This is a genomic window from Candidatus Brevundimonas colombiensis (genome assembly GCA_029202665.1).
GTDB lineage: Bacteria > Pseudomonadota > Alphaproteobacteria > Caulobacterales > Caulobacteraceae > Brevundimonas > Brevundimonas colombiensis.
Genome location: CP119326.1, coordinates 1979345 through 2199543, shown reverse-complemented (window position 1 = coordinate 2199543; position 220199 = coordinate 1979345). Strand labels below are relative to the sequence as shown.

243 protein-coding genes, 4 tRNA genes and 2 riboswitches (2 of these 249 running past the window's edge) are annotated in these 220199 nt (G+C 67.1%); of the genes, 108 read left to right on the top strand and 139 right to left on the bottom strand.

Annotation, left to right across the window (positions count from 1 at the left end; translation table 11 throughout):
• The 27 genes from P0Y50_10700 to rpsJ form a co-directional block, all read right to left on the bottom strand.
• Positions 1–709, bottom strand: partial view of a DNA-directed RNA polymerase subunit alpha gene (locus P0Y50_10700; protein ID WEK39015.1) — the 5' portion only. 311 nt of this gene lie to the left of the window's left edge; 709 of the gene's 1020 nt are visible here — the first part of the coding sequence; the start codon lies at positions 707–709; the stop codon falls past the left edge of the window.
• A 94-nt stretch (positions 710–803) separates the two neighbouring features.
• The gene (gene rpsK, locus P0Y50_10695) at positions 804–1193 is read right to left on the bottom strand and encodes a 30S ribosomal protein S11 (protein WEK39014.1); all 390 of its coding nucleotides are present in this window, start codon (positions 1191–1193) and stop codon (positions 804–806) included.
• 9 nt (positions 1194–1202) lie between these two features.
• A complete protein-coding gene (rpsM, locus tag P0Y50_10690; GenBank protein ID WEK41563.1) occupies positions 1203–1571 on the bottom strand; it encodes a 30S ribosomal protein S13 in 369 nt (122 codons plus the stop codon).
• Between the two features lie 127 nt (positions 1572–1698).
• Positions 1699–2436 carry an energy transducer TonB gene (locus P0Y50_10685; GenBank protein ID WEK39013.1) on the bottom strand — a complete coding sequence of 246 codons (738 nt, stop codon included), beginning with the start codon at positions 2434–2436 and terminating at the stop codon, positions 1699–1701.
• A gap of 31 nt (positions 2437–2467) precedes the next feature.
• On the bottom strand, positions 2468–3028 hold the full coding sequence (locus tag P0Y50_10680; protein ID WEK39012.1) for an adenylate kinase: 561 nt from the start codon (positions 3026–3028) through the stop codon (positions 2468–2470).
• 38 nt (positions 3029–3066) lie between these two features.
• Entirely contained in the window at positions 3067–4446 is a 1380-nt protein-coding gene (secY, locus tag P0Y50_10675) for a preprotein translocase subunit SecY (GenBank protein ID WEK39011.1), read from the bottom strand.
• A 129-nt stretch (positions 4447–4575) separates the two neighbouring features.
• On the bottom strand, positions 4576–5169 hold the full coding sequence (gene rplO, locus P0Y50_10670) for a 50S ribosomal protein L15 (GenBank protein WEK39010.1): 594 nt from the start codon (positions 5167–5169) through the stop codon (positions 4576–4578).
• A 144-nt stretch (positions 5170–5313) separates the two neighbouring features.
• Positions 5314–5502 carry a 50S ribosomal protein L30 gene (gene rpmD, locus P0Y50_10665; protein ID WEK39009.1) on the bottom strand — a complete coding sequence of 63 codons (189 nt, stop codon included), beginning with the start codon at positions 5500–5502 and terminating at the stop codon, positions 5314–5316.
• A 2-nt stretch (positions 5503–5504) separates the two neighbouring features.
• Positions 5505–6113 (bottom strand): 30S ribosomal protein S5, encoded by a 609-nt coding sequence (gene rpsE, locus P0Y50_10660; GenBank protein ID WEK39008.1) that lies wholly within the window; start codon positions 6111–6113, stop codon positions 5505–5507.
• A 12-nt stretch (positions 6114–6125) separates the two neighbouring features.
• Positions 6126–6482, bottom strand: a complete 357-nt coding sequence (rplR, locus tag P0Y50_10655) for a 50S ribosomal protein L18 (GenBank protein ID WEK39007.1) — start codon at positions 6480–6482, stop codon at positions 6126–6128.
• A gap of 3 nt (positions 6483–6485) precedes the next feature.
• Positions 6486–7019, bottom strand: a complete 534-nt coding sequence (gene rplF / locus P0Y50_10650) for a 50S ribosomal protein L6 (protein WEK39006.1) — start codon at positions 7017–7019, stop codon at positions 6486–6488.
• Position 7020: 1 nt separating this feature from the next.
• A complete protein-coding gene (rpsH, locus tag P0Y50_10645; protein WEK39005.1) occupies positions 7021–7419 on the bottom strand; it encodes a 30S ribosomal protein S8 in 399 nt (132 codons plus the stop codon).
• 15 nt (positions 7420–7434) lie between these two features.
• Entirely contained in the window at positions 7435–7740 is a 306-nt protein-coding gene (gene rpsN, locus P0Y50_10640; protein ID WEK39004.1) for a 30S ribosomal protein S14, read from the bottom strand.
• Positions 7741–7759: 19 nt separating this feature from the next.
• A complete protein-coding gene (gene rplE / locus P0Y50_10635; GenBank protein ID WEK39003.1) occupies positions 7760–8320 on the bottom strand; it encodes a 50S ribosomal protein L5 in 561 nt (186 codons plus the stop codon).
• On the bottom strand, positions 8320–8628 hold the full coding sequence (rplX, locus tag P0Y50_10630) for a 50S ribosomal protein L24 (protein WEK39002.1): 309 nt from the start codon (positions 8626–8628) through the stop codon (positions 8320–8322). The genes rplE and rplX overlap by 1 nt, the downstream gene beginning before the upstream one ends.
• A gap of 1 nt (position 8629) precedes the next feature.
• Positions 8630–8998 carry a 50S ribosomal protein L14 gene (gene rplN / locus P0Y50_10625; GenBank protein ID WEK39001.1) on the bottom strand — a complete coding sequence of 123 codons (369 nt, stop codon included), beginning with the start codon at positions 8996–8998 and terminating at the stop codon, positions 8630–8632.
• An 18-nt stretch (positions 8999–9016) separates the two neighbouring features.
• On the bottom strand, positions 9017–9259 hold the full coding sequence (gene rpsQ, locus P0Y50_10620; protein ID WEK39000.1) for a 30S ribosomal protein S17: 243 nt from the start codon (positions 9257–9259) through the stop codon (positions 9017–9019).
• Between the two features lie 10 nt (positions 9260–9269).
• On the bottom strand, positions 9270–9467 hold the full coding sequence (rpmC, locus tag P0Y50_10615; protein WEK38999.1) for a 50S ribosomal protein L29: 198 nt from the start codon (positions 9465–9467) through the stop codon (positions 9270–9272).
• Positions 9467–9907 (bottom strand): 50S ribosomal protein L16, encoded by a 441-nt coding sequence (rplP, locus tag P0Y50_10610; protein WEK38998.1) that lies wholly within the window; start codon positions 9905–9907, stop codon positions 9467–9469. The genes rpmC and rplP overlap by 1 nt, the downstream gene beginning before the upstream one ends.
• Positions 9908–9910: 3 nt before the next feature.
• Positions 9911–10666: a 30S ribosomal protein S3 gene (rpsC, locus tag P0Y50_10605; GenBank protein ID WEK38997.1), complete on the bottom strand. Its 756-nt coding sequence runs from the start codon at positions 10664–10666 to the stop codon at positions 9911–9913.
• Entirely contained in the window at positions 10666–11046 is a 381-nt protein-coding gene (rplV, locus tag P0Y50_10600; protein WEK38996.1) for a 50S ribosomal protein L22, read from the bottom strand. Before rplV ends, rpsC begins: the two co-directional genes overlap by 1 nt.
• 3 nt (positions 11047–11049) lie before the next feature.
• Positions 11050–11328, bottom strand: coding sequence for a 30S ribosomal protein S19 (gene rpsS, locus P0Y50_10595; GenBank protein WEK38995.1), 279 nt, complete (start codon positions 11326–11328; stop codon positions 11050–11052).
• A gap of 2 nt (positions 11329–11330) precedes the next feature.
• Positions 11331–12167 carry a 50S ribosomal protein L2 gene (gene rplB, locus P0Y50_10590; GenBank protein ID WEK38994.1) on the bottom strand — a complete coding sequence of 279 codons (837 nt, stop codon included), beginning with the start codon at positions 12165–12167 and terminating at the stop codon, positions 11331–11333.
• Positions 12168–12171: 4 nt separating this feature from the next.
• The gene (locus tag P0Y50_10585) at positions 12172–12474 is read right to left on the bottom strand and encodes a 50S ribosomal protein L23 (GenBank protein WEK38993.1); all 303 of its coding nucleotides are present in this window, start codon (positions 12472–12474) and stop codon (positions 12172–12174) included.
• The gene (gene rplD, locus P0Y50_10580) at positions 12474–13112 is read right to left on the bottom strand and encodes a 50S ribosomal protein L4 (GenBank protein WEK38992.1); all 639 of its coding nucleotides are present in this window, start codon (positions 13110–13112) and stop codon (positions 12474–12476) included. The genes P0Y50_10585 and rplD overlap by 1 nt, the downstream gene beginning before the upstream one ends.
• A complete protein-coding gene (rplC, locus tag P0Y50_10575; GenBank protein WEK38991.1) occupies positions 13112–13861 on the bottom strand; it encodes a 50S ribosomal protein L3 in 750 nt (249 codons plus the stop codon). The genes rplD and rplC overlap by 1 nt, the downstream gene beginning before the upstream one ends.
• A 21-nt stretch (positions 13862–13882) precedes the next feature.
• Positions 13883–14188, bottom strand: coding sequence for a 30S ribosomal protein S10 (gene rpsJ, locus P0Y50_10570; GenBank protein ID WEK38990.1), 306 nt, complete (start codon positions 14186–14188; stop codon positions 13883–13885).
• Positions 14189–14875: 687 nt separating this feature from the next.
• Here rpsJ and P0Y50_10565 point away from each other — a divergent pair.
• Positions 14876–15625: a porin gene (locus tag P0Y50_10565; GenBank protein ID WEK38989.1), complete on the top strand. Its 750-nt coding sequence runs from the start codon at positions 14876–14878 to the stop codon at positions 15623–15625.
• A gap of 136 nt (positions 15626–15761) precedes the next feature.
• Here P0Y50_10565 and P0Y50_10560 read toward each other — a convergent pair whose 3' ends face one another.
• The 3 genes from P0Y50_10560 to P0Y50_10550 all read right to left on the bottom strand — a co-directional run bounded on the left by P0Y50_10560 (position 15762) and on the right by P0Y50_10550 (position 18824).
• The gene (locus P0Y50_10560; GenBank protein WEK38988.1) at positions 15762–16652 is read right to left on the bottom strand and encodes a DUF2807 domain-containing protein; all 891 of its coding nucleotides are present in this window, start codon (positions 16650–16652) and stop codon (positions 15762–15764) included.
• Between the two features lie 83 nt (positions 16653–16735).
• Positions 16736–17650 (bottom strand): transcriptional regulator, encoded by a 915-nt coding sequence (locus P0Y50_10555; GenBank protein ID WEK38987.1) that lies wholly within the window; start codon positions 17648–17650, stop codon positions 16736–16738.
• Between the two features lie 13 nt (positions 17651–17663).
• Entirely contained in the window at positions 17664–18824 is a 1161-nt protein-coding gene (locus tag P0Y50_10550) for a GNAT family N-acetyltransferase (GenBank protein ID WEK38986.1), read from the bottom strand.
• A gap of 151 nt (positions 18825–18975) precedes the next feature.
• Here P0Y50_10550 and P0Y50_10545 point away from each other — a divergent pair, with 151 nt between their 5' ends.
• Both P0Y50_10545 and P0Y50_10540 read left to right on the top strand, forming a co-directional pair.
• The gene (locus P0Y50_10545; protein WEK38985.1) at positions 18976–19137 is read left to right on the top strand and encodes a hypothetical protein; all 162 of its coding nucleotides are present in this window, start codon (positions 18976–18978) and stop codon (positions 19135–19137) included.
• A 37-nt stretch (positions 19138–19174) separates the two neighbouring features.
• Positions 19175–20215, top strand: coding sequence for a L,D-transpeptidase family protein (locus tag P0Y50_10540; GenBank protein ID WEK38984.1), 1041 nt, complete (start codon positions 19175–19177; stop codon positions 20213–20215).
• A gap of 197 nt (positions 20216–20412) precedes the next feature.
• On the opposite strand, the gene P0Y50_10535 is transcribed toward P0Y50_10540, so the two are convergent.
• From P0Y50_10535 to P0Y50_10505, 7 genes are all read right to left on the bottom strand, one after another.
• Positions 20413–22005: a carboxylesterase family protein gene (locus tag P0Y50_10535; protein ID WEK38983.1), complete on the bottom strand. Its 1593-nt coding sequence runs from the start codon at positions 22003–22005 to the stop codon at positions 20413–20415.
• Between the two features lie 88 nt (positions 22006–22093).
• Positions 22094–22717 carry a hypothetical protein gene (locus tag P0Y50_10530; GenBank protein ID WEK38982.1) on the bottom strand — a complete coding sequence of 208 codons (624 nt, stop codon included), beginning with the start codon at positions 22715–22717 and terminating at the stop codon, positions 22094–22096.
• A gap of 146 nt (positions 22718–22863) precedes the next feature.
• Positions 22864–24054 (bottom strand): elongation factor Tu, encoded by a 1191-nt coding sequence (gene tuf / locus P0Y50_10525; protein ID WEK38981.1) that lies wholly within the window; start codon positions 24052–24054, stop codon positions 22864–22866.
• Between the two features lie 109 nt (positions 24055–24163).
• Positions 24164–26242: an elongation factor G gene (gene fusA / locus P0Y50_10520; GenBank protein ID WEK38980.1), complete on the bottom strand. Its 2079-nt coding sequence runs from the start codon at positions 26240–26242 to the stop codon at positions 24164–24166.
• A gap of 154 nt (positions 26243–26396) precedes the next feature.
• Complete coding sequence (gene rpsG / locus P0Y50_10515) at positions 26397–26870, bottom strand: 30S ribosomal protein S7 (protein ID WEK38979.1); 474 nt, start codon at positions 26868–26870, stop codon at positions 26397–26399.
• Positions 26871–26951: 81 nt separating this feature from the next.
• Entirely contained in the window at positions 26952–27326 is a 375-nt protein-coding gene (gene rpsL / locus P0Y50_10510) for a 30S ribosomal protein S12 (protein ID WEK38978.1), read from the bottom strand.
• 299 nt (positions 27327–27625) lie between these two features.
• Positions 27626–28015, bottom strand: a complete 390-nt coding sequence (locus tag P0Y50_10505) for a TonB family protein (protein WEK38977.1) — start codon at positions 28013–28015, stop codon at positions 27626–27628.
• 21 nt (positions 28016–28036) lie between these two features.
• Between P0Y50_10505 and P0Y50_10500 the strand changes: the two genes are divergently transcribed.
• A complete protein-coding gene (locus tag P0Y50_10500) occupies positions 28037–28447 on the top strand; it encodes a hypothetical protein (protein WEK38976.1) in 411 nt (136 codons plus the stop codon).
• An 11-nt stretch (positions 28448–28458) separates the two neighbouring features.
• Positions 28459–29280 carry a hypothetical protein gene (locus P0Y50_10495; protein WEK38975.1) on the top strand — a complete coding sequence of 274 codons (822 nt, stop codon included), beginning with the start codon at positions 28459–28461 and terminating at the stop codon, positions 29278–29280.
• 4 nt (positions 29281–29284) lie between these two features.
• Here P0Y50_10495 and P0Y50_10490 read toward each other — a convergent pair whose 3' ends face one another.
• From P0Y50_10490 to P0Y50_10475, 4 genes are all read right to left on the bottom strand, one after another.
• Positions 29285–29446, bottom strand: a complete 162-nt coding sequence (locus P0Y50_10490) for a hypothetical protein (protein WEK38974.1) — start codon at positions 29444–29446, stop codon at positions 29285–29287.
• Between the two features lie 23 nt (positions 29447–29469).
• The gene (gene rpoC / locus P0Y50_10485; GenBank protein ID WEK38973.1) at positions 29470–33666 is read right to left on the bottom strand and encodes a DNA-directed RNA polymerase subunit beta'; all 4197 of its coding nucleotides are present in this window, start codon (positions 33664–33666) and stop codon (positions 29470–29472) included.
• A gap of 133 nt (positions 33667–33799) precedes the next feature.
• A complete protein-coding gene (rpoB, locus tag P0Y50_10480; GenBank protein WEK38972.1) occupies positions 33800–37915 on the bottom strand; it encodes a DNA-directed RNA polymerase subunit beta in 4116 nt (1371 codons plus the stop codon).
• Between the two features lie 356 nt (positions 37916–38271).
• Positions 38272–38631: a DUF559 domain-containing protein gene (locus tag P0Y50_10475; GenBank protein WEK38971.1), complete on the bottom strand. Its 360-nt coding sequence runs from the start codon at positions 38629–38631 to the stop codon at positions 38272–38274.
• 101 nt (positions 38632–38732) lie between these two features.
• Here P0Y50_10475 and P0Y50_10470 point away from each other — a divergent pair, with 101 nt between their 5' ends.
• The 5 genes from P0Y50_10470 (at position 38733) to P0Y50_10450 (ending at position 45181) form a co-directional block, all read left to right on the top strand.
• Positions 38733–39281 (top strand): FKBP-type peptidyl-prolyl cis-trans isomerase, encoded by a 549-nt coding sequence (locus P0Y50_10470; protein WEK38970.1) that lies wholly within the window; start codon positions 38733–38735, stop codon positions 39279–39281.
• Positions 39282–39412: 131 nt separating this feature from the next.
• A complete protein-coding gene (locus P0Y50_10465) occupies positions 39413–39913 on the top strand; it encodes a hypothetical protein (GenBank protein ID WEK38969.1) in 501 nt (166 codons plus the stop codon).
• Positions 39914–40047: 134 nt separating this feature from the next.
• The gene (locus P0Y50_10460; protein ID WEK38968.1) at positions 40048–42003 is read left to right on the top strand and encodes a peptidase M61; all 1956 of its coding nucleotides are present in this window, start codon (positions 40048–40050) and stop codon (positions 42001–42003) included.
• A gap of 247 nt (positions 42004–42250) precedes the next feature.
• Complete coding sequence (locus P0Y50_10455; GenBank protein ID WEK38967.1) at positions 42251–44227, top strand: peptidase M61; 1977 nt, start codon at positions 42251–42253, stop codon at positions 44225–44227.
• A gap of 36 nt (positions 44228–44263) precedes the next feature.
• Positions 44264–45181: a PHB depolymerase family esterase gene (locus tag P0Y50_10450; protein ID WEK38966.1), complete on the top strand. Its 918-nt coding sequence runs from the start codon at positions 44264–44266 to the stop codon at positions 45179–45181.
• Positions 45182–45327: 146 nt separating this feature from the next.
• Here P0Y50_10450 and rplL read toward each other — a convergent pair whose 3' ends face one another.
• A complete protein-coding gene (rplL, locus tag P0Y50_10445) occupies positions 45328–45711 on the bottom strand; it encodes a 50S ribosomal protein L7/L12 (protein ID WEK38965.1) in 384 nt (127 codons plus the stop codon).
• A 62-nt stretch (positions 45712–45773) separates the two neighbouring features.
• Complete coding sequence (gene rplJ / locus P0Y50_10440) at positions 45774–46289, bottom strand: 50S ribosomal protein L10 (GenBank protein ID WEK38964.1); 516 nt, start codon at positions 46287–46289, stop codon at positions 45774–45776.
• Between the two features lie 318 nt (positions 46290–46607).
• Between rplJ and P0Y50_10435 the strand changes: the two genes are divergently transcribed.
• Complete coding sequence (locus P0Y50_10435) at positions 46608–47315, top strand: glutathione S-transferase (GenBank protein ID WEK38963.1); 708 nt, start codon at positions 46608–46610, stop codon at positions 47313–47315.
• On the opposite strand, the gene P0Y50_10430 is transcribed toward P0Y50_10435, so the two are convergent.
• From P0Y50_10430 to P0Y50_10415, 4 genes are all read right to left on the bottom strand, one after another.
• Positions 47312–47857, bottom strand: coding sequence for a DUF2059 domain-containing protein (locus P0Y50_10430; GenBank protein ID WEK38962.1), 546 nt, complete (start codon positions 47855–47857; stop codon positions 47312–47314). The genes P0Y50_10435 and P0Y50_10430 overlap by 4 nt on opposite strands.
• Positions 47858–47926: 69 nt before the next feature.
• Positions 47927–48331 (bottom strand): NUDIX hydrolase, encoded by a 405-nt coding sequence (locus P0Y50_10425; GenBank protein WEK38961.1) that lies wholly within the window; start codon positions 48329–48331, stop codon positions 47927–47929.
• Between the two features lie 189 nt (positions 48332–48520).
• Positions 48521–49600: an AI-2E family transporter gene (locus P0Y50_10420; GenBank protein WEK38960.1), complete on the bottom strand. Its 1080-nt coding sequence runs from the start codon at positions 49598–49600 to the stop codon at positions 48521–48523.
• 82 nt (positions 49601–49682) lie between these two features.
• The gene (locus P0Y50_10415; protein ID WEK38959.1) at positions 49683–50099 is read right to left on the bottom strand and encodes a helix-turn-helix domain-containing protein; all 417 of its coding nucleotides are present in this window, start codon (positions 50097–50099) and stop codon (positions 49683–49685) included.
• Between the two features lie 54 nt (positions 50100–50153).
• Here P0Y50_10415 and P0Y50_10410 point away from each other — a divergent pair, with 54 nt between their 5' ends.
• Both P0Y50_10410 and P0Y50_10405 read left to right on the top strand, forming a co-directional pair.
• Entirely contained in the window at positions 50154–50762 is a 609-nt protein-coding gene (locus P0Y50_10410) for an NAD(P)-dependent oxidoreductase (protein ID WEK38958.1), read from the top strand.
• A gap of 14 nt (positions 50763–50776) precedes the next feature.
• Positions 50777–51286, top strand: coding sequence for a nuclear transport factor 2 family protein (locus P0Y50_10405; GenBank protein WEK38957.1), 510 nt, complete (start codon positions 50777–50779; stop codon positions 51284–51286).
• A gap of 117 nt (positions 51287–51403) precedes the next feature.
• Here P0Y50_10405 and rplA read toward each other — a convergent pair whose 3' ends face one another.
• From rplA to P0Y50_10355, 10 genes are all read right to left on the bottom strand, one after another.
• A complete protein-coding gene (gene rplA, locus P0Y50_10400; protein ID WEK38956.1) occupies positions 51404–52093 on the bottom strand; it encodes a 50S ribosomal protein L1 in 690 nt (229 codons plus the stop codon).
• Between the two features lie 3 nt (positions 52094–52096).
• The gene (gene rplK, locus P0Y50_10395) at positions 52097–52528 is read right to left on the bottom strand and encodes a 50S ribosomal protein L11 (protein WEK38955.1); all 432 of its coding nucleotides are present in this window, start codon (positions 52526–52528) and stop codon (positions 52097–52099) included.
• A 364-nt stretch (positions 52529–52892) separates the two neighbouring features.
• The gene (nusG, locus tag P0Y50_10390; GenBank protein ID WEK38954.1) at positions 52893–53468 is read right to left on the bottom strand and encodes a transcription termination/antitermination protein NusG; all 576 of its coding nucleotides are present in this window, start codon (positions 53466–53468) and stop codon (positions 52893–52895) included.
• Between the two features lie 13 nt (positions 53469–53481).
• The gene (secE, locus tag P0Y50_10385; GenBank protein WEK38953.1) at positions 53482–53781 is read right to left on the bottom strand and encodes a preprotein translocase subunit SecE; all 300 of its coding nucleotides are present in this window, start codon (positions 53779–53781) and stop codon (positions 53482–53484) included.
• A 70-nt stretch (positions 53782–53851) separates the two neighbouring features.
• A tRNA-Trp gene (locus P0Y50_10380) sits at positions 53852–53927 on the bottom strand.
• Between the two features lie 108 nt (positions 53928–54035).
• Positions 54036–55370, bottom strand: a complete 1335-nt coding sequence (locus P0Y50_10375; protein ID WEK38952.1) for a hemolysin family protein — start codon at positions 55368–55370, stop codon at positions 54036–54038.
• A 96-nt stretch (positions 55371–55466) separates the two neighbouring features.
• The gene (locus P0Y50_10370; protein WEK38951.1) at positions 55467–55601 is read right to left on the bottom strand and encodes a hypothetical protein; all 135 of its coding nucleotides are present in this window, start codon (positions 55599–55601) and stop codon (positions 55467–55469) included.
• Between the two features lie 345 nt (positions 55602–55946).
• Positions 55947–57137, bottom strand: a complete 1191-nt coding sequence (tuf, locus tag P0Y50_10365; protein WEK38950.1) for an elongation factor Tu — start codon at positions 57135–57137, stop codon at positions 55947–55949.
• 60 nt (positions 57138–57197) lie between these two features.
• A tRNA-Gly gene (locus P0Y50_10360) sits at positions 57198–57271 on the bottom strand.
• Positions 57272–57351: 80 nt separating this feature from the next.
• A tRNA-Tyr gene (locus P0Y50_10355) sits at positions 57352–57435 on the bottom strand.
• A 148-nt stretch (positions 57436–57583) separates the two neighbouring features.
• Between P0Y50_10355 and rlmB the strand changes: the two genes are divergently transcribed.
• Genes rlmB through P0Y50_10340 form a run of 3 tightly spaced genes read left to right on the top strand, consistent with a single transcriptional unit; the run spans position 57584 to position 59647 of the window.
• Positions 57584–58480 carry a 23S rRNA (guanosine(2251)-2'-O)-methyltransferase RlmB gene (rlmB, locus tag P0Y50_10350; GenBank protein WEK38949.1) on the top strand — a complete coding sequence of 299 codons (897 nt, stop codon included), beginning with the start codon at positions 57584–57586 and terminating at the stop codon, positions 58478–58480.
• Positions 58481–58511: 31 nt separating this feature from the next.
• Positions 58512–59321 (top strand): YjbE family putative metal transport protein, encoded by an 810-nt coding sequence (locus P0Y50_10345; protein ID WEK38948.1) that lies wholly within the window; start codon positions 58512–58514, stop codon positions 59319–59321.
• On the top strand, positions 59318–59647 hold the full coding sequence (locus tag P0Y50_10340; GenBank protein WEK38947.1) for a rhodanese-like domain-containing protein: 330 nt from the start codon (positions 59318–59320) through the stop codon (positions 59645–59647). Before P0Y50_10345 ends, P0Y50_10340 begins: the two co-directional genes overlap by 4 nt.
• Here the strand turns inward: P0Y50_10340 and P0Y50_10335 are convergent.
• Positions 59644–59991, bottom strand: coding sequence for a carboxymuconolactone decarboxylase family protein (locus P0Y50_10335; GenBank protein WEK38946.1), 348 nt, complete (start codon positions 59989–59991; stop codon positions 59644–59646). The genes P0Y50_10340 and P0Y50_10335 overlap by 4 nt on opposite strands.
• Positions 59992–60035: 44 nt before the next feature.
• Here P0Y50_10335 and P0Y50_10330 point away from each other — a divergent pair, with 44 nt between their 5' ends.
• Positions 60036–60362, top strand: coding sequence for a metalloregulator ArsR/SmtB family transcription factor (locus P0Y50_10330; GenBank protein ID WEK38945.1), 327 nt, complete (start codon positions 60036–60038; stop codon positions 60360–60362).
• Positions 60363–60365: 3 nt separating this feature from the next.
• A complete protein-coding gene (locus tag P0Y50_10325) occupies positions 60366–60896 on the top strand; it encodes a rhodanese-like domain-containing protein (GenBank protein WEK38944.1) in 531 nt (176 codons plus the stop codon).
• Between the two features lie 73 nt (positions 60897–60969).
• Here the strand turns inward: P0Y50_10325 and metG are convergent, their stop codons facing one another.
• Positions 60970–62673 carry a methionine--tRNA ligase gene (metG, locus tag P0Y50_10320; protein WEK38943.1) on the bottom strand — a complete coding sequence of 568 codons (1704 nt, stop codon included), beginning with the start codon at positions 62671–62673 and terminating at the stop codon, positions 60970–60972.
• 181 nt (positions 62674–62854) lie between these two features.
• Between metG and P0Y50_10315 the strand changes: the two genes are divergently transcribed.
• The gene (locus tag P0Y50_10315; protein ID WEK38942.1) at positions 62855–63175 is read left to right on the top strand and encodes a putative quinol monooxygenase; all 321 of its coding nucleotides are present in this window, start codon (positions 62855–62857) and stop codon (positions 63173–63175) included.
• A 78-nt stretch (positions 63176–63253) separates the two neighbouring features.
• On the opposite strand, the gene P0Y50_10310 is transcribed toward P0Y50_10315, so the two are convergent.
• Positions 63254–64606, bottom strand: a complete 1353-nt coding sequence (locus P0Y50_10310) for an MATE family efflux transporter (protein ID WEK38941.1) — start codon at positions 64604–64606, stop codon at positions 63254–63256.
• Between the two features lie 73 nt (positions 64607–64679).
• Entirely contained in the window at positions 64680–65078 is a 399-nt protein-coding gene (locus P0Y50_10305; protein WEK38940.1) for a DUF1489 domain-containing protein, read from the bottom strand.
• A 105-nt stretch (positions 65079–65183) separates the two neighbouring features.
• Between P0Y50_10305 and P0Y50_10300 the strand changes: the two genes are divergently transcribed.
• Entirely contained in the window at positions 65184–65474 is a 291-nt protein-coding gene (locus tag P0Y50_10300) for an antibiotic biosynthesis monooxygenase (protein ID WEK38939.1), read from the top strand.
• Here P0Y50_10300 and P0Y50_10295 read toward each other — a convergent pair.
• Positions 65471–65848: a hypothetical protein gene (locus P0Y50_10295; GenBank protein ID WEK38938.1), complete on the bottom strand. Its 378-nt coding sequence runs from the start codon at positions 65846–65848 to the stop codon at positions 65471–65473. The two genes, P0Y50_10300 and P0Y50_10295, sit on opposite strands and share 4 nt — an antisense overlap.
• 14 nt (positions 65849–65862) lie before the next feature.
• Positions 65863–67851, bottom strand: a complete 1989-nt coding sequence (locus tag P0Y50_10290) for an acetyl/propionyl/methylcrotonyl-CoA carboxylase subunit alpha (protein ID WEK38937.1) — start codon at positions 67849–67851, stop codon at positions 65863–65865.
• A gap of 239 nt (positions 67852–68090) precedes the next feature.
• Between P0Y50_10290 and P0Y50_10285 the strand changes: the two genes are divergently transcribed.
• Positions 68091–68702 carry a TIGR02466 family protein gene (locus P0Y50_10285; GenBank protein ID WEK38936.1) on the top strand — a complete coding sequence of 204 codons (612 nt, stop codon included), beginning with the start codon at positions 68091–68093 and terminating at the stop codon, positions 68700–68702.
• Between the two features lie 62 nt (positions 68703–68764).
• Here the strand turns inward: P0Y50_10285 and P0Y50_10280 are convergent, their stop codons facing one another.
• Genes P0Y50_10280 through P0Y50_10270 form a run of 3 tightly spaced genes read right to left on the bottom strand, consistent with a single transcriptional unit; the run spans position 68765 to position 71843 of the window.
• Positions 68765–69664, bottom strand: a complete 900-nt coding sequence (locus tag P0Y50_10280) for an enoyl-CoA hydratase-related protein (protein WEK38935.1) — start codon at positions 69662–69664, stop codon at positions 68765–68767.
• Positions 69661–70242: a hypothetical protein gene (locus tag P0Y50_10275; protein ID WEK38934.1), complete on the bottom strand. Its 582-nt coding sequence runs from the start codon at positions 70240–70242 to the stop codon at positions 69661–69663. The genes P0Y50_10280 and P0Y50_10275 overlap by 4 nt, the downstream gene beginning before the upstream one ends.
• 8 nt (positions 70243–70250) lie before the next feature.
• Positions 70251–71843 carry a carboxyl transferase domain-containing protein gene (locus P0Y50_10270; protein WEK38933.1) on the bottom strand — a complete coding sequence of 531 codons (1593 nt, stop codon included), beginning with the start codon at positions 71841–71843 and terminating at the stop codon, positions 70251–70253.
• Positions 71844–72181: 338 nt separating this feature from the next.
• Here P0Y50_10270 and mgtE point away from each other — a divergent pair, with 338 nt between their 5' ends.
• The 10 genes from mgtE to alr all read left to right on the top strand — a co-directional run bounded on the left by mgtE (position 72182) and on the right by alr (position 82527).
• A complete protein-coding gene (mgtE, locus tag P0Y50_10265) occupies positions 72182–73549 on the top strand; it encodes a magnesium transporter (protein ID WEK38932.1) in 1368 nt (455 codons plus the stop codon).
• A 229-nt stretch (positions 73550–73778) separates the two neighbouring features.
• Positions 73779–74168 (top strand): 30S ribosomal protein S6, encoded by a 390-nt coding sequence (gene rpsF / locus P0Y50_10260; GenBank protein ID WEK41562.1) that lies wholly within the window; start codon positions 73779–73781, stop codon positions 74166–74168.
• Positions 74169–74180: 12 nt separating this feature from the next.
• The gene (gene rpsR, locus P0Y50_10255; protein ID WEK38931.1) at positions 74181–74459 is read left to right on the top strand and encodes a 30S ribosomal protein S18; all 279 of its coding nucleotides are present in this window, start codon (positions 74181–74183) and stop codon (positions 74457–74459) included.
• A gap of 1 nt (position 74460) precedes the next feature.
• Positions 74461–75045, top strand: coding sequence for a 50S ribosomal protein L9 (gene rplI, locus P0Y50_10250; GenBank protein WEK38930.1), 585 nt, complete (start codon positions 74461–74463; stop codon positions 75043–75045).
• Positions 75046–75687: 642 nt separating this feature from the next.
• A complete protein-coding gene (locus P0Y50_10245) occupies positions 75688–78138 on the top strand; it encodes a TonB-dependent receptor (GenBank protein ID WEK38929.1) in 2451 nt (816 codons plus the stop codon).
• Positions 78139–78290: 152 nt separating this feature from the next.
• A complete protein-coding gene (locus P0Y50_10240; GenBank protein ID WEK38928.1) occupies positions 78291–78659 on the top strand; it encodes a hypothetical protein in 369 nt (122 codons plus the stop codon).
• Positions 78660–78718: 59 nt separating this feature from the next.
• Positions 78719–79123 (top strand): hypothetical protein, encoded by a 405-nt coding sequence (locus P0Y50_10235; protein WEK38927.1) that lies wholly within the window; start codon positions 78719–78721, stop codon positions 79121–79123.
• A 110-nt stretch (positions 79124–79233) separates the two neighbouring features.
• Entirely contained in the window at positions 79234–80724 is a 1491-nt protein-coding gene (locus P0Y50_10230) for a replicative DNA helicase (protein WEK38926.1), read from the top strand.
• Positions 80725–80733: 9 nt separating this feature from the next.
• Positions 80734–81420 (top strand): phytanoyl-CoA dioxygenase family protein, encoded by a 687-nt coding sequence (locus P0Y50_10225; protein WEK38925.1) that lies wholly within the window; start codon positions 80734–80736, stop codon positions 81418–81420.
• 45 nt (positions 81421–81465) lie between these two features.
• A complete protein-coding gene (alr, locus tag P0Y50_10220; GenBank protein ID WEK38924.1) occupies positions 81466–82527 on the top strand; it encodes an alanine racemase in 1062 nt (353 codons plus the stop codon).
• On the opposite strand, the gene P0Y50_10215 is transcribed toward alr, so the two are convergent.
• A complete protein-coding gene (locus P0Y50_10215; GenBank protein WEK38923.1) occupies positions 82521–83156 on the bottom strand; it encodes a Yip1 family protein in 636 nt (211 codons plus the stop codon). The two genes, alr and P0Y50_10215, sit on opposite strands and share 7 nt — an antisense overlap.
• Before the next feature lie 195 nt (positions 83157–83351).
• Between P0Y50_10215 and radA the strand changes: the two genes are divergently transcribed.
• From radA to purF, 3 genes are read left to right on the top strand one after another with little or no spacing between them, the layout of a single operon-like run.
• Entirely contained in the window at positions 83352–84722 is a 1371-nt protein-coding gene (gene radA / locus P0Y50_10210; protein ID WEK38922.1) for a DNA repair protein RadA, read from the top strand.
• A 31-nt stretch (positions 84723–84753) separates the two neighbouring features.
• A complete protein-coding gene (locus P0Y50_10205; protein WEK38921.1) occupies positions 84754–85350 on the top strand; it encodes a CvpA family protein in 597 nt (198 codons plus the stop codon).
• A gap of 29 nt (positions 85351–85379) precedes the next feature.
• The gene (gene purF, locus P0Y50_10200; GenBank protein ID WEK38920.1) at positions 85380–86885 is read left to right on the top strand and encodes an amidophosphoribosyltransferase; all 1506 of its coding nucleotides are present in this window, start codon (positions 85380–85382) and stop codon (positions 86883–86885) included.
• A gap of 15 nt (positions 86886–86900) precedes the next feature.
• Here purF and P0Y50_10195 read toward each other — a convergent pair whose 3' ends face one another.
• A complete protein-coding gene (locus P0Y50_10195) occupies positions 86901–88100 on the bottom strand; it encodes an MFS transporter (GenBank protein ID WEK38919.1) in 1200 nt (399 codons plus the stop codon).
• Positions 88101–88203: 103 nt separating this feature from the next.
• On the opposite strand from P0Y50_10195, the gene P0Y50_10190 reads away from it, so the two are divergent.
• The 3 genes from P0Y50_10190 to P0Y50_10180 all read left to right on the top strand — a co-directional run bounded on the left by P0Y50_10190 (position 88204) and on the right by P0Y50_10180 (position 90533).
• On the top strand, positions 88204–88962 hold the full coding sequence (locus P0Y50_10190; protein WEK38918.1) for an SDR family NAD(P)-dependent oxidoreductase: 759 nt from the start codon (positions 88204–88206) through the stop codon (positions 88960–88962).
• A 75-nt stretch (positions 88963–89037) separates the two neighbouring features.
• Positions 89038–89712 (top strand): hypothetical protein, encoded by a 675-nt coding sequence (locus P0Y50_10185; GenBank protein WEK38917.1) that lies wholly within the window; start codon positions 89038–89040, stop codon positions 89710–89712.
• Entirely contained in the window at positions 89643–90533 is an 891-nt protein-coding gene (locus P0Y50_10180) for a LytTR family DNA-binding domain-containing protein (protein ID WEK38916.1), read from the top strand. Before P0Y50_10185 ends, P0Y50_10180 begins: the two co-directional genes overlap by 70 nt.
• 2 nt (positions 90534–90535) lie before the next feature.
• Here the strand turns inward: P0Y50_10180 and P0Y50_10175 are convergent, their stop codons facing one another.
• The 8 genes from P0Y50_10175 to P0Y50_10140 all read right to left on the bottom strand — a co-directional run bounded on the left by P0Y50_10175 (position 90536) and on the right by P0Y50_10140 (position 97194).
• Complete coding sequence (locus P0Y50_10175; GenBank protein WEK38915.1) at positions 90536–91015, bottom strand: NUDIX domain-containing protein; 480 nt, start codon at positions 91013–91015, stop codon at positions 90536–90538.
• A gap of 18 nt (positions 91016–91033) precedes the next feature.
• A complete protein-coding gene (gene der, locus P0Y50_10170) occupies positions 91034–92653 on the bottom strand; it encodes a ribosome biogenesis GTPase Der (GenBank protein ID WEK38914.1) in 1620 nt (539 codons plus the stop codon).
• Positions 92654–92684: 31 nt separating this feature from the next.
• On the bottom strand, positions 92685–94064 hold the full coding sequence (locus P0Y50_10165) for a PQQ-like beta-propeller repeat protein (protein WEK38913.1): 1380 nt from the start codon (positions 94062–94064) through the stop codon (positions 92685–92687).
• 23 nt (positions 94065–94087) lie between these two features.
• Positions 94088–94801 carry a tetratricopeptide repeat protein gene (locus P0Y50_10160; GenBank protein WEK38912.1) on the bottom strand — a complete coding sequence of 238 codons (714 nt, stop codon included), beginning with the start codon at positions 94799–94801 and terminating at the stop codon, positions 94088–94090.
• Positions 94802–94928: 127 nt separating this feature from the next.
• Positions 94929–95765, bottom strand: a complete 837-nt coding sequence (panB, locus tag P0Y50_10155) for a 3-methyl-2-oxobutanoate hydroxymethyltransferase (protein ID WEK38911.1) — start codon at positions 95763–95765, stop codon at positions 94929–94931.
• A 58-nt stretch (positions 95766–95823) separates the two neighbouring features.
• A complete protein-coding gene (locus P0Y50_10150; protein ID WEK38910.1) occupies positions 95824–96225 on the bottom strand; it encodes a hypothetical protein in 402 nt (133 codons plus the stop codon).
• The gene (locus P0Y50_10145) at positions 96215–96769 is read right to left on the bottom strand and encodes a sigma-70 family RNA polymerase sigma factor (protein ID WEK38909.1); all 555 of its coding nucleotides are present in this window, start codon (positions 96767–96769) and stop codon (positions 96215–96217) included. The genes P0Y50_10150 and P0Y50_10145 overlap by 11 nt, the downstream gene beginning before the upstream one ends.
• Positions 96770–96795: 26 nt before the next feature.
• The gene (locus P0Y50_10140) at positions 96796–97194 is read right to left on the bottom strand and encodes a DUF6249 domain-containing protein (protein WEK38908.1); all 399 of its coding nucleotides are present in this window, start codon (positions 97192–97194) and stop codon (positions 96796–96798) included.
• Between the two features lie 172 nt (positions 97195–97366).
• Here P0Y50_10140 and P0Y50_10135 point away from each other — a divergent pair, with 172 nt between their 5' ends.
• Positions 97367–97606, top strand: a complete 240-nt coding sequence (locus P0Y50_10135) for a hypothetical protein (protein ID WEK38907.1) — start codon at positions 97367–97369, stop codon at positions 97604–97606.
• A 7-nt stretch (positions 97607–97613) separates the two neighbouring features.
• Positions 97614–98423, top strand: a complete 810-nt coding sequence (locus P0Y50_10130) for an endonuclease/exonuclease/phosphatase family protein (protein WEK38906.1) — start codon at positions 97614–97616, stop codon at positions 98421–98423.
• Here the strand turns inward: P0Y50_10130 and P0Y50_10125 are convergent.
• The 3 genes from P0Y50_10125 to P0Y50_10115 form a co-directional block, all read right to left on the bottom strand.
• A complete protein-coding gene (locus tag P0Y50_10125; protein ID WEK38905.1) occupies positions 98416–98763 on the bottom strand; it encodes an ArsC family reductase in 348 nt (115 codons plus the stop codon). The genes P0Y50_10130 and P0Y50_10125 overlap by 8 nt on opposite strands.
• Positions 98764–99749: 986 nt before the next feature.
• A complete protein-coding gene (locus tag P0Y50_10120; protein ID WEK38904.1) occupies positions 99750–100469 on the bottom strand; it encodes a hypothetical protein in 720 nt (239 codons plus the stop codon).
• A gap of 63 nt (positions 100470–100532) precedes the next feature.
• Positions 100533–103154: a TonB-dependent receptor gene (locus P0Y50_10115; protein WEK38903.1), complete on the bottom strand. Its 2622-nt coding sequence runs from the start codon at positions 103152–103154 to the stop codon at positions 100533–100535.
• 180 nt (positions 103155–103334) lie between these two features.
• Between P0Y50_10115 and P0Y50_10110 the strand changes: the two genes are divergently transcribed.
• Positions 103335–104282: an ATP-binding cassette domain-containing protein gene (locus P0Y50_10110; protein ID WEK38902.1), complete on the top strand. Its 948-nt coding sequence runs from the start codon at positions 103335–103337 to the stop codon at positions 104280–104282.
• Positions 104279–105637, top strand: a complete 1359-nt coding sequence (locus P0Y50_10105; GenBank protein WEK38901.1) for an ABC transporter permease — start codon at positions 104279–104281, stop codon at positions 105635–105637. The genes P0Y50_10110 and P0Y50_10105 overlap by 4 nt, the downstream gene beginning before the upstream one ends.
• A 207-nt stretch (positions 105638–105844) precedes the next feature.
• On the opposite strand, the gene rpsU is transcribed toward P0Y50_10105, so the two are convergent.
• Positions 105845–106087, bottom strand: a complete 243-nt coding sequence (gene rpsU / locus P0Y50_10100; GenBank protein ID WEK41561.1) for a 30S ribosomal protein S21 — start codon at positions 106085–106087, stop codon at positions 105845–105847.
• Between the two features lie 188 nt (positions 106088–106275).
• On the opposite strand from rpsU, the gene P0Y50_10095 reads away from it, so the two are divergent.
• Positions 106276–106935, top strand: coding sequence for a COQ9 family protein (locus tag P0Y50_10095; GenBank protein WEK38900.1), 660 nt, complete (start codon positions 106276–106278; stop codon positions 106933–106935).
• A 113-nt stretch (positions 106936–107048) separates the two neighbouring features.
• On the opposite strand, the gene P0Y50_10090 is transcribed toward P0Y50_10095, so the two are convergent.
• Positions 107049–108143: a 5-(carboxyamino)imidazole ribonucleotide synthase gene (locus tag P0Y50_10090; GenBank protein WEK38899.1), complete on the bottom strand. Its 1095-nt coding sequence runs from the start codon at positions 108141–108143 to the stop codon at positions 107049–107051.
• Between the two features lies 1 nt (position 108144).
• Complete coding sequence (gene purE / locus P0Y50_10085) at positions 108145–108636, bottom strand: 5-(carboxyamino)imidazole ribonucleotide mutase (GenBank protein ID WEK38898.1); 492 nt, start codon at positions 108634–108636, stop codon at positions 108145–108147.
• 176 nt (positions 108637–108812) lie between these two features.
• Between purE and P0Y50_10080 the strand changes: the two genes are divergently transcribed.
• On the top strand, positions 108813–109376 hold the full coding sequence (locus P0Y50_10080) for a GGDEF domain-containing protein (protein ID WEK38897.1): 564 nt from the start codon (positions 108813–108815) through the stop codon (positions 109374–109376).
• Positions 109377–109401: 25 nt separating this feature from the next.
• Here the strand turns inward: P0Y50_10080 and P0Y50_10075 are convergent, their stop codons facing one another.
• Positions 109402–111207: an autotransporter domain-containing protein gene (locus tag P0Y50_10075; GenBank protein WEK38896.1), complete on the bottom strand. Its 1806-nt coding sequence runs from the start codon at positions 111205–111207 to the stop codon at positions 109402–109404.
• Between P0Y50_10075 and P0Y50_10070 the strand changes: the two genes are divergently transcribed.
• Positions 111191–111691: a hypothetical protein gene (locus P0Y50_10070; GenBank protein ID WEK38895.1), complete on the top strand. Its 501-nt coding sequence runs from the start codon at positions 111191–111193 to the stop codon at positions 111689–111691. The genes P0Y50_10075 and P0Y50_10070 overlap by 17 nt on opposite strands.
• Here the strand turns inward: P0Y50_10070 and serA are convergent.
• Positions 111688–113580 (bottom strand): phosphoglycerate dehydrogenase, encoded by a 1893-nt coding sequence (gene serA, locus P0Y50_10065; protein WEK38894.1) that lies wholly within the window; start codon positions 113578–113580, stop codon positions 111688–111690. The two genes, P0Y50_10070 and serA, sit on opposite strands and share 4 nt — an antisense overlap.
• Before the next feature lie 121 nt (positions 113581–113701).
• Positions 113702–114241: a hypothetical protein gene (locus tag P0Y50_10060; protein ID WEK38893.1), complete on the bottom strand. Its 540-nt coding sequence runs from the start codon at positions 114239–114241 to the stop codon at positions 113702–113704.
• 200 nt (positions 114242–114441) lie between these two features.
• Between P0Y50_10060 and P0Y50_10055 the strand changes: the two genes are divergently transcribed.
• The gene (locus P0Y50_10055) at positions 114442–115365 is read left to right on the top strand and encodes an Hsp33 family molecular chaperone (GenBank protein WEK38892.1); all 924 of its coding nucleotides are present in this window, start codon (positions 114442–114444) and stop codon (positions 115363–115365) included.
• 37 nt (positions 115366–115402) lie between these two features.
• On the opposite strand, the gene phoB is transcribed toward P0Y50_10055, so the two are convergent.
• The 6 genes from phoB to P0Y50_10025 form a co-directional block, all read right to left on the bottom strand.
• Positions 115403–116095, bottom strand: coding sequence for a phosphate regulon transcriptional regulator PhoB (gene phoB / locus P0Y50_10050; protein WEK38891.1), 693 nt, complete (start codon positions 116093–116095; stop codon positions 115403–115405).
• Between the two features lie 20 nt (positions 116096–116115).
• Positions 116116–116841, bottom strand: a complete 726-nt coding sequence (gene phoU, locus P0Y50_10045; protein ID WEK38890.1) for a phosphate signaling complex protein PhoU — start codon at positions 116839–116841, stop codon at positions 116116–116118.
• A complete protein-coding gene (gene pstB / locus P0Y50_10040; protein ID WEK38889.1) occupies positions 116841–117791 on the bottom strand; it encodes a phosphate ABC transporter ATP-binding protein PstB in 951 nt (316 codons plus the stop codon). Before pstB ends, phoU begins: the two co-directional genes overlap by 1 nt.
• A gap of 4 nt (positions 117792–117795) precedes the next feature.
• Positions 117796–119100 carry a phosphate ABC transporter permease PstA gene (pstA, locus tag P0Y50_10035; protein WEK38888.1) on the bottom strand — a complete coding sequence of 435 codons (1305 nt, stop codon included), beginning with the start codon at positions 119098–119100 and terminating at the stop codon, positions 117796–117798.
• Positions 119093–120523 (bottom strand): phosphate ABC transporter permease subunit PstC, encoded by a 1431-nt coding sequence (gene pstC / locus P0Y50_10030; GenBank protein WEK38887.1) that lies wholly within the window; start codon positions 120521–120523, stop codon positions 119093–119095. The genes pstA and pstC overlap by 8 nt, the downstream gene beginning before the upstream one ends.
• A 153-nt stretch (positions 120524–120676) precedes the next feature.
• Positions 120677–122071 carry an ATP-binding protein gene (locus P0Y50_10025; GenBank protein ID WEK38886.1) on the bottom strand — a complete coding sequence of 465 codons (1395 nt, stop codon included), beginning with the start codon at positions 122069–122071 and terminating at the stop codon, positions 120677–120679.
• Between the two features lie 147 nt (positions 122072–122218).
• Between P0Y50_10025 and P0Y50_10020 the strand changes: the two genes are divergently transcribed.
• The 7 genes from P0Y50_10020 to ychF all read left to right on the top strand — a co-directional run bounded on the left by P0Y50_10020 (position 122219) and on the right by ychF (position 129520).
• Positions 122219–124507, top strand: coding sequence for a response regulator (locus tag P0Y50_10020; GenBank protein WEK38885.1), 2289 nt, complete (start codon positions 122219–122221; stop codon positions 124505–124507).
• A gap of 130 nt (positions 124508–124637) precedes the next feature.
• A complete protein-coding gene (locus tag P0Y50_10015) occupies positions 124638–125270 on the top strand; it encodes a 50S ribosomal protein L25/general stress protein Ctc (protein ID WEK38884.1) in 633 nt (210 codons plus the stop codon).
• Positions 125271–125357: 87 nt separating this feature from the next.
• Positions 125358–125966, top strand: coding sequence for an aminoacyl-tRNA hydrolase (pth, locus tag P0Y50_10010; protein ID WEK38883.1), 609 nt, complete (start codon positions 125358–125360; stop codon positions 125964–125966).
• A 49-nt stretch (positions 125967–126015) separates the two neighbouring features.
• Positions 126016–126402 (top strand): hypothetical protein, encoded by a 387-nt coding sequence (locus P0Y50_10005; protein ID WEK38882.1) that lies wholly within the window; start codon positions 126016–126018, stop codon positions 126400–126402.
• A 69-nt stretch (positions 126403–126471) separates the two neighbouring features.
• Positions 126472–127845: a PepSY domain-containing protein gene (locus P0Y50_10000; GenBank protein WEK38881.1), complete on the top strand. Its 1374-nt coding sequence runs from the start codon at positions 126472–126474 to the stop codon at positions 127843–127845.
• A 12-nt stretch (positions 127846–127857) separates the two neighbouring features.
• Positions 127858–128352, top strand: coding sequence for a copper chaperone PCu(A)C (locus P0Y50_09995; GenBank protein WEK38880.1), 495 nt, complete (start codon positions 127858–127860; stop codon positions 128350–128352).
• Between the two features lie 73 nt (positions 128353–128425).
• Complete coding sequence (gene ychF, locus P0Y50_09990) at positions 128426–129520, top strand: redox-regulated ATPase YchF (GenBank protein WEK38879.1); 1095 nt, start codon at positions 128426–128428, stop codon at positions 129518–129520.
• Here the strand turns inward: ychF and P0Y50_09985 are convergent.
• On the bottom strand, positions 129513–130052 hold the full coding sequence (locus P0Y50_09985; protein ID WEK38878.1) for a hypothetical protein: 540 nt from the start codon (positions 130050–130052) through the stop codon (positions 129513–129515). The two genes, ychF and P0Y50_09985, sit on opposite strands and share 8 nt — an antisense overlap.
• 110 nt (positions 130053–130162) lie before the next feature.
• Between P0Y50_09985 and P0Y50_09980 the strand changes: the two genes are divergently transcribed.
• Positions 130163–132454, top strand: coding sequence for a TonB-dependent hemoglobin/transferrin/lactoferrin family receptor (locus tag P0Y50_09980; protein WEK38877.1), 2292 nt, complete (start codon positions 130163–130165; stop codon positions 132452–132454).
• 38 nt (positions 132455–132492) lie between these two features.
• Positions 132493–133479 (top strand): hypothetical protein, encoded by a 987-nt coding sequence (locus P0Y50_09975; GenBank protein WEK38876.1) that lies wholly within the window; start codon positions 132493–132495, stop codon positions 133477–133479.
• A 63-nt stretch (positions 133480–133542) separates the two neighbouring features.
• Here P0Y50_09975 and P0Y50_09970 read toward each other — a convergent pair whose 3' ends face one another.
• On the bottom strand, positions 133543–134976 hold the full coding sequence (locus P0Y50_09970; GenBank protein ID WEK38875.1) for a hypothetical protein: 1434 nt from the start codon (positions 134974–134976) through the stop codon (positions 133543–133545).
• 73 nt (positions 134977–135049) lie between these two features.
• On the bottom strand, positions 135050–136039 hold the full coding sequence (locus P0Y50_09965) for a WYL domain-containing protein (GenBank protein WEK38874.1): 990 nt from the start codon (positions 136037–136039) through the stop codon (positions 135050–135052).
• 92 nt (positions 136040–136131) lie between these two features.
• Between P0Y50_09965 and P0Y50_09960 the strand changes: the two genes are divergently transcribed.
• Positions 136132–136356, top strand: a complete 225-nt coding sequence (locus tag P0Y50_09960) for a hypothetical protein (protein WEK38873.1) — start codon at positions 136132–136134, stop codon at positions 136354–136356.
• Positions 136357–136360: 4 nt separating this feature from the next.
• Here P0Y50_09960 and P0Y50_09955 read toward each other — a convergent pair whose 3' ends face one another.
• The 9 genes from P0Y50_09955 to P0Y50_09915 all read right to left on the bottom strand — a co-directional run bounded on the left by P0Y50_09955 (position 136361) and on the right by P0Y50_09915 (position 143681).
• Positions 136361–137419 (bottom strand): acyltransferase, encoded by a 1059-nt coding sequence (locus P0Y50_09955; protein ID WEK38872.1) that lies wholly within the window; start codon positions 137417–137419, stop codon positions 136361–136363.
• 90 nt (positions 137420–137509) lie between these two features.
• Positions 137510–137944, bottom strand: a complete 435-nt coding sequence (locus P0Y50_09950) for a hypothetical protein (protein WEK38871.1) — start codon at positions 137942–137944, stop codon at positions 137510–137512.
• A complete protein-coding gene (locus tag P0Y50_09945; protein WEK38870.1) occupies positions 137941–139362 on the bottom strand; it encodes an NAD(P)(+) transhydrogenase (Re/Si-specific) subunit beta in 1422 nt (473 codons plus the stop codon). The genes P0Y50_09950 and P0Y50_09945 overlap by 4 nt, the downstream gene beginning before the upstream one ends.
• Positions 139363–139375: 13 nt before the next feature.
• On the bottom strand, positions 139376–139642 hold the full coding sequence (locus tag P0Y50_09940; GenBank protein ID WEK38869.1) for a hypothetical protein: 267 nt from the start codon (positions 139640–139642) through the stop codon (positions 139376–139378).
• Positions 139639–139911, bottom strand: a complete 273-nt coding sequence (locus P0Y50_09935; protein ID WEK38868.1) for a hypothetical protein — start codon at positions 139909–139911, stop codon at positions 139639–139641. The genes P0Y50_09940 and P0Y50_09935 overlap by 4 nt, the downstream gene beginning before the upstream one ends.
• A gap of 14 nt (positions 139912–139925) precedes the next feature.
• Positions 139926–140261: an NAD(P) transhydrogenase subunit alpha gene (locus tag P0Y50_09930; GenBank protein WEK38867.1), complete on the bottom strand. Its 336-nt coding sequence runs from the start codon at positions 140259–140261 to the stop codon at positions 139926–139928.
• Positions 140261–141400: a Re/Si-specific NAD(P)(+) transhydrogenase subunit alpha gene (locus P0Y50_09925; GenBank protein ID WEK38866.1), complete on the bottom strand. Its 1140-nt coding sequence runs from the start codon at positions 141398–141400 to the stop codon at positions 140261–140263. Before P0Y50_09925 ends, P0Y50_09930 begins: the two co-directional genes overlap by 1 nt.
• Positions 141401–141535: 135 nt before the next feature.
• Positions 141536–141808 (bottom strand): aa3-type cytochrome c oxidase subunit IV, encoded by a 273-nt coding sequence (locus P0Y50_09920; GenBank protein WEK38865.1) that lies wholly within the window; start codon positions 141806–141808, stop codon positions 141536–141538.
• Between the two features lie 79 nt (positions 141809–141887).
• Positions 141888–143681: a M3 family oligoendopeptidase gene (locus tag P0Y50_09915; protein WEK38864.1), complete on the bottom strand. Its 1794-nt coding sequence runs from the start codon at positions 143679–143681 to the stop codon at positions 141888–141890.
• Positions 143682–143767: 86 nt separating this feature from the next.
• On the opposite strand from P0Y50_09915, the gene P0Y50_09910 reads away from it, so the two are divergent.
• The gene (locus P0Y50_09910; GenBank protein ID WEK38863.1) at positions 143768–144238 is read left to right on the top strand and encodes a DUF1203 domain-containing protein; all 471 of its coding nucleotides are present in this window, start codon (positions 143768–143770) and stop codon (positions 144236–144238) included.
• Positions 144239–144450: 212 nt separating this feature from the next.
• On the top strand, positions 144451–145902 hold the full coding sequence (locus P0Y50_09905; protein WEK38862.1) for a sigma-54 dependent transcriptional regulator: 1452 nt from the start codon (positions 144451–144453) through the stop codon (positions 145900–145902).
• On the opposite strand, the gene P0Y50_09900 is transcribed toward P0Y50_09905, so the two are convergent.
• The 5 genes from P0Y50_09900 to P0Y50_09880 form a co-directional block, all read right to left on the bottom strand.
• On the bottom strand, positions 145881–146480 hold the full coding sequence (locus P0Y50_09900; GenBank protein ID WEK38861.1) for a DUF805 domain-containing protein: 600 nt from the start codon (positions 146478–146480) through the stop codon (positions 145881–145883). The genes P0Y50_09905 and P0Y50_09900 overlap by 22 nt on opposite strands.
• Positions 146480–146836: a hypothetical protein gene (locus P0Y50_09895; GenBank protein WEK38860.1), complete on the bottom strand. Its 357-nt coding sequence runs from the start codon at positions 146834–146836 to the stop codon at positions 146480–146482. The genes P0Y50_09900 and P0Y50_09895 overlap by 1 nt, the downstream gene beginning before the upstream one ends.
• 12 nt (positions 146837–146848) lie before the next feature.
• On the bottom strand, positions 146849–147124 hold the full coding sequence (locus P0Y50_09890; protein WEK38859.1) for a DUF2312 domain-containing protein: 276 nt from the start codon (positions 147122–147124) through the stop codon (positions 146849–146851).
• Positions 147125–147281: 157 nt separating this feature from the next.
• Positions 147282–147407 carry a type B 50S ribosomal protein L36 gene (ykgO, locus tag P0Y50_09885; GenBank protein WEK38858.1) on the bottom strand — a complete coding sequence of 42 codons (126 nt, stop codon included), beginning with the start codon at positions 147405–147407 and terminating at the stop codon, positions 147282–147284.
• Between the two features lie 240 nt (positions 147408–147647).
• Positions 147648–147724: transfer RNA gene (locus P0Y50_09880), tRNA-Ala, on the bottom strand.
• Positions 147725–147908: 184 nt separating this feature from the next.
• On the opposite strand from P0Y50_09880, the gene P0Y50_09875 reads away from it, so the two are divergent.
• The gene (locus tag P0Y50_09875; protein ID WEK38857.1) at positions 147909–149192 is read left to right on the top strand and encodes a lytic murein transglycosylase; all 1284 of its coding nucleotides are present in this window, start codon (positions 147909–147911) and stop codon (positions 149190–149192) included.
• A 157-nt stretch (positions 149193–149349) separates the two neighbouring features.
• On the opposite strand, the gene cysS is transcribed toward P0Y50_09875, so the two are convergent.
• Positions 149350–150801 carry a cysteine--tRNA ligase gene (cysS, locus tag P0Y50_09870; protein ID WEK38856.1) on the bottom strand — a complete coding sequence of 484 codons (1452 nt, stop codon included), beginning with the start codon at positions 150799–150801 and terminating at the stop codon, positions 149350–149352.
• A 131-nt stretch (positions 150802–150932) separates the two neighbouring features.
• On the opposite strand from cysS, the gene folE reads away from it, so the two are divergent.
• The 16 genes from folE to P0Y50_09790 all read left to right on the top strand — a co-directional run bounded on the left by folE (position 150933) and on the right by P0Y50_09790 (position 165734).
• Positions 150933–151559 carry a GTP cyclohydrolase I FolE gene (gene folE, locus P0Y50_09865; protein ID WEK38855.1) on the top strand — a complete coding sequence of 209 codons (627 nt, stop codon included), beginning with the start codon at positions 150933–150935 and terminating at the stop codon, positions 151557–151559.
• A gap of 169 nt (positions 151560–151728) precedes the next feature.
• Entirely contained in the window at positions 151729–152163 is a 435-nt protein-coding gene (locus P0Y50_09860) for a biopolymer transporter ExbD (GenBank protein ID WEK38854.1), read from the top strand.
• Between the two features lie 143 nt (positions 152164–152306).
• Positions 152307–154139: a gamma-glutamyltransferase family protein gene (locus tag P0Y50_09855; GenBank protein WEK38853.1), complete on the top strand. Its 1833-nt coding sequence runs from the start codon at positions 152307–152309 to the stop codon at positions 154137–154139.
• Positions 154140–154378: 239 nt separating this feature from the next.
• Positions 154379–155104 carry an SPFH domain-containing protein gene (locus tag P0Y50_09850; GenBank protein ID WEK38852.1) on the top strand — a complete coding sequence of 242 codons (726 nt, stop codon included), beginning with the start codon at positions 154379–154381 and terminating at the stop codon, positions 155102–155104.
• Positions 155101–155448, top strand: coding sequence for an MmcQ/YjbR family DNA-binding protein (locus P0Y50_09845; GenBank protein WEK38851.1), 348 nt, complete (start codon positions 155101–155103; stop codon positions 155446–155448). Before P0Y50_09850 ends, P0Y50_09845 begins: the two co-directional genes overlap by 4 nt.
• A 52-nt stretch (positions 155449–155500) precedes the next feature.
• Positions 155501–156385 (top strand): alpha/beta hydrolase, encoded by an 885-nt coding sequence (locus tag P0Y50_09840; GenBank protein WEK38850.1) that lies wholly within the window; start codon positions 155501–155503, stop codon positions 156383–156385.
• 36 nt (positions 156386–156421) lie between these two features.
• A complete protein-coding gene (locus P0Y50_09835) occupies positions 156422–157264 on the top strand; it encodes an aldo/keto reductase (protein WEK38849.1) in 843 nt (280 codons plus the stop codon).
• Positions 157265–157282: 18 nt separating this feature from the next.
• A complete protein-coding gene (locus P0Y50_09830; protein WEK38848.1) occupies positions 157283–157945 on the top strand; it encodes a Pr6Pr family membrane protein in 663 nt (220 codons plus the stop codon).
• Between the two features lie 10 nt (positions 157946–157955).
• A complete protein-coding gene (locus P0Y50_09825) occupies positions 157956–159485 on the top strand; it encodes a UbiD family decarboxylase (protein ID WEK38847.1) in 1530 nt (509 codons plus the stop codon).
• Between the two features lie 154 nt (positions 159486–159639).
• Entirely contained in the window at positions 159640–160545 is a 906-nt protein-coding gene (locus tag P0Y50_09820) for a DUF3829 domain-containing protein (protein ID WEK38846.1), read from the top strand.
• A 174-nt stretch (positions 160546–160719) separates the two neighbouring features.
• Entirely contained in the window at positions 160720–162501 is a 1782-nt protein-coding gene (locus tag P0Y50_09815; protein ID WEK38845.1) for a M14 family metallopeptidase, read from the top strand.
• A gap of 3 nt (positions 162502–162504) precedes the next feature.
• Complete coding sequence (locus tag P0Y50_09810; GenBank protein ID WEK38844.1) at positions 162505–162912, top strand: MAPEG family protein; 408 nt, start codon at positions 162505–162507, stop codon at positions 162910–162912.
• Positions 162913–162964: 52 nt separating this feature from the next.
• Positions 162965–164320 carry a TldD/PmbA family protein gene (locus P0Y50_09805; GenBank protein WEK38843.1) on the top strand — a complete coding sequence of 452 codons (1356 nt, stop codon included), beginning with the start codon at positions 162965–162967 and terminating at the stop codon, positions 164318–164320.
• Positions 164317–165111, top strand: coding sequence for a 3'(2'),5'-bisphosphate nucleotidase CysQ (locus P0Y50_09800; GenBank protein WEK38842.1), 795 nt, complete (start codon positions 164317–164319; stop codon positions 165109–165111). The genes P0Y50_09805 and P0Y50_09800 overlap by 4 nt, the downstream gene beginning before the upstream one ends.
• A gap of 93 nt (positions 165112–165204) precedes the next feature.
• A complete protein-coding gene (locus P0Y50_09795; protein ID WEK38841.1) occupies positions 165205–165450 on the top strand; it encodes a DUF4170 domain-containing protein in 246 nt (81 codons plus the stop codon).
• An 80-nt stretch (positions 165451–165530) separates the two neighbouring features.
• Positions 165531–165734 (top strand): hypothetical protein, encoded by a 204-nt coding sequence (locus P0Y50_09790; protein WEK38840.1) that lies wholly within the window; start codon positions 165531–165533, stop codon positions 165732–165734.
• 163 nt (positions 165735–165897) lie between these two features.
• Here P0Y50_09790 and P0Y50_09785 read toward each other — a convergent pair whose 3' ends face one another.
• On the bottom strand, positions 165898–166563 hold the full coding sequence (locus P0Y50_09785; GenBank protein WEK38839.1) for a sulfur transferase domain-containing protein: 666 nt from the start codon (positions 166561–166563) through the stop codon (positions 165898–165900).
• Between the two features lie 31 nt (positions 166564–166594).
• Positions 166595–167560 (bottom strand): DMT family transporter, encoded by a 966-nt coding sequence (locus P0Y50_09780; protein WEK38838.1) that lies wholly within the window; start codon positions 167558–167560, stop codon positions 166595–166597.
• 97 nt (positions 167561–167657) lie between these two features.
• A riboswitch (FMN riboswitch) is annotated at positions 167658–167801 on the bottom strand.
• A 152-nt stretch (positions 167802–167953) separates the two neighbouring features.
• Between P0Y50_09780 and P0Y50_09775 the strand changes: the two genes are divergently transcribed.
• The 4 genes from P0Y50_09775 to lpxK are packed head-to-tail and all read left to right on the top strand — an operon-like array spanning position 167954 to position 172797.
• Positions 167954–169780, top strand: coding sequence for an ABC transporter ATP-binding protein (locus tag P0Y50_09775; protein ID WEK38837.1), 1827 nt, complete (start codon positions 167954–167956; stop codon positions 169778–169780).
• Positions 169777–170460 (top strand): lysophospholipid acyltransferase family protein, encoded by a 684-nt coding sequence (locus tag P0Y50_09770; GenBank protein WEK38836.1) that lies wholly within the window; start codon positions 169777–169779, stop codon positions 170458–170460. The genes P0Y50_09775 and P0Y50_09770 overlap by 4 nt, the downstream gene beginning before the upstream one ends.
• Positions 170461–170470: 10 nt before the next feature.
• Complete coding sequence (locus tag P0Y50_09765) at positions 170471–171784, top strand: 3-deoxy-D-manno-octulosonic acid transferase (GenBank protein ID WEK38835.1); 1314 nt, start codon at positions 170471–170473, stop codon at positions 171782–171784.
• Positions 171781–172797 carry a tetraacyldisaccharide 4'-kinase gene (lpxK, locus tag P0Y50_09760; protein ID WEK38834.1) on the top strand — a complete coding sequence of 339 codons (1017 nt, stop codon included), beginning with the start codon at positions 171781–171783 and terminating at the stop codon, positions 172795–172797. Before P0Y50_09765 ends, lpxK begins: the two co-directional genes overlap by 4 nt.
• Here lpxK and P0Y50_09755 read toward each other — a convergent pair.
• Positions 172782–174107, bottom strand: a complete 1326-nt coding sequence (locus tag P0Y50_09755) for an amidohydrolase family protein (GenBank protein WEK38833.1) — start codon at positions 174105–174107, stop codon at positions 172782–172784. The genes lpxK and P0Y50_09755 overlap by 16 nt on opposite strands.
• A gap of 114 nt (positions 174108–174221) precedes the next feature.
• Here P0Y50_09755 and P0Y50_09750 point away from each other — a divergent pair, with 114 nt between their 5' ends.
• Positions 174222–174914: a murein L,D-transpeptidase catalytic domain family protein gene (locus P0Y50_09750; protein WEK38832.1), complete on the top strand. Its 693-nt coding sequence runs from the start codon at positions 174222–174224 to the stop codon at positions 174912–174914.
• 3 nt (positions 174915–174917) lie between these two features.
• Here the strand turns inward: P0Y50_09750 and P0Y50_09745 are convergent, their stop codons facing one another.
• The 5 genes from P0Y50_09745 to P0Y50_09725 form a co-directional block, all read right to left on the bottom strand.
• Positions 174918–175193, bottom strand: a complete 276-nt coding sequence (locus P0Y50_09745) for a type II toxin-antitoxin system RelE/ParE family toxin (GenBank protein WEK38831.1) — start codon at positions 175191–175193, stop codon at positions 174918–174920.
• On the bottom strand, positions 175181–175381 hold the full coding sequence (locus P0Y50_09740) for a CopG family transcriptional regulator (GenBank protein WEK38830.1): 201 nt from the start codon (positions 175379–175381) through the stop codon (positions 175181–175183). The genes P0Y50_09745 and P0Y50_09740 overlap by 13 nt, the downstream gene beginning before the upstream one ends.
• A gap of 32 nt (positions 175382–175413) precedes the next feature.
• A complete protein-coding gene (gene purD / locus P0Y50_09735) occupies positions 175414–176688 on the bottom strand; it encodes a phosphoribosylamine--glycine ligase (protein ID WEK38829.1) in 1275 nt (424 codons plus the stop codon).
• Positions 176689–176749: 61 nt separating this feature from the next.
• On the bottom strand, positions 176750–177163 hold the full coding sequence (locus tag P0Y50_09730; protein ID WEK38828.1) for a PRC-barrel domain-containing protein: 414 nt from the start codon (positions 177161–177163) through the stop codon (positions 176750–176752).
• Between the two features lie 17 nt (positions 177164–177180).
• Positions 177181–177342, bottom strand: coding sequence for a hypothetical protein (locus P0Y50_09725; protein ID WEK38827.1), 162 nt, complete (start codon positions 177340–177342; stop codon positions 177181–177183).
• A gap of 64 nt (positions 177343–177406) precedes the next feature.
• Between P0Y50_09725 and xseA the strand changes: the two genes are divergently transcribed.
• From xseA to P0Y50_09680, 9 genes are all read left to right on the top strand, one after another.
• Entirely contained in the window at positions 177407–178999 is a 1593-nt protein-coding gene (xseA, locus tag P0Y50_09720) for an exodeoxyribonuclease VII large subunit (protein WEK38826.1), read from the top strand.
• Positions 179000–179116: 117 nt separating this feature from the next.
• Positions 179117–179602, top strand: a complete 486-nt coding sequence (lspA, locus tag P0Y50_09715; GenBank protein ID WEK38825.1) for a signal peptidase II — start codon at positions 179117–179119, stop codon at positions 179600–179602.
• Positions 179603–179772: 170 nt separating this feature from the next.
• Entirely contained in the window at positions 179773–180339 is a 567-nt protein-coding gene (locus P0Y50_09710) for a DUF3035 domain-containing protein (protein ID WEK38824.1), read from the top strand.
• Positions 180340–180414: 75 nt separating this feature from the next.
• The gene (locus P0Y50_09705) at positions 180415–180858 is read left to right on the top strand and encodes a PaaI family thioesterase (GenBank protein ID WEK38823.1); all 444 of its coding nucleotides are present in this window, start codon (positions 180415–180417) and stop codon (positions 180856–180858) included.
• Positions 180859–180969: 111 nt separating this feature from the next.
• Complete coding sequence (locus P0Y50_09700; protein ID WEK38822.1) at positions 180970–181677, top strand: Tat pathway signal sequence domain protein; 708 nt, start codon at positions 180970–180972, stop codon at positions 181675–181677.
• On the top strand, positions 181677–183479 hold the full coding sequence (argS, locus tag P0Y50_09695; protein ID WEK38821.1) for an arginine--tRNA ligase: 1803 nt from the start codon (positions 181677–181679) through the stop codon (positions 183477–183479). The genes P0Y50_09700 and argS overlap by 1 nt, the downstream gene beginning before the upstream one ends.
• A gap of 48 nt (positions 183480–183527) precedes the next feature.
• Complete coding sequence (locus P0Y50_09690; protein ID WEK38820.1) at positions 183528–183767, top strand: hypothetical protein; 240 nt, start codon at positions 183528–183530, stop codon at positions 183765–183767.
• A gap of 5 nt (positions 183768–183772) precedes the next feature.
• Positions 183773–184195, top strand: a complete 423-nt coding sequence (locus P0Y50_09685) for a type II toxin-antitoxin system VapC family toxin (GenBank protein ID WEK41560.1) — start codon at positions 183773–183775, stop codon at positions 184193–184195.
• A complete protein-coding gene (locus P0Y50_09680) occupies positions 184192–185217 on the top strand; it encodes an adenosine deaminase (protein ID WEK38819.1) in 1026 nt (341 codons plus the stop codon). Before P0Y50_09685 ends, P0Y50_09680 begins: the two co-directional genes overlap by 4 nt.
• Positions 185218–185406: 189 nt before the next feature.
• On the opposite strand, the gene pncA is transcribed toward P0Y50_09680, so the two are convergent.
• The 3 genes from pncA to P0Y50_09665 all read right to left on the bottom strand — a co-directional run bounded on the left by pncA (position 185407) and on the right by P0Y50_09665 (position 188221).
• Positions 185407–186036: a bifunctional nicotinamidase/pyrazinamidase gene (gene pncA, locus P0Y50_09675; protein WEK38818.1), complete on the bottom strand. Its 630-nt coding sequence runs from the start codon at positions 186034–186036 to the stop codon at positions 185407–185409.
• Positions 186037–186051: 15 nt separating this feature from the next.
• On the bottom strand, positions 186052–187017 hold the full coding sequence (locus P0Y50_09670; GenBank protein WEK38817.1) for a class 1 fructose-bisphosphatase: 966 nt from the start codon (positions 187015–187017) through the stop codon (positions 186052–186054).
• Positions 187018–187180: 163 nt separating this feature from the next.
• A complete protein-coding gene (locus P0Y50_09665; GenBank protein WEK38816.1) occupies positions 187181–188221 on the bottom strand; it encodes an alpha/beta hydrolase in 1041 nt (346 codons plus the stop codon).
• A 105-nt stretch (positions 188222–188326) separates the two neighbouring features.
• Positions 188327–188424: riboswitch (glycine riboswitch) on the top strand.
• Between the two features lie 140 nt (positions 188425–188564).
• Between P0Y50_09665 and gcvT the strand changes: the two genes are divergently transcribed.
• From gcvT to P0Y50_09630, 7 genes are all read left to right on the top strand, one after another.
• Positions 188565–189677 (top strand): glycine cleavage system aminomethyltransferase GcvT, encoded by a 1113-nt coding sequence (gene gcvT / locus P0Y50_09660; GenBank protein ID WEK38815.1) that lies wholly within the window; start codon positions 188565–188567, stop codon positions 189675–189677.
• Positions 189678–189830: 153 nt separating this feature from the next.
• Positions 189831–190196 (top strand): glycine cleavage system protein GcvH, encoded by a 366-nt coding sequence (gene gcvH / locus P0Y50_09655; GenBank protein ID WEK38814.1) that lies wholly within the window; start codon positions 189831–189833, stop codon positions 190194–190196.
• Between the two features lie 143 nt (positions 190197–190339).
• Positions 190340–191692, top strand: coding sequence for an aminomethyl-transferring glycine dehydrogenase subunit GcvPA (gcvPA, locus tag P0Y50_09650; GenBank protein ID WEK38813.1), 1353 nt, complete (start codon positions 190340–190342; stop codon positions 191690–191692).
• Positions 191689–192141 (top strand): hypothetical protein, encoded by a 453-nt coding sequence (locus tag P0Y50_09645; GenBank protein ID WEK38812.1) that lies wholly within the window; start codon positions 191689–191691, stop codon positions 192139–192141. The genes gcvPA and P0Y50_09645 overlap by 4 nt, the downstream gene beginning before the upstream one ends.
• 5 nt (positions 192142–192146) lie before the next feature.
• Entirely contained in the window at positions 192147–193706 is a 1560-nt protein-coding gene (gene gcvPB, locus P0Y50_09640; protein WEK41559.1) for an aminomethyl-transferring glycine dehydrogenase subunit GcvPB, read from the top strand.
• A gap of 243 nt (positions 193707–193949) precedes the next feature.
• Complete coding sequence (locus tag P0Y50_09635; GenBank protein WEK38811.1) at positions 193950–194354, top strand: PGPGW domain-containing protein; 405 nt, start codon at positions 193950–193952, stop codon at positions 194352–194354.
• Between the two features lie 132 nt (positions 194355–194486).
• Positions 194487–194957 (top strand): hypothetical protein, encoded by a 471-nt coding sequence (locus tag P0Y50_09630; GenBank protein ID WEK38810.1) that lies wholly within the window; start codon positions 194487–194489, stop codon positions 194955–194957.
• A 75-nt stretch (positions 194958–195032) separates the two neighbouring features.
• Here the strand turns inward: P0Y50_09630 and P0Y50_09625 are convergent, their stop codons facing one another.
• From P0Y50_09625 to P0Y50_09605, 5 genes are all read right to left on the bottom strand, one after another.
• Complete coding sequence (locus P0Y50_09625) at positions 195033–195548, bottom strand: F0F1 ATP synthase subunit B (protein ID WEK38809.1); 516 nt, start codon at positions 195546–195548, stop codon at positions 195033–195035.
• Positions 195548–196120, bottom strand: coding sequence for a hypothetical protein (locus P0Y50_09620; GenBank protein ID WEK38808.1), 573 nt, complete (start codon positions 196118–196120; stop codon positions 195548–195550). Before P0Y50_09620 ends, P0Y50_09625 begins: the two co-directional genes overlap by 1 nt.
• 68 nt (positions 196121–196188) lie before the next feature.
• On the bottom strand, positions 196189–196413 hold the full coding sequence (locus P0Y50_09615; protein ID WEK38807.1) for a F0F1 ATP synthase subunit C: 225 nt from the start codon (positions 196411–196413) through the stop codon (positions 196189–196191).
• Positions 196414–196470: 57 nt separating this feature from the next.
• Positions 196471–197262 (bottom strand): F0F1 ATP synthase subunit A, encoded by a 792-nt coding sequence (locus P0Y50_09610; GenBank protein WEK38806.1) that lies wholly within the window; start codon positions 197260–197262, stop codon positions 196471–196473.
• A gap of 6 nt (positions 197263–197268) precedes the next feature.
• Positions 197269–197628, bottom strand: a complete 360-nt coding sequence (locus P0Y50_09605) for an AtpZ/AtpI family protein (protein ID WEK38805.1) — start codon at positions 197626–197628, stop codon at positions 197269–197271.
• A gap of 250 nt (positions 197629–197878) precedes the next feature.
• On the opposite strand from P0Y50_09605, the gene ispH reads away from it, so the two are divergent.
• A complete protein-coding gene (gene ispH, locus P0Y50_09600; protein ID WEK38804.1) occupies positions 197879–198850 on the top strand; it encodes a 4-hydroxy-3-methylbut-2-enyl diphosphate reductase in 972 nt (323 codons plus the stop codon).
• A 73-nt stretch (positions 198851–198923) separates the two neighbouring features.
• On the opposite strand, the gene P0Y50_09595 is transcribed toward ispH, so the two are convergent.
• From P0Y50_09595 to P0Y50_09570, 6 genes are all read right to left on the bottom strand, one after another.
• Positions 198924–200531, bottom strand: coding sequence for an ATP-binding protein (locus P0Y50_09595; protein WEK38803.1), 1608 nt, complete (start codon positions 200529–200531; stop codon positions 198924–198926).
• A gap of 61 nt (positions 200532–200592) precedes the next feature.
• On the bottom strand, positions 200593–201264 hold the full coding sequence (gene scpB, locus P0Y50_09590; protein WEK38802.1) for an SMC-Scp complex subunit ScpB: 672 nt from the start codon (positions 201262–201264) through the stop codon (positions 200593–200595).
• Between the two features lie 147 nt (positions 201265–201411).
• On the bottom strand, positions 201412–202233 hold the full coding sequence (locus P0Y50_09585) for a ScpA family protein (protein ID WEK38801.1): 822 nt from the start codon (positions 202231–202233) through the stop codon (positions 201412–201414).
• Between the two features lie 53 nt (positions 202234–202286).
• A complete protein-coding gene (nagZ, locus tag P0Y50_09580; protein WEK38800.1) occupies positions 202287–203336 on the bottom strand; it encodes a beta-N-acetylhexosaminidase in 1050 nt (349 codons plus the stop codon).
• A complete protein-coding gene (locus P0Y50_09575) occupies positions 203333–204121 on the bottom strand; it encodes an SPOR domain-containing protein (GenBank protein WEK38799.1) in 789 nt (262 codons plus the stop codon). The genes nagZ and P0Y50_09575 overlap by 4 nt, the downstream gene beginning before the upstream one ends.
• 76 nt (positions 204122–204197) lie before the next feature.
• Positions 204198–205400 carry a deoxyguanosinetriphosphate triphosphohydrolase gene (locus P0Y50_09570; GenBank protein ID WEK38798.1) on the bottom strand — a complete coding sequence of 401 codons (1203 nt, stop codon included), beginning with the start codon at positions 205398–205400 and terminating at the stop codon, positions 204198–204200.
• Positions 205401–205542: 142 nt separating this feature from the next.
• Here P0Y50_09570 and erpA point away from each other — a divergent pair, with 142 nt between their 5' ends.
• From erpA to P0Y50_09550, 4 genes are all read left to right on the top strand, one after another.
• Positions 205543–205860 carry an iron-sulfur cluster insertion protein ErpA gene (gene erpA / locus P0Y50_09565; GenBank protein ID WEK41558.1) on the top strand — a complete coding sequence of 106 codons (318 nt, stop codon included), beginning with the start codon at positions 205543–205545 and terminating at the stop codon, positions 205858–205860.
• Between the two features lie 74 nt (positions 205861–205934).
• Positions 205935–206252 (top strand): metalloregulator ArsR/SmtB family transcription factor, encoded by a 318-nt coding sequence (locus P0Y50_09560; GenBank protein WEK38797.1) that lies wholly within the window; start codon positions 205935–205937, stop codon positions 206250–206252.
• Positions 206249–206929, top strand: a complete 681-nt coding sequence (locus P0Y50_09555; GenBank protein ID WEK38796.1) for an SdpI family protein — start codon at positions 206249–206251, stop codon at positions 206927–206929. Before P0Y50_09560 ends, P0Y50_09555 begins: the two co-directional genes overlap by 4 nt.
• 18 nt (positions 206930–206947) lie before the next feature.
• The gene (locus P0Y50_09550) at positions 206948–207907 is read left to right on the top strand and encodes an alpha/beta fold hydrolase (protein WEK38795.1); all 960 of its coding nucleotides are present in this window, start codon (positions 206948–206950) and stop codon (positions 207905–207907) included.
• Here P0Y50_09550 and P0Y50_09545 read toward each other — a convergent pair.
• Complete coding sequence (locus P0Y50_09545; GenBank protein ID WEK38794.1) at positions 207904–209070, bottom strand: MFS transporter; 1167 nt, start codon at positions 209068–209070, stop codon at positions 207904–207906. The two genes, P0Y50_09550 and P0Y50_09545, sit on opposite strands and share 4 nt — an antisense overlap.
• A gap of 94 nt (positions 209071–209164) precedes the next feature.
• Between P0Y50_09545 and P0Y50_09540 the strand changes: the two genes are divergently transcribed.
• Positions 209165–209956, top strand: a complete 792-nt coding sequence (locus P0Y50_09540) for a helix-turn-helix transcriptional regulator (protein ID WEK38793.1) — start codon at positions 209165–209167, stop codon at positions 209954–209956.
• Here P0Y50_09540 and map read toward each other — a convergent pair.
• The 4 genes from map to P0Y50_09520 all read right to left on the bottom strand — a co-directional run bounded on the left by map (position 209953) and on the right by P0Y50_09520 (position 213265).
• Positions 209953–210726, bottom strand: coding sequence for a type I methionyl aminopeptidase (map, locus tag P0Y50_09535; protein ID WEK38792.1), 774 nt, complete (start codon positions 210724–210726; stop codon positions 209953–209955). The two genes, P0Y50_09540 and map, sit on opposite strands and share 4 nt — an antisense overlap.
• Positions 210723–210935 (bottom strand): ParD-like family protein, encoded by a 213-nt coding sequence (locus P0Y50_09530; GenBank protein WEK38791.1) that lies wholly within the window; start codon positions 210933–210935, stop codon positions 210723–210725. The genes map and P0Y50_09530 overlap by 4 nt, the downstream gene beginning before the upstream one ends.
• 100 nt (positions 210936–211035) lie before the next feature.
• Positions 211036–211800: a prephenate dehydrogenase gene (locus P0Y50_09525; GenBank protein ID WEK38790.1), complete on the bottom strand. Its 765-nt coding sequence runs from the start codon at positions 211798–211800 to the stop codon at positions 211036–211038.
• Between the two features lie 133 nt (positions 211801–211933).
• Positions 211934–213265: a dihydroorotase gene (locus P0Y50_09520; GenBank protein ID WEK38789.1), complete on the bottom strand. Its 1332-nt coding sequence runs from the start codon at positions 213263–213265 to the stop codon at positions 211934–211936.
• Positions 213266–213473: 208 nt separating this feature from the next.
• Between P0Y50_09520 and P0Y50_09515 the strand changes: the two genes are divergently transcribed.
• Positions 213474–213944 (top strand): hypothetical protein, encoded by a 471-nt coding sequence (locus P0Y50_09515; GenBank protein WEK38788.1) that lies wholly within the window; start codon positions 213474–213476, stop codon positions 213942–213944.
• Positions 213945–213948: 4 nt separating this feature from the next.
• On the opposite strand, the gene P0Y50_09510 is transcribed toward P0Y50_09515, so the two are convergent.
• Entirely contained in the window at positions 213949–214914 is a 966-nt protein-coding gene (locus P0Y50_09510; GenBank protein WEK38787.1) for a glycosyltransferase family 9 protein, read from the bottom strand.
• 86 nt (positions 214915–215000) lie between these two features.
• Here P0Y50_09510 and P0Y50_09505 point away from each other — a divergent pair, with 86 nt between their 5' ends.
• The 6 genes from P0Y50_09505 (at position 215001) to P0Y50_09480 (ending at position 219090) form a co-directional block, all read left to right on the top strand.
• Positions 215001–215243, top strand: a complete 243-nt coding sequence (locus tag P0Y50_09505; protein WEK38786.1) for a hypothetical protein — start codon at positions 215001–215003, stop codon at positions 215241–215243.
• Positions 215240–215785, top strand: coding sequence for a hypothetical protein (locus tag P0Y50_09500; protein ID WEK38785.1), 546 nt, complete (start codon positions 215240–215242; stop codon positions 215783–215785). The genes P0Y50_09505 and P0Y50_09500 overlap by 4 nt, the downstream gene beginning before the upstream one ends.
• 30 nt (positions 215786–215815) lie before the next feature.
• A complete protein-coding gene (locus P0Y50_09495) occupies positions 215816–216619 on the top strand; it encodes a folate-binding protein (GenBank protein ID WEK38784.1) in 804 nt (267 codons plus the stop codon).
• 10 nt (positions 216620–216629) lie between these two features.
• Complete coding sequence (locus P0Y50_09490) at positions 216630–217388, top strand: 3-oxoacyl-ACP reductase (protein WEK38783.1); 759 nt, start codon at positions 216630–216632, stop codon at positions 217386–217388.
• A 468-nt stretch (positions 217389–217856) separates the two neighbouring features.
• Positions 217857–218456 carry a DNA-3-methyladenine glycosylase I gene (locus tag P0Y50_09485; GenBank protein WEK38782.1) on the top strand — a complete coding sequence of 200 codons (600 nt, stop codon included), beginning with the start codon at positions 217857–217859 and terminating at the stop codon, positions 218454–218456.
• Entirely contained in the window at positions 218449–219090 is a 642-nt protein-coding gene (locus P0Y50_09480) for a ribonuclease HII (protein ID WEK38781.1), read from the top strand. The genes P0Y50_09485 and P0Y50_09480 overlap by 8 nt, the downstream gene beginning before the upstream one ends.
• 7 nt (positions 219091–219097) lie before the next feature.
• On the opposite strand, the gene P0Y50_09475 is transcribed toward P0Y50_09480, so the two are convergent.
• Both P0Y50_09475 and P0Y50_09470 read right to left on the bottom strand, forming a co-directional pair.
• Complete coding sequence (locus P0Y50_09475) at positions 219098–219439, bottom strand: hypothetical protein (GenBank protein WEK38780.1); 342 nt, start codon at positions 219437–219439, stop codon at positions 219098–219100.
• A 61-nt stretch (positions 219440–219500) separates the two neighbouring features.
• A protein-coding gene (locus P0Y50_09470) for a DNA adenine methylase (protein WEK38779.1) crosses the window boundary here: on the bottom strand, positions 219501–220199 show its 3' portion. The gene runs 342 nt beyond the window's last position; only the last 699 of its 1041 coding nucleotides appear in the window; the start codon falls outside the window, past its right edge; it ends in the stop codon at positions 219501–219503.

Below are 220199 nucleotides of genomic sequence, written 5' to 3'. Positions count from 1 at the left end.
TGGGCTCTTCGAAGGTGATGAAGATCTGCAGCTGGTCCTGAAGGATGCGCGCGGCATAGGCCACGGCGTCCACAGGCGTCACCGCGCCGTTGGTTTCGACTTCAAGCAGCAGCTTGTCATAGTCCAGCGACTGGCCCTGACGGGTCGGCTCGACGCGATAGGCCACCTTCTTGACCGGCGAATACAGCGCATCCACGGCGATCAGGCCGATGGGGGCGTCTTCCGGACGGTTCAGTTCGGCGGCGACATAGCCCTTGCCGTTCTGGACGGTCAGTTCCATGCGCACCGAGGCGCCGTCGTCAAGCGTGCAGATGACGTGATCGGGGTTCAGAACCTCGATGTCCGCCGGCACGTCGATCTGGCCGGCCGTCACCGCGCCGGGGCCCGTGGCGCGCAGGGTCATGCGCTTGGGGCCTTCGGCGTGCATACGCAGCGCCAGTTGCTTGATGTTCAGGACGATGTCGACCACGTCTTCGCGCACGCCTTCCAGCGACGAGAATTCATGGACCACGCCGTCGATCTGGATGGCGGTGACCGCCGCGCCTTGCAGCGAGGACAGCAGAACGCGACGGAGCGCGTTGCCGAGCGTCACGCCGAAGCCACGCTCGAGGGGTTCGGCCACCAGGCGCGCCTTGCGCTGGGCGTCGGAACCGATCTCGATCTGCGGCTTCTCGGGACGGATCAGCTCTTGCCAGTTTCTTTCGATCATTTTGTCCCTCGAACGGGTTTCGTCGGCTCCGGCCTTGTCGACGAGGCCATGGTGGAGCCGACGGAGATGGGGTGTGCCTGGAACGAAGTCGCGATCAGACGCGGCGACGCTTGGGCGGACGGCAACCGTTGTGCGGCATGGGGGTGACGTCGCGGATGGTCGTGATCGTCAGGCCGACCGACTGCAGGGCGCGCAGGGCCGATTCACGGCCGGAACCCGGACCCGAGACGTTCACTTCCAGCGTCTTCACGCCGTGTTCCTGGGCCTTTTTGCCGGCGTCTTCCGCAGCCATCTGGGCGGCGTAAGGGGTCGATTTGCGCGAACCCTTGAAGCCCATGTGACCGGCCGACGACCACGAGATCGCGTTGCCCTGGGCATCGGTGATCGTGATCATGGTGTTGTTGAACGAAGCATTCACGTGGGCGACGCCCGAGGTGATGTTCTTGCGCTCGCGCTTCTTTACGCGACCCGGTTCCTTGGCCATGTGTCTGTCTTACTTCTTCTTGCCGGCGATCGGCTTGGCGGGACCCTTGCGGGTGCGGGCGTTCGTATGGGTGCGCTGGCCGCGGACCGGCAGGCCCTTGCGGTGACGCAGGCCGCGATAGCAGGCCAGGTCCATCAAACGCTTGATGTTCATCGACGTCTCGCGGCGCAGGTCGCCCTCGACCGTATGGTCCTTGTCGATCGTTTCGCGGATCGACAGGACTTCGGCGTCCGTCAGCTGGTTCACGCGACGGGCGGGCTCGATGCCCACCTTCTCGGTGATGTCCTTGGCGGCGGCCGGGCCGATGCCATGGATGTACTGAAGCGCGATTTCCACGCGCTTGTTGGTCGGGATGTTGACGCCAGCAATACGGGCCACGAAATTCTCCAGATACGCGTTAGTCAGACGCAACAAACGCTCCGGTTAACAAACCAGGAGCGTGGCGCCCTTCGCGGGAAGGCGCCCTTATACAGATGATTCACAGGCCGTCAACGTCTGCCGTGGATCAGCGCGGCGGGCGGCCGAAATCCACGCCGACGGTGACACGCTGGCCCTCGATCGGGCGGCCGTTCTCGATCGGCGGCTGGAAGCGGAAGACGCCCGACACCTGAAGGCCCGCCGCGCCGAAGCCCAGGCCCGGCGGCGTTTCACTGACCACGCGACACTCATCCAGCCGATTGTCCAGTCGGATGACGCACGACAGTTCGGCGCGGCCGTATCGGCTGCGCGCCTGCGGGGGATGATTGGCGCGAATCTGGCCGATGGTCGGCCCCATGACCAGGCGCGGCCCGGTCGAGCCGCTGCCGGGACCAGAGCCTGAACCGACACCCGATCCGCTGCCCGTTCCCTGCCCGCCCTGGCCGAAACCGGGCTGGGGCGACGGCGCAGGCGCAATCCCGACGACGGGCGCGGGCGTCGGCGCCTGTTTGGGCGGGGCCGGCAGTTCGGGCGGTCGCGGCTGTTTCGGCGGCGTCGGCGTGTGGATGCGCGATGGGGCGGCCGGGGCGCCGCCGCCGGTCCGTGGCGCCGGCGGCTGTTCGGATACCGGCGGCGGAGGGTCGTACAACACCACTTCGAACGGCTGAGGCTCCACGACGACGGGGACCTGCGGCGCCCGGCCGCTGACCTGCCCCAGCAGCAGGAACAGCCCCGCCTCCGCCCCCGCGACAGCGCAGAAAACGGCGAAGGCGCGCCAGCGTCTGCGGGCGCGCCTCTTGTTCGGATTGGCGTCGTCGTCGTTCATCGGACGTCTTAACGCCCGAGGACGATTTTGGTCACGCCAGAGCTTCGTCGATGGCCTTGGCGACCGAGTCGATCGAGCCCATGCCGTCCGCCTCGGTCAACTTGCCCTGGGCTTCGTAATACGGAAGCAGCGGGGCGGTGTTGCGGTTGTAGGCTTCCAGCCGGACCTTGAACGATTCCGGATTGTCGTCCGGACGGCCCTGTTCGGCGAACCGTTTGGCGATCCGTTCGGTCAGGGCGGCGTCGTCCACCTTCAGCCGCACCACGGCGTCGATCTGGGCGCCGCGCTTGGCCAGCATGGCGTCCAGCGCCTCGGCCTGGGCCACGGTGCGGGGGAAGCCGTCGAAAATGGCGCCGCCGGCGGCCTCGGCCTCGTTCAGACGGTCGTCGATCAGGGCGATGACGATCTCGTCGGTGACCAGATCGCCGCGCGCCAGCACGTCCTTGACCTTCAGCCCCAGTTCCGAGCCCGAGGCGATGGCCGCCCGCAGCATATCCCCGGTGGAGAGCTGGACCATGCCCTTCTCTTCCACCAGCCGCTTGGCCTGGGTGCCCTTGCCCGCCGCCGGCGGTCCGAACAGGATCAAGTTCACGCTATCAGCCCCTCCCCTGGGCGTTTCTCAGCTTGGATTTAGCGACGCACCGGCGTCGGCGCGCCACGACCGCCGCGCCCGCGCAGCTTGGCCTTCTTGATCAGACCTTCGTACTGGTGGGCCAGCAGCTGGGACTGAATCTGGGCGACAGTGTCCATCGTCACCGAGACCACGATCAAGATAGACGTTCCGCCAAAATACAGGCTGTTGCCGAACTGGCTGACGATGAACTCCGGCAGCAGGCAGACCGCGGTGATATAGGCGGCGCCGATCACCGTCAGACGGGTCAGGACATAGTCCAGATATTCCGCCGTGCGCTTGCCCGGACGGATGCCCGGCAGGAAGCCGCCGTATTTCCTCAGGTTCTCGGCCGTGTCTTCGGGATTGAAGGTGATCGAGGTGTAGAAGAAGCAGAAGAAGATGATCAGGGCGGCATACAGCGCCATGAACAGCGGCTGGCCGTGCGTCAGCTGCGCCGTCACCAGCGGCAGCCAGCTCATCCAGCTGGGCAGATCCGCATTGGCGGTCATGGTCGCCACCGTCGTCGGCAGCATCAGCAGCGACGAGGCGAAGATCGGCGGGATCACGCCGGCGGTGTTGACCTTCAGCGGCAGGAACGACCGTTCGCCCCCGGCCATGCGGTTGCCTTCCTGGCGCTTCGGATACTGGATCAGAAGACGGCGCTGGGCGCGTTCCATGAAGACGATGAAAACCACGGTGGCCACGGCCAGGATGGCGATGAACAACAGGGCGAAGGCCGACATCTGGCCTTGCTGGGCCAGGCCCAGCAGGCGCGCGATGGTGGACGGCAGGACCGCCACGATACCGGCGAAGATGATCAGCGAGATGCCGTTGCCGACGCCGCGCGCCGTCACCTGCTCACCCAGCCACATCAGGAACATGGTGCCGCCGGTCAGGGTCACGACCGTCGAGGCGATGAAGAAGACGCCGGGATTGTCGACCAGGCCCGCGGTGCTGTTCAGGCCGGCGGCGATGCCGAACGACTGCGCCAGCGCCAGGAAGACCGTCAGATAGCGGGTGTATTGGTTCAGCTGCTTGCGGCCGCTCTCGCCGCCTTCCTTCTTCAGCTTCTCCCAGGGCGGATACACCGTGCCCATCAGCTGCACGATGATCGACGCCGAGATGTAGGGCATCACGTTCAGGGCGAAGATGGCCATACGCTCGACCGCGCCGCCCGAGAACATGTTGAACATGTCCAGGATGCCGCGCTGGCCGGACGGATCCTGGAAGAACTGCAGGAAGGCCTGCGAGTTGATCCCCGGGATCGGCACATAGGTCCCGATGCGATAGACCAGAAGCGCGCCCAGCGTGAACAGCAGGCGCTTGTGCAGCTCGGTCGCCTTCGCGAACGAGCCGATGTTCATATTGGCGGCGAGTTGTTCTGCGGCCGAAGCCATTATGCGTCCCCACGACTGATTGAGTCGTCAGATAGGCGGAAAGCGGCCCTCATGCGAGGGCCGCTTCCGTTGTTTCGTCGTCGCAGGTGTAATCAGGTCACGACCTAATCAGCCGCGACGACGTGTTGCTTAGCCCTTGGCGGCGGCGCGCTTGGCGCGGGCCGAGACCTTGTTGGCGTCGCCCTGCGGCGTCTTGGCGGCCGGGGCCTTGCCCTTGGCGGCGTTGCGCTTCTCGACGCGCGCGGCGGCCTTGGCTTCGGCTTCGATGCGTTGCTCGACGACCGAACCGCCAGCGGCTTCGATCGCCTTCTTGGCGCCCGAGGTGGCCGACCAGACGACCAGGTTCAGGGCTTGCTTCACCTCGCCGGTGCCCAGCAGACGCACGCCGTCTTTGACGCGGCGGATCACGCCGGCGGCGACCAGGGCGTCGCCCTTCAGTTCCGACTTGGCGTCCAGCTTGCCGGCGTCGATGGCGTCCTGCAGGCGCCACAGGTTCACCTCAGCCAGCTTCAGCGCGTTCGGGTTGTTGAAGCCGCGCTTGGGCATACGCATGTACAGCGGCATCTGGCCGCCTTCGAAGCCCAGCAGGCTGACGCCGGTACGCGACTTCTGACCCTTGACGCCACGGCCAGCGGTCTTGCCCTTGCCCGAACCGGGGCCACGGCCGACGCGCATGCGCTTCTTGTGTGCGCCTTCGTTGTCGCGGATTTCGTTCAGTTTCATGTGCCTGATCCTTTCGGGTGCTAGCGCCCGGAACATTTGTCCGGACTCGGCTGTGAAAAAATGAAGGGCCGCTTCTAGGCGGCCCTTCGGGTATCTGCAAGTGCAGAAACGCCCTCCCCCGGTTTCGGGAGAGGGCGCAACGGCTTATTTTTCGACGATCTCGGTCAGGTGGGCGACCTTTGCGATCATCCCACGAACCGAAGGCGTGTCTTCCAGGGTCGATTCACGACCCAGGCGGTTCAGACCCAGGCCCACCAGGGTGGCGCGCTGGTCGTTCTTGCGGCGGATCGGCGAACCGGTCTGCTTGACGGTGACGGTCTTCTTCTCAGCCATGATCAGGACTCCACAGCTTCAGGCGTCGAGGCGCCGTCGTTGCGGCGGCCCATCAGGTCGGCGACCTTCTTGCCACGCTTCGAGGCGACCTGACGCGGCGACGACTGGACCTTCAGGGCCTCGAACGTCGCACGGATCATGTTGTACGGGTTCGACGAGCCGGTCGACTTGCCCACGACGTCCTGGACGCCGAGGGTTTCGAGGACCGCACGCATCGGGCCGCCGGCGATGACGCCGGTGCCGGGAGGGGCCGCGCGCATCATGATCTTGCCGGCGCCCCAACGGCCGTTGCCGTCGTGGTGCAGGGTGCGGTTCTCGCGCAGCGGAACGCGGATCATGGTCTTCTTGGCTTCTTCCGTCGCCTTGCGGATGGCTTCCGGCACTTCGCGCGCCTTGCCGTGACCGAAGCCGACGCGGCCCTTGCCGTCGCCGACGACCATCAGGGCCGCGAAGCTGAAGCGACGGCCGCCCTTCACGGTGGCGGCGACGCGGTTGATGTGGACCAGCTTCTCGACGATGTCCGAATCCGGGCCATCGACAGCGGGAGCGTTGCGGTTGTCACGACGGTTGCGATCGTTGCCGCCGCCGCCGCGTTGGGGTTGTTGCGCCATCTGTCGCGTCCCTTAGAAGTTCAGGCCGGCTTCACGCGCGGCTTCCGCCAGCGCCTTCACCCGTCCGTGATAGATGTACTCGCCCCGGTCGAAGACGACGTCCTTGACGCCCTTCTCGATGGCGCGTTCGGCGATCAGCTTGCCGATCGCGGCGGCCGCAGCCGTGTCCGAGCCGCGCTTGCCCTTGCCGCCTTCCAGCGACGAGGCCGAGGCGACGGTCACGCCCTGGGCGTCGTCGATGATCTGGGCCGAGATGTTCTTGTCCGAACGATAGACCGACAAACGCAGGCGACCGTTGGCGACAGCCTTCAGGCGACGGCGAGTGCGCTCCGAGCGGCGCTTGGCTTGTTGTCGAAGAGAAAGAGCCATGACTTACTTCTTCTTGCCTTCCTTGCGACGGACCTTCTCGCCCGCGTAACGGACGCCCTTGCCCTTGTAGGGCTCCGGCGGACGCAGCTTGCGGATGACCGCGGCGATCTGACCCACGGCCTGCTTGTCCGAACCCAGAACCTTGATCTCGGTCTGTTTCGGAACAGCAAAGCTGACGCCGGCCGGCGGAGCGATGTCGACTTCGTGCGAGAAGCCGAGTTGCAGCGACAGAGCATCACCCTTCATCGCGGCGCGGTAACCCACGCCGACCAGTTCAAGCGACTTCTCGAAGCCCGTGGTGACGCCGACGACCATGTTGTCGACCAGCGTGCGCGACAGGCCCCACATCGCGCGACCGCGTTGCGTGTCCGTCCGCAGACCCAGCGACAGTTCGTCGCCTTCCTGAGTGACTTCGATCTCTTCGGCGACGGTCCAGGCGCGTTCGCCCTTGGGACCCTTCACAGAGACGTTCTGGCCGTCGAGCGTGACAGTCACGCCCTTCGGCACGGCGATGGTTTTCTTGCCAATACGGGACATATCAGTAGACCCTGCAGAGGACTTCGCCGCCGACGTTGGCGTCGCGGGCAGAAGCGTCGGACATGACGCCCTTCGAAGTCGAGAGGATCGAGATGCCGAGGCCGTTCTTGATCGGCTTCAGATCGCCGATCGCGGAGTAGACGCGGCGGCCCGGCTTGGACACGCGCGCGATCTCGGCGATGACGGGCTGGCCGTCGAAGTACTTCAGCTCGATCTCGAACTGCGGAAACTCACCGGGGTTCTGAACCAGGTTGTAGCCGCGGATGTAGCCTTCGTCCTGCAGCACGTCCAGGACGCGCTGGCGCAGACGGGAAGCGGGGGTCAGCACCTTGGAACGCTTGCGGGTCGCCGCGTTCTTGATGCGAGCGATCATGTCGCTCAGGGGATCGTTGATCATCATGTCTGTTCGCTCCCCTTACCAGCTCGACTTCGTCAGGCCGGGAATCTGGCCCAGGTTGCCCAGTTCACGCAGCGCGATCCGGCTCATCTTGAGCTTGCGGTAGAAGGCGCGCGGACGACCCGTCACTTCGCAACGGTTGCGAATGCGGCTCGGCGCGGAGTTGCGCGGCAGGGCGGCCAGTTGCAGGCGCGCCTCGAAGCGCTCCTCCAGCGGCAGGTTCTCGTCATTTGCGGTCGCCTTCAGGGCGGCGCGCTTTGCGGCATACTTCGCAACCAGGGCCTTGACGGCTTCGTTGCGGTTTACGGCGCTTTTCTTAGCCATTGTGCTCTTCCCTTCCCGCTCAGTTCTTCACGAACGGGAACTTGAACTCGGTGAGGAGAGCCTTGGCTTCCTCATCGGTCTTGGCCGTGGTGCAGACGACAATGTCCATGCCCCACATCTGATCGATCTGGTCGTAGTTGATCTCGGGGAACACGATGTGTTCCTTCAGACCGGTGGCGTAGTTGCCGCGACCATCGAAGGACGTGCCCTTCAGACCGCGGAAATCCTTCACGCGCGGCAGCGCGATCGTGATGAACCGGTCCAGGAACTCGTACATCTGGTCGCCGCGCAGGGTGACCTTGCCGCCGATGACCATGCCTTCACGCAGCTTGAAGCCGGCGATGGAGTTGCGGGCCTTGGTGGCGACGGCCTTCTGGCCGGCGATGGCCGTCAGATCCTTGAGGGCGGTGTTCGCCTTCTTGGAGTCCGCGACGGCTTCGCCGATGCCCATGTTCAGGACGATCTTGTCCAGCTTGGGCACCTGCATCTCGTTCGTATAGCCGAACTTTTCCTTCATCACCTGGCGGATGCGCGCGTGATATTCGCCCTTGAGGCGCGGAGCGTATTTTTCGGTCGCCATCAGATGACGTCTCCCGTCGTCTTGGCGATGCGGACCTTGGTGTCCCCATCGATCTTGAAGCCGACGCGGGTCGCCTTGCCGTTGGCGTCGGCGATCGCGACGTTCGACAGGTGAAGCGAGGCTTCCTTGTTCTTGATGCCGCCCTGCGGGTCAGCCTGGCTCGGGCGCGTGTGGCGCTGAACCATGTTGACGCCTTCGACGACGACGCGGTTTTCGGAAGGCAGGACCTTCAGCACGGCGCCCGTGCGGCCCTTGTCCTTGCCGGTGAGGACGACGACGCGGTCGCCCTTCTTGATCTTGGCGGCCATGTTACAGGACCTCCGGAGCCAGCGAGATGATCTTCATGTGGTTCTTGGCGCGCAGTTCGCGGGGAACCGGGCCGAAGATCCGCGTGCCGACAGGCTCGTTCTGCTTGTTGACGATGACGGCGGCCGACTTGTCGAAGCGGATGACCGAGCCGTCCTTGCGTTGGATGTCCTTGGCGGTGCGCACGACGATGGCGCGAACGACGTCGCCCTTCTTAACGCGGCCGCGCGGGATGGCTTCCTTCACGGAGGCGACGATTGTGTCGCCGATCGAGGCGTAGCGGCGCTTGGAGCCGCCCAACACCTTGATGCACATGACCCGGCGGGCGCCCGAATTATCGGCCACTTCCAGGTTAGTTTGCATCTGGATCATAAGATCAGATCCTTCTGATTACGAGGCGGAGACGTTGGAAAGGACTTCCCAACGCTTCAGCTTGGACTTCGGGGCGCACTCGACGATGCGAGCGATGTCGCCGACCTTGAGCGCGTTGGCTTCGTCGTGCGCGTGGTACTTCTTGGAGGACCGGACGGTCTTCTTCAGAAGCGGGTGGAGCAGCGTGCGCTCAACCTTCACGACGACGGTCTTTTCGCCCTTGTCGGACACGACCACGCCTTCGAGAATTCGCTTGGGCATATTCGTTTCCTTACGAGGCCGCACGCTTCTCGCGCAGAAGCGTCGAGATGCGGGCGATGTCTTTGCGCACTTCACCCACGCGGTGGGTCTTTTCCATCTGGCCGGTGGCCGCCTGGAAGCGCAGGTTGAACTGTTCCTTCTTGAGCTTCAGCAGCTCGTCGGCCAGTTGATCGGTCGTTTGCGACCGCAGATCGGCGATCTTGGTCATTAGGCGGCTACCTCGACATGGGCGACGCCGGCGTCGATGCGGGTCACCACCTTGGTGCGGACCGGCAGCTTGGCTGCGCCGAGACGGAGCGCTTCGCGGGCGACATCGTCCGGAACGCCGTCGATTTCAAACAGGATGCGGCCAGGGTGGCAGCGCGCGGCCCAATGGTCCACGGCGCCCTTGCCCTTACCCATCCGCACTTCGGCCGGCTTGCCCGTGACGGGCAGGTCGGGGAAGACGCGGATCCAGACGCGGCCTTGGCGCTTCATCTGGCGGGTGATCGCGCGGCGGGCCGCTTCGATCTGACGCGCGGTGATGCGTTCCGGCTCCAGCGTCTTCAGGCCGTACGACCCGAAGTTCAGCGAGAAGCCGCCCTTGGCCGAGCCGTGGATGCGGCCCTTGAAGGCCTTGCGGTACTTGGTCTTCTTCGGTTGCAACATGACTTAGTTCTCACGTCCCCGGTCGCGACGCGGACCGCGGTCGCCACGGGGGCCGCCGCGTTCGCGGCCTTCGTTCGAGGACGGACCCGAAGCTTCCTGGGCCCAACGCTTGTCCTGGGCCATCGGGTCGTGCTCGAGCACTTCGCCTTTGAACACCCAGACCTTCACGCCGATGATGCCGTAGGTCGTCTTGGCTTCGTAGAAGCCGTAGTCGATGTCGGCGCGCAGCGTGTGCAGCGGCACGCGACCTTCACGGTACCATTCCATACGCGCGATTTCCGCGCCGCCCAGACGACCCGAGACATTCATACGAATGCCCTTGGCGCCCAGACGCATGGCCGACTGCATCGAACGCTTCATGGCGCGACGGAAGGCCACGCGGCGTTCCAGCTGCTGCGCGATGTTCTCGGCGATCAGCTGAGCATCGGTTTCCGGCTTGCGGACTTCGATGATGTTCAGGTGAACTTCACCCTCGGTGCGCGCCGAGATGTCCTTGCGGAGCTTCTCGATGTCAGCGCCCTTCTTGCCGATCACGACGCCCGGACGGGCGGCGTAGATGGTGATGCGGCACTTCTTGTGCGGGCGCTCGATGATGATGCGCGACACGCCGGCGGCGGCCAGACGTTCCTTCAGCCACTCGCGCAGCTTCAGGTCCTGGTGCAGCAGGCGCGAATAGTCGGCCCCGGCGGCGAACCAACGGCTGTCCCACGTGCGGTTCACGCCGAGGCGCAGACCGACCGGATTGATTTTCTGTCCCATCAGGCGGCCTCGCCGGCTTCACGGACCACGATGGTGATCTCGCTGAACGGTTTCAGGATGCGCGACGAGCGACCACGAGCGCGGCTCGCGAAACGCTTCATCACCAGGTTCTTGCCCACGAAGGCCTCGGCGACGACCAGGTTGTCGATGTCGAGGTTGTGGTTGTTCTCGGCGTTCGAAACCGCCGAATACAGGACCTTGCGGACATCGCCGGCGATGCGCTTACGGCTGAATTCCAGCTCGTTCAGCGCCTTCTGCACCGGCATGCCGCGGATCGAGGCGGCCACCAGGTTCAGCTTCTGAGGGCTGATGCGGACGTTGACCAGCTTGGCGCGGGCCTCGGTCGGGGCGACCCGACGGGTGTTCTTGGTCTGGGCCATCGGTTACTTCCTTTTGGCCTTCTTGTCCGCCGCGTGGCCCGGGAAGTTCCGGGTCGGGGCGAACTCGCCGAGCTTCATGCCGACCATCTCTTCCGAGACCGACACGGGCACGTGCTTCTGACCGTTATGGACGCCGAACGTCAGACCGACGAACTGCGGCAGGATGGTGGAGCGGCGCGACCAGGTCTTGATCACGTCCTTGCGGCCCGACGATTGAACGGCGTCGGCCTTCTTGAGCAGATACCCGTCGACAAACGGGCCTTTCCAGGAGGAGCGGGCCATTCTTAGCGAGCCTTCTTAACGTGGCGGGTACGGATGATGTACTTGTCCGTAGCCTTGTTCTTGCGGGTACGAGTGCCCTTGGTGTCCTTACCCCACGGCGTGACGGGGGTGCGACCACCAGAGGTCCGGCCTTCACCACCACCATGCGGGTGGTCGATCGGGTTCATGGCGACGCCGCGAACGTGCGGACGCCAGCCCATGTGACGCTTGCGACCGGCCTTGCCCAGGTTCTGGTTCATGTGGTCGGGGTTCGAAACCGCGCCCACCGTGGCGATGCAGCCGTCCAGGACCATGCGCAGCTCGCCCGAGCCGAGACGGATCTGGGCGTAGCCCTGATCGCGGCCCACCAGCTGGGCGTAGGCGCCGGCCGAACGGGCCAGCTGAGCGCCCTTGCCCGGCTTCATCTCGATATTGTGGATGATCGTACCCACCGGCATCGAACGCAGCGGCATGGCGTTGCCAGGCTTCACGTCGGTCTTTTCGCCCGCAACGATCGTGTCGCCCGCCTTAAGGCGTTGCGGCGCGATGATGTAGGTCTTCTCGCCGTCCTCGTAGGTCACGAGCGCGATGAAGGCCGTGCGGTTCGGGTCGTATTCCAGACGCTCGACCGTGCCGACCATGTCCCACTTGCGACGCTTGAAGTCGATCTTGCGGTACAGGGTCTTGGCGCCGCCGCCACGGAAGCGGACCGCGATGCGACCGCCCTGCCCGCGTCCGCCCGACTTGGTCAGGCCTTCGGTCAGCGACTTTTCCGGACGGCCCTTGTGGAGTTCCGAACGGTCGACCAGCACGAGGGCGCGACGGCCCGGCGAAGTCGGATTGTAGGTTTTCAAGGCCATCTGATCAGAGCCCCGTGGTCACGTCGATCGACTGGCCTTCAGCCAGCGTCACGATAGCTTTTTTGATGTCGACGCGACGACCCAGGATACCCCGGAAGCGCTTGGTCTTGCCCTTTTGAACCAGGGTGTTGACCTTGACGACGTTGACTTTGAACAGGCTTTCGACCGCCGCGGCGATCTCGTCCTTGGAGGCCGTGTCCGCGACGCGGAAGACGACCTTGTTCTGCTCCGACAGGATCGTGGCCTTTTCGGTGATCACCGGGGCCAGGATGGTGTCGTAGTGCTTGGCGGTAGGTTGAGCGGCCATTACGCGGCTTCCTTATCGCTGAAGCGGGCTTCGATCGCCTCGATGGCGGCCTTGGTCAGCACCAGCTTGTCCGCGCGCAGGATGTCATAGACGTTCAGGCCGGCGTTCGGCAGCACATCGATGTGCGGGATGTTGCGTGCGGCCAGGCCGAAGTTCGTGTCGACTTCCGGACCCGCGATGATGAGAGCCTTGGTCCAGCCCAGCTTGCCGAAGGTCTCGCGCAGGGCGGCCGTCTTGGCTTCCTTGACCGAGACGGTGTCGACGACGATCAGGTCGCCGGACTTGGCCTTGGAGGACAGGGCGTGACGCAGGGCCAGCGCGCGGATCTTCTTCGGCAGCGAGAAGCCGTGGTCGCGAACGACCGGACCGAAGGCGCGCGAACCGCCGACGAACTGCGGCGCACGGCGCGAACCGTGACGAGCGCCGCCGGTGCCCTTCTGCTTGTACATCTTCTTGCCCGTGCGAGAGTTCTCGTTACGGGTTTGAACCTTGTGCGTGCCGGCGCGGCGCTTGGCCAGTTGCCAGTTCACGGTGCGGGCCAGCAGGTCGCCGCGGATGTCGGCGATGCCGAAGACGGCGTCCGACAGCTCCACGTCGCCGGCAGCCTTGCCGTCGAGTTGGATGACAGAGAGTTTCATTACGCTTCACCGCCTTCGGTCGCTTCGACGGGGGCTTCTTCAGCCGGCGTCGAGGCGGGTTGAGCAGCAGACTTGCTCGACTTCAGCGCGCCGGGGAACGGAGCGTCGGCCGGGCGAGCCTTCTTGATGGCGTCGCGAACCTTGACATAGCTGCCGTCGTGACCGGGGACAGCGCCCTTGATCAGGATCAGGCCACGCTCGGCGTCCACGCGGACGACGGTCAGGTTCTGGGTGGTGACGGTTTCCGTGCCGTAGTGGCCGGCCATCTTCTTGCCGGGGAAGGTGCGGCCCGGATCCTGACGGTTACCCGTCGAACCGTGCGAACGGTGCGAGATCGACACGCCGTGCGTGGCGCGCAGACCGCCGAAGTTCCAGCGCTTCATGGCGCCGGCGAACCCCTTGCCGATGGTCTCACCCTGGATGTCCACCTTCTGGCCGACCAGGAAGTGTTCGGCCGACAGTTCGGCGCCCACGTCCAGCAGACCGTCCGCATCGACGCGGAACTCGGTGACATAGGCCTTCGGTTCGACTTCCGCCTTGGCGAAGGTCTCGCGTTGAGCCTTGTTGGTGTTCTTGGCCTTCTTCGTGCCAGCGCCCAGCTGGAGAGCGACGTAGCCGTCACGCTCCTGGGTACGTTGGCCGACGACTTGGCAGCCGTCGAGCTGCAGCACAGTGACCGGTACGTGCGCGCCGTCTTCGGCGAACACGCGGGTCATGCCCAGCTTCTTGGCGATCACGCCCGTGCGCATCGGATCCCGCCTCTTTCTACTTTAAATCTTGATCTCGACGTCCACGCCGGCGGACAGGTCGAGCTTCATGAGCGCGTCCACGGTCTGCGGGGTGGGGTCGACGATGTCGAGCACGCGCTTGTGCGTGCGGATTTCAAACTGCTCACGCGACTTCTTATCGACGTGCGGCGAGCGGTTCACGGTGAACTTTTCGATCAGGGTCGGCAGCGGAATCGGACCGCGAACGGTCGCGCCGGTGCGCTTGGCTGTATTGACGATCTCGCGCGTCGAGAAATCGAGGACGCGGTGATCAAAGGCCTTGAGCCTGATGCGGATGCTTTGATCCATATCGGTGCTAACTTCCAATGCGGTCGGAGGACCGCGTCCCTGTGAACCATTTCAAAGACCGAAGGCCTTCGGGCCAAAGCCCTCAGGAAACGCAAATCCGCAAAAACGAGCGGCCCACGCAGTTGCCCGCGAAGGCCGTGATATCCCAAGAAGCTGCAAAGAACAGTGACTTAGGTCGTTCTTGCGAACCGCGTCTGCACCGAAGTGCACAGCCGGTCCAACAAGAGTGGTGGCTTATGCCTACCGATTCCGATTTCGTCAAGCGGCGAAACCAAGGCGCAGACAGGATTTCCTCAGTTCGCTTCCAGCGTCCGACCCGGGGCTGGAATCGGCGAGGCGCGCCCGCCTTAAGGCACACCTTATATAGAGTGTTTCTGATCCGAACCTCGGGGCGACGACTCTGATAGGGCGATGCGCCGCCGGAATCGCTCCGCCTCTGCTCGCTTCGATCGATGCCGTATCAGAGCCGGGGTGGGGCAACGCCCGGATTCTAAGCTGGCGTTAACCGCGCGCCTTCGGTTCTCCGTGATGGCGACACATTCCTGCCGCACTGCGTGACAGTCGTGCAACAAGTTGGCGACAGCGGCTTATCGAACAGCGGTTTGATGCTGCCCTTCGTCCGTATGCTGATAGCAGGCGCCCCTCCCGGACCCCCATCCGGGCAAGGACTTCCAAGGACAAAACAAAATGAAGACGATCCTCCTCGCCTCGGCCGCCGCCGCCACCCTGTTCGCCGCTCCGGCCTTCGCCCAGGACGCCATTGGTTCGGTTGGCGTGACCTATTCCAACCCGTCGGTCAAAGTCGCCGGCAACGACGTCGACGCCGACATCTGGTCGGTCGACGGCACTGTCGCCCTGCCGGCCCGCGACTGGACCGTGACGCTAAGCGGCGCCGTCGATCACACCAAGGCCTTTGGTGAAGAAGACACCTCGGGCGCCGCCGCCGCTCACCTGACCAAGCTGTGGACGTCCGACGTCCGCGCCGGCGGCTTCGTCGCCGCCAACGGCATCGGCACCGGCGACACCGTCTGGACCGTGGGCGCCGAAGCGCAGAAGTATCTGGCCGGCTCGACCCTGACCGGCATGGTCGCCTGGACCGATGCCGACGCCGGCGACATCTGGACCGTCGGCGGCGACGCCGCCTTCTACGTCATGCCGAACCTGCGCCTGAACGCGGGCGTCGCCTACAACAACGTCGACGTGAACGGCGGCAGCAGCGTCGACGCCTGGACCTACGGCGTGGGCGCCGAGTACCAGTTCGAGAACACCCCGTTCTCGGTGGGCGCCGCCTACACCCGCGCCGATCTGGACTCGACCGACGTCGACACGTGGTCGCTGGGCCTGCGCTACTCCTTCGGCGGCGGCCTGCAAGCCCGCGATCGCGCCGGCGCCAACCTGGGCGTCGCGGCGATCACGAGCGTCCTGGGCGTTCGCTAAGCCTTTCGGAGCGATCCGATACGAAGAGCCCCGGCGGAGCGATCCGCCGGGGCTTTTTCATGCGCCATGCCCATAAGGAAAAGGCCCCCGGGGTTCCACGACCGGGGGCCTTGCCATTGAGACGAAGAGGCGGGCCTCAGCGTCCGATCTGCAGCGTGCCAGACCCGACCACGGTGCGCGACACCGCGCCTGTGGCGGAGCCGACGCGGACATTGCCCGATCCGGCGATGGCCACGCTCAGGTCGCGGGTCGCCCCGCCATAGCGGACGTCGCCCGACCCGCCGATGGCCACCGTCAGCTTGTCCATACGGCCCTGGCGCACATTGACGCCGCCCGAGCCGCCGATGGACAGGTCGCCCTCGCCCGCCGCGCTGGCCACCTCGACATTGCCCGATCCGCCCACGGCCGCCTTCAGGTTCCCCGTGGAGCCGGCGTAGATGCTGCCCGACCCGCCTACATTGGCCTCCAGCGCACGCGAAGATCCCGCCCGGATCGAGCCGGAGCCGCCGACGCCCAGCGCCAGGCGGCCGTCGACATTGGCCACGTTCCACGCCCCGCATCCGCCGCTGTTCAACTGCACGGAGCGCGCGCCGCGTCCGACCGAACCGAACACCGCCCCGCCCGCGCTGACATCCACGTCGCGGGGCGTGCGGATCACGATCATCGGCGCGTCTTCCATGCGCAGGCGGCCGATGTCGCTGACCTCGACGGTCGCGCCTCGGCCGGGCTGGGCGGGATCGGCCTGGCTGGCGTTGCATCCGCGAATGCGGTTTCCGCCACTGGCCCAGAATGCGCCGTTGCGGCCCAGGCCGCCGTCGATGCGGACGTCGCGCCCCACGCGGCGAACCTGAACGGCCGGCAGGCGCGACCCGCCCTGCGTCACCTCGACGCCCACGTCCTGGCGATCCTCGACGATCACGACGACCCGCGCCACGGCGTTGCGGATCTGGACCTCGGCCGATGCGGGTGCGGCGGCCAGGCCCGTCAGGGCGGCGGCGGCGGCTGCGGCGATCAATGCGGTCTTCATTCGGCTGTTTCCTTCCCGTCTGTGAGGGAAAGGTGCGCGCCGCCCGCTACGAAGTCATTTTAACTTCAGGTCATGAACGCGAATTAACCTGCGGGCCTCAGCGCTCCGGCGCCGTCGGCCGCCCCGACCTCGGGTTCGAAATCGCGTTCGAAACGGGCGATGCGGCTCTTCATCGCCCCGGCCTTCTTCAGGGCCAGCGACGCGGCCCAGCGCGCGGCCAGTTCCGGCGTGGCCATGCCGTCCGTCTGACGCGGCCGCCCGCCCCGGCTGCGGATCACCGCATTGGTGAACAGCGCCCCGTTCCTGAACCGCGACGGCCAGGTCTGGAAATCCATCGACAGGCTGACGCAGAACCGATCCAGGTTCTCCACCCGGTGCGGCGCATACAATGGCCAGGTCAGCGCCCGCCCCGGCTCCAGGTCCATGACCTGGGCGTCGTTCTCGAACGCCAGCGTATAGGGCAGTTCCTCGGTCGTCTGGCGCGTGACGACCTGTTCCATGTTGCGCTCCGGCAGGTGCCGTTCGTCGCCTGGATAGACGAACAGACGCTTGCGTCCGCGCAGGTGGAACAACACCACTCCCGCCGCGTCGAAATGATAGGGCACCCGCGCCTTGGGCGACGACAGGATCAGCTGCCCTGCGTTCCGCACCGCGTGCATCCCCGGATAGGTCGCCTGAATGGCCGCAAAGTCCGTCATCGCCGCCGCCCACAGCTCGGGCCAGCCGCGTTCGACCTCGCGCAGATTGACCCACAGCCGTCCCTGTTTGATCGCCTCCAACAGGTCCTGCCCGGACAGCCGCCCACGCGCCCCGGTGCGCAACGACACCTGCCCCTCGTCGTCGAAGTCATACAGATTGATGTCGAACAGTTCGGCCGGATAGCGATCCAGCACGGCCGCCAGGGCGTCGTCCTCGGCGAAGCCCTGGGACACCAGCGTATGCGGATGATCCCTGGCCTCGGCGATCGGGCCGGGATAGCGGGTGCGGCGTTCGGTCATTACGGCCTCTCCTTCACGCATGGGCGACGCGCGCGGGCGTCTTCTTGCGGGCGGCCAGCTTGTGCGCAATGGCGCGGGCCGCCGCCGCCGTCCCCTTTAGCCGCCCGGCCGAGGTGGGCTCGCACGCCTCGATGGTTGCCCAGCGGCGGCGCAGGGAGGTTCGCACCTTTTCGCCCTTGCCGCCCGCCTGCGCCAGCGCGCCCACGGCCATGTCGCTCAGCGTCTGGCTCAGCCCCGGCTTCAGCACCACCGCCTCGCGCACCGTCTGGCGGGCGTTGACGAAATACTTCTTGTAGGGCTCGCCCTCGAAACCGAAGTCGAACACGCGGAACCCCTCGGCCGAGGCCAGCCGCATCGTATCCATGCTCAAGAGGATGCCCGGCGAACACCGCGCCAGCGACGGCTCATAGACCGGGAACCAGAAATGATAATGCCGCCCGGCGTGCAGCGAGAACTCCACCGCCACCAGCTTGTCGCCCGCATGCATCGCCGCCATCGAGGCGCCGAAGTCCGCGCGCGGATCGGCCATCAGGGCGTGCAGCAGATCGCGCGTCCAGCCGCAGGCGAAGATGTCGTGCAGGCCCGACCGTCGGTATTGCGCCGCCTTCAGGTCGATCAACTGATCCAGCAGGGCCGCGTCGCGCAGGCCGCGTTCGACCCGGACCGTCCCCAGCTCGCTCTCCAGGCTGCGACGCGCACGCTCCTTGTCCTTGAAATATTTGCCGAAGGTCGTGCGCCGTTCGGCGTACCAGGCGTCGTAGCCGTCCTCGGGCATGGCGGCCTGGACGGTCTGCCGCGCCTGGCCCGCCTCGCCCGCGCCGATCCAGCCCGGCACGTTCAGCCGCCGCGCCTTCAGCAGGCGCGCCACCTCTTCCAGCGAGATCGTCACGCCGACCGGCGCGATCACCCCGTGATAGTCGTTCATCGGCGCGCCCAGCGGCTGAACCGCCCCGCCCCGCCGCTGATGCGGGAAGAAGCCGACGATCCGGCCGTCGCGCCGGAACACGGCAATGGCCGCGCCGGGGCAGACGCGGCTGGCGATCTCGGCGTAATCCCAGCGGAAATAGGGGCTGGCCAGATCCGGGTTCTCAGCCGTCCAGGCGCGCCACAGCGCGACGGCGCCGCCGTCCAGCGCCCCGGCCTTCACGATCTCGACCTGCAGATTTCCGGTCATGCCCATCCTCGTCGGACCCTGTGCAGCAAGGTCCGTTCCACAGCCTACCCTTGCACGGCTCGCGTTTCAGCAGGGTTGATCGGCATGGTGAACAAGCATTGACGGAGCCGTCGCCCGCGCCGTGCGTTCCCTGACCTCCAGGGAGATGACCATGACCGACAGCCGCCCCGACGACCACAAGATCGAGAACGAAAACCTTCGCCCCGGCAAGCCCGGCGAACCGCCCCGCCCGGCGACCGAACCCCAGGGTTCTAAAGGCTCGTCCAACTCCGGCGAGACCGAAACCGACCCCGCCACGGGCAAGCCCAACTGATCGCGCCCCTTCCCGACCGCCTGCCGAAAGTCCTTTGATGATCCGTCCCGCCTACCTCGCCGCCTTCGCCGTTCTGTCCCTGACCGCCGCCTGTTCACCCAAGGAAGAAGCCAAGGCCCCGACCGTCGAAGTCGGCCAAACCGGCCCCCTGTCGCGCGACGCCATCGAAAACGCCGCCTATGCCCCGCCGACCCAGCCGGCGCCGCAGCAGACAGGCGCGCAAACTCAGCCCCAGCCCGATCCCGCCCTGATCCGCGCCCAGGTCCTTCTGGAACGGGCGCGCTTCTCGCCCGGCGCCATCGACGGCCTGGCCGGCTCCAACATGCGACAGGCCATTTCCGCCTTCCAGAGGGATCAAGGTCTGCCCGTCAACGGCCAGTTGGACGCCCAGATCATGGACCGCCTGCGCGCCGCCGGTCAGGGCGCAATCACCGCCACCTACCAGATCACGCAACAGGACATCGCCGGTCCCTATCTCGGCACGGTCCCGACCGATCTCGCGGCCCAGGGCCGGGCCGATCACATGGGGTACGCCAATATCGTGGAGGCTCTGGCCGAGCGGTTCCACGTCACCGAGGCTCTGTTGCGCGCCATGAACCCCGGCGCCGACTTCAATCGCGTCGGTCAGGCCCTGCTGGTTCCGGCCGTCAACACCACGCCCCTGCCCGCCGACGTCGACCACATCGACGTCGACAAGTCCGAGGGTTCGGTCCGCGCCTTCGACGCCGACGGCAAGCTGATCGCCTATTTCCCCGCCACCATCGGCAGCGGCGACAATCCCACCCCGACCGGCACGGTCAAGGTCAACGGCGTGGCCCGCAATCCCGACTACACCTACGATCCGGCCAAGCTCAGCTATGGCGACGGCAAGGAGAAGGTGGTGGTCAAACCCGGCCCCAACAATCCGGTGGGCGTCGTCTGGATCGACCTGAACAAGCCCAGCTACGGCATCCACGGCACGCCCGACCCGGAGCTGGTCGGCAAGACCGCCTCGCACGGCTGCGTGCGCCTGACGAACTGGGACGCCTGGGCCCTGGCCGACAAGGTCAAGCCCGGCGTGACCGTGCGCTTCCTCTAGGTTCGATCGACATTCAGCTTGGGCACGTCATTCCGGGGCGTCCGAAGGACGAGCCCTGAACCCAGGAGTCGCGCATCAGGCTTTAACCTGCGTATGGCGCGGCCTCTGCGGCCCAGGGTTCCGGGTTCTTCGCTCCGCTCAGCCCCGGAATGACGAGCCACAAGCCCGTCCTGATGGATGTCGATTGAATCTGACCCTCAGTGGACCGCGCCGAACGGCGTCCCGTCCCAGAAGGCGCAGTGGTGGCGCGTAAAGAAGTCGTGGTCCATCCGGTCGCCCTCGGGCGCGAACACCCGCACCGGGCCCGCACCCTCTACGCGGGGCCATTCCGCGTCGAAGCCTTGCGTGCCGAACGCCGCCCACAGGCGTTGCATCCGATCCGACAACGCCTTCTGCTGCGGCGTGAACCGCTTTACATCCGCGAACACCCAGCTGGTCCCGAACACATAGGCCAGTTCGCTGGCGTGATAGGCGCCCAGGTCCAGCCCCACGATCCAGTCCGGCAGCACGAACGGCGCCCGCCGATCCGCGAACTCATAGCCCCAGACCGGCACATGGGCCGACAGCACCCGCCGCAGCGCCTGTGACGGACAGGCGAACCTCTGGTCTGTGAAGTTGGCGGCGATGGCGTAGGCCGGCCCGTCCTCTCCGACCGGATAGCGGTCCAGAACCCGCTGGCCCTCGTCGCCATACATCCAGATCGTCTCCTTCTGATAGCGATCCATCGTCCTCACCTCGTTGGCGAACAGACGCCCCTCGTCCAGATTCGTCCCGATCAGCACCGGAACCTGGGTGAACCGCCCCTCGCGCAGCGCCACGGCCGGACTTTCCGGCACGGTCGCATCCGTATGCACCGGTCCCCACGACCCCGGCCCGTTGATCCCCGCCCTCAACGACGGCGCGCGCGACAGCCGCCATGCGGGCAGCGCCTTCAGACACGCGATCGCATCCGTTCCGCCGCACCCCAGCCGTTCGGCGAACATCGGCCCCGACAGGGCGGCGTCGTGCGCGCTGACCAGGGACGACGGCTCCAGACAGCCGCCGCTCTGCAGGATGACCCGCTGATACAACCCCTCAGACCCCGGCGACGCCATAAGGTAACAGGCCGTCCACGCCCCGGCGCTCTCGGCGAAAAGCGTCACGTTTCCCGGATCGCCGCCGAAGGCCGCGATATTGCGATGCACCCATTTCAGCGCCGCCTGCTGATCCATCAGGCCGAAGTTGCCGCCGAACCCTTCGCCCGTCGCCTGAAACCCCGGATGGGCCAGCCAGCCCAGGGCCCCCAGCCGATAGTTCATCGTCACCACCACCCGCCCCTGATCGCGGGCCAGTCTGGACGGATCATAGTTGGCGCCGGCCCCCACGGTGAAGGCGCCGCCCGGGATATAGACCATGACCGGCCGCGCCTGTTCCGGCTGACCGGCCGGGGCGTAGATGTTCAGATACAGACAGTCCTCGGACCCCACCACGATCCCGCCGCCCCCGCCCAGGATCGCGCGTCGGCCGATGGCCTGGGTGCAGTCCGAGCCGATCCGCGTGGCATCCCGCACACCGGACCACGGCTCGACCGGCTGCGGCGCGCGCCAGCGCCCGTCGCCCACCGGCGGGGCGGCGAACGGCACGCCCAGAAAGGCCCGCGTTCCATCCCCCTCGACCCCGCGCACGGCCCCGTGCTCAGTCGCGGCCAGCACCGTCTTCCCATCCCCGGCGAACCGCACATGATCGACCTTGCCGGGATGGGTGGCGCAGGCGCTCAGGAACAGCAGGATCAGCAACAGAAACGAACGCATGAACGACCTTGGCGGCGGAACGACTTGAACCCTCAGCCCCGCCGTCGGTTTCGACGACAATCATCCGCCATCGCTGCGAGAGCCCGCCTTAGACCTCGGCCGGCAGACGACAGGCGCCCAGAAACCTCTCTACAAGCGCGGGCGGCGGTGTGGGATGTCGCGCCCCCACATCCTCCATGACGTAGTAGGGTTGCGGCTTGCCGAGATATAATGGCCGAACCACCAGATAGGGCGCGCTCAGTACACGTCGGATAGCGGATTTGGATAAGCGGTAATCCGCATCAGCGACAGTGGTGAAACCGTCGCTGATGGCAATCAGGGGCGCACGGAAACGCAGACCGCCCGCCTCAAGCGCCATGATGCCGTAAGGCGGTCGGGCTAACGGCAAGTCCATCCCCATGATTATTCCCGACTGGACGACCAATCCCCGGCTTGCATCGCAATGCATGGAAAAGCTTGGGCGGCCGGGAATCTCGGGCGGAGCGTTCTCGTCAGGTTCCCATAGTGTGAGATAGTCGTTGTTCGCCGACCAGAATCTATCCGCCTCATTGTCGGCCGGTGGGGGAACGGGCCATACCTTGTCCAGCCGCGCTTGGCGGACCTCCAGAGCAGCACGCCCAGCCGCCTTGTCGGGATGCTCACCGTGATGCGGTAAACTGCCCAAAAGCAGAACCGAAGCGACGACACCCGGCCAGATCCAGTTTCGGCTCATGCCAGCAGTTTATGGCCACGCAAGGTTTGCAGCCAAGCCGCAAAGCAGAAGCGGCCCCCGGATTGCTCCGGGGGCCGCTCTGTACGCTTACTGTATCTCTCGGCCTCAAGCCGCGCGTGAGCGCCTCAGGCCAAAAGGATGGTCGATTACTCGACGATCTTGGCCACGACGCCGGCGCCGACGGTGCGGCCGCCTTCACGGATGGCGAAGCGCAGGCCCTGGTCCATCGCGATCGGCGTGATCAGCTCGACGCTCAGCTCGGCGTTGTCGCCGGGCATGATCATCTCGACGCCTTCCTTCAGGTGGACGATGCCCGTCACGTCCGTCGTGCGGAAGTAGAACTGCGGACGATAGTTGGTGAAGAACGGCGTGTGGCGGCCGCCTTCTTCCTTCGTCAGGATGTAGGCTTCGGCCTGGAACTTGGTGTGCGGGGTGATGGAGCCCGGCTTGCACAGCACCTGGCCGCGCTCGACGTCTTCACGCTTGGTGCCGCGCAGCAGGACGCCGACGTTGTCACCGGCCTGACCTTGATCCAGCAGCTTGCGGAACATTTCCACGCCCGTGCAGGTCGTCTTCTGGACCGGACGGATGCCGACGATCTCGACTTCTTCACCGACCTTGACGATGCCCTTCTCGACGCGGCCCGTGACCACGGTGCCGCGGCCCGAGATCGAGAACACGTCTTCGACCGGCATCAGGAACGGCAGGTCGACCGGACGTTCCGGCTGCGGGATGTAGGCGTCGACGGTTTCCATCAGGGCCAGAACGCGCTGTTCGCCGATTTCCGGGTTCACGCCGTCGGTCGCGGCCTTGGCCGAACCCTTGGTGATCGGAATATCGTCGCCCGGGAACTGGTACGACGAGAGCAGCTCGCGCACTTCCATCTCGACCAGTTCCAGCAGTTCTTCGTCGTCGACCAGGTCGACCTTGTTCATGAAGACCACCAGGGCCGGCACGCCGACCTGACGGGCCAGCAGGATGTGCTCGCGCGTTTGCGGCATCGGGCCGTCAGCGGCCGAAACCACCAGGATCGCGCCGTCCATCTGCGCGGCGCCCGTGATCATGTTCTTCACATAGTCGGCGTGGCCGGGGCAGTCGACGTGGGCGTAGTGACGGTTGGCCGTCTCATATTCCACGTGCGCGGTGTTGATCGTGATGCCGCGGGCCTTTTCTTCCGGCGCAGCGTCGATGTCGGCGTAGTTCATCGCCTTCGCGCCGCCGGCCTTCGCCAGCGTCATCGTGATCGCAGCCGTCAGCGTCGTCTTGCCGTGGTCAACGTGACCAATCGTGCCGATGTTGCAGTGCGGCTTCGTGCGTTCGAACTTTTCCTTGGCCATTCTCTAGCTCCTAAGGTCCCCGAACCGGGGTTCCTGCAGTTTGGGGGTTAAGGACGCCCGGTCCTTACGGTCCGGGCGCATATAGGTCGGCTTTCCGAAAAGGGAAAGCTTAGGCGTACTTCTTGATCACTTCGTCGGCGACGTGTTGCGGCACCGGTTCGTAGTGATCGTATTGCATGGTGAACTGGGCGCGGCCCTGCGACATGCCGCGCAGCGTGTTCACATAGCCGAACATGTTGGCCAGCGGCACGAAGGCGTTCACGACGGTGGCGTTGCCGCGCATGTCCTGACCCTGGATCATGCCGCGACGGCCGTTCAGGTCGCCGATGACCGAGCCGAGGTATTCCTCGGGGGTCACGACTTCCACCGCCATGATCGGCTCGAGCAGCTTGGGCGAACCCTTTTCCTTCAGTTCGCGGAAAGCGGCGCGAGCCGCGATTTCGAACGCCAGCACGCTGGAGTCGACGTCGTGGAACTTGCCGTCCGTCAGCGTCGCCTTGAAGTCGATCAGCGGGAAGCCGGCCAGCAGGCCGTTGTCCTTGGCCGAGTTCAGGCCCTTTTCGACACCGGGGATATATTCCTTCGGCACCGCGCCGCCGACGATCGAGTTCTCGAACACGAAGCCCGAGCCCGGCTCGCCGGGTTCGAAGGTAATCATGACACGGGCGAACTGGCCCGTGCCGCCGGTCTGCTTCTTGTGGGTGTAGTCGATGTCGACCTTGCGGCCCAGCGATTCACGATAGGCGACCTGCGGCGCGCCGATTGTGGCCTCGACCTTGTAGGTGCGCTTCAGGATGTCGATCTTGATGTCCAGGTGAAGCTCGCCCATGCCCTTCAGGATGGTCTGGCCCGACTCGTGGTCGGTCGAGACGGTGAAGGACGGGTCTTCCGAAGCCAGCTTGGCCAGGGCGACGCCCAGCTTCTCCTGGTCGGCCTTGGTCTTGGGCTCGACCGAGATCTCGATGACCGGGGCCGGGAATTCCATCTTCTCCAGGATGATGGGCGACTTGATCGGATCGCACAGGGTGTCGCCCGTGCGGGTTTCCTTCAGGCCGGCCAGGGCGACGATGTCGCCGGCATAGGCTTCCTTGATGTCTTCGCGGTTGTTGGAGTGCATCTGCAGCATGCGGCCGACGCGCTCTTTCTTGTCACGCGACGAGTTCAGCAGCGACATGCCGGTTTCCATCTTGCCCGAGTACAGGCGGCAGAAGGTCAGCGAGCCGACGAACGGGTCGTCCATGATCTTGAAAGCCAGCACCGACAGGGGCTCGTCGTCCGACGCCTTGCGGGTGACGGGTTCTTCGGTCTTGAAGTCGATGCCCGGGGTCGCCGGGATGTCGATGGGCGACGGCAGATAGTCGATGACCGCGTCCAGCAGGGGCTGCACGCCCTTGTTCTTGAACGCCGAGCCGCCCAGGATCGGATAGAAGGCGCCGGTCAGCACGGCCTTGCGGATGCACTTCTTCAGGGTTTCGACCGAAGGCTCGTTGCCTTCCAGATAGGCTTCCATCGCCTCGTCGTCGAGTTCGATGGCGTTGTCGATCAGGTACTGGCGAGCGGCGGCGACTTCCTCAGCCATATCGGCCGGGATTTCGCGCACGTCGGCGTCGGCGCCGACCGTGTCGGTTTCCCAGACCAGGGCCTTCATCTCGACCAGGTCGATGACGCCCTTCAGCAGGTTTTCAGCGCCGATCGGCAGTTGGATCGGCACGGCCTTGGCGCCCAGGCGGTCGCGGATCGACTCGACCGACGCGTTAAAGTCGGCGCCGATCTTGTCCATCTTGTTGACGAAGACGATGCGCGGCACGCGGTATTTGTCGGCCTGGCGCCAGACGGTTTCCGTCTGCGGCTCGACGCCGGCGTTGCCGTCCAGCACCGTCACGGCGCCGTCGAGCACGCGCAGCGAACGCTCGACTTCAATGGTGAAGTCCACGTGTCCGGGGGTGTCGATGATGTTGAGGCGCTTGCCTTTCCAGAAGGCGGTCGTCGCGGCCGACGTGATGGTGATGCCGCGTTCCTGCTCCTGGTCCATCCAGTCCATGGTGGACGCGCCGTCGTGCGTCTCGCCCATTTTGTGGTTGCGGCCGGTGTAGAACAGGATCCGTTCGGTCGTCGTCGTCTTGCCCGCGTCGATGTGGGCCATGATGCCGAAGTTGCGATAGTCTTCGATTTTATTCGTGCGGGGCATAGGAGCGTCCCTTGAGGGCTTTAGGACGCCCTGAAGCGCCCTCGGAAATGTCGGATAAGACGGCGCGGGCGATTTAACTCAAACCGCCCGCGCCGGATAGTCTCAAGAACAGGAACCGCCCCATACCGTCGAAAGAGGGACAGTTTTAAGACACTTACCAGCGGTAGTGGCTGAACGCGCGGTTGGCTTCGGCCATCTTGTGGGTGTCTTCGCGCTTCTTGACCGCGGTGCCGCGGTTGTTGGAGGCGTCCAGCAGCTCGGCGGCCAGCTTTTCCGTCATGGTGTTTTCACCACGCTTGCGCGCGGCGTTGACCAGCCAGCGGATGGCCAGGGCGCGGCGGCGGTCCGGGCGGACTTCGACCGGCACCTGATAGGTGGCGCCGCCGACGCGACGCGAGCGGACTTCGACCGACGGGGCGACATTGTCCAGGGCGGCGTGGAAGGTGGCGACCGGCTCCTGGTCCTTCTTCTTGTCGGCCAGGATGTCGAAGGCGCCGTACACGATGTTTTCGGCGACGGCCTTCTTACCTTCGTACATGACGTAGTTCATGAACTTGGTGACGATCAGGTCCCCGAACTTGGGATCCGGCAGAACTTCACGCTTCTGGGCGCGGTGACGACGCGACATGGAGTATTCCTTGCAGTGCCCGGCGCTCGCCGGGAAAATCTCGAAAAGGTCTCCGGGCGCGACGGCCCGGAGAGGAACGGCTTACTTCGGACGCTTGGCGCCGTAGTGCGAACGGCGCTGCTTGCGGTCCTTGACGCCTTGGGTATCCAGAACGCCGCGCAGGATGTGGTAGCGAACGCCGGGCAAGTCCTTGACGCGGCCGCCGCGGATCAGAACGACCGAGTGTTCCTGCAGGTTGTGGCCTTCGCCGGGGATATAGCACACGGCTTCGTAGCCGTTCTTGGCCAGACGGACCTTGGCGACCTTACGCAGAGCCGAGTTCGGCTTCTTCGGGGTCGTGGTGTAGACGCGGGTGCAGACGCCGCGACGCTGGGGCGAACCCTCCAGGGCCGGCACCTTGTTGCGGGTGGGCTTGGGCTTGCGCGGCTTGCGGATCAGCTGGTTGATCGTAGGCATTCGAAACTCGTCTCGACTTCTGATGGAGGCGTGTGTCTTTCGACCGAAGCGCCTCTCGCCTTCTTGTGAACGGGGGACCATCCCCTCGCCCGGGTGTCATCGAGACTGAGGACGTGGCAAACAGCCCTCGGTTCGCCTCGGCGAACCGAGAAACACGAAAGCCCGGAACGCGCGCTTTGGGCGTTCCGGCGGCGCACAGGCCGTCCGTTGGATTGTCACGTTCTCGGCGACCGGCGAACCGGCCACGCCTCGAAAGTGGGCGGCTTCTACGCGCGATAGGGCTTCAGGTCAACCGACCCTTAATCGGCCAGCCGAAATCGGGTGGTGAAGCGGACCCTCTGACCGGCCGCGCCGCCGGGCTTCATCTTCGCGTTCTTGGCCATATCCAGCGCGGCCTGTCCGAAACCTTGCCCCGCTGGGGTTTCGGACACGACCTGACACTCCGTCAGATCGCCAGTTCCAGATAGAATGCACTCCAGAACAACCGATCCGTCCTGTTCGGTCGGCGCAAAACTCTCCGCCAGCAAGTGATGGTTCGCCACGCCGCCGCCGGACGGCGCCGCGCACCCCGACATAAACGCCAGTCCCGCCAGGACCACGCAGAATTCGATTCTCTTCATTTCCGCCCCTCGCTCCAAAGCGACCGCGACACCGCCTGAAAGCGGCCATGCTTCTAGCACAGCTTGCATGCGATCAAGGGGGAACGCGTATTGGCGCGGCGAGGGGCTGACGGTCTGGACTGGCGCAAGGCGGGCTTTGCGGCGACGGCGATCGGCCTGAATGCGGGCGCCGTTGCGGGGCCGAGGGCCCCTGCCCTCTCGTGCGACGCCCCGCACCGCCTGTCGCCCGACGCCCGCCGTCGTTGCGAGGACCGCTGGGCCGGCGCCGAGGCCGTTCCCGTCATTCGGGGCACGGGCGACGCCGGGCGCGACGCCGCCTTCGCCCGTCAGGGCGCGCGACGGCTGGCGGCCTGGGAGGCTCAGCGGGCCGATCCCCCGCGCGTCGATCGTTCGTGCGAAAATCCGAACCCCGTGGCAGGATGCGCCGACGTGGATATCCGGATCGATCTCTTCTCCTCGCGGGACGGCTTCCTGCCCAATCTCAGAAAGCGTCGCGAATGACCGCTGCGTCGATGTCACCGCCCCGCCCATGGCTGCGACGACGCCGCCCGGATTGGCGAAAGGTCGCCCTGGCCTCGGCCTCGGTCGTCATCAACGCCGGCCTGATCGCGGTCCTGTCCTTGACCGCTCTGGGCGTTGACGCGCCGCCGATCGCGCCCGAGCCGCGCCCCCTCTATGTCGACATCATGCCCCGTCCCCTGCTGCCGGACGAGCGGCCGCGACCGGTGATCCAGCCGCCCGCCCAGGCGCCGACCGCCGCGCCCCGCGACGCCCGCAACGTCCGGGCCTCGCCGGCGCCCCAGGTCGCCCCCACACCCGATGCCCGCCCGGCCCCCTTGCGGCCCCGTCTCGCCCCGCCCGCGCCGCAAGGCGTGCCGGTTCCGGCCGATCCCTGGCGCGTCGATCCCGGCGAGCGGACCAACGCCATGGCCCGCGCCCTGCGCCAGGGTCTGGTGGGTTGCACCACCCCCGATCAGCTGAACGCGGCCGAGCACGCCCATTGCCGCGAGGACGCCATGCGTCGCGGCCAGAACGCCGCTCCGATCACCGGCACCGGCAATCCCGAACGCGACGCGCGTTTCGCCCGCGAAGGCGCGCGCAGGCTGGCGCAATGGGAAGCGGACCGCCGCCCCCTGTCCGGCGGCGTGGGCGTGGTCGGCCCCGCTGACTGCATCGGCTCCAACTTCGGTACGGGCTGCGCGGGCGCTCAGTTGAATCCGTCGCTCGCCCCGGATTCGACGCGCAACGTCCAGACCCGACGCGACGGCCACCGGGCGGGCGGCGCACCGATCACGCCGGGCGCCGCCGCGCCGATGGAGCGGTGGAAGGACTGACCTGTCAGTGGTCGTGGCAGTAGGCGTCGTGCATGGCGGCGCCGAGGTCGATCATCATCGTCTTGGCTTGCACTACGACGAACAGCGACGACCCCACGGCCGTCAGCCTCCCAAGCACAAGCCGCAATAAAAAGGGCGGCGCTGTCTCCAACGCCGCCCTCTTCATGTCGTCGGTTCCGAAACCGGAGATCAGCCTTCGCTGTTCTCCAGCTCCAGTTGCAGATCGGCCGGCAGCGGCTCGATCGCGTCTTCGCGGGCTTGCGTCAGTTCCGCGTCACGCTCGTTGGCGATCTTCTGCAGGCTGCGCAGATAGGCGCCCGTACCGGCCGGGATCAGACGGCCGACGATGACGTTCTCCTTCAGGCCTTCCAGCATGTCCTTCTTGCCGTGGACCGAGGCGTCGGTGAGGACGCGGGTGGTCTCCTGGAAGGACGCCGCCGAGATGAAGCTGCGGGTCTGCAGCGACGCCTTGGTGATGCCCAGCAGGACGGGCTGGGTGGTGGCCAGACGGCCGCCGCGCTTCTCGACCTTGGCGTTTTCCAGAACGGCTTCAGCCACTTCGACGGTGTCGCCGCGGATCAGGGTGGTTTCACCCGAATCCAGCACTTCCACCTTCTGCAGCATCTGACGCACGATGACTTCGATGTGCTTGTCGTTGATCGGCACGCCCTGCAGTCGGTAAACCTCCTGCACCTCGTTCACCAGATATTCGGCCAGCGCCTCGACGCCCTGAATACGCAGCAGATCGTGCGGATCGGGGTTGCCGTCGATGATGTAGTCGCCCTTCTGGATCAGATCGCCGTCGTGGACGGAGATGTGCTTGCCCTTGGGGATCAGGAACTCGACCGGTTCGCCCTGCACGCCGTCGGCGTTGACTTCCGGCGTGATCTTGATGCGGCGCTTGTTCTTGTAGTCGCGACCGAATTCGACGCGGCCATCCATCTCGGCGATGACGGCGCAGTCCTTCGGACGACGGGCTTCGAACAGTTCGGCGACGCGCGGCAGACCGCCGGTGATGTCGCGGGTCTTGGCGCCTTCGGTCGGGACGCGGGCGATGATTTCGCCCGGCTTGACCTCGTCGCCGTTCGACACGGACAGAACCGCGCCCACCGGCAGCAGATAGCGGGCGTCCGAACCGGACGACAGCTTGGCGTAGGCGTCGCCCAGGGTGACGCCCATGGCCGGACGCAGGTCCGAGCCCCGCGGGCTGGCGCGCCAGTCGGAGACCACGCGCTGGGCGATGCCCGTCGCTTCGTCGGTCTCTTCCTTGACGGACAGACCTTCGACCAGATCTTCGAAGCGGACGATGCCGCCGACTTCGGTCAGGATCGGGGTGGTGTAGGGGTCCCACTCGGCCAGGCGTTGGCCGCGCTTCACTTCGCCGCCGTCCTTGACGCGGATGCGGGCGCCGTACGGAGCCTTGTGCGTCTCGCGGTCCTTGCCGTCGACGACCACGGTCACGGTGACGTTGCGGCTCATGGCCACCAGGTCGCCGTGGGCCGCGACGACGGTGGGGCCGGCGATGCGGGCGTTACCGGCGTTGGTCGCCTCCATGAAGGAGGTTTCCGCCACCTGGGCCGTGCCGCCGATGTGGAAGGTCCGCATCGTCAGCTGGGTGCCCGGCTCGCCGATCGACTGGGCGGCGATGACGCCGACCGCTTCGCCGATGTTGACGTTGGTGCCGCGCGCCAGGTCACGGCCGTAGCAGTGGGCGCAGATGCCGGCGTCGGCTTCGCAGGTCAGGGCCGAGCGGACCTTGACCGACTGGACGCCGGCGGCGTCGACGGCCTCGACCACTTCTTCCACCAGATAGGTGTCGGCGGGGAACAGGACGGTGTCCGTGCCCGGCTCCTTGATGTCCTCGGCCGCATAGCGACCCAGGATGCGCTGACCCAGCGAGACCAGCACGTCGCCGCCTTCCATCACCGCACGCAGGGTGATGCCGCGCGTCGAGCCGCAGTCGATCTCGGTGACGATCGAGTCCTGCGCCACGTCCACCAGACGGCGGGTCAGGTAACCCGAGTTGGCGGTCTTCAGCGCGGTGTCGGCCAGACCCTTGCGGGCGCCGTGGGTGGAGTTGAAGTATTCAAGGACGGTCAGGCCTTCCTTGAAGTTCGAGGTGATCGGCGTCTCGATGATCTCGCCGGACGGCTTGGCCATCAGGCCGCGCATGCCGCCCAGTTGCTTCATCTGCGCCTGCGAACCCCGGGCGCCCGAGTTGGCCATCATGAAGACCGAGTTGATGTCGGGGTTTTCACCCTCGATCAGCACGCGCGGTTGCGCGATCTCGCCCATCATGGCGTCGGCGATCCGGTCCGTGGCCTTGGCCCAGGCGTCGACCACCTTGTTGTACTTCTCGCCGCGCGTGATCAGGCCGTCGGCGTACTGTTGTTCGTACTCCTCGACCTGGGTGCGGGTCTCGGCGACCAGTTCGACCTTCTTGGCCGGGATCACGATGTCGTCCTTGCCGAACGAGATGCCGGCCTTGGCGGCTTCGCGGAAGCCCAGGCCCATCATCTGATCGGCGAAGATCACCGTCGCCTTCTGACCGCAGTGGCGATAGACCACGTCGATCAGGTTGCCGATTTCCTTCTTGGTCAGGTTCTTTTCGAGCAGGCGATAGCCGACGTTCGGGTTGCGCGGCAGCAGGGCCGCCAGCTTCATCCGGCCGGGCGTGGTGTCGATGACCTTGGTCACTTCGGCGCCCTGCGCGTCCTGCTCGGTCCAGCGCGCCTTGATGCGGCTGTGCAGGGTGACGACCTTGGCGTCCAGCGCCGCGTCGATCTCGCCGATGTTGGCGAACAGCTTGCCTTCACCCGGCTCGCCGTCCTTGACCAGCGACAGATAGTACAGGCCCAGGACGATGTCCTGCGACGGCACGATGATCGGCTTGCCGTTGGCGGGCGACAGGATGTTGTTCGTCGACATCATCAGGACGCGCGCTTCCAGTTGCGCTTCCAGCGACAGCGGAACGTGGACAGCCATCTGGTCGCCGTCGAAGTCGGCGTTGAAGGCGGTGCAGACCAGCGGGTGCAGGCGGATGGCCTTGCCCTCGATCAGCTTGGGCTCGAACGCCTGGATGCCCAGACGGTGCAGCGTCGGCGCGCGGTTCAGCAGGACCGGGTGTTCGCGGATCACCTCGTCCAGGATGTCCCAGACGGCGGGCTGTTCGCGCTCGACCATGCGCTTGGACTGTTTGACGGTGCCCGACAGGCCCTTGGCGTCCAGGCGCGCATAGATGAACGGCTTGAACAGCTCCAGCGCCATCTTCTTGGGCAGGCCGCACTCGTGCAGCTTCAGTTCCGGTCCCACGGTGATGACCGAACGGCCCGAATAGTCGACGCGCTTGCCCAGCAGGTTCTGACGGAAGCGACCCTGTTTGCCCTTCAGCATGTCGGCCAGCGACTTCAGCGGGCGCTTGTTCGCGCCGGTGATGACGCGACCGCGACGGCCGTTGTCGAACAGGGCGTCGACGGACTCCTGCAGCATCCGCTTTTCGTTGCGGATGATGATGTCCGGCGCGCGCAGCTCCATCAGGCGCTTCAGGCGGTTGTTGCGGTTGATGACGCGGCGATACAGGTCGTTCAGGTCCGACGTCGCGAAACGGCCGCCGTCCAGCGGCACCAGCGGACGCAGTTCCGGCGGGATGACCGGCACGATGGTCAGGATCATCCACTCGGGCTTGTTGCCGGATTCGAGGAAGGCCTCGATCAGCTTCAGGCGCTTGGAGGCCTTCTTGGCCTTCATTTCCGAGGGGTTGTCGGCCAGTTCGCCACGGTGCTTCTCGGCCTCGGCGTGCAGGTCGATGCCCATCAGCAGGTTGCGGACGGCCTCGGCGCCGATCTCGGCGGTGAAGCCGTCATCGCCGAACTCTTCCTGATAGCGATAGAACTCGTCTTCCGTCAGCAGCTGGTTCTGCTTCAGCGGGGTCAGGCCCGGCTCGGTGACGATGTAGTTCTCGAAGTACAGGACGCGTTCCACGTCCTTCAGCGCCATGTCCAGCATCAGCGAGATGCGGCTGGGCAGCGACTTCAGGAACCAGATGTGGGCGACCGGGGCGGCCAGGTCGATGTGACCCATACGCTCGCGGCGAACGCGGGCCAGGGTGACTTCAACGCCGCACTTCTCGCAGATGATGCCCTTGTACTTCATGCGCTTGTACTTGCCGCACAGGCATTCGTAGTCCTTGGTCGGGCCAAAGATACGGGCGCAGAACAGGCCGTCACGCTCGGGCTTGAACGTGCGGTAGTTGATGGTTTCCGGCTTCTTGATCTCGCCGAACGACCACGACCGGATCTTCTCCGGCGAGGCCAGGGCGATCTTGATCTGGTCGAAGGTCGGCGTGACCGGGACCGGGTTGAAGATGTTCAGGACTTCCTGGTTCATCTTGTTTTCCTTCTGCGGCGGGGGCCGCGAAAATAGAGAAGAGTGGAGCGCGGCGAGTGGTTAGTGGCGAGTGAGGCTCGAACGGCGGCGGCGATTGCTCGCCACTCGCCCCTCGTCACTCGCCACTTCGAACTCAGCTGTTCTCCAGCTCCACGTTCAGACCCAGCGAACGCATTTCCTTGATGAGCACGTTGAAGCTCTCGGGAATGCCGGCCTCGAAGCTGTCGTCGCCGCGGACGATGGCCTCGTAGACCTTGGTCCGGCCGGCCACGTCGTCGGACTTCACCGTCAGCATTTCCTGCAGGGTGTAGGCGGCGCCGTAGGCTTCCAGAGCCCAGACCTCCATTTCCCCGAAGCGCTGACCGCCGAACTGCGCCTTGCCGCCCAGCGGCTGCTGGGTGACCAGCGAGTACGGGCCGATGGAGCGGGCGTGGATCTTGTCGTCGACCAGGTGGTGCAGCTTCAGCATGTAGATGTAGCCGACCGTGACCGGACGCTTGAACTGCTCGCCGGTCTGGCCGTCGTACAGGATCGACTGGGCCGACTTGTTCAGACCAGCTTCTTCCAGCAGGCGTTCGATGTCGCCGATGTGCGCGCCGTCGAAGACCGGGGTCGCGAAGGGCACGCCCTTGGACAGGTTCTTGGCCAGTTCGATCAGTTCTTCCTCATCCTGCGGCAGAGGGGTTTCCTCGCCGTAGATATGCGTCAGACGATCGATCAGGGCCTGCTTCTGCCCGCCCTGTTGCCAGGCTTCCAGCAGACCGGAAATCTGCTTGCCCAGGCCGGCGGCGGCCCAACCCAGGTGGGTCTCGAAGATCTGGCCGATGTTCATGCGCGAAGGCACGCCCAGCGGGTTCAGAACGACGTCGACGTGGGTGCCGTCTTCCAGGTGCGGCATGTCCTCGATCGGCAGGATCTTGGAGATGACGCCCTTGTTGCCGTGACGGCCAGCCATCTTGTCGCCGGGCTGAAGCTTGCGCTTCACGGCCACGAAGACCTTGACCATCTTCATCACGCCGGGCGGCAGTTCGTCGCCGCGCTGCAGCTTCTCGACCTTGTCTTCGAAACGACGGTCCAGTTGCTTGCGGGCGTCTTCGAACTGGCGCTTCATCGCCTCCAGCTCGCCCATGGTCTTTTCGTCGTCCAGGGCGATCTGCCACCACAGACCACGGCTGACCTCGGCCAGTTTCTCGTCGGTCAGTTCGCCGCGGCCGATGCCCTTGGGCCCCGACACGGCGGTCTTGCCGACGATCAGCGGCTTCAGGCGACCATAGACGTTGCGCTCAAGGATCTTGAGTTCGTCGTCGCGGTCCTTGCCCAGGCGTTCGATCTCGGCGCGTTCGATCGCCATGGCGCGCTCGTCCTTGTCGACGCCGTGACGGTTGAACACGCGGACGTCGACGATCGTGCCGGCGACGCCGGGCGGCAGGCGCAGCGAGGTGTCACGGACGTCGGAAGCCTTCTCGCCGAAGATGGCGCGCAGCAGCTTCTCTTCCGGGGTCATCGGGCTTTCGCCCTTCGGCGTCACCTTGCCGACCAGGATGTCGCCCGGCTGGACCTCGGCGCCGATGGCCACGATGCCCGCTTCGTCGAGGTTGCGCAGGGCTTCCTCGCCGACGTTGGGGATGTCGCGCGTGATTTCCTCAGGCCCAAGCTTCGTATCGCGGGCGGCGACTTCGAACTCTTCCAGGTGGATCGAGGTGAAGACGTCGTCGCGCACGATGCGCTCGGAGATCAGGATGGAGTCTTCGAAGTTGTAGCCGTTCCAGGGCATGAAGGCGACCAGGGCGTTGCGGCCCAGGGCCAGTTCGCCCAGGTCCGTCGACGGGCCGTCGGCGATGACGTCGCCGAACTTCACCTGATCGCCCACGCGCACGATCGGGCGCTGGTTGATGCAGGTCGACTGGTTCGAACGCTGGAACTTCGACAGGCGATAGATGTCGACGCCCGAACGGGCGGCGTCCACGTCGCCGGTGGCGCGCACGACGATGCGGGTGCCGTCGATCTGTTCGACGACGCCGTCACGACGGGCGACCACGACCGCGCCGGAGTCCACGGCCACGACCGCCTCCATGCCCGTGCCGACCAGCGGCGCGTCCGACTGCACCAGCGGCACGGCCTGACGTTGCATGTTGGCGCCCATCAGCGCGCGGTTGGCGTCATCGTTTTCCAGGAAGGGGATCAGGGCGGCGGCGACCGAAACGACCTGTTTCGGCGACACGTCCATCATGTCCACGGCGTCCTTGTTCAGGAGCTGGGATTCACCGTTGATCCGGCCAGGGACCAGTTCCTCGACGATCTGGCCGTCCTTCAGTTCGATGTTGGCCTGGGCGATCGTGTATTTCGACTCTTCCATGGCCGAGATGTAGACCACCTCGTTCTGGGCCTGGCCGTCCTTCACGCGACGGTACGGGCTTTCGATGAAGCCGTACTTGTTGACGCGCGCGTGGGTGGCCAGCGAGTTGATCAGGCCGATGTTCGGGCCTTCCGGCGTTTCGATCGGGCAGATGCGGCCATAGTGGGTCGGGTGAACGTCGCGGACTTCAAAGCCCGCGCGCTCGCGCGTCAGACCGCCCGGCCCAAGCGCCGACAGACGACGCTTGTGGGTGATTTCCGACAGCGGGTTCGTCTGGTCCATGAACTGCGACAGCTGCGACGAACCGAAGAACTCGCGCACCGCGGCGGCGGCCGGCTTGGCGTTGATCAGGTCGTGCGGCATGACCGTGTCGATATCGACCGAGGACATGCGCTCCTTGATGGCGCGCTCCATCCGCAGCAGACCGACGCGGTACTGGTTTTCCAGCAGCTCGCCGACCGAACGGACCCGGCGGTTGCCCAGGTTGTCGATGTCGTCGATCTCGCCCCGGCCATCCTTCAGGCCGACCAGGATCTGCAGCACCTTCAGCACGTCATCCTTGCGCAGGACGCGGATCTCGTCGGAGACCTCGGGCGTTTCCAGACGCATGTTCATCTTGACCCGGCCGACGGCCGACAGATCGTAGCGTTCGCTGTCGAAGAACAGCGAGTTGAACATGGCCTCGGCGGCTTCCGGGGTGGGCGGCTCGCCCGGACGCATCACGCGGTAGACGTCGAACAGGGCGTCCTCGCGGTTGTCGTTCTTATCGACGCGCAGGGTGTTGCGCATATAGGCGCCGACCGTGACGTGGTCGATGTCCAGCACCTCGATGGTGGTGAAGCCGTTCTGCTCCAGCACTTCGATGGTCGGAACGTCCAGTTCGTCGCCGGCCTCGGCGTAGATTTCGCCGGTCTCGAAGTTCACGGCGTCATTGGCCAGATATTTGGTGACCAGGGCGTCGGCGGCCAGCGACAGCGAGGTGGTGGTGTCGCCCAGCTTCTTGGCGGCGCGCGCGCTGATCTTCTGACCGGCCTGGGCGATGACTTCGCCCGTATCGGCGTCGACCAGGTCGAACTCCGGCTTCACCCCGCGCCAGCGTTCCGGCTTGTAGGGCGTGACCCAGCCTTCGCCGCGCTTTTCATAAGGCACGGTCTCGTAGAAGGTCTTCAGGATTTCTTCGCCGTCCATGCCCAGACCCATCAGGAAGGTCGAGGCGGGCAGCTTGCGGCGGCGGTCGATGCGGACATAGACCACGTCCTTGGCGTCGAACTCGAAGTCCAGCCACGAGCCGCGGTACGGGATCACGCGGGCGGCGAACAGCAGCTTGCCCGACGAGTGGGTCTTGCCCTTGTCGTGGTCGAAGAAGACGCCCGGCGAACGGTGCATCTGCGACACGATCACGCGCTCGGTGCCGTTGACGATGAAGGTGCCCTTGTCCGTCATGAGCGGGATATCGCCCATATAGACGTCCTGCTCCTTGATGTCCTTGACCGAACGGGCTCCCGTTTCCTCGTCGGTTTCGAACACGATCAGGCGCAGCTTGACCTTCAGCGGCGCGGCATAGGTCATGTCGCGCTGGATGCATTCCTCAACGTCGTACTTGGGATCTTCGAACTCGTACGAGACGTATTCCAGGATCGCGCGTTCGTTGAAGTCCTTGATCGGGAACACCGACTTGAAGACCGCCTCGATGCCCTGCTCCTTGCGCTGGCCCGGACGGACCTCGCGCTGCAGGAACTGCTCGTAGGAGGCGCGCTGAACCTCGATCAGGTTCGGCATCTGCACCGCTTCGGGAATGCGCCCGAAGGATTTGCGGATGCGCTTCTTGCCGGTGAACGAGGTGGCGGAAGCGATCTGACCGTTGATGGCGAGATCGTGGGAGGCGTCGGTCATTCAGTGTTTCCCATGCGCACAGTCCGGGAAAACCGTGCGTGAAATGCAGCAGCAACGGCACGCGTTTCCACGTCCGCAGCCAGTTTTTTCGGCGTCCACCCTCGGCCCGCTGCCGGGCCAGGACGCCTGAAATGTACCGGCTCCCTGGGAAGGAGCCGCGCCTTCGCTCCGGTCGGAGGGCGACGGACCGGGCCTCGGCGCTTGCGCGCAGACTCAAATGGAGTGTTGCGGGAACGCGCACATATACGCGCATTCGCGACGAAATAAAGGCCTTTCCTCCCCATCGCGTGCGATGGGGAGGGGGACCGCGCCCAAAGGGCGTGGTGGAGGGGCTGTTTCCGCCTCGCGGACGCCCGCTACCTTGACCGCGCACGAACCTCGCCCGCCAAGAAGGTCAGGACGTCATCCAGCCCATCCCTGATGCTCAGGGCGGGAAAGCGGACCACATCGATCTTCTGATCCGCCAGCCAGGCGGTGCGACGCATGTCATGCGCGGCCTGGCCGTCCTGCTCATGAACCGCGCCATCCACCTCGACGCCCAACCGCGCCGCCGCGCAATAGAAGTCCAGAATATAGGGTCCGATCGGATGCTGGCGTCGAAACTTGAAGCCGCCCAGCTTGCCGCCTTTCAAGCAGGCCCACAACCTCGCCTCCGGCGGCGTCAGCGCCCGCCTCATCTTCGCGGCGCGCTGATAGATGATCGGTTCAGACGGCAAACAGCCCCTCCACCGCTTCGCGGTCCCCCTCCCCATTGCTACGCAACGGGGAGGAAAAGTCACGCATTGCCGCCATGATCGTCGTCATCTAGCGTCCGCCCATGACTCGCTTCGCCCTGCCCCTGCTCGCCGTTCTCGCCCTGTCCGCCTGCGCCACGCGTCAGCCGGTGACCTATGCCGAGACGGCGTCCGCCGCCGCCCGCGCCGCCGCCCAGGTTCAGGGCGAGGCCGGGCTTACGGCCCAGCAGTTGTGGGATCAGGGCAACGCCGACTATCTGACCTGGAACGGCGCCCGGCGCGGCTGGACCACGACGGAGAGCGGGCTGCAATACCGCCGCGTCGGCAAGGCCCACCCCGACGCCGCCCGCCCCAACCCGACCGACACGGTCAAGGTCCACTATCGCGGCACATTCATCGACGGGCGCGAGTTCGACAGCTCCTATTCCCGCAACGAACCGGCCGAGTTCCCGCTGAACCGCGTCATCAAGGGCTGGACCGAGGGCGTCGGCCTGATGCACGTCGGCGAGATCTACGAGTTCGTCATTCCCGCCTCGCTGGCCTATGGCTCGCGCTGGGTCGGCGGCGACGAACTGCCGCCCAACTCCACCCTGCGGTTCTCGGTCGAACTGCTGGAGGTCAAGCCGGGCTGAGCCGCGAATAGGCTGGCTGGCGCCCGTTCTCCATCCTATTCGCGCCGGCGGTCGCCCGCGCATTCAAGGCCTTGGTCGCCCGCAGCGGCGTTCTTCCGGCCATAGAAAGCGGCGCGCGCATCATGGTCGGCATGACCGATGACCGCTCCGACCCCCAACCGAACGCCCCCCAACCGAACGCCCCCGACTGGACCCGACGGTCCGCCGCGACATGGGCCGCCGCGCGCAAGGACTATCTGGCCGGCGGTTTCGCCGTCGAGGTGTGCGAGCGTCACGGCCTCAGCCTCTCGACCTTCCGCTGGCGCGCCCGCACGGAGGGATGGCGCCGGTCGGATCAACCCCATGGCGCCGTATTCGAACCGCTCGACAGCTATGAACTCGGCTTCATCGACGAGCGCCTGCCCTGCAACGCCGCCGACATGGCGCGACTGGCCTGGGCCAACGCCTCCAAGGCGATGATCGACGGCAAGCTGATCGAGGCGCGGGGCTGGTCTCGCCTGCACCAGGATCTCGCGGCCATCGCCAAGGTCGACGACCACGCCGTACGCTATTACCGCGACATGGCGAAGGACCCGAAAAGACAGCACAATCTGCCCGCCACCCCGCCCCTGCGTCCGATGGAGGAAGACTGAGCGAAATTGCACCTTCTTGCATTTTGCACGCGTTTTCGGCGTGCAGTGCAATTTCGGATCACCACTGACGCTTGACGCCCCGCCCCCTGCGGCGGACTGTCGCGCCTTCCCCCGGAAGTGTTTGAGAGTCCGTGATGATCCCCCTCCGTCTTCGCGTCGCCGGCCTGGCGCTGCTGCTGGTCTCGGCCGCCCCCGCCGCCCTGGCCCAGCAGGCCTCGACCTATGCGCCCGCCCTGCCCGCGCCCCAGCCGCCGATCCCGGACGCCCAGGACGTCGCCTATCCTGGCGTGATCGCGCTGGACGTGGACGCCACGAACCTGTCGCAGCGCATCTTCTCGGTGACCGAGACCATTCCCGTCGCCCAGGCCGGGCCGATGGTGCTGTATTTCCCGCAGTGGCTGCCCGGCGAGCATGGCCCGACCGGCCCCGTCCCCCAACTCGCGGGGCTTGAGATCACCGCCAATGGTCAACGGGTGCAGTGGGTGCGCGACACCCTGCACCCCTTCGCCTACCACATCGTGGTTCCGGCGGGCGCGACCGCCCTGGACATCAGGCTTCAGCACCTGTCGCCGACCGCCGGGGCGCAGGGCCGCATCACCATGACGCCCGAGATGCTGAACATTCAGTGGGAGAAGATGCTGCTCTATCCGGCCGGTCACTGGTCGCGCAACATCATGGTCCAGCCGACGGTGCGGTTCCCGGCGGGCTGGTCGTTCGGCACGGCGCTGGAGCCCCAGACCAAGGACGGCGACCTCCAGACCTTCAAGCCGGTGAACCTGGAAGTCCTGATCGACAGCCCGGTCTTCGCCGGCGTCCACTATCGCCAGATCGACCTCGACCCCGGCGGCCGGTCGCCGGTGCGGGCCAACATCTTCGCCGACGAGGCCGACAGCCTGAACGCCACGGACGAGCAGGTGCAGATCCTGCGCAATCTGGTGACGCAGATGGACCGGCTTTATGGCGCGCGCCACTTCGACCACTATGACTTCCTGATCGCCATGACCGACAGGCTGGGCGGCATCGGGCTGGAGCATCATCGCAGTTCGGAGAACTCGGTCGATCCGGCCTTCTTCACCGGCTGGGCCACCCACCTCAGCGACCGCGACCTGCTCAGCCACGAGATGAACCACTCCTGGGACGGCAAATGGCGTCGTCCCGGCGACCAGTATGCGCCCAACTTCAACAGTCCCCTGCAGAACAGCCTGCTGTGGGTCTATGAGGGGCAGACGCAATACTACGGCCAGGTGATCGCCGCCCGTTCGGGGCTTCTGACCACGCAACAGGCGCTGGATTCCCTGGCCATGACGGCGGCGACCTATGACACGCGCGTCGGCCGCCAGTGGCGCGCGCTTCAGGACACCACCAATGATCCGATCATCAGCCAGCGCCAGGCCAAGGGCTGGCTGTCGTGGCAGCGCGACGAGGACTATTATTCAGAGGGTGAGCTGATCTGGCTCGACGTCGACACCCTGATCCGGGAGAAGACGAATGGCAGGAAGTCGCTGGATGACTTCGCCCGCGCCTTCTACGGCGTTCAGGACGGCAGCTATACGCCTGCCCCCTACACGTTCGAGGATGTGGTCGCGGCCCTGAACGGGGTTGTCGCCAACGACTGGGCCGCCTTCCTGCGCGCGCGTCTGGACGCGGATGGTCCGAACGCCCGTGCGCCGCTGGACGGGCTGGCGCGCGGCGGCTGGCGCCTGGCCTTCGCGGACACCCCAACCGACTATATGAAGACCCTGTATTCGGAGCTGAAGCGCAACGACTTCACCTATTCCCTGGGATTCCAGACCGGCGAGGCGAACAAAATCCGCAGCGTCCAGTGGGACAGTCCGGCCTTCAAGGCGGGCCTGGCCGTGGGCATGGAGATCGTCGCTGTCGGCGGCCAGGCGTCAACGCCCGACCGCCTGTCCGCCGCCGTCACCGCCGCCAGGGACCCGGCCGTCCCCGTCACCCTGATCGTCAAGGACGGCGACCGGTTCAGGACGGTCGTCCTCGACTACCACGACGGACTTCGCTACCCGCGCCTGGAGCGGATCCCCGGAACCCCGGATCGCCTGACCGACATCCTGACGCCGAGAAAGCGCTAACGCCAGCCAGTCTCCTCCCCACAGCGTGGGGAGGGGGACCACGAAGTGGTGGAGGGGCTATTCACGCCCCGCAGCCGCCCGTGATGCAGCGCAGAGCCCCTTCGTCACGGCGCGGAAGACGCGCCGCGCCACCTCCCCATTTCATGGGGAGGAGACGGGTCGTGTGGGGAGGAGACACAACGCCACGCTTGACGCATCGCCCGACGCCCTCGACGGTGCGCGCCTGCCTTCACGCCTGGATGACCTGATGCCGCGCACCCGCCTGACCGCCGCCTGTCTCGCTCTTCTGATGTGCGGCGTTTCCGCCCCGGTGATGGCCCAGACCTTCCAGTCCACGCCCGTCATCACCGACGCGGCCCAGGCCCCGCTGGCCCTGCCCCGCGCCCAGCCCGCCATTCCGGCGCCCCAGGACACGCCCTATCCGGGCGTCATCCAGTACCGCGCCGACATCACCGATCTGGACCGCCGCATCATCCGCGTGCGCCAGATCATCCCGGTCCCCGCCGCTGGCCCGCTGACCCTGCTCTATCCCAAGTTCCTGCCCGGCAATCACGCCGCCACCGGCCCGATCCAGCTTCTGTCGGGCCTGACCGTCACCGCCGACGGCCGGCGGATCGAGTGGCTGCGGGATACGCTGGACCCCTACGCCTTCCACCTCGAGATTCCGGCGGGCGTGACCGCCATCGAGGTCGAGTTCCAGCAGCTGACCCAGCCCGACGCCTCCAACTGGCGCGTGCTGATGACCCCGGCCATGGTCAATCTTCAGTGGGAGAAGGCCATCCTCTATCCGGCCGGCTATTTCAGCCGCCGGATTCAGGTCGCGCCCTCGGTCGTCCTGCCCGCGGGCTGGAAATACGGCACGGCCCTGACGACCGCGTCGCAGGAGGGCGACGTGGCGACCTTCGCGCCGACCGACCTCTACACCCTGATCGACAGCCCCATCTTCGCCGGCGCCCACTATCGCCGCGTGGACATCGATCCGACGGGCGACCGGGTTCATCTGAACATCCTGGCCGACGAGGCCAAGGGGCTGGCCGCCACCGACGAGCAGTTGAAGCTGTTCGAGACCATGGTCCAGCAGGCCGACCGCCTGTTCGGCGCCCGCCACTTCGACCACTACGAGTTCCTGTTCGCCCTGACCGACCAGATGGGCGGCATCGGGCTGGAGCATCATCGCTCGTCCGAGAACACCGGCGCCCCCAACTTCTTCACCGACTGGGCCAAGAGCGCGGGCGACCGGGGCCTCTTGCCCCACGAATACACCCACTCCTGGAACGGCAAGTTCATGCGCCCGGCGGACGAGCTGACCGCCAACCACAATGTCCCGACCCAGAACACCCTGCTGTGGGTGTATGAGGGGCAGACCGAATACTGGGGCGACGTGCTGGCCGCCCGCGCGGGCCTGCATTCCAAGGGCGTGGCCCTGGCCACCCTGGCCAATGTGGCGGCCTTCTACGACCAGCAGCCCGGCCGTCAATGGCGCGCGCTTCAGGACACCAACAACCACAACCTGCTGGGCTACCGGGTGACGGGCCAGTATCCGTCGTGGATGCGCGGCACGGGCGACTATTACCGCGAGAGCCTGCTGGTCTGGCTGGACGCCGACACCCTGATCCGCGAGGGCACCAACGACCGCAAATCCCTCGACGACTTCGCCCGCGCCTTCTTCGGCCATGACGACGGCCAGTGGGCGCCGCAGGGCTACAGGTTCGAAGACGTGGTCGCGGCCCTGAACGCCGTCTATCCGCACGACTGGGCTGGGTTCCTGCGCGGTCGTCTGGACGCGGTCGGCCCCGACGCCAGGGCGCCGCTGGACGGCCTGGCCCGCGCGGGCTGGCGTCTGACCTATACCGATACGCCGAACGCCGACGAAAAGGCGGTCCAGACCGGCTGGGCCAACGACTTCCAGTATTCGCTGGGCTTCACCCTGTCGGGCGACAAGCTGACCAACATCCGCTGGGGCGGGCCCGCCTTCGACCAGGGGATCGGCGCGGGCTGGTCCCTGGTCGCCGTCAACGGCAAGGCCGGCTCGGCCGAGATCCTGCGCGAGGCCGTCACCGCCGCCAAGGGGACCGACGCCCCGCTGGAGCTGTTGCTCAAGTCCGGCGACCGCTTCCGCACCGTCGCCTTCGCCTATCACGACGGCCTGCGATATCCGCGTCTGGAACGGATCGAGGGAACCCCCGACCGCCTGTCCGACATCCTCGCGCCGCGGCGGCGCTAGCCCCGTGCTCCCTGCATTCACCAGAGGCGAAACCCGATGAAGCGTTTGATCGGCCTGATCACGGCCCTTGCCGGGCTTTGCCTGTTCGGCCAGACGGCCCAGGCGGCCGCGCCGTGCGGCCTGGGCCAGCCCGGCCGAACCCAGGCCGTGGCCATCGGCGGTTCGGGCCGGACCCTGCTGCTGCACGTCCCGGCCGGTTTCGATCCCGCCCGTCCCGCGCCCCTGGTCTTCCTGCTGCACGGCAGCGGCGGCACGGGCGCATCCATGCTGGCGTCGTCCCGGCTGGCCGAGGCGGCGGACAGGCACGGCTTCCTCGTCGCCGCGCCTGACGGCGGCATTCCGGTCGAGCGGGGCTTCGTCTGGAACATACCCGGCGTGCCGACCGTCACCGGCGCCGTGCCCGGCCCCGGCGACGCCGATGACGTCGCCTATCTGACGACCGCCATCCGCTATCTGGCCGCCCAGGGCTGCGCGGACGACAGCCGCGTCTACGCCACGGGCCTGTCGGGCGGCGGACGGATGACCTCCTGGCTGGGATGCGTCGCCGCCGACCGGTTCGCCGCCATCGCTCCGGTCGTGGGCCTGCGCGCCGGCAATCCCAGCAAGGACCGACCGGAAGAGCCCGATCCCGCCACCTGCCGCCCCTCGCGCCCGATGCCGGTCATCGCCTTCGCCGGAGACGCCGACACGACCAACCCCATCCAGGGCGGCGGCGCAGGCTATTGGAGCTACACCATGCACGCCGCCGAACAGCGCTGGGCCCAGTTGAACGGCTGCACCCAGGTGCGCGACACCCGCTGGATCGCCGACAATGTCTATGAAGAGGGTTACGCCGCCTGTCGCGACGGCGCGGACGTGGTGGGCCGCATCACCTCAGGCGGCGGCCACAGCTGGGTCGCCGACAACGACGCCCTGTGGGCCTTCTTCGCCGCCCGCACCCGACCGCAAGGCTGAGGCCGAAGCAAGGGGCGGCGCCTCGCTCCACCGCCAACCGACCAGACACTGATCGGCCTCAAGCAGCGCTCCGCGCTGTAGGCCAAAAAAAAGACCCGGCGGTTTCCCGCCGGGTCTTTCCGATATCAGCAGAGCTGAGACCCAGATTACTTGATCTGGACCTTGGCGCCGGCTTCCGTCAGCTTCTTGGCGACTTCGTCGGCGGCTTGCTTGGAGACGTTCTCGACGACGTTCTGCGGAGCGCCTTCGACCAGGTCCTTGGCTTCCTTCAGACCCAGGTCCGAACGGACGCCGCGGACTTCCTTGATCACGTTGATCTTCTTGTCGCCGCCGTCCAGCAGGACGACGGTGAATTCGGTTTGCTCTTCGGCGGCTTCAGCCGGAGCGCCGCCGCCGGCGGCCGGAGCAGCCATGGCGACCGGAGCAGCGGCGCTGACGCCCCACTTTTCTTCCAGCAGCTTGGAGAGTTCAGCGGCTTCCAGAACGGTAAGCGCGGACAGGTCTTCGACGATCTTGGCGAGGTCGGCCATTGTCAGTTTTCCTTCGGAGGATGAGGTTTAGAGAGTGATGCAGAGATGAAAGGCGGGGCCGCTTACGCGGCTTCCTTGGTGGCGTAGGCGTTGAACACGCGAGCCAGCTGACCGGCGGGTGCTTGCAGCACGCCGGCGATACGGGTCGCAGGCGCGTTGAGCAGGCCGATGAGTTGACCGCGAACCTCGTCGAGCGTCGGGAGCTTGGAAAGAACTTCCACGCCCTTAACGTCCACAACGGTTTCGCCCATGAAGCCGCCGATGATCTTGAAGCGATCATTGGCCTTGGCGAACTCGGTGGCGACCTTGGCGGCCGTACCGGGGTTCTCGGAATAGGCGATGCCCACCGGGCCCTTGAACAGGCCGTGGTAGTCGCTGCCTTCTTCGGCTTCGAGCGCCTTCAGCGCCAGGCGGTTCTTGACCACCTTGAACGCGCCGCCTTCTTTGCGAAGGCGACCACGCAGGTCTTCCATTTCCGCAACGGTCAGACCCAGGTTGTGGGTCACGACCACGCTGCCGGCCTCGGCGAACACGCCCTTCAGCGTTTCGATAGACTCGGCTTTTTGAGCGCGATCCATTGCGGTCTCCAGTCTTGGTATTCGCCGCCGGGCTTATTCCCGACGACGGATTGGCCAAAGCGCGCCGCATCGCTGCGAAACGTTCGGGCCGGTCGTATTGTCCGAAGGATGCGTCTGACGGCGTCCGTCCCGGAATGCGGGCTGACATCGGCAAGGTCGCGTCCCCATCTCCCCACGGCGTCAGAGGGCTCTCTGACAGTTATGGCCTGGGTGACCCCCACGCCCCGAAGTTCTCGGACAGGACCGCCGGAAGATGAACCTCCGACGGGAAGCGGCGCTCTTACAGCGACCCCGACAGGAAATCAAGGAGCGGCGCGCATGGCCTATCAACTCTATTACTGGCCGACCATCCAGGGCCGCGGCGAGTTCGTCCGCCTGGCGTTCGAGGCCGCGGGCGCCCCCTATGTCGACGTCTCGCGCCAGGACGGCGGCGAGGCCATGACCGCCCTGATGAAGGAGGCCGCAACGCCCTCCTTCGCCCCGCCCTTCGTTCGGCTGGGCGACCGCACCGTCGGCCAGGTCGCGGCCATACTGGCCTGGCTGGGGCCGCAGCTGGGCCTCAGCCCCGACGGCGACAGCGACCGGGCCTGGCTGAACCAGATCCAGCTGACCCTGGCCGATCTGGTCGCCGAGGCCCACGACACCCACCATCCCGTCGACCTGATGGCCTATTACGACGATCAGAAGCCCGAGGCGGCCCGCCGCGCCAAGGGCTTCCGCAAGGCGCGCATCGCCAAGTTCCTGACCTGGGCCGAGACGGTGCTGACCCGAAATCCGCATGGCGCCGACTGGATGATCGGCGACCGCCTGACCTATGCGGACCTGTCGCTGTTCCAGATCGTCGAGGGCCTGACCTACGCCTTTCCCAAGGCAACGGGCCGCGTCCTGGGGGCGACGCCGGGGGTGGTCGCCGTGCGCGACCGCGTCGCCGCCCTGCCCCGCATCGCCGCCTATCTGGCCAGCGACCGCCGCATCCCCTTCAACGCGGACGGCGTCTTCCGCCACTACCCCGAACTGGACGGCTAGCGCCGGGACTTGGCGCCCGCCTGGCCGGCCTCGCCACAGTTGAACCGCGCGCAGTATTTGCCCTGCAACTCGGTCATGAAGTCGGTCATGACCCTGACCTGCGCCTCCTGAACCGCCATGGCCAGCGGCGCCGTCTTGGCGGCGACAGACCGGCCGACCGGACTGCGGTAGAAGTCGATCTGTCCGCGCAGTTCTTCCTCGCTGTAGATTTCGGCATAGGCGGGGACCATCTCGTCCAGCAGCCGCGTCACCATCCGGCTCATCATGGGCGGCATAGCGGCGCGAACCCAGGCGGCCTCCTCACTCTGTCCGTCGCCGATCTTTTCAATCTCCGTGCCGATGATGCGCTCGATCTCCTTGGCGAAATTCGGTCCCGCCGACAGCCCGATCAGTTCGCGGGCCAGACTGCTGCGACGCGCCAGGGCGGCGTCCAGCGGCGCCGGTTCGACACGGGTGACGACGACGGTCTCGGTTTGAGCGTGGGCGCCCGTCGCGACGAGCGCAAGCGCAACGCCCAGCGCCAGAGTTCTAAGAATGGTCATATCAGCCTCCCGCCGCTCTTATCGCGGGGACGCCTCCGGGCTGACCAGCCGAAATCGACCGCCGGTTGTCTAATCGGCCAGCGGCGTGGCGTCGAAGTCGCGGATCAGGGCGGCCAGATCCGGCTCATGCACCAGGTCCGCCGCCTCGCCCAGGCTCATCCAGCGGCGCTCGCGCTGATGCGCCTCGGGCCAGGCGCCCATCTGGATCAGCACCTCCAGCGGATAGACCGAGACCACGCACTGGCGCACCCCGCCATCCTTCGTCGCCTTGGCGTAGCGGAAGACGCCGATGGATTGACAGTCGATGTCGCCCTTGACCCCTGCCTCCTCCATCGCCTCCTGGGCGGCGGCCTCGGGATCGGTCTTGCCGACCATCCGCCCGCCCTTGGGGATGACCCAGCGGCGCGTCTCGCGCGAGGTGATCATCAGGATGCGCCGCTGGCCGTTCTCCAGCCGCCAGGGCAAGGCCGCCACCTGTCGGGTCTCGGACCGGACCGTGCGCTTGGAGCCGACGCGCGCCAACCTCAGGCCTCGCCGCCGAGCGGGTTGGATCGTTCTGCCTGGGTCACGTCCTTGCTCCTCGACGGCGGTCGCCGTTTCGGCGCCGCTCTCGAAAGGGGATCGCGGCGGCTGCGTCAAGTTGTCAGCGCTCGGACGACCGGATTATTTCTGCCCCGGCGCCTTGGCGTCGGGGTCGTGCAGCACATCCTGTCTATACAGCATGGTCACCAGCGTATGCAGCACCAGGGCCAGGGGCGTGGCGAACAGCACCCCCAGCGGGCCGAACAGCGTGCCGATCCCCACCACGGCGAAGATGCCCAGCACCACGGGCAGATTGGCCACGTTCTTCTGCACCATCGGGGTGATGAAGTTGCTCTCCAGCTGAGAGATGATGATGTGGACCAGAACGGCCAGCAGGGCCGTCTGCCACCCCTGCGTGGCCGCCACCAGCACCGATGGAATGGTCGACACGATCGGTCCGACGATCGGCACGAACTGCGCCAGACCCGTCAGCAGCCCCAGGCCCAGGGCCGACGGCACGCCGATCAGAGCCAGGCCGATCCCGGTCAGGGTGCCGACCAGCACCATCGAGAACAGCTGCGCCTTCAGCCAGCCCTTCAGCGCCTTGCCGCAGGCGTTCAGCACCTCGCGCATCCGCGCCCGTCTGCTCATCGGCAGGATGGACAGCAGCCCCTCGCGCGACTTGGCCGGTTCGATGGCCAGGAACACCCCCGCCACGATCACCAGCACCATCGTCGTGACACCGGCGGCGAAGCCCAGGGCGAACTTCTGCGCCACCTGCAACGCCTCGCCCGCGCGGCTGCCCAGGTTCTGCAGCTGCTCCAGAATCTGCGCGGCATAGGGCTGGGCCTCGATCCAGGTCTGCACCTGCGCCCAGCCCTGGGGCACGATGGCGGCCAGAGCGTTCACCTGATCGGCGATCTGGGCGCCGAACAGGGCCAGCACCCCGGCCAGCACCGCCACCACGATCAGCAGGGACAGGAACACCGCCAGCGGGTCGGGCGCCTTCAGCCAGCGCACGATGGGATCGGCCAGGGCCCGCAGGATCACCGCCACCACGATGGCCCCGAAGATCAGCAGCCACAGGGTCTGCAGCGTCACCACCAGCTGCACGACGAAATAGCCGGCCACCAGCACGACCGCCCCGAACGCCAGCCGGCCCTTCCAGGGGTCGCCGCCCGTCACGGGCTTGTCGCCCCTCAATCCGCCAAAACCGAACATGTCGCCCCCTTCAAGGTCGCGACAGGAACGCGGGCGGAGCGTGGCCGTTCGCCGGCTGCGATAAAAAAAACCGAGCCGCCGCTCAGTGGGTCTCGCGGCATCCCCGATCATACTCGGCCTGGGCCGCCGCCACCTCCGGCATCCGGGTCTCAGCCCAGTCGATCATGGCCTGCATCGACGCCATCAGCCCCCGGCCCAGCGGCGTCACCGCATAGGTCACCGTCACCGGCGCAGTCGCGACGACGGTGCGCGACACCAGACCGTCGCGCTCCAGCGATTTCAGCGTCTGGCTCAGCATCTTCTGGGACACGCCGTCGATGCGCCGCTTCAATCCATTGAACCGCACCGGCCCCTGCCCCAGCACGATCAGGACCAGAGTGCTCCACTTGTCTGCGATCCGATCCAGCAGTTGGCGCGTTGGACAGGCGGCCGCAAACACGTCGCCGCGCGTCGTGGTTACGTCCAGGTGACCAGGTGTGGAAAAGGTGCCGTCTTGCATGGTCGTCCCCCATGCCACACTTGGTATCCATTGGAAACCAACAGGAGCCTCTCCATGAAAGTCGCAGTCCTCGGCGCCAGCGGCCGCGCCGGTTCGGAAATCACCAAGGAGCTGGCCTCGCGCGGTCATGCCGTCACGGCCATCGCCCGCAAGCCCGAAGCCATCCCCGTCGCGTCCGGCGTCACCCCCGTCGCGGGCGACGCCTCCGATCCCGCCGCCCTGGCCGCCTTGATCAAGGGCGCGGACGCCGTCATCAGCGCCCTGCATTTCGACGTGCCCGCCGAAACCCTGCTTGGCGCGCTGAAGACCGCTGGCGTGCCGCGCCTGCTCGTCACGGGCGGCGCCGCCAGCCTGGAGGTCGCGCCCGGCGTCATCCTGTTCGACACGCCGCAGTTCCCGGCCGAGTGGAAGCCCATCGCCAAGGGCGGCATCACCTTCCTTGAGGATCTGCGCCAGGAGAAGGACATCGACTGGACCTTCTTCTCACCCGCCGCCCTGATCGAGGAAGGCCCCCGCACCGGCGCCTATCGCACCGGCGGCGACCAACTGGTCGTGGACGACAAGGGCGACAGCAAGATCAGCTTCGCCGACTACGCCATCGCCATGGTCGATGAACTGGAGCAGCCCAAACACAGCCGCGCCCGCTTCACCGCGGCCTACTGAAAGGGGATCACGCCATGAGGACGTCCTTGATCGCCGCCGTCGCCGCCTTCGGGCTGGCGGCGGTCGCCCTGCCCGCCTCCGCCGCCTTGGCCCAACAGGCGGCGCCTTCCAGCAGCCGCACGTCGCAGGAGGAGGCCAACGCCCGTCTGGTCACCGCCTTCTACGAACTGGCCTTCAACCAGCACAAGCCGACCGAGGCGGCGCGCCTCTACATCGGCGATCACTATATCCAGCACAATCCATTCGTCCCGAACGGCGCGGCGGCCTTCTACGAATATTTCGAAGGCTTCTTCCGCGACAATCCCCAGTCGCGCGCGGTGATTCATCGGGTGATCGTGGACGGTGATCTGGTCGTCCTGCACGTTCATTCCCAGAAAACGCCCAGCGATCCGGGGCAGGCCGTCATCGACATCTTCCGGGTCGAGAACGGCAAGATCGTTGAACATTTCGACGTCATCCAGGAAGTTCCCGACGCTGCGACCGCCAACGGCAACACCATGTTCGACGGCTCCAAGGCCGACTGACTCCGCCTCGCGCGCCAAGACGACAACGGCCCCGGAGATCGCTCTCCGGGGCCATTTTCATGGAAAAACGGCGGGGATTTCTCCCCGCCGTTCAACAGTCTGACGTGTCGCTGAGGCTTAGGCGCCCAGCGAGGCCGGATCGACCTTGAGGCCCGGGCCCATCGTGGTCGACAGGCTGATGCGCTTCACATAGGTGCCCTTGGCGCCCGACGGCTTGGCGCGGACCAGAGCGTCCACGATAGCCTTGACGTTGGCTTCCAGGGCGTCCTGCGTGAAGGACACCTTGCCGATGCCGGCGTGGACGATGCCCGCCTTCTCGACGCGGAACTCGACGGCGCCGCCCTTGGCGTCCTTGACGGCCTGGGCCACGTTCGGGGTCACGGTGCCGACCTTGGGGTTCGGCATCAGGCCGCGCGGGCCCAGCACCTTACCCAGACGACCGACCAGGGCCATCATGTCCGGCGACGCGATCACGCGGTCGAACTCCATGAAGCCGCCGGCGATCTTTTCGTACAGATCTTCGGCGCCGACGTGTTCGGCGCCGGCGGCGGTGGCTTCGGCGGCCTTGGCGTCCTTGGCGAAGACGGCGACGCGGACGTCACGGCCCGTACCCGACGGCAGGTTCACCACGCCACGGACCTGTTGGTCGGCGTGACGCGGATCGACGCCCAGGTTGACTGCGATTTCCAGGGATTCGTCGAACTTCGACTTGGCGTTTTCCTTGGCCAGCTTGATGGCGTCGGTGAACGGCAGCAGGTCTTGGGTGACGCCGGTGCGGGCCTTTTGAGCCTTGGTTTGCTTAGCCATGGATTAGCCCTCCACCACTTCCAGGCCCATCGCGCGGGCGGAGCCTTCGATGATCTTGGCCGCCGCGTCGAGGTCGTTGGCGTTCAGATCCTTCATCTTCTTCTCGGCGATCTCGCGCAGTTGAGCCTGCGTGATCTTGCCGGCGACTTCACGGCCGACCAGCTTGGAGCCCGACTTCAGGCCGGTGGCCTGCTTCAGGTACCAGGTCGCCGGGGGCGTCTTGGTGATGAAGGTGAACGACTTGTCCTGATAGACGGTGATGACGGTCGGAAGCGGGGTGCCCTTGGCTTCCTTCTCGGTGCGCGCGTTGAACTCCTTGCAGAAGCCCATGATGTTCACGCCGCGTTGACCCAGAGCCGGGCCGATCGGGGGCGAAGGCGTGGCCGAACCGGCCGGCACTTGCAGCTTGATATAGCCGAGAATCTTCTTGGCCATTGGTCTCTCCTATGAATGACCCGGCGAACGAACGCAGGGCCGGTGAGCCGTGGTCCGGCATGGCTGCCTCCCACGGATTTGACGTTCCGCGAGCCGAGGCCCGCCGAGCGAAGGCGCGCGTGTAACAGAGGGGGGACGGAAAGGCAACGCAGGGACTTGCAGCCCCATCCCACTCCGTCATCCTCGGGCTTGACCCGAGGACCGGGCGCGGATCGGGCTATGCGTCGTCCGAGGCGCAACGCCGCTGACGATCCGATCCTCGGGTCAAGCCCGAGGATGACGCCGGGGAATGAGCCATACGCCACAACGAAAAAAGCCGCGCCCTTTCGGGCGCGGCTTCAAAATCTCGACCGGTGCGTGGGCCTCAGCCCGCGACCTTCTCCACCTGGCCGTATTCCAGTTCGACCGGCGTGGCGCGGCCGAAGATGGACACCGCGACGCGCAGGCGGGCGTGTTCTTCGTCCACGCTCTCGACCGAACCGTCGAAGCTGGCGAACGGGCCGTCGATGACCTTGACCTTCTCGCCGATGTCGAAGCGGATCGTGGGCTTGGGACGTTCGACGCCCTCTTCGACCTGGCCGATGATGTTCTGAACTTCACGTTCCGAGACCGGCAGGGGCTTGGTGCCGCCCGCGGCGCCCAGGAAGCCGGTGACCTTCGGCGTGTTCTTGACCAGGTGATAGGCCTGGTCCGTCATCTCCATCTTCACCAGCACATAGCCGGGGAAGAATTTGCGTTCGGAGTTCACCTTGCGGCCGCGACGGATCTCGACGACATCCTCGGTCGGGACCAGGATTTCGGAGAAGGCGTCCTCCAGACCCTGCTGCTTGGCCTGTTCGCGCAACTGCTCGGCGACCTTCTTTTCGAAGTTCGAATAGGCGTTGACGATATACCACTTGTGGCGCGGATTGGCGGGCTTCGCGGGCGCTGCATCGGTCATGGGCGCGTCTTTCTCAGGATCCGAAGGCGATGATGTAGCGGAAGGCGTAACCCAGGCCCGTGTCCACGATCCAGAAGAAGATCGAGGCGATCAGCACCATGATGAAGACCATCACCGAGGTGATCCAGGTCTCCTTGCGGCTGGGCCACACGATCTTGCGGCCCTCGGCGCGGACCTGGCTGATGAACTGGCCAGGGCTGGTGCGGGGCTTCTTGGGCTCGGGCGAATCGACCGTGATGGCGGCGGCGCCCGCAGCGACCTGAGGCTTTGCATTGGCCTGGGGCCGCTTGCCGGGAGTTTTGGCCTTGGCCATCAGTTGCTCTTCACACAATTGTTCCTGTCGCCCCAGATGGGAAGTCCCATCAGGAAGCGACAGGGGGGATTGGCAGGAGTTGGGGGACTCGAACCCACGACCCCCGGTTTTGGAGACCGGTGCTCTACCAGCTGAGCTAAACTCCTAGACAATCGCGCGAACCTTCCGGCCGCGCGTTCGCCAGAGGGGGGCGTATGCCCCACACCGCCCGCCATTTCAAGGGCGATGTGACGCTATCCCCGCCAATGCGACAGCTAGCCTTCCAGATGGGCCGCCACGGCGTCGCGCTCGTCCTCGGCCTTGATCAGTTCCTTGAAGATCAGCTTGTCGATGCGGCGGTCGTCCATGTCCACGACCTCGACTTCGAATCGGCCGACCTGCAGAATCTCGCCCTCGTCGGGCACGCGCGAGATCTGATGCAGGATCAGGCCGGCGACGGTGTGGAAGCCTTCGTGTTCGCCGAAATCCTCGCCCAAGGTGTCGGCCAGGTCGTCCAGGTCCGTCTGGCCGTCCACCAGCCAGCTGCCGTCGGCGCGCTGATGAATCCAGGCCTGTTCCTCGTCATGGCCTTCGTCGAAGTCGCCGGCGATCATTTCCAGGATGTCGGTGGCGGTCACCACGCCTTCGAAGGCGCCATACTCATCGACGATGAAGGCCATGTGCACCCGCGACCCCTTCAGGATCTCCAACGCCTTCAGCACCGAGGTCGACTGCGGAATGAAGGCGGGCTCGGCGACCAGCGGCTCGATGTCGATCTTGCCCGTCGTCAACAGCGCGTCCAGCACGTCCTTCTTGTGCACCAGACCCAGCGGGTTATCGACGTCGTTCTCGCGCGCCACCACGATGCGCGAATAGGGGCAGGTGCGGATTTCCTCTCGGACAACCTCTTCGGGGTCGTCCAGGGCGATCCAGAACACTTCGTGGCGCGGCGTCATGGCGACCCGCACCGGACGGTCGCCCAGGCGCATGATCTCCTCGATCATCTCCTGTTCTTCCGGCTCGATCAGGCCGGCCGAGGTGCCCTCGGCCAGGATGGTTGCGACCTCTTCCTGGGTCACGTCCGAGCCGTCGCGATCCTTGACCCCCAGCAGTTTCAATATGCCCGAGGTCGAGGCGGTCAGCAGCAGCACGAACGGCTTCAGCACGATCGCCAGGCTGGAGATCGGCCCCGCCATCTTGGAGGCCACGGTCTCGGGGAAGATCAGCGCCAGCCGCTTGGGCACCAGTTCGCCGATGATCAGCGAGACATAGGTGATGCACACGACCACCAGGGCCGTGGCGAAGAACTCGGTGTAGGCGGCCAGCGCCGGGAAGGCGACTTCCAGAATCCGGTCCAGCTCGCCCGCGATGGTCGCCTGACCATAGGCGCCCGCCAGAATGCCGATCAGGGTGATGCCGACCTGAACCGCCGACAGGAACTGCGTCGGCTCCTCCGACAGCTTCAGCGCCGCCCTGGCTCCCCGATCACCCCTCTCCGCCCGGGCCTGGAGTTTTGACCGTCGAGAGGAAACGACCGCCAATTCGGTCATGGCGAACAAGCCGTTGAGCACCACAAGGAGCAGAACGACGGCAATAGCGATGAGTAACATCTAGGGGTTTTTGGAGACCAGCGCGGCGCAACATTCGGCGTCCGCAGCGCTACATTAGGGCAGGAAGGCGGCCAACGCCACGTTTTCCTTCGGCCTTCAGCCCGTACGCCCCGCCTCGACCGAGCCATAGGCGCCCGACACGGGCCGCCCGCCGGCGTCATATTGCGCCGCGCAGGCGCTCATGCCGATCACGGTGCCGATGAAAAGACCCAGTCGAATGGCGCGTCGCATATAGTGACCGAAAGGTTAACATCCATCTTCGAACCTAAACCGGGATTTCCGGTTGCAGGCAAGACCGCTCGCTCGCCGGGCGAAAGTTCAGCCCCCCTCGCCCACCTCCCCCGTCATCCTCGGGCTCGACCCGAGGATCGGGTGCGGATCGGGCTGTGCGTCACCCCTGTCGCAATGCGGCGGAACATCCGGTCCTCGGGTCAAGCCCGAGGGTGACGGCGCGGAATGCAGCCAAGCCGCAAAGCAGAAGCGGCCCCCGGATTGCTCCGGGGGCCGCTCTGTACGCTTACTGTATCTCTCGGCCTCAAGCCGCGCGTGAGCGCCTCAGGCCAAAAGGATGGTCGATTACTCGACGATCTTGGCCACGACGCCGGCGCCGACGGTGCGGCCGCCTTCACGGATGGCGAAGCGCAGGCCCTGGTCCATCGCGATCGGCGTGATCAGCTCGACGCTCAGCTCGGCGTTGTCGCCGGGCATGATCATCTCGACGCCTTCCTTCAGGTGGACGATGCCCGTCACGTCCGTCGTGCGGAAGTAAAACTGCGGACGATAGTTGGTGAAGAACGGCGTGTGGCGGCCGCCCTCTTCCTTCGTCAGGATATAGGCTTCGGCCTGGAACTTGGTGTGCGGCGTGATGGAGCCGGGCTTGCACAGCACCTGGCCGCGCTCGACGTCTTCACGCTTGGTGCCGCGCAGCAGGACGCCGACGTTGTCACCGGCTTGACCTTGATCCAGCAGCTTGCGGAACATTTCAACGCCCGTGCAGGTCGTCTTCTGGACCGGACGGATGCCGACGATCTCGACTTCTTCACCGACCTTGACGATGCCCTTCTCGACGCGGCCCGTGACCACGGTGCCGCGGCCCGAGATCGAGAACACGTCTTCGACCGGCATCAGGAACGGCAGGTCGACCGGACGTTCCGGCTGCGGGATGTAGGCGTCGACGGTTTCCATCAGGGCCAGAACGCGCTGTTCGCCGATTTCCGGGTTCACGCCGTCGGTCGCGGCCTTGGCCGAACCCTTGGTGATCGGAATATCGTCGCCCGGGAACTGGTACGACGAGAGCAGCTCGCGCACTTCCATCTCGACCAGTTCCAGCAGTTCTTCGTCGTCGACCAGGTCGACCTTGTTCATGAAGACCACCAGGGCCGGCACGCCGACCTGACGGGCCAGCAGGATGTGCTCGCGCGTTTGCGGCATCGGGCCGTCAGCGGCCGAAACCACCAGGATCGCGCCGTCCATCTGCGCGGCGCCCGTGATCATGTTCTTCACATAGTCGGCGTGGCCGGGGCAGTCGACGTGGGCGTAGTGACGGTTGGCCGTCTCATATTCCACGTGCGCGGTGTTGATCGTGATGCCGCGGGCCTTTTCTTCCGGCGCAGCGTCGATGTCGGCGTAGTTCATCGCCTTCGCGCCGCCGGCCTTCGCCAGCGTCATCGTGATCGCAGCCGTCAGCGTCGTCTTGCCGTGGTCAACGTGACCAATCGTGCCGATGTTGCAGTGCGGCTTCGTGCGTTCGAACTTTTCCTTGGCCATGGCCAAAACTCCTGTGGCCCGGGTCCGTCAGCGGAGGGGCGCGATGCTGATCTAAAAACCTGGAGCGGGTAGACGGGATCGAACCGACATCCTCAGCTTGGAAGGCTGCTGCACTACCATTGTGCTATACCCGCGCGGAGACTGCGGAAGTTCTTGGGGAACGCCGCAGCCGATACCTCTCCGGCGCCGTGATCCGCAGTTCGTCGAAGGCGCGTGGTGGGGGAAGAAGGACTCGAACCTTCGAAGCTTACGCAGGGGATTTACAGTCCCCCCCCTTTGCCACTCGGGACATTCCCCCAGCGCGCCTTTTCGAACCGCCGGACCCCTCGTTCCGCCCATAAAGATGCGGGACGAAACAAAAGCCTTCGGCTTGCCGCCTCCTCTGCAGTAGAGGGGGCGCCCAGACCCGAAAGCCCTTGGGGCTCCAAATCGGAGGGCGTCTTATAGTGTCGTCGAAATCAGAACGCAACGACCGTAAAAGCGGTAAAAAGCAGGTCTTTGGAAATAGGCCCGGAGGGCCGCGTGACCGGGCACAAAAGCCCGCCGCGCAAGGGTTTTCCGCGCGTGAGGATGCGCCTCGGGCGCCCCGTTCGCCGGATCGAGGCCCCGATCGCGGCAAGGCGGACGCCGATAATTATCTGTGGGGCCGCCACCCGGTTCTGGCCGCCCTGGCGAATCCCGCGCGGCGTGGAATGGGTCGACTGATCGTCACCGCCGACCGCGCGCAGGAGATCGAGGACGGCCGGCTGAACCACGGCCACAAGATCGAGGTCATGGACAACCAGGCCCTGACCCGGATGCTGCCCGCCGGCGCGGTGCACCAGGGCATGGTGTTCAAGGTCCAGCCGCTGGAAGGCGTGTCGCTGGACGACCTGGCCGATCCCGCTCATGGCGTCATCGTCATGCTGGATCAGCTGACCGACCCCCAGAACGTCGGCGCCATCTTCCGTTCGGCCCTGGCCTTCGGCGCGAGGGGAATAGTCGTTCAGGACCGACACGCCCCGGCTCTGGCGGGCGCCCTGGCCAAGGCGGCGGTCGGCGCGACCGAACGCCTGCCCCATGCGCGCGTGACGAATCTGTCGCGGGCGCTGGAACGTCTGGCCGATCTGGGCTGGCGCGCCGTGGGTCTGGACGGATCGGGCGAACAGACGCTGGAAGAGGCGCTTGATTCGCAGCCCACCGTCCTGGTCATGGGATCCGAGGGCGACGGCATCCGCCGCCTGGTCGCCGAACACTGCGACGTCCTGGCCAAGATCCCCATGCCGGGCGGGTTCGAGAGTCTGAACGTGTCGAACGCCGCCGCCGTGGCGCTTTATGAGGCGGCGCGCGCGCAACGCGGCTGACAGAAGGCCGCACCGGCGTTAGAGAGCGGATATGGATTTCCTCTCGTCTCCCGAACTCGCCAGCCAGGCTACGGCCCTGGGCCAGGTCCTGTTGATGGATCTGGTCCTGGCCGGCGACAACGCCGTCGCCGTGGGCCTGGCCGCCGCCGCCCTGCCCCAGGACCAGCGCAAGAAGGCCATTCTGATCGGTCTGGCCGCGGCTGTCGTCATGCGCATCGGCTTCGCCCTGATTACCGTCCAGCTTCTGGCGCTGGTGGGGCTTCTGCTGGCGGGCGGCCTGCTGCTGCTGTGGGTGTGCTGGAAGATGTGGCGCGAACTGCAGGAGCAGCGCACCCACGACCAGGCCGAGGCCGAGAAGGAACTCGAGCTGGCCATGAGCATCGAGCATGGCACGGGCCCCTCGCCCGAGGAGCTGGGCGTCAAGCGCAAGAGCTTCGGCGCCGCCCTGATCCAGATCATGGTCGCCGACATCACCATGTCGCTGGACAATGTGCTGGCTGTCGCCGGCGCCGCGCACGAACACCCGTGGATCATGGTCTTCGGCCTGATCCTGTCGATCGCCCTGATGGGTGTGGCCGCCACCTATATCGCCAAGCTGCTGCATCGCTTCAGCTGGATCGGCTACATCGGCCTGGTCGTGGTGCTCTATGTCGCCCTGCACATGATCTGGGACGGCGCGCGTCAGGTCGTGGTCCGCACCGGCCATATGGACGAGTTCAACGCCTCGGCCCCGGCCTTCCTGGAGATCGGCCCTGAAGAGGCCGCCAAACACCTGGGCCGGAAGGGCGGCGCGGACAGCCCCGTTGCCGCCCCCGCCCAGCCTGCGGCGCCCGCCCGATGACGGTCGCCACGGTCACGGTCGAAGAGGCCGCCGCCTGGCTGCAGGCCGGCGAGGCCGTCCTGATCGACGTGCGCGAGCCGGACGAGTTCGCCGCCGCCCGTATCGACGGCGCGATCCTGGCCCCGCTCAGCCAGATGCCCGCCGCCTGGGAGGCGCTGGACCTGCCCGCCGACAGGAAGATCATCGTCCAGTGCCTGAAGGGCGGGCGCAGCCATCAGGTCTGCGCCTTCGTCGGCCCGATGGCTTCGGACGGCCAGCCCGTGTTCAACCTGACGGGCGGCATCCAGGCCTGGCATGCGGCGGGCCTGCCGATCATCGAGGGCTAGGCCGTCTCGGCGAACTGGTCGAAGGCCCGCAGGGCGTCCGCCGCATACATCAGAGCCGGGCCGCCGCCCATATAGACGCACATGGCCATGACCTCGGCGATCTCCTCGCGCGCCGCGCCCAGGTCCTTCAGCGCCTTGGCGTGAAAGCCGATGCAGCCGTCGCACCGCTGGGTCACGCCGATGGCCAGGGCGATCAGCTCCTTGGTCTTCTTGTCCACCGCGCCGTCGGCCGAGGCGCTCTTGGCCAGGGCCGAGAAGGCCTGCATCGGCTCGGGCTGGGCCCGCCGCAGTTCACCGATATAGGTCGAGATGTCGCGCGTCAGCGCTGTGTAGTCCTTGGCCACAGAAGCCTCCTTTTCAATTCGTGTTTTTATGATATGATCGAAACATGAAATGTAAAGACGCCATCGTCATGGACCTGCCCGACGCCCTTCCGCCCCGTGCGGATGAGGCGGCGACCTTCCTGAAAAGCCTGGCCAACCCCCATCGGCTGCTGATCCTGTGCGCCTTGGCGCAGGGCGAGCGGAATGTCGCCGCCCTGATCGCCGAGACGGGCGTGGCGCCCACCTCCATGTCCCAGCATCTGTCGAAACTGAAGGACGAGGGCGTGGTCGACTTCCGCCGCGACCATCGCACCCTGACCTATTTCATCGCCCACCCGGCGGCGGTCGAAATCATGACCGTGCTCTACATCCACTTCTGCGCAAAGGACTGACCGATGGTCGAAGCTGTTTCTCCACGACAGGCGATGGATTGGCTGGCGTCCGGTCAGGCCGTGCTGATCGACGTGCGTGAACCGGGCGAGTTTTCCGCCGCCCACATCCCCTACGCCCTGTCCGCGCCCCTGGCCCGGACGACCGAGATCCTACGCGGCATGGACCTGCCCGCCGACCGCAAGATCATTTTCCAGTGCCAGAAGGGCGCGCGCGGCGGTCAGGCCTGCGCCGCCGTCGGCGCCGTCGCGCCCGGCGGCCAGCCCGTCTTCAACCTGCAAGGCGGCATAGAGGCCTGGCGGGCCGCCGGCCTGCCGTTGGCCGCCGCCGAGGCGACGCCGCCCCTGTCGATCTTCCGTCAGGTGCAGATCGCCGTGGGCCTGCTGGTGGTGCTCAGCGTGCTGGCGGGCTTCGCCATCGGTCCGGCGGGCTTCGTCGTCGCGGGCCTGTTCGGCGCCGCCCTGGCCACGGCGGGGATCACCGGCTGGTGCGGCCTGGCCATCCTGTTGAACCGCGCACCCTGGAACCGGGCCTAGACGCCCCGCAGCCACCCCGTGACGGAAATCCGGTCCGCCCCCGCCGACAGGGCCACGCCGCCCGCCCGCCCGATCAGGCGTCCGCGCCGCCGAAACGTTCGGACCATTCCGTCACCTGGGCGTCCTCGATCTTGGCGAACAGCACGCCCTGGGCCTCGACCTTGCCGCCGATCGGCAGGACGTTCAGCAAATCCTCGTCGGCGCCCGGCCAGCTCAGGTCGTCCGCCCCCACCGAGGCCGCGATCCGGGGCGCGGTGAACGGCAGGATCGGCGCGGCCAGACGCGCGAACAGGGCCACCAGATTCAGCCCCGTCCGCACCCCGACCGCCGCCTGGTCGCGATCGGTCTTCAGCGCCGTCCAGGGCGCGGCGACCTGCAGATATTCATTGCCCAGCACCCAGGCCGCGCGGATGGCGACGGCGGCCTTTCTGAACTCCATCGCCTCGAACTGTTCGGTCGCCTCCGCCACGGCCGCCTTGATGTCGGCTTCCAGCTTGGCCTCGACCGGCCCGGCCTGACCGCCGTCCGGCACGACGCCGTCGAACTTGGATTCGGCGAATTTGACGATGCGGTTGACGAAATTGCCCAGCACATCGGCCAGGTCCTTGTTCGTCGAGGCCTGGAAATCCTCCCAGGTGAAGGCCGAATCCGCGTGCTCAGGCCCATAAGCCGTCAGCCGCCAGCGCCAGTAGTCCGCCGGCAACAGGTCCAGCGCCTGATCCATGAAGACGCCGCGCTTCTGGCTGGTGGAGAATTTTCCGCCATACCAGTTCAGCCAGTTGAAGGCCTTCAGCTGGTCCACCGTCTTCCACGGTTCGCCCGAGCCGATGATGGTCGCCGGGAAGCTGACGGTGTGGAAGGCGACATTGTCCTTGCCCATGAACTGGACATAGCGGACGTCATCCGCTCCCTCGTCCAGACGCCACCAGTCGCGCCAGCTGTTGCCGGTCGCCTCGGCCCATTCCTCGGTCGCGCCGATATATTCGATCGGGGCGTCGAACCAGACATAGAAGACCTTGTCCTCCATGCCCGGGCGCGGGAATCCGTCCTTGGTCACCGGCACGCCCCAGGCCAGGTCGCGGGTGATGCCCCGGTCGATCAGCCCCTCGTCCAGATGCTTGTAGGCGATGGATTTGGCCAGCGTCTGCCAGCCGCTCTTGCCGTCGACCCAGGCGCGGATTTCCGGCTCGATCTTCGTCTGAAGCAAATAGAGATGGCGCGTGTCGCGCACCTCCAGGTTCCGCGAACCCGACACCGACGAATAGGGATCGATCAGGTCGGTCGGGTCCAGCAGCCGCCCGCAGTTGTCGCACTGGTCGCCCCGCGCGCCGACATGGCCGCAGTGCGGGCAGGTCCCCTCGACATAGCGGTCGGGCAGGAACCGCGCGTCGTCGATGGAATAGATCATCCGATCAACCCGCTCCTCGATCAGACCGTTCTTCTCCAGAGCTTCCGCGAAATGCTGGGTCAGACGATGGTTCTGCGGGTTCGACGACCGACCGAACCAGTCGAAGCTCAGGCCGAACGCCTGACCAGCCTTCTTCTGGACCTCGTGCTGATCGTCGCAATAGGTGCGCACGTCCTGACCGGCGGCGGCGGCGGCCAGCTCGGCCGGGGTGCCATGCTCGTCGGTGGCGCAGATATAGAGCACCTCATGCCCCTGCGCACGCTTGAACCGCGCCCAGACGTCGGCCGGCAGCATCGAGCCCGCCAGATTCCCCAGGTGCTTGATGCCGTTGATATAGGGCAGCGCCGAGGTGATGAGGATGCGGGCCATGATCGTCCAGTCGTTCGGGGAAGCCGTCGGATATAAAGCGACGGAACCGAAACGTCACCTTTGACTTGCCGAAGGGATGGCCCAGATGCCTCCGTCACATCGCAGCGCGACAGATGGGACCGGGAGTGTCGTCTTCTTGGCGCCTGATCCTTAGCCGCTTTCGACCCGTTGCGGAAATTCGATGGTGCTCTACGCTCGGGATATGCTGCTGATCATAGGAACCATTCGACTGCCCTCATCTAATTTGGATGCGGCCCGGCCCATCATGAAACGCATGGTTGAATCCAGTCGCGCCGAGGAAGGGTGTGTTGAATATGGCTATGCCGAAGACCTTTTCGAACCCGGCCTCATTCACGTTAAAGAACGCTGGACCGAACAGACGGCACTGGATCGCCATTTTGCCTCTACTCACATCTCTGAGTGGCGCGCAGCTTGGCAGAAACTTGAAATCAGTGATCGGAACCTGCTCGTTTATGACGTCGGCGAGCCCCGCCAAACATAGACCCAGATTCTGCTCCCCGCCCGTCCCTGTCATTCCGCCAGACCGCTCAATCCCACTCCGCAAGAGCAGGGCGCCCCTTCAACCCGCCGCCTTCACTATCGGCCGTCGCGCCACGCGCAGGAACCGCCCCGTCAGCAGCACGCCTGAAATGATGCTGGCGACGATCACCGACCAAACCAGGCCGTCGACGCCCATGCGGTGCGCCAGCCACCAGCCCAGCGGGATCATGATGATGCCATAGGACAACAGGTGCATCAGGGTGGGCCAGACCACGTCGCCTGCCGCGCGGTTGGCCTGGGCGGCGACCACCTGCTGGGCGTCGGCGACAAAGAACAGGGTCGCCAGGACCAGGGCCGGGGCCGCGATGGCCAGGATGGCGGGGTCGGTCGTATAGGCGCTGACCACCGGCCGCGCGGCCAGCCACAGGCCGATGGCGATGATGAAGGCCAGCACCGTGACCACGGCGATGCCCAGCAGGCCGCCGCGCATCACCCCCGCCTTGTCGCCTGCGCCATAGGCCCGCCCCACCAGCACCGCCGTCGCGGACGACAGGCCCATGGGCACCATGAAGACGATGGCGGACACATTGATGACCACCGCCCAGCTGGCGGTCTCGGCCGCGCCCAGCTGTCCGGCGAACAGGGTCATGGCCGCAAAGGCGCCGACCTCGATGAAATTCGACGATCCGGCCCCGATGCCGACGCGGATCTGTTCGACCTCGACCGAGCGGTCGCGTTTTGGCTTGGCGAACAGACCCCATCCCTTCGCCTCGGGCAGGCGCAGGATGAAGACGACCAGAAACACCGCCAGCGCCGTGCGCGCGCCGAACGTCGCCCAGGCCGAAGCCATGGCGCCATGCACGCCCAGCCCCAGCATGTCGGGCACCAGCACGATGTTCAGCGCCAGATTGACCGCATTGGCCACCCACATGGCGACCATGCCCGCCTTGGGCCTGTGCAGACCCTCAAGGAAGAACTGGGCCGCCACCGAAATCAGATAGGCCGGCATCGACAGGGCGAAGACCATCAGCACAGGCGAGGCGCCCTCGCCCAGCCCGTCCTCCAGCCCCATGTGCATCAGGCCGAACGGCCCCAGCAGCATCAGGGCGATCATCGAGACGACGCCGATCTGCAACGCATAGACCATGCCCCGGCGCAGGACGGTGCCGACCTCGTCGCCGCGCCCCTCGCCCCTCAGGCGGGCGGTCATGACCTGCACCCCCATCATCAGCCCGACCGCCGTGGTCAGCACCACCGAAGACGGCGCCCAGGCCAGGGAGTGGAAGGCCAGTTCGCGGCTGGCGTAGTGCCCCACCACGATGGCGTCGGTCAGGCCCATGGTCATGATGCCCAGACGCGCCAGCACCACCGGCCAGGCCAGGGTGGTCAGTTCTTTCAGGGTGGAACGGGTGGGGGCGCTGAGACGGATCATGGGAGGCGGCACAGGCCATGCGCGACCGCCGGGGTCAACACCCAATCGGATTGTGGTCTTTGCCTGTCGGCGGCTACCAGGCGCCCAGTTCGCGCAGTTGCCGCACCAGTTCGTCCGGCGCCTCGCCCGCCTCCAGGGTATCGATGTCGGCGGGGACGTCCTTGGGCTCGAAATAGCGCCAGCCCTGGAACGGCCTGCGCGCCATCGGGGCCGTGCGGATCACCCTGGGCTCCAGCGTGATCTCGCACCTGCTCTCCTTGCCCTCGCCCAGGGTCGTGATGTCCAGGATCGGCTGGCGACAGGCGATAGTCCCCTTGATCACCCAGTACAGCGACCCACCGTCCTCGATCTCGGCCGCGCGCTTGGGCGTCATGCGGGTGTGAACCACCAGCGGCTGTCCGCTGGCGGCGCGGGTCTCCAGCCATTCGACATCGGACACTCCGACGCAAAGCTTGATCATGTGAAGCGGCATGACGCCCACCTAATGGCCCCCGGTCGTATTGGCCAGATTCTTAATCTCCCGACGGCTACGCTTGACGGCGCGCCCTATTCTTCCTCGGCGCGGCGCGAGACCCGTATGTATGGATTGATTACCCGCCTGACGGCCTATTCCGGTCGCCGCGATGAACTGAGCCTGTGCCTGCTGGGCCCCCACCTCAGACGCCCGGGCTGCCACAGCTATGTGTTGGCCCACGATCTGAACGACGCCGACGCCCTGTGGATCACCGAAGTCTGGATGGACAAGGCCACGCACGACGCCTGGTCCGCCGATATCCACGAAACCGGCATCCTGCGTCCGGCCCTGGCCCTGATCGCCACCTTCGGCGACACCATCTTCACCCGGCCGCTGGGGGGCGTGGGCCTTTAGTCCGACGAGGCGGCGATGGCCGCCAGGGTGTCGGCCATCGTGAGCTGCAAGAAGATCGCCGCTGGGGCCAGCCCCTCGGCCATACAACGCGCGCCATGGTCTTCGAACATTTTCGTGCGCGCCGTCTGGTCGAGACCCGCCCTATAGGCGACGAGCACCTTGTTCCAGGGCTCGACCTGGGCGCGCCCGGCGAGCTTGCCCATGAAATAGGACAGGGTGGAAAGGATGGACAGGTTCTTCGCCTCGTCTTCGCCGATCCCCTCCATCAGCGTCACGATGCATTGCATGTCCGCAAGGTCGTCCGGCGCGACGCGAGCAGTCCGTACTTCCGGCTCGCCCATCAGACCGGCCGTCATGGCCAGCGCGGCCAGCACTTCAAACCCCACGATCAAGCCTCGCTCCTGATACGCGCCAGTTCCAGGCCGTCCGCGACCTGATCGCCCAGTGCGGCCACGCTCTCGACCACGCCGTCGAACGGCGCCGTCAGGGCGTGCTCCATCTTCATGGCCTCCAGCACGACGACCGGCTGGCCCTTGGTGACGACATCGCCCGCCTTGACCGGCGTGGCGACGATCTTGCCCGGCATGGGCGCGCGAAGGGAACCATCGGAGGCGGCGCCCGCGCTTACACCGCCATAGGAAGGCGGCGCGACCAGGATTGCGTTTCCACCGTCAAACAGGACCAGATCGTCACCGATCCTTGCCTGGCCGAATAGTCGTTCGCCGACGAAGACAGAGCCGTGTCCGTCCAGGCCATAATGGTATTGAGCCGCCCTTCTCTCTCGCGCTCCTTCCACCAGCCAAGTAGAGTCTTGTGACCGCGCAGAAACGGCGTCGCGCATCACCTTGCGCCCGTTGATGGCCAGAACCCACTTTGACGAAGGCGTTGCGTTCAAACGGAACCCCTGTGCGCCTTCGACCGGCTGCCACACGCCCAAGTCATTGGATGGCGCCCGATTTAGGTAGTGATTTTGCGCAAACAGAACTGTCGCGGCCACCTCCCGCTCTTCGGTGTCGATGTCAGCGAGGGCGGCCTCTTCCGCAGCAATGAAACCGGTATCGACGTCGCCTGCTACGAACCGCCTATGCTCTAGACAGCGCACCAGAAAACCGGCGTTGGTCTTGACTGGCCAGATTTCGACCTCAGCGCATGAGTCCGCCAGGCGCGCCGCCGCCGCCTCGCGCGTGTCTTCATGCACGATCAGCTTGGCGATCATCGGGTCATAGAACTGGCTGACCTCGCCGCCCTGCTCCACGCCCGTATCGACGCGGATAGTGTCCGGCATGACGAAATGCTCCAGCCGTCCGATGCTGGGCAGGAAACCGTTCGCCGGGTCTTCGGCATACAGCCGCGCCTCCATGGCCCAGCCGTTCAGCCTGATTTCGTCCTGCTTCAGCGGGATCGGCTCGCCCGCCGCCACGCGGAACTGCCATTCGACCAGATCGACGCCGGTGACGCTTTCAGTCACCGGGTGTTCGACCTGCAGCCGGGTGTTCATCTCCATGAACCAGACCCCGTCCGCCTTCAGCCCGTCCGAGGCGTCGGCGATGAACTCGATGGTGCCCGCCCCGACATAGTTCACGGCCCTGGCCGCCTTGATCGCGGCGCCGGTCACGGCGGCGCGCACGGCCTCGCTCATGCCCGGCGCGGGGGCTTCCTCGATCACCTTCTGATGGCGGCGTTGCAGGGAACAGTCGCGCTCATACAGATGGACCACGTTTCCGTGCCGGTCCCCGAACACCTGCACCTCGATATGGCGCGGACGGGTGATGTAGCGTTCGATCAGCACCCGGTCGTCGCCGAAGGCTGCCGCCCCCTCTCGCTTGGCGCTGGCCAGACCGGCGGCGAAGTCGGCGGGATCGTCGACCCGCTTCATCCCCTTGCCGCCGCCGCCCGCGACCGCCTTGATCAGCACCGGATAGCCGATCCGCGCCGCCTCTGCGGTCAGCGTCGCCTCCGACTGGTCCGCGCCCTGATAGCCCGGCGTCACCGGCACCCCGGCCTGGATCATCAGTTCCTTGGCCGCGTCCTTCAGCCCCATGGCCCGGATTGAGGACGGGTCCGGCCCGATCCAGATCAGGCCCGCCGCCGCCACGGCCTCGGCGAAGTCGGCGTTCTCGCTCAGGAAGCCGTATCCAGGGTGGATCGCTTCCGCCCCCGTCGCCTTGGCCGCCGCCAGCACCTTGGCGCCGTCCAGATAGCTCTCGCGCGCCGCCGCCGGGCCGATCAGCACCGCCTCGTCCGCCTCGCGAACATGCAGGGCGTCGGCGTCCGCCTCGGAATAGACGGCGATGGTGCGAATCCCCATCCGCTTGGCGGTTCGGAAGACGCGACAGGCGATTTCGCCGCGATTGGCGACAAGGACAGACTTGAACATGACCTGTTCTTAGCGGGATCGTGTTCGTCAGGCGAGGGCTTCTCCCTCCCCGTTCGGGGAGGGTGGCCGAGCGGAGCGAGGTCGGGTGGGCGCGGCAAGGCGACGTCTCATTGATCTGTCCCGCATCGACCCGGATGCGGCCCTGCAGGGCCGCCCCCACCCGGTCGCTTGCGCGACCACCCTCCCCAAAATGGGGAGGGAGAGTTTCCGTCTCGGCCCCGACCCGCTATGCCCCCGTCATGTCCCTGCGCCCCCTCTTCGTCACCCAGGTCTATGAAGCCTCCCTCGCCGACGGCCGGGGGTGGGCCGACTTCAACACCCAGCTGATCGACGTCGTCCGCATGATGGCCGAGGAGGACGCCGCCGGCCGGCGCTGGTGCCGCGACAACGCCTATCGCGGCTATACCTCCTACGCCTCTCTGAACGACCTGCCGCAGCGGTTCCCCGAGTTCGCGGAGTTGAAGCGCCATCTGGACCGCCACGCCATCGCCTATGCCAAGGCGCTGAACTTCGACCTGGCGAGAAAGCCCCGGCTCGACAATCTGTGGGTCAATATCTTGAAGCCCGGCGGCGGCCATACCGGCCACATCCACCCCCACGCCTTCCTGTCGGGCACCGTCTATATCGACATCCCGGACGGCGCCTCGTCGCTGAAGCTGGAAGACCCCCGCCTGCCCTTCATGATGGCCCGCCCCGGCGTGACGGATGAGGCGACAGAGGCCGAACGCCCGTTCGTCTATCTGCACCCCAGGGCCGGGACCGTCCTGATGTGGGAAAGCTGGCTGCGGCACGAGGTGCCGACCAACCTGGCCAAGGCCGACCGGATTTCAATCAGCTTCAACTACGCCTGAATGCATTCACCCGTCATTCCGGGGTTCGTCCTGCGGACGCCCCGGAATGACAGCGGGGAGGATCACACCGTCCAGCTGGCCTTGCGCTTTTCCAGGAAGGCGGCGACGCCCTCGCGGCCTTCGTCCGACACGCGGGCGCGGGCGATGCGTTTGGCGGTTTCGTCCAGCAGGCCGCTGTCGATCTTGTGGTGGGCGATGTCGTTGACCAGGCGCTTGGCCTCTCCCATCGCGCCGGGCGCATTGCCGGTCAGGCTGTCGCTCAGCATCGACAGGAACTCGTCCACCGACCCTTCGGGCAGCACCAGATCGATCAGACCGGCGTGGGCCGCGTAATCGGCGTCGAAGGCGTTGCCGGTCAGGAACAGCTGGCGCGCGCGCCGTGCGCCGACGGCCTCGATCACATAGGGGGCGATGGTCGCGGGGATTAGGCCCAGCTTGACCTCGGAAAAGGCGAAGCGTGCGCCCTCGACCGCCACGGCCATGTCGCAGGCGGCGACGATCCCGGCCCCGCCGCCCATCGCATTGCCCTCGACCACCGCCACCGTCAGGGCGGGAATGTCGTGCAACGCCTTCAGCATTTTCGCCAGGCCCATGGCGTCGTCGCGGTTGTCGCTCTCGGACCAGCCGGCGGCGTCGCGCATCCAGTTCAGATCGGCCCCGGCGCTGAAGGTGCCGCCCGCCCCGCGCACGACCACCGCCCGCACCCGGTCCGCCCCATGCAGCGTCTCGAACGTCTCATGCAGGGCGGCGATGGTCGCGGCGTCGAAGGCGTTCTTCTTGTGCGGCCGATTGATGGTGACGAAGACGACGCCGTCAGTGGTCGAATCGATCTGCACCAGGTCATCGTTCGCATCGGGCGCGGGATCGGCGACCAGCGGCTGGGCGATGCTGTTGATCTCGGCCGCCTCGGCGTCCGTGACGTCCAGGGCGTTGAGGTCGGCTTCGGTGGGTTTGGCGATCATTCTTCAAAATCCCTCACAGCGCCTTTTTGATTGAGAAGCGCGTGCTTTCCTAGAAACTTAATCAATATCATTTCAATCTTCGAACACGCATCTCTATCCGGAACATGAAGAAAAGCACCCCTAACAACAAGCGGCTCCTTAAACCAGAACCTCGTAGCATGATCCTTTATTCTAAGCCTCACATTGCTGTGGGATTTACCTACGTAAACCGGCCGATCCGTGATGTCGTAGAAGACATAGATGCCAGGTTCCACAGGTATGGTTTCTAAGTCACTAGGGGTAAAATCCGCCCAATCGTAACCCGGAATAGCATTGTTCAGATTTTCACTAGTTTCTTCGATTTTCTTAGGAATTTTAGCCTTAAGTGCGGCAGCTAGGCGCTTCCTAGTTTCATCACGCGGTGATTTAGTATTTCCCTCTACAATATTCCAAATTCCGACATAGGAAATTCCGCTCATTTCCGCGAGTCGAGCAATGGAAACTTCCTGTTCTTCCATTTGAGAGCTTAGCCACTGACCAAAGCCAAGCTCGTCTTCCTTTAATGGGAAAGTAAAATCGTCGCTGTCGTCCGCCATCATTTTTCCATTCACATCCGAAACAAGCCAAAAGTCGTTTCAGCTATCGGCGCGTTCAAACTAGCCGAGATAGCCAGGCCCAGCACGTCGCGGGTCTGGGCCGGGTCGATCACCCCGTCGTCCCACAGGCGGGCGGTAGCGTAATAGGGATTGCCCTCGTCCTCGTATTTCTGGCGGATCGGCGCCTTGAAGGCCTCGGCGTCCTCGGCCGACCAGGTGTCCGCATCGCGGTGGACCGTGGCCAGCACGCTGGCCGCCTGTTCGCCGCCCATCACCCCGATCCGGCTGTTGGGCCAGGTGAACAGGAAGCGCGGCGAATAGGCGCGGCCGCACATGCCATAGTTCCCGGCGCCGAAGCTGCCGCCGATCAGGACGGTGAACTTGGGAACCTCGGCCGACGCGACCGCCGTCACCAGCTTGGCGCCGTCCTTGGCGATGCCGCCCGCCTCGTATTTGCCGCCGACCATGAAGCCCGAGATGTTCTGCAGGAAGACCAGCGGAATCTTGCGCTTGCAGGCCAGTTCGATGAAGTGCGCGCCCTTCTGGGCGCTTTCGGAGAAGATGACGCCGTTGTTGGCCAGGATGGCGACCGGATAGCCCCAGATGCGGGCGAAACCGCACACCAGGGTCGCGCCGTACAGCGTCTTGAACTCATCGAACTCGGACCCGTCCACCAGCCGGGCGATGACCTCGCGCACATCATAGGGCGCGCGCACGTCGTCGGGGATCAGGCCGTACAACTCCTCCGCATCGAAGGCGGGCGCGCGCGGCTCGCGCACGCCCATGTCGACGACCTTGGTGGTGTTCAGATTGGCGACGATCGAACGCACGATCTCCAGCGCATGTTCGTCGTTCTCGGCCACATGATCGACCACGCCCGAGCGTCGGCCGTGGGTTTCGGCGCCGCCCAGTTCCTCGGCCGAGATCACCTCGCCCGTGGCGGCCTTCACCAGCGGCGGACCGGCCAGGAAGATGGCGCCCTGGTTCCTGACGATGATCGTCTCGTCCGACATGGCCGGGACATAGGCCCCGCCGGCGGTGGACAGGCCCATGACGCAGGCGATCTGGGCGATGCCCTTGGCGCTCATCCGGGCCTGGTTGAAGAAGATGCGGCCGAAATGGTCGCGGTCGGGAAACACCTCGGCCTGGTGCGGCAGGTTGGCCCCGCCGGAATCCACCAGATAAACGCACGGCAGGCGGTTCTGCTCGGCGATCTCCTGGGCGCGCAGGTGCTTCTTCACCGTCATCGGGAAATAGGCGCCGCCCTTCACCGTCGGGTCGTTGCACACGATCATGACCTCGCGTCCCGACACCCGCCCCACGCCCGCAATGACGCCCGCGCCCGGCGCTTCGTCGTCATACATGCCGCCCGCCGCGAGTTGCCCGACCTCGAGAAACGGCGAACCGGGGTCCAGCAGCCGTTCGACCCGGTCGCGCGGCAACAGCTTGCCCCGCGCCACATGGCGTTCACGCGACTTGTCCGACCCGCCGCGCGCCGCCTTGGCCACACGGTCGCGCAGCTCGGCGACCAGGGCGCTGTTGTGCGCATGCAGGGATTTGAACTTTTGGCTTTGCGGATCGACCGCTGACGTCAGCTTCGGCATGGGCGCATGGTGTAAGCAGGTCTTGTCCCAGGGGAAAGCCCTACCGCGTTCGCGGCGTGATCGGCCGTATCCCCGCAGCACAAACCCAGACCCCGTCCATATTTTGCGAGACTGGTCTCTATCGCGCATTTTCACGCCGGACAGCCGGCGCCTTGACCTGGCCTCGGGACGGGTTCATCCCGCCTCGGCGTCCGCCTGACGGACGCATCCACAGGACCCAACCCCAATGCCAAGCGACAGTAGTCGATTGTCCTCGCCGTCACGGTTGACGCCGGCCTGATCCTTTGGGGGGTCAGTTCACCCGCGATCAGTCGTCACGGCGGATCGAGAGGTGAAATATGGAAGATTTCCGCACCACGCCGGGCGCGGTCGATCTGGCGTTGTTCGTCGACCTGTTCGACGCGCACGCCGCCGACATCGTAGCCCAGCTTAACGAGCAGGAACCCGACACCGCCGCGGCGGTGTTGGCCTATCTGCCCCTGGAACGCGCCATCGACGTGTTCGACCGGCCCGAGCTTGCGCGCGCCGGCGACCTGCTGCTAGCCCTGCCCGAGACCCGTGCGGGCGACATACTGAAAGGCATGGCCGACGACCGGGCCGCCGATGTTCTGCGCGAACTGGACGGCGAGGATCGTTCCGAACTGCTGCGGCGGGTCGATTTCGACAGCGCCTGGCCGCTGAAGCGCCTGCTGGCCTATCCGGAGGGCGTCGCGGGCAGCCTGATGTCGACCGAGTTCGTCGGCGTGCCGTCCACCTACACGGCGGCCGAGACCCTGTCTCATGTGCGCGAGGTCGAACATACGCGAGAGACGATCTACGCCATCTACGTACAGGACCCGACCACGCGCGCCCTGCTGCGCGTCGTGACTCTGCGCCAGCTCATCACGGCCGAACCGGATCAACCCATCCTGGACCTTGCCCCCGACCGCGCGCCGATCACGGTTCAGGTTGACACCGATCAGGAAGAGGTCGCCCGGCTGATCTCGATCCACGACCTCCTGGCCGTGCCGGTCGTGAATGATAGACGCCAGGTCCTGGGCATCGTGACGGTCGACGACGTCATCGACGCCATCCTGGCCGAGGGCAGCGAAGACGTGCAGAAGTTCGGCGGCGTCGAGGGGGCGGCCGAACCCTATCTGAAAACCAGCTTCCTGGGCATGTATCGCAAGCGCGTGGGCTGGCTGGGCGCCCTGTTCATCGGCGAAATGCTGACGGCCAGCGCCATGCAGCACTATGAGGACGAACTGGCCAAGGCGGTTGTCCTGACTCTGTTCATCCCCCTGATCATGAGTTCCGGCGGCAACTCCGGCTCCCAAGCGACATCGTTGCTGATCCGCGCCCTGGCGCTGGGCCAGATTCGGCTGCGCGACTGGTGGCGGGTGGCGCTGAAGGAACTGCCGATCGGCGTCGCCCTGGGGGTCAGCCTGGGCGTCATCGGCATGATCCGCATCGCCATCTGGCAGAATGTCGGCCTGTTCGACTACGGCCTGCATTGGGGGTTGATCGCACTGACGGTGGGAACGGGTCTGGTCGGCATCGTCACCTTCGGCTCGATCACCGGGTCGATGCTGCCCTTCCTGCTGAAGCGGCTGGGCTTCGACCCCGCCAGCGCCTCGGCGCCCTTCGTGGCCACGCTGGTCGATGTCACTGGCCTGGTGATCTATTTCAGCGTGGCGCTGCTGATCCTGCGCGGCACCCTGTTATAGGTCGGCGAGGAGCGGGGCGGCGCGTCAGAGGTCGAACCGGATGCGTCCGGCCACGGCTTTCTTGCCTCGTCGCCCCTTTTCCCCTATAGGCCCCGCCTTTCCAGGGCTTCGGTCCTGTCGCGGAACACCAAAGGGTTGGACAATCGGTCCGGCCGCCGCGCCAGGAGCCATCGTGGTGATCGACTTACCCGGTCGTTTCCGCGCCGACGCCCACAAGGGAGACTACCGCATGGCTCTATATGAGCACACGGTCATGACGCGCCAGGACATCTCGGCGCAACAGGCCGAAGCGCTGAACGACACCATCAAGGATCTGATCGTCGCCGGTGGCGGCTCGGTCGCCAAGATCGAATACTGGGGTCTGCGCAACCTGACGTACCGCGTGAAGAAGAACCGCAAGGCTCACTATTCGCTGCTGGCCGTCGACGCCCCTCCGGCCGCCATGGCCGAAGTCGAGCGTCAGCTGGGCATCAACGAAGACGTGCTGCGCTGGCTGACCGTCCGCGTCGAGGAACTCGACCTGGAACTGTCGCCGCTGCTGGCCCGCCGCGAGCGTGAACGCGAGCGTGAGCGTGAGCGCACCCCGCGCGAAGACGCCCCCGTCGCCGACGCCGAATAAGGAACCCGGAACATGACCGATACAACCGCCCCGACCCCGGGCGCACCGGCGGGCTCCGGCGCCGCCGGCCGTCGCCCCTTCTATCGCCGCCGCAAGGTTTGCCCGTTCTCGGGCGCCAATGCGCCGAAGATCGACTACAAGGACGTCAAGCTGCTGCAGCGTTACGTCTCCGAACGCGGCAAGATCGTGCCTTCGCGCATCACCGCCGTCTCCCAGAAGAAGCAGCGCGAACTGGCCAAGGCCATCAAGCGCGCCCGCTATCTGGCCCTCCTGCCGTACGTGGTGAAGTAAGATGAAGGTCGTTCTGCTGGAACGCGTCGAGAATCTCGGCGCCATCGGCGACGTCGTGTCCGTCAAGGACGGCTTCGCCCGCAACTTCCTTCTGCCGCGCGACAAGGCCCGCCGGGCCACCGCCGCCAACCTGAAGGCGTTCGAACTCGACCGCGCCGCCATCGAGCAGCGCAACGACAAGAACAAGGCCGACGCTCAGAAGGTCGCCGACAAGATCGACGGCCAGACCTACATCATGATCCGTCAGGCCGGTGAGACCGGACACCTGTACGGTTCGGTCGCCGGTCGCGACGTCGCCGAGGCCATCCAGGCCGAAGGCGGCAAGGTCGAGCGCTCGCAGGTCGTCCTGAACACGGCGATCAAGAGCCTGGGCGTCCACGAAGTGCCGGTTCGCCTGCACGCCGAGGTCCGCGCCACGGTCAAGATCAACATCGCCCGCTCGATGGACGAGGCCGAGCGCCAGGCCAAGGGCGAAGACGTGATCCGCAGCCAGTTCGACGATGAGCGCCAGGCCGCCGAGCAATCGGCCCAGGAGCTGATCGAAGGCGGCGCCGGTCAACAGGAAGGCTTCGGCGACGAAGCCTGATCCCTGCCCGGCCTTCGGGCCGGATCGGTGATGACATCAGGGGCGCGTTCCGCAAGGGACGCGCCCTTTTTGCCGTGGCGGCTCAGGCCGGCCAAGCGCCGACCAAGCATGACAAGTTTACAACACACTGTCCCACAAGCACGGGACCCGCGCGTTTCGCGCAAGAAGCAACCTTGACGCACCCCCTTGGCGAACGACAACCTCGCCAAGGACGGGAAAATTCGGCCGGAACAGCACGTTTTTCGCCTTAACCCCGTTCGTCCCGCCGCCAGTCCACAGCTGGCGCGTCACTGGATACAGGCCGGAGGTCGCCGAAAGCTCGCCATGCCAAAGCCGCCAGCCACACGTCGGACCTCACCCGGACAGCGCGTTCGCTCAGGGAATAGTTTTTCTCGTAGCGCCAACCAGCAAACATGGCCCGGCCCGCTGATTGACCCGCCCCATATCCGCCCTGATATGGCCATGAACGATGGGCCGCGCGCTCGTCTCTCGGGGATATTCTCAATGTCGGAACGCTCTCAGCGTGCAGTTTTTCTGGCGCCCATGCCGCGATGTCGCCCCTAGCCTGCTCCTCGCGTCCATGTCCGTCGCACTGAATGTCGCGACGCCAAGTCTCAAGACAAAAAGAAAAGGTCTCTTCTCATGCGCCAGTCCTTCATCCGCCCCGCCGGCTCCGCCCTGCTGATCACAGCCTCCGCCTTCGCCCTGATCACCGCCAGCCCCGCCCTGGCCCAGCAGCAGCCTCAGGCCGACAATGTCGACGACATCGTCGTGACCGGCACCCGCGTCGTTGGCCGTTCCCGCCTCGATTCCGTCGCGCCGGTCGATGTCGTCACCGCCGAAACCCTGCAGCAGCGCGGCTCAACCGAACTGGCCACCCAACTGGCGGCCAGCGTTCCGGCCCTGAACTTCCCCCGTCCCTCCGCGACGGACGGCACGGACTCGATCCGTCCGGCGACCCTGCGCGGCCAGGGCCCGGACCAGACGCTGGTGCTGGTGAACGGCGTGCGTCGCCACGCCACCGCCCTGGTGAACACCAACGGCTCGGTCGGGCGCGGTTCGGCCGCCGTCGACCTGAACGCCATCCCCTCCACCGCCGTCGAGCGGATCGAGGTCCTGCGTGACGGCGCGGCGGCCCAGTATGGGTCGGACGCCATCGCCGGGGTGCTGAACCTGCGCCTGCGCCAGGCCTCCAGCGGCGGCGGCGCCAGCGTGACCTACGGCGGCTATCTGACCGACTTCACCGGCTTCTACGGTGGCGGCAAGGACATCAGCGACGGCGAGGCCCTGACGGTCGCGGGCTGGCAGGGTTTCGGCCTGGGTTCGGACGGCTTCCTGACCGCCTCGGTCGAATACCGCGACCGCGCCCGCACCAACCGCAGCGACATCGACCCGCGCTTCAGTCCGGCCGAGGTTCGCGGCGGCCAGGGCGACCCTGAATCCGAAGACCTCGCCATCTATCTGAACGCCGGCAAGCCGCTGGGCGCCGGGTGGGAGGCCTATGGCTGGGTCGGCTATCAGACCCGCGACGCCTCGGCCGCCGCCTTCTATCGCACGCCGACGGACAACGCCCAGAACCCGGCCTATGCCTCGGGCCGGGTCTATCCGAACGGCTATCTGCCCTATGTCCTGACCGACACCACCGACTGGACCGCGACCGCTGGCGTGAAGGGTCAGGCGGGCGGTTTCGACATCGACGTCAACCTCGGCTACGGCAAGAACGAAATCGACTTCAGCGCCGACAACACCCTGAACCCGTCGCTTGGTCCGACCTCTCCGACCAAGTTCTACGCCGGTTCGCTGGCCTATGATCAGCTGGTCTTCGGCATCGACGCCAGCCGCGGCTATGACGTCGGCCTCTACGGCCCGCTGAACGTCGCCTTCGGTCTGGAGGCGCGCCGTGAATCCTATCAGATCGGCGCCGGAGAGCCGGGCTCCTATCAACGCGGGACCTTCCTCAACATCGGCGGCACGGATCTGACCTGGGGCTCGCGCGGCTTCACCGGCTTCACCCCCGCCAATGAGGTGGACAAGGACCGCAACAATGTCGGCGTCTATGTCGATCTGGAAGGCGAACTGTTCGAGAACTTCACCGCCTCGGCGGCGGTCCGTTACGAGGACTATTCCGACTTCGGCGACAATGTCTCGGGCAAGATCGCGGCGCGGTATGATTTCACCCCGTCCTTCGCCATTCGCGGCGCGGTCTCGACCGGCTTCCGCGCCCCCAGCCTGCAACAGCAGTATTTCACCCAGACCGCCATCCTCTACATCGACAATGTTCCCTATGAGACCGGCACCTTCCCGTCGGTCAGCCCGGTCGGCGTGGCCCTGGGCGGCACGCCGCTGGAGGCCGAGACCTCGACCAACTATTCGCTGGGTCTGGTCTATCGCAAGGGCGCGTTCGAGCTGACGGCCGACGCCTATCGCATCGACATCGAGGATCGGATCATCCTGTCCGAAACCCTGACCGGCAGCGCCACGGCCGCGGCGGGCACCAACGCCCGCGCCATCTTCGACCTGCTGCAACCCTATGGCGCGACGGCCGCCCGCTTCTTCATCAACGGCGTCGACACCGAGACGACCGGGCTGGACGTGGTGGCGCGCTACCGCGTGCTGTCCGATGTCGGCTCGCTGGACTTCACCCTGGCGGCCAACGTCAACGACTTCGACGTGACCAAGACGCCGCAAACCCGTTCGGGCATCCTGCCCACGCCGGTCTCCCTGTTCGCGCGTCAGGCCACCCTGCGGTTCGAGGAAGGCACCCCGCCGTGGAAGACCGCCTTCCAGACCGACTGGACGCGCGGCAAGCTGGGCGGCACCTTCCGCGCCACCGGCTATGGCGACGTCCTGGCCCCCGGCGCCACCGAGGCCACCGACCTGCAACTGGGCGTCGGCCTGGTGGTGGATGTCGAGGCGCGTTACGCCCTGAACGACCGCCTGACCTTCGCGGTCGGCGCGGACAATGTTCTGGACGAGTATCCGCGCGAGATCCTGCGGGCGAACAACACCTCGGGCGCCTTCCCGTTCTCGAACTTCTCGCCCTACGGCTTCAACGGCCGGTTCGTTTACGGCCGCATCGCGCTGAAGTGGTGATCGCAGGAAGCTGAACGATCAGACGGCAAGGGCGCTCTTCGGAGCGCCCTTTCTTTTACGGCATTATGAATGCGTCATAGGCGCACCTCTCGCCCTAGTTGCGACACAGAAGCACGGCGAAGCTTCGTCTTCGCTTGGCTCAGGGGACCGACATGAGGAACACAACCATCGCCGCGGGCGCCGTGGCGCTTTCGCTGCTGGCGGGCGCGGCCCAGGCCATGACGGTGCAGGAGTTCCTGACGACCGCCAACCGCATTCCCCAGAATCCGACCGCCCTGCTGCGCACCGACACCCGCCGATTGATGGCCGAGTTCCGCAGCGCCGCCCGCACGGTGCGGGCCGAGCAGGCCGCAGCCACAGCGGCGGGCCGACCGCCCGCCACCTGCATGCCGGACAAGATCAGCATGTCGCCGGATCAAATCCTGGCCCATTTCAACGCCATTCCCCCCAGCCGCCGCACAATCAGTGTAACCCAGGCGATGCGCGAATGGATGGCGTTGGACTATCCATGCCGGTCGTGAGGCGGTGGGCTGCGATCGGCACAACGCAGCGTTCTCTCGCCATATTCTCGGTTGCTGCGATGGCTCTGATCGGCGGCGTAGTTGGATTTGGATTCCTATGGCCTGGCGAAGGCGAGACGCCCGACGCAATGCGGCGGCTTGGGCCGTTCTCTCTTGCGGCTTTGGGCCTTCTGGTGACAGGGCTGGAAGCCGTCATTTTTACAGTCGTTCCGATTGAACTGACACGACGCCTCCTGAAAAATTCTTGGATTGGCGTGGCTGTGGGCGGCGGCGGCTATGTCGTCGGCGTGCATTGGGATAATGGTTGGCTGGGGCTGGCGACATCAGGCTGGATATGGTCAGTCGTGACCACCGCCTATCTGCTGGATCGTCCGGCGTCGTTTTTTCGGGCCTGTCTACAGGCCATAGGGCTGAAATGGGTTTTCTGGATCTTCGCCTTTTCCAGCTTGATTGCAGCGTCCTGATCAAAGCGCACTGAACAATTCCGGTTCGTCCCCAGCCCGGACGATCTGTCCACCGGCCAGGGGGCGTCCCCGTCTGACGCAGGCGCGTGGGAGGGCTAAAGCCTTAATCGATGAACGCCTTCGCCCCCATGCCCTTCTCGTCTTCGCCGATGGACTCCGGCGGCGTCAGTTCGATGCCGCACAATCTGGAAGCCGAGCAGGCGCTGCTGGGCTCGCTGATGTTCGACAATGCGGTGTTCGAGCGGCTGAGCGACCGTCTGCGCGGCAGTCATTTCTACGAACCCTTCCACCAGCGGCTCTACGACGCGATCGAGGATCACATCCGTCAGGGGATGCTGGCCGAGCCGACCATTCTGATGGAGCGGTTCAAGCAGGATCCGGCCTTCCAGGAGTTCGGGGGCCTGCGCTATCTGGCCGATCTGGTGGACCGCGCCCCGCCCGCCGCCAACGCCCCCGACTATGCCCGCGTCGTCTATGACCTGGCCCTGCGCCGCGACCTGATCCGCATCGGCGGCGAGATCATCAAGGAGGCGCCCAATCCCGAAACGCCCGCCGACGAACAGATCGAACAGGCCGAACAGACCCTGTATTCCCTGGCCGAGACGGGCAAGCCGTCGTCGGGCTTCGTCAGCTTCTCGCACGCCCTGTCCGGCGCCGTGCAGATGGCGGCCGAGGCCTATCAGCGCGAAGGCAAGCTGGCCGGTCTGGCCACCGGTCTGAACGATCTGGATCGCAAGCTGGGCGGCCTGCACCCCTCCGACCTTCTGATCCTGGCCGGTCGTCCGTCGATGGGCAAGACCGCGCTGGCCACCAACATGGCCTTCAACGTGGCCCGCGCCTATCAGTGGGAGCCGACGCCGGAGGGGCGCAAGACCGTCAACGGCGGCGTGGTCGCCTTCTATTCGCTGGAAATGAGCGCCGAACAGTTGGCGATGCGTATCCTGGCCGACGCCTCGGGCGTGTCGTCGGACAAGCTGCGCAAGGGCGAGATCGACGCCTCGGACTTCGGCAAGCTGCGCGACGCGGCGGTCGAGATCGGCGAAAGCCCCCTCTACATCGACGCCACCGGCGGTCTGTCCATCTCCAAGCTGGCCGCGCGCGCCCGGCGCCTGAAGCGGATGGAGCATGGGCTGGACCTGATCATCGTCGACTACCTGCAACTGGTCACCACCGGCGACGGCGGCGGCCAGAAGAACCGGGTGCAGGAGGTGTCGGAGATCACCGGCGGGCTGAAGGCCCTGGCCAAGGAACTGTCGGTGCCGATCATCGCCCTGTCGCAGCTGTCGCGTCAGGTGGAGCAGCGCGACGACAAACGCCCCCAACTGTCCGACCTGCGCGAATCCGGCTCGATCGAACAGGACGCCGACTGCGTGATGTTCGTCTATCGCGAGAGCTACTACCTGGGCCGCGCCGAGCCGCGCGAAGGCACCGAGGAACACCTGCAATGGCAGCAGGACATGGACCGCCTTCAGGGCCAGGCCGAGGTCGTCATCGGCAAGCAGCGCCACGGCCCCATCGGCATCGTCAAACTGGCCTTCGACGCCGACACCGTCCGCTTCGGCAACCTGGCCCACGGCTATGAGGAAGTCAGCTACGAATAGGACCTGGAAATGAGCCCCACGTATCTTGCCGAGACATTGCGGCTGGGGCCGGACGGGGCCGAACGGCGTACCGCCGACGTCGCGCGCCATCTGCGGGACATCGAAGCGGCGCTGACCGGGCTCCCCTCCGACCAGGCAGGCGTCCGCATTCAGGGGGCCGAACATTTGCGAGACATTTTGAACGTGGACGGCGTAGTCGGCGCCCTAGCCGCGCAGATCCTCGGTCCGGCAGTTCGTCCGGTCCGCGCCGTCCTGTTCGACAAATCTCCCACCGCAAACTGGTCATTGGGCTGGCATCAGGATCGCACGATCTGCGTCGAGACGCGGCGGGATTCTCCGGGCTTCGGTCCGTGGTCGGTCAAGGCCGGGATGCAGCATGTGGCGCCGCCTTTCGACCTTTTGACACGAATGTTGACGGTCAGGGTTCATCTGGACGACGTGCCGGCCGACAACGCGCCGCTGTTGATCGCGCCTGGATCGCATCTGAAGGGTCGTGTGCCCCTCGACCGCATCGAAGAGGTTGTAAAGGAATGCGGCGTTTTCGTCTGCGAGGCCGAGGCGGGCGACGTCTGGCTTTATTCGACGCCGATCCTGCATGCCTCCAGCGCCGCCGACACGCCCAAACGGCGGCGGGTGTTGCAGATCGACTATTCCGCCGAAAAGCTGCCCGGCGGCCTTCGATGGCTGGGCGTCTAGCCGCGCAGCTCTTCCATCAGACACACGTTGGCGCATAAGAGCCTGATGAGCGACCTGATCACCACTCCCGCCCTTCTGTCCGTCGATCTTGACGCCCTGGCCCGCAACTATCGCACCCTGGGCCAGGTCAGCGGCTTGCCCGTGCATCCGGTGGTCAAGGCGGACGGCTATGGGCTGGGCGCGCAGGCCGTGGCGAAACGACTGATGGCCGAGGGCGCCGACACCTTCTTCGTGGCGCGGGCGGCCGAGGGACTGCGGCTGCGATCCGCGCTGGGCACACATGGTGCGGGCAACCCGATCATCTATGTGCTGGACGGCTGCCGCGAGGGCGAGGCTCAGGCTCTGAAGGCGGCCGACCTGCGGCCGGTGCTGAACCATCCGGCGCAGATGCAGGCCTGGGCGGCGGCGGGCGGCGGGACCTGCGGCCTGCAGATCGACACCGGCATGAACCGGTTAGGCGTCCGCCCGGAAGATGCGCCCGAGGCGTTCGACGGCCTTGCCCTGGTCCTGACCCACCTCGCCTGCGCCGACGATCCGCAAAACCCGATGAACCGGCGCCAGCGCGATCTATTCGCCGGCGTCGTCGGCCGCTATCCGGGCGCGATCCGATCCTTCGCCAACTCCAGCGGCTGTTTCCTGGGGCCCGACTTCGCCTTCGACGCGGTGCGGCCGGGCATCTGCCTTTATGGCGGCGGTCCCGAGGGCCGGCCCGATGCGCGGATCGCCCCCGTCGCCACCCTGACCGCGCGCGTGTTGCAGGTCCGCGACGTGCCGGCGGGCGAGAGCATCGGCTATTCGCAAGGCTATGTCGCCGAACGGCCGATCCGGGTCGCCACGGTGGCGGCCGGCTACGCCGACGGTCTGCTACGCGCCTATTCGCCGGCCGGCGCGGTCTTCATCGCAAACGACACCCGACCGCTGCTGGGTCGGGTGTCGATGGACGTCTGCGCGGTGGACATCACCGGCCTGGACGTCGCCGTGGGCGATCCGGTCGAACTGTTCGGACCGAATCGCCTTCTGGACGATGCGGCGGCGGCGGCCGGGACCATCAGCTATGAGCTGCTGACCTCGATCACGCCGCGCGTGCCGCGGGTCTATTCTCAGTAACCGGCGCCCATCGCCGCCAGACCGCCGGTCGAGGCCAAGAAGGCCAGGGCCACGGCGCCGACGATGGCGCTCATGATAACGCCCAGCACGATGCCGGCGATCAGGATGACGATGAAATAGACGACCTTCTTGTCTTCCGGCGCCTTCATCAGGATCGGCAGGCCCATGAACAGCAGCACCAGGCTGTAGATCGCGCCGGCCAGGGCGATCAGGCCGCCCACGACGGGAATCAGATTGGCGATGCCCGCGACCCAGGCGGCGGTGTACGAATAGACGGCCAGTTTCTGCGCCTGGATCGGGTTCGGCGTTCCGCCGAAGCTGGAAGCCAGCGCATTGATGATGATGCCCAGGATGAAGACGCCCGCCAGCGCCAGCACATAGGACGGCACCGCCAGCACCAGGGCGCTGACGATCGAAGTGTGCAGGAAGGCCACGCTCGCGATCAGGGTGGCGATCGGGCTGATCGCGGCCAGGATCATGGCGTAGCGGGTGTAGAGGCTGTTGGTCGTGGCGAACTCGCGGTCGATGACCTGCCACTCCGCCTTGGGTTGGAGCAGGATTCCCTTGACCCGTGCGGTCAGGGCCGGATCGACGGCGGGCTGGGACGAGTGGGGCGTCGGGTCAGTCATGTGAATCAAAATGCCTCTGATAATGGGGAGCCGGGTCGAATAGTGACGTTACGTCGCCCTGTAACGCAAGCGCCGTGCGACGTGTTCTCAAATCCTTCGTAATGGCGAAGGTTGCCACTGCGACCGACTTTGTCGTGGATGAATTGCAGATCGGGGCGATCCGTCGTCGAATCGGCGGGTCTGCTAAGGAAGCTCATGGCTCGCGATTCCGCCCTCTATGTCTGTCAGTCCTGCGGCGCGGTCCACGGCAAGTGGTCGGGCCAGTGCTCGTCCTGCGGCCAGTGGAACACGCTCACCGAGGAAAGCCGGTCAGCCCCGCCCGGCGCCATCAAGCCCTCAGCCGCCGCCTCGGCCCGCACGCGCGGCATTCAGTTCGAGACGTTGCAGTCCGATACGCCCGAGCCGCCGCGCATCGCGACGGGCGTGACCGAATTCGACCGGGTGTGCGGCGGCGGCGTGGTGCCCGGCTCGGCCATTCTGCTCAGCGGCGATCCGGGCGTCGGCAAGTCCACCCTGTTGCTGGAAGTGGCGGCCAAGGCGGCGCTGCGCGGCGCGCGGGTGGCCTATATCTCGGGCGAAGAGGCGGTGGAGCAGATCAGGGCGCGGGCCAAGCGGATGGGGCTGGCGGATGCGCCGGTCAATCTGGCCGCCGCGACCGCGTTGCGCGACATCCTCGGCACGCTGAAACGCGAGAAATTCGACGTTGTCATCATCGATTCGGTCCAGACCCTGTGGTCGGACGTGCACGACAGCGGCCCTGGCTCCATCACCCAGGTCCGCGCCTGCGCCAGCGAACTGGTGCGTCTGGCCAAGAACGACGGTCCCGCCATCATCCTGGTCGGCCATGTCACCAAGGATGGTCAGGTCGCCGGTCCGCGCGTGGTCGAACATCTGGTCGACGCGGTCATGACCTTCGAGGGCGAGCGCGGCTATCCGTTCCGCATCCTGCGCGCCGGCAAGAACCGTTTCGGCGCCACCGACGAGATCGGCGTCTTCGAAATGGGCGACAGCGGCCTGCGCGAGGTCGCCAACCCGTCCGCCCTCTTCCTGGGCGAGGGCAAGGAGCGGGCGCCCGGCGCCGCCGTCTTCGCCGGGATCGAAGGCTCGCGCCCCGTGCTGGTCGAGATGCAGGCCCTGGTGTCCAAATCCGCCTATGGCACCCCGCGCCGGGCCGTGATCGGGTGGGAGACGGGGCGTCTGGCCATGGTGCTGGCGGTGCTTGAGGCGCGCTGCGGCTTCGGTTTCGGCGATCAGGACGTCTATCTGAATGTCGCGGGTGGCCTGCGCATCAACGAGCCCGCCGCCGACCTCGCGGCGGCGGCGGCCCTGATCAGTTCGGCGACCGGCGTCTCCCTGCCTCAGGGCTGCGTGGTCTTCGGCGAGATCGGCCTGTCGGGCGAGGTCCGCAGCGTCGGCCGGGCCGAGGCCCGCCTGCGTGAGGCGCAGAAGCTGGGCTTCGATCAGGTCCTCGCTCCGCCCCTGACCGCCAAGACCAGGGGCGTGAAGGTGACATCTGCGACCCGCCTGACGGATGTGGTCGAACGAATCTCGCAGAACCGCTATTAGGCGGGCGTAGCAGCCGCAGGATCCCGCACGCGTGACCGGATACGACGTCTTCGCCATCGTGGTGATCCTGTTCTCCGTCGCGGCCGGCTGGGTGCGCGGGGGGGTACGCGAAATCATCACCCTGCTCAGCGCCACCCTGGCGGCCCTGGTCGCCCTGATCGCCCTGCCGTGGACGGCCGGGGTCGCGCGCGCCTTCGTCGATCCCGAATGGGCCGGGTCGATCCTGGCCGCCGTCCTGACCTTCTTCGTGGTCTATTTCGGCCTGCGCCTGATCGGCGGAATGCTGTCCAAGGGCGCCAAGGACCATCCGCACCTCGGCGTGGTGGACCGCGTCTTCGGCTTCGTCATCGGCGCGGTGCGCGCCCTGGTGCTGATCGGGGCGGTTCATCTGGTGATCGTCGCGGCCCTGCCGGGCGAGCGGACGCCGCGTTTCTTGACCAACGCCGCCCTCTATCCGGTCAGCGCCGTGGGCGCGCGGATGATCCAGGTCGTCCTGCCCAGCATCGGCCGGGGCGCCGACGCCATCACGCCCGTGGTCGATTCATCCGTACGCAGGGGGTTTTCGGACGACGAAGCCTTGCCCCAGACGCAATCACGGCCTAACTCGCGCCGCGAAGCCGCCCCTTAAGACGTTTCCCCGGTCATCGGAGCCCTGCGATGCGCCACCATATCGCCGATCCCGTCGTTCACCGCGAGCACTGGCGCGAGCCGGAGGATGACCAGCTTCGTCTGGAATGCGGCGTCTGCGGCGTCTGGGGCGCGGACGAGGACGAAGGCTCCTCCGTCGTCGCCCTGGGCCTTCACGCCCTTCAGCATCGCGGCCAGGAAGCCTGCGGCATCGCCAGCGTCAGGGACGAGCGTTTCCACACCGAACGCCACCAGGGCCTGGTGGGCGAGGCGTTCGGCGGCGCCGACCTGATGACGCGGATGCCGGGCCGCGCGGCTGTGGGCCACACCCGCTACTCCACCTCAGGCGGCAGCTTCCTGCGCAACATCCAGCCGATGTTCGCCGATCTGGACCAGGGCGGCATCGCCATCGCCCACAACGGCAACCTGACCAACTTCAAATTCCTCCACGCCCAGTTGGTCAGCGAAGGCGCGATCTTCCAGTCGACGTCCGATTCCGAGGTCATCCTCCATCTGATCGCCCGCAGCCGTAAGGCCAAGATCGTCGATCGCTTCATCGACGCCCTGGCGCGGATCGAGGGCGGCTACGCCCTGGTCGCCCAGACGCGCACCAAGATGATCGGCGCCCGCGACCCGCTGGGCATCCGCCCGCTGGTGCTGGGTCAGTTGGGCGAGGGCTGGGTGCTGGCGTCCGAAACCTGCGCGCTGGACATGATGGGCGCGACCTTCGTGCGCGATGTCGAACATGGCGAGATCGTCGTGATCGACGACAGCGGTCTGCGCTCGCTCAAACCCTTCCCGGCCCGCGCCGCCCGCCCCTGCCTGTTCGAATACGTCTATTTCTCCCGCCCGGATTCGGTCGTGAACGGCCGCTCGGTCTATGAGGTCAGGAAGGAGATGGGCCGGGGTCTGGCCCGCGAGCTGGGCGTGGAGGCCGACATCGTCGTGCCGGTGCCGGATTCCGGCGTCCCCGCAGCGCTCGGCTATGCCCAGGAAAGCGGCATTCCCTATGAAATGGGCATCATCCGCAGCCACTATCTGGGCCGCACCTTCATCCAGCCCAGCCAGGGCGCGCGTCAGAAGGGCGTGCGGATGAAGCACAGCCCCAACAAGTCGGCCCTGGCCGGTAAGCGGGTCGTGCTGATCGACGATTCCATCGTGCGCGGCACCACCTCGGTCAAACTGGTCCGCGCCGTGCGCGCGGCGGGCGCGACCGAGGTTCACCTGCGTTCGGCCAGCCCTCAGATCCTGTTCCCCGACTTCTACGGCATCGACATGCCCGAACGCGCCCAGTTGCTGGCCGCCAACAAGACGCTGGACGAGATGCGCGAGATGCTTGAGGTCGATTCGCTGGGCTTCCTGTCCATCGACGGCCTGTATCGCGCCATGGGCGAGACCGGCCGCGACAACGCCCATCCCCAGTTCACCGACCACTATTTCACCGGCGACTACCCCACCCGCCTGCTGGATCGCGAGATCGAGGAGGGCGGCCGCGAGTTCGGCGCCAAACAGCTATCCCTGCTGGTCAGCGCCTGACCTCGGCGGGGTGGTTCAAGCCGCGCCGTTCCCGGTCTGGACCGCCCTCGTCCGCCCCGCCGGAGCGAGCAGCAGGCCGACCAGGATCACACCGGCGCACAGGACCGCGGCCACGGCGAACGGCAGGCCCGGCGCGCGTTCGTACAACAGGGTGCTGCCCAGGGGCGCGATGATGGCGGCCACACCCTGCATCAGTGTGACCAGACCGGCCGCCGCACCCTGACGATCCTGATCCACGGCCAGCGAGACCCCCGACATATACCCCGGGATGACCAGTCCCGCCCCCACGCCGAACAGGGCGTAGGCCCCCGCATAGGTCGCGCGCGAGGCCGTGAACAACAGGACCAGCAGGGAGATCATCAGGAAGGGCGCGCCCGCCCGCACCAGCCGTCGCGGCGCCCATTTCAACAGCTTCATCTGCACCGTCTGGGTCGCCACCAGCAGCAGGCCGACCAAGCTCAGCGACAGGGCCAGGAACCGCGCCGTCTCCGGCCCGCTCAGATTCAGGCGGTCCTGAAAATAGAAGCCCGCGCTGACCTGAAGCGTCACGATCGTCAGCATCAACAGCAGGCCGATCAACAGCCAGCCGCGCACGGCGGGAGCGAACGGGCTGAGCCGATCGGTGGTCGATCGCTCCCTGGGCGGGGTGCGCGGCACCACCAGGGCGACCATGACGAAGGCCAGAACCGGCAGGACCGACGCCAGGACCATCGGCCAGATCAGCCCCCTCAACGCCAGGGCGCCGCCCAGGGCGGGTCCCGCGATCATGCCCAGGCCGCTGGCCGCGCCGATCAGGGCCATTCCCGTGCTGCGGGTTTCGGCCGTGGTGGTGTCGGCCATATAGGCCTGGGCGGCGGCCGGGGCGGCGGGCAGGAAGGCCCCGACAAACGCCCTGCCGACGAACAAGGCCGCCAGAAGCGGGACGCCGACAAGGACGCCCCTGAGCCCCAGGTCGATCACAACGGCATAGACGGCGTAGCTGACGCACAGACCGGCGAACCCCGCCAGGATCACGGCCTTGCGCCCCCAATGATCGCTCTTGGCGCCCCACCAGGCTCCCGTCACCGCCATGACGATCGAACCGATGGAAATCATCCAGCCGCCCTGGCTTTCGCTCAATCCCATCGCCCGGATCAGGGGCGCCAGGATCGGCATGATGATCATGACCGCCAGGGTCGAGGCGAAGACGGACAGGAAGATCGCGAGACGGGTCATGGCGTCGACTCAATTTAACAATGCGAGTCATTCGCATATCATCGTCGTCTTTCGGGGTCGAGCCTCCCTTGGCGTTGCGGGCGATGACGCCTATCAGACAGGAATGTCGACCACCCCCGCCCCCCTCGCCGACCGCATCGCCCTTGTCGTCGGCGCATCGCGCGGCATCGGCTATGAAAGCGCCCTGGCCCTGGCCAAGGCGGGCGCCCATGTCATCGCCACGGCCCGCACCCAGGGCGGTCTGGAGGAGCTTGACGACGCCGTCTTCGCCGCCACCGGCCGCCACGCCACCCTCATCCCGTTCGACCTGGTGGACGGCGGCGCCATCGACCGGCTGGGGGGCGCGATCTTCGAACGTTTCAAGAAGCTGGACGTCTGGGTCCACGCCGCCGCGACCATGGGGCCGTCGGGCCTGACGCCGGTGTCCCACGCCGACCCGCGCGAGTTCGCCAAGGTCGAGAAGACCAACTTCACCGCCGTCTATCGCCTGATCCGTTCGCTGGAGCCGCTGCTGCGCGCCTCCGACGCCGGACGCGCCATTCATTTCACGACCAGCGTGGCGACCAATCCCCGCGCCTTCTGGGGCATGTACGCCGCGACCAAGGCGGGCGCCGAGGCCCTGGTGAAGGCCTGGGCCGATGAGATCGAGAGCACGCCCGTCCGCGCCTGCATCGTCGACCCCGGCCGGATGCGCACCGCGATGCGCGCCCAGGCCTATCCGGGCGAAGACCCGTCGGTCCTGCCCCATCCCTCCCAGATCGGTCCCCTGGTCGTCGACCTGGCCCGCCCGGATGCGACCCCGCCCCTGACCATCCGGTTCCAGGACTGGAAAGCCGGACCGTCGATCGAAGCCCTGATCTGAGGCTTTCGTCCCCGCCCGCCGCCGTTCGTCCCCGGACGATGGCGCTGCGCGGCGGACGTCGGCAAGGCGGGGTCCATGACCCTGTTCTCGTCCCTTCTGATCGTCCACGTCTCGACCGGCCTTTGCGCCGTTCTGGTCGGCGTCATGCCCGTCGTCACCCGCAAGGGCGGCCGCGCCCACCGGTTCTGGGGGCGGCTGTTCGTCGGTCTGATGACGATCCTTCTGGTCTGCGCCTGGGCGATGACGGCGCTGCGGTTCAACACCTATTTCCTGGCCCTGTCGGCGACCGCCACGCTCAGCCTGTTCTCGGGCGTGCGGGTGCTGGGGCGAAAACGGCCCGATCTGAATGCCCGGGACCGCGCCCGCCCGCTGGATTGGGCCGCGACGCTGGGGGTGATCGGCATCGGCCTGTGGGTTCTGGTCCTGCTGGCGACCGGCCGTTCCGACGGTCCCGCAACCGTCTCGGCCGCCCTGGCCGCCAGCGCCCTGATGATGGGGTTCTGGGATCTGTGGCGGTTCGCCGCGCCGCTATCCTGGCCCTTTTCGCCGAACCTCTGGACCTATGAGCATCTGGCGAAGATGCTGGGCGCCTATTCTGCGGTATTGAGCGCCTTCTCGGGCAATTTCCTGACCGCCCTGCCCGCGCCCTGGAGCCAGCTCTGGCCGACCGTCCTGTTCCAATGCCTGATCGTCGTCTGGATCGCGACCCTGCTGATCCGCAAGCGCCGTCGTCCCTTATGCGCCGGTTGAGGCGTGCGCCCGTGGCGGCGGCGGTCGGTCTGTTCACGGCCTACAGCTATGCGGCGACCGTGTTGGCCGTGGCCTGGTATCTGCGGCGCGGATCGCCGGATCTGTCCCTGGACGCCTCACTGTTCTGGGCGGCCCTGTCCTACACGCCCTGGCTGGGGGTGGCGGGGCTGACATGGGCGGTGATCCGTCGGCTCGGCGCCGGGTGGCGGGCGGCGGGCGTCCTGGCCGTCCTCATGCCGGGCGTCGTCCCCCTGATCGCCGCCCTCAACGCCCGCACCGACATGGGCTTTCTGAACCCTGCCGGTTCTGGCGGCGAATGGGCGGCGCGGACCATCGACCGGCTGCCGGTCGTCCTTCTGCTCTACACCGCCGTCGTCGCCATCGGCATGGCCGCCGCCTCTTGGCGCAGCGCCCGCGACGCCCGCGACCGGATCGCCGTCCTGACCGCCGCCCTGTCCGAAGCCCGCACGCTGGAGCCGGAGCAGACCCATCGCCTGCTGGTCTCCACGGGCCGGACGCGCGCCTCGATCCCGGTCAGCGACATCGAATGGTTCGCCTCCGCCGGCAATTATGTCGTCGTCAACTGGGCGGGCAAGGAGGGGCTGGTCCGCGACACCCTGCAGGCGCTGGAAGCGCGTCTGGACCCGCGCCTCTTCGCCCGCAGCCACCGATCCAGCCTGATCAACCTGGCCCGCGTCGCTCAGGTCCAGCCACTGTCGGACGGCGCCTGGCGGTTGACGATGAACAGCGGCGCGGAACTGGTGGTCAGCCGCACCTATCGCGACGCCGTGCTGGAAAAGCTGGGGCGCAGGCCGGCCTGAGGTCAGCTTCCCATCGTCTGCAAACCCTCGACGATATCCGCCAGATCGTCAGGCCAGATCGTCTGGCTTGAGTTGCGGATGTCCTGAATGCTCCACCACCGATGCTCGGCCAGCACGCGCTGTTCCTCTTCGGTCCAGCCCGACGCCGACAGGGAAAAGTCATCGGTCCGCAGCAGGAAGAACCGCTGATCCACCCGCGCCATCCGCCCGTCGGGCAGGCGGAAACACGCGATCCGCTGCGCCACCTCCGGTCCCGGATCGACGACCGTCAGGCCGGTTTCCTCGAACAGTTCACGACACGCGGCGTCCGCATAGGTCTCGCCCGGATCACAGCCGCCGCCGGGCGTGGCCCAGAAGGCGGTCCCGGCCAGCGGCCCCTCGGCATAGTCGAACCGGAACAGCAGCACCCGCCCCTGCCCGTCCAGGATCAGCCAACGCGAGGTCGGCCGATCGGGCAGAACGGCGGGATCGGCGTCGCTCATGGCGTCAGCGCCCGATTCTCACCGCTTGGCGCCGCCCTTTTGCCCCGTCCGCACGCGGCCCGAGCGCGACACCTGACGGGCGCCGCCGCGCGCGCCCTTCTGGACCGCCACGGACGATCCCGCCTTCTTGGAGGCGCTGGATTTCAGGCCGCCCAGAACCTTGGGCTGGGCCTTACGGGTCTTCTTCTGCTCCAGCGCCTTGCCGGGCAGTTTGGACAGGGCCTCTTCCTTCTCGGCCTTCTTGACCCGGCGCGGCGCGGTCTTGGCGTCGCCCTTGTAGCGTTCCGGCCCCGACTTGGCGCCGCCCTCGGCATAGGGGTTCACGCCGCTGGACTTGACGTTCAGGCGGATCGGCGTGCCCGGCAGGTCGAAGCTCTCACGGATCGAGTTGACCAGATAGCGTTTGTAATGCTCCGGCATCGCCTCGGCGCGATTGGCCATCAGCACGAAGGTCGGCGGACGGGCCTTGGTCTGGGCGATGTATTTCGGCTTGATCCGCTTGCCGTCGACGGCGGGGGGCGGGTGGCGCTGGGTGGCCATGGACAGCCAGGTGTTCAGGTCCTTGGTCTTCACCTTGACCGACCAGGTGTCATAGGCCTGAAGCACGGCGGGCATCAGCCGCTCGACCCCACGGCCGCTGTGCGACGACAGGGCCACGAAGGGCGAACCCTTCAGCTGAGGCAGCTTGTCCTCGGCCATGCCTTTCAGCTTGGCCATGCGGGACTGGGGCTCGTCCTCCAGGTCCCATTTGGACGCGACATAGACCAGGGCCCGGCCTTCGCGCTCGACCAGGTCGGCCAGCTGCAGGTCCTGGGTGTCGAAGGCGTCGTCCTTGTCCATCATCAGGATGACGACTTCGGCGAAGGTGATGGCCCGGATGGTGTCGGCGACCGACAGCTTCTCCAGCTTCTCCTGCACCCGCGCCTTGCGACGCATCCCGGCCGTGTCGACCAGGCGAATGTTCTTGCCCTCGAATTGCCAGTCCACCGAGATGGAATCGCGGGTGATCCCCGCCTCCGGCCCGGTCAGCAGTCGGTCGTCGCCGATCAGGCGGTTGATCAGGGTCGACTTGCCTGCGTTCGGGCGGCCGATCACGGCGATGCGGATCGGCTTGTCCGGCGCATCGACCTCCTCGAAGAAGATGTCCTGCGACGCGGCGACGATGGCGGCGTACAGATCGGCCATCCCCTCGCCATGCTCGGCCGAGATCGGCACCGGCTCGCCAAAGCCCAGGGCGTGCGCCTCGCCGACGCCGCCACCGCTCTCGCGGCTTTCGGACTTGTTGGCCAAGAGGATGATCGGCTTGTGCACCTTGCGCAGGCGCTCGGCGAAGATGCGGTCCAGCGACGTCACGCCTTCGCGCGCATCCATCATGAACATGATCAGTTCGGCGTCGTCCAGCGCGGCCTCGGTCTGCTCGCGCATCCGGGCTTCCAGGCTTTCGTCGGTGACGTCCTCATAACCCGCCGTGTCGATCAGCGTCAGGTCCATGTCGCCGATATTGCCGTCGGCGTAGCGCCGGTCGCGGGTCACGCCGGGGCGATCGTCGACAAGCGCCAAACGCTTGCCGACGAGGCGGTTGAACAGGGTCGACTTGCCCACATTGGGGCGGCCGACGATGGCGACCTTCAGAGCCATGTCGGCTTTCTAGCTTAGTTCGGGCTGAAAATCAGCGGATGCAGATCAGCTGGCCGTTATCGGTCAGCACATACAGGGCGCCATTATAGGCGGCCGGGGCGATATAGGCCGGCGCGCCCAGCTTCAACGTGGCCTGGGCCGCGCCGGTCTTGGGATCGAAGGCCACCGCCTCGCCGAACGAGTTCACCATCACCAGACGGTTCGAAGCCAGCAGCGGGCCGGACCATTGGGGCGTGATCGTATGGCGGCCGAAGGTCAGGAAACCGCCCTCGCGACGCTCGCGGCCCTGGTTCAGCTCGCGCGTCCAGTAGATCTGGCCTGTGTCGCGATTGGCGGTGATCAGCTGGCCCGACTTGGACACCACGAACACGGCGTCGCCGACCGGCAGGGGCGCGTTGACGCCCGTCACCGGCAGTTGCCATTTGGCCTGGCCCGAACGCAGGTCCATCGCCGACAAGACGCCGGAATGGCTGACGGCATAGACCATGCCGCGGCTGATGACCGGGCGGCCCGCCACGTCGCGAACCTCGGACAGGGCGCTGGTGCGGCTGGTGCGCGACAGGGTCTCTTCCCACACCGCCTGGCCGTTCAAGGTGCTCAGCGCGACCAGCTGGCCCGAGGCGAAGGGGGCGACGACCGTGGTGCCGCTGACCGCCGGGCTGGAGGCGCGCATGACGCGCGCGGGCTCGGCGATGCCGCGATAGGTCCAGTCCTGGGCGCCGGTCGTGGTGTCGAAGGCGAACAGCTGGCTGTCCACATCGACCACGAAGACGCGATTGCCCGACACGGTCGGGGCGCCATGGATCGGGGCGTCCACCTGCTGGGTCCAGGCCACGGCGCCGGTGTTGGCGTCCAGCGCCGTCATGGAGCGGTAGCCGGAGGAGACGAACACCTTGCCCGCGCCGACCGCCAGACCGCCGCCGAAGCCGCCGTTGCGGTCGCGCTCGGCGTTCTTGACGTTGACCTTCCACAGCACCGCGCCGGTGTCGGCCGACACCGCGGAGACGGTCGATTCGCCGTCCAGAACGAAGATTTTTCCGTCGGCGGCGACGATCGGCGCCATGACGTTGCCGACGCGCGCGGAGCCGGAGCCGATGCCGCGCTTCCAGGCGATCTGGAAGTTCGGGGCGGCGATGACGTGTTCGACCAGGTTCTCGGCCGTGCCGCCGGGCTGGGTCCAGGCGGTGACCGCCTGCGGGCCGGGCAGGAAATAGTCGCGGCCGGACAGGGCGGCCGACGGCGCCAGCTGCTGCTCGAACTCCAGCACCGAGATCCGGTCGCCGGCCGAGGCCGTCGCTTTCGGACCTTCCTTGCCGCCCAGGCCGAAGGGCAGGTTGCGGCGCACGGAGCCGCATGACGCCATGGTCGCGGCGACGCCGCAGATCAGCGCGACTTTCAGAACTCGGTTCATCGGGGGCGTCCTAAAAGGGGTCGTCACTGTTGGGCGGGCGCGGCGGCGGGCGCTGCCGAGGGGGTCATGGCGTTCGCGGGTCCGGCGGCGGGCGGCGTGGCCTTGGCGGCGTCGCGGATGATGTCGGCCAGCGCGCCGGCGGTTCCGGCGTCGATGCTCTCCACCGCGATCTGGGCCTGCTGACGGATCGAATCCGGCACGTTCTGGCCCAGTTGCAGCTGAACGAAGGTCTCGCGCGCCTCCTTGGTCTTGCCGTGCTGCAGACGGGCCAGGGCCAGGGCCTGCTGGGCGAAGGCGTGCAGCGGGCGCTTGTCGTCGGCCAGCGGCTCCAGCCGCTTTTCGATCTCGGCCAGGGGCGCGGTGTCCATGATCAGGAAGGCGGCCTTCAGCGCGGGCGGATCGGACAGGATCGGATCGCTGGACGCCTTGGCCGCCTCGTCGAACAGACGGACGGCTTCGGGGAATTTGTTGGCGCTGACGGCCAGACCGGCCTGCTGCTGCAAAGCCAGGACCTTATAGGCGCCATTGCCTTCCTTGACCGCCTCCTCGAAGGCGGCGCGGGCGTCCATCGGCTTGTCGGCGCGCAGGGCCTCCATGCCGCGATCATAGGCCTCGGCGGCCTTGGCGGCCTTGTTGGCGTTCAGGCTGTCCCAGCCCCACCAGCCCAGCGCCCCGATCAGGGCGACGACCAGCACGACGCCGAAAACCGGCAGCCAGGTGCGGGCGAGGCGCTTCAACTTAGCGGAGCGAAGCTCCTCCTCGACCTGCTCGAAGACATCAACCACTGAAACGTCGCCCCAAAATCGCGAAATGCAAACCGGCGCGGACCCTAGAAGGTCGGCGCATGGGCCGCAACGTCGTCCGTTACTGCGACGCCGGCTTTTTCGAGAAGTAGGTCTCGACTTCGGCAGGAAAACGGCGGGTTTTCACATCGGCGGCGAATGCGGCGGCGGCGCGGTCGATCTCGGTGCGCAGATCGGCGTATTTGCGTACGAAGCGGGGCGTCCAGTCGAATATCCCCAGCATGTCGTTGACCACCAGCACCTGACCGTCGCAGGCGGACGAGGCGCCGATGCCGATGGTGGGAACGTCCAGCGTCTCGGTGATCTCGCGCGCCAGCGATTCCGCCACCCCCTCGATCACCAGGCAGAAGGCCCCGGCCTCGGCGGTCGCCCGCGCCTCGGCCAGCACCCGTTCGCGCTCGCCGTCGGTCTTGCCCTTGGCCTTGAAGCCGCCCTCGGCCAGGATCGCCTGAGGGCGCAGGCCGACGTGGCCCATCACCGGAATGCCGCGCTGAACCAGGAAGGCGACGATCTCGGCCAGTTCGATGCTGGTTTCCAGCTTCACCGCCTGGGCGCCGGTCTCCTTCATCACCCGCACGCAGTTGGCGTAGGCGACGTCCTTGCCCCCTTCGTAGGAGCCGAACGGCATGTCCACGACCACCAGGGCGCGCCGCGCCCCGCGCACCACCGCCTGGCCGTGCAGGATCATCATCTCCAGCGTCACGCCCACCGTATTGGGCAGGCCATGGACCGCCATGCCCAGGCTGTCGCCCACCAGCAGCACGTCGCAATGCGGGTCCAGCAGCGCCGCCATCGGCGCGTCATAGGCGGTCAGGCAGACGATCGGCTCGCCGCCCTTTCGCCCCGCGATATCGGGAACCGAGATCCGCTTCACGGTCTCCTGGGTCTGGATGGACATGCGGCGGGCCTCCTGTCTGAACGGGTCCAGATAGGCCCGCCCGCCGACGAAGTCACCTTCAGACGTCCTGCGACAGCCGCGCCGCCCCGGCCGCCAGCACGGCGACCATGGCGCCGGCCACGATCCAGAAGGCCAGCATCCCCGAACTGCCTGTCAGGTCCAGACCGCTCATGCCCAGGGCGTCCAGCCCGTTCTGCGCCGCGCCCTGGGCGGTCGCCGCCGCCGCCCGCACCCCTTGCGACAGGGTGGCGTCGCCCTCGGCGGTGAAGTTGAAGTTCACCCCTTCACGCACCGCCAGCACGCCCCCGACCAGGCCCGCCGCCGTCAGCGTCAGCGTGCGCCAGCGCGACCGTTTCTCCAGCCGCGCCTGCAGGGTGGCCAGAAACAGGGCCTCGTCGGCCAGCCGCTGCGGCCGCGCGAACAGCCGTTCGATGGCGGGATCGAATTCGTCAGCCGACATGCACCGACCTCCCGTCGCCTTGCGCCGGCGAAAGCCGGGCGCGGAGTTTATCCAGACCACGTTTGACATGGGATTTCACCGTTCCCAGCGGCAAATTCAAGGCTGCCGCGATTTCGGGGTGGGACATCCCCGCGCCGTGGCACAGGGAGACGCACACCCGTTCGGTTTCGTTCAGCGATTTCAACGCTTCGTCCAGGTCCATCAGCCCGCCGCGATCCACCGCGGCCTCGGCCTGATCGGCCTCCACCTCGGCGACGTAGCGCGCCTCCTTGGCGACCCGCTTCAGATAAAGCCGCGCGGCGATCTTCTTGATCCAGCCCGCGAACGTCCCCTGCCCCCGAAACTCTGAACACCGCTGGAATCCCTGAAGAAAGGCGTCCTGCGCCACGTCGTCGGCCAGGGACGGGGCCGCCCCCATGCGGCGCAGCAGCCCGCGCACCGCTGAGCCGTGCCGGCGGACCAGTTCGCCATACTCCCGCCGTCCGCCGGCGGCCGCCTGGGCCGCCAGCTCGACATCGTGGAAATCGCGCAAGGATTTGCTCATGACGCTCCCCCCCTCTCAGGCGAAGGTCACGCCTTGTTCGGGTTGAAGAAGCCCAGGACGATGAAGGCGATGCCGATGGCGATCGGAATGCAGGCGATGCCCAGCAGCGCGCCGGCGCCGTTGCCGCCCCAGACGTGGGTCGCCCCCTCCACCACGATGCCGAAGCCGGCGATGCCGACGCCCGCCGCCAGGCTCAGCACCCCCTTGCGGATGTCCTTGGTGCGCGACGGCAGGCTGCGCTCCACGTCCTTGGTCATCGCATCCAGCAACTCGGGCGGCAGCTCCAGCCCCTTGTCGACCGCCTGGCGCACCGTCACCTGCATGTCCCGCTTCTCCTTGTATTTCAGGAAGGTGGGGCCGAACACGATGGCGGTGATGGTGCCGAACACGGCGAAGATGGCGAAGATCGGAATGAAGTCGTCCATGACGGATGTTCCTTGAACCTGTGCAGCAGCCTGATGCGGCGGCCTTCTGACGACAAGAGGCTGCGGGATGCGAGGACGGATGCGCCGCCTTAGGTGAAATCTTCGTAAGGTCGCCGTTCCCGCCGCCGCCGGTTCGGTCTAGGGTCGCCCGTCAACCGCAGGAGCGCATCTCATGGCCCACGTCACCTATCGCATCGTCGAACATGACGGCGGCTGGGCCTATCAGTCCGGCGGCACCTATTCCGAAACCTTCGCCAGCCACGACGCGGCCAAGGCCGCCGCCGTCCGCGCGGCCCGCGAGCAGAAGGTGCCGGATCAGACCGCCGCCATCGAATACGAAACCGCGAACGGCGAATGGGTCACCGAAAGCGCCGACGGCCACGATCGCCCCAGCACGGACGTCGAGGGCTGATCCCGACGTGATCGCGCGCCGCACCCTGCTGGCCGCCGGGGCGTTCTCGCCGCTGGCGGCCTGCGCCACCGTCCCGACGGCCCGGCCCGGCCCCGAACTGAAGCTCGCCACCTTCAACATCTGGCACAATCAGGGCGACTGGACCGCGCGGCGTCCGCTGCTGATCGCGGCGCTGAAGGCGCAGAACGCCGATGTCATCGCCCTGCAGGAGGTGTTGCAGGACGCCGCCGTGGGGCTGGAGAATCAGGCGTCCATGCTGGCGCGCGAACTGGGCGGCTATCGCGTCGCCTTCGTCTCGACCGATCCCGAGGGCGCGCCCCGCCGCTACGGCAACGCCCTTCTGACCCGCCTGCCCGTCCTGGCCGAGGCCTCGACACGGCTGGAGCCGCTGGACGATTTCCGCACCGCCCTGCGTCTGCGCGTCTCGGTTCAGGGTCGCCCCGTCGATGTCGTCGTCACCCATCTGGCCTGGCAGGACGACGCCGGCCCCGTGCGCGCCCGTCAGATTGCGTCGCTGATGGACTGGCTGCCGCACGACGGCGCGCCCCTGGTCGTCATGGGCGACTTCAACGCGACCCAGGACGACCAGGGCCTGTCGGTCCTGACCGGCCCCCGGTTCTTCAGCGCCCTGCCGCGCGGATCGGTCGTCACCACCCTGAACCCGGCCAAGGGCCACCCGAACCGCGTCATCGACCACATCTTCGCCGAACGGTCGGCCTTCGCCCCCGTCGCGGCCCATCTGTTCGGCGATACGCCCACGAACGACGAATATCCGTCCGACCACTTCGGCGTGGCCGCGACGCTTCGCCTCAGCTGAAGGCCGCTTCGTAATCCTCGGGCTTGAAGCCGATCAGGCGACGGTCGCCCAGGTCCAGCACCGGCCGTTTGATCATCGACGGCTGGGCCAGCATCAGGGCGATGGCCTTGTCCCTGTCGATCCCCGCCTTGTCCGCGTCCGGCAACTTTTTGAACGTCGTCCCGGCCCGGTTCAGCACCGTCTCCCACCCGTGCTCGTCGATCCACTGGCCCAGCCGCCCCGCATCCGCCCCGGCCTTCTTGTAGTCGTGAAACACATAGTCGACCCCATGCTGCTCCAGCCAGACCCGCGCCTTCTTGACCGTGTCGCAGTTCGGAATGCCGTATAGGGTGTAGGTCATGGTTCCTCGGCGGATGTCAGCTTTTCGCTACCGCACCAATATCGCAAATCGACCTCTAGCGGACATCGAGAGCGACCACTCGTCGCCCCCCCCCTGGCTATCATCCGCTTTCAGCCGCGCCCGTAATACTGAGATCGCTCGATTGCTGATCTTTTAGTCTTGGGATCAGCTGAACAGGATACGAAGAACCGCCTCGAGTCCCGGCGACGTCTCGCAGTTAAGGATCAGGCGTCGAGACTGACCGTCCTTGATGATATCAAGAATGATGGGTGCCGCATCTAAGCATTCCTCGCCACTCAGGGGCTCGGGCCTTGCAAAAAGAGTAGGGTTCGAAAGCGCAGCGTCCAAGGCGATGGAGCCTTCGCGGGATAGCCGGACGCGCCGCATCCGAGTGTATACTCGGCGCTCTATCGTCCAGTGCACCGGCCCTCTTGTGGCGGTCGCCGTCTCCGGCGGCCCAAGCAAATCTCCGATCTCTGCTTCCAGCCGGTAGTCATGCGGAGAGGTTGCGCAACCGGCTACAAGGAAAGCGGCCACGAACAGCGCGCGGAGGTGACCAAGCTGAGGTATCCAGTTGCAGAAGATTGGCGCGCTGAGCACGTTAGAAAACCGCCATTGATACCTGGTGCATGCCACGCCTCATGTCTGCCTCCCACCCCTAACAGACAACGGCGACGACCGCTTTGCGGCTTCACCGCCAGCATGATCTGCGAGTTAAAACCTGGCGCGCACTGACATCGCGCTCAACCAACCACCCTATCGGGGTGAAAAATTTTCAGCGTTTCCAGCACCCTGACGCACAGCAGCGTCAATCGACCATACACGCTCAAAGATGCGGTATGATGTCGTCCGGTCTTTGACATCCTGGCGCGTCGAAATTGCACTTTCTTGCACATTGCACCTGTTTTCGGGGTGCAGTGCAATTTCGTCCGGCGACGATTTCAGACGAAGCGCACACTGTGCACTCTGTTTTTCGGCGCCCGCCTTCAGGCCATCAGACCGGCCAAAACCCCGATCGCCGCCATCAGCGCGCTTCCGACCATCATCATCGCGCTGATGGCCATCTGCAGGACCAGCCCCTTGCCGATCCCTGCGGCGACGCCGCGATACCAGCGCCCCCGCCCCATCCTGACGAAGGTCACGACGCCGAGGATGAACACGGCCACGCTGCCCATCATGGCCGCCGGCCCCGTGCCATAGATGAACCAGAACAGCGGCAGCATCGGCACGGTCCAGGCGTTCAGATAGGCGAAGGACGCGCGAAAACCCCGACGCCAGCCCAGATCCTCGGCGTCCCACCCGCGCACGAACGGCAGGACGGCCAGCGCATACAGCGGCGCCATCAGCGGCACGGTGACGAACGACATCCAGCCGTCGGCCGAGGCCATGAAGGCGTCCCGTGACTTGCCCGACTGAGCGATCAGCGACGTCAGCAGGTCGGGCGGCAGTTGATCCAGCATCCCGCCGATTCCGCCGCGCAGGAACACGATCAGCATCAGGATCGCGTTCAGCGCCAGGTACAGCTTCAGCGGCTTGGCGTAGACCCCGCCCCCGGTCGGCCCCTCGATCATCCAGGCCTGCAGCACCAGGCGCGGACGGATCAGCAGGTCCCGCGCCGTTCGCACATCGACCCCGCCGAAGCCCAGGGCGTCCTCGGACAGGTCTTTGAACGCCTGTTTGCGCGTCGTCTCGCCGTCGGTCGTCATGGATCGTCCCCTTGGAAGGGGATGCATACACCGCCCGATTGAGCGCGCAAACGCGCGACCGGCTCAGAACCGCTTGGTCAGCCCGACGCTGAACACCCGTCCGCGGGGATCGGCGACGACGGGATCATAGCCAAGGGCGAACTGGGCCAGGGGCGGCGCCTTGTCGAACACATTGACCACGCCCAGCGCCAGGTCGATGTCGGCGCCCAGGGTGCGGCTGAACAGCACGTCCGCCGTCGTCTGGCTGGCGATGGTCAAATCGGTGATCCCGCTGCGGTCATTGCGATAGCCGTCGGTATAGTGAACCAGCGCCGTCACCGCGTTCGCCCCCCCGCTCCAGCCCAGGGCGAACTCCCCGCGATTGCGCGGCAGGGACCGGCCGATATTGCTCAGATTGGTCGAGCCGACGCCCGAGACCCGGGTCGCCCCGTCGTTCAGGCGGATGTCGTAGCTGTCCACATAGGTCCAGATCGCCGACGCCGTCGCCCGGCCGCCCCACAGGTCGCGGCCATAGCGCGCCGCCAGATCCAGCCCTTGCGTCTCGATGGACGAGGCGTTGATGAAATACAGCTGCACGAAGGTCAGGGCGCCGCTGGCCGAGCGGGTGATGCGGCCTTGCGCCGGGGTTCCCGTCCGCCCCGCCGCCGTATCGGCCGCCGCCTGGTCGATGACGCCCTGCGCCGATTCCTTGACCACCTGGTCGGTGTAGTCGAACCGCCAGGCGTCCAGGCTGAACTCCAGCCCATCCAGCGGCCGCCACACGGCGCCCAGGCTCAGGCTCTCGGACTTCTCGGGCTTCAGCGCCGCATCGCCCGAGGTCAGGGTGTTGACGAAGACGAACGCCCCCCGGTCGAACACCGACGGCTGCGACGCCTGGGCGCCGGACTGGGCATAGACCGACGGCGCGCGGAACCCCTGCCCCCACGACGCCCTCAGCGCCAGGGCGTCGGTGACGTCCCATCGCACGGCGGCCTTGGGGCTGAACCGCCCGTCGCCGTCATAGGTTTCGTATCGGCCCGCCAGCTGCGCCTCGATCCGCTCGCCCAGATGGATGCGCGCCTCGGCGAAGGCGGCCAGCGCCTCCTGATGGCCTTCGAAGTCGGGCGAATAGCCGGCGGTCAGCAGGTCACCCGCATTGACCAGATCGCTCCAGTCGTGGCGGAAGCCGCTGCGCCGATACTGGGCGCCCAGCGCCACATCGACCGACCCGCCGTCCCATGCCAGGGCCTGACCGCTGGTCGAGGCGTCGGCCGTCGTCAGGGTCGAGGCCCCGCGCAGGCCCGTATAGCCGATCAGGCTGTCGATCAGGGCGGCGCTGTTGACCGTGCCGGCCCCCAGATAGGCGCTGCCGAACGGGTTGAAATACTGGCAGGCGCCGACGCCGGCCGCCCCCGTCGCCGGGTTGCAGCCCGCCCCGCCGAACCCGTTCAGGGCCCGCTGCAGCGCGCTGCCGATGGCGTCCGGCTTGTCATAGGCGACATGTTGGCGGCTGCTGGTCGCGGCCAGGCTCCAGGTCCAGCCGCCGCCGAACCGCCCGTCCAGCCCCGCCGACAGCCGCCAGGTCCGGTATTCGAAATCCGCCTTGGACGCCCCGGCCTCGGCTCCCAGCAACCGCCCGCGAAACAGCACCGCCTCGCCGAACGGATTGTCGGGATGCGAGGCCGGGACCGTCAGCGACTGGGCCAGGATCGGCAGGGACGGCGACTGACGCGCCACCGTCTGGGTCGACGACCAGGCCCCCTGCAACGACAGCGTCATGTCCCCGACCGGCCGGCGATAGTCGGCGAACGCCTGTGTGCGCGTCTCTTCGGGCGTCAGGTCGAAGAAGTCGGAATAGTCCAGCCGGCAGAAGCTGTCGGTCGGCGTATTCTTGTAGGCGCTGCCAAACGCCGGATCGCCACAGGCCGGGTCGGGCGAGAAGCCGTTGCGGCTGGGCCGGAAATAGGATCCCGGCTGGCCATAGCTGGTCACCGCCGTCCAGGCCGCCCGGCCATAGCGTTCGGCCTGGGTGAAGTCCCGCTCGTCCGAGCCCAGGGCCGACCGATGGAAATGCGACGCCGCCAGCGTCAGGGTCCCGCCCATCAGGTCAAACCCGCCGATGGCCTGGATCACGCTCTCTTCCGACCCGTCCGCCACGGCGTATTTGGCCGATACCTCGGGTCGGGCCACATCGTGACGGGTGATGAAGTTGACCACGCCCGCCACCGCGTCCGAGCCATAGACGGCCGAGGCGCCGTCCTTGACCACCTCGACCCGCTGCAGCGCGATCATCGGAACCAGAGAGTTGACGTCCACGAAGGCCGAGCCGTCCGTCGCCACCACGGCGCTGGTCGTCCAGCGCTGACCGTCCACCAGCACCAGGGTCGACCCCAGGCCCAGATTGCGAAGGTTGAACTGGGCCGTGCCCGAGCTTTGCGGCTGGTTCAGTTGATCGACCTGGGCTTCGGACCCGGAGTTGGCCGTGACCAGCCGAACTAGCTGCGATGCATCCGCAACCCCGGCCGCATCCATGATGTCGCGCCCCACCGTCTCCACCGGCGCGATCCGGCCTCCGCCCGCGATCCGAGACCCCGTGACCACGATGTCATCCACCTGGGCCGTCTTCTGATCCTGCGCCCGAGCGCCCGCGGCCGCCGCCAGCCAGGCCATGGAAACCGTCATCAGAAGGATTTTGCGCTGCGTCACTTGAAGGCTCCCCGCCATTGGCGACGGGCTTCTAGCCAGCGCCGGGGTTTTGCGAAAGCGTAATTTCGCAGTTTCGCAAATTCATCGAAACGATCCGGGCCATGATCTAAATGGCCCCGACCGCTGGCGTCCGACGCGCAACGCCCATAGGCTGACGCCCGGAACAGGGTCGGGGGCGATATGGCGGCGTTGACGCTGGAGAGCGTGAGCAAGCGGTACGGGGATTTCGACGCCGTTCGTGATCTGAGCTTTCAGGTTCGCAAAGGGTCGATCTGCGGGTTTTTGGGGCCCAATGGCGCGGGCAAGACCTCGACCCTGAGGATGATCCTGGGGCTTCAGCCTGCGACGTCGGGGCGGATCGAAATCCTCGGCGCCGCCGATGGGCGTCAGGTGCGCGACCGGATCGGCTTCCTGCCCGAGGAGCGGGGTCTCTACAAGAAGATGACGCCGGTGGAGGCCATCGCCTTCTTCGGCGCGTTGAAAGGTCTGCCCGCATCGGAAGGCCGTCGTCGCGCCAGGGTCATGCTGGAGCAGCAGGGGCTGGGCGCCGCGCAGAAGAAGAAGATGAAGGAACTGTCCAAGGGGATGGCGCAGAAGGTGCAGCTGATCGCCTCGGTCGTGCATCAACCCGAGTTCGTCATCCTGGACGAGCCCTTTTCGGGCCTGGACCCCATGAACCAGCAGGGGCTGGAGGCGATGATCCGCGACCTGGCGGCGGGCGGGGCCACGGTCCTGTTCTCGACCCATGTGATGCAGCACGCCGAACGGCTGTGCGACAAGGTGGTGCTGCTGGCGCGCGGTCAAAAGGCGTTCGAGGGCACGGTCGATCAGGCCAAGGCGACCTCGCCCCGTTTCCTCGATCTGGACGGCGCCATCGATGTGCGGGCGGCGGCGGCCCTGCCCGGCGTGACGGGGGTCGAGACCGTGTCCGAGCAGGACGGCGTGCGGCGCCTGAAGATCGCCCTGGCGCCCGGCGCAGCAGGTCAGGAGACCTTGAAGGCGGCCTTCCTGAACGGTCTGGACGTGCGCGGTTTCGCCCTGAAGGAGCCGACGCTGCATGACGCCTTCATCGGCCTGACCGGGGATCATCCCGACCCGATCGTCTCGCCGTCGGAGGCGGTCCAATGAAGCGCGCCCTGCTGATCGCGCGCCGCGAATATGTCGCCTACGCCAAGACGGTGGGCTTCTGGCTGTCGCTGCTGGCCTTCCCGCTGTTCGCCGTGCTGGGCGGGGACATTCCGCTGCTGATCCGTTCAGCCGAGCCGATCAAGACGGTGGCGGTGATCGAACAGGGTCCCGCCGCCACGGGCCTGGCCGCCACGGTCCGCGACGCGCTCCAGGCCGATCTGGACCGACAGAGCGAAAAGCTGCGCCTCGCCGCCGAAAAGAGACAGGCCGGGGCCGGCCGCGCCATGGCCTCCATCAGCGCGCCCAGGATTCGCCTGGTCGCCGCGCCGCCCGCCATCACCGACGCCACCGGCCCGGCGCGCGACGCCGCCATCAAGACCGCGCTGGACAAGCAGACGCCCGAGGCCCAGCGACTGGACGCCGTGGTCTTTCTGGATCGCATCGACGGCAAGCCCGCCGCCCAGGTCTGGACCGCCCGCGCCACGGACAACGACGTGTCCAGCTTCGTCCGCGACGCCCTGCGCGATGCGCGACGCAACGAACTGCTGAACGCGGCCGGAGTACCGCCCGCCGTGGCGACCGAAATCCAGACCTTCCGGCCAGAGGTGAAGTCCTTTTCGCCCAGCGCCGCCAGCGGGGCCGAGGTGTCGATGCGCGACCGCATCCCCTCCTTCGTCGGCCTGGGGGCCGGGTTCCTGCTGTGGTCGCTGGTCATCACCGGCGCCTCCATCCTGCTGAACAGCGTGATGGAGGAGAAGTCGAACAAGATCCTGGAGGTGCTGCTGTCCTCGGCCTCGGCGACCGAGATCCTGACCGGCAAGGTGCTGGGCGTGGCGCTGCTGACCCTGACGGTCATGGCGGTGTGGGGCGGGATCGGCGCCTCGACGCTGATGTCCGCCTCGCCCCAGGCGGCGGCCGGCATCGGCCAGGCGCTGATGCACGGCGGCCTGATCTTCTATTTCATCGCCTATATGGTCGGCGGATACCTGATGTATGCGGTGCTGTTCGCGGCCATCGGCGCCTTCTGCGAGACGCCGCGCGACGCCCAGACGCTGATGGGGCCGATCATGATGATCCTGGTCGTGCCCATCCTGGTCATGCAGATGGCCCTGACCAGCCCGGACGCGCCGGTGGTCAAGGTGCTGTCGTGGATTCCCTTCTTCACGCCCTTCCTGATGAGCGCGCGGGCGCCCAGCGATCCGCCGCTGATCGAGGTCGTCCTGACCCTGATCGGCATGTTCGCCACGGCGGCCTTCATGGTCTGGATCGCGGGCCGGGCGTTCCGCGCAGGCGCGCTGTCGGATGTGAAGCTGAGTTGGAAGACGTTCGCGCGGGCGGTGACGGGCAGGAGCTAGACGACGGCTTCTATTCCCCGTGGCGCAGCGATGGGGAGTTGGCGCAGCGTCGCTTGGGCCAGGGCGGCGACGCTTTGACAGCCCCTCCGCCACGCTACGCGCGGTCCCCCTCCCCGCTTCTCAGGGAGGAGATACGAAAGAGGCCGCCTCCTTTCGGAAGCGGCCTTTGATCTTGCGGCTTTTGCCTGATCCCTTGCGGGGCGGGTCTTAACGACCGCCGGGGACGCGCGGCTTCGGCGCGGGCAGCAGGCCCTCGCGTTGAGCGCGCTTGCGGGCCAGCTTACGGGCGCGACGGACGGCTTCGGCCTTTTGGCGAGCGCGCTTTTCCGACGGCTTTTCGTAATGCACGTGGCGCTTCATTTCACGGAAGCTGCCTTCGCGCTGCATCTTCTTCTTGAGGGCTTTCAGCGCTTGATCGACGTTATTATCGCGAACGAAAATCTGTACCAGGTTAAACTCTCCTTTGGCCGCCCGCCGCGTCCTGTGAGGGAGACGGGCGAACAAAATAAAATCGTCTTCCGAAGGCCGAGCCGTCGGATGAAGGCGCGCTGATACACGAGCCGCCCCTTCCTGTCCAGATCGTCGCGACCATTCTTCATGGCTCGAAACCGCCGGCCGACGGGCGTATGATCGCCGCCATGAACGATGCGACAGATTGGGCCGACCGGACCGAACAGACCGTGCTGGACGCCGCCATCGCGCGTGCGCCGGCCCTGGGCTGGAACGCGCGTCTGGTGCGCGAGGCGTGCGAGGCCAGCGGCCTGTCGCTGGGCGACGAGGAATTGTTGCTGCCCAACGGCGCGCGCGATCTGGCCGCCCTGCTGTCGCGCCGCCACGATTCGCGCGCCCTGGAGGCCCTGTCGGCCATCGACGGCCAGTCGCTGAAGATTCGCGAGCGAATCGCCCGCGCCGTGTCCGAGCGGATGGAGGCCGGCGCCGAGGACCTGGAGGCCGCGCGCCGCTGCGCCGCCTTCCTGGCCCTGCCCCTCAACGCCGACCTGGGGCTGAAGCTGGCGTGGGAGAGCGCCGACCATCTGTGGCGCTGGGCCGGGGACGAGGCGACGGACTGGAACCACTATTCCAAGCGAACCATCCTGTCGGGCATCCTGATTCCCGCCCTGACCATGCGCTGGTTCGACGGGCGCGAGGCGGCCGACGCCTTCGTCGCGCGCCGGATCGAAAACGTCATGGCGTTCGAGAAGTGGAAGGCCGGCAAGGACTTCGACGCGCCGTTCCGAAAGGTCGGCGAGGCGTTGAGCCGGATGCGGTATGGGGCACGGGATCAGACGGCGTCTTAAGTCCCCCCTTCCGTCATCCTCGGGCTTGACCCGAGGATCGGATTATCCGCCGCATCGCGCAGACGCACTCGATCCACGCCCGATCCTCGGGTCAAGCCCGAGGATGACGGAGTTCAGATCGAACCCAACACCCGGTTCACGTGGGCCATCTTGCGGCCGGGGCGGGCCTCGGCCTTGCCGTAGAGGTGCAGGCGTTCGTCGGACCTGGCTGAGAGCTTGCGCCAGTCCTCGACCTCGTCGCCCAGCAGATTGGTCATTTCGATGCGGGCGTGGGCGGTCGTGGGGCCCAGAGGCCAGCCCGTCACGGCGCGGATATGCTGTTCGAACTGGTCGCAGACGCAGCCGTCCTGGGTCCAGTGGCCGGTGTTGTGGACGCGCGGCGCGATCTCATTGACCAGAAGCACGTCGTCGCCCCCAGGAACGGGAATGTCGAACAGTTCGACGCCCAGAACCCCGACGTAATCCAGCCCGTCCAGAATCGCCTCGGCGATGGCGCGGGCGCGCCCTTGCGTCTTCTCGTCCACGGCGGCGGGGGCCAGGGTGGTGCGCAGAACGCCGCCCTCGTGACGGTTCTCGCCCAGCGGATAGACCGCCATATGGCCGTCCCAGTCGCGGGCGGCGATGACCGACAGTTCGCGCACGAAACTGGCCTTGGCCTCAAGAATGGCCGGACGGCCGCCCAGGCTTTCCAGCGCGGCGGGCGCGTCCTCGATGGCGTGAATCCAGACCTGGCCCTTGCCGTCATAGCCTTCACGGCGGGTCTTCAAGAGGGCGGGCAGGCCCAGGGTCGTCAGGCCGACGACCAGATCGTCCAGCGTATCGACGACGGCGAACTCGACCGTCGGGGCGCCGACGGCGTTCAGGAAGGTCTTTTCGTCCACCCGGTCCTGCGACACGCGCAGCGCCGTCGGCCCCGGCGCGACCAGAGCCCCCGCCTCGGCCAGCCGTTCGATGGAGGCGGCGGGCACGTTCTCGAATTCGAACGTCACGACATCGGCGGCGCGGCCCAACGCCGTCAGGGCGTCGGGATCGTCATAGGCGGCGACGATCTGGCGCGCCGAAACACGGCCGGCCGGGCTGTCGGCCTCGGGGTCCAGGATGACGACGTCGAAGCCCAGGCGCGACGCCGCCTGGCTCAGCATCCGGCCCAGCTGGCCGCCGCCGATGATGCCGAGGGTCGAACCGGGAGGAAGCGGAAGGCTGGGCAACTCAGTCCTCGACGGATTCTGCGACGGAGTCGGTCTGGGCGGCGCGGAAGGCGGTCAGGCGTTTGGCCAGGGCCTGATCCGACAGGGCCAGGATCTGCGCGGCCAAGATTCCGGCGTTGGCGGCGCCCGCCTCGCCGATGGCCAGGGTCGCGACCGGCACGCCCGCCGGCATCTGCACGATGGACAACAGACTATCCATGCCCTTCAGGGCCTTGGATTGCACCGGCACGCCCAGCACCGGCAGGTCGGTCATGGAGGCGGCCATGCCCGGCAGGTGGGCGGCGCCCCCGGCCCCGGCGATGATCACCTTGTATCCGGCGGCCTTGGCGCCGGTCGCGAACTCGACCAATCGCTGGGGGGTGCGGTGGGCGCTGACGACCTTGGCCTGCCAGGCGACGCCCAGTTGATCCAGGCGATCGGCGGCCAGTTTCATCGTCGGCCAGTCCGAACGACTGCCCATGATGATCGCCACCGGGGTTTCGGAAGTCGCCATGTCTGCAAGGCCCCTCGCGGAAAGGCCGCCCGTTACAGCACCGACGGGGCGCCCGCAACCGCAAGCCGGCGGTTTCCGACGCGCGGCGGCTTCAATGTCGCGGAATCACGCTCTACCATCCCTCGACCCTGCGTGACGCCTTGAGTGAGTCGCGCGACCGGAGCCTTTCCTGCGCCGTGACCGACGTGGCCGAACACGACCTGACCGCCGAGATCGCGCGCCTGCGACTGGAGCTGGACGCCTGGAAGTCGCGCGCCGCCGCCGCCGAGGCCGCCGCCGACCACGATGTGCTGACCCCCGCCCTGAACCGTCGCGGCTTCGTGGCGGCGTTGCAGCGGACCATGGCCTATTGCCAGCGGCACGGCGTGCCGGCGGTCCTGCTGTATCTGGACATGGACGGGTTCAAGAGCGTCAACGACCGGCTGGGCCATGCGGCGGGCGACGCCGCCCTGGTCGCGGTCGCGCGTCTGTTCCTGGCGAACCTGCGCGAATCGGATGCGGTGGGCCGGATGGGCGGCGACGAGTTCGCGCTGCTGATGCTCAACGCCGGGCTGGACGAGGGCCGGGCCAAGGCGCGTCAGCTGGCAGAGGCGTTGCAGACCGAAGGCTTCGTCTGGCAGGGCCAGAAGACCCAGCTGGGCGGCTCGTTCGGCGTTCGGGCCTGGGACGGCCATACCGACGCCGAGGCCTGGCTGTCCGAGGCCGACGCCGCCATGTGGGTGAGGAAGAAGGGACGCTGAACGCGCCCCTCCCCGCCCCGCCGCCTTACAGCGGCAGTTTCAGCTGGATGCCGCCCATATGGCTGTCGGCGTGGTCGCCGAAGCGGCCGCGGTAGCCGACCGTCACCTTGACCGGCCCGACCGCGCCCTCGACGCCTGCGGACGCCAGGAACTGGCCGCCGAACGGATCGTCGATCTGACGCGACAGCACCTGGGCCGGATTGTTGTAGAGGCCGACGCGGACCGGGTCGGAACTGTCATCCAGCGCATCGCGATAGCCGCCTTCGGCGAACAGGCCGAACCGGCCCATCTCGGCCTCGGCGCGCAGGGCGACCTCGCCGGTCAGGGCCTTCACCGTGCGGTCGCCATACTGATACTGGGCCGCGACGCCCTGTTCGTAATAGCCGTCCACGTCGCTGGAGACATAGGCCAGGGCTGCGCGGGGCGACAGGGCGACGCCGCCCATGTCGAACCACATCCCGCCCTGCAAGCGCGCGCCGGTGCTGAGCGCGCGGGTGTCGGCCGTATGGACGATGGGCGCCAGGCTGGTGGTGCGCTTGATGTCGTCGATATTGTCGCGCGCCACGCCGACGGCGGCGTTGACGAACACGTCGCCCGAGCGCCAGCCGCCATAGACGTCCAGGCCGAAGCTTTCGACGTTGAACTTCAGCGCCTGGCTGTCGACGTCGGTGTTGCGCGCCGTTCCGGCCAGGCCGAAGCGCCAGTTCTCCGAAGGCCCCGCCTCCAGAGCGATCCGCCCGCCCCAGCCGTCGCTGGACGCGCTGGTGATCGGGCCGCGCGCGTCGGTCTTGACGTTGTCGATCAGGACGGCGGTGGTGACGGCCACGCCCGCCTGCCACGGCTGACGCCCCGACAAGGCGTCGCTGGCGGCGTCCAGCGCATCCTGTCGGTGGCGATAGGTGGTCTCGCCCTGCAGGGTCGATTGGGCGCCGATGTCGCCGTAATAGAGGTAGTCGGTCGCCAGTTGAGCGATGATCCGATGCCCGGCCGCCGTCGGATGCACGCCGTCGAAGTAGAAATAGCTGTCGGGGTTCGAACAGACCGTCGCCCCGTTGAAGCAGGGCTGGGTGATGTTGGTGATGCCGAACAGGCCCGGATTGGCGGCCAGGGTGTCGCCGACCTTGAACAGGTCCATCATGATGATGTTGCTGCCCGGCTGCGCCGCAGCCGTGGTCGTCAGCCCGGTCTGAAGGGCCGTGTTGAACGTCGTCACCGCATAGTCGGCCAGGGGCGCGGCGGCGGTTCCCCGGAACTGGGGCGTCAGGCTGAGCTTGGGCAGGTTCGTGACCAGGATGGTCCCCGCCCCGGCGCCCGCCACGCTGTTGACCAGGGTGTTCACGTTGGCGGCGGCGCCCGTGACGACGGGCGTGATCGCCGCGACGGGGCTGGCCGAAGCCCCAGCAGCGGGCAGGCCCTGGAAGATGTCGTTTGCGCCGCCCAGCACGCTGACCAGATCGGTCGAGCTGAACCGTCCGCCCGCGGCGGTGTAGCGCGACAGCTGGTTCAACATGCCGAACGGCACGCCGGTCGACGCGTCCGTGCGCGACCCGCCGAAGGCGTAGTTGATGCTGCCGGTCACCGAGCCGTTGAAGTTGGCGGCGTTGAAGCCCAGCAGCTCGACGAAGGTGCGTCCGCTGGAGAACCGGCCCTGGTAATAGGGCGGCGCTGGCGGCTGCGTCCCGCCAGAGATCAGATACAGATTGCCGTTGTCGCTGAGGCTGTCGCCGAACACGACGAGGCGGTTGTAGGTCTGGGCCGAGGCCGATCCTGCGAAGGCGCAGGCGGCGAGCGCCAGTGCGGCGACGGCGCCGCCGGTGAGAAAGCGTGACATTGATCCTCCCAAGGCCGTCATGCATCGCGGCCGTTGCGTGGAGGATGCGCCAGTCAGCGCAGAGCGCAAGATGCCTTTACGTCAGCCTTCGGAAGAAAAATCCTCGCGCGATCATATAACAGCGTCATCCTCGGGCTTGACCCGAGGATCGGGACATCCGCAACTCAACATTGATGAGCAACCGTCGGCCTCTTATCACCAACTACATCGAGGCCAGCCGCCTTCCAAGGCTTCGCCAGTCGATATGGGTGCGGAATGCTCGTCTGGTGCGTTCGTCACCGCCGCGACACGCCGCGAGAAGGCGCTGGAATACTGGGATCACGTCTGGAAGCTTGAACTGATCGAGCGAACCAATTCCGATTGGGTCGACCTGTTCCCTAGTCTGTGCGGCTGGGCGCCCGATCCTCGGGTCAAGCCCGAGGATGACGGAGAGGGAAGCGTGGCTGCGTTTCTCGCAAGCCTGGATGGAACCGCAAATCCCTAATGCAGGGTGCGGAACTTCAGCGTCCCCGGCACGGTCTTCAGCGCCCGCAGGGCTTCCGGGTCATAGTCGCGATCGACGTCGGTGATGACGTAGCCGGTGCGCTCGTCGGTCTTCAGATGCTGGCCCAGGATGTTCAGGCCGGCCGACGCCAGGGCGCGGTTCAGCTCGGCCAGCACGCCCGGCTGGTTCCTGTGGATGTGCAGGATGCGGTGCGCGCCCGACACATCAGCCAGCTGCACGTTCGGCAGGTTGACGCTGAAGGTGGTGTCGCCCCGGTTCAGATAGCCCAGCAGCCGCTCGGCCGCGAACTCGGCGATGGCTTCCTGCGCCTCTTCGGTCGAACCGCCGATGTGGGGCGTAAGGATCATGTTCTTCAGCCCCTGCAGCGGGCTTTCGAACGGATCGGCGTTGGTGCGCGGCTCCTCGGGGAAGACGTCCACGGCGGCGCCGGCGACCCGGCCCGATCCGATGGCCTGCGACAGGGCGCCGACATCGACCACATGGCCCCGCGACAGGTTCAGGAACAGCGCCCCTTCCTTCATCCGCGAGAACTGGGCGGCGCCGAAGATGGCGCGGTTCTCCTTGCGGCCGTCGACATGCAGGGTCACCACGTCGCTTTCGGCCAGAAGCGCGTCCAGCGACCGCATCCGCCGCGCATTGCCCAGCGCCAGCCGCTCCGACAGATCATAGAACAGGACCCGCATCCCCAGGTTCTCGGCCAGGACCGACAGCTGGCTGCCGATGGCGCCATAGCCGACGATGCCCAGGGTCTTGCCGCGCAGTTCCTTTGATCCCGTCGCCGACTTGTTCCACTGGCCGACGTGCATGGCCGCCGACTTGTCCGGCACGTCGCGCATCAGAACGATCGTCAGTCCGATGGCCAGCTCCACCACCGAACGGGTGTTGGAATAGGGGGCGTTGAACACCGCCACCCCGTGATCGGAGGCCGCATCCAGATCGATCTGATTGGTGCCGATGCAGAAGGCGGCGACGGCCATCAGCTTGTCGGCCTCCTCCAGCACCCGGCGCGACACCGTGGTCTTGGAGCGGATGCCCAGCACATGGACGCCCTTGATGGCGGCGATCAGATCGTCTTCGTCCAGCGCGCCCTTGACCGTCTCGACCGTATAGCCCGCCTCCTCCAGCCGCTCGACCGCGGCGGGGTGGATGTTTTCCAGCAGAAGCATCTTCATGCGGCTGCGCGGAAAGGACCAGCGGCCGGCCAGCCCCTCGGCGTGCAACACCTCGTCCAGCGAGCCAGCCTCGGCGTCGGCGACCGCCACGACCCGCTCGCGCCGTGCGACCTCCGTAAAGGCGTAGAAGGTGTCGGCCGCGCCGGCGATCTTGACCTCGGCGTCGTTCCAGCCGTCGCCGATCATGACGACGCGCCCCGACAGGTTCAGGGCATGGATAGCGGCGGGCTTGCCGTTGTCGTGCGACAGGGGATTGGCGTCGTCGACGCCCGTAACCCGCCCCTCGGCGTCATAGATCAGGTCGTTGCACAGCACGCGGTCGGGCGACACGCCCAGTTCCTGAGCCACGGGCGCGATCACGTCGCGGAAGCCGCCGGAGATGATCTGAATCTTGCCCGCGTTCTGCTGGAAGAAGTTCAGATTGCGCCGAACCGACGCCGTCAGCCGATCCGGTGCGGTCGCGGCCAAAGCCTGCACATGCTCGCGGCTGAGCGGCAGAAGCGCCAACCGCTGGCGCAGCGCCTGGCCGAAATCCAACGCCCCGGCCATCGCCTTGTCCGTCAGCGACCCGATCTGGGCGCGGATCGCATCGGCGTCCGGCGCCCCGGCCAGGGCGATGTCGGCCAGGGCCTCGAGCGTCTCGAAATCGACCAGAGTCGAATCGAAGTCGAAGATCAGTGTGGGGCGTGTCGTCATGGGCCGCGTCTTAGCGGCCTTCGCGCCCGCAGCATAGCCAAGCCGTGCTGATGATTGCGCTCAGCTACGCTTAAACCATGCCGCCCGACAGGGATTTCACCTCCCGGGCGGCATGACTATGTCAGAAACGCACGATCCGGCGCACGCGGCTGTCCGGCCGGCGGCTTTCCAGAACCGCGGCGCCGACGGCGGCGGCGATGGTGGCCACGGCCAGCAAGGCTCCGCCCTCGCGCGCGTGATCGCGGGCATAGGAACCGGCGTCATCCGCATAGCGACGCACGGTCTTGCCATGCTTCTTCGCCGCCTTCTTTGACCCCTTGCGAGCGGCGCGGAACCATTCGTCGGCGCGGTCACGGGCGTCATAGGCCACGTCGGCCGCACGGTGACGGGCTTCGCGCGAGAAGTCGCCGGCCTGTTCGCCGACCTCTTCCGCCCGATGACGGAAGGCGTCTACGGCGTCGTGGAAACGATCGCGCAGTTCGGCCGTATCCACCCATCCGCGCGGGTCGATACGGGTCTTGATGCGCTGATAGCGGGTCGGGCCCGTGCGCTGGGTCAGATAGACGACCGCCGCCGCGCCGAGCACCAGGGCGGCCAGGCTGCCGGCCGTGATGCCGGGATGTTTGCGAATTTCTTCAATCGGATCGATGTCGCGGATCATCGGCGGGACCTTTTCCTCGGAATGGGGTGACAGGCGAAGCGACGGCTCCGCTTGTTGGAAAAGAGCGAACCGCGCCGAAAAGGGTTCCGTCGCGCGCATGTCGCAGGATGCGAACGCCGCGCCGGATCGCCCCTTATCAACAGCCGCCCGGGCGCCTACATAGCCGCGATCCCGAAATGACGTCGCCAAAGGACCCTGCCGTGACCGATCACGCGCCCCAATCTCCTATTTCCGACGATCTGGCCGCCGCCTTCCAGATCGAGGGCTGGCCCGTGCGCGGTCGCCTGGTTCGCCTGGGCGCCGCCATCGACAAGATCCTGGCCGCCCACGCCTATCCCGAGCCTGTCGCCGCCCTGCTGGGCGAAGCCTGCGCCCTTGCGGCCCTGATCGGCTCAAGCCTGAAGTTCGAGGGCAGGCTGCTGGTCCAGGCCCAGGGCGACGGCCCCGTGCGCTATGTCGTCGCCGATTATGGCACCGACGGCTCCCTGCGCGGCTATTGCCGCTATGACGAGGCCGAGGTGGCCGAGGCGTCCAAGGGCTTCGCCCGGCCCGGCGCCCGGTCGCTGCTGGGCCAGGGCGTCTTCGTCATGACCCTGGATCGCGGCCCGGATTTCGAACGGACCCAGGGCATCACCCCCATCGAGGGCGAAAGCCTGTCGCTGGCGGCCGAACACTATTTCCAACAGTCCGAACAGGTGCCGACCAAGGTGCGGCTGGCGGTCGGCCAGGTCGAAACCGAGGCGGGTTCGCAATGGCGCGCCGGCGGGGCGATGATCCAGATCATCGCGGGCGACGAGACGCGCGGATCGACCGAGGATGTGTGGGACCGCACGCGCGCCCTGTTCGGCACCCTGGCCGACGACGAGCTGATCGACCCGACGATCTCGCCCGAGACCCTGCTGTTCCGCCTGTTCCATGAGGATGGGGTGCGGCTGGAAGGCGCGCGAGAGCTGACGGCCGTGTGCCGTTGTTCACGCGACCGGATCGCCTCGGTCCTGGCCTCGTTCGATCCGGCGGAGCGCGCCGACATGCTGGAGGATGACGGCAAGATACACGTGACGTGCGAATACTGCGCGACCGTCTATGCGCTGGACCCCGACGACGTGGTCGCCGAACAGATTTGAACGAAAAAGGGCGGCTCCTGGAGCCGCCCTTTCTATTTTAGCCTTCCAGATCCAGCGAATAGCCCGCGGAGCGGACGGTGCGGATCGGATTTGCGCTGTCGTCGCCGATGGACAGGGCCTTGCGCAGGCGGCCGACGTGGACGTCCACGGTACGGGCCTCGACATAGACGTCCGAGCCCCAGACTGCGTCCAGCAACTGCTCGCGGCTGAACACCCGGCCTGGATGCTGCATGAAATGGTCCAGCAGGCGGAACTCGGTCGGCCCCAGATGGACCTCCTGGCCCGAACGCTTCACCCGATGCGACACCCGGTCGATGATGATGTCGCCGTGGTTCAGCCGGTCGTCGGCCAGGCCGGGACGGATGCGGCGCAACACGGCGCGAATGCGGGCGATCAACTCGACCATCGAAAAGGGTTTGGTCAGATAGTCGTCGGCGCCGGTGTCCAGGCCCCGCACCCGATCGCTTTCCTCGCCGCGCGCGGTCAGCATGATGATCGGCAGGTTGCGGGTCTCGGCCTTGCCCCGGATGCGACGGCAGACCTCGATGCCCGACAGCTTAGGCAACATCCAGTCCAGCAGGACCAGATCGGGCTGACGCTCGTCGATCAGAAGCATTCCCTCCTCCCCTTCTGCGGCGACGGTGACGTCGTAGCCTTCCTTCTCCAGATTGTACTGAAGCAGGGTCGCCAGCGCGTCCTCGTCTTCCATCACAAGGATATAGGGCTGCACGTCGGGTCTCCGGTCTCGGGTCAGTGCGTGGAAAGGTTCGGCGTGGGATCAGTGTCCTCGGCCGTTGGCTGGGCGCGCGGGCGTTCGCCCACGATGTCGTCGCCGGTGATCTCGTAGTGGACGGTTTCGGCGATATTGGTCGCGTGGTCGCCGATCCGCTCCAGGTTCTTGGCCATGAACAGCAGATGGGTGCAGGCGCCGATCATGCGCGGGTCGCCCATCATATAGGTCAGCAGTTCACGGAACAGGGCGTTATAGTGTTCGTCGACCTCGTCATCCGTCTGCCAGACGGCGACGGCGCGATCCAGCTCCGACGCCGTATAGGCGTCCAGCACATCGCGCAGCCGGGTCGAGACCAGCCGGCCCATCCGCTCGATGGAGCGTGTCAGGGGCTGCATCGGCTCGCTGTCGGCCAGGATCAGGGCGCGCTTGGCGATGTTCTTGGCCAGATCGCCGGTGCGCTCCAGATCGGTGGCGATCTTCATGGCGCCCAAGGTGCGGCGCAGGTCGCTGGCGACCGGCTGGCGCAGGGCGATCAGGCGGATGGCCTTCTTCTCGACGTCCCGGTGCAGGGCGTCCAGCTTCAGGTCACGCTCGACCACCGCGCGGGCCAGGGCCACATCGCGACGGGCGACGGAGTCGATGGCGTCCGCGACCTGGGCCTCGGCCAGACCGCCCATGCGGGCGATCTCGGCCGTGATCTGGTTCAACTCGTCGCCGTAAGCCTTGACCGTGTGCTGGTTCATTAGCCGAAGCGTCCCGTGATATAGTCCAACGTGCGGCGTTCACGCGGGTTCTGGAAGATGTCTTCCGTATCCCCGGTCTCGATCAGACGCCCCATGTGGAAGAAGGCGGTGCGTTGCGACACGCGCGCGGCCTGGGCCATCGAGTGGGTGACGATGACGATGCAGAACCGTTCGCGCAGTTCGTCGATCAGTTCCTCGATCCGCGCCGTGGCGATGGGGTCCAGGGCCGAGCAGGGCTCGTCCATCAGGATGACTTCGGGGTTCACGGCGATGGCGCGGGCGATGACCAGACGCTGCTGCTGACCGCCCGACAGGCCCATGGCCGAAGACTGCAGGCGGTCGGCGACCTCTTCCCACAGACCCGCACGCTTCAGGGCGCTTTCGACCACCCCGTCCATCTCCGACTTGGCCGAGACCAGGCCGTGGATTTTCGGCCCATAGGCGACGTTTTCATAGATCGACTTGGGGAAGGGGTTCGGACGCTGGAACACCATGCCCACGCGGGCGCGCAGCAGCACCGGATCGATGGAGCGGTCGTTGATGTCCTCGTCGTCCATCGCGATCCGGCCCGTGACCTTGGCCCCGGCGATGGTGTCGTTCATGCGGTTCATGGTCCGCAGGAAGGTCGACTTGCCGCAGCCTGACGGGCCGATCAGGGCCGTGACGGTCTTGTCCGGGATGTCCAGCGAGACGTCGTAGAGCGCCTGCTTGCCTTCATAGAAGACCGAGACATCGCGGGCGGCGATCTTGATGGGGCCCGTCGGCGGGGTGTCGACGACGGTCGAGGCCGTGACGGGCGCAACATCGTCCACGCGCGGTTCGGCGCGCGCGGCGTCGGATGCGGGCGCGACCTCAGGCAGGACCTGGCCGCCCATGCGCGGCGTCTGGGTCGGATCGACCGGGCCGGCGCCCGTCTGGTCTTCGGCGGAGCGGAAAATACGGAATTTCATTCTCTTACCACCGACGCTCGAAGCGCCGCCTCAGGATGATGGCCGCCGCGTTCATGATGATCATGAAGACCAGCAGGACGATGATCGCCGCGGCGGTGCGTTCGTGGAAGGCCCGCTCCGAGGCGTTCTCCCAGATGTAGATCAGCGACGGCAGGGCGCCGACGGGCTGGTCGATGGCATGCGGCACGCCCGGCACGAAGCTGACCATGCCGATCAGCAGCAGCGGCGCGGTCTCGCCTAAGGCGTGAGCCATCGAGATGATGGCGCCGGTCATGACGCCCGGCATGGCCAGCGGCAGGACGTGGCTGAACACCGTCTGGGTCTTGGACGCGCCCATGGCCAGGGCGGCCTCGCGGATCGAGGGCGGCACCGCCTTCAGGGCCGAACGGGTGGCGATGACCAGCGTCGGCAGGGCCATCAGGGCCAGGACCAGACCGCCCACGATGGGGCTGGCGCGCGGCAGATGCATCCAGTTGATGAACAGGGCCAGACCCAACAGGCCGTAGACGATCGACGGCACGGCGGCGAGGTTGTTGATATTGACCTCGATAATGTCGGTCAGCTTGTTCTTGGGCGCGAACTCTTCCAGCCAGATGGCGGCGCCGACGCCCAGCGGAATGGCGATCAGGGCCGTGACCAGCAGCATCAGCGCCGAACCGACCACGGCGCCCAGCACCCCGGCCAACTCGGGCTGGGTGGAATCGCCTTTGGTGAACAGGGCGGTGTTGAAGTGGGCGCCGATGACGCCGTCGGCCTTCATCTTGTCCAGCCAGGCGATCTGCTGGTCGGACAGGCGGCGCTGATCCTCCGGTGTGGCGCTGGAGATTTCGCCCTTCAGATACAGGTCGGCGTCGTCGGACAGCGGCACGGCCAGGGGCACGGTCTCGCCGATGACCTCGCCACGCTTGGCGACCAGATCGGCGGCGACGAACTTCAGCTCCGACGAGAACAGGCGCTTCATCTGCGCGGCCTTGGTCCCGGCCGCGTCGTCGGCGACGCCCATCCGCTGAAGCTGCTGTTCGGCCGCCAGTTGCTCGAAGTTGGAGCCTTGCGGATAGGCGCGATCAATGCGGGCCGGGTCCATATAGACCGGCACCGTCACCGTGTGGGTGTAGAAGGCCGTGTGGCCCTGTTCGACGATGCGGACCAACAGGACCGCCAGGAACAGCATGGCGGCGGCGATGGCCAGGCGGCCATACCATTTGAAGCGCGTCTCCTTGGCGTGGCGGCGTTTCAGCCCCGCGCGCAGGCGTTCCAGCCGCCCGTTGGCGGATGCGCCGTCGATCCGATCGGGGGTCGCGTCAGTCATATTGTTCCCGATAGGTCTGGACGATCCGGTGGGCGATGATGTTCAGCAACAGGGTGACCAGGAACAGGGTCAGGCCCAGGCCGAAGGCCGACAGGGTCTTGGCGCTGTTGAACTCCTGATCCCCGGTCAGAAGGGTCACGATCTGCACCGTGACGGTGGTCACCGTATCCAGCGGATTGAAGGTCAGGTTGGCGGCCAGGCCCGCGGCCATGGTCACGATCATCGTCTCGCCGATGGCGCGCGACACGGCCAGCAGCAGGGCGCCGGCGATGCCCGGCAGGGCGGCCGGCAGCAGCACGCGCTTGACCGTCTCGGACTTGGTGGCGCCCATGGCGAATGAGCCGTCGCGCAGGCTTTGCGGCACGGCGTTCAGGATGTCATCGGACAAGGACGACACGAAGGGGATCAACATGATGCCCATCACGGCCCCGGCGGTCAGGGCCATCTGGTTCTGCACCAGGGCCAGATACTGGCCGAGCCCATCCAGCGGGCCGCCGATCAGGAACAGGCCGATCTCGTTGAAGAAGACCCGCAGGATCGGCCCCACGGTCAGGGCGGCGAAGAAGCCGTAGACGACCGTCGGCACCCCGGCCAGAATCTCCAGCAGCGGCTTGATGACGGCGCGGGTGGTGCGGCTGGCGTATTCCGACAGATAGATGGCCGACAACAGGCCGATCGGCGCAGCCACGCACATGGCGATGACCATGATCAGCAGGGTGCCGGCGAACAGCGGCACGGCCCCGAAGGCGCCCGACGAGCCGACCTGATCGGCGCGGATCGCGATCTGCGGGCTCCACTGGGTTCCGAACAGGAAGTCAAAGACCGGCACTTTCTGGAAGAAGCGGAAACTGTCGAAGGCCAGGGAGGCGATGATGCCCAGGGTGGTCAGGACGGCGATGGCCGAACACACGAACAGGGCGCCGTAGATCCACCCCTCGACCCGGTTGCGGGCGCGTGTCTTCGGCTTGATCTGCGTCAGGGCGAACAGGCCGCCCAGAATGGCGGCCAGAATGGCCGCAGCGCCGCCGCCCCACGACAGGGTGCGCTCGATACGGACCATGCGGCGCGCCTCGACCGGCAGTTGCTCGGCCAGCGGGCGCTCCCAGATCTGCAAGGCGGCCTGCCCCCGACCCACGCGGTAGGCGTCGGCGAAGAAGGCGTCGCGGCGGAACGGCTCCAGCGACGCGACCGCTTCGGGCGTGCCCGAGGCCGTCAGCTGACGCTGCAACGGCGCGGAAAAGACCGAGGCCATGACCAGCACCAGAAGCGCCGGCGCGGCCACCCAGATCAGCGCGTAGGCGCCGTGTTGGCCGGGGCGCGAATGGGGTTTGGCGCCGATCGCGCGGCGACGCGCCAGCTCTCGACCGCCCAGAAAGGCGGTCGCGCTCAGCGCCATGAGGATCAGCAGATAAATCCAGATCATTAGAAGTCCGAAGCGACGCGCGCGAATCGGCGTGCGGCCCTGAACATCGGGACCGACGCGGCGCGACTACTGCCCGCGAATGGTCAGCGGATTAAGACGACTGGATGACAGTTGGGTGACAGTGACAGGCCCGTGATGCCCGCCGCACACGCCCTATCGCCGCTCCGGCTGCGGGAACCAGGCGGTGAACGCCGCGCCCATGCCCGGGGCGCTTTCCACCACCAGTCCGCCCTGGTGCCGGTTCATGATGTGTTTGACGATGGCCAGCCCCAGGCCGGTGCCCTGGCGTTCGCCGCTCTTCTGGCCCTCGACGCGATAGAAACGCTCGGTCAGGCGCGGCAGGTGTTCACGGGCCAGGCCTGGCCCGTGATCGCGCACCGTGACGGCCGCATAGAGAACGCCGGCCGTCCGGTCCGGCGTGACCAGGGGAAGCCTTGTGGCCCCGGGCATCCGCGACGCCCAGGCCTCGTCGAACGACAGGTCGGACCGCACGGAAATCTCGACCGTTCCGCCGCGTGACGAATATTTGACGGCGTTGTCGAGCAGGTTCTGGACGACCTGAAGGATTTCGTCGCGATCCCCGCTGACCGACGCCCTCGCCTCCCCCTGATCCAGGGCGATGGCGATCGCCTTTTCGCGCGTCAAGATGCTGATGGCGTCCACCACGTCGGACGCGGCGCGGTCCAGATCGACCCGGCCCGACGGGGGAATATGTTCGTTCAGTTCGATCCGGCTGAGCGAGAGCAGGTCCGCCACAAGCCGCCCCATCCGGTCCGCCTGGGCCGACATGATGTCCAGGAAACGGTCGCGCGCCGCCACGTCGTCGCGCGCGTGCCCTTTGAGCGTCTCTATGAAGCCGCTCAGCGAGGCCAGGGGCGTACGCAGTTCGTGACTGGCGTTGGCCAGGAAGTCGACCCGCATCATCTCCGTGCGCCGCGCGTCCGTCTCGTCGCGCAGGATCAGAAGCGCCATTTCGCCGCCCGGCGCGACATCCGCCGCGATGGACAGCGGCCGGGTCCAGGCCCGCCATAGCCGATCCCTCTGTCCGCCGGTGGTGTAGTCGGTGGTGCGAGACGCGCCGCCGAACAGGGCTTCGTCCACAGCCTCCAGCACGCCCGGTTCGCGGATGACCTGGACCAGCAGGGCGCCCTGCCGCTGAATCCGCAACAGGTCGCGCGCGGCGCTGTTGGCCATGACGACGCGTCGGCCCGCGATATCGTCCGGCTCCCCGCCGCTGACGACCAGCACCGGATCGTCAAGCGCCTCGAACACCCGGTCCAGCAGCTCGCCGGCGGCGGGGTCGGTCGTCGCATCGGCGGCTGCGCCGTCGGCGGCGGCCGGGGCGGCGTCGGCCGAGCCCGGCATGTTCAGCAGCCAGGCCGAAGCCGCCACGATCACCGCTCCGCCCAGCAGCCAGCTCGCCAGTTCGGGATGCAGGATCGCCAGCACCACGAGGATCAGAATGGCGATGCCGACGCTGGCTCCCACCGTCCAGAGACGCGACGACGACATCGGCGCGACGGGCGAGGGCGAACTTTCATAAGGCATGGAAGGGGGGCGACCTCAAAAATCCACGGCGATATCCGATCCTTGCATGGATTCTGTGACGGCGCTTCGACAGGCTGGCAAGGTTTCAAGCGTCGCCGCACGGTTTCTTTAGGATTTTCGGCCATGGTGTCGCCAAGGGGAGACCTCGTGGACCGCATCATCTTCTGTATTGCGCGCGATCACGACTGGCGGATCACACTGTTGGCCGCGCTGATCTGCATGGTCGGTATTGGCGTTTCGACGCGGTTCATGGAGCGGACGCCGCCGCGTGACCCCGGCGCCCGCCGGCGCGCCGTCGTCATGGCCACGATCGTCGGCGCCCTGTCGATCTGGGCGACGCATTTCATCGCCATGCAGGGTTTCGTCGCCAGCGTGCCGGTTCGCTATGATTTGGGTCTGACGCTGGCGTCCCTGGCGGTCGCCCTGGCCATGATCGGGCTCACGATCGGCTCGACACAACTGGGCAAGGGGCCCGCCTGGCGGGTGATGGCGGCGGTGATCGCCGTCGCCGGCATCGGCGCGATGCACTATCTCGGCATGGCCGCGATCAAGGGTCCGGCCTACATCACCTGGGACCTCGGCCTGGTCGCGGCGTCCATTGTCGGCGCCATGATCATCGGCGGGACGACATCCTTCTTTTACAAGCGCGGCGGCGTCGCGAATCTGCTGATGACCACAACCGGTCTGTCGCTGACCGTCATGGTGCTGCACTTCGTCGGCATGGCGGCCATCACCGTGGTTCCCGACCCCGCCGTGCTTCACGACCGCGGCCTGTCGCCAACCGCCATGGGTGTGCTGGTCGGCGTGGTGCTGTTGCTGATGTGCGGCGTCGGCGGCGCATTGAGCGTCATGGCCTATGTCGCCCGATCCACCGACCTGCGCCGCATCCGCGAGGCGGTGGACGCCATGCCGGACGGCCTGGGCTTCTATGATTCGAAGGACCGGCTGGTGCTGTGGAACGCCCGTTACGCCGAACTGAATCCCGAACTTCAACCCCATCTCGTCGTCGGTCTGACATTCCGCGAAGCCCTGCGGATCGGCATCGAGCAAGGGCGCTATGATGAGGCGCGCGGCCGCGAGGACGAGTGGCTGAACGCACGCATCCGCGCCCGGCGTCAGCTATCCTCCAACATCGAGCAGCAGGTCGGCGGCGGGCGCTGGCTTCGCATTCAGGACCGCCGCACGTCCGAAGGCGGCACCGTGATCGTCTGCAACGACATCACCGACCTGAAACGCGACGCCGAAGCTCTGGCCGAGGCGCGCGACGCCGCCGAGGCGGCCAATGTCGCCAAGTCGCAGTTCCTGGCCAATATGAGCCACGAGATCCGCACGCCCCTGAACGGCGTAATCGGCCTGTCGCAGGCTCTGGCCAAGACCGATCTGACGCCGGATCAGCGCGAGATGCTGGATCTGATGCAGGCCTCAGGCAAGACGCTGCAGACCCTGCTCAGCGACATCCTGGACCTGGCCCGCGTCGAATCGGGCAAGCTGGAGCTGACCGAGGACGCCTTTGAACTGGCGGTCGTGGTGCGGGAAGCCGCCCAGCTGTATGCCGAGAACGCCCGCCAGAAGCATCTGGATTTCCATGTCGACATCGACCTTGAGGACGGCGTGTGGGTGATGGGCGACGCGGTGCGCGTCAAACAGGTGCTGACCAATCTGATCTCCAACGCCGTCAAGTTCACCAGCCAGGGCTTCGTCGGCCTGATCGTCCAGCGCGGACAGGATCGGGACGGAAATCCGGTGCTGCGCTTCACCGTCGAGGACAGCGGCATCGGCTTCGACGCGGCGACGCGCGAGCGGCTGTTCAGCCGGTTCGAACAGGCCGACGGCGGCATCACCCGCAAGTTCGGCGGGTCGGGCCTGGGCCTGTCGATCTGCCGCCAGCTGGCGGAAATGATGGGCGGCGATCTGGATTGCGAGAGCGAGCCGGGCAGCGGCGCGGCCTTCATCCTGACCCTGCCGCTAAAGCCATGCGCCGCGCCTCAGGCGGAAGAACCGGCCGGGGCGGCGCCGGAACACGCCGATGCTTCGCGCGCCGTGCGCGTCCTGGTCGCGGACGATCACCCGACCAACCGGCGCGTCATCGAACTGATTCTGGCGCAGACGCCCGCCAGGATCACAATGGCCGAAAACGGCGCCGAAGCGGTTGAGGCCTTCCGCGCCGACGCCTTCGATCTGGTGCTTATGGACATGCAGATGCCCGTCATGGACGGCCTGACGGCGACGCAGGAGATTCGCCTGCACGAGGCGGCGATGGGTCTGGCGCGCACACCCATCGTCATGCTGACGGCCAACGCCATGCCCGAACACGTGGCCGCAGGACGCGCGGCGGGCGCCGACCACCACCTGGCCAAGCCGTTCAATGCGGCGGAACTGCTGAGCCTGGTGGCCACGCCGACCGCCATCATCAAGGATCGGGCGCAGGCGGCGTAGGCGCCTTTCACAGTTGCGTCGCCGGTTCGATGCGTGTAATAGCCCGCGCTCTTGAATTCGAGGGTTCATGACCCCCGCCGCGCGGGCCCAGGGTTGGCGCGGCGTTTCTGTTGTTGTTGAGGCGAGCCACATGGCCGAGATCATTCTGAACGTGGACGTCCGCGATGGCGTCGGCACTGGCGGCGCCCGCGCTGCGCGTCGCGCCGGTTTCGTGCCGGGCGTCCTGTATGGCGGCGACAAGGCCCCCGTCGCCGTTTCGGTGAACGAGAAGGACTTCCGCAAGTCGCTCTACACCGGCAAGCTGCTGGGCCACCTGGTGACGCTGAAGTACGGCGAAGAGACCCAGCCCGTCATCGCCAAGGACGTTCAGTTCGACCCGGTTTCGGACCGCCCGCTGCACTTCGACCTGATGCGCGTCGATGAAAAGGCCCCGGTCAAGATCGAGGTTCCGGTTCACTTCCTGAACGCCGACGAAGCGCCCTTCGCCCGTCAGGGCGGTTCGCTGGAAGTCGTTCGTCACGCCGTGGAAATCCTGGTCCGCGCCGACCAGATCCCGGAAGAACTGGTCGTCGACCTGGCCAAGTCGCAGATGGGCGACACCATCCGCATCTCGGACATCACCCTGCCCAAGGGCGCGGAAGCCACCATCGCCGACCGCGATTTCGTGATCGCCACGATCAAGGTGTCCTCGGCCGCCCTGTCGGCCGCCGCCGACGAGGCCGCCGACGCCGAAGCCGCGCCGGTCGAGAAGACTGAAGGCTAAGCCTTCGTCTCTTCCACAAGATCACGCCCCGCCCGGCTCGCCGCGGCGGGGCTTTTCTTTGCCCGACGCACGCGGCATGAGGACCTCATGATCATCATCGCAGGCCTGGGCAATCCCGGGGGCAAATACGAGAAGAACCGGCACAACATCGGCTTCATGGCGGCCGACGAGATTTCGCGACGCTGGCGGTTCGGGCCGGAGCGGGCCAAGTTCCAGTCGATCATCGCCGAGGGCGACGTCGATGGAACCAGGGTGCTGCTGATGAAGCCCCAGACCTATATGAACGAGAGCGGCCGGGCGGTCGGCGAGGCGGCGCGCTTCTACAAGATCAAGCCCAGCGAAATCATCGTCTTCCACGACGAGATCGACCTGGCGCCCGGCCGTTTCCGCATGAAGACCGGCGGCGGGGCGGCGGGCCAGAACGGCGTTCGCAGCCTGATCAGCCATCTGGGCGCCGACTTCCGCCGCGCCCGCATGGGAATCGGCCATCCCGGCGAGAAGGAACTGGTCATGCCGCATGTGCTCGGCGACTTCCACAAGGCGGAACAGCCGTGGTTGAACGCCATGCTTCAGGCCTGCGCCGACGCCCTGCCCTTTGCGGTCGCCGGCGACGACGAACGCTATCAGGGCGAGGTCATGCGTCTGGCGCCCGCGCCCAAGTTCAGCCCGCGCCAGGCGGCGCGCGGCGAACTTTAGGCCGCCGCCCCGTCTTTCGCCGCCGGCCGAAAGGCCGTAGAGGCGGACCGTGACCCGATCCCAGGCCGACAACTGGTCGACTTCGAAATCGCTGGCCTTCCTGGCGGCGGTGTTCGCGCTCGTGATCGGCGCCCTGTTGCCGTTCGCGGCCCTGGCGGCAGTCCAGCCGGGCCATCCGCTGGTCATCTGCTCGGCCGAGGGACCACAGACGATCCAGTCGGGCGGCACGGACGGCCCGGTCAACAAACACGTGGGAGCCAAGTGCGCCGCCTGCGTCACCCCGCCCGTCGCCGCCCTGCCCTGCCCGCCGGCGCCCCGGCCCGCGCCGGTCATCCGAAGGTTCGAGACGGTCGTCTATGCGCCTGTCGGCATCAGCGCGCCGCCCCCGGCACGCGCGCCGCCGCGCCCGCCGTCCACCGCTCCGCCTCACGCCTGAAATCCAGACCGCCAGCCCGCGCCGGTGTCGTGCCTGCGCGACGTGTTTGTTCTGAACTTCAGGATTCCCATGTCTTCCAAGACGATCGCAGCGCCACCGCCGCTGCGCTCTGCTCAGCCGGGCGATTTATCCGGCGCCTATCGCGCGGTGTGGCGATGGCATTTCTACGCCGGCGTCTTCGTCATGCCCGTCCTGATGCTGCTGGCCCTGACGGGCGGCCTGTATCTGTTCAAGGACGAGATCGACGGCCTGGTCTATCGCGACATGATCCGCGTGCCGGTGGCCCAGGGTCAGGTCGCGCCCGAAATCTGGGCGGCCAGTGCAGCCAAGGCTGCTGGCGGCAGAGTGGCCAATCTGACTCTACCCGCACGGGCGGACGAGGCCGTCCGGCTTCGCGTGGATCGACCCGACGGCGTACAGAAGACGGTCTTCATCGATCCCCATACCGGGCGCGCGACAGGCGTGATCCCGGCGGGCGGCGTCATGGAGTTGGTCAAACGGTTGCACAGCCTCACGCTGCTGGGGCGGCCGTTCAACATTCTGGTCGAGATCGTCGCCGGCTGGACCATCATCCTGTTCGCCACCGGCCTGTATCTGTGGTGGCCGCGCGGGCGCGCCGTGGCGGTGTTCAGGCCGCTGACGACCGACAGCCGACGTCGGCCCTTCTGGCGCGACCTGCACGCCCTGACGGGGTTCTATGTCGGCGGGGTCGTGCTGTTCCTGGCGGTCACGGGCATGCCCTGGTCGGCGGTCTGGGGCGACCGGGTGATGGGATGGGTCAAGGAGACCGGCTGGGGCCGCCCGCCCGCCCCGGTCGCCGGGGCCTGGCAGCGCGCCCAGCACCATGACGCGCCGGTCGGCGCCGGCTGGACCATGGAGGGCATGGTCATGACCCACGATCACGCCGGTCACGGCGCCTTGACCCAGGTGATGCATGTCGCCGATGCGGCGGGTCTGGCCCGCCCCTATGCGATCAATATCCCGGCGAGCGAGGGCACGGCCTATACGGTCACGACCCAGGCACGGCGCGTCCAGGACAGCCGTTCGCTCTATATCGACGGGGCGTCGGGCCGGGTGCTGGGCGACATCGGCTATGACCAGTTCGGCGCGGGCGCCAAGGCCATCGAACTGGGTATCTACACCCACCAGGGCACACAGTTCGGGCAGGCGAACCGCATCGTCATGCTGCTGGGCTGCCTCGGCGTCTGGCTGGTGGCTGTCAGCGGCCTTGTCATGTGGTGGAAGCGACGGCCGCCCGACCTGTCGCGCCGCCGTCTGGGCGCCCCGCCCGCTCCGCCCGGGCCACGTGCGCGCGCCGCCGTCCTGGGCATCGTCCTTCCCCTCGCCATCCTCTATCCCCTGACGGGACTGAGCCTCATCGCGGCCGTATTGCTCGATCGAGCCATACGACTGATGATCGGCCGCCGTTCCGCCGCCTCCTGAAAGGCCTGACCCATGACCATCAAATCCGCCCTCGCCGCCGCGCCCGTTCTTCTTCTGGCCTTGACCGCCTGCAATCCGTCGGATCGACCCAGGACGCCCGACGACGCGGGACAGGCCGCCGCTGTCGTGGCCGACGACGCCTGGTGCCGTCCGTCGCCGAACGGCGCCAAGGCGGGGGGCTGCTACGTCACCCTGACGGCCGCGACCGACGACCGGCTGACCGGCGGCTCCACCCCCCGCGCTGGGATGCTGCAGGTTCACGAGATGAAAACCGAAAACGGCATGATGACCATGCGCGAAATGGCCCAGGGCCTGCCGTTGCCTGCGGGCGAAGCCGTCGCCCTGGCTCCCGGCGGGGCGCACCTGATGCTGATGGAGCTGACCGCCCCGCTGGTCGCCGGCGAAACCGTGCCCCTGACCCTGAACTTCGCCGACGCCGCGCCGGTGACGGTCCAGGCCAAGGTGCGTCAACCCGCGATGACGGGCATGGATCACGGCGCGCATTGAGTCCTTTTGAAGCGCGAGCCTGACAAACCCGTTCGAACGGGTTAAAGGCTCGCGCCTTCTCCAAGGAATACCCATGGCCCTTAAAGTCGCGATCGTCGGCCTGCCCAATGTCGGCAAGTCCACCCTGTTCAACGCCCTGACCAAGACGGCGGCGGCCCAGGCGGCCAACTATCCGTTCTGCACCATCGAGCCGAACACCGGCGACGTGGCGGTGCCCGAGGCGCGACTGAACGCCTTGGCCGAGATCGCGGGCTCCAAGGAGATCATTCCCGCGCGCATCACCTTCGTCGATGTCGCCGGCCTGGTGCGCGGCGCGTCCAAGGGCGAGGGTCTGGGCAACCAGTTTCTGGCCAACATCCGGGATTGCGACGCCGTGGCCTTCGTGGCGCGCTGCTTCATCGACGACGACATCACCCACGTCGAGGACCGTATCGACCCGATCGCCGATCTGGAGATCATCGAGACCGAGCTGATGCTGGCCGACATGGAAAGCCTGGAACGCCGCCGGCCCCAGTTGGAGAAACGCGCCAAGGGCGGCGACAAGGACTCGGCCCTGACGCTGAAACTGGTCGATCTGGCCCTGGCGCAGTTGAACGCCGGCAAGCCCGCCCGCACCGCCGAGGTGTCCAAGGACGACGCCAAGGCCTGGCATATGCTGCAACTGCTGACCGCCCTGCCCGCCCTCTATGTGTCCAACGTGGAGGAAGGCTCGGCCGACAAGGGCAACGACCTGTCCGACAAGGTCGCGGCCCGCGCCGCCAAGGACAACGCCAACTCGGTCGTCATCTCGGCCCAGATCGAATCCGAGATCGCCGTGCTGGACGACGAGGAGCAGAAGGAGTTCCTGGAGACCCTGGGTCTGGAAGAACCCGGCCTGAACCGTCTGATTCGTGAGGCCTACAAGCTCTTGGGTCTGCAGACCTATTTCACGGTCGGTCCCAAGGAGGCGCGCGCCTGGACCATCAATGTCGGCGACACGGCCCCCCAGGCGGCGGGCGTGATCCACACCGACTTCGAAAAGGGCTTCATCCGCGCCGAGACCATCGCCTTCGACGACTTCGTGGCCCTGCGCGGCGAAGCCAAGGCGCGCGAGGCCGGCAAGCTGCGCGCGGAAGGCAAGTCCTATGTCGTCAAGGACGGCGACGTGATGAACTTCCTGTTCAACTAGGCGGAGCGGCGGGAGGGGCGTCCCCTCCCTCCTTCTTCATTATCTTTTCCAGCGGATTGGCGGGGTCCGGCGCGCGCGGCGAGCCGGGGCAGCGCGCCAGCTTGGTCGTCAGCCTGTCGCGATCCATATAGGTCAGGGTCAGGACGTCGCCGGTCGTGCCCATGTAGACGCGTTCGTTCACGCGCCGACCCTGCGCCATGCAGGCCAGGGCGGCGAAATAGCCTGAACCCGCTTCGTCGATTCGGGCGATGTCGCAGTTATGGCCATAGGCGTCGAACCGCATCGGCGTGATGGTGATCGGACTGTCGGCGCCCTGCGGCCCGGCGCACCAGGCGGGATTGGCCGCCCACACCCCCACGAAACTGCGCGGGCCACGCCCCGCCAGGGACGACGGCCCAACGGCCTCCACCGGCTGCATGGCGTCAGGCGTTCGAAGCGGTGCGGCCGGTTCGGTGGGCGGATTGACCTGCTGATCGCCGCACGCGGACAGCAGGGCGAAGGCGGCGAGCGTCGGAAACAGGGCTGTTTTCATGTCACGACAACGCAACGGCAAAGGTTCGAGTTCAAATCATCACGCTCAATGCAGTTGATTCTAATAATCGTTCGCAGTACCACCGCGCCAACTATAAAGCGGGGCCATTGATGCGCACTCTCCTCCTCCTCTCCACCGCCGCAGCGGCCATCGGTTCGGCCCTGACCGTTCAACCCGTCCACGCCGAGGCGCCCCTTGCGGCCGCGCCTGCCGCTGAGGTCGATCCCGTCGTCGTGCTGGGCACCCGGTCGCGACGCCTGGCGTCCAACGTGCCCGGCACGGTCAGCGTTATCGACGCCGAGCAGATCGAGACCCTGCTGGCCACCGACATCAAGGACCTGATCCGGTTCGAGCCGGGCGTCAGCGTTCCGACCTCGCCCGCCCGTTTCGGCCTGGCTCTGTCGGGTGCGGGACGCGACGGCAACTCGGGCTTCACCATCCGCGGCATGGGCGGCGACCGGGTGCTGATCGTCAACGACGGCGTTCGCCTGCCCTCAGGCTTCTCATTCGGCGCCCAGGCGGTCGGGCGCGGCGGCTATAACGATCTGGACCTGATCAAGTCGGTCGAAATCCTGCGTGGTCCGGCCTCGGCTCTGTACGGTTCGGACGGCATCGCCGGCGCCGTGGCCTTCACGACCAAGGACCCGTCGGACTTCCTGGTCGGAGACCAAACCTTTGGCGCCCGCGCCCGCGTAGCGTACAACTCGGCCGATGAGGGCTGGACCGAGGGTCTGGCGGTGGCGGGCCGCTCGGGATCGTTCTCGGGCCTGCTGGCCTATACGCGTCGCGATTATCAGGAGACCGAGAACAAGGGATCGGTCGACGGTTTTGGCGCGCTTCGCACAGAAGCCAACCCTCAGGATTCCACCTCCAACGCCTATCTCGGCAAGCTGGTGTGGGAGGTGAACCCCACCCACACCCTGCGCCTGACCTACGACCATCTCGATTCCACGATGACCGGCGACGCGCTCAGCAGCCAGGGCACGACGACCGCAGTCCGTCTTGGACCGCCTATGGTGACGACCCGCACCACCGTCAATCAGGTCACGGCCGATGACGAGACACAGCGCGACCGCGTCAGCCTCGATTGGCGCTTTTCTGATTTCCTTGGCCTGAGCGACGGTTCGTTGTCCGGCTATTGGCAGGACTCGACGACCCGCCAGTACACCTTCGAGGACCGCGACATCTCCACCACGGTCGGCTCTGGTCCCACGACGACAGTCGCCAGCGACCGCGCCCGTGACACCACCTTCGACAACACCGTCTATGGTTTCGCGGCTCAGGGCTCGCGCGTCTTCAATCAGGGCGGCGCCGCCCAGCACCGCGTCACCTTCGGCGGCGACTGGTCGATGACGAAACAGGAAGGCGTGCGCGACGGCGTTGCCCCGCCGGTCGGCGAGACCTTCCCCATCCGCGCCTTCCCCAAGACTGAATACCAGTTGGCCGGCCTGTTCCTGCAGGACGAGATCGAGATGCTGGGCGGCGCGCTCAGCATCATCCCGGCGGTCCGTTACGACTGGTACGATCTGTCGCCCAAGGTGGACGCCCAGTTCCCGGCCGCCGCCTCGGGCCAGAGCGACGACCATATCTCGCCCAAGCTGGGCGTCGTCTATTGGACGGGCGCGCACCTGGGCGTCTTCGCCAACTACGCCCTGGGCTTCCGCGCCCCGTCGCCGATGCAGGTGAACAACTACTTCGAGAACCCCGTCTTCGGCTATCGCTCGATCCCGAACCCGAACCTGTCGCCCGAGACCAGCGAAAGCTTCGAGGCCGGTTTCCGTCTGCGCGATATCGACGTGGCCGGCGGCAAGATGCGCCTGAACACCACCGCCTTCGCCACCCACTACGACGATTTCATCGACCAGGTGTCCGTCAGCGGCAGCGGCGTCCCCGGCGTCGATCCACTGGTCTATCAATACGTCAACCTGACCGAAGTCGATATCAAGGGCCTGGAAGCCCGCGCGGACATCTATTGGGACAATGGCTTCAGCCTGATCGGCTCGGCCGCCTATGCCGAGGGCGAACAGACCACCGGAGGCCGCCGCACCGAACTGGGCAGCGTCGATCCGGTGAAGGTGGTCGCGGGTCTGAACTACGCCGCGCCGTCGGGCGTCTGGGGCGGGTCGGCGACGGTCACCTGGTCGGGCAAGAAGGATCAGGCGACCTATAATCTGTCGTGTGGGACGACCTGCTATTTAGGCGACAGCTTCACGCTTCTGGACCTGACCGCCTATTGGAACGTGACGGAGCGGGCCACACTGCGGGCCGGCGCCTTCAACGTCTTCGACGAGACCTATGGCTGGTGGAGCGACGTGCGCGGTCTGTCCACCACCTCGGCTATCAAGGACGCCTATACCCAGCCGGGCCGCAACTTCGGCGTCTCGCTGACCCTTCGCCTGTGATCGTCATGCCCGCCAACAAAGCCAAAAAGGGTCGCCCCATGCGCGCCATTCTGATCGCCGCCGCCCTGTTGACCTCGACGGCGCCCGCCGCCCTGGCTCAGCAGGCCGCTGCGCCCGCCGCCGCAGCAGCGCCTGCACCTGCGCCGGCCAACGCCTTCGAACGGGATCGCCAGTCGATCCTGGCCCAGGCGGGCCAGTACCGCGTCCACTTCGACATGCGCGAGAATGTCAGCTTCCGCGCCGACTACGACCCGCTGGAGGAGAAGCTGTCCGGGGGCAGCGAGATCGTGCGCGTCGTCTATGACAAGGGCGACAAGATCAGTCTGCAGCACATCCTGGTCATGGAACATGAAGGCCAGACCATCGTGGTCAAACACTGGCGCCAGGACTGGGCCTATCAGCCTGCAACCGTCCTGACCTATGCGGGGCCGAGCCAGTGGACGCTGACGCCGGTTCCGGCGGATCAACGCGCCGGCGCCTGGTCCCAGACGGTGTGGCAGACCGACGATTCGCCCCGCTATGGCGGGGTGGGCCATTGGACCTATGACAACGGCCTGTCGGCCTGGACGTCGAACCCGACCTGGCGGCCGCTGGCCCGCCGGGACGCCGTGCGCAACCCGGTCTATGACCGCTATCTGGGCACGAACCGCCACATCCTGAAGCCGGACGGCTGGGTCCATATCCAGGACAATATGAAGATGTCGGGCAAGGCCGGCGGCGAACCCATCGCCATCGTCCAGGAAGACGTCATCAACACCTATGACCGCACCACCGGCTACTCCCCACGGGCGGGCGACGAGTATTGGGCCAAGACGCAGGGCTTCTGGGCCGCCGTTCGCGACGCCTGGGACGCAGCCGTCGCGGCGCATGACGGCATCCATCTGGAAGAGGTCGGAGACACCGGCTCCGTCACCGGCACGCCCCTGATGGACCTGGCGCAAGAGGTCGCGGACGGAAAGACCGCCGAGGCCGCCGCCATCGCCCAGGCGCGCAGCTTGATCGAACAGGCCACGACACCCCGCTGACCCTCCCCCTCAGCGCGGCTGACTGCAGCGGCGGCCGGATGACCGGCCGCCGTTTTTTTATCATCAGCTCAGAACGACCCGACCATTCTCCATGCGGAAGGCCACGCCCGTGCGCTGAAACAGGCGAGCGATCACGGCGGACGGATCGCCCGCGCCCTGGTCCAGCAACCGCTCAACGTCGCCGCGCAGCGAGGGATCGCGCGATACACGGGTCAGGCCGCTCAGCCATTCCTCGCGGCTCAGAACACCGTCGGGCTGGCGCAGCAGCGGCTTCAGAAAGTCGAACCAGTCGCCGCCCGTCCGCTGGCGTTGCGCGCCCTCGGCCGCCAGGGCGAAGACGGCGCCGCACGCATAATAGGCGCGGTGTTCGCCGCGCTCGCCGGCCTGGGCCACCGGCTTGGTCGCCAGATTCACACAGTCATCCACCTCCGACTGCAACTCCTTGCGGTCGTCATAGGTCGTGTCCAGATGCTTCAGCGCCCGCACCGCCATCAGGTCGGCGCCGCCCTCGGTGATCCAGGCCTCGTCGGCGAACTGATAGCGGACGGTCTGACCCAGCCAGAAATGCGCGGCCTCATGGCCGATGAACCAGCGTGACCGCTCGCGCACCTCGGGCTGAGCCGTGGTCACGCCTCGTCCCTCGAACGACATGACGATCAGGCCGGGCAGGACACTGCCGCTCATGCTGGTCATCCGCTCGGTCGGACCGTTCCACGCCACCATGACGATCGGCGTGTCGCCGCCGGAGCCGGGCGCACCCAGACGCGCACTATAATATTGGCCGACACGCGGCGCGAAATCGCGGATCTCCTCACCGATCCACGGCGGCAGGTTCGGATCGATCACGGTCGACAGCCCCTCGCCCGCCGTCACTGTCGCCTCGCCCAATAAGACATAGCTGCGCTCGTCGATCGTGGTCAGGGCCTCCCGTCGGCGACCATTGAACAGCACCGGCCCGCTGTCGTCGCGCCAGGTCACCCTCGAGGGTCCGCCATCCAGCGTCACGCGGTTCAGGTCGTCCGGCATCTCCTGCGCCGCCTGCACCGACGGCAGGGCGAAGACATCCAGTTGCCGCGTCGGCAAGGCGACGGCCCCGTTCGAGAACACCAGAGTCCGATATTCGGCCTCCAGATCCACCGCCTTCGGCTGGACCCGGAAACGCACGTCGCGTGGCACGGGGCCGCCGTCGGTGCTGCGGAGGATGTCGTAATAGCCGCGTCGCTCCATCACCACGCCCGGCGTCTGGACCGTCCACTGCCGGGGACGCCAGGGCTGACGCGAATCCGTTTCCAGCGCCGAATCTCTGAAGGCCCAGACCATCACGTCGCGTCCGAAACGATAGTCGATGGTCAGATGGTCGGCGTCGCGGGTCACCGTCACCTGGGGTCCGCTTTCGTCTTGAACGGCAGGCCGCGCCGTCATCGGCCCTGCAGCGCAGGCGCCGCTCATCAGAACGGCGGTCAGGACAGCGGATGAAGCGAAGGCGTGGGCGCGCAAGGGCGATCTCCTGAAGATACGGTCGGCGCAAAGCCTAGCCGTCGTCAACGCGCCGCGTCAGCTTACGGTTTCGTCAGGTTCCGGCCCGTTCGAGAGCGCGCCCCGCAGCCGCGATCTCGCCGGCCATGACGGCCTTCAGCCGCTCGGGCGCCAGGATCGACGCCTGTTCGCCCCAGGTGAACAGGTGCCACGCCAGTTCCCGCATCCCCGAGGCGCGAAACCGCACGATGACGCCGCCGTCGGCCTGATCCTCGAAGCTCTGTGTCGGGTGCCAGCGCCACCCCCGGGCCTCGGCCGCGCCTTCCGGGGCGATGCGGATGACCACATCCTCGATCTCGTCCTGATAGATGCCGAACGACTGGCTGGCGAAGACCGCCAGGTCGAAATCGGCGGGCGGGACGGCCAGGCCGTCCTGCGGCGCGACATGGCTCATCCGGTCCAGACGGAAGGTCTGGATGCGGCCGGTCTCGCGGTCGGCGGCGACCAGATAGTTGGCCCGCCCGAACATGACGCCGCAGGGCGCCACGCTGCGCCGACGCGGCTCGGCCCCCGGTCGGGAATAGGTGAAGCCCAGCGGCTGCTGCGCCAAGACGGCTCCGCGAATGGCCGTCAGCATGGCCTCGTCCGCCGAGGGGCGCGGGCCGGCCTGAACAGCGATGGTCTCGGCCCGCACCAGGGCCTCCAGATCCGGCGCCATCCGGTTCAGGGTGGTGGACCGCATCGCCGCCTTCAGCTTGCGCTCCAGGGCCTCCAGCGCCGCCGCACGCGCGGGTTCGCCCGCCGCGCGCAGGGCGGACGCCGCCTTGGTCAGCTCCAGCATCTCGGTGGCCGTCGGCGCCTGCTCGAACGCCGACAGGCCGCCACGAATGCGCCAGCGCTTGGACGGCGGATCGGAAACCTCCTCGGCCTGGGGGAACAACATCAGCACGGCGTCGCGCATCCGTTCGGCGGTGCGGCGGCCCGTGCGCATGTCGCGCGCCATCTCGTCCAGCGACAGCCCCTCGGCGCTGGCGGCCATCCGCCGCGCCAGCTCGATCACCATGGCCGCCTTGTCGTGTCTCACCGCGTTTCCTGAATGCTACGTCCGTTTCTGACGCAACAGTGGTGCAAAACATCATCATCGACAAGAGGCCCCCGCTTCCAGGAGATCGTCACATGGCCCGCTTTCAACCGACCGTCGCCGTCAACGCCAGCCGCTACATCATCGTGCCCTGCGAGGCGGACGGATCGTCCGACCTGGCGGTGATCTGGGACCGACTGGAGGAACAGGTGGTCGACGTCATCTCGGCCGCCGCCAGCCATCGCTATTCCGACGAGGATCTGCTGTGGGACGAAGGCCGCGCCGCCGAGGCCGCGCCCGAATGGCGGATGGCCGCCTGATCGTTCAGGCCGTCTTGGGCTTGGTCCAGCGGTCGATCATCCGCTGGGCCGGCTGTTCGACCAGCCGGTGCGCGACCACGGCGACCGCGACGATCAGGCCGAACATGGCGATGGCGAACAGGTCGTTCAGCCATACCGAGCCGAAGTCGATGCGCCGACCGTTCGGCAGCCAGTGCAGCTTTCGCCCGACGATCAGCATGACCGTCAGCAGGAACATATGGACCATGTAGATGGCGAAGGACCACCGCCCCAGCGTCACCAGCGCCGGCCGGTCCAGCAGCCGCGACACGGCCCCGTCCTCGCCCGCGAAGACCCAGACCAGCAGGACGAAGACCAGGGTGACGGCCACCGTGATCGGCCCCGTCGCCCAGCCGATGAAGACGCAGGCCGCGATCACTGCGGCGATCTCCAGCCCCGTGGCCGCTGCGCCTTTCAGCCGTGGAATACGGCTCCACAGGCCCTGAAGCAGACAGCCCAGGAAGAAGCCATAGACGGCGCGCGGCACGGCGAAGTCGAACGTCGTATTCATCCAGCGCCGGGCGTAGGTCAGAACCAGCAGGCCGCCTATGATCGCCAGGACCAGGCCGATCCAGCGGAACCGCCGGGGCGCGATCAGCACCAGTCCGGCGAAGATCATATAGCAGGCCCATTCCGCGCTCAGCGTCCAGGCCGGTCCGTTCCAGGTCAGATAGGGATGGACATGCCAGGCCTGGATCAGCGCCAGATTGGTGAAGATGGCCTCGACCGAGCGATCACGCGTGAACGGCGCCGCCCCGTCGAAATGAAAGACCAGCCGCGCCAGCTCCAACCCCACGAAGGCGCCCAGCATCAGCAGATGCAACGGCCAGATCCGCCCGAACCGGCGCACCATGAACCGCCCCGCGTCCCGTCCCGACTTCAGGCGCTCGCCATAGGCATGGGCGATGACGAAGCCCGACAGCACGAAGAAATAGTCCACGAACAGATAGGCGTGCTGGATGAAACCCCAGTCCCGCCAGTGACTGGCCACCGGCATATGGAACATCACCACCAGAATGGCGCAGACCCCGCGCAGGGAGTCCAAGGCTTCAAATCGCTGATGTCCGACCGTCTTCACGAGCGCGTGATATCGGGTCTGAAAGCGTTGCGATAGAGGGCTTGAGCGGCGGCGCTGCTAGGGTGCGGGAGTCACGCGGGCGACGGTCGCCTCGCGCCAGGCGCCGTCGCGATACTGGATGCGTAATCCCCCCGACCAGGGGACCTTCGCCATCAGGTTTGTGGTCCGTCCCTTTCCGAAAATCTCATAGGACGCATCGGCGCTCAGAGGCGTCGGCGGCGACTCGACGAGAAATCCGCGCGGCGTCTCGCCATAGACGATCTGGCCAACCCTCGCACATCGCACGCCAACCGCGCGCAAGGTCCACAGGGACTGCCCAGGCGCGGCGACGTCGCGGACGTCAAGATAATCCACGCAAGCCTCGCGGCCGTCATAGAACCCCACCACGGGTCGGTCCAATCCGCCGGAAATCGTCAGGCTCATCATGGCGGAACAGGCCGCGACGGCGAAAACCGCCACAAAGACCGCGAGCTTGGGAAGCGAAGCCTTCACAGCCCCTTCACGATCCCCTCGACCATCTTCTTGGCGTCGGCGAACAGCATCATGGTGTTGTCGCGGAAGAAAAGCTCGTTCTCCACGCCCGCATAGCCTGACCCCATGCCGCGCTTGATGAACAGGACGGTTCCCGCCTTCTCCACGTCCAGGATCGGCATGCCGTAGATGGCGGACGTCGGGTCGGTCTTGGCCGCCGGATTGGTCACGTCATTGGCGCCGATGACGAAGGCGACGTCGGCGGTGGCGAACTCGGCATTGATGTCCTCCAGCTCGAACACCTCGTCATAGGGGACATTGGCCTCGGCCAGCAGAACGTTCATGTGGCCCGGCATCCGGCCCGCGACGGGGTGGATGGCGTATTTCACCTCGACGCCCTCTTCCTTCAGCTTGTCGGCCATTTCGCGCAGGGCGTGCTGGGCCTGGGCCACCGCCATGCCGTATCCGGGCACGATGATGACCTTGGAGGCGTTCTTCATGATGAAGGCCGCGTCCTCCGCCGAGCCCTGTTTGACGGGGCGCGTCTCCTTGGCGCCGGCAGGACCCGCCGCCGCATCGCCGCCGCCGAACCCGCCCAGGATGACCGAGATGAAGCTGCGGTTCATGCCCTTGCACATGATGTAGGACAGGATCGCCCCTGACGACCCGACCAGGGCGCCGGTGATGATCAGGGCGATGTTCTCCAGCGTGAAGCCCAGGGCCGCCGCGGCCCAGCCGGAATAGGAGTTCAGCATCGACACCACGACGGGCATGTCGGCGCCGCCGATGGGGATGATCAGGGTCGCGCCCAGGATCAGCGCGATCAGGAAGACGCCCCAGAACGCCCAGGTCGCCGCGCCGGCCGTGCCGATCAGAATACCGATCAGGAAGACCAGACCCAGCGCCAGGCCGACGTTGATCAGGTGCCGCGCGGGCAGGATGATCGGCGCGCCCGACATATTGCCGTTCAGCTTGGCAAAGGCGATGACCGAGCCGGTGAAGGTGATGGCCCCGATGGCCACGCCGAGCGACAGTTCGATGATCGACAGGGTCTTGATGCCCGCGCCGTCGTCGGACAGGATTCCGAACGCCTCGGGCGCATAGATGGCCCCTATGGCGACCAGACAGGCGGCCATGCCGACCAGGCTGTGGAAGGCGGCGACCAGTTGCGGCATGTCGGTCATGGCGACCCGCTTGGCGATCAACGCCCCCGCGCCCCCGCCGACGATGACGCCGCCCGTGATCAGGGCCAGGGTCACGGGGTCCAGCGCCCCGGTCGTGCCCAGCGTCAACAGGGTCACGCCGATGGCCAGGGCCATGCCGATCATGCCAAAGGTATTGCCCTGACGGCTGGTCTCGGGGCTGGACAGCCCCCGCAGCGACAGAATGAACAGGACACCCGAAACCAGATAGGCCAGTGCGGCCAGCGATGCGTTCATCACGCCCCTCCCCTCAAGACGTGCGCGCCAGCCGCCACAGGGCGGCGGCGATGAACAATGGACCAATGAAGAACAGGGCCCATTCGAAAACCCCCAGCGGCCGGTCCTGCGTCACCACGCGGACCAGAATGGCCGAAAAAACCAGGGCGATGCCGCAGTCGTGCAACCGCTGGCGCTTGATCGGAACCTTGGTCCCGAACCAGCCGTACAGCCACAGGCCGAACCCGACGCCGGTGGCGATCCACGATCCGGTGACGGCGATCTGGGCGGCGTCGGTCATGCCGCTGGCCAGAATGTCAGACGCCGCTCACGCGCGGCCTTCACCCCATAATAGAGGGCGGCAAGCGCACTGAAGGCGAAGATGCCGGCAATCAACCGATCCCCCGCCAGAAAGAAACGATAGGTCTGCCAAAGCCACAGCCCACCGACGACGGGATAGCTGAGCAGTCCTGCCGCCAGAAACAGCCAGCGTCGCGCGGGCGCATCCGTCCGTACGCCGACAGCCGCCAGCAAGACTGCTGCGAACATCGAAAGGGCGGCCGTCGTCATGATCCACCCCGTGGTCATTTCGACACCTGCGGCGCGGACCGCTCCTTCTTCTTGTACATGGCCAGCATCCGGCGCGTGACCATGAAGCCGCCGAAGATGTTGACGCTGGCCAGGGTGACGGCGACGACGCCGGCGCCCTTGGCGATCCAGGCGCTGGGGCCGGTCGCATCGCCCGACACGGCCGCCGCCGCGATCAGGCCGCCGACGATGATGACGCTGGAAATGGCGTTGGTCACGGCCATCAGAGGCGTGTGCAGCGCAGGCGTCACCGACCAGACGACATAATAGCCGACGAAGATCGCCAGCACGAAGATGGCCAGGCGGAAGACGGTGGGATCGACGTGTTCCATCAGTTTGTTCCCTTCAGACCTTCATGCACGACAGCCCCGCCGTGGGTGACGACCGACGCCTTCAGGATTTCATCCTCCAGATCGACGTTCAGCGCGCCGTCCTTGACCATCAGCCCGACGAAGGCGGTCAGGTTGCGGGCGTACAGGGCGCTGGCGTCGGCGGCGATGCGGCCGGGCAGGTTGGACCAGCCGACGATGGTGACGCCGTTCGGGGTGGTCACGACCTCGTTCAGTTTCGAGCCTTCGACATTGCCGCCCGCCTCGACCGCCAGATCGACGATGACCGATCCGGGCTTCATCGAGGCGACGTGGGCGGCGGTCAGCAGGATGGGCGCGGCGCGGCCGGGGATCAGGGCGGTGGTGACGACCACGTCCTGCTTGACGATGTGGGTGGCGGTCAGTTCGGCCTGTTTGGCCTGGTATTCGGCCGACATGGGCTTGGCGTAGCCGCCGGCGGTCTGGGCGTTCTTGAACTCCTCGTCCTCGACGGCCAGGAATTTGGCGCCCAGCGATTCCACCTGTTCCTTGGTGGCGGGACGGACGTCGGTGGCGGTGACCACGGCGCCCAGACGCCGCGCGGTGGCGATGGCCTGCAGCCCCGCGACGCCCACGCCCATGATGAAACATTTGGCGGCGGCGACGGTGCCGGCCGCCGTCATCATCATCGGGAAACCCTTGCCATAGGCGTTGGCCGCCTCGATCACCGCGCGGTATCCGGCCAGGTTCGCCTGTGACGACAACACATCCATCACCTGGGCGCGGGTGATGCGCGGCACGAACTCCATGGCGAAGGCGGTGGCGTTGGCGCCGGTCAGGGCCTCGACCGCCGCCTTGTCGCGCCAGGCGTCCAGCATGGCGATGACGATGGCGCCGGGCTTCAGCGCGCTGGTTTCCTGGGCTGTGGGGCCGCGCACCTTCAGCACGATGTCGGCCCCGTCCAGCACCGCGCGTGTGTCCGGCTTCACCACCGCGCCGGCGGCGACATAGTCCGCGTCGGCGATGGATGATCCAAAGCCCGTTCCGGCCTCGACCGTGACGGTCGCGCCCAGAGCGATCAATTTCTTGACCGTCTCGGGCGTGACGGCGCAGCGCGTCTCGCCTTCGCGGCGCTCCCGAGTGACGGCGATAGAGACAGCCAAGCGAATCCCCTCGTTCTTGTGGTTGAACAAAGGTTAGGCCGTTCTGGCGCAAGCCGTCAAAGCACGGTTATGCCAAAGCTTGGCGAGACCCGGCGATTTCCGTCCGCGAAAGACGCGAACGGCGCACGGGATCGATCAGTGTGCGGCGTCAGGCTTGGACTTCAAGGCCACAAAGCCCACCCCGCCCAGGACGATGGCGCCCAGGGCCGCCATCATGAAGCTGCCGCCCGGATGGAACCACAGCGTCAGGAAGACCAGCAGCACGGCGATGGCCAGACTGCCCCATTTGGCCAGGGTCAGGAACAGGCGGTAGGTCGAGATCTGCTCACGCACCTCCATATGGCCGCGCATATAGCTGTGTGCGTCGGCGTCCGCAGGACCTGTGGCGGTGTGGTCGTGGTCGGCCATGGCGTCTTCCCCTCGTCGTTCGTTGTGCGGGACTATACCGACGCCGTCGCGCGGCTCAAGCCCGGCTGGTCAGCCGTATTCAGCCCAGGGCCTCGAACTGATCCACCAGCCGTTCCAGACGCTGGCAACCCACGCTCCAGAAGGCCGGTTCGCGTGGGTCCAGGCCGAACGGCTTAAGCGCCTCGACATAGGTCCTTGACCCACCCCCGGCCAGCAGCTGGCGATACAGCGGCGTAAAACCCGTCGGATCGCCGCGCCGCGCCTCCATCAAGGCCGCCACCAGCAGATCGCCGAAGGCATAGGCATAGACGTAGAAGGGCGAGTGGACGAAGTGGCTGACATAGGCCCACCAGTGTTCGTAGCCGGGGTTCAGCTTGACCGCCGGCCCCAGCGAGGCGCCCATCTCCTCCAGCCACAACTGGTTGATGCGCGGCTGCGACACCTCGCCCTTCAGCCGCTCGTCGTGGAATCGCGTCTCGAACCTGTGGAAGGCGATCTGGCGGACGACGGTGTTCAGCCCGTCCTCGATGCGGCCCGCCAGCAGACCGCGCTGCTCGGCCTTGGGCGCGGTGGCCAGCAACCGGTCGAAGGTCAACCCCTCGGCGAAGATCGAGGCCGTCTCGGCCAGGGTCAGCGGCGTGTCGGCCAGAAGCGTGCCCTGATCCGCCGCCAGCGTCTGGTGGACGCCGTGACCCAGTTCGTGCGCCAGGGTCAGGACGTCGCGCCGCTCGCCCATCCAGTTCAGGAAGACGTAAGGGTGGCGGTCGGCGGTGACGGGGTGGGCATAGGCCCCCGACTGCTTGCCCGCCCGCGCCCGGCCGTCGATCCACGGTCTGTCGAAGAAGCCCCCGGCCCGCTCGGCGAACTCACCGCCCAGGTCCGAGAAACTGTCCAGCACGATTTCGCGCCCCTGGCTCCAGGTGAAGGCGCGTGGGGCGGTGGTCTCGATGGGCGCGTTGCGGTCCCAGTGATCCAGCCGCGTCTTGCCCATCGCCTTGGCCTTCAGCGCATAATAGCGGTGCGACAGGCGCGGATAGGCGGCGGCGACGGCCTCGGCCATGGCGTCGACCGCCTCACCGTCAACCTCATTGCCCAGATGCCGGCTGTCGGCGGGACGTTTGAAGCCGCGCCAGCGATCCTCCATCGCCTTGTCGGCGGCGACGGTGTTCAGCACCAGCGCCAGGGTCGGCGCGCGGGCCGCCAGGGCTTCCGACAGCCCCTCGGCGGCGGCCTTGCGACGCGCCGGCTTGGCGTCCGACAGACGGTTCAGCGCCTCGGCCAGCGTCAGGTTCTCGCTGCCAGCCTTTGCGCGCAAGGCGGCCAGCTGCTCGTCGAACAGGCGCGGCCATTGGGCCGTGATCGGGCCGCGCTCGGCGATGAAGGTCTCAAGCTCGGCCGACAGTTCGTGCGGCTTCATCGCCCGCACCCGACGCAGCCACGGCCGCCAGCGCGCGGCGCCCGCGTGGGCGGCCAGCGCCGCCTCCAGCCGCGCGTCGTCGATCTGGTTGATCTCCAGCGTCAGCCAGACGGTGGGGGTGGCGATGGCGGTGATCTTCTCGCGCACATCCGCCTCGAACCCCTGAGCGGCCGCATCGTCGCGCGCGGTCGAGGCCGACAGAAAGGCGTAGGCGCCCAGCGCCCCCAGCACGTCCGAAGCCTGCTCATAAAGCCCGACAGCCTGGTCAAGCCGCGCCCCGAGAGCGCCCGCATCCGCCTCTGCGGCCAGTCGCCCCTGCAACGCGTTCAGGGCGTCGACCAATCCCCTGGCCTTTTCCAGATCCGCGCCGACCCGCGCATCGTCGCGCGATGCATAGAGGTCGGTCAGGTCCCACAGCGGGGCTTCGGCGTTCGGCGTCTTGAAGGGCGCGTTCATGGTTTATGTTTTGGAGACTGCCCGCCACAGATGCAACGTCCGAAAGACGCCAGACCCATTTCGGCGCGTGCTCTACATCCAGGTTCATGACCTGGCGCATTCGATCCCTCCCCTTCACTCCGTTCGAACCGATGTTCGCGCTCGACGACGCCGCCCTATCGGCGCAGGGCGCGCGTCGCATGACGGCGACCCACGCTCACGCCGCGCCCTGCAGGGTCAGTCTGACCGACGCGGCCGTCGGCGAAACACTGCTTCTGACGAACCGCCCGCACATCGACGACCCCGCCTCCCCCTATCGCGGCGCCGGCCCGATCTTCGTTCGCGAGGGGGCGCTTCGCGCCCATCCTGAGCCTGGCGATGCGCCGGACATGCTGACGCGTCGACTGCTGTCGGTTCGCGCCTATGACGCCGACTGGATGATGGTCGAGGCCGATGTGGTGGACGGCGCGCGATTGAGCGAGCAGCTCGATGCCTGGTTCACCCGGGCGGATGTGCGCGAAATCCATGTGCACACGGCCAGGCGCGGTTGCTACATGGCGGCGGTCGAGCGTTGCTGAGACCCTTCGCCTGACGTGGAGAGCCTTGCCATCCCGCGTTAGACCGGCTCCATCGCCGATCAGACGCATCAGGCTATCGGGTGCGACGCCGCCGACCGAGGTTAACGCGACGCTCACCACGCCCTCTCACCCGATTTTCACCTCGCCGGCCTAGAAATCGTCCCGAAACGATCCATCCCGACAGGATGGGCGAAAGCGCAAGGGACTGCTCCATGGCCAAGACCATACTGGTCGTCGACGACGATCCGACCCAGCGCCGGCTGATCCAGGCGGTGCTGGAACGGGACGGATACGCCGTCGTCCATGCGGCGAGCGGCGGCGAGGCCATCGACCGGATGACGCAGGGCGGCGGGGCGGACCTGATCCTGCTGGACATGGTGATGCCCGAGATGTCGGGCCTGGAATGCCTGGCCGAACTGCGCAGCGCGGGCGTCGCCGAGCCGGTGATCGTGCTGACCGCCAATGGCGGCATCGACATGGTGGTCAAGGCCATGCAGGCCGGGGCCCAGGACTTCTTCGTCAAGCCGGTGGGGCCGGAACGGCTGTTGATCGGGGTGCGCAACGCCCTGCAGATGAAGCGGCTGACGGCCGAGGTCGGGCGCCTGACCAAGCGCGCCCAGGGCCGCACCAGTTTCGACGACATCGTGGGCGACAGCGCGCCGATGCGGATGGTCAAGGCGCTGGGCGCCCGCGCCGCCAAATCCTCGATCCCCGTCCTGATCACCGGCGAGAGCGGCGTCGGCAAGGAGGTCATCGCCCGCGCCCTGCATGGCGCCAGCGACCGGGCCGGCAAGCCTTTCGTGGCCGTCAACTGCGGCGCCCTGCCCGCCAATCTGATCGAATCCATCCTGTTCGGACACGAGAAGGGCGCCTTCACCGGCGCGGTCGACAAGACCCTGGGCAAGTTCCGCGAGGCGGACGGCGGCACCCTGTTCCTGGACGAGATCGGCGAACTGCCGCTGGACATGCAGGTCAAGCTGCTGCGCGCCCTTCAGGAAGGCGAGATCGACCCGGTCGGCGGCAAGCGCCCGGTCAAGATCGACGTCCGCATCGTCTCGGCGACCAATCGCGACCCGGCCCAGCAGGTCAAGGACGGCGCCTTCCGCGAAGACCTGTTCTATCGCCTGAACGTCTTCCCGATCGAGGCCCCGTCGCTGCGCGACCGCCGCGAGGACATTGCGGCCCTGGTCGACCATTTCATCGCCCGCTTCAACGCCGAGGAGGGCAAGCGGATCGCCGGCTGCGCGCCCGAGACCCTGGCCCTGCTGCAGGGGTTCGACTGGCCCGGCAATGTGCGCCAGCTGGAGAATGCGGTGTTCCGCGCCATCGTGCTGGCCGACGCGCCCTTCCTGCAACCGCACGATTTCCCTGCCATCTCGGGCGTCGCCGCCCCCATGCCGGACGCCAGCCCCCTTCACGCCGCAACGTTCGCCAACGCTCAGACCGAAGCGGCGGGCGGCGGCGAGCAACCGATCCGAATCCTGGACGACCGCGGCCATCTGCGGACGCTGGAAGAGATCGAGCGCGACCTGATCCAGCACGCCATCGAGGTCTATGCCGGCCACATGAGCGAGATCGCACGGCGCCTCGGCATCGGCCGCTCGACCCTGTACCGCAAGGTCCGAGAACAGGGCCTGGAAGGTCAGTTGAAAGAGGCGGGCTGAGATCGTGTCGGCGGCGCGCCGTAACGGTTCGGCGTCTTTTTGCTATCGAGCACAAGCAGAATGATGAGACCGATCAGACTGGCCATATAGAGCAGGTTGTTGAGGAACAACAACATGAACAGGCCAATGTCCGGCGCCTCCTGCGCCATGAACCTCGTCATCACGACGGGAAAGGCGGTCAAGCCGATCATCAGGAAAACGGCGGGCGGAAGCGCCCAATAGCCTGGCCTGCCGACATCATGAAGACGACGCGTCACGGCGGCGGCCAACAGGATGACGGTCACTGCTGCGCCTATCCTCACGACGGCGAAGAACGGCCCCATGTCCGGCATGAACGACGCATCGTGAATCTCGACGGAATAGCGACCTGGACTGCTGACAACCGTGGCCGCCTCGGGATTTGTCGCTGCTAGCGTCGATGCCTGTTCAAATACGGCGTTCATCGTCGGGATCATGCCCAGCCACAGCCCGACGAAGGACAGTCCGACCACGGTCAAGGCATAGGGCCAGAAATGGGATCGCCTGTCCCGCCCCTTGAAATCCATCAGGCGTCGGAAGCCCGTTAATATGGCGCGCATCAATCTTCCCCCGTTGTGTCCCCGTCATCCTGAGGTCGATTCGAGCCTGCCGTCTCGCCGCGTCCCCACCGGCGCCTGGGTTGTTCGCCCTTCGCCTTGGCGGTGATCTCCTTCAGCTTGCGGCCCTGCATGGCGGACAGGGCCTGGCCCGGCGCGCCTTTTTCGGGGTCCGCGAAGGCGCGGCCGTGGGTTTTCACCCGCTCGCCGACCGAATCGAGGAACTCACCTTCCCATTCAGACAGCGAAACGCCCGCCTGCTCTGCCGAGCGGCGGGCGCGTTTCAAGGCGTTCAAGGCCGCGCGCTGGGCGGCCTTGCGCTGGGCTTCAAAGGGGCTTGGCGGCGGTTTTCGCTTCAAGCCCAGTCAGCCTCAGATCTCGCCCAGAGCCGACATATAGAGGTCCAGAATGGCGTCCTCTTCCTGGCGTTTGGCCTTGTCCTGTTTGCGGATGCGGATGACCTTGCGCAGGATCTTGACGTCATAGCCCTCGCCCTTGGCCTCGGCGAAGACCTCCTTCATGTCGGTCATGACGGCCTGCTTGTCCTCTTCGAGGCGTTCCAGCCGCTCGATGATGGTGCGCAGGCGCCCTTGCGCCGTCGAGGTGAGAACGTCGGGACCACCGTCGAACGAAGCGTCGTCAGCCATGGGGAGTACTCCAGAAATCAGGCGCGGACGCTAACCATGCCGGGACGCACGGCTCAACCGCGAACACGAAAAAGGCCGCGGACAAAATCCGCAGCCTGTGGATCGTCAGCAAGACGCTGCACGCGCGCCGCCAGAAGCGACGCGCAGGCCCGTCCGCTTAGCCCTGCTTGGCCTTGAAGCGCGGGTCGGTCTTGTTGATGACGAAGACGACGCCCTTGCGACGCACGACCTTGCAGTCGCGGTGGCGGGTCTTCAGGGACTTGAGCGAGCTACGGACCTTCATGGTCGGACGTCCTGAGAGAAACCAATAAGAAAGCCGCTGACCCGGTCGGATCGCGGCGGAGGCGGTCGTATAGAGAGAGGGGTTCGGAACGTCAACCCGCCAAAGGCCGAAACCGCATAAAACCCAGGCCCCGCCTGCTCAGGCGCCATACTTCAGCACCGTGCTCAAGCAGCCCAAAGGGCGGCAGCACGCTCAAATCCGTGCTCAAGCAGCCCAAAGGGCGGTAGCACACAAAAAAACTGGAGGCCTGACCTCCGAATCGAACGGAGGGTTTACGGGGTTGCACGCCCGTTGCGTCGCCACTCCGCCATCAGGCCGTCAGAGGACGGTGCGATGATAGGCCGCAGGCATTAAGGCGTCGACCAAAAACACAGTTAACGACGCCGACGCGCGAATGACAAGGCAACGCTTTCGCCTCAAAGGCGCTTTATGGGGCCGTGAACCCGGCATTCGCGCGGATGTCATTTCACGGCTGACCCTGGGGGCCCTAGTTTGAATCTCATGCGCTTTTCCTACCGCCTTCTTCTGATCGGCTGCGTTTCAGCCTGTGCGCCCATGCTGCCCGAGCCACAGGTCGCCCTGCCGACGCACCAGCCCCCGCCGCAACCGGGGACGCCGGACACGACCCCCGCCCCCACGCCGCAGGCGCCGCCGCTGGCCGCCTATGACCAGCAGGGTTTCGAAGGCTGGAAACAGGGGTTCCTGGCGCGCAAGGGCGGCGCCCGCCGCGCCGACTACGCCCGCGAGCTGGAGGGTCTGACGCCCGACCCCACCGTGGTGCGGCTGGATCGGAACCAGCCCGAGTTCTCCAAGCCCGCCGGGGCCTATATCCAGAACGCCGTGACCTCGGTGCGGATCGCCCAGGCCAAGCAGCGGATCGACCGCGTGCCGTGGTCGGTGGTTCAGCGATTCGGCGTGCCCAGCGAAATCCTGGTCGGCGTCTGGGCCCAGGAGAGCGCCTTCGGTCAGGTGCAGGGCGATTACGACGTGATCCGTTCGCTGGCCACCCTGGCCTATGACGGACGCCGCCGCGACTGGGCCGAAGGCCAGTTGAAGGATGCGCTGGACATCGTCGTGGACGGCCGGCGCGACCGCTCGGGCCTGAAGGGCAGCTGGGCCGGGGCCATGGGCCAGACCCAGTTCATGCCCGACAACTATCTGCGTCTCGGCGTGGATCAGGACGGCGACGGCAAGGTGGACATCTGGGGCGACGACGCCGACGCCCTGGCCTCGGCCGCCAATCTCCTGGCCCAGGCCGGATGGAAGCGCGGCCAGGGCTGGGGCTATGAAATCGTCCTGCCCTCGGGCTTCGACTATGCCGAGGCGGAGGGGCCGAAACACAACTGGGCCTATTGGGCGGCCAAGGGCGTGCGTCTGGCGCAGGGCGGAACGCCGAACGGGGCCGAGGCGCTGGAAGAGGCGACCATCCTGTTGCCGCAGGGGGCGAATGGACCGGCCTTCCTGGCCCTGCCGAACCACTATGTCATCCGCCGCTACAACAACTCGGTCAGCTATGCGCTGGCGATCGGCCTGACGGCGGACGGGATCATGGGCAAGCCCGCCCTGTCCAAGACCTGGCCCAATGATCCATCCATGTCACGCGACCAGCGGATCGGGGCGCAACGGGCGCTGACCAGGCTGGGGTATGACACCCAGGGCGTGGACGGGGTGATCGGATCGAACACCCGCGCGGCCCTGCGTCGCTGGCAGATCGCCACGGGCCGGGTCGCCGACGGCTATCTGACGCCGACCCTGGCGGACGAGCTGATTCGCCGGGCGGGGTAAGGGCGTCCGTCTCCTCCCCATGTCATGGGGAGGTGGCTCGGAGCGCAGCGGAGAGACGGAGGGGCCGTCCGCCGCATCGCAGGCGACTGTGGGGCGTCAAAAGCCCCTCCACCGCTTCGCGGTCCCCCTCCCCACAGGTGGGGAGGAGACGATAGGCTTACCCCTTCATCCGCCACGTGGCGCCGTCCGGGCCGTCCATGACGATGACGTTCAGGGCGTTCAGGCGGTCGCGGATACGGTCGGCCTCGGGCCAGTCCTTGGCGGCGCGGGCGGCGGCGCGTTGGTCCAGCAAAGCTTCGACCTCGGCCTTCAGGGCGGGATCGCCGCCCTCGAACCAGACATCCGGCGTCAGGGCCAGCACGCCCAGCAGGCCGGCGGCTTCGGCCAGGCTCCAGCGGGCCATGGCGATGTCGTTGATGTCGGCCTCGGCGTCGTTCAGCAGGTCGCGCAGGGCGGCGCCGAGACCGAACAGCTGGGCGATGGCGCCTGGCGTGTTGAGGTCGTCCTCAAGCGCGTCCAGCACCGGATTGAGGGCGTTCTCGGCCAGTTCCCTCTCGGCCTCGTCCAGGGTGGCCGCGTCGAAGTCGGCCAGGGCGGCGTCAGCGTCGCGCAGCACGCCGTACAGGCGGTCCAGGTTCTTGCGGCTCTGATCCAGCAGGCCCTGGTTCCAGTCCAGGGGCTGGCGATAGTGGGCCGACAACAGCGCCCAGCGGACGACCTCGCCCGGCATGGCCTGAACCAGGTCGTGCAGCAGCAGGACGTTGCCGACCGACTTGGACATCTTCTCGGCGTCCACGGTCAGGAAGCCGTTGTGCATCCAGTAGCGGGCGTATTCGTCATGGGCGTTGTCGCCGTGGGCATGGCCGTGGGCGCAGACCCCTTGCGCGATCTCGTTCTCATGGTGGGGGAAGACCAGGTCGATGCCGCCGCCGTGGATGTCGATGGGCAGGCCCAGGTTCTGCTCGATCATGGCCGAGCATTCGATGTGCCAGCCGGGGCGTCCCTCCCCCCAGGGCGAAGGCCAGGACGGCTCGTCCGCCTTGGACGGCTTCCACAGGACGAAGTCCTGAGGGTTCTTCTTATAGGGGGCGACCTCGACGCGGGCGCCGGCGATCATGTCATCCAGATTCCGCCCCGACAGGGCGCCGTAAGCCTTGTAGGACGAGACATCGAACAGGACGTGCCCCTCGGCGGCATAGGCGCAGCCCGCATCCACGATGGCCTGGATCTGGGCGACGATGGCGGGGATATGGTCGGTGACGTGGGGGGCGATGTCGGGCGGCGACACGTTCAGCAGGCCCATGTCGGCCAGATAGGCGGCCTCGTAGCGGGCGGTGACTTCTCCGATGGGCACGCCTTCACGCGCGGCCTTCTGATTGATCTTGTCATCCACGTCGGTGACGTTGCGGGCATAGATCACATGGTCGGCGCCATAGGTCCGGCGCAGCAGCCGCACCAGCACGTCGAACACCACCGGCGGACGCGCATTGCCGATATGGGCGTAGTCATAGACGGTCGGGCCGCAGACATAGAGGGTCACACGATCCTTGTTCCGGGGTTCGAACAGGCGCTTTTCACGGCGCAGGGTGTCGTGGATGTGCAGCGGCATTGAATAAGTCTTCAGCGGGTTTTCTTGCGGGACGGAGGGTCCGTCCCATATAGCGGCCTGATATACAGTCCCGATGGATTGTAGAAGGTAAACCGGGCGACACCGCCCGCCCCGGCCGGAAAATCGAGTTCATGAGCGTCATCCCCGCCAAGCCCGTCCTCGTCGCCGACGCACCCAAGTCCGCTGATGTTGCACGTCCGTCGCGCGAACAGGCGCTGGAGGCGGTGCGGACCCTGATCGCCTGGGCCGGCGATAATCCCGAACGCCCGGGCCTGGTGGATACGCCAAAGCGGGTCGTGGACGCTTATGGCGAATGGTTCGACGGCTACGACGCCGATGCGGCCAAGGAACTGAGCCGGACGTTCGAGGACGTGACGGGATACGACGACATGGTCATCCTGCGCGACATCGAGGTGGAGAGCCATTGCGAGCACCACATGGCCCCCTTCCTGGGCAAGGCCTATGTCGCCTATCTGCCCGGCGAGAAGGTGGTGGGGATCTCCAAGCTGGCGCGCGTGGTCGAGATCTATGCGCGGCGCCTGCAGAATCAGGAAACTCTGACCAACGACATCATCGACGCCATCGAATCGCACCTGCAGCCGCGCGGCGTGGCGGTGATGCTGGACGCCGAACACCAGTGCATGACCACGCGCGGGGTGCATCACCGGCATGTTTCGACCATCACCACCCGCTTCACCGGCGCCTTCAAGGATGATCCTGCCCTGATGGACCGTTTTCTGAAGCTGGCGAAGGCCTGAGGCGGGCGGCGACGGGGGACTGTCGCGTATAATTGACGTTCGGGAACGGCGGATCGTTTAGAACCGCTTTACAAGCGCGCATCGGGACGCCAAGAACCGATCAAGCTTTCGGGCGATCCATAGGGAAATGCCGGCGCGGATTGCAGCCGGTCAGTAACGGAGACGATGCATGGCTGCGAAGATCGGCGGTTCCGGCGGGGACAAGCACACGATCGAACAGACGGCGGATATCAACATCACGCCGTTCATCGACATTCTGCTGGTGCTGATGATCATCTTCATGGTCGCCGCGCCGATGGCGACCGTCTCCATCCGTCTGGACCTGCCGCCGGCGCAGCCGCCGGTGAACCCGACCAAGGAAAAGGAGCCGGTGTACATCACCATCCAGGAAAACGGTCAGCTGTTCCTGTCGGACAAGCAAACCTCGATCGACAACCTGCCCACCGACGTCTGCACCGCCCTGGGCGGCGGCGCCTGCCAGGAAGAACGCGTGTTCGTCCGCGCCCAGCCGGAAGTGAAGTACAAGCAGTTCATGGAAGTCATGAACAAGATGCAGGAGAACGGCTTCTTCAAGGTCGGCCTGCTGAACGAAGACATCAGCTAAGCGCACGCTCAGTCGAAACGATCAGGGCCGCGTTCCGAAAGGGACGCGGCCCTTTTCTTTGCCCGGCGGCTGGGCGGATTGGGGCTTGCCGGATCGGCCCCACACCCCCTTGATGGCGCATCGGTTGTTCGAGGAGTTCGCCCATGCGTCGTCGCACCTTCCTGTCCGCCCTGCCCGTCGGGGTGCTGGCGGCGAACACGGCCCAGGCGCAGCAGCCGAGCGCCACCCCCGTTTCGCCCTCCCCCGTTCCGCCCTCCCCTGCCCAACCGGCCGACCCTTACGCAGGGATCGGCATCGGCGACCGGATCAGCGGGCCGAAGTTCATGGGACGCTCGACCGTCTGGGGCGCGAACGGGGCGGCGGCGACGGCCCATCCGGCCGCCACTCTGATCGGTATCGACACCTTGAGGCGCGGCGGATCGGCCATCGACGCGGCCATCGCCATAAACGCCGCCCTGGGTTTTCTGGAGCCGACGGCCAACGGCATCGGCGGCGACGCCTATTGCCTGATGTGGGACCCGAAACAGCGGAAGGTCGTGGGCCTGAACGGCTCGGGCGCCAGTCCGCGCGGGCTGAGCCTGGAAACCGCGCGGCCCAGGGCCATCGACGGCTATCTGCCCCGCTATGGCGCCGTGACGGTGAACGTGCCCGGCGCGGTCGACGCCTGGTGGAGCGCGCACCAGCGGTATGGAAAACTGCCGTGGAAGGAGGTGCTGCTGCCGGTCGCCGAGCTGTGCGAACAGGGCGCGCCCGTGCCCCAGGTCATCGCCTACTATCTGGAACGCAACATGGCCGCCTTCGACCGGGGCCGGATTCCGATCGAGGAAAACGACAACCGCAAACGCATCTGGGCCGCCGGCGGGGCGACGCCAAAGGTGGGCGAGATGTTCGCCAACCCCTGGCTGGGCAAGACGCTGCGGATGATCGCCGAGGGCGGACGCGACGCCTTCTACGACGGCCCCATCGCCGACAGCATCGAGGCCTATTTCAAGCGGATCGGCGGCTGGATGACCCGCGCCGACATGGCCGCCCACCACACCGAATGGGTCGAGCCGATCCAGACCAACTATCGCGGCGTGGACGTCTTCGGCCTGGGGCCGAATACGCAGGGGCTGTCGACCAACCAGATCCTGAACATCTGCGAACAGTTCGATCTGAAGGCCATGGGGTTCCAGTCCGCCGCCTCGCTGCACGTCCAGGCCGAGGCCAAGCGGCTGGCGTTCGAGGACCGGGCCCGCTGGTTCGCCGATGAGCGATTCTCGAAGACCCCGGTCGAATGGCTGAACTCCAAGGCCTATGCCGCCGAACGCGCCAGGCTGATCCGACCCGACCGGGTCATGGACCGCGTCATGCCGGGCGACGCCCCGCACCATGGCGACACCACCTATTTCAGCGTCGCCGACAGCGACGGGATGATGGTCAGCTGGATTCAGTCCAACTATCGCGGCATGGGATCGGGCCTGGCGCCGGACGACGGGTCGGCGCCGCTGGGCTTCATGTTCCAGGATCGGGGCGAACTGTTCGCCCTGACCGACGGCCATCCGAACCTCTATGCGCCGGGCAAGCGGCCGTTCCAGACCATCATTCCCGGTTTCGCGGTCAAGGACGGCGAGCCGTGGATGGCGTTCGGCGTCATGGGCGGCGCCATGCAGCCCCAGGGCCAGGCTCAGATCATCATCAATATGGTCGATTACGGGCTGGAGCCGCAGGCGGCGGGCGACGCCCCGCGCTGGCAGCACTATGGCTCGTCCGAACCGACCGGCCAGCCGCAGGAGGGGACCGGGGTGCTGCATCTGGAAAGCGGCGTGCCCGAGGCGACCAAGGCCCATCTGCGCGCCATGGGCTGGACCCTGGGCGAACCGGACGGCGGGTTCGGCGGCTATCAGAACGTGATGAAACAGATGAACCCCGGCGGCCGCTGGACCTATGGGGCGGCGACCGAGATGCGCAAGGACGGCGTCGCCCTGGCCTATTGAAGACTGGACGCCCGGGCGGTCGGCGCTAAGGTGAGGCGGGGCTTTCGCCCTGTCAGAGGCCATCTCGGCGCGACGCCCGGTCACGGGCGCGGTCAGCCGCAAAGGGGCGGCCTCCCCGTGTTTGGCACAAGAAGGACGCCCGGCGCCGGCCGAAAGGCAAGCCGTGGTCGGGCCATGCGGGCTTCGGGCCCCCGCCCTGCCGCCGCGGCGCCGGGCGTCTGTGTCGCAGGAGACGATGAATGGGCCAGATGGCGATCTATGTCCCGATCCTGATGGCCCTCGCGGTCCTGATCGGCGCGGCCGTGCTGGGCCGTTTTCGGCGCGTGCGGGTCAACAGCTGGGAGCGGACGGCGGTCTATGTGGACGGGGCGTTCGACCGTCTGCTGGCGCCGGGGGTGCATCGGCTGTGGACAGGCCAGGGCCGGCTGACGCTGGCGCCCGTCACCCTGGACCAGCAGGTGCGGTCGGTGCGGGCCGATGTCCTGTCCGCTGAGCGGATGCCGCTGCGCCTGACCGCCTCGGTCCTGTTCCGCATCGAGAACGCCGAGCTTTCGCTGCGCGAGCCGGTCGAGCCGCGCCTCGATCTGGCGGTCCAGTCGGCCCTGATCCGTCTGGCGGCCGAGACGCCGCTGGAGACCCTGCTGGCCCAGGCGCCGGAGACGGCGGACGCCCTGGGCGCGCGGGCGGGCGAGACGGTGGGCGCCGCACGGATCGAGCGGGTCGAGATCGCCGCCGTCACCCTGCCCCCCGAGGTTCGACGCCTGCTGAGCGATGTCGAGCGGGCGCGGCTGGACGGGCTGGCGGCGCTGGAACGCGCCCGCAGCGAACAGGCCGCCCTGCGCGCCCTGGCCAATGCGGCGCGTCTGCTGAAGGACAATCCCGAACTGGCACAGCTGCGGTTGTTGCAGACAGCCGAAAACGCCAAGGCCGCGACCATCGTCATCGGCGACGCCCCCCGTCCATGACCCGCGAAGAGGTCCGCGCCCTTGTGCTGTCGTTTCCGGGCGCGGAGGACGGCCTGTCCTATCGCGAGCCGTCGTTCAAGGTCAGGGGCAGGTTCTTCACCTGGATGCGGCCCGCTCTGGACGACAGCATCGTGGTTCATCTGGATAATCTGGACGAACGCGACCTGTTGATCGAGATGGATCCGACCACCTTTCACTTCACCGACCACTATCGCGACCACGCCATCGTACTGGCGCGGATCGCCACGGTAGACCCCGTCTGGCTGAAGGCGGCGCTGGAGAAGCGCTGGCGCAGGGTCGCCCCCAGGGCCCTGACAAAGGCCGTCGAGACAGGCTTGACCTGACGCAAGGGAAACACGGCACAGTCCGTTTACAATAACAACGGACGAGGGCGACGTGACGTTTGGGGTCGAGGATCGGATCATCGAGGCGGGCGACGGCTGGCCGCTGGCGGCGACGCTGTTCCGCCCCGACGACGCGCGGATGGCGGTGCTGGTGTCGGCGGGGACCGGGTTCCCGCGCGGTTTCTATGGCCGGTTCGCGCGCTGGATGGCCGAGCGGGGCGCGGTGGTCCTGACCTATGACTATCGCGGCATCGGCGGGTCGCGGCCCGACGATCTGGCGGCGATGCAGATGGATTACCCCGACTGGGGGCGGCTGGACATGCCCGCCGCGCTGCAGGCGCTGAAGGCGGCCGCGCCCGGCCTGCCGGTCTTTCACGTCGGGCACAGCGTCGGGGGCCATTTCGTCGGCTTCATGCCCAATCAGGCCGACATCGACCGCCACGCCTTCGTCTCGGTCGGAACCGGCTGGTGGGGCGGGCATCACCGGACCTACAACCCGTTCGAGCTGATGTTCTGGCTGGTGCTGGGTCCGCATGATCTGCGCAGACACGGCTATATCCGCAGCGGCAAACTGTGGCGCGGGACCGACCTGCCGCGCGGAGTGTTTCAGACGTGGAAGCGGTGGTGCCTGAAGCCGAGCTATTTCCTGAAGGAACTGGCCGAAGGCGCGCTGGAGCCGCAGCAGTTCGACAAGGTGAAGGCGCCGATCCGATCGTGGATCTTCAGCGACGATCCCATCGCCACGCCGGGTACGGGGGCGCGCCTGCTGACCGCCTATGGCGCCGCGCCCGCCGAAATCCTCAGCCGCGCGCCCCGCGACTATGGCGTCAAACGCATCGGTCACGAGGGGGCGTTCAGAAAGGGGATGGAGCCTCTGTGGACGGAAATCCTGCAATGGTTCGAGGCGGGCCTTTCGGCGCACCGGTCGAGCGCCTAATTTCGTCCCTCCTCCCCCGACGCTAAGGAGCGCCCCATGGCCTATGGCGACCAGCCCACGATCACCGTCGACGACGTCGAAATCCCGCTGCTGGGTTTCGGCACCTGGCAGTTGGAGCCGAACGACGCGCGCCGCATGGTCGCCGAGGCGCTGCGGATCGGATACCGCCACATCGACACGGCCTGGATCTACCAGAACGAAAAGGCGGTCGGCGAAGGCATTCGCGATTCCGGTCTGGCGCGCGACGACTTCTTCCTGACCACCAAGATCTGGGTCGAGCATTTCGACCATGACGGCCTGCTGCGTCAGGCGCAGGAATCGGCGGACAGCCTGGGCACGGTTCCCGACCTGCTGCTGCTGCACTGGCCCAAGACGACGCCGTCGTTCGAGGAGACTCTGGGCGCCTTGAACGCCGCCAAGGACGCGGGACTGACCCGGTCGATCGGCGTGTCGAACTTCCCGTCCAAGGAATTCCGTCAGGCGCAGGCCCTGTCCAAGGCGCGGCTGATCACCGATCAGGTTGAACATCACCCCTATCTGGGCGTCGACCGGCTGGTCGCCACGGCGGCCGAGCTGGGGTCGTCGATCACCGCCTGGTCGCCGCTGGTCCAGGGCAAGATCGCCGACGACGCCACGATCAGCGAGATCGGCAAGGCGCACGGCAAGACCAATGGCCAGGTGACGCTGCGCTGGCTGATCCAGAACCGCATCATCGCCATTCCGCGCACCTCCAAGGAAAGCCGCGCGCGCGAGAACTTCGACATCTTCGACTTCGAACTGTCGACCGAGGAGATGCAGCGGATGAACGCCCTGGATCGGGGCGAGCGCCTCGGCGACTGGATCGATCCGGCGTTCCAGTGGGACAAGACGGGCGCCTGAGCGTCAGGGGACAGGCGGATGCTGAGACGCAGGGACCGGCCGCGGCTGTGGCGCGCGACGTTCGCCGTCGTCGGCTGGTCGGCGCTGGTCCTGCAGTACATCCTGATGGTCGGCCCGATGCAGGGTTGGGGCGTGGTCGAGCGGACCGTCAACTATTTCAGCTTCTTCACCATCCTGACCAATATCCTGGTCGCCCTGGCCTTCACCGGCCCGCTGATCGACGCCGACCGGCGGCTGGCCCGGTGGAGCGCCAGCGAGGGGGTGCGGGCGGCGGTCACCCTGTACATCGTGGTGGTCGGGGTGGTGTATCACCTGCTGATCGCGCCGCACTGGAAACCCCAGGGCCTGCTGTACGGGGTCAATCTGGTGCTGCACTACGTCATGCCCGCCGCCTTTGTGCTGGACTGGCTGTGGTTCACGGCCAAGGGACGGCTGCGCTGGATCGACCCGGTGAAATGGCTGACGTTTCCGCTGGTCTATGGCGGATGGACGCTGGTTCACGGCCTGACGACCCATTGGTGGCCCTATGGGTTCGTGGATGTGGACGCGCTGGGGCTGGGCCGGGTGATCGCGATCTTCGGCGGGCTGCTGGCCTTCTTCCTGGTGGTCGGTCTGGGGCTGGTCGGGCTGGATCGAGTGTTCGGCCGCACGGGGCGTGACAGCGGCGCGCGGGCCGCCTAAGCCACGCCTCATGGCCTATAAATCCCTGCGTGACTTCATCCAGCAACTGGAAGCCGACGGCGAGCTGGTGCGGGTGTCCGAGCCGGTCTCGACCGTGCTGGAGATGACCGAGATCCAGACCCGGCTGCTGCGCAACGGCGGCCCGGCGGTCCTGTTCGAAAAGCCGGTCATGCCGGACGGGACCATCAGCCCCATCCCCTGCCTGGCCAATCTGTTCGGCACGGTGAAGCGGGTGGCGATGGGGGTGACGCTGGAGGGCAAGGCGCGCACCACGACGGCGGAGCTGCGCGAAGTCGGCGAACTGCTGGCCTTCCTGAGGAATCCGACACCGCCGCGCGGGCTTGGCGACGCGATGGAAATGCTGCCGCTTATGCAGACCGTCATGTCGATGCGGCCCAAGACGGTGAAGAAGGCGCCGGTGCAGGAGGTGGTGCTGAAGGGGGATCGGATCGACCTGACCGCCCTGCCCGTCCAGTCGTGTTGGCCCGGAGAGCCCGCGCCCCTGATCACCTGGGGTCTGGTGGTGACCAAGGGGCCGTCGGACGACCGCGAGGACGACTTCAACCTGGGCATCTATCGGATGCAGGTGCTGGGCAAGGACAGGGCCATCATGCGCTGGCTGGCGCACCGGGGCGGGGCGCAACACTACGCCCGGCACAAGAAGGCCGGAAAGCGCGAGCCCCTGCCCTGCGCCGTGGTTCTGGGGGCCGATCCGGGCACGATCCTGGCCGCGGTCACGCCGGTGCCGGACACATTGTCGGAATATCAGTTCGCGGGCCTGATGCGGGGCGCCAAGGCCGAACTGGTCCCGTGCAAGACCGTGCCCCTGATGGTGCCGGCCCAGGCCGAGATCGTGCTGGAAGGCCATGTCCTGCTGGACGCGTTCGAGGACGAAGGTCCGTATGGCGACCACACCGGCTATTACAACTCGGTCGAGAAGTTCCCGGTGTTTCAGGTCAGCGCCATCACCATGCGTCGCGACCCCATCTATCTGACCACCTTCACCGGCCGGCCGCCGGACGAGCCCAGCGTGTTGGGCGAGGCGCTGAACGAGGTCTTCATTCCCCTGCTGCGCCAGCAGTTTCCCGAGATCGTCGACTTCTGGCTGCCGCCCGAGGGATGCAGCTATCGGATCGCCGTGGTGTCGATGAAGAAGGCCTATCCGGGCCACGCCAAGCGGGTGATGCTGGGCGTGTGGAGCTATCTGCGCCAGTTCATGTACACCAAATGGGTCATCGTCGTGGATGACGACATCGACGCTCGCGACTGGAAGGACGTCATGTGGGCCATCTCGACCAAGATGGACCCGGCGCGCGACATCACCGTGATCGAGTCGACGCCCATCGACTATCTGGACTTCGCCTCGCCCGAGAGCGGCCTGGGCTCCAAGATCGGCCTGGACGCCACCGACAAGTGGGAGCCCGAGACAAAGCGCGAATGGGGCGAAGAGATCCGCATGGATCAGGCCGTCATCGACCGGGTTTCCGACATATGGGACCGTCTGGGCCTGCCCGGCGACGGCAAACCGATCTGGAAATGATGCGCCTTCAATGACTTGCGATTTCGTCAGCGAGCGGAGCCGTTTTTTTGAGAACCCAACCTTGACCGTGACGTTTCCCTTGCTCTGAGCCGAGGCGGAACTCGGCTCGCTATGGAAGGGAAAACCTATGAAGTCTCGGACAGCGGTTAGCGCGATGGCCTTGGTCTGCGCGATGACGATGGGCCTGGCGGCTTGCGGACAGGGCGATGGCAAGGCCGGCCCCAACGGCAAGACCGAATCCGTGAGGGCCGCATCCGGCGACGAGGCCACGCAACAGAAGTTCGGCCTCTACACCGAGGCCTTCAACAAGCTGATCGACGAGCACTGGGGCGTGCCCGAAAACTTCGGCAAATACGAGAAGCTGAACCTGCCGACGGCCAATCCCAGCAGTTCGATCTATTTCCCCGAGAACATCACGACACTGGAACAGGCCATCGCCAAGCTGAAGGAAGGCCGGGCCCTGTCCGGCGGCGGCAAGAGCCAGCGCGCCGACGCGGCGGTGGACAAGCTGATCCCCCAACTCGAGGCCCTGCTGGGGCAATGGAAGACGCTGGACCCCTATTTCGAATCTCGCGCCTATCGCGACGACGGCCTGGCCAAGGCCAAGGCGGCGCACCCCGCCTTGATGGCCGCCTATCAGAGTTCGGTCGCCGGCATCGGCGAACTGGACGCGGCCCTGTCGGAGTATCAGCGCGCCCGCAACGCCGCCCAGATCGCCGCCCTGACCAAGTCGGGCCACACGGCCGAAGCCAGCCTGGTCGACGCCATGCAGAAGGCCGATCACTTCACCACCGCCGTTCTGGAGGACAAGCCGGAAGAGGCCGACCGCCTGCTGCCCGGCCTGGTCGAGGCGACGGCCAAGGTGCGCGAAGCCGAAGCGAAGATGGCGGCCGATGCGGAGAACAAGTCCGAGTTCAGCTCCATCGCCGACCGGCTGGATTCGATGGTCGGCTCGTGGCGCGACTACAAGCAGAGCAAGTCCGACTACGAGCGCGAGAGCATCGTCAGCGATTATAACAGCGCCATCGACCGGATGGACGACGTCGAACTGCCGTCCTGATCGCGATGCCGTCCCCGTCATGGCGACCGTGACGGGGACGGATCGGCGAACCGCCACGCTGGACGCGGTTGAAACTTGTCACAATGCGGCAATCGGCTCACGAAGGGGCTTATGCGATCCCCTCTTCTGGTCACGGCGCTGGTCGCCGCCCTTGCCTGTAGCGTGAGCCCCGCCATGTCCCAGACCCCGCCTGCGTCGCTTTCCAACGCCGCCCCCTGGGACCAGCCTTTCCTGCCGCCCGCCCCCGCGTGGGACGGGGCGTCCAGGGCTTTGTTGCGGGGCGCGTCCGATCCGTGGGTCACGGCGTTCGAGGCCGATCCGGCCCATGATTTCAGCCCCGACTATGCCGACACCCGCGCCTGGTTCGACCGGCTGGATGCGGCGTCTGACCTGATCCGCATCGAACAGTTCGGCACATCGCCGGAGGGGCGGCCCATCTATGCGGTGATCGCCTCCAAGGATGGCGCCGCCTTCGATCCGGCCAAGCCCGTGCTGATGATCCAGGCCGGCATCCACCCCGGCGAGATCGACGGCAAGGATGCGGGCATGATGCTGCTTCGCGACATCGCCTTCTATGGCAAGGACGGGCTGCTGGACCGGGTCAACCTGATCCTGATCCCGATCCTGAGCGTGGACGGGCACGAGCGGGCCAGCGCCTATTCCCGCCCCAACCAGCGCGGACCGCGCATCCAGGGCTGGCGCAACACCGCAACCAACCAGAACCTGAACCGCGACTATCTGAAGCTGGACCAGGCCGAGATGCGGGCCGTGCGCGGCCTGATCCTGAATTACCGGCCGGACCTCTATGTGGACGTCCATGTCACCGATGGCATGGATTACCAGTACGACGTCACCTTCGGCTTCAATGGCGAGGACGGGTCGTTCAGCCGCTCGCCGCATGGGTCTCAGTGGCTGGATTCGGTGTTCAAGCCCGCCATGAACGCGGCGCTGGAACGCCAGGGCCATATTCCCGGCGAACTGGTGTTCGGCGTCGATGACGATGAGCCGAAGAAAGGTCTGTCGGACGGCGGTCTGGGCGAACGCTATTCCAACGGCTGGGGCGCGGCGGCCCATGTCCCGACCATCCTGATCGAGAACCACAGCCTGAAACCGCATGAGCAGCGCGTGCTTGGGACATATGTCTTCATCGAGGAAGCGCTGCGGCTGCTGGCGGACAAGGGTTCGGCGCTGAGGGCGGCGACCGAGCAGGACCGCGCCCTGCGCCCGGCGGAAATCCTGGCCAATTTCGAGCAGGAGGACACCCCCGCCTCCACCCGGCCGTTCAAGGGCGTGCTGTTCGACACCTATTTCAGCCCCGCCTCGGGCCGCAACGAAATCCGCTGGTCGGGCCAGCCCGATCCCGACCTATGGCAGATGCCCTTCTATGGGTCCAAACCGACCCTGACCCTGCAACGGCCGACGGCCTACTGGATTCCCAGCTACCGCACCGACATCATCGAGCGGCTGAGGGCGCACGGGGTGCAGATGGAGACGGTCGCCGCGCCGCGCGTGGTCAATGTGGAGATGCTGCGTCTGGTGTCGCCCAAACTGGCCGCCCGCGCCAATGAGGGCCATGTTCAGGCATCGGTCGAGACGGTGAAGACCGAGCGTCGCGACTGGACCTTCCCCACCGGATCGGTGCGGGTCCCGACCGACCAGCCGCTGGGCGACGTCGCCATCCTGCTGCTGGAGCCGCAGTCGAACGAGAGCTTCTTCGCCTGGGGCATGTTCCCCGAGGTGATGAGCCGGGTCGAATATATCGAGGCCTACGCCATCGCGCCGCTGGCCGAGACGATGCTGGCGGCCGATCCGGCGCTGAAGGCCGCGTTCGAGGCGAAACTGGCGGCCGAGCCCGCCTTCGCCGCCGATCCGCAGTCGCGTCTGGCCTGGTTCTATGAACGCACGCCCTTCTACGACGACCACTATCTGCTCTATCCCATCGGGCGCGAGGACTGATCGATGAGTTCGCCCCTGATGCTGGCCATCCAGGCCGCCGCCCTGTGGAGCGGCCTGCTGATCCTGATGATGCTGGTGCTGTCGGGCATCGTGGTCAGCGGACGGCGCAAGCACATGGTGTCGCTGGGCGACGGCGGCAACGCCGACCTGATGGCGGCCAGCCGCGCCTTCGGCAATCTGGTGGAATATGGGACGCCGGGCATGATCGCCATGCTGCTGCTGGCCGCCGTCGGCGGGCCCGCCTGGATGGTTCATGGGGTGGGGGCGACCCTGCTGGTCGGCCGGATCAGTCATGCCCTGGGCCTGCTGTTCCAGACCGGGCCGTCGCTGGGCCGGGTGATCGGGATGTTGCTGACCTGGGTGGCGCTGCTGACGGCCGCCGTGGGGCTGATCGCCTTCGCCGTGGTCTGACGCCAAGAACGCGACAGGTTGCGATGCAGCGGGGCGTCCGCCATATCGGGGCATGACCGAGACCCTGGCTGCGCCCGTTTCCACCGATCTTCTCAACGACATCGTCAAGGCGGCCCTGAGCGCCGGGGCCGACGCGGCCGAGGCGGTCAGCGCCGACCGCCGGTCCCTGTCGGTCGGAGTGCGAAACGGCGGGCTGGAGGATGTGGAGCGCGAGGAATCGCGCGACCTGGGCCTGAGGGTCTTCGTGGGTCAGCGTCAGGCGTCGGTGTCGGCGTCGGACCTGTCGCCCGCGACCCAGGCGCGGCTGGTCGAGCGCGCGGTGGCCATGGCGCGTCTGGCGCCCGAAGACCCCAACGCGGGTCTGGCGCCGCAGGACCGGCTGGCGCGCGGCCCCCTGCCCGACCTGGACCTGTTCGACGCCAGCGAGCGCAGCGCCGAGGCGCTGGAAGCCGCCGCCGCCCAGGCCGAGGCCGCCGCCCTGGCCGTGACCGGCGTGGCGCGATCCGAGGGCGGTCACGCCTCCTGGTCGTCCAGCCGCTGGCGGCTGGTCACGTCGCACGGGTTCGACGGCGCCTATGAGGGGTCGGCCTTCTCTCTGGGCGTCGGCGTCATCGCCGAAAAGGACGGAGCGATGGAGCGCGGCGGCGAGAGCCGTTCGACCCGCCACCTGTCCGACCTGCCGGGCGCCGAGGTGATCGGGCGGACGGCTGGGGAACGCGCCACAGCCCGCGTGGGACCGCGCAAGATCGCCTCGACCACCGCCCCCGTCATCTTCGACAACCGGATGGCCGGCCAGATCGTGTCGCCGGCGCTGGGGGCCATATCGGGTCCGTCGATCGCGCGCGGCACCTCCTTCCTGAAGGACCGGCTGGGCCAGCGGGTGTTCGCGCCGGGCGTCACCCTGATCGACGATCCGTTCCGCCCGCGCGGCATGGGTTCGACCCCGTTCGATGACGAGGGCGTGGCGGTCGAACGGCGCGCCCTGTTCGACGACGGCGTCCTGACCACCTGGCTGCTGAACAGCGCCTCGGCGCGGCAGTTGGGCCTGCAATCGACGGGTCATGCGTCGCGGGGGCTGGCCGGGCCGTCCGGCGTCTCGACCCACAATCTGCATATGCAGCCGGGCGAGCGCGATCTGGCGGGTCTGATGGCCGATGCGGGGTCGGGCCTGTTGGTCACGTCGATGTTCGGCCCGTCGCTGAACGGCAACACCGGCGACTGGTCCGCCGGGGTGTCGGGCTTCTGGTTCGAGAACGGCGAAATCGCCTATCCGGTCAGCGAAGTGACCGTGGCGGGCAAGCTGCCCGAGCTTTATCTGCGGATCGAGCGGGGCTCGGACCTGGAGTTCCGGGGCGGCTTCAACGTGCCCAGCCTGATGTTCGACGCGGTGGCCATCGCCGGCAAATGACGGACTTGAACGCCGACCTCGATCTGATCCGACAGGCGGCCATCGACGCGGGCGCCCTGGCTATCGCCGAGCGCGAAGCGGGGCTGAAGATCCAGTCCAAGCCCGGCGGTTCGCCCGTGACCAGCGGCGACCTGAAGGTGGACGCCATGCTGAAGGCGCGGCTGCTGGCGGCCCGGCCCGACTATGGCTGGCTGTCGGAGGAGACGGCGGATTCGCCGGATCGGCTGTCCAAAAAACGCATCTTCGTGGTCGATCCCATCGACGGCACGGTCGCCTATATGAAGCGGACGCCGTGGTGGTGCGCGCCCATCGCCGTGGTCGAGGATGGTCAGGTCGTCGCCGCCGTCATCCATGCGCCCGAGGTGGAGGAGACCTATGCCGCTGTGCGCGGCGGCGGGGCCACGCGCAACGGCCGGCCGATCCAGGCCTCGGACGTGGATACGCTGGAGGACGCCTCGGTGCTGGGCGACGCCCGGCTGATCCAGGCGCCCTGGTTCGACGAGCCGTGGCCGCCGATGCGGTTCGAAAAGCGCAACGCCCTGGCCTACCGCATGGCGCTGGTGGCGTCGGGCGCGTTCGACGCGGCGCTGGCCCTGACGCCCAAATGGGACTGGGACGTCGCCGCCGGCTGGCTGATCGCGACGGAGGCGGGGGCCAGGGTCAGCGACCATCACGGCCGGCCGTGGGCCTTCAACCGGCCTGATCCGCGCCAGGCCAGCCTGGTCTGCGCCGCGCCGCTGATCCAGCCGATGATCGTGCGGCGCTGTAGAAACGTGCCGTTTTCGACCTAAGTCAGGGGCGGAAAAACCCGGCCGACATTGATCCGGGGGCGTTCTCGGCCTATGCCGCGCGCAAACCTCCTCCCCCAGCCTTCAGGATTTCCGATGACCGATCAGAACGCCGCGCCGTCGCAACTGCTTCACCTCGTGATCGGCGGCGAGATGCGCCACCTGAACGAGCCGGTGTTCCGCGATCTGTCGCAGGTCGAGTTCGTCGGCGCCTTCGGCAATTATGAAGACGCCAAGAAGGCCTGGAAGGCCCGCGCCCAGGCCACCGTGGACAACGCCCACATGCGCTATTTCATCCTGCACGCCCACAAGCTGATCGACCCGCGCGCCGACGTCGCCTAAAAATCCGACCTGATCGTGCGACATCGGGGCGCTCGAACCGGCGCCCCGATCCGACGTTCGGTCTGTAGTCGAGGACGACCATGAACCTGGAACCGCAACAGACCTTTCAACTGATCAGCATGCTGGCCGTGCTGGGGCTGTTCTGCTTTTCGCTGCGCGACAAGATGAACTATGCGCGCTGGTTCAAGACGTGGGAGGCCGCCCGCAAGGCCCGCCGGGACGCCGAACTGGCCGCCGAGGCGCGCGAGCGCGGCGAAACCGACAAGACCGGCCCCTGGGGCTGAGCGAACACGTCCGTCATTCCGGGCGTCATTCCTGGGCGGCCGCAGGCCGAACCCGGAACCCAGGGGGCACATCCGTCTGTTGAAGTCGTCGGCGCCGGGGATGCGTCCCTGGCTTCCGGGTTCCTCGCTGCGCTCAGCCCCGGAATGACGGACAAGGCAGTCCCTACTCCCGTCGCAGCAGTTTGTCGGTCAGCAGCGTGCCCCACCAGCCGGCCTTGAACTCGGCGCGGATCGCCTGAGGGTCGTAGTCGGGGCTGTCGATCCAGTCGATGAAGCTGATCCCGCGCGGTTCGACCTCGTTGACATATTTCTCCAGCGTATAGTCCAGCACGCCCGTCAGCCCCTCGCGCGAGTGCAGGTATTTCTTGGACAGCTGGTTCATGGCGACCGAGATCGGCTCGCCCAGATGGAAGTGGCGATAGAAGACCGCCATCATCCCCGCCCGGTCCGCGCCCGACTTGCAGTGGATCAGCACCGGATACTGGATCGTTTTGAAAAGGTCGCGCGCGCGATGGATGCGGTCGCGTTGCGGCGGATCGCGCGAATCCAGCGGGGCGTCGATCAGGGTCAGGCCCAGACGCTCGCACGCCTGTTTCTCCAGCCAGTAATAGCCCTCGTCCCGTTCGCCGCGCAGATTGATGACGGTCTTGACGCCCTTGGACTTCCAATAGGCCAACTGGCGCGGCGACGGCTGATTGGTCCGTACCAGGTCCGGTCCCAGCCAGTGGGCGTTGGAAAAGGCCAGGCGCAGAAACGCATGGTCCGCCCAGAAATAGTCCCAATGGGCCCTGAACCGGCCCCAGGCGGTGGTGAGATCGAAACGCGACATGGAGGCCAGATAGCGGTCCGGGGCCGCCGCGTCATCCTCCGCCGACGGCCGGGGCCGCGCGCGTTTGCGGCGCGCGGTTCTCTGTCCAGAAGATGAAGACCGAGGCGCCGACGATCAGGGCCGCCCCCGGCCAGAACCACGGCGACGGCGTCTGGCCCAGCAGGGACCAGCCGATCAGGCCGGCCAATGGCGCCTTCAGGTCCGCGAACGGCTGCAGATAGGCCGCGTCCGCCCGCTTGTAGGCCCAGGCCAGCAGATACTGCGCCGCCGCCGTCAGCCCGCCGAGCGCCAGCAGCAGCAGCAGCCCGATCCCTTGCGGCAAGGCGAACGGCAGGCCCGTCGCCACGCCGGCCGGCAGGACGAAGGCGAAGGCGTTGGCCAACAGCAGGATCGCCAGATGGTTGGGCGTGATCAGCACCAGCAGGGAGACGGTCAGGGTCTCGGGGCTTTCCTCGCGCGCCAGGGCCTTGGTCAGGACGTCGGTGGCGGCCCACAGGGCGGCGGCCAGGATCGGCGTCAGGGCGGGCCAGTCCAGCCGCTCGGCCCCGACGCCGGACACCACCACCGCGCCGACGAAGCCGGCCAGGGCGGCGCCGAGCCGGGCGCCCGACACTCGCTCGCCCAGGAACAGGGTCGAACCGACGATGACGAACAGCGGCCCGGTCGCCAGCAGCGTCACCATCTGCCAGATCGGCACGCCCGAGGCGAAGCCATAGACGAACACATGCACCCCCAGGGCCGAGGCGAAGGCGCGGGCCTGGTGCGCCAGCGGATGGCGTGTCTTCAGCTTGCCCAGCCCGATCCGCATCACCACCGGCGCCATCAGCACCGAGGCGATCAGATATTGCCAGAAGGCCATGCCGGTCGAACTCATGGCGAACTGCTGCGGCAGGATCGACTGAAGCGTATTGGCGGCGGCGAACACCAGGCTGGCCGACAGCATCGACAGCGCGCCCATGGAGGCGGCGGCGGAGCCGGGCGAGGAAATCTGGTTCAATGGTCGTCCTTTCCGTAACCAGCTTCCCCAGGGTTACGGGCGACGACGCGCCGAGCCGCCGCCCGGCGAGGGGCGGCGAACGCCGGCGAGGCGCTGGTCCCGTTCTCTTTCATCCGGACTATACCGTCGGCCCCGGAATCACACCGGATCTGCTGACCTCTCCAAGCGGGGAGAGCGCTCGCGGGCTTGGCGTCGCCGCCTTACCGCCGGTGGGGAATCGCACCCCGCCCTGAGAACAACGCGGGCGAACCCGCAGCCCCTAGTTAGAAAAGCTGTGCGGCCTGTTCAACCGCCCAGGCGTTCGGGCGTTGGATTTCAATGTTCGATGGAAGGCCCTCGTCTCGTCGCCCGACAAGCCTTGACTTGAACGCCTGCTCGGACGACCGAAGGCCGATGAGCGAACCCGCCCCCTCCATGCCCCTTCGCGCCCTGCTGGCGCGGATCTGGCGTGACTATCTGTCCCTGCACCGCTGGACCCTGGTCACGGCCATCGTCTGCGCGGCGCTGACGGGGGTTCTGACGGTCACGCTGCTGCAGTTGCTTCAGCCCGCCGTGAACGGCCTGTTCCTGAACGGCGACCAGCCGATCACCCTGTTCCACTATATTCATGTCGAGGCGCGACACGCGCTGATCGCGATCCCCGTCGCCATTCTGGCGGTGGCGCTGATCCGAACCGCAGCAGCCCTGTTGCAGGCGTGGCTGGTGAACCGCCTGGGCCACAGCATCGTCGGCGACATTCAGGTTCGGCTGTTCGGCCGCATGATCCGCGCCGACCTGGCGCGTCTGCGCAGCCAGCATTCGGGCGGTTTCGTCTCGTCGGTGCTGTTCGACGCCAATCTGGTGCGCGAGGCCTTCACCTCGGGCGTCGTGACCTACACCCAGAACCTGCTGATGCTGATCGGCACCATCGTCTTCATGTTCTTCAACGACTGGCAGTTGGCCATGGTGGTGCTGCTGGGCGTGCCGCTGGTAGCGCTGGTGCTGCGCCGGTTCGGAAAGCGCACGCGCAAGGCCGCGCGCGGCGCCATGGCCGAGACCGAGAACCTGTCGACCGCCCTGATGGAGAACATGGACGGGGTTCGGCTGATCAAGATCGAGAATCGCGAAGCCGCCGAAGAAGCCCGCGTCGCCGAGGTGGTCGCCCGGCGCCAACGCCACGTCATAAAGGGGGCCAACGCCCGCGCCTTCGCCGGTCCCGCGTCGGACATGGTGGCCTATGTCGTGGTGGCCGCCGTGCTGGCCTATGCCGGATGGCGCGCGCAGTCGGGCGCCATGACGGTGGGCGGCTTCGCCGCCTTCATCGCCATGCTGCTGGCGGCGGGCCAGTCGTTGCGTCAGGTGACCAATCTGGCGACGGTGCTGGCCGAGGGTTTCACCGCCGCGCGCCGTCTGTTCGCCGCCCTGGACATAGAGCCGGAAATTCGAGAGGCGCCGGATGCGGCGCCCCTGGCCGCCGGTCCGGTCGAGGTGGTGCTGGAGCATGTGTCGTTCGCCTACGCCCCCGGCGGGGCGCCGACGCTGGACGAGGTGTCCCTGCGGGTCGCGCCGGGCGAGACGGTGGCGCTGGTCGGGCCGTCGGGCGGGGGCAAGAGCACAATCCTGAGCCTGTTGCCGCGCTTCTACGATGTGACGGGCGGGGCGGTGACGATCAACGGACGCGACGTGCGGGCGCTGCGTATTCATGACCTGCGCGACCATATCGCCCTGGTGACGCAGGAGCCCTTCCTGTTCGACGACACCATCGCCGCCAACATCGCCTATGGCCGCCCCGGCGCGACGCAAGGCCAGATCGAGGACGCGGCCCGCGCCGCCGCCGCCCACGACTTCATCACCGCCCTGCCCGAAGGTTACGCCACCCGCGCGGGCGAGGCGGGCCTGCGCCTGTCGGGGGGCCAGCGCCAGCGCATCGCCATCGCCCGCGCCTTCGTCAAGGACGCGCCGATCCTGCTGCTGGACGAGGCGACCAGCGCCCTGGACACCGAGAGCGAGGCCCTGGTGCAGGCGGCGCTGGAGCGGCTGATGGAGGGCCGCGCCACCCTGATGATCGCCCACCGCCTGTCGACCGTGAAGAACGCCAACCGCATCTATGTGATCGAGGCGGGCAAGGTGGTCGAGGAGGGATCGCACGAGGCCCTGGTGGCCAGGGGCGGCCTCTACGCCCGTCTGGCGCGCCAGCAGTCGCTGGACGGCGCGTCCGTCGCCATTGAGACCGTGGCGTGAGGCCCCTGCGCATACCCGCCGTCCAGTCGGCCCTGGCCTGGACCCTGGCCAAGTGGATGCAGTTCTGCTTCGCTACCATCCGCTGGACCTATGAGAACCAGTCGACGGCCGAGGCGGTCTGGGCGCAGGGCGGCGGCGTGCTGTGCGTCTTCTGGCATTCTCGCATCGGCCTGTCGCCGGTGTGCTGGCCGCTGGATCGGGCGCAGCCGGCCAAGGCCCTGATCTCGCTGTCCGCCGACGGAGAATTCATCGCCAAGGCCGTGGCGCGTCAGGGCTTTCCCGCCGTGCGCGGGTCGTCGGCCAACAAGGACAAGGCGGAAAAGGCCAAGGGCGGAACCCAGGCCCTGCGCGACGGGCTGAAGCAGTTGAAGCTCGGCGCCCTGGCCATCACCCCCGACGGCCCGCGCGGCCCGGCCAACGTCATGGCCGAGGGGCTGCCGCTGATGGCCAAACTGTCCAAGGCGCCGGTGCTGTTCATCGGCATGTCGTGCAGTCCGGCGATCCGGCTGAACAGTTGGGACAGGGCGGTCCTGCCCCTGCCCTTCGGCAAGGGCGCCATCGTCTGGGACCGCGCCGACTATCCCGAGGGCGCCGAGATCGCCGAGGTGGTCGCCGACTGGACGCCCCGTCTGAACGCCGTCGAGGCGCGCGCAGATCAGATCACCGGCCTGAAGCCGTGAGAAAGCAGCCGTGACGCCCCTGCCCCTGATCGCCTATCGCCTGCTGACCCGCGCGCTGGAGCCGCTGGCCCCGCGCCTGCTGGACGCCCGCGCGCGTCGAGGCAAGGAAGACCCGGTGCGGGTGGACGAACGGATGGGCTTCACGCGCACGAAAAGGCCGGACGGCGATCTGGTCTGGCTGCATGGCGTCAGCGTGGGCGAGAGCCTGTCGCTGCTGCCGCTGGTCGAGCGGTTCGTGAAGACGCGCCCCGACCTGACCGTGCTGGTGACGTCGGGCACCGTCACCTCGGCGCAGATTCTGGCCGAGCGGCTGCCGGCGAGCGTAATCCACCAATATGCGCCGGTCGATGGGCCGGCGGTCGCGGCGCGGTTTCTGGATCACTGGCGCCCGGCCCTGGCGGTGTTCGTCGAGAGCGAGCTGTGGCCCAATCTGCTGCTGGAGGCGCATCGGCGCGGCGTCAGACTGGCACTGGTCAGCGCGCGCCTGACGGAAAAGACGGTCGGGAACTGGGCGCGGTTCCCGGCCTCGGCGCGGGCGGTGACGGGGGCGTTCGACCTGGTCCTGCCCCAGGACGCGGCCTCGGCCCGGCGGCTGGAGGCCATGGGCGCGCGGATCGACGGTCTGGTGAACCTGAAACTGTCGGGCGAGGCCCTGCCGCACGACGCCGCCGCCTTCAGCCGCCTGTCCGCCGCCATCGGCGACCGCCCGGTGGTGGTGGCCGCCAGCACCCATGAGGGCGAGGAGATCGCCATCGTGCGCGCCCTGGACGGTCTGGACGACCGGGTATGCCTGATCCTGACGCCCCGCCACCCCGAGCGCGGACCGCATATCGCGCAGGGTCTGGCGCGCGAGGGCTACGCCTTCGCCATGCGTTCGCGCGGAGAGACCATCGGGCCGGACACCGACATCTATCTGGCCGACACCCTGAACGAGATGGGACTGTTCCTGCGGCTGGCCGATGTGGTGATCATGGGCGGATCGTTCGCCCCGGCGCTGGGCCTGCCGCCGGTCGGGGGGCACAATCCGCTGGAGCCGGCGCGACTGGGGCGGCCCGCGATCACGGGACCGGACGCCTCGAACTGGGCGCCGGTGACGGCGGCGCTGAGCGGCGCGGGCGGCCTGATCCTGGTTCAGGCGCCGTCCGATCTGGCGGCGGCCGTCGCGCCCCTGCTGGCGGACCCGGCGGCGGCCAAGGCGATGGGCGAGCGGGCGCGGCGCGCGGCGGCCGAGGCCGGCGGCGGGCTGGAACGCCTGTGGGCCGCGCTGCAGCCCCTGACACCCTCCCCGGCGCCCTCCCCGACGCCGACGCGGGCCGGGCGATGAAGCTGAACACCCCCCGCTGGTGGTATGTGCGCGACAGCAATCATGCGCGCATGACCCGCACCGTGCTGAAACCGCTGGGCTGGCTGTGGGCGGGCGTCACGGCGCGACGCATCGCCAGGGCCGCGCCCGTCGATCCGGGCTGCGCCGTGGTCTCGGTCGGCAATCTGACGGTCGGCGGATCGGGCAAGACGCCGGTCGCGCGCGAAATCCTGCGCCTGTTGCGGGCGGCGGACGTCGAGGCGCACGGGTTGTCTCGCGGATACGGCGGGCGACTGGAAGGACCGGTCCGGGTCGATCCGGCGGCGCACACGGCGGACGACGTCGGCGACGAACCCCTGATGCTGGCGCAAGGGTCGCCCGTCTGGATCGCGCGCGATCGGGTCGCGGGGGCGAAGGCTGCGGTCGCGGACGGCGCCCAGGCCCTGGTGCTGGATGACGGCCATCAGAATCCAGCCCTGACAAAGACCGTCAGCCTGATCGTCGTGGACGGCGAGACGCGCGGCGACGAATGGCCGTTCGGGGACGGATCGGTCTTTCCTTCCGGCCCGATGCGAGAGCCGCTGAAGGCCGGGCTGGCGCGGGCCGACGCTGTTGTGATCATGCTGCCGACCGATGTGGAGGCCGCCGATCCCGAACTGCTGGCGGTGTTCGCCGGCCTGCCCGTCTTCATCGCCCGCCTGACGGCCGAGGGGCCGCCCCCGTCGGGACCGCAGGTGGGGTTCGCCGGCATCGCCAAGCCGTGGAAGGTCGAACGGTCGTTGAAGGCGGCGGGCTGCGATCTGGTCGACTTCGTCCCCTTCCCCGACCACGCGGCCTACAGCGCCGAGACCATGCGGTTCCTGACCGACCGCGCGGCCGTCTATGGCGCCGGGCTGGTGACGACAGAGAAGGACTGGGTTCGCTTGACGCCCGACCAGCGCGCCCACGTCGTCGCCTGGCCCGTCGTGGCCCGGTTCGAGGACGAGGCGGCCTTCACCGCCTTTCTGAACGACCGGATTCAGTCGGCGCGATAGACCACGCCGGACTTCATCACGAACCGCATCCGCTCCAGCTCGGTCACGTCGCTCAGCGGATCGCCCGAGACGGCGACGATGTCGGCGGGCATTCCCGGCGCGATCCGGCCCGCTTCGTTCGAAATCCGCAGGTGTTCGGCGGCGCCGACGGTGGCGGCCTGAATGGCCTCAAGCGGGGTCAGACCGGCGCGCACCAGAAGGGCGAACTCCTGGGCGTTGTCGCCATGGGCCGAAACGCCGCTGTCGGTGCCGAAGGCGATCCGAACCCCGCCCTCATGCGCGCGCCGCGCCATGTCCAGCATCTTGGGGCCCGCTTCCAGCGCCTTGGCCGTCTGGGCCGGGGTGAAGAAATTGTCTGGACCAGAGGCGATACGGGCCACGAAATCGCCCGCCAGCAGAGTGGGGATCAGCCAGGCGCCGTTCGCCTTGAACAGGCGGATCGACTGGTCGTCCAGATAGGTGCCGTGTTCGATGGAATCGCCGCCCGCCCGCAGGAAGGCGTTGATGCCGTCCACGCCATGGGCGTGCGCCGTCACCTGGCGGCCCATCCGGTGGGCGCTGCCGACGATGGCGGCCAGTTCGTCGTCGCTGAACTGCTGGTTCAGGCCGGCGGCGGTGTTGGACAGGACGCCGCCCGTTGCGGTGATCTTGACGATATCGGCCCCCGCGCGAACCTGGGTGCGGACGGCGCGCATGCAGTCCTCGGGACCCGAACAGACGCTCTCGGATGACAGCAGATGCATGACGTCGTCGCGATAGCCGTTGATGTCGCCATGGCCGCCGTGGATCGACACCGCCGATCCCGCCGCGATGATGCGCGGCCCCGGCACGTCGCCGTTCCGGACGGCGTTCCTCAGGGCGAAGATCGCCTGGTTCGACGCGCCCAGGTCCGCCACGGTCGTGAACCCCGCCATCAGGGTGCGGCGGGCGTAACGGGCCCCGACCATGGCCTGATCCGCGTCCGACAGCGTCACGCTTTCCAGACGCGAATTCGGATTCTGCTGACCCGTCAGATGGACGTGGCTGTCGATCAATCCGGGCAGGACAAAGGCCCGCCGCAGGTCCACGATCTTGCCCTGAGAGGCGTCCCCGACGAAGCCGTCGCGCACTTCGACGACCTGGTTCCCTCTGATCACGAGAGTTTTATCGCGTTGCACGACGCCGTTCGACGGATCGGCCAGCAACCTTCCGGCCTCGACGAACGTTGTCGTGGGTTCGGCCGAAACCCCAGCGCCAGCGGGGGTTTGCTGCGCGTTGGCGCCCATGGCCGACGCCATCAGCGCCGCCAGCGCGATTCCGAAACGCCTCATCGATGTCCCCCCGCGACGCGTCGGCCGCAATAATGCCCCACAAGGCTCAGGTTGCCTCGCCCGTAACCTTTTGAAACAACCACGCCTCAAGACCAACCGCAACGAGGGCGTCGCATGCGGCTATCCAGACGAGGGCTGATCCTGGGCGGATCGGCGATGTTGGCCGGATGCGCCAGCGCCAGCGCAACCCCGCCGCTGACCACGGCCCAGACCCTATCCCCCGTCGCGGCGCCGCTGGCCGGCCTGCCGACCATTCAGACCGCTACCCTGACGCCGCCGCCGCTGGATCCACGCGGCCACGTCCGCAAGGAGTTGATGGAGCGCGCCATGACCGCGCTGGACACCCATCACCACCGCCTGCCGCTGCGCGACCGGATGTATCTGGTCGACTTCAAGAAATTCTCGGGCGAGGAGCGGCTGTACGAGGTCGATCTGGTCGCCGGCGAGGTCAAGGTCCTGCGGACCTGCCACGGTCGCGGGTCGGACCCCAGCCACAGCGGCTACGCCCAGAGGTTCTCCAACACCCCGGATTCCAACATGTCATCGGTCGGCGCCTATGCCACCGCGGGCGCCAACTGGGGCCGCCAGCAGGGGCCGAACGTCCTGCTGGACGGGCTGGAATACACCAACGACAAGGCGCGGGAACGGGCCATCATCATCCACGGCGCCGACTACGCCGACCCCGACTTCCTGGCGCGCGAAGGCAAACTGGGCCGCAGCTACGGCTGTTTCTCGGTCGCCCACACCGACCTGCCCGGCTTGCGCGAACGCATGGGCGAAGGCCGGCTGCTGTTCGCGGCGGCTTAGGCGCTAGAATTTTGGCCTTCGGGCGGAGTGCCGGATGGTGATGATGCGGATTTCGTCCGGCATGATCGCATAGCGTATCACATACGGACGGATCGACACCGCTTCGCGCAGTCCATGCCGGATCGGTCGCCCCCGGTCTGGAAACACGTCCAGACTTTCGGCCAGATCGATCAGACGAACCGCCAAGCGGATCGCGGCCGACAAGCTGAAGCCCTGCACATAGGATTGAATGGCGATCAGGTCTTCCCGAGCTTGCTCGGTCCAGACTACTCGCCGCATTTCGGCGGCGGGAGCGGATTGTCCGTCCCCCACGATAGAAGCCAGCGCTTCACCGCTTCATGGCTGACCACCCGCCCCGCCTCGGCGTCCGCGAGACCGCGCAGTGTCGCCGCCTCGTCCGCCTCGTCGTCGGGGATATCGAAGACGCCAGGCTCTTCGTCGTCATCATAGGGTGCGGGATGCGCCATGGGCCGGACCCTACCACGTCCCGCCGATCCGGTCAGCCCCGCTCCAGCGCGCGCCAGCCGATGTCGGAGCGGTTGAAGCCGCCGGGCCAGTCGATGGCTTTGATGGCGGCGTAGGCGCGTTCGCGGGCCTGGGCGATGTCGTCGCCCTCGGCGCAGACGTTCAGCACCCGCCCGCCCGAGGCGCACAGCTGGCCGTCGTCGCGGCGTCTGGTGCCGGCATGGAAGACCTGGACATGGGGGCCGAAGTCCTGATCGGCGCCGCGAATGATCGAGCCTTCCAGCGGGCTGTCGGGATAGCCCTTGGCGGCCATGACCACGCAGATCACCGTCTGGGACTTGAAGGCCGGGGTCGGCAGGCCCGACACGTCGCCGCGCGCGCAGGCCAGCAGATAGGGCACGATGTCGCCGGCGAACCGCATCATCAGCACCTGGCATTCCGGGTCGCCGAAACGGGCGTTGAACTCGACCACCTTCGGGCCGTCCTCGGTCGCCATAAGGCCCGCGTACAGCACGCCGCGATAGGGGGCGCCTTCCTCGGCCATATGGCGGATGGTCGGCTGAACGATCAGGTCGTCGGCCTGCTGAACCAGGTCGGGCGTGAAGACGGGCGCGGGCGAATAGGCGCCCATGCCGCCGGTGTTCGGCCCCAGGTCGCCGTCGAAGGCGCGCTTGTGGTCCTGGGCGCCGCCGAACAGCAGGGCCTGTCTGCCGTCGCACAGGGCGAACAGAGAGCCTTCCTCGCCGTCCATGAACTCTTCGATCACGACCCGGGCGCCGGCCGCGCCGAAGCGGCCGCCCAGCATCCGTTCGATCTCGGCCTCGGCGTCGGGGCGGTCGGGGCTGATGGCCACGCCCTTGCCGGCGGCCAGCCCGTCGGCCTTGATGACATAGGGTGGGCGGAACGCTTCCAGCGCCGCCTTGGCGTCCTTGACCGTGTCATAGACGCCGTAACCCGCCGTGGGGATGCCATGCCGTTCCAGGAATGCCTTGGAGAAGGCCTTGGACGTCTCCAGCTGCGCGGCCTTGGCCGTGGGTCCGAAACAGGGGATGCCGGCCGAGGCCAGACGGTCCGCCAGACCGGCGGCCAGCGCCACCTCAGGCCCGACCACCACCAGGTCGGCGCGGATTTCGCGGGCCAGGGCCGCCAGCCCCTCGGCGTCGTCGGCCTTGACGGCGCGAAGCTCGCACAGTTTCTCGATGCCCGGATTGCCGGGCGCGGCGACCAGGCGTTTGACCAGCGGCGACTGGGCGATCTTCCAGGCCAGGGCGTGTTCGCGGCCGCCCGATCCGACGAGAAGAATGTTCATGAGACCCGGCAATGACCGCCCCGCGCGGGCCGGTCAAGCATCGGTCAGGCTTAATGCGGAATTAGCGTGCGGGCGGCGTCCAGGCCGGCAGGGCCTGCAACTGGCCGGGCGTCAGGTCGGTGACCAGATCCTTGTCCCCGTTGCGGTCGATGGGGGCCAGGTCGGCGACCGGAACCAGCACCTTCATGCCGCCCGGCCCGTTCAGCTGGACCACCAGATGGGTCAGGGCGCCCGAGGCGTCCAGCACCAGGGTCTCGACGTCGCCCAGATCGGCATTGGCGCGCGACACGACGTCGGCGTCCTCCAACTGGTCGCGCGTCATGCCGAAGGCCACGGCGGCGTCGGTCGCAGCAACATCCGCCTGTCTATCGGGCGGCGATGCGGGCGCCTGCAGCGCGTCGTCGTCCCGGTCCGAACAGGCGGCGACGGTCACGGTCATCAACAGGGCGGCGCCGAGCGCAAGCATACGGGTCATGCGATGTCCTGACGGCGTCAAACCAAGGCGAAAACGATATAGGCGCCCAGGCCCAGCAGAGCGATGCAGCCTATGATCAGCCAGGGGCTCATGGCGCCGCCCTCGCCCGAGCGACGCATCAGGTCGCGCTCGTGCGGGTCCCGGTCGGAAGGGTCTGTGTTTGGGGGGTCGGCGGCCATCCCGTCTCAACGAGGCGACGCAGCCCCCGTTCCCGGACGCATCGACGCAGGCTAGAGTGCGCCGATGAGCGACGACTATGTGTTCGAAGGCCCGGCCGAGGCCCCCGCCCCGCGCGACAACAATCCGCCGCTGTCGATCTCGGAACTGTCCTTCGCGCTGAAGCGGACGCTGGAGGACCGGTTCGGCCATGTGCGGCTGCGCGGCGAGATCTCCAAGGTCAACCGCCACGCCTCGGGCCACATCTATCTGACGCTGAAGGACGACAAGTCGGCCATCGACGGCGTGGTGTGGAAGGGATCGACGCGCGGTCTGGGGGTTCAGCCCGAGGCGGGGCTGGAGGTCATCGTCACCGGCAAGATCACCTCCTATCCGGCGCGGTCGTCCTATCAGATCGTGATCGAGAGCATGGAGGCGGCGGGCGCCGGCGCCCTTCTGGCTCAGTTGGAGCGGTTGAAGGTCCGCCTGCGCGACGAGGGCCTGTTCGAACCGGGCCGCAAGAAGCCCCTGCCCGCCTTCCCCGCCGTGATCGGCGTGATCACCAGCCCGACCGGCGCGGTGATCCGCGACGTGCTGCACCGGATCGCCGAACGCTGGCCCTGCCGCGTCATCGTCTGGCCCGTGGTGGTTCAGGGCGAGGCCGCCTGCAGCCAGGTGTCGAATGCGATTCGCGGCTTCGATTCGTTGCATCCGGGCGGCCCCGTTCCCCGCCCCGATCTGCTGATCGTCGCGCGCGGCGGCGGCTCGGTGGAGGACCTGTGGTGCTTCAACGACGAGGGTCTGGCGCGGACGGTGGCGGCGGCGCTCATCCCGATCATCTCGGCCGTGGGGCACGAGACGGACACCACCCTGATCGACTTCGTGTCGGACCGCCGGGCGCCGACGCCGACCGGCGCGGCCGAGATGGCGACGCCGGTGCTGGCGGACCTGCGCTACGCCGTCGCCGACATGGACCGGCGCATCGTCCAGGCGGGCGGGCGGCTGATCGAGGATCGGCGCACGCGGCTGCGGGCCGTGGCGCGCGGCCTGCCGGCGCGGCCCGAAGACCTGCTGGCCCTGGCGCAACAGCGACTGGACCATGTGTCGAGCCGTCTGGGATCGGGGCTGCAACGCAATGTCGCCCTGCACGAGCGGCATCTGGCGGTGACGGGCGGCAAGCTGAGCCCAACCCTGCTGCGCACGCGGATCGAACGCGGCCAGGACCGACTGCGCGGCGCCGGCGACCGGCTGGGTTCGGCGCTTCAGGCCGGCGTCGCGCGCGGCGAGCGGCGGCTGCTGCAGGTCGCGGCCCGTCTGTCGCCCGCGCCGCTGTATCGGCGACTGGACCAGCGCGAGGCTCGTCTTCAGGCGACGACGACGCGGCTGGACGCCGTCATGCCGCGTCGGCTGGAGCGGGACGCCGACCGTCTGGCGGCCCTGTCGCGGGCCCTGGCCACCCTGGACCCCGGCCGCCCCAAGCCCGGTTTCGCCCGCGTCGAGGATGCGGACGGCGGCTGGATCACCTCGGCCGCCGCGCTGGAGACGGGTCAGGCGGTCCGGCTGGTGTTCGGCGACGGCGCCCGGCCGGCGGTCATCGACGGCGCCGATCCCCGTCCCGCCCCGCCGCGTCCGCCTGCGAAGCCGAAGCCGCCTGCTGCGGATCAGGGAAGCCTGTTCTAGCGTCGGTCGCCGACCATCGAGTTCTTCGCTTCGCTCAGTCCCGGAATGACGACCGGGGGGCGGGTCGCGGCCGTTTTCCGCTTCGCCCCGGCGGCGCTTCCTGCTAACCGGCCCCGCATGAAGATCACCCGCCTCGCCGTCACCGCCTATGTCTTCGCGCTTCTGATCATCCTGCTGGATCAGGCGACCAAGGCCTGGGTCATCAGCGGCCTGAGCCTGCACGAGGTCGGGCGCGTGGCGGTGCTGCCGCCCATCCTGAACTTCAGCTGGGTCGAGAACACCGGCGTCAGCTTCGGCCTGTTCGGCGGGGGCGAGGCGCGCTGGGGCTTGGCCATCTTCTCCATCATCGTCTCGGCGGGCCTGGCCTGGTGGGCGACCCAGTCGAACCGGCGCCTGCTGATCACGGCCATCGGCTTCGTCATGGGCGGGGCGCTCGGCAATGTGATCGACCGCATCCGCTTCGGCTATGTGGTCGACTTCATCGACTTTTCGGGCACGGGCGTCTTTCCGTGGGTGTTCAATGTGGCGGACAGCGCCATCACCATCGGCGTGATCCTGCTGATTCTGGACAGCCTGATGTCCGACAAGCCCAAGAAAGCCTGAGCGGCTTTCGCTGGTCTCGAGCCTGATTCACGGTTTCGGCGGGGTCGCCCGCCTCGAACGATCAGGCTCTAGGTTGGCGCGGCCCCCGAAAAGTCGTAATCACCCCGTCTTCACTATGCCAACGGCGCCCTCGCGGCGCCTCGTGCATCAGCCGACCAGAGCCTGAAACCATGCGTATCCGCAGTGTCGCCGTCCTGACCCTCGTCGCCTCCTCCGCATTGGCCGTCTCGGCCTGCGGCAGCCTGAAGCAGGGCATCGGCCTGACCAAGGTGGTGCCGGACGAGTTTGTCACCGTCTCGACCGCCCCGCTCAGCGTGCCGCCGGAATACGGTCTTCGTCCGCCCGCGCCCGGCCAGCCGCGTCCGCAGGAGCTGGCCCCCGAAAGCGCCGCCCGTCAGATCCTGCTAGGTCAGCGCCAGGCCGTCACCCGCACGCCGGGCGAACAGGTTCTGGTGGCCCAGGCCGGCGGCGAACAGGCCGATCCCCTGGCCCGCTACGTCGTCGACGACGAGTTCGGCGACCTGGCGCACAAGGACGAAAGCTTCGCCAACCGCCTGATGTTCTGGCGCAAGAACGATCCCTCGACCCAGACGGCGACCGTGCGTCAGACCGCCGAGGGCCAGAAGACCATCGACGCCGCGTCCGAGGCCGAGCGCCTGCAGGCCCTGACCGGCGGCCATCAGGCCATCACCATCCAGCCGCGCCGCAGCGGCGGCTTCAAACTGCCGGGCCTGTAAGGGCCGCATCGGGATCGGACGCTTGCCACGGCGGCGTCCGTCCTTATTGTGAACGGACCTGATGGAGCCGTTCTCATGACTGAAACCCTCGATATCGCCGCCCTGTCCGGGGTCGAACAGTTGCGCCTGGGCCTCAGCGGCGGTTTCGTCGCGCCCATCGCCCGCACCGTCGGGTTCGACCTGACCGAGGTCGAGGAAGGCCGGGTGGTGTTCGAGGCCGTGCCGACGGCCGCCGTCTATAATCCCCTGGGGTCGGTGCATGGCGGATGGATCGCCACCGTGCTGGATTCGGCCTGTGGCTGCGTGGTCCATTCGACGCTGCGGCCGGGCCAGACCTATACGACGCTGGAGCTGAAGACCGTCTTTCACAAGGCGCTGAGCGCCGGCACGCCCGTCCGCGCCGAGGGCCGAATCGTCCAGGCCGGCCGCCGCGCCGCCTTCGCCGAGGCCGATCTGCGGGGGTTGGACGGGCGGCTGTACGCCACCGCGACCTCCACCTGTCTGGTGATGGAGCGTTAGACCGCCAGCAAGCGTTTGCCGCGCCTCGCTTTAGCCGCTATCAGCGGCGAGCGTTCAACGGTCGGCCGCCGATCGTCGCGCGCCCCTTTTCGCTGTCGGAAATATAAGCTGATGCGTCGCGTCCTCACCGCCCTGGCCGCCTTCTCTATTGCGGCCTCCGTCCTGCCGGTCGCCGCCGAGGCCCAATCCCAACGTCAACGCCAACGCGGGGGCCAGCAGCAGCAGGCGTCCGGCGATGACGCCGCCCCGCGCCGCACGCCGCGCATCGCGCCCTTGCGCCGCCGCGTCAACGCCGGTCCCTGCCCCTATGTGAAGGTGCTGTACGACGCCGCCCGCTACGTCGAAATCGAAGGCGGCCGCGCCGCCGTGGCCAATGTCGGCTACACCGGCGAGATCGAGGGCGTGTCCTCCGATTGCGAATACCGTGAGAACGATCCGATCCGCGTGGACATGAACGTGCTGTTCAATCTGGGGCGCGGCGCCCAGGCCGCCGGGGACCAGCGCACCTATCGCTACTGGATCGCGGTCACCGAACGGAACACAGCCATCCTGTCCAAGGAATATTTCGACCTGCCGGTGAACTTCCAGGGTCAGCGCACGGCGTCCGTGACCGAGGCGCGCACCATCACCATTCCGCGCGCCGAGGCCACCACCAGCGGCAGCAATTTCGAAATCCTGGTCGGCTTCGACGTGACGCCTGAAATGGCCGAGTTCAACCGTTCGGGCAGCCGTTTCCGCGTCAACGCCGGCGCGACGCCGGCCGCGCCCGCCCCGGCCTCCGCGTCGACCTCCGCCCCGACAACGGCGCCGAACCCGTAATGGCTGATCTGAAGACCGTCCTCAGCGAAGCGGTCGCCGCCGCCTTCGCCGCCGAAGGCGTGGACGCGGCCCTGGCCCGCGTGACCCCGTCCGACCGTCCGGACCTGGCCGACTTCCAGTCCAACGGCGCCCTGGCCGCCGCCAAGGCGTTGAAGGCCAATCCGCGCGAACTGGCCGGCCGGATCGCCGAACGCCTTTCGGCCGATCCGCGCTTCGCCTCGGTCGAGGTCGCCGGTCCCGGATTCATCAATCTGAAGATCGCCGACGCGGCGCTGGCCGAGCGGGCCGAGGCGGTCGCCGCCGACGTCGATCATGCGGGCGCAGCCGTCGTCGCCGATCCGCGCAAGGTCGTCATCGACTTCGGCGGCCCGAACGTGGCCAAGCCGATGCACGTCGGCCACCTGCGCAGCGCCATCATCGGCGAGAGCCTGAAACGCCTGTTCCGCTTCCGCGGCGATCATGTCACCGGCGACGCCCATTTCGGCGACTGGGGCTTCCAGATGGGGCTGCTGATCGTGGCCTGCGGCGACGAGGCTCTGGCCGACGCCTTCATGGTCGAGGGCGACGGTCCCTTCCCGGCCGAAAGCCCGGTGACGCTGGCCGATCTGGACCGGCTGTATCCTCTGGCCGCCGGCAAGGCCAAGGAAGACCCAGAGTTCCGCGACCGCGCCCGCAAGGCGACGGCCGAACTGCAGAACGGCCGTCCCGGCTATCGCGCGCTCTGGCGACATTTCGTGGCCGTCAGCCGCGAGGCGCTGAAGCGGGAATACGGCGACCTGTCGGTCGATTTCGACCTGTGGAACGGCGAGAGCGACGCCGATCCGGTGATGCCGGAAATGCTGGCGCATCTGAAGGAAACCGGCCTGCTGGTCCCCGACGACGGCGCCCAAGTGGTCCACGTCGCCCGCGACGGCGAGACCCGCAAGAAGAAGCTGGCCGACGGTTCGGTGATCGAGGCGCCCTCGCCCCCGCCGCTCTTGGTCATCAGCTCGGAAGGCTCGGCCATGTACGGCACGACCGACCTGGCCACCATCCTGGACCGCAAGAAGTCGATCAACCCCGACCTGATCCTGTACGTCGTGGACGAACGTCAGGCCGAGCATTTCGAACAGGTGTTCCGCGCCGCCTATCTGGCCGGCTACGCCCCCGAAAAGTCGCTGGAGCATCTGGGCTTCGGCACCATGAACGGGCAGGACGGCAAGCCGTTCAAGACCCGCGCGGGCGGGGTGCTGAAGCTGCGCGACCTGATCGATCAGGCGACGGACAAGGCGCGCGAACGCCTGCACGAGGCCAAACTGGGCGACGACCTGTCGCCGGAAGAATTCGAGGCCATCGCCCACAAGGTGGCCATCGCCGCCCTGAAGTTCGCCGACCTGTCGAACGCGCGCACCACCAGCTACGTCTTCGACCTCGACCGGTTCATGAGCTTCGAAGGCAAGACCGGGCCGTATCTGCTGTACCAGTCGGTGCGGATCAAATCCCTGCTGAGGAAGGCGGCCGAACAGGGCGTCGCCCCCGGTCCCATCGTCATCGCCGAACCGGCCGAACGCGATCTGGCTTTGACGCTGGACGCCTTCTCGACGGCCGTGTCGGACGCCTATGACAAGCGGATGCCGCATCTGGTCGCCGAACACGCCTATCGCGTGGCGCAGTCGTTCTCGAAATTCTACGCCGCCTGCCCCGTGCTGGTCGCGCCGGACGAGGCCGTGAAGCGCTCGCGCCTGGCCCTGTCGGCGGCGGCGCTCAGCCAGCTTGAGATCGCGCTGAACCTGCTGGGCATCGAGACGCCCGAGCGGATGTAGCGACGACGCCCATCGCGTGCTATATGTGCTAGCACGAGGAACGCGAACATGCCTGTCAGCCTTCACGTCCGAAATATCGACGACGACATCGCCATCGCTCTGAAAAAGCGCGCCCACGAGAACAATCGCTCGGCAGAGGCGGAACATCGCGAGATTCTCCGCAAGGCTTTGACGCCTCGTATCGACGCCGAATGGGAACGCCGCGCCGCCGCCCTTCGTGACGCCACCGAGGGCAAGCTCAGCACGCCCTCCGAAATCCTGATCCGCGAAGATCGGGATTATCGTTGATCGTCGTGGACGCCAGCGTTGCGATCAAGGTCGCCTTGCATGAGCCCGACAGCCCCATCGCCGTCGCCGCCTTTCGGGCCCAACCTTGGTCGGCGCCCGATCTGATCCTGTCGGAATGCGCCAACATCATCTGGAAGCGCTGCCGGATGGGCGACATCACCAGCCATCAAGCGATGCAGGCGGTGGAGTTGATCGAGACGATGAACCTCTATGTGGAACCTGGTCGCAGGCTGATCGAAAGGGCGGTGCAGTTGGCGATCGCCTTGGAACATCCGGCCTATGACTGCTTCTACGTCGCCCACGCCGAACAGTTGGGTGTCCCGTTTCTGACGGCGGACAAGAAGCTGATCGGCAAGGTGCGGGCATCGGACGCGACGAACATCGAAGTCATGAGCCTGGACGACTATGCGCAGGAGAACGGCCTATGACCGGCGAACTCGACACGGACCTTCACGCCTATATCGCCGGCCTGCCCAAGGCCGAGCTGCACCTGCATATCGAGGGCAGTCTGGAGCCGGAACTGATGTTCGAACTGGCCCGGCGCAACGGCGTCTCCATTCCCTACGACAGCGTCGAGGCGGTGCGGGCGGCCTATGATTTCTCGAACCTGCAGGACTTTCTGGACATCTATTACGCGGGCGCCGCCGTCCTGCTGACGCGCCGGGATTTCGAGGATCTGGCCTTCGCCTATTTCCAGAGGGCCGCCGCCGACAACGTCCGCCACGCCGAAATCTTCTTCGACCCTCAGACCCACACGGATCGCGGCGTGTCGTTCGGCGTGGTGGTCGAGGGGCTGATCGCGGGCATGGACCGGGCCAGGGTGGAGCTGGGCGTGACCAGCGGCCTGATCCTCAGCTTCCTGCGCCACCTGACCGAAGACGAGGCCTTCGCCACGCTGGAAATGGCCAAGCCCTATCTGCATCATTTCATCGGCGTGGGGCTGGATTCGTCGGAGGTCGGCCATCCGCCGTCGAAATTCCAGCGCGTCTTCGCCGCCGCGCGTGAGCTGGGCCTGAAACTGTGCGCCCACGCGGGCGAGGAAGGCCCGCCCGCCTATGTGCATGAGGCGCTGGACCTGCTGCACATCGACCGGATGGACCACGGCAACCGTTCGATGGAGGACAAGGCCCTGATCGAACGTCTGGCGGCCGAACGGATGACCCTGACCGTCTGTCCGCTGTCGAACCTGAAACTGCGCGTGGTCGATGATCTGAAGGACCACCCGATCCCCGAGATGCTGCGCCGGGGCCTGCACGTCACCCTGAACTCTGACGACCCGTCCTATTTCGGCGGCTATGTGAACGCCAACTACAGCCAGTTGGCGGACGCGGTCGGCCTGACGCGCGACCAGGTGACGCAACTGGCGAAGAACAGTTTCGAGGGGTCGTTCCTGAACGACGCCGACAAGGCCGCGCGGATCGCCGAGGTCGAGGCCTACGCGCAGCGCTGACCCCTCCCCTTTTCGTCATTCCGGGCGAAGGGCCGCTTGGCCCGAAGACCCGGAACCCAGCGGCGCCGAAGGCGAAATGCGTCCGCCGCACGCCCCTGAAACATCAGATTCCGCGACAGGTTCGCGCTCTCGCGCGCCGCTGGGTTCCGGGTCTTCGCTACGCTTCGCCCGGAATGACGAAGGGAAGGATCAGATAAGCCTGTCGGCCTTAATCTCGGTGACGCCCAGCGCGCGGAAACTGTCCAGCGCGGCGGTTTCGGTTTGCGGGGCGATGGCGCGGCTGGCGTCGGCGATGACGACCGCCTCGAACCCTTCGCGCACCGCGTCCTCGGCGGTGAAGCGGACGCAGTAATCCAGGGCCAGGCCCGCCAGGAACACCCGTTTCACGCCCAGATCGCGCAGCAGGCCCGCCAGGCCCGTCGGCGTCCGGTGGTCGTTCTCGAAGAAGCCGGAATAGGAATCGACCGCCGGATTATAGCCCTTGCGGATGACGGCGACGGCGCGGTCGAGGGTCGGCTTCACCTCCGGGTGGAAATCCGCGCCGACTGAACCCTGGAGACAGTGATCGGGCCACAGCATCTGGCGGCCGTAGGCGACCTCGATCTCGGTGAAGGGGGCCGCGCCGGGGTGGTTGGAGGCGAAGGAAATCTGGTCCGGCGTGTGCCAGTCCTGGGTCACGACGACCCGACCGAACCGTTCGGCCAGCCGGTTGATCAGGGGCATGATCCCCGCCCCGCCCTGAACCGCCAGCGCCCCGCCCTCGCAGAAGTCGTTCTGCGGGTCGATGACCAGAAGGGCGTCGGCGGGACTGATGATCATGGCTCAGACTCCAGATCAGGCGCCCGCGAAGGCGTCGATCTCGTTGGCCGAACCCAGGGCGACCGGAATACGCTGGTGCAGTTGGGTCGGCTGGACGTCGAGGATGGGCTGGACGCCGTCGGTGGTGGCCTTGCCGCCCGCCTGTTCGATCAGGAAGGCCATCGGATTGCCCTCGTACATCAGGCGCAGCTTGCCGGGCTTGTTCGGCTCGCGCTTGTCCCACGGATAGAAAAAGACGCCGCCGCGCATCAGGATACGGTGGACATCGGCGACCATGGCCGCGACCCAGCGCATGTTGAAGTTCTTGCCGCGCGGACCTTCCTCGCCCTGCAGCAGGGCCTGCACATAACGCTGCACCGGCTCGGCCCAGTGACGCTGGTTCGAGACATTGATCGCGAATTCCTTCGTGTCCGGCGAAATGGCGATGGCGTCGTGGGTCAGGAACCATTGGCCGTCACCCGCCAGGGTGAAGCCCTTCACGCCGTCGCCCGTGGTCAGGACCAGCATGGTCTGCGGCCCATAGACGGCATAGAGGGCGGCGGCCTGATGGCGGCCCGTTTGCAGGAAGTCGCCCTGTGTCGGCGCGGCGGACGGCGACTTCAACACCGAGACGATGGTGCCCACCGGAGCGTTGATGTCGATGTTGGACGATCCGTCCAGCGGGTCGAACAGGGCCAGATATTCGCCCGCCGGATTGGTCGCGATCTCGGCCTCGTCCTTCTCTTCCGAGGCGACCCCGGCGATGGCGGGACAGGCCAGCAGCGCCTGGGTCAGCATGTCGTCGGTCATGACGTCCAGCTTCTTCTGTTCCTCGTCCTGCACATTGATCTGGCCGGACGCGCCCAGCGCCCCGGCCAGGGCGCCGCCCGCCACCACCTCGCTGATCTCGGCGCAGGTCCGGCCCACGATGGTCAAGACCGACTTCAGGCCGTCCGGGATGTCCAGGGCGGCGATATGGGCGTCGAGGGGGGTGCGGGTCATGCGGTCGGTCCGGTGCGGCTGTGGCGTCGCCCGTTCTTGGCGGGCGACAGGCGCCGCCGCAAGAAAAACCCTCTCTCAGCCCTGCCGCCGCCATCCCAGGCCCAACAGCGGGCCTATGCATCCTCGGGACAAGCCCGAGGATGACGGGTGTGGTGGCGCAGGATCAGATCGGCAGGATGGCCGTGCCGAAGGCGCGCTTCAGTTCGTGGGCGGCGAAGGTCTGGGCCGCCATGGCGTCGGGCACGACCATGGCCATGCCGAAGAACTCGTGCGTCGAACCGTGGAACGTCTTGTGGCGCACATCCACGCCCGCTTGCTCCAGCTTCTCGGCCAGAAGCTCGCCCTCCGAACGCAGCGGGTCGATTTCGGCACAGATCACCGTCGAGGACGGCAGGCCGGAAAGGTCGGCGTTTTCCACGATGTTGATGCGCGGGTCATGGGCGTCGGCTTCGTTTTCGAAGATGTGCTTCACGAACCACTTCATCATCGGCTTGTTCAGCGGCTTGGCGTCGGCGTTCTCGACGTAGGATTCATTTTCCATATCCACGCCCGCGACCGGATAGACCAGCACCTGATGCATCGGCAGACGAAGCCCAGCGTCGCGCGCCATCATCGACACGCCGATGGCCAGGTTGCCGCCCGCGCTCTCGCCCATCACGGCCACCTTCTGCGGATCGCCGTTGAAGCTCTGGGCGTTGTCCAGCACCCAGCGATAGGCGGCCAGGGCGTCGTCATGGGCGGCGGGGAAATGATGTTCCGGCGCCTGGCGATAATGGACAGACACCACGATGGCGTCGGCCATCTTGGACACGCCGCGCGGCCCGCCGTCGTAGACGTCCAGATCGGCGATCACGAAACCGCCGCCGTGGAAATAGACGACGACCGGGTGCAGCTTGTCCTCGGAATGGTCGTGCGGCCTGTAGATGCGGGCCTGGATCGGACCGTCGGCGCCGGGGATGGTGATGTCCGTCGTCTTGACGCCCAGATCGTCGGCCTTGGGCTCCTTGCCCGCCTTGCGCAGCAGGGCATGGACCGCGTCGGTGGGCGTCGGCTGCTGGCGCGCCTCGGCCGGCGACAGGGTCTCGATGGGTTTGCCGCCCAGAGAGGCCAGTTCATCCAGCACCTTCTGCATGGGGCCGTCGGCCTTGGCGGGGGTGTCGCGCGGCGTGTCGTTGTCGCCGAACAGCTTGTCTATAATCGACATTTTCGTTTTCCTGGGGTTCAAGCGGGGGATCGGGGGGACAACCCACGCCAGCCGACCTTGTTCCGCCGACGCTTGACTTGGCATGGGAGTCGATGCCTTAGGTCGATCGCTCTCGCGGGAGAGTTCGGGGACGGGCGACCGGCTTCGACGCCGAAGGCGCAACCGCCCCGGAAACGCTCAGGCAAACGGACCGCGACAGCATACGGACGCTGGAAAGCCGCCCTTCACGGGCGCGCCGACGGAGCAAGGCGGAAACGCCGGAATCTCTCAGGCTTCAGGACAGCGGGGGCGCGAGGACGGCGGCGAAGCTCCGCCACAACACGCGACCGCGAAAGTCTGGACCATGACCGACCAAGTTCTGAAAACCACGCCCCTGAACGCCGCCCACCGTGCGCTGGGCGCCCGCATGGTCGGCTTCGGCGGCTATGACATGCCGGTCCAGTACGAAGGCGTTCTGGCCGAACACCGCTGGACCCGCGAGCACGCCGGCCTGTTCGACGTGTCCCACATGGGCCAGTGCAAGATCACCGGCGCGGACGCCACGGCCCAGTTCGAACGCTTCGTGCCCGGCGACTATGAGATCCTGAAGGCGGGCAAGCAGAAATACAGCCTGCTGCTTAACACCGACGGCGGCGTCATCGACGACCTGATGGCGGGGCGTCCCGACCACGACGGCCTGTTCGTCGTGGTCAATGCGGGCAACAAGGACGAGGATTTCGCCTTCTGGACCGCCAATCTGCAAGGCGACGCCAAGCTGACGGTGCTGGACCGCGCCCTGATCGCCATTCAAGGCCCGGAGGCCGCCGAGGTCATGGCCGCGCACGAGCCGGTTCTGGCCGAGATGGGCTTCATGGAGACCGCCCGCCTGATGCTGTTCGGCGCCGACTGCTATGTGTCGCGCTCGGGCTATACCGGCGAGGACGGCTATGAGATTTCGGTCCCGGCGGACCAGGCCGAGCGCATCTGGAACAGCCTGCTGGAAGACGCCCGCGTCAAGCCGATCGGCCTGGGCGCCCGCGACAGCCTTCGCCTGGAAGCCGGTCTGCCGCTGCACGGCCACGACATCGATGCGTCCACCAGCCCGGTCGAAGGCGCCCTGACCTTCGCCCTGTCCAAGTCGAGGAAGGAACGCGCCGACTTCAACGGCGCCGAGCGTATCCTGAAGGAACTGGCCGATGGTCCCACGCGCGTCCGCGTCGGCCTGATCGTCAAGGAAGGCGCCCCGGCCCGCGAAGGCGCCGAGATCGCCGACGCCGACGGCAATGTGATCGGCAAGGTCACCTCGGGCGGCCCCTCGCCCAGCCTGGGCAAGAACATCGCCATGGGCTTCGTCCCGCCCGCCTTCGCGGCGCTGGGCACAGAGCTGAAGGTCATCGTGCGCGGCAAGTCCGCCGCCGCCGAGGTCGTGGCCATGCCCTTCGTGGCGCAACGCTATTACCGCAAGCCGAAGGCGTAACATTCACCCCGTCACCCTCGGCCCCCGGATCAAGTCCGAGGACCAAGGGCCGGATTATCCGCCGCATTGCGTCGGGATCAACGCAGAGAACGATCCGCCTTACGATCCTCGGGTCAAGCCCGAGAATGACGGGGTGGAAGATGGAGAAGACAGATGAAGTTCACCAAGGATCACGAGTGGGTCAGCCTGGACGGCGACATCGCCACCGTCGGCATCTCCAAACACGCCGCCGACGCCCTGGGCGACGTGGTGTTCGTCGAAGTGCCCGAGGTCGGCAAGACCGTCTCCAAGGGCGACAGCTTCGCCGTGGTCGAGAGCGTCAAGGCCGCGTCCGACGTCTATGCCCCCGTTTCGGGCGAGGTGATCGAGGCCAATGACGCCCTGTCCACCGCCCCGGAAACCGTCAACTCCGCCGCCGAAGCCGGCGGCTGGTTCGCCAAGATCAAGGTCTCGGACGCCGCCGAACTGGACGCCCTGATGGACCAGGCCGCCTACGACGCCTTCCTGGCCACGCTCTGATTTCTCCTTCCGCTCATCCCCGCGAAGGCGGGGACCCAGTTCTTTCGCGAGAACGGGGCTGGGACGAGCGGAAAACTCCTCCGGCCACATCGGTCGCCCAAAGCACTAGGTCCCCGCTTTCGCGGGGATGAGCGGATTAGAACATGCGTTACCTCCCCCTGACGCCCGACGACCGCACGGCGATGCTCGCCGCCATCGGCGCGAAATCCATCGACGATCTGTTCGTGGACGTGCCCGAGAGCGCGCGTCTGGCCGGTCCCGTCGATCTGCCCCGCGTGGCGGGCGAACTGGAGGTCGAGCGCGCCCTGTCCGCCATGGCCGCCAAGAACGCCACGGCCGGCGCCGTGCCCTTCTTCTGCGGCGCGGGAGCTTATAGGCACCACGTCCCGGCGACGGTGGATCACGTGATCCAGCGCTCGGAATTCCTGACCAGCTACACCCCCTATCAGCCGGAAATCGCGCAAGGGACCCTGCAGTATCTGTACGAGTTCCAGACCCAGGTCGCGAACCTGACCGGGATGCCGGTCGCCAACGCCAGCCTCTATGACGGTTCGACCGCCATGGCCGAGGGCGTGCTGATGGCCACGCGCGTCACCCGCCGCAACAAGGCGGTGATCTCGGGCGGCGTTCACCCCCACTACGTCAAGGCGACCGAGACCGTGGTTCACGCCGTCGGCGTGGAGACCCAGGTGCTGACCCCAGCCTTCGACGCCGAGGCCGCCGTCATCGACCAGATCGGGCCTGACACGGCCTGCGTCGTCGTCCAGACCCCCAACGTCTTCGGCACGGCGACCGACGTGACCCGGATCGCCGAGGCCGCCCACGCCGCGGGCGCCCTGCTGATCGTCGTGGTGACGGAGGCGGTGTCGATGGGCCTGCTGAAATCGCCCGGCGAAATGGGCGCCGACATCGTCGCGGCCGAGGGCCAGTCCATCGGCAACGCCCTGAACTTCGGCGGTCCCTATGTCGGCCTGTTCGCCACGCGCGAGAAGCTGATCCGCCAGATGCCCGGCCGCCTGACCGGCGAGACGGTGGACGCCGACGGCGAACGCGGCTTCGTCCTGACCCTGTCGACGCGCGAGCAGCATATCCGCCGCGACAAGGCGACGTCGAACATCTGCACCAACTCGGGCCTCTGCACCCTGGCCTTCACCATCCACATGAGCCTGCTGGGCGAGACGGGCCTGCGTAAACTGGCCCTGCTGAACCACGAAAAGGCCGTGGCCGCGCGCGACGCCCTGGCCGCCATTCCGGGCGTAGAGGTCCTGACGCCGCGCTTCTTCAACGAGTTCGCCGTCCGCCTGCCCCAGGGCAAGAGCGCCGCCGAAGTGGTGCAGACTCTGGCCGATCATCACATCCTGGCGGGCGTGCCCTACAGCCGCCTCGCGCCCGACGCCGGCATGGACGACGTCCTGCTGGTCGCCGCGACCGAGACGACGCTGGATGCGGACATCCAGATCCTCGCCAAGTCGCTGTCGAAGGTGCTGGCGGCATGATCCTAGCTGTCCTTTCAACTGGGCTTGCGATCATTGGCGGCGGACTCGATGAGGCTGAACAGCCCGCACTTCCCGCGGATCAGCTGGCTCAAACCTGCCTGTCAGAAAGCGCTGGCCTGTTTGTGTTGAGCATTGCCGCAGGTCGTGAAAGTCCCAACGAGAAGGCCGCGCAGCAAGCGAAGCGTATTTCGGAAATCTGCCGAGATGTTCGTACCCAGCTTCAACCGCTTGAGCATGTTTGCCTGAATGCTGTGGCGGAGAACGAGCACCTCGCGCAAGCGATTGCTGATGTTTACTCGGGCCACATTTCGCCACCGAGTTTCGCATCAGCTCAAGCCGAACGCGCTTCGACTGCAGAAGCCGACGACCATCAGACTGAACGAAACTCACAGTGCGAGGGGCGGATGTCGGCCCTCAAACAGATGACGCTGGCGGGAGAAAGCCAATGAGCACCATGAACACCGTCGGCCGCCCGACCGCCCCGAACGCCGTGACCACAAAGCCCGCCACCCTGACCGGCGGTCGCGGCCTGTTGCAGAACGAGGCCCTGATCTTCGAGGGCGAAGGCTGGGGCAAGACCGGCGTCGATCTGCCGGAACCCAAGACGGACGGCGCCGACCTGGGCGACCTGGTTCGCCAGGACCCGATCGGCCTGCCCGGCCTGTCCGAGCCCGAGGCCATGCGCCACTATGTGCGCCTGTCGCAGAAGAACCACGCCATCGACCTGGCCATCTATCCGCTGGGCTCGTGCACGATGAAGCACAACCCGCGTCTGAACGAGAAGATGGCGCGTCTGCCGGGCTTCTCGGACATCCACCCGCTGCAACCGATCTCGACGGTGCAGGGCGCGCTGGAGCTGATGGATACGCTGGCGCACTGGCTGAAGACCCTGACCGGAATGCCCGCCGTGGCCCTGTCGCCCAAGGCCGGCGCGCACGGCGAACTGTGCGGCCTGATGGCCATTCGCGCCGCGCACGAGGCCTCGGGCCAGCATGAGAAACGCCGCAAGGTTCTGGTGCCCACCTCCGCCCACGGCACCAACCCGGCCACCGCCGCCTTCGTCGGCTATTCGGTGGTGGAAGTGGCCCAGACCGAGGACGGCCGCGTGGACGTCGCCGATCTGGCCGCCAAGCTGGGTGACGACGTGGCCGCCATCATGGTGACCAACCCCAACACCTGCGGCCTGTTCGAGCGCGACATCCTGGAGATCAGCCGCCTGACGCACGCGGCGGGCGCCTATTTCTATTGCGACGGGGCCAACTTCAACGCCATCGTCGGCCGGGTGCGTCCGGGCGACCTGGGCGTCGACGCCATGCACATCAACCTGCACAAGACCTTTTCGACGCCCCACGGCGGCGGTGGTCCGGGCGCGGGTCCGGTGGTGCTGTCCGAGGCCCTGGCGCCCTTCGCGCCCGCCCCCTGGGTCGTGCATGACGACCACGGCTATCGCCTGATCGAACGCGAGGAGGACGAGGCGGTCCAGGCCTTCGGCCGCCTGTGCGCCTTCCAGGGCCAGATGGGCATGTATGTGCGTGCCCTGTCCTACATGATGAGCCACGGCTCTGACGGCCTGCGTCAGGTGGCCGAGGACGCGGTGCTGAACGCCAACTACATCAAGGCCCGCCTGTCGGACCTGATGAGCGCGGCCTTCCCCGATGGCCCCTGCATGCACGAGGCTCTGTTCGACGACGAATGGCTGAAGGGCACGGACATCACCACGCTCGACTTCGCCAAGGCGATGATCGACGAGGGCTTCCACCCGATGACCATGTATTTCCCGCTGGTCGTCCACGGCGCCATGTTGATCGAGCCGACCGAAACCGAGTCCAAGGCCGAACTGGACCGCTTCATCGAGGCCATGCGCCTGCTGGCCCAGGCAGCTAAAGCCGGCGACGTCGACCGCTTCAAGGGCGCGCCCTTCCACGCCCCAATGCGTCGCCTGGACGAAACCCGCGCCGCCCGCTCGCCGGTGCTGCGCTGGTCGGCGCCGGAAGGCTCCAACCAGGCGGCGTAGATATTCACTCATCATCCCAGGGCTTGTCCCTGGGATCTCGCGCCCGCCCGACACCCGAATGACGTCCCGGACCAGCGGGATCATGACCAAAGCTTCATTCGACGGACACCGATCCGCCACCGAGTCCCGGCCTGAATAGGCTGTGGCGCGGTCGTCACGGTCGCCCTTTCCTTTCCCGACGAGGGATCGCGCGACCGGGGCGATCGTTGTCACACCGACTGCTGCTTCCCATCTGGCGTGTTCGTGACCTCCCTGCCCGTCGTCCTACCCCCATTCGCCAAGCCCCGCAGCCGCGCGCTGCGGACGGTTCGACGCTGGGCGCTGATGATCGGCGGCCTGCTGGTCGTGTTGCTGGGCATACTGATCGCCCCCCTGCCCGGCCCGGGCGGCGTTCCCGTCATCGCCGTCGGTCTGGTGCTGATCCTGAAAAGCTCGTTCTGGGCCAAGCGGCAGTTCATCCGCGCCCAGTACGCGCGGCCCAAATGGATCTATCCCTTCCGCCGTCTGATGCGGAAGAAGCCGGAGTTCGCCCCTGTCTTCTGGCAGCAGGCGCTCAGGGCCGAAAAGGTGGTCGTCAAACGCTCCGGCCGTCGGCTGTCGCGCGCCCGCAAACAGCTACGCCGCTATTTCCGCAAGCTGTTCCGCTAGTTGACGGCTGTCTCGCGGTTGCGTTGCTGCAACCGCTAACCACGGCATCGTGAACCCGGCCGCCGGGCGACAGGCGTATCGTGACCCTGCGTTATCAGAGAACCACTCAAGGCGTTGGGAGGCGCTAAGGTCATGATGTCACGCGTACAAAAGGGTCTGATCGCCGGGGTTGCGGCGACGGCGGCCGCCTCGTTGCTCGAAATCCCCAATATGTTCCTGAACTGGTTCGATCCGTTCCAGGGCGTCATCGCCTCGATGATCGGCATGCCCGGCAATCTGACGATGGGCTGGGTGATCCACCTGATCAGCGGGGTGTTCATCCTGGGACCGCTGTTCGCGATCCTGTGTCCCCGACTGCCGACCGATACGCCCGAAACCAAGGGCATCGTCTTCGCGGTCGGCGCCTGGATTCTGATGATGGGCGCCATCGTCATGTTCGGCAACTATCGCACCTTCACCGCGGGCGCGGGTTTCGGCACCTTCGCCTGGCTGCTGGTCACCCATGCGGTGTTCGGCATCGTGCTGGGCAATGTCTATGCCCGGCTGGTCAGCCGCGAAAAGCGGATGGGCGCAACCCTCGTCGGCGGCGCACCCGCCCACTGAACCCCGTCCGGGACGCGCAGAAAAAAGGCCCCCGACGTCGCCGTCGGGGGCCTTTGTTTCCTTGACGCACCGGCCTCAGTTCAGGCGGTCGCCGATCTGGGCGATGGCGCCGTCCAGCAGCGGGTCCTTGGCGCCGGAGGCCAGGCGTGCGGCCAGAATCTGCTCCGCAGCCTTGGCGGCCAGATCGGCGGCGGCGGCCTTCACCTCGGCGGAGGCCTGGGCCTCGGCCTGGGCGATGCGGTTCTCGGCCATGGTCTGGCGACGGGCCAGGGTCTCTTCCAGCTTGGCCTTGGTTTCGGCCTCCAGACGGCGGGCGTCGGCCTCGGCCTGGGCCAGCATGTCGGCGGCCTGGGCCTCGGCCTCGGCCTTCTCCTTGCGGATTTGGGCCAGCAGGGCCTCGGCCTCGGCGCGCAGCCGGGCGGCCTCGTCCAGGTCGGACTGAATCTTGACGGCCTTGGCGTCCAGCGCCTTGGCGGCGATCTTGGGCACGCCGGCGGCGACCAGGATGGCGAAGAACAGGATCAGGCCGATCCCGACCCAGATCTCCGCATTGGCGAAGCTCCAGATGCCGTGCTCGAAGATCAGGTTCATCAGGCGGCTCCCTTGACGGCGGCCAGTTCGGCGGCGGTCGCGCCCTTGCCGGTCAGCCGCTCGAGCATGGCGGCGGTCGTGTCGGCGGCGATGGTGGAGACATTGCCCATGGCGGCGTCGCGCGTCCTGCCGATGGCGGCCTCGGCCTCGGCGATGCGGGCGTTGACGACCGCCTCCTCCGCAGCCTGACGGGCGTTGGCCTCTTCGGCGACGCGGGCCTTGGCGGCGGCGGCCATGGCGCGGGCGTCGGCGCGGGCCTTGGCGACCTCGGCCTGGGCTTCGGCGGCCTGGCCGGCGGCCTCGGCCTGGACCTGTCGCGCGGTGGCGACGGCGTTGGAAATCGTGTCGGCCCGCTCATCCATCACCTTGCGAAGGCGAGGCGCGAAGACCTTGGAAACCAGCAGATACAGAACGACGAACAGGATCAGCAGATAGCCGATCTGGCCCGCCCAGTGTTCGAACTGGAATTGCGGCAGGCCGCCCGAGCCGTGCTCGGCCGCGGTCGCCGTCTCGGCGTGCAGGTCCGCTTCTACCGAAGGGGGCACTGCGGCTGTAGTGTGGGTGCTGGCCATGAACCGTCTGCTGCTGGATCAGATGAAGCGGCGCGCGGGCGAACCCCGCGCGCCGTTATCGACTGATATCAGCCGAAGATCATCAGGATGCCGAGCACGAAGGCCAGGATGCCCAGGGCTTCGGCAAGGGCGGCGCCCACGAACAGGTTGCCGACTTGGCCGGCGGCGGCCGACGGGTTGCGCAGGGCGCCGGCCAGGAACTGGCCGAAGATGTTGCCCACGCCCAGAGCCGAACCGATCATGCCGAGGGTGGCAAGGCCGGCGCCGATGTATTTTGCGGCTTCAGCGTCCATGATTGTATTCCTAGATTAAAGTCGTTGGTGGTTGGGGTGAAAAGACTGGTCCGGCCCTTAGTGGGCGTGGTCCAGGTTGACCACATCGTTGAGATAGATGCAGGCCAGAACGGCGAAGACGAAGGCCTGGAGGAAGGCCACCAGGAACTCCAGCGCGGTCAGGGCGACGACCATGCCCAGCGACAGGGCCGCGACCGGGAAGGCCAGCAGGCCGATGCCGCCGCCCAGGCCCAGAAGGCCCAGGGACACGACGAAGCCGGCGAAGATCTTCAGCGCGACGTGGCCGCCCAGCATATTGCCGAACAGACGCAGCGCCAGGGTGACGGGACGCAGCAGGAAGGAGACGAACTCGATCAGGCCCACGACCGGGCGCAGCAGCAGGGGCGCGCCCATCGGCCAGAACAGCTTGAAGAAGCCTAGGCCGTTCTTGGCGAAACCCACCACCAGGACCAGGCCGAAGGTGATCAGGGCGAAGGTGGCCGTGATCGCCAGTTGCGACGTCGCCGTGAAGGTCAGGAACAGGCCCAGGATGTTCATGCCCAGGATCAGGATGAACAGGGTGAAGACGAACGGGAAATATTTGCGGCCGTCATGGCCGATGATCGAATCGGCCAGATTGTCGATCAGGCCGAACACGCCCTCGCCCGCCGCCTGCAGGCGGCCCGGCACGATCTTGGCGTTCGACGTCACGGCGGTCAGGAAGCCCACGATCAGCAGGAAGGCGACGGTCATGGCCACGTGAGAATTGGTCACCGCCAGATGGACCGGGCCGAGCACCGGCACATCGACCATGCCGAAATCCAAACCCCGGATGGGCTGGATCTGAAACTGATGAATCGGATCGGCCATGAAGCCCTATCGTTCCCCGTCTTCGTCGGCCTCGACATAGGGTTCGGCCGGAGCCGACGTACCCAAAGCCTTGGCCTGCGCCATCAGCCGGTTGGCTGTGCGACGCGCCATGTAAATCGACAAGGCGAAGCCCAGAAGGACCCCGCCGATCAAACCCCACGGGCGGGTCCCGAAGACCCAGTCCGCGATGAAACCGAACGCCAGACCCACGAAGACGCCGCCGAGAAGCTCGGCGATGATCTTATAGGCCTGACCCGACACCTGCTGGCCGGTCAGCTCGGCGGATTTCTCCACCGTGGTCCGCGCCTCCAATGCGGATGCGCTCTCTTGGAGGCGTTTGATCGCCTCTTCGCGCGATTCCGACATAGGGGACAGGACCTGTGTGCTCAGCGTGCGGATGGTGGTCCGAACGGGTCTGAATTCGGCGCGGAAACTAATCGTGAGCGGCCATCAGGTCAAGGCGTCGTGATCACCGGCTAAGTCGTCGGAAATGCACGATTTTCCGCGCCTGTGGACAAGCCGTGACGATGCGCCGCTGTCGCAACCGCCAGAATCCCGCCTCATGCGCGCCGCCTCGACATGGCGATGCGAGGCGGAAACGACTAGGTTCCGCGCCATGAACGCCCACGTCCCGCCGCCCGCCGCTCCGCTCCGCCCGATCTCGGTCCGTCTGGCGACGCCGCGCGGTTTCTGCGCCGGGGTGGATCGGGCCATCCAGATCGTCGAACGGGCCATCGAGAAATACGGCGCCCCGGTCTATGTGCGCCACGAGATCGTCCACAACCGCCATGTGGTCGAACGCCTGAAGGCCATGGGCGCCGTCTTCGTCAAGGAGCTGGACGAATGCCCCGACGACCGGCCGGTCGTCTTCTCGGCCCACGGCGTGCCCAAGTCGGTGCCCGCCAGCGCCCGTGCGCGCGAGCTGTTGTTCCTGGACGCCACCTGCCCCCTGGTCTCCAAGGTCCATGTCGAGGCCGAGCGTCATCATGACGCGGGCCGCCACATCGTCCTGATCGGCCATGCGGGCCATCCGGAGGTGATCGGCACCATGGGTCAGTTGCCGCCCGGCGCCATCACCCTGATCGAGACCGAGGAAGACGCCGAGCGATTCGAACGGCCCGGCGACGCGCCCCTGGCCTACGCCACCCAGACCACCCTTTCGGTGGACGACACCGCCGGCATATTGAGGGTGCTGAAGCGCCGCTTCCCCGAACTGCCCGACCCGCACAAGGAAGACATCTGCTACGCCACCACCAATCGCCAGGACGCGGTCAAGGCGCTGGGCGAGGGCTGCGAACTGGTGCTGGTGGTCGGGTCCAGGAACTCGTCCAACTCGGCCCGGCTGGTCGAGGTGGCGATGCGCGCGGGCGCCCTCGCCGCCTATCTGGTGGACGACGCCTCTCAGGTCGACTGGGCCTGGTTCGACGGGGTCGATACGGTCGGCGTCACCGCCGGCGCCTCGGCGCCCGAACCGCTGATCGCCGCCCTGGTCGACGCCATCCGCGCCCGGTTCGACGCCACGGTGACCGAGGACTCTGGGGCGCGCGAGACCGTGACCTTCAAACTGCCGCGCCTGCTGACCGCCTGAACCGCCGCAGGTCGGGTGGTCAAGGCATGGCCGTGTTCCCAGGCGCCCATCCGCGCGCCTGATCCTCGAACCGTCAGGTCCGCGCCAGCGGCAGGGGCGCGCGGAACAGGCTGCCGACGCCCGGGGTGGACACCACCTCGATCCGGCCGCCCATCAGCACCGCCAGCCCATGGGCGGCGGTCAGGCCCAGCCCCAGCCCCTCGGCCGTGCGGGTGCTGCTCTCGTCACCCTGGGTGAAGGCGTCGAACAGGCGCGCCACCTCGTCGGGGGTCATGCCCGGCCCGGTGTCCTCGACCTCCAGCACCAGATTGCGGCCGGCCAGGGCGCGCAGCGTCACCTGGCCGGTCCGGGTGAAGCGCACGGCGTTGTCGACCAGGGCCGCCAGCAGCTTTTCGATATGCACGGGGTCGCCCAGCCATTCGCCCTCGACCGCCTCGACCTTCAGGACCAGCCCCTTGGTCGCCGCCGCGCCTTCGAAATCATTGGCGACCCGCTGCAACAGATTGTCGGCGCGAAAGGGCCGCGTCTCCAGCATCACCGAACCGTCACGCAGCCGCACGACGTCCAGCAGCTCCTCGACCAGCCGAAGCTGCTGGCGACCCGAGGCTTTCAGGATTTCCAGCCGGTCGCGCTGTTGCGGCGTGATCGCGTCGGCGCCGATCACCTCGGCCATGCCCAGGACGCCGTTCAGGGGGGTGCGCAGTTCGTGGCTGACGTTGGACAGGAAGCGGGTCTTGGCCCGGTTGGCCGCCTCCGCCTTGTCCAGCGCCATCGACAGGGCCGTTTCCGAGGCGCGAAGGCGTCGGATGTCCTGCGCCACCCGCCACAGCAGGGCGCCGCCGCCGACCAGCAGCAGGGTCGCCAGCATCAGCAGCAGCGGCCCGGCATGACGCAGGATGTCCGCGCCCGGCCGCTCGGGCGTCCACAGGATACGCCCCAGCAGGACCCCGTTGGGATCGCGGATGTCCACGGCTCCGCGCCCCGGCGGCGGCGGCGCGTCGCCCACGGAGAAGGCCGGATCGACCAGGCCGAGACGATCGTGAATCTGTGGAATGAGGCTGTCGAACCGCTTGAACGACGCCACCGCCGGGTCTGACGCGGGGACCTGTCCTTTCAGGGTGTGGCGCACGATGGTCGACGTGCCCATCAGATAGACGGTTCCCTCCACCTTCACGATCGCCGGCCTCAGGGTCACGGCGTTCAGCGCCACGGTCGAACGGTCGCGCCGGGCCGCCGCCGCCCTCAGGGCGTCCACGATGGGGCGGGCGGATCGGGCGAAGGGGTCGGCGGCGTCGGCGCCGGCTGGCCCGCCGTTCTTGGAGATGCGGAACAGATTGCCCGCGTCGTCATAGCCCAGGGTGATCGGCAGCTTGCTCTGCGCCTCGTAGAATCCGCCCAGGTGGCGGTCCCACCAGACGACGTCGCCCCCGCCCGTCATATGGTCGACCGCGTCGTCCCAGACCGACGCCGAGGTCAGGTCCTCGCCTATGGCCTGCAGGGCGCGCGCGACGCGACGCTCGACCAGCTTCTGCTCCTTGACGGCCTGGTGGGCGTCGATCGCCTGGCTGACCACCGCCAGCACGCCGATCATTCCGGCCATCGATCCGATCAGCAGCACCGCCGCGATACGGAACGCGGCCCACGCCTGAGGGCCGGATGGTGAAGCAACGCCACGAGACATGATCGAGCGCTAACATCGGCGCGATAAGACAAGATGAACGCCGCCCCGCCCCCGATCCGGATCAGCGGTCGTCGTTGACGAAATCCTGGGCGAACTCGGGCGTCTCGTCGTCTATGGGCAGGGTTCCATCCTCGTCGTCGGCCTCCGAGGCGCGGCTGGGATCGGGCACCTCGAACCCGACCGGCAGCGACAGGTCCAGCAGGCCCGCCGCCTTCATCTCCTGAACGCCGGGCAGGTCGTACAGGGTCGCCAGGCCGAAATGCTCCAGGAACCGGTCCGTGGTCGCATAGGTGACGGGCCGCCCCGGCGTTCGCCGACGCCCGCGCAGCCGCACGAACCCCATCTCCAGCAGCAGGTCCAGCGTGCCCTTGGAGATCGACACCCCCCGCACGCTCTCGATCTCGGCGCGGGTGACAGGCTGATGATAGGCGATGATGGCCAGGGTCTCCAGCGCGGCCTTGGACAGGCGGCGCGGCTCCTCGCGCTCCTGGGTCATCATGAAGGCCAGGTCGGGCGCGGTGCGGAACCGCCAGCGGTCGGCGACGCACTCCAGCTCGACCCCCCGCCCCTCGTAACGGGCGCGCAGCCCGGCGATGGCGCGCGCGACATTGCAGGTCTGGGGCAGGCGGGCGGCGATCTCGGCGGCGGTCAGCGGTCCGGCGGCGGCGAACAGCAGGGCCTCCACCCGGCGTTCGATCTCGGCCTCGTCGGGTTGGAAGGACAGGTCAGACATCCGCCCCCCCGTTCATCCCCGCGAAGGCGGGGACCCAGTTCTTTCGCCTCACCGGCGCGTGGGCTGACCACACAGGCTTTGCGGCATGCCTCTTTCGCCCAAAGCACTGGGTCCCCGCCTTCGCGGGGATGGGCGGAAGGCGGCGGGTCAAGGCGTCAACTCCAACGGCTGTCCCGGTCCGCGCCGTTTCAGATACAGGTCGGCGAACGCCTGGGCCTGGCGAATATCCATCGCCCCCTCCTTCACCAGCTCCAGACTGGCCGACAGGGTCGAGGCCGTATAGCTGGCCTGGCTGGGGCCGTCGTCGTCCTGGCGATGGGGGGCCACTTTTTCCAGCGGGGTCCAGTCGGCCAGTTTGGGCATGATTTCCCGCAGCCAGTCGCGCGCGGCTTCCAGCGGAAAGGCCTCGACGCGTTGGCCCGGCGCATACCGCCGCGCCTCTTCGCGCCGACGCTGCACCACATAGGCGCTCATCAGCTCGTACAGGCTGGCGTCGATCCGATCGGACGGCACGATGACCGTCGCTTCGGGGTCGCCGCGCGTGAAGACGTCGCGTTTCAGCTGGGGCCGGGCCATCAGCTGTTCGACCGCCTTTCGCATCGCCTCCAGCTTCTGCAGGCGGAAGGCCAGGGCGGCGGCCATCTCCTCGGCGGGCGGCTCCTCAGCCTTGCCCTTGTCGGTGCGCGGCAGCAGCAGCCGCGACTTCAGATAGGCCAGCCACGACGCCATCACCAGATAATCGGCCGCCAGGGCGAAGTTCCTGCGCCGCGCCTCATGCACGAAGGCCAGATACTGTTCCGCCAGCTGGGTGATCGACAGTTTCAGCAGGTCGACCTTCTGGTTCCGCGCCAGGGCCAGCAGGACGTGCAGCGGCCCTTCATAGCCGTCCAGATCGACGACGAAGGCCTCGCGGTCCTCGACCTCGGCGACGGCGGTGAAGTCCAGATTGGGCTGGAAGGCGTCGGTCATTGTCTTGGCCTACCGCGCTTCGCGCGGCTTCAGTCCGAGGCGGTCCAGGCGGCTCATGCCTGCGCCTCTCCCACGTCCGGGCCCCTGGCGGCATCCAGCCGTCCGCCCATCGCCTCGAACAACCGCTGATGCCCGGCCGCGGCGTCCAGCGGCTCGGGCGACCGCACGATCCGCGCCAGCGCCGCCTCGGCCCGCGCCTTGGCCTTGCCTTTCAGCTTGCACGTCGCATCGGCCACGGCCCGCATCTCCGTCAGATCGCCGTTGCAGTGCAGGACCACGTCGCATCCGGCCTTCAACGACCGATGCGCCCGCTCGCCCAGCGATCCGCTCAGGGCCTGCATCGACAGGTCGTCGCTCAGGATCAGGCCGGAAAAGCCCAGATGGTCGCGCATCAGACGCACCGCCTTCTTCGACTGGGTGGCCGGGCGCTTGCGGTCGATGGCGGTGAAGACGATGTGGGCCGTCATCGCCATCGGCATGTCCGACAGGGCCTTGAACGGCGCGAAGTCCCAGCCGTCCAAGGTCTCCAGATCGGCATGGACCGTCGGCAGGTCCTCATGGCTGTCGGCGAAGGCCCGGCCGTGGCCCGGCATGTGTTTGATGCAGGGCAGAACCCCGCCCGCCAGCAAGCCTTCCGCCGCCGCCCGCCCCAGCAGGGCCACGGTCTGGGGATCGCGGCCATAGGCCCGGTCGCCGACGATGTCGTGAGCGCCGGGAACCGGCACGTCCAGAACGGGCAGCAGATCGACGGTGATCCCGACCTCGCGCAGGTCGTGCGCCATCAGCCGCGCCCCCAGCCGCGCCAGGTCGCGCGCGCCGTGCAGGTCTTCGGCGGCCTTCAGATAGGCGTCGCCCGGCGGATATTTGGCCCAGTGCGGCGGCCTCATCCGCTGGACCCGTCCGCCCTCCTGATCGATCAGGATCGGCGCGTCCGCATCGCCGACGGCGGCGCGCAGGTCTTCGGTCAGCGCCCGCAGCTGATCCGGCGTGTCAATGTTGCGCCGGAACAGGATGAAGCCCCACGGCCGCGCCTGGGCGAAGAAGGCGCCTTCGTCCTGCGTCAGCCGATGCCCGGCGCAGCCGTAGAGGGCGGCGGACGTCACCGAACGATGCAGTCCCGGCCCGCCGCCTTCAGCGCATTGCAGAAGGCCGTGGCCCGCTCGCGCGACAGGCCCGAGAAGGCCGTGCGGTAAAGCGTCGATCCGCCCGAGGTCGTCACCTCGGTCACACGCTTTTCGGCGCCCGACGCATATTGGCCGAAGCGGCCGGCGACGGCGGCGTATTCCCGGTCCGCGATCTCGGTCGAGGAGAAGGCGCCGATCTGGACCGAGGCCGAACCGCCCGTCGCGGCCGGGGCCTTGGTCGTCGGCGCGGCGACGACGGGCGCGGGTGTCGGGGTCGTCGGGCGCGTCGCAGGCGTCGTCGGGACCGGCGTCGCGGGCTTGGCGGGCGCCAGGCCCTGTCCGGTCGGCGCGACGGGGGCCGGGGCGGTCGGACGCGGCTGGGGCGTCTCGGGCGGCGGGGTGAAGGTCACGGGCGCTTCGGTCGTCTCGGTCTCGTCGCGATAGACGCGCACGCCCTCGGCCGGGTCGATCGGCTGGGCGTCGATGGGCGGGGCGGTCTTCATCTCGCCCACGGGCTGGCCCACCGCCGGCGGCGCGTCGGTCGAGGCGCGCATCCCTGAGCGATAGAAGAAGATCACCGCCACGATCAGCAGCAGCAGGACCACCGCGCTGACGATCAGCGTCACCGGCGGCGCCTTGCCCCCGCCCGCGCCGACATTGCGGCCGCTGCGCGGATCATAAGAATTGCGACGGAACGGCAGGTCGTCGTCGGTGGGGGGCGTATAGGCGCCCCGGCCCGGCTTGTTGTCGTCTTCGAATGACATGGTCGCGCTCCGCCGTCTGTCCGGCGCGAATCGGGCGCCGAACATCTACTTTACGCCCCCGCGTCCGTCTTTCGAATCACAGATCGAGCGCGAGGTCGAGGCTGAACAGTTTCTGGTGGACTTCTATCGCATAGCGGTCGGTCATCCCGGCGATGTAGTCGCAGACGGCGCGCGCCCGCCGGGTGCGGTCCTGGGTCAGGGCGGGCGCCCCCCATTCCGGCGGCATCACCTCCGGCTCGGCCATGAACAGTTCGAACAGTTGCGACAGAACCCGTCGCGCCTGGCTGCGCGTGCGGTTGACGCGGTAATGGCGATACATCCGCTCGAACAGGAACTTCCTCAGGATCGCCAGATCGGCGTGCATCCCGGCCGAGAAATCCACCATCGTCCGTTTGGCGAGGCGCACATCCTCGGTCGTGACGATCCGGTCCGCTTCCAGCCGGGCTTGCGTCTCGGCCAGCACGTCCTCGACCATCACCCCGATCATGCGCCGGACCGCCTCGATCCGCAGCATCCGCTCGTCGATGTTCGGCCAGTCGCGCCGCGCCTGCGCCAACATCGGCCCGATCAGCGGCACCTCGGCCAGGTCCGCCAGGGTGAACAGGCCCGCCTGCACCCCGTCGTCCACATCGTGGTTGTTATAGGCGATGTCGTCGGCGATGGCCGCGCACTGGGCCTCCAGCGAGGCGAAGGTGTCCAACCGCAGGTCCCAGCCCGCCTCGCCGCCCCCCAAGCCTTTGGCCGCATAGGGCCGCACCACCGACCAGGCCGGTTCGTCCAGCCGGTGCGACACCGGGCCATTGTGCTTGATGACCCCCTCGACCGTCTCCCAGCTCAGGTTCAGCCCGTCGAACTGCGGATAGCGGTTCTCCAGCTCGGTCACGACGCGGAAGCTCTGGACATTGTGGTCGAAGCCGCCATAGCCCGCCATCTGCACCACCAGTTCGTCCTCGCCCGCATGGGCGAACGGCGGATGGCCCAGGTCGTGGGCCAGGGCGATGGTCTCGGCCAGATCGTCGTCCAGCCGCAAAGCATGGGCCAGGGACCGCGCGATCTGCGCCACCTCCAGCGAATGGGTCAGGCGGGTGCGGTAATGGTCGCCCTCGTGCGCCACGAAGACCTGGGTCTTCTCCTTCAGCCGCCGGAACGCCGTCGCATGGATGATGCGGTCGCGGTCGCGCGCGAAGGCGGTGCGCGTGCGGCTGGGGGGCTCGAAGAACCGACGACCCTGGGTCTGGCCGGCCCGTTCGGCGTAGGTGGCGAGTTCGATCTGGCTCAAGTCATCAACTTTGAGGCTGCTTTGATGCGGGCGGCCCTTTGCGAACGCCCTTGCGCGCCTCATATAGACAGCCGTGAGCACCGTCCAATCCACAGAACCGTCCACACCCGCCTTCACCGTCGCCACGCGCGCGCCGGAAGGCATCGTCCTGGCCCCCAGCGCCGCCAAACGCCTGGCGAAGCTGGGCGCGGCCGAGGGCAGGACGCTGATGCTGCGCGTCGCGGTGGACGGCGGCGGCTGCTCGGGCTTCCAGTACCGGTTCGAGCTGGTCGAGACGGCCGAGGACGACGACCTGCGCATCACATGCGACGGCCAGACCGCCCTGGTCGACCCCGTCTCGGTCCCCTTCCTGAAGAACGCCGAGATCGCCTTCGTCGACGAACTGGCCGGCGCCCAGTTCGTGGTCAGGAACCCCAACGCCGCCTCCAGCTGCGGCTGCGGCGTCAGCTTCTCGATCTGATCTAGAGGATCTGCGTCCGACGACCGCCAATCCGCGACTTGCATTTAGGGTACTTCCTAATTAGGGATACGCCTATGAACACCCTGTTCAAGGCCCTGTCCCATCCCGTCCGCCGCCGCATCGTCGCCATGCTGCGCGCCGGTCCTCTGGCGTCCGGCGACATCGCCGCCGCTTTCGACATGAGCTGGCCCACCATCACCGGCCACCTCAACGCCCTGAAGGAGGCCGGGCTGGTCAGCCCCGAGCGTGAGGGCCAGACCATCCGCTATCGCCTGGAGATTTCCGCCATCGAGGAAGCCATGGCCTTCCTGATGGACATCACTGGAACCGGAGAGGCCGCCGCCCTGCCCCACGTCGACCAGCCCCGCACCACCAAGGCGCCGCGCCGGTGAAGGCCCGCCTGTCCCCGCTGGACCATCTGACCATCGCCGTCTTCGTCGTGCAGGCGGGGTTCGCCGTCTATGTCGCGCTGATGGGACCGACCACGCCGATCCCGCTGCACTGGAACGACGACTGGCAGGTCGACCGCTGGGGCAGCCGCGTCGAGTTCGCCGCCACCCTGGGCGGCCTGTCGGTCATCGGCTTCATCGCCAGCGCCGGTCTCGGTCTGGCCGCCCTGCGCGCCGAGGCGGCCGGCGATCACGCGCGTCGCCGTTCGATGCGGATCGGTCAGGGCGTCGCCCTGTTCGTCTTCACCGCCATCGGCCTGTTGATGAGCTGGGCGGGGCTTGGACACGCCACGACGGAAACCGGCCCCGTCGTCATGATGGGCGGGGTGTCGCTGATCCTTCTGGTCATGGGCGCCTTCCTCGGTCGCGTCGCGCCCAATCCGCTTGTCGGAGTCCGTACGCCCTGGAGCTACAAGAGCCGCCTCGCCTGGGACCGCTCCAACCGTCTGGCCGGGCGTCTGTTCTGCCTGTTGGGCCTGGCCGGTCTGATGGCCGCGCCCTGGATCGGCCAGCCCGCCGGAACCTATGGCCTGGTCGGCGGGGCGTTGGTCGCCGCCGGTCTGTCGATCTTCGAAAGCTGGCGCGTGTGGCGCGCCGATCCGAACCGCCAGCCCTTCTGATCCGCCTGGAGACCGCCCATGCTCAGCCTCGCCGCCACAGTCGCCGCCCTGATCGCCGCCCCGGTCTCGACCGAGGTCGCCCTGCCGTCCCAGCCCGCGCAGCTGCATGGAACCTTGCTGACCCCGCGCGACGCCGTGGCCGCCCCCGTGGCCGTGGCGGTCATCCTGCCCGGCTCCGGCCCGACGGATCGCGATGGGAACAGTCCGATGGGCGTGGCGGCCGGAACCTATCGCCTGCTGGCCGAGGGGCTGGCGGACCAGGGGATCGCCACCCTCCGCATCGACAAGCGCGGTATCGCCGCCAGCGCCGCCGCCGGCCCGGCCGAGGCCGATCTGCGCTTCGACGCCTATGTCGCCGACGCCCGCGCCTGGGCCGCCGAAGCCGCCGCCCGCGCCGGCAAGCCCTGCGCCTGGCTGATCGGCCACAGCGAAGGCGCCCTGGTCGCCCTGAAGGCGGTCGCGGGCGGCCCGAACGCCGGAAACGACAAGATCTGCGGCCTGATCCTGCTCTCCGGCGCCGGTCGCCCGGCGGGTGTGGTGTTACGCGAACAGTTGGAAAACGGCCTGCCCGAACCGTTGAAGACCCAGGCCTTCGCCATCCTGACCGAGCTTGAGGCGGGCCGCACCGTCGCCGATGCGCCGCCCGCCCTGGCCGCCCTGTTCCGTCCGTCGGTCCAGCCCTATCTGACCTCGTGGCTGCCGCTGGATCCCGCCGCCCTGCTGGCCGCCTATGACGGGCCGGTGTTCATCGGCCAGGGGACCGACGACCTCCAGATCGGCGTTACGGACGCCGAAACCCTAGCCGCCTCCGACCCCAGGGCGACGCTGAAACTGTGGCCCGGCGTCAACCACGTCCTGAAGACCGCCCCCGCCGACCGCGCCGCCAACCTGGCCACCTACGCCGATCCGGCCCTGCCGCTGGCGCCCGGCGTGGTCGCGGATGTGGCGGGGTTCATCAAGGCGCACCCGCGCCCCTAGACGTGGCGCGCCTGGCCCGCCCCCAGTCCCAGCACGATGATGGCCATGCACAGGACGCCGCAGGCGATGAAGGACGACAGCCAATCGTTCGTGACATCGTGCAGGGCGCCGACCGCCACCGGTCCGGTCGCCGACATCAGATAGCCGACGGCCTGTACCATGCCGGAAAGGCGGGCGGTCTGGTCGGCGTTGCGCGCCCTCAGACCGATGAAGGTCAAGGCCAGGATGAAGGCGCCGCCGATGCCCACGCCGAACAGGCCAATCCAGACCACCGCCCAGGCCGGCGCCAGAAAAAGGCCCAGCAAGGCGACCAGTCCCATCGCGCCCAGACCCGCCGCTATGGCCCGCTGATCCTTCAGGCGGCCGATCAGGGGCGGCAGCAACAGCCCCGGCAGGGCGGTGGCCAGTTGCAGCACCCCGTGCAGCGACCCGGCGGCGATGGCCGAATACCCCTGGCTGACCAGGATCGAGGGCAACCAGGCGGCCACGGCGTAATAGGTGAAGGAGGTGCAGCCGAAGAAGAGGGTGATCCGCCACGCCAGACCTGAACGCCAGATGCTGCCGGAATGCAGCGGCTCGGCGGTTCCGGCGGCGGGGGCCGAATGGCGGCGCAGTTGCGGCAGCCAGGCGATGGCGCTGACCACCGGCAGGATGATGAAGGCGCCCAGCGCGACCCGCCAGTCGTAGGCCGCCGCCAGGGGCGCGACCACCGCCGAGGCGACCGCCGAGCCGACGCCCATGGTGATGGCGTAGATCGCCGTCAGCCGCGCGATCTGGTTCGGGAAATCCCGCTTCAGCAGGCTGGGCACCAGGGTGTTGCCTATGGCGATGCCCGCCCCCAGCACGGCCGTGCCGAAATACAGGCTCCACAACGGCCCGATGGAGCGGACGGCGATGCCGACCATCATCACGATCAGGGCCAGGAACAGCACCCGCTCCAGCCCATATTCCTTGGCCAACACGGCCGCGAAAGGCGACACGACGCAGAAGATCAGCAGCGGCAGGGTGATCAGAAGCCCCGCCTGACCCGCGCCGATATGGAAGGCCTGCTGGATCACCTCCAGCACCGGCCCGACCGCCGTGAACGGCCCCCTCAGGTTGGTGGCGAACAGAAGAACGCCCACTATGATCCAGGCGGGGTGGAGGCTGTGACGATGAGGCATGGCGTGTCCGATCTTTGCGCCCACCAGATAGCAATGGAGATGCTTGCCGGATTTGGCTATTCAGTCAGACAATTTCCGAAATCGGCCAATCCTCTTGTCCCCGTCCGATCCGCCGCCCTACGCATTCGACCCTGACGCCACCGACCTGCCGGTGACGGCCATGAATCTGGAGGCGACGGCGCATGACCGCGAGGCGCCGATGCACGCCCACCGCAAGGGACAACTGGTCGTCACCCTGCGCGGCGGCGTGATCTGCCGCACCGAAACAGGTCTGTGGATGGTGCCGGCGGGCAATGGCGTCTGGGTTCCCGGCCATATCCGACACAGCAACGAGATCACCGCCAACGGCCGCGTCGCCTTGCTGTTCATCGATGCGGAGGTCGGCGGCCTGCCGGATCGCTGCGCCTCTCTGACCCTGACGCCTCTGGTGGTCGAACTGGTCAGGCATCTGGCGGAGCGTCCCGCCGCCGCCTATCGGCCGGGCGATCATCTGCACCGCCTCGTCCAGGTTCTGTTGGAGGAGTTGCGCGTGATGCAGGTCAGCACGCTTCACCTGCCCATCCCCGACGACCCCGCGCTGCGCCATATCGCCAATGGTCTGATCCAGAACCCGCGGGACCGCGCGCCTGTGTCGGAATGGGCGCGTCGCGTCGCCATGAGCGAAAGGTCGCTGTCTCGACTGGTGCGACGCAGGACCGCCATGAGCTTCGGCCGCTGGCGTCAGCAGTTGCAGATTCTCATCGCCCTGCAGCGCCTGTCCGAAGGCGCCTCGGTCCAGACGGTCGCCTATGATCTGGGCTATGAATCCGTCAGCGCCTTCATCACCATGTTCAAGTCCGCCCTGGGCAAGCCCCCCGCCCGCTATGTCGCGGACGCGGCGATCTAGACCCGCCCCGCCCGGGCCTCGTCCGGGCGCAGGGTCAGGACACGCACGCCGTCACGCGCAACGGCGACGGTATGTTCGAACTGGGCCGACAGTTTTCCATCCTCGGTCACCACGGTCCAGCCGTCGTCCTCGGTGTCGACCTTGCGCGTGCCCTGGTTCAGCATCGGTTCGATGGTGAAGACCATGCCCTCACGCAGGGCCATGCCGGTCCCCGCCTTGCCGAAATGCAGCACCTGCGGGTCTTCATGCATCTCGCGCCCGATGCCGTGGCCGCAGTAGTCGCGCACGACCGAATAGCCCGCCTGTCTGGCGTGGCGTTCGATGGCCGCGCCGATGTCGCCCAGCCGCGCGCCGGGCCGCACGGTGCGAATGCCCTTCCACATGGCCTCATAGGTGGTGCGGACCAGACGCCGCGCCGCCGGGCCGACATTGCCGATCAGATAGGTCTTGCTGGAATCGGCGATGAAGCCGTCCTTTTCCAGGGTGATGTCCAGATTGACGATGTCGCCGTCCATCAGCACCTCATCCGCCGACGGCACGCCGTGGCAGACGACCTGATTGCGCGAACTGTTCAGCACGAAACCATAGCCGTACTGGCCCTTGGAGGCGGGACGCGACTTCAGTTCATCGACGATATAGGCCTCGACCAGATCATTGATCTGAAGCGTGGTCATGCCCTCCAGCCTCAGCCCGTCCAGATGGGTGAAGACCGAGGCCAGCAGACGCCCGGCCTCGGCCATCAGCGCCAGTTCTTGCGTCGTCTTGATCATGCTGTGGCGACAGGCGTGCTGCTGGCGTCCACCCCCGCCGCCTTCAGCTCCCGCGCCACCAGGTCCTGAAACGTCAGGCCCGGATTGGTCTCGCACAACATGCCGATCCTGATCCAGAACGCCGCCTGGGCATTGATGGAGCGGTACGACGCCTTGCTGGCCCGACGCAGCTGCTCGTGCAGCTCATCCTCGATATTGACGATGCCCAACTGGCGCTCCTGAGAATATACGTTTCGTATGCGTATCATATATTCGGGCGCGGACGGTGTTCAAGAGCGGCTTGGCTCAGGACAAAGGGCGCCTGGGCGCCTACAACGCGTCCACGTCGTGCCGCGCCTGATCGGCCAGGGCGAAGAAGCGGTCGCGGACCTCGGCGGCGAAGGGGTTGTCGCGTTCGATGGCGCGGAACACCGCCGGGCTGTCATGGCGCACCATGTCGACGGCCTGCATCAGCCGGTCGAAACTGGCCGTGGTCATGCGGGTCGGCAACGGTTCCATGTTCAGCAGGACCCGCGCGATCAGGTGGGTCAGGCCCTGAACCACGGCGGCCTCGCGGTCATGGTCTTCCGGCGTGACCTGGAAGACCTTCAGCTTCAGCGCATGGCGGCAGAAGGCGGCGACGCGGCGGGCGTCTCTTGCTCCGCGCACCTCGCTGACGGCGATCCGCAGGCCCGCGATGCCGTCCTTGCCGCTCTGCGGGCCGAACAGGGGGTGGGTTCCGACGATCCGCACGCCGGGCGGCAGGGCCGCCTGCATCGCCAAGGCGGGCTTCACCTTCACCGAGCCGACGTCGATGATCAGGGGCTCAGGCGTCAGATGCGGACGGATGGCCTTCAGCGTCGCCTCCAGCGCCTCGACCGGCACGGCCAGCACCACCGTCGGACAGGCGGCGGCGGTCGCCAGATCGGTCAGGGTCGCATGGGCGTCGCCCTCGGACACCGCCGGGTCATAGGCCACGACCTCGAACCACGCCGACAGATGCCGCGCCGTCAACCGCCCAAAGGCGCCATAGCCGATCAGGCCGAGACGGGGTTTCGCCACATCCACCGCCGCCCTATCCATCTTCACCGTCATCCTCGGGCTTGACCCGAGGACCGGGCGCGGATCGGGCTGTGCGCCTGCCGCTGACGCAATGCGGCGGCCCCTCCGGTCCTCGGGTCAAGCCCGAGGATGACGGCGTAGAGGTGGAAGGCGGAGCGAAGCGAACTCACAGCGTCTCCATGAACCGCACCGGCCGCCCGTGCGCCGATCCGATCAGTTCGCCGTCCTGCATCACCACCCGTCCGCGCACGATGGTCGCCATCGGCCAGCCGGTCGCCTCCACCCCGTCGAACGGGGTCCAGCCGCAGCGCGTGGCCTGCTGGTCGTGGGTGATCGTCTTCTTCGCCTTCAGGTCCACGATGGTCAGGTCGGCGTCATAGCTGACGGCCATCCGGCCCTTGTTGGCCGTGCCGAACACCCGTTGCGCCCCCGCCGAGGTCAGGTCGATGAACCGCTCCAGGCTCAACCGCCCATTGGCCACGTGCGTCAGCATCAGCGGCACCAGCGTCTGCACCCCCGGCATCCCGGACGGCGAGGCCGGATAGGGTTTGGCCTTCTCCTCCTTGGTGTGCGGCGCGTGGTCCGATCCCAGCACATCGGCCACGCCCTGCCGCATCCCCCACAACCACAGGGCGTCCACATGCTCCTGCGACCGGATCGGCGGGTTCATCTGGGCGTAGCTGCCCAGCCTTTCATAGGCCTCCGGCCCGACCAGGGTCAGGTGCTGGGGCGTGATCTCGACGGTGGCGACATCCTTGTGGAAGCGCAGGAACTCCATCTCGTCCCGGGTCGTGACGTGCAGCACATGGATGCGCGCGCCCGTCTCCTTGGCCAGACCGACCAGACGGCGGGTCGAGCGGATGGCGCTTTCGGCGTCGCGCACCTCCGGGTGGCTGGTCCAGTCGCCGGTGCGGGCCAGACCCCGCCGCTCGACCAGACGGTATTCGTCCTCTGAGTGGAAGGTGGCGCGGCGGCGTACATTGGACAGAACCTTCCTCACCCCCTCGTCGTCGGCGATCAGCAGGTCGCCGGTCGAGGCGCCCATGAAGACCTTGACCCCGCAACAGCCGGGCAACCGCTCCAGATCGCCCAGATAGTCCGCGTTCTCGTGCGTGCCGCCGATGTAGAAGGCGTGGTCCGTCCACATCCGGTCCTTCGCCCGCGCCAGCTTGTCGGCCATTGTGTCGGGATCGGTGGTGTTGGGATTGGTGTTCGGCATTTCGAACACGGCGACGACGCCGCCCAGGGCCGCGGCGCGGCTGCCCGTCTCCAGATCCTCTTTCCATTCCAGCCCCGGCTCGCGGAAATGGACCTGGGTGTCGATGACGCCGGGCAGGACGGTCAGGCCCGTCGCGTCGAAGGTTTCACCCGCCGAGGCCTGAGACAGGTCGCCGATGAAGGCGATCTTGCCGTCGATCACGCCCACGTCGGCCATGCCGCGCCCCGCATGATTGGCCACCTCGCCGCCACGGACGATCAGGTCATAGGTCTGGGTCATCACAAGGGCTCCAGGCACATATCGCTTGTCACCTGGGGACTGTCCCAGGATCGCACCCTCCGCATGGCCACGGACGGCAGGCTGCTTCTACATTTGCGGTGTTGCGGGTGAAAGACGTTCTATGGCGTTCGCGGCGATCTGGTGCTCAAAGCTTGACCGCTGTGCGACCATCATGACTATTGGTCGTTGTGTCTTGGGGGACGTCGAGATGAAGAAGACGATACTGCTGGCGACCCTGCTCGCCCTGACGGGCTGCGCGACGCGACCGCCGTTCGCGCATACGCTTCTGGGGGCCACGGGCGATCAAATCCTGGCCGACACCACCGCCTGTCAGGAACTCTCCAGGACCGGGACCTATGTTCCGCCGGGATCGACCACGCCCAACCCGGCGCTGAGTTCGCCGGCCGCCGCCGCCTTCGGCGCCGGATTCGCCGAAGGCTTGGCCAAGGGACAGGCCCAACGCGCCGCCTATGAGCGATGCATGGCCGATCGGGGCTATCTTCAGACGACGATGACGCCGGAAGAGATCACAGCCTATCGCGCCCTGAAGACCGTTGACGAGCGCAAGGCCTGGATGGCGAGCTTCTCTGCGACCGACCATGGCGACCGATCCGTGCGTCTGGCCGATCCCGCGCCGTGCAAGCCCAGCGCGCTGGTCGCCTGTCCGTCGGCGAACTGACCGCTCAACCCCGCGCCGCCAACACCTTCATCGCCGTTTTCAGCACCCGTTCCCACGGCAGGTCCATCATGTGCTGGATGGCCTGGTTCAGGCGCGGGTCCAGGGTCTTGAACTCCTGATAGGTGCGCGGTCCGCGCACGACATGGCCCTTCCACGGGCCGCGCGTCGTCTCGTCCGAGGGGCCGAAGACGGCGATGGTCGGGACGCCCGCCGCCACCGCTAAATGCGTCCAGATCGAATCCGCCCCGATGTAGAGCGCCGCCTGAGAGATCGCCGCCGCCGTCTGCAGCCGCGTCAGCCTGCCCTGAAGCTCGATCACCCGCGCGCGCGGCACGGCGTAGCGGATGGTGTGGGCCGCCTCGCGATCCACCTCCTCGCCCACGATCATCAGACGCCCGCCCGCCAGAGGCCCGTCGTCGGCCAGCAGCTTGGTCGCCACCTTGGCGTAGCGTTCGGCGGGCCAGCGCTTGCCCATCCATTCCACGCCCGGCCCGACCGCCAGGATCGGCCCGTCGCCGCCCGAGGCGGGAAACAGCGCCCTCATCTCGCCCAGGGTCTGGTCGGAGAAGTACAGGCGCGGGGCCGGCGTCTCATCCGGCTCCAGCTTCAGCACGGCGGCGGCGGCCTCTACCGCGTGCAGGCCGTCCGGTGTCTTGCCGCGCACCGCCCGCCGTTCGCGCCTCAGCTTGCCCGACAGGTCCGAGCCGCGCATGTCCACGACCAGGCTCCATTTGGTCCCGCGCACCTGGTTCCACAGGGCGATCCATTCGAAATGGCCCTCGCGCTCCAGCACGATGGTCCTGGCCAGGCGCGGCGTGTCGGCGAACAGGGGGGCCGAGGCCGCCGATCCGACGATGGTGAAGGTCGCCTGCGGCAGGCTGTCGACCAGATGCGCCAGCACGCCGGACGACAGGATCGCGTCTTCCGCGTCCGCCTCGGCGATGTACAGGATGGGAAACCGCCCGTTCATGACGTCAGGAATACAGGGATTCTATCGCAGGTTCAGCGCCAAACGACTGTTTCCACAGGCGGACGTCCTGCGTTACAGCGACGCGCATGAGCCAGCCGCCCTCCACACCCGATCCCGCCGCCGTCGCCGCCCTCGAACGCTTCAAGGCCCAGCGCGTCACGGCCATCTATCGGCTGGACCTGATCGCCAAGGGGGCTGTGATCTCCTACGAGGACGGCACGCCGGTCGATATGGCGTCCGAAAAGGCGCGGCTGGAACAGATGGTCGCCGACATGGACCGCCGCATCGCCCAGCTGGAGCGCGCGCAGAAGACTGACGCCGAGAGGTGAGCCTGCCCCTCCTCCCCGGCCGGACCTGCGGCGGCTGCGTCGAATGCTGCCGGGTCATTCCGCTGGCCCTGCCGGAGCTGGCCAAGCCGACCGGCGAACTGTGCGCCTATTGCGTCGACGGCGCGGGCTGTTCGGTGCACGAGGTCCGTCCGAACACCTGCCGCGTCTGGTTCTGCCTGTGGCGGGTGATCGAGCTGGACGAGGCGTGGCGGCCGGATCGCAGCGGGGTCATCGTGCGCCCCGACGGGATCGAGGACGGGATCATCACCCTGTATGTCTTGCGTCGCTCGGACTTCCTGGCCTCGACCGACATGTTCGTCACCGTCGCCGGCTGGATCGCCGAGGGGATCGAGGTCGCCCTGTCCGTCCCCGGCCCGGTCGGAACCTATCCGGCCCGCGCCGTGGTCACCGACTGGCTGCGCCCGGCGGTCGAGGACGGCGACCCGCAGGATTTCGTGACCCGCGTGATCCGCTCGCTGGACAGGCTGGCCGAACACGACTTCCAGCCCGACGGCGTCACAGCGCGTTACGCGGTGGTTTGAGAAACGCTCTCAACACCCTATCTAGCCGCCATGCCCATCGCCCGCCTTTCCAGCCGCGCCCTGATCTCGATCACCGGCGATGACGCCAGACCCTTCCTGCACAATCTGCTGACCCAGGACGTGGAGACGCTGGCCGACGGCGAGCTCCGCTTCGGCGCCCTCCTGTCCCCGCCCGGACGCCTGCTGTTCGACCTGTTCATCCTGGGCCAGGGGAGCGGCGTGCTGCTGGACGTCGCCGCCGACCGCCGCGAGGCCCTGATCCAGCGGCTGTCGATGTATAAATTGCGCGCCAGGGTCGAGGTCGCCGCCGACGACCGGCCCGTCTTCGCCGCCTGGCCCGATGCGCCGCCCGGCTTCATCCCCGACCCGCGCACGCCCCTGATGGGCGGCCGCCTTTATGGCGAGGCGACGCCGGACGCGGTTCAGGCCGACTATGACGCCCATCGCCTGTCCGTCGGCCTGCCCGATGCCACCGCCGACGCGCCGCAGGACAAGACCTATCCGATCGAGGCGGACTTCGACCTGTTGAACGGCATCGACTTCCACAAGGGCTGTTTCGTCGGCCAGGAGACGACCTCGCGCATGAAACGCCGGGGCGCGATCAAGAACCGGATGCTGCCGCTGGATTTCGACGGCCCGGCCCCCGCCTTCGGCGCCGAGGTGCTGAAGGGCGAACTGCGCGCGGGCGAGGTGCTGTCGGGCCAGGACGGTTCGGTCATGGCCCTGCTGCGGGTCGACCGGCTCGATGGGGACCTGACGGTGGACGGACGCCCCGTGCGCTTGCGCAGACCCGCCTGGATGGGCGAGGACGTTCTCCCCTCCTCCGACGCATGAGACCCGCCCCATGAAGCTCGCCGATCAGATCGTCCTCGTCACCGGCGGCGCGCGCGGCGTCGGCGCCGCCAGCGTCTGCGCCTTCGCCCGCGAAGGCGCCCGCGTCGTCATCAACTGGAGGAACAGCGGCGAGGCGGCGAACGCCCTGGCCGCCGAGATCGGCCAGCGCGCCCTCGCCTTTCAGGCCGACGTGACCGACCGCGCCGCCGTGGACGCCATGGTCGCGGCCGCTCAGGCCCATTTCGGCGCGCCCGTCACCACCGTCGTCAACAACGCCCTGGACTACAGTTTCAACGGCGACGCCCGGTCCCAGATGACCGCCATCGGCTGGGACGAGATGGACCGCCAGTTCTCGACCGTCGTGCGCGGCGCCCTGAACCTGATCCAGGCGACGGCGCCCGGCATGGCCGCCGCCCGGTTCGGGCGCGTGGTCAACATCGGCACCAATCTGTTCCAGAATCCGGTCGTGCCCTATCACGACTACACCGCCGCCAAGGCCGCCCTGCTGTCGCTGACCCGCACCGCCGCCGGCGACCTGGGCCCCGACGGGATCACCGTCAACATGGTCTCGGGCGGCCTGCTTCGCACCACCGACGCCAGCGCCGCCACGCCCGAGGCCGTGTTCGACCTGATCGCCGGCATGACGCCGTTGCGCTCGGTCACGACGCCGGAGGAATTCGCCGACGCCGTCCTGTTCTTCGCCTCGCCGTGGAGCCGCGCCGTGACAGGTCAGAACCTGGTGGTCGACGGCGGACTGGTTCGGGACTGAATGACGACCGTCTCCTCCCCACGTGTGGGGAGGTGGCGCGGCGCCTCTTCGCGCCGTGACGGAGGGGCTCTTTACCGCATCACCAGCGCCTGTGGGCTTCAAGAGCGCCTCCACCGCCTAGCCTGTCCTCGGGCTCGCCTTTGGCGAGACCCGGGGGCGGTCCCCCTCCCCATTTCATCCATCCTACTCGCCCGCGACATTCACCGGGATTTCAGCACCTTAACGACCGCCAGCGTCAATCAACCCGCCACACCTCCCAGCGCGCCTATAATGCGGGTTTCACTGCGGAGACCCCATAAACCCCAGCCCGAATTGCACTTTCTTGCACTTTGCACTGTTTTCGCAGGTGCAGTGCAATTTCGCCCCGCCCCCGATTTCAGACAATTCAGACGATTCAGACGGTGTTTTTCGCCGCGACATCTCAAACCCGTCCTTCCCCCGACCGGAACATACGGGCAACCTAGACCCATGATCGATTCACACGCCGAAGGCCGCTGCGGCTGGTGCGGGACCACCGACCCGCTCTACATCGCCTATCACGACGCCGAATGGGGCGTGCCGGAACGCGATTCGCGCGCCCTGTGGGAGAAGCTGATCCTGGACGGGTTTCAGGCCGGTCTGGCCTGGATCACCATTCTGAGGAAACGCGAGGGCATCCGCGACGCCTTCGACAATTTCGATCCCGAGATCGTCGCCCGCTATGGCGAGGATGACATCCAGCGTCTGCTGAACGATCCCCGCATCATCCGCTCGCGCGCCAAGATCAACGCCGCCATCCGGGGCGCCCAGATCTGGCTTGAGATGCGCGACAACGGAGAGGATTTCTCGGCCTGGCTGTGGTCCTTCGTCGGCGGCGAACCGATCCAGACCGACTGGGCCGATTACCGCGACGCCCCGGTCAAGACCGCACAGTCCGAGGCCATGGCCAAGGCATTAAAGAAGCGCGGCTTCAACTTCTGCGGCCCGGTGATCGTCTATGCCTTCATGCAGGCCGTCGGCATGATCAACGACCACCAGAACACCTGCTTCCGCCATGGCGAGGTTCGTGCGATGGCGGGCCATGGCTAAAGCTCCCGCAAATCCGAAAGCCTTCCCGACCCTGGCGCTGGAAACCGTGTTGATCCAGCGCGTCAACGGTCCTGTCTGCGGCGTGGACGAGGCGGGGCGCGGGCCGTGGGCGGGGCCGGTGTCGGCGGGGGCTGTGATCCTGAACCCGGACGACCTGCCGCCCGGCATCGACGATTCCAAGGCTTTGACCGAAAAACGCCGCGCCCTGCTGGAGCCCGAGATCAAGGCCCGCGCCATCGCCTGGGGCGTCGGCTTCGCCTCGGTGGAGGAGATCGAGGAGCTGAACATCCTGCACGCCACCGGCCTGGCCATGTGCCGCGCCATCGAGGCGCTGCAGGTGACGCCCGTCGCGGCCCTGGTCGACGGCAATTATCGGTTCAAGCTGCCGTGCGAGATCCAGACGGTGGTCGGTGGCGACGGCCTGTCCCTGTCCATCGCGGCGGCCTCCATCCTGGCCAAGACGGCGCGGGACCGGCTGATGATCGAACTGGACGCCCAATATCCCGGATACGGCTTCGCCAGCCACAAGGGCTACAACGCCCCCATCCATCAGAACGCCTTGAAGACGCTGGGCCCCTGTCCCGCCCATCGGCGCAGCTGGTCGCCGATCCGTGCTCTGCTGCTGGAGGCCTGAAGCCGCCTCAGATATGCATGAGCCCGCCCAGCAGCGCGCCGATCAGGGCGGCGACGGCGGCCCCCGCCACCATCATCATCCAGCGCGGCGGCGGCGACAGTTCAGGCTCCAGGTCCAGGTGTTCCACAGGGGTCGGGGCCTCGGCCGGGCGGCTATAGCGGGCGGCGTTGTGGGTGAAGGTCGGGCGGTTGTCGATCGGCGGCGCGGGCCAGCCCCAGTCCGCCGCCGCGACGCGCGCAGCATCCGCCGTCGGCGCCCACGAGCGCGCCTCGGCCGGTACGCTCCGGTCGCCTGCGCGGCTCCGGTCGGCGTCGGTCTTGATGCGAACGGTGTCGGCGCGGGGTTCCATGCTTCCCCAACGGAAGACCGCGATTCGCGTTCCCGCCCGGCCGAGGTTGTTTTGATTGGGATTATGCGGCGACCGGCAGGGCCACGGGCCGATCCGTGACCACGAACAGCTGCTCCACATTCCTCAGCCGCCCCACCTGGCCGACCTTCTCGCCCTTGGGATTATGGATGCCGATGCGCGCCCCGACATAGCGGGGATGGGCGACCTCGATCACCTGCACATGGCCGCGCGCCGACAGCATCTCGACCAGTTCGTCCCGACTCAGATAGCCTTCGTCGTTGAAGCTGACGATCAGGTTGGGCGCCCTGACCCGCTCGATCACCGACCGCAGGGCCGGGCCGATGCCGGGACGGCTGTTGAAGGGGCTCTTGCGGGTCTTCACGTCCACCCGCTTGTTGGCCACCCCATAGGTCTCGGGCCGGTCCCACAGGACCAGGCTCTCCCAGCAGTGGTAGTTGGCCAGATAGGAATGCTGGTTGTAGGGCGGGTCCAGATAGACCAGGTCCGCCTCGATCTGATCGGCGATCTCGACGGCGTCGCCCTGGGTCGCCCGGCAGGGTCCGCCCGCCGCCGCCGGCGCCAGATCCGGCGTCCTCAACTCCAGCGGCTTCAGCGCGCGCGGCGCCCACTGTTTCATATAGGCCATCTGCACCCCGGCGGTGGAGTCGACCCGATCCGCCGCCTCCATCAGGCTGACCAGGGCGATGGCCTTCAGCTCGGGCTCCAGCCCCATCGCCTCGATCCGGTCGCGCACCGCGTC

What these genes read in the sequence shown, in the direction of transcription:
- rpsL (WEK38978.1), bottom strand. Translation starts at nt 27,326, where the DNA reads ATGCCTACGATCAACCAGCTGATCCGCAAGCCGCGCAAGCCCAAGCCC.
- P0Y50_10460 (WEK38968.1), top strand. Translation starts at nt 40,048, where the DNA reads ATGATCCCCCTCCGTCTTCGCGTCGCCGGCCTGGCGCTGCTGCTGGTC.
- P0Y50_10375 (WEK38952.1), bottom strand. Translation starts at nt 55,370, where the DNA reads ATGTTACTCATCGCTATTGCCGTCGTTCTGCTCCTTGTGGTGCTCAAC.
- P0Y50_09575 (WEK38799.1), bottom strand. Translation starts at nt 204,121, where the DNA reads ATGTCATTCGAAGACGACAACAAGCCGGGCCGGGGCGCCTATACGCCC.
- P0Y50_09560 (WEK38797.1), top strand. Translation starts at nt 205,935, where the DNA reads ATGAACACCCTGTTCAAGGCCCTGTCCCATCCCGTCCGCCGCCGCATC.
- P0Y50_09905 (WEK38862.1), top strand. Translation starts at nt 144,451, where the DNA reads ATGGCCAAGACCATACTGGTCGTCGACGACGATCCGACCCAGCGCCGG.
- pth (WEK38883.1), top strand. Translation starts at nt 125,358, where the DNA reads ATGATCATCATCGCAGGCCTGGGCAATCCCGGGGGCAAATACGAGAAG.
- P0Y50_10285 (WEK38936.1), top strand. Translation starts at nt 68,091, where the DNA reads ATGTCCCTGCGCCCCCTCTTCGTCACCCAGGTCTATGAAGCCTCCCTC.
- P0Y50_10430 (WEK38962.1), bottom strand. Translation starts at nt 47,857, where the DNA reads ATGACCATTCTTAGAACTCTGGCGCTGGGCGTTGCGCTTGCGCTCGTC.
- P0Y50_09775 (WEK38837.1), top strand. Translation starts at nt 167,954, where the DNA reads ATGAGCGAACCCGCCCCCTCCATGCCCCTTCGCGCCCTGCTGGCGCGG.
- ychF (WEK38879.1), top strand. Translation starts at nt 128,426, where the DNA reads ATGGCCCTTAAAGTCGCGATCGTCGGCCTGCCCAATGTCGGCAAGTCC.
- P0Y50_10555 (WEK38987.1), bottom strand. Translation starts at nt 17,650, where the DNA reads ATGACCGAACGCCGCACCCGCTATCCCGGCCCGATCGCCGAGGCCAGG.
- P0Y50_09630 (WEK38810.1), top strand. Translation starts at nt 194,487, where the DNA reads ATGATGTCACGCGTACAAAAGGGTCTGATCGCCGGGGTTGCGGCGACG.
- P0Y50_09700 (WEK38822.1), top strand. Translation starts at nt 180,970, where the DNA reads ATGCGTCGCGTCCTCACCGCCCTGGCCGCCTTCTCTATTGCGGCCTCC.
- rpsE (WEK39008.1), bottom strand. Translation starts at nt 6,113, where the DNA reads ATGGCGCAACAACCCCAACGCGGCGGCGGCGGCAACGATCGCAACCGT.
- P0Y50_10225 (WEK38925.1), top strand. Translation starts at nt 80,734, where the DNA reads ATGAGCCCCACGTATCTTGCCGAGACATTGCGGCTGGGGCCGGACGGG.
- P0Y50_10450 (WEK38966.1), top strand. Translation starts at nt 44,264, where the DNA reads ATGAAGCGTTTGATCGGCCTGATCACGGCCCTTGCCGGGCTTTGCCTG.
- nusG (WEK38954.1), bottom strand. Translation starts at nt 53,468, where the DNA reads ATGACCGATGCAGCGCCCGCGAAGCCCGCCAATCCGCGCCACAAGTGG.
- P0Y50_09585 (WEK38801.1), bottom strand. Translation starts at nt 202,233, where the DNA reads ATGACCGACGCCTTCCAGCCCAATCTGGACTTCACCGCCGTCGCCGAG.
- secY (WEK39011.1), bottom strand. Translation starts at nt 4,446, where the DNA reads ATGGCTTCGGCCGCAGAACAACTCGCCGCCAATATGAACATCGGCTCG.
- rplV (WEK38996.1), bottom strand. Translation starts at nt 11,046, where the DNA reads ATGGCCCAGACCAAGAACACCCGTCGGGTCGCCCCGACCGAGGCCCGC.
- P0Y50_10185 (WEK38917.1), top strand. Translation starts at nt 89,038, where the DNA reads ATGACCCTGTTCTCGTCCCTTCTGATCGTCCACGTCTCGACCGGCCTT.
- purE (WEK38898.1), bottom strand. Translation starts at nt 108,636, where the DNA reads ATGGCGACTTCCGAAACCCCGGTGGCGATCATCATGGGCAGTCGTTCG.
- P0Y50_09490 (WEK38783.1), top strand. Translation starts at nt 216,630, where the DNA reads ATGAAGCTCGCCGATCAGATCGTCCTCGTCACCGGCGGCGCGCGCGGC.
- argS (WEK38821.1), top strand. Translation starts at nt 181,677, where the DNA reads ATGGCTGATCTGAAGACCGTCCTCAGCGAAGCGGTCGCCGCCGCCTTC.
- P0Y50_10140 (WEK38908.1), bottom strand. Translation starts at nt 97,194, where the DNA reads ATGGACGACTTCATTCCGATCTTCGCCATCTTCGCCGTGTTCGGCACC.
- P0Y50_09875 (WEK38857.1), top strand. Translation starts at nt 147,909, where the DNA reads ATGCGCTTTTCCTACCGCCTTCTTCTGATCGGCTGCGTTTCAGCCTGT.
- gcvPB (WEK41559.1), top strand. Translation starts at nt 192,147, where the DNA reads ATGAACACCGTCGGCCGCCCGACCGCCCCGAACGCCGTGACCACAAAG.
- P0Y50_10560 (WEK38988.1), bottom strand. Translation starts at nt 16,652, where the DNA reads ATGAAGACCGCATTGATCGCCGCAGCCGCCGCCGCCGCCCTGACGGGC.
- rpsJ (WEK38990.1), bottom strand. Translation starts at nt 14,188, where the DNA reads ATGGATCAAAGCATCCGCATCAGGCTCAAGGCCTTTGATCACCGCGTC.
- P0Y50_09800 (WEK38842.1), top strand. Translation starts at nt 164,317, where the DNA reads ATGACGGACTTGAACGCCGACCTCGATCTGATCCGACAGGCGGCCATC.
- P0Y50_10095 (WEK38900.1), top strand. Translation starts at nt 106,276, where the DNA reads ATGAACGATGCGACAGATTGGGCCGACCGGACCGAACAGACCGTGCTG.
- P0Y50_09740 (WEK38830.1), bottom strand. Translation starts at nt 175,381, where the DNA reads ATGGCGCATCCCGCACCCTATGATGACGACGAAGAGCCTGGCGTCTTC.
- P0Y50_09625 (WEK38809.1), bottom strand. Translation starts at nt 195,548, where the DNA reads ATGAACCTGATCTTCGAGCACGGCATCTGGAGCTTCGCCAATGCGGAG.
- rpoC (WEK38973.1), bottom strand. Translation starts at nt 33,666, where the DNA reads ATGAACCAGGAAGTCCTGAACATCTTCAACCCGGTCCCGGTCACGCCG.
- rpsF (WEK41562.1), top strand. Translation starts at nt 73,779, where the DNA reads ATGGCTCTATATGAGCACACGGTCATGACGCGCCAGGACATCTCGGCG.
- P0Y50_09845 (WEK38851.1), top strand. Translation starts at nt 155,101, where the DNA reads ATGACCCGCGAAGAGGTCCGCGCCCTTGTGCTGTCGTTTCCGGGCGCG.
- P0Y50_10405 (WEK38957.1), top strand. Translation starts at nt 50,777, where the DNA reads ATGAGGACGTCCTTGATCGCCGCCGTCGCCGCCTTCGGGCTGGCGGCG.
- rplI (WEK38930.1), top strand. Translation starts at nt 74,461, where the DNA reads ATGAAGGTCGTTCTGCTGGAACGCGTCGAGAATCTCGGCGCCATCGGC.
- P0Y50_09750 (WEK38832.1), top strand. Translation starts at nt 174,222, where the DNA reads ATGCGGCTATCCAGACGAGGGCTGATCCTGGGCGGATCGGCGATGTTG.
- metG (WEK38943.1), bottom strand. Translation starts at nt 62,673, where the DNA reads ATGGCCCGCATCCTCATCACCTCGGCGCTGCCCTATATCAACGGCATC.
- P0Y50_10105 (WEK38901.1), top strand. Translation starts at nt 104,279, where the DNA reads ATGAAGCGCGCCCTGCTGATCGCGCGCCGCGAATATGTCGCCTACGCC.
- gcvT (WEK38815.1), top strand. Translation starts at nt 188,565, where the DNA reads ATGACCGACCAAGTTCTGAAAACCACGCCCCTGAACGCCGCCCACCGT.
- P0Y50_10585 (WEK38993.1), bottom strand. Translation starts at nt 12,474, where the DNA reads ATGGCCGCTCAACCTACCGCCAAGCACTACGACACCATCCTGGCCCCG.
- P0Y50_10165 (WEK38913.1), bottom strand. Translation starts at nt 94,064, where the DNA reads ATGAACCGAGTTCTGAAAGTCGCGCTGATCTGCGGCGTCGCCGCGACC.
- rplB (WEK38994.1), bottom strand. Translation starts at nt 12,167, where the DNA reads ATGGCCTTGAAAACCTACAATCCGACTTCGCCGGGCCGTCGCGCCCTC.
- P0Y50_09730 (WEK38828.1), bottom strand. Translation starts at nt 177,163, where the DNA reads ATGACCCGTATGCTTGCGCTCGGCGCCGCCCTGTTGATGACCGTGACC.
- P0Y50_10240 (WEK38928.1), top strand. Translation starts at nt 78,291, where the DNA reads ATGAGGAACACAACCATCGCCGCGGGCGCCGTGGCGCTTTCGCTGCTG.
- P0Y50_09480 (WEK38781.1), top strand. Translation starts at nt 218,449, where the DNA reads ATGGCTAAAGCTCCCGCAAATCCGAAAGCCTTCCCGACCCTGGCGCTG.
- rplP (WEK38998.1), bottom strand. Translation starts at nt 9,907, where the DNA reads ATGTTGCAACCGAAGAAGACCAAGTACCGCAAGGCCTTCAAGGGCCGC.
- P0Y50_09900 (WEK38861.1), bottom strand. Translation starts at nt 146,480, where the DNA reads ATGCGCGCCATATTAACGGGCTTCCGACGCCTGATGGATTTCAAGGGG.
- P0Y50_09795 (WEK38841.1), top strand. Translation starts at nt 165,205, where the DNA reads ATGACCGATCAGAACGCCGCGCCGTCGCAACTGCTTCACCTCGTGATC.
- P0Y50_10305 (WEK38940.1), bottom strand. Translation starts at nt 65,078, where the DNA reads ATGCCGCTTCACATGATCAAGCTTTGCGTCGGAGTGTCCGATGTCGAA.
- rplA (WEK38956.1), bottom strand. Translation starts at nt 52,093, where the DNA reads ATGGCTAAGCAAACCAAGGCTCAAAAGGCCCGCACCGGCGTCACCCAA.
- ykgO (WEK38858.1), bottom strand. Translation starts at nt 147,407, where the DNA reads ATGAAGGTCCGTAGCTCGCTCAAGTCCCTGAAGACCCGCCACCGCGAC.
- P0Y50_09645 (WEK38812.1), top strand. Translation starts at nt 191,689, where the DNA reads ATGATCCTAGCTGTCCTTTCAACTGGGCTTGCGATCATTGGCGGCGGA.
- P0Y50_09505 (WEK38786.1), top strand. Translation starts at nt 215,001, where the DNA reads ATGAGCCAGCCGCCCTCCACACCCGATCCCGCCGCCGTCGCCGCCCTC.
- P0Y50_10230 (WEK38926.1), top strand. Translation starts at nt 79,234, where the DNA reads ATGAACGCCTTCGCCCCCATGCCCTTCTCGTCTTCGCCGATGGACTCC.
- P0Y50_09515 (WEK38788.1), top strand. Translation starts at nt 213,474, where the DNA reads ATGAAGAAGACGATACTGCTGGCGACCCTGCTCGCCCTGACGGGCTGC.
- P0Y50_10530 (WEK38982.1), bottom strand. Translation starts at nt 22,717, where the DNA reads ATGAGCCGAAACTGGATCTGGCCGGGTGTCGTCGCTTCGGTTCTGCTT.
- P0Y50_09710 (WEK38824.1), top strand. Translation starts at nt 179,773, where the DNA reads ATGCGTATCCGCAGTGTCGCCGTCCTGACCCTCGTCGCCTCCTCCGCA.
- rplJ (WEK38964.1), bottom strand. Translation starts at nt 46,289, where the DNA reads ATGGATCGCGCTCAAAAAGCCGAGTCTATCGAAACGCTGAAGGGCGTG.
- rplE (WEK39003.1), bottom strand. Translation starts at nt 8,320, where the DNA reads ATGGCGACCGAAAAATACGCTCCGCGCCTCAAGGGCGAATATCACGCG.
- P0Y50_10495 (WEK38975.1), top strand. Translation starts at nt 28,459, where the DNA reads ATGTCACCGCCCCGCCCATGGCTGCGACGACGCCGCCCGGATTGGCGA.
- phoU (WEK38890.1), bottom strand. Translation starts at nt 116,841, where the DNA reads ATGAACCAGCACACGGTCAAGGCTTACGGCGACGAGTTGAACCAGATC.
- ispH (WEK38804.1), top strand. Translation starts at nt 197,879, where the DNA reads ATGAACGCCCACGTCCCGCCGCCCGCCGCTCCGCTCCGCCCGATCTCG.
- rpsS (WEK38995.1), bottom strand. Translation starts at nt 11,328, where the DNA reads ATGGCCCGCTCCTCCTGGAAAGGCCCGTTTGTCGACGGGTATCTGCTC.
- rpsR (WEK38931.1), top strand. Translation starts at nt 74,181, where the DNA reads ATGACCGATACAACCGCCCCGACCCCGGGCGCACCGGCGGGCTCCGGC.
- P0Y50_10235 (WEK38927.1), top strand. Translation starts at nt 78,719, where the DNA reads ATGGCTCTGATCGGCGGCGTAGTTGGATTTGGATTCCTATGGCCTGGC.
- P0Y50_09520 (WEK38789.1), bottom strand. Translation starts at nt 213,265, where the DNA reads ATGACCCAGACCTATGACCTGATCGTCCGTGGCGGCGAGGTGGCCAAT.
- P0Y50_10245 (WEK38929.1), top strand. Translation starts at nt 75,688, where the DNA reads ATGCGCCAGTCCTTCATCCGCCCCGCCGGCTCCGCCCTGCTGATCACA.
- P0Y50_10325 (WEK38944.1), top strand. Translation starts at nt 60,366, where the DNA reads ATGGTCGAAGCTGTTTCTCCACGACAGGCGATGGATTGGCTGGCGTCC.
- der (WEK38914.1), bottom strand. Translation starts at nt 92,653, where the DNA reads ATGGCTCTGAAGGTCGCCATCGTCGGCCGCCCCAATGTGGGCAAGTCG.
- P0Y50_10550 (WEK38986.1), bottom strand. Translation starts at nt 18,824, where the DNA reads ATGACCGGAAATCTGCAGGTCGAGATCGTGAAGGCCGGGGCGCTGGAC.
- P0Y50_10465 (WEK38969.1), top strand. Translation starts at nt 39,413, where the DNA reads ATGACCGATGACCGCTCCGACCCCCAACCGAACGCCCCCCAACCGAAC.
- P0Y50_09785 (WEK38839.1), bottom strand. Translation starts at nt 166,563, where the DNA reads ATGTCGCGTTTCGATCTCACCACCGCCTGGGGCCGGTTCAGGGCCCAT.
- P0Y50_09910 (WEK38863.1), top strand. Translation starts at nt 143,768, where the DNA reads ATGACCTGGCGCATTCGATCCCTCCCCTTCACTCCGTTCGAACCGATG.
- rpsN (WEK39004.1), bottom strand. Translation starts at nt 7,740, where the DNA reads ATGGCTAAGAAAAGCGCCGTAAACCGCAACGAAGCCGTCAAGGCCCTG.
- P0Y50_09945 (WEK38870.1), bottom strand. Translation starts at nt 139,362, where the DNA reads ATGAACGCATCGCTGGCCGCACTGGCCTATCTGGTTTCGGGTGTCCTG.
- tuf (WEK38950.1), bottom strand. Translation starts at nt 57,137, where the DNA reads ATGGCCAAGGAAAAGTTCGAACGCACGAAGCCGCACTGCAACATCGGC.
- P0Y50_09805 (WEK38843.1), top strand. Translation starts at nt 162,965, where the DNA reads ATGACCGAGACCCTGGCTGCGCCCGTTTCCACCGATCTTCTCAACGAC.
- rplN (WEK39001.1), bottom strand. Translation starts at nt 8,998, where the DNA reads ATGATCCAGATGCAAACTAACCTGGAAGTGGCCGATAATTCGGGCGCC.
- P0Y50_10195 (WEK38919.1), bottom strand. Translation starts at nt 88,100, where the DNA reads ATGACCCGTCTCGCGATCTTCCTGTCCGTCTTCGCCTCGACCCTGGCG.
- P0Y50_09985 (WEK38878.1), bottom strand. Translation starts at nt 130,052, where the DNA reads ATGAAAACAGCCCTGTTTCCGACGCTCGCCGCCTTCGCCCTGCTGTCC.
- P0Y50_10125 (WEK38905.1), bottom strand. Translation starts at nt 98,763, where the DNA reads ATGACCTACACCCTATACGGCATTCCGAACTGCGACACGGTCAAGAAG.
- P0Y50_10545 (WEK38985.1), top strand. Translation starts at nt 18,976, where the DNA reads ATGACCGACAGCCGCCCCGACGACCACAAGATCGAGAACGAAAACCTT.
- P0Y50_10190 (WEK38918.1), top strand. Translation starts at nt 88,204, where the DNA reads ATGTCGACCACCCCCGCCCCCCTCGCCGACCGCATCGCCCTTGTCGTC.
- P0Y50_10180 (WEK38916.1), top strand. Translation starts at nt 89,643, where the DNA reads ATGCCTGATCGTCGTCTGGATCGCGACCCTGCTGATCCGCAAGCGCCG.
- P0Y50_10280 (WEK38935.1), bottom strand. Translation starts at nt 69,664, where the DNA reads ATGATCGCCAAACCCACCGAAGCCGACCTCAACGCCCTGGACGTCACG.
- purF (WEK38920.1), top strand. Translation starts at nt 85,380, where the DNA reads ATGCGCCACCATATCGCCGATCCCGTCGTTCACCGCGAGCACTGGCGC.
- P0Y50_10370 (WEK38951.1), bottom strand. Translation starts at nt 55,601, where the DNA reads ATGCGACGCGCCATTCGACTGGGTCTTTTCATCGGCACCGTGATCGGC.
- P0Y50_09620 (WEK38808.1), bottom strand. Translation starts at nt 196,120, where the DNA reads ATGGCCAGCACCCACACTACAGCCGCAGTGCCCCCTTCGGTAGAAGCG.
- P0Y50_10300 (WEK38939.1), top strand. Translation starts at nt 65,184, where the DNA reads ATGTATGGATTGATTACCCGCCTGACGGCCTATTCCGGTCGCCGCGAT.
- P0Y50_09615 (WEK38807.1), bottom strand. Translation starts at nt 196,413, where the DNA reads ATGGACGCTGAAGCCGCAAAATACATCGGCGCCGGCCTTGCCACCCTC.
- rplX (WEK39002.1), bottom strand. Translation starts at nt 8,628, where the DNA reads ATGGCCGCCAAGATCAAGAAGGGCGACCGCGTCGTCGTCCTCACCGGC.
- P0Y50_09510 (WEK38787.1), bottom strand. Translation starts at nt 214,914, where the DNA reads ATGAACGGGCGGTTTCCCATCCTGTACATCGCCGAGGCGGACGCGGAA.
- secE (WEK38953.1), bottom strand. Translation starts at nt 53,781, where the DNA reads ATGGCCAAGGCCAAAACTCCCGGCAAGCGGCCCCAGGCCAATGCAAAG.
- P0Y50_09485 (WEK38782.1), top strand. Translation starts at nt 217,857, where the DNA reads ATGATCGATTCACACGCCGAAGGCCGCTGCGGCTGGTGCGGGACCACC.
- rpsG (WEK38979.1), bottom strand. Translation starts at nt 26,870, where the DNA reads ATGTCGCGTCGTCACCGCGCCCAGAAGCGTGAAGTTCTGCCGGATCCC.
- P0Y50_10565 (WEK38989.1), top strand. Translation starts at nt 14,876, where the DNA reads ATGAAGACGATCCTCCTCGCCTCGGCCGCCGCCGCCACCCTGTTCGCC.
- P0Y50_09980 (WEK38877.1), top strand. Translation starts at nt 130,163, where the DNA reads ATGCGCACTCTCCTCCTCCTCTCCACCGCCGCAGCGGCCATCGGTTCG.
- P0Y50_09960 (WEK38873.1), top strand. Translation starts at nt 136,132, where the DNA reads ATGGCCCGCTTTCAACCGACCGTCGCCGTCAACGCCAGCCGCTACATC.
- P0Y50_10075 (WEK38896.1), bottom strand. Translation starts at nt 111,207, where the DNA reads ATGTCACGCTTTCTCACCGGCGGCGCCGTCGCCGCACTGGCGCTCGCC.
- rplC (WEK38991.1), bottom strand. Translation starts at nt 13,861, where the DNA reads ATGCGCACGGGCGTGATCGCCAAGAAGCTGGGCATGACCCGCGTGTTC.
- tuf (WEK38981.1), bottom strand. Translation starts at nt 24,054, where the DNA reads ATGGCCAAGGAAAAGTTCGAACGCACGAAGCCGCACTGCAACATCGGC.
- P0Y50_10025 (WEK38886.1), bottom strand. Translation starts at nt 122,071, where the DNA reads ATGCCTTATGAAAGTTCGCCCTCGCCCGTCGCGCCGATGTCGTCGTCG.
- P0Y50_09495 (WEK38784.1), top strand. Translation starts at nt 215,816, where the DNA reads ATGCCCATCGCCCGCCTTTCCAGCCGCGCCCTGATCTCGATCACCGGC.
- rplO (WEK39010.1), bottom strand. Translation starts at nt 5,169, where the DNA reads ATGAAACTGAACGAAATCCGCGACAACGAAGGCGCACACAAGAAGCGC.
- P0Y50_09605 (WEK38805.1), bottom strand. Translation starts at nt 197,628, where the DNA reads ATGTCGGAATCGCGCGAAGAGGCGATCAAACGCCTCCAAGAGAGCGCA.
- scpB (WEK38802.1), bottom strand. Translation starts at nt 201,264, where the DNA reads ATGTCTGACCTGTCCTTCCAACCCGACGAGGCCGAGATCGAACGCCGG.
- folE (WEK38855.1), top strand. Translation starts at nt 150,933, where the DNA reads ATGAGCGTCATCCCCGCCAAGCCCGTCCTCGTCGCCGACGCACCCAAG.
- fusA (WEK38980.1), bottom strand. Translation starts at nt 26,242, where the DNA reads ATGCCCCGCACGAATAAAATCGAAGACTATCGCAACTTCGGCATCATG.
- P0Y50_10290 (WEK38937.1), bottom strand. Translation starts at nt 67,851, where the DNA reads ATGTTCAAGTCTGTCCTTGTCGCCAATCGCGGCGAAATCGCCTGTCGC.
- rpmD (WEK39009.1), bottom strand. Translation starts at nt 5,502, where the DNA reads ATGGCTGAGAAGAAGACCGTCACCGTCAAGCAGACCGGTTCGCCGATC.
- P0Y50_09850 (WEK38852.1), top strand. Translation starts at nt 154,379, where the DNA reads ATGGGCCAGATGGCGATCTATGTCCCGATCCTGATGGCCCTCGCGGTC.
- P0Y50_10345 (WEK38948.1), top strand. Translation starts at nt 58,512, where the DNA reads ATGGATTTCCTCTCGTCTCCCGAACTCGCCAGCCAGGCTACGGCCCTG.
- pncA (WEK38818.1), bottom strand. Translation starts at nt 186,036, where the DNA reads ATGATCATCAGTCCCGCCGACGCCCTTCTGGTCATCGACCCGCAGAAC.
- rpsH (WEK39005.1), bottom strand. Translation starts at nt 7,419, where the DNA reads ATGATGATCAACGATCCCCTGAGCGACATGATCGCTCGCATCAAGAAC.
- P0Y50_10135 (WEK38907.1), top strand. Translation starts at nt 97,367, where the DNA reads ATGGCCCACGTCACCTATCGCATCGTCGAACATGACGGCGGCTGGGCC.
- pstB (WEK38889.1), bottom strand. Translation starts at nt 117,791, where the DNA reads ATGAAATTCCGTATTTTCCGCTCCGCCGAAGACCAGACGGGCGCCGGC.
- rplF (WEK39006.1), bottom strand. Translation starts at nt 7,019, where the DNA reads ATGTCCCGTATTGGCAAGAAAACCATCGCCGTGCCGAAGGGCGTGACT.
- P0Y50_10540 (WEK38984.1), top strand. Translation starts at nt 19,175, where the DNA reads ATGATCCGTCCCGCCTACCTCGCCGCCTTCGCCGTTCTGTCCCTGACC.
- P0Y50_10275 (WEK38934.1), bottom strand. Translation starts at nt 70,242, where the DNA reads ATGATGGCGGACGACAGCGACGATTTTACTTTCCCATTAAAGGAAGAC.
- P0Y50_10470 (WEK38970.1), top strand. Translation starts at nt 38,733, where the DNA reads ATGACTCGCTTCGCCCTGCCCCTGCTCGCCGTTCTCGCCCTGTCCGCC.
- P0Y50_09665 (WEK38816.1), bottom strand. Translation starts at nt 188,221, where the DNA reads ATGTCGATTATAGACAAGCTGTTCGGCGACAACGACACGCCGCGCGAC.
- P0Y50_10060 (WEK38893.1), bottom strand. Translation starts at nt 114,241, where the DNA reads ATGATCCGCGACATCGATCCGATTGAAGAAATTCGCAAACATCCCGGC.
- P0Y50_10535 (WEK38983.1), bottom strand. Translation starts at nt 22,005, where the DNA reads ATGCGTTCGTTTCTGTTGCTGATCCTGCTGTTCCTGAGCGCCTGCGCC.
- P0Y50_10015 (WEK38884.1), top strand. Translation starts at nt 124,638, where the DNA reads ATGGCCGAGATCATTCTGAACGTGGACGTCCGCGATGGCGTCGGCACT.
- P0Y50_10505 (WEK38977.1), bottom strand. Translation starts at nt 28,015, where the DNA reads ATGCAAGCTGTGCTAGAAGCATGGCCGCTTTCAGGCGGTGTCGCGGTC.
- gcvPA (WEK38813.1), top strand. Translation starts at nt 190,340, where the DNA reads ATGCGTTACCTCCCCCTGACGCCCGACGACCGCACGGCGATGCTCGCC.
- serA (WEK38894.1), bottom strand. Translation starts at nt 113,580, where the DNA reads ATGACGACACGCCCCACACTGATCTTCGACTTCGATTCGACTCTGGTC.
- P0Y50_09940 (WEK38869.1), bottom strand. Translation starts at nt 139,642, where the DNA reads ATGACCGACGCCGCCCAGATCGCCGTCACCGGATCGTGGATCGCCACC.
- P0Y50_10455 (WEK38967.1), top strand. Translation starts at nt 42,251, where the DNA reads ATGCCGCGCACCCGCCTGACCGCCGCCTGTCTCGCTCTTCTGATGTGC.
- P0Y50_09835 (WEK38849.1), top strand. Translation starts at nt 156,422, where the DNA reads ATGGCCTATGGCGACCAGCCCACGATCACCGTCGACGACGTCGAAATC.
- P0Y50_09810 (WEK38844.1), top strand. Translation starts at nt 162,505, where the DNA reads ATGAGTTCGCCCCTGATGCTGGCCATCCAGGCCGCCGCCCTGTGGAGC.
- rpoB (WEK38972.1), bottom strand. Translation starts at nt 37,915, where the DNA reads ATGACCGACGCCTCCCACGATCTCGCCATCAACGGTCAGATCGCTTCC.
- P0Y50_10145 (WEK38909.1), bottom strand. Translation starts at nt 96,769, where the DNA reads ATGAGCAAATCCTTGCGCGATTTCCACGATGTCGAGCTGGCGGCCCAG.
- lpxK (WEK38834.1), top strand. Translation starts at nt 171,781, where the DNA reads ATGAAGCTGAACACCCCCCGCTGGTGGTATGTGCGCGACAGCAATCAT.
- P0Y50_09790 (WEK38840.1), top strand. Translation starts at nt 165,531, where the DNA reads ATGAACCTGGAACCGCAACAGACCTTTCAACTGATCAGCATGCTGGCC.
- P0Y50_09550 (WEK38795.1), top strand. Translation starts at nt 206,948, where the DNA reads ATGCTCAGCCTCGCCGCCACAGTCGCCGCCCTGATCGCCGCCCCGGTC.
- gcvH (WEK38814.1), top strand. Translation starts at nt 189,831, where the DNA reads ATGAAGTTCACCAAGGATCACGAGTGGGTCAGCCTGGACGGCGACATC.
- P0Y50_10410 (WEK38958.1), top strand. Translation starts at nt 50,154, where the DNA reads ATGAAAGTCGCAGTCCTCGGCGCCAGCGGCCGCGCCGGTTCGGAAATC.
- P0Y50_09975 (WEK38876.1), top strand. Translation starts at nt 132,493, where the DNA reads ATGCGCGCCATTCTGATCGCCGCCGCCCTGTTGACCTCGACGGCGCCC.
- P0Y50_09890 (WEK38859.1), bottom strand. Translation starts at nt 147,124, where the DNA reads ATGGCTGACGACGCTTCGTTCGACGGTGGTCCCGACGTTCTCACCTCG.
- P0Y50_10340 (WEK38947.1), top strand. Translation starts at nt 59,318, where the DNA reads ATGACGGTCGCCACGGTCACGGTCGAAGAGGCCGCCGCCTGGCTGCAG.
- pstC (WEK38887.1), bottom strand. Translation starts at nt 120,523, where the DNA reads ATGATCTGGATTTATCTGCTGATCCTCATGGCGCTGAGCGCGACCGCC.
- P0Y50_10420 (WEK38960.1), bottom strand. Translation starts at nt 49,600, where the DNA reads ATGTTCGGTTTTGGCGGATTGAGGGGCGACAAGCCCGTGACGGGCGGC.
- P0Y50_10215 (WEK38923.1), bottom strand. Translation starts at nt 83,156, where the DNA reads ATGACTGACCCGACGCCCCACTCGTCCCAGCCCGCCGTCGATCCGGCC.
- P0Y50_10175 (WEK38915.1), bottom strand. Translation starts at nt 91,015, where the DNA reads ATGAGCGACGCCGATCCCGCCGTTCTGCCCGATCGGCCGACCTCGCGT.
- P0Y50_09745 (WEK38831.1), bottom strand. Translation starts at nt 175,193, where the DNA reads ATGCGGCGAGTAGTCTGGACCGAGCAAGCTCGGGAAGACCTGATCGCC.
- P0Y50_10270 (WEK38933.1), bottom strand. Translation starts at nt 71,843, where the DNA reads ATGCCGAAGCTGACGTCAGCGGTCGATCCGCAAAGCCAAAAGTTCAAA.
- rplR (WEK39007.1), bottom strand. Translation starts at nt 6,482, where the DNA reads ATGGCTCTTTCTCTTCGACAACAAGCCAAGCGCCGCTCGGAGCGCACT.
- radA (WEK38922.1), top strand. Translation starts at nt 83,352, where the DNA reads ATGGCTCGCGATTCCGCCCTCTATGTCTGTCAGTCCTGCGGCGCGGTC.
- P0Y50_09855 (WEK38853.1), top strand. Translation starts at nt 152,307, where the DNA reads ATGCGTCGTCGCACCTTCCTGTCCGCCCTGCCCGTCGGGGTGCTGGCG.
- rplK (WEK38955.1), bottom strand. Translation starts at nt 52,528, where the DNA reads ATGGCCAAGAAGATTCTCGGCTATATCAAGCTGCAAGTGCCGGCCGGT.
- P0Y50_09820 (WEK38846.1), top strand. Translation starts at nt 159,640, where the DNA reads ATGGCCTTGGTCTGCGCGATGACGATGGGCCTGGCGGCTTGCGGACAG.
- P0Y50_09670 (WEK38817.1), bottom strand. Translation starts at nt 187,017, where the DNA reads ATGACCCGCACCCCCCTCGACGCCCATATCGCCGCCCTGGACATCCCG.
- P0Y50_10150 (WEK38910.1), bottom strand. Translation starts at nt 96,225, where the DNA reads ATGTCGGCTGACGAATTCGATCCCGCCATCGAACGGCTGTTCGCGCGG.
- P0Y50_09825 (WEK38847.1), top strand. Translation starts at nt 157,956, where the DNA reads ATGGCCTATAAATCCCTGCGTGACTTCATCCAGCAACTGGAAGCCGAC.
- P0Y50_10330 (WEK38945.1), top strand. Translation starts at nt 60,036, where the DNA reads ATGAAATGTAAAGACGCCATCGTCATGGACCTGCCCGACGCCCTTCCG.
- P0Y50_10490 (WEK38974.1), bottom strand. Translation starts at nt 29,446, where the DNA reads ATGAAGAGGGCGGCGTTGGAGACAGCGCCGCCCTTTTTATTGCGGCTT.
- P0Y50_10110 (WEK38902.1), top strand. Translation starts at nt 103,335, where the DNA reads ATGGCGGCGTTGACGCTGGAGAGCGTGAGCAAGCGGTACGGGGATTTC.
- P0Y50_10685 (WEK39013.1), bottom strand. Translation starts at nt 2,436, where the DNA reads ATGAACGACGACGACGCCAATCCGAACAAGAGGCGCGCCCGCAGACGC.
- P0Y50_09815 (WEK38845.1), top strand. Translation starts at nt 160,720, where the DNA reads ATGTCCCAGACCCCGCCTGCGTCGCTTTCCAACGCCGCCCCCTGGGAC.
- rplD (WEK38992.1), bottom strand. Translation starts at nt 13,112, where the DNA reads ATGAAACTCTCTGTCATCCAACTCGACGGCAAGGCTGCCGGCGACGTG.
- P0Y50_10120 (WEK38904.1), bottom strand. Translation starts at nt 100,469, where the DNA reads ATGACGACCGACGGCGAGACGACGCGCAAACAGGCGTTCAAAGACCTG.
- P0Y50_09545 (WEK38794.1), bottom strand. Translation starts at nt 209,070, where the DNA reads ATGCCTCATCGTCACAGCCTCCACCCCGCCTGGATCATAGTGGGCGTT.
- purD (WEK38829.1), bottom strand. Translation starts at nt 176,688, where the DNA reads ATGAACATTCTTCTCGTCGGATCGGGCGGCCGCGAACACGCCCTGGCC.
- P0Y50_09920 (WEK38865.1), bottom strand. Translation starts at nt 141,808, where the DNA reads ATGGCCGACCACGACCACACCGCCACAGGTCCTGCGGACGCCGACGCA.
- P0Y50_09690 (WEK38820.1), top strand. Translation starts at nt 183,528, where the DNA reads ATGCCTGTCAGCCTTCACGTCCGAAATATCGACGACGACATCGCCATC.
- P0Y50_09475 (WEK38780.1), bottom strand. Translation starts at nt 219,439, where the DNA reads ATGGAACCCCGCGCCGACACCGTTCGCATCAAGACCGACGCCGACCGG.
- P0Y50_09935 (WEK38868.1), bottom strand. Translation starts at nt 139,911, where the DNA reads ATGACGACGGCCGCCCTTTCGATGTTCGCAGCAGTCTTGCTGGCGGCT.
- rpsQ (WEK39000.1), bottom strand. Translation starts at nt 9,259, where the DNA reads ATGCCCAAGCGAATTCTCGAAGGCGTGGTCGTGTCCGACAAGGGCGAA.
- lspA (WEK38825.1), top strand. Translation starts at nt 179,117, where the DNA reads ATGAAGATCACCCGCCTCGCCGTCACCGCCTATGTCTTCGCGCTTCTG.
- pstA (WEK38888.1), bottom strand. Translation starts at nt 119,100, where the DNA reads ATGACTGACGCGACCCCCGATCGGATCGACGGCGCATCCGCCAACGGG.
- rpsK (WEK39014.1), bottom strand. Translation starts at nt 1,193, where the DNA reads ATGGCCAAGGAACCGGGTCGCGTAAAGAAGCGCGAGCGCAAGAACATC.
- alr (WEK38924.1), top strand. Translation starts at nt 81,466, where the DNA reads ATGAGCGACCTGATCACCACTCCCGCCCTTCTGTCCGTCGATCTTGAC.
- P0Y50_09680 (WEK38819.1), top strand. Translation starts at nt 184,192, where the DNA reads ATGACCGGCGAACTCGACACGGACCTTCACGCCTATATCGCCGGCCTG.
- P0Y50_09525 (WEK38790.1), bottom strand. Translation starts at nt 211,800, where the DNA reads ATGACGGTGAAGATGGATAGGGCGGCGGTGGATGTGGCGAAACCCCGT.
- panB (WEK38911.1), bottom strand. Translation starts at nt 95,765, where the DNA reads ATGTCCATCCAGACCCAGGAGACCGTGAAGCGGATCTCGGTTCCCGAT.
- rpmC (WEK38999.1), bottom strand. Translation starts at nt 9,467, where the DNA reads ATGACCAAGATCGCCGATCTGCGGTCGCAAACGACCGATCAACTGGCC.
- P0Y50_10310 (WEK38941.1), bottom strand. Translation starts at nt 64,606, where the DNA reads ATGATCCGTCTCAGCGCCCCCACCCGTTCCACCCTGAAAGAACTGACC.
- P0Y50_09930 (WEK38867.1), bottom strand. Translation starts at nt 140,261, where the DNA reads ATGGAACACGTCGATCCCACCGTCTTCCGCCTGGCCATCTTCGTGCTG.
- P0Y50_10000 (WEK38881.1), top strand. Translation starts at nt 126,472, where the DNA reads ATGTCTTCCAAGACGATCGCAGCGCCACCGCCGCTGCGCTCTGCTCAG.
- P0Y50_09915 (WEK38864.1), bottom strand. Translation starts at nt 143,681, where the DNA reads ATGAACGCGCCCTTCAAGACGCCGAACGCCGAAGCCCCGCTGTGGGAC.
- rplL (WEK38965.1), bottom strand. Translation starts at nt 45,711, where the DNA reads ATGGCCGACCTCGCCAAGATCGTCGAAGACCTGTCCGCGCTTACCGTT.
- P0Y50_09755 (WEK38833.1), bottom strand. Translation starts at nt 174,107, where the DNA reads ATGAGGCGTTTCGGAATCGCGCTGGCGGCGCTGATGGCGTCGGCCATG.
- P0Y50_10435 (WEK38963.1), top strand. Translation starts at nt 46,608, where the DNA reads ATGGCCTATCAACTCTATTACTGGCCGACCATCCAGGGCCGCGGCGAG.
- rpsC (WEK38997.1), bottom strand. Translation starts at nt 10,666, where the DNA reads ATGGGACAGAAAATCAATCCGGTCGGTCTGCGCCTCGGCGTGAACCGC.
- mgtE (WEK38932.1), top strand. Translation starts at nt 72,182, where the DNA reads ATGGAAGATTTCCGCACCACGCCGGGCGCGGTCGATCTGGCGTTGTTC.
- P0Y50_09705 (WEK38823.1), top strand. Translation starts at nt 180,415, where the DNA reads ATGACTGAAACCCTCGATATCGCCGCCCTGTCCGGGGTCGAACAGTTG.
- P0Y50_09610 (WEK38806.1), bottom strand. Translation starts at nt 197,262, where the DNA reads ATGGCCGATCCGATTCATCAGTTTCAGATCCAGCCCATCCGGGGTTTG.
- P0Y50_09725 (WEK38827.1), bottom strand. Translation starts at nt 177,342, where the DNA reads ATGGCCGCCGACCCCCCAAACACAGACCCTTCCGACCGGGACCCGCAC.
- cysS (WEK38856.1), bottom strand. Translation starts at nt 150,801, where the DNA reads ATGCCGCTGCACATCCACGACACCCTGCGCCGTGAAAAGCGCCTGTTC.
- P0Y50_09595 (WEK38803.1), bottom strand. Translation starts at nt 200,531, where the DNA reads ATGTCTCGTGGCGTTGCTTCACCATCCGGCCCTCAGGCGTGGGCCGCG.
- xseA (WEK38826.1), top strand. Translation starts at nt 177,407, where the DNA reads ATGAGCGACGACTATGTGTTCGAAGGCCCGGCCGAGGCCCCCGCCCCG.
- P0Y50_10415 (WEK38959.1), bottom strand. Translation starts at nt 50,099, where the DNA reads ATGCAAGACGGCACCTTTTCCACACCTGGTCACCTGGACGTAACCACG.
- map (WEK38792.1), bottom strand. Translation starts at nt 210,726, where the DNA reads ATGATCAAGACGACGCAAGAACTGGCGCTGATGGCCGAGGCCGGGCGT.
- P0Y50_09860 (WEK38854.1), top strand. Translation starts at nt 151,729, where the DNA reads ATGGCTGCGAAGATCGGCGGTTCCGGCGGGGACAAGCACACGATCGAA.
- P0Y50_09995 (WEK38880.1), top strand. Translation starts at nt 127,858, where the DNA reads ATGACCATCAAATCCGCCCTCGCCGCCGCGCCCGTTCTTCTTCTGGCC.
- P0Y50_10315 (WEK38942.1), top strand. Translation starts at nt 62,855, where the DNA reads ATGGTGCTCTACGCTCGGGATATGCTGCTGATCATAGGAACCATTCGA.
- P0Y50_09830 (WEK38848.1), top strand. Translation starts at nt 157,283, where the DNA reads ATGCTGAGACGCAGGGACCGGCCGCGGCTGTGGCGCGCGACGTTCGCC.